General features: G+C 71.7%; 215 protein-coding genes, 8 pseudogenes and 1 riboswitch (2 of these 224 only partly in view). Of the genes and pseudogenes, 73 read left to right on the forward strand and 150 right to left on the reverse strand.

What is annotated here, in order from left to right; genetic code table 11:
• On the reverse strand, positions 1–345 hold the 5' end (the start) of the coding sequence (locus tag ACP4J0_RS03420; RefSeq protein ID WP_426597103.1) for a trypsin-like serine protease. 888 nt of this gene lie to the left of the window's left edge; the window shows 345 of its 1,233 coding nt (coding positions 1–345); it begins with the start codon at positions 343–345; its stop codon lies off the left edge, out of view.
• A 253-nt stretch (positions 346–598) separates the two neighbouring features.
• Between ACP4J0_RS03420 and ACP4J0_RS03425 the strand changes: the two genes are divergently transcribed.
• Entirely contained in the window at positions 599–1,639 is a 1,041-nt protein-coding gene (locus ACP4J0_RS03425; RefSeq protein ID WP_426597104.1) for a class I SAM-dependent methyltransferase, read from the forward strand.
• Here the strand turns inward: ACP4J0_RS03425 and ACP4J0_RS03430 are convergent.
• On the reverse strand, positions 1,624–1,869 hold the full coding sequence (locus ACP4J0_RS03430; protein ID WP_426597105.1) for a TetR/AcrR family transcriptional regulator C-terminal domain-containing protein: 246 nt from the start codon (positions 1,867–1,869) through the stop codon (positions 1,624–1,626). The genes ACP4J0_RS03425 and ACP4J0_RS03430 overlap by 16 nt on opposite strands.
• Positions 1,870–1,891: 22 nt before the next feature.
• Complete coding sequence (locus ACP4J0_RS03435) at positions 1,892–3,472, reverse strand: acyl-CoA mutase large subunit family protein (RefSeq protein ID WP_426597106.1); 1,581 nt, start codon at positions 3,470–3,472, stop codon at positions 1,892–1,894.
• Between the two features lie 251 nt (positions 3,473–3,723).
• Here ACP4J0_RS03435 and ACP4J0_RS03440 point away from each other — a divergent pair, with 251 nt between their 5' ends.
• A complete protein-coding gene (locus ACP4J0_RS03440) occupies positions 3,724–4,560 on the forward strand; it encodes a L,D-transpeptidase family protein (protein ID WP_426597107.1) in 837 nt (278 codons plus the stop codon).
• A 135-nt stretch (positions 4,561–4,695) separates the two neighbouring features.
• Here the strand turns inward: ACP4J0_RS03440 and ACP4J0_RS03445 are convergent, their stop codons facing one another.
• The 9 genes from ACP4J0_RS03445 to ACP4J0_RS03485 form a co-directional block, all read right to left on the reverse strand.
• Entirely contained in the window at positions 4,696–5,955 is a 1,260-nt protein-coding gene (locus ACP4J0_RS03445) for a hypothetical protein (RefSeq protein ID WP_426597108.1), read from the reverse strand.
• Entirely contained in the window at positions 5,955–6,617 is a 663-nt protein-coding gene (locus ACP4J0_RS03450) for an RNA polymerase sigma factor (protein ID WP_426597109.1), read from the reverse strand. The genes ACP4J0_RS03445 and ACP4J0_RS03450 overlap by 1 nt, the downstream gene beginning before the upstream one ends.
• 361 nt (positions 6,618–6,978) lie before the next feature.
• A complete protein-coding gene (locus ACP4J0_RS03455; RefSeq protein WP_426597110.1) occupies positions 6,979–7,884 on the reverse strand; it encodes a hypothetical protein in 906 nt (301 codons plus the stop codon).
• The gene (locus ACP4J0_RS03460; protein ID WP_426597111.1) at positions 7,881–8,498 is read right to left on the reverse strand and encodes an RNA polymerase sigma factor; all 618 of its coding nucleotides are present in this window, start codon (positions 8,496–8,498) and stop codon (positions 7,881–7,883) included. The genes ACP4J0_RS03455 and ACP4J0_RS03460 overlap by 4 nt, the downstream gene beginning before the upstream one ends.
• 102 nt (positions 8,499–8,600) lie before the next feature.
• A complete protein-coding gene (locus tag ACP4J0_RS03465) occupies positions 8,601–8,927 on the reverse strand; it encodes a hypothetical protein (RefSeq protein WP_426597112.1) in 327 nt (108 codons plus the stop codon).
• Between the two features lie 149 nt (positions 8,928–9,076).
• Complete coding sequence (locus ACP4J0_RS03470; protein WP_426597276.1) at positions 9,077–9,463, reverse strand: hypothetical protein; 387 nt, start codon at positions 9,461–9,463, stop codon at positions 9,077–9,079.
• 189 nt (positions 9,464–9,652) lie between these two features.
• Complete coding sequence (locus ACP4J0_RS03475; protein ID WP_426597113.1) at positions 9,653–10,240, reverse strand: hypothetical protein; 588 nt, start codon at positions 10,238–10,240, stop codon at positions 9,653–9,655.
• Positions 10,241–10,327: 87 nt separating this feature from the next.
• Positions 10,328–10,897, reverse strand: coding sequence for a hypothetical protein (locus tag ACP4J0_RS03480; RefSeq protein WP_426597114.1), 570 nt, complete (start codon positions 10,895–10,897; stop codon positions 10,328–10,330).
• 111 nt (positions 10,898–11,008) lie between these two features.
• On the reverse strand, positions 11,009–12,622 hold the full coding sequence (locus ACP4J0_RS03485) for a beta-N-acetylhexosaminidase (protein ID WP_426597115.1): 1,614 nt from the start codon (positions 12,620–12,622) through the stop codon (positions 11,009–11,011).
• A gap of 212 nt (positions 12,623–12,834) precedes the next feature.
• Here ACP4J0_RS03485 and ACP4J0_RS03490 point away from each other — a divergent pair, with 212 nt between their 5' ends.
• The 6 genes from ACP4J0_RS03490 (at position 12,835) to ACP4J0_RS03515 (ending at position 17,794) form a co-directional block, all read left to right on the forward strand.
• A complete protein-coding gene (locus ACP4J0_RS03490) occupies positions 12,835–13,347 on the forward strand; it encodes a 2-oxo-4-hydroxy-4-carboxy-5-ureidoimidazoline decarboxylase (RefSeq protein WP_426597116.1) in 513 nt (170 codons plus the stop codon).
• Between the two features lie 245 nt (positions 13,348–13,592).
• Positions 13,593–13,973: a succinate dehydrogenase, cytochrome b556 subunit gene (gene sdhC / locus ACP4J0_RS03495; protein WP_426523219.1), complete on the forward strand. Its 381-nt coding sequence runs from the start codon at positions 13,593–13,595 to the stop codon at positions 13,971–13,973.
• A 5-nt stretch (positions 13,974–13,978) separates the two neighbouring features.
• Positions 13,979–14,461: a succinate dehydrogenase hydrophobic membrane anchor subunit gene (locus ACP4J0_RS03500; RefSeq protein ID WP_426523218.1), complete on the forward strand. Its 483-nt coding sequence runs from the start codon at positions 13,979–13,981 to the stop codon at positions 14,459–14,461.
• A gap of 19 nt (positions 14,462–14,480) precedes the next feature.
• Positions 14,481–16,235, forward strand: a complete 1,755-nt coding sequence (sdhA, locus tag ACP4J0_RS03505; RefSeq protein ID WP_426597117.1) for a succinate dehydrogenase flavoprotein subunit — start codon at positions 14,481–14,483, stop codon at positions 16,233–16,235.
• Complete coding sequence (locus tag ACP4J0_RS03510; RefSeq protein ID WP_029394386.1) at positions 16,235–17,008, forward strand: succinate dehydrogenase iron-sulfur subunit; 774 nt, start codon at positions 16,235–16,237, stop codon at positions 17,006–17,008. Before sdhA ends, ACP4J0_RS03510 begins: the two co-directional genes overlap by 1 nt.
• Positions 17,009–17,173: 165 nt before the next feature.
• A complete protein-coding gene (locus ACP4J0_RS03515; RefSeq protein ID WP_426597118.1) occupies positions 17,174–17,794 on the forward strand; it encodes a Uma2 family endonuclease in 621 nt (206 codons plus the stop codon).
• Between the two features lie 136 nt (positions 17,795–17,930).
• Here ACP4J0_RS03515 and ACP4J0_RS03520 read toward each other — a convergent pair whose 3' ends face one another.
• From ACP4J0_RS03520 to ACP4J0_RS03530, 3 genes are all read right to left on the reverse strand, one after another.
• Positions 17,931–18,197, reverse strand: coding sequence for a TM2 domain-containing protein (locus tag ACP4J0_RS03520; RefSeq protein ID WP_426597119.1), 267 nt, complete (start codon positions 18,195–18,197; stop codon positions 17,931–17,933).
• A 258-nt stretch (positions 18,198–18,455) separates the two neighbouring features.
• Complete coding sequence (locus ACP4J0_RS03525; protein WP_426597120.1) at positions 18,456–18,875, reverse strand: DUF2752 domain-containing protein; 420 nt, start codon at positions 18,873–18,875, stop codon at positions 18,456–18,458.
• Entirely contained in the window at positions 18,868–19,329 is a 462-nt protein-coding gene (locus ACP4J0_RS03530) for a TM2 domain-containing protein (RefSeq protein WP_426597121.1), read from the reverse strand. The genes ACP4J0_RS03525 and ACP4J0_RS03530 overlap by 8 nt, the downstream gene beginning before the upstream one ends.
• Positions 19,330–19,497: 168 nt before the next feature.
• On the opposite strand from ACP4J0_RS03530, the gene ACP4J0_RS03535 reads away from it, so the two are divergent.
• From ACP4J0_RS03535 to ACP4J0_RS03550, 4 genes are all read left to right on the forward strand, one after another.
• Positions 19,498–19,908, forward strand: a complete 411-nt coding sequence (locus tag ACP4J0_RS03535) for a VOC family protein (protein ID WP_426597122.1) — start codon at positions 19,498–19,500, stop codon at positions 19,906–19,908.
• Positions 19,909–20,023: 115 nt separating this feature from the next.
• Positions 20,024–20,431 (forward strand): hypothetical protein, encoded by a 408-nt coding sequence (locus ACP4J0_RS03540; protein WP_426597123.1) that lies wholly within the window; start codon positions 20,024–20,026, stop codon positions 20,429–20,431.
• 4 nt (positions 20,432–20,435) lie between these two features.
• The gene (locus ACP4J0_RS03545; protein WP_426597124.1) at positions 20,436–20,921 is read left to right on the forward strand and encodes a thiol-disulfide oxidoreductase DCC family protein; all 486 of its coding nucleotides are present in this window, start codon (positions 20,436–20,438) and stop codon (positions 20,919–20,921) included.
• 11 nt (positions 20,922–20,932) lie between these two features.
• Positions 20,933–21,736, forward strand: coding sequence for a TetR/AcrR family transcriptional regulator (locus tag ACP4J0_RS03550; RefSeq protein WP_426597125.1), 804 nt, complete (start codon positions 20,933–20,935; stop codon positions 21,734–21,736).
• Here the strand turns inward: ACP4J0_RS03550 and ACP4J0_RS03555 are convergent.
• Together ACP4J0_RS03555 and ACP4J0_RS03560 are read right to left on the reverse strand one after the other, a co-directional pair.
• Positions 21,733–23,067: a metallophosphoesterase gene (locus ACP4J0_RS03555; protein WP_426597126.1), complete on the reverse strand. Its 1,335-nt coding sequence runs from the start codon at positions 23,065–23,067 to the stop codon at positions 21,733–21,735. The two genes, ACP4J0_RS03550 and ACP4J0_RS03555, sit on opposite strands and share 4 nt — an antisense overlap.
• A 36-nt stretch (positions 23,068–23,103) precedes the next feature.
• Positions 23,104–23,343, reverse strand: coding sequence for an SCO4848 family membrane protein (locus ACP4J0_RS03560; protein ID WP_426597127.1), 240 nt, complete (start codon positions 23,341–23,343; stop codon positions 23,104–23,106).
• A gap of 91 nt (positions 23,344–23,434) precedes the next feature.
• Between ACP4J0_RS03560 and ACP4J0_RS03565 the strand changes: the two genes are divergently transcribed.
• Positions 23,435–24,739, forward strand: coding sequence for a D-alanyl-D-alanine carboxypeptidase family protein (locus ACP4J0_RS03565; protein WP_426597128.1), 1,305 nt, complete (start codon positions 23,435–23,437; stop codon positions 24,737–24,739).
• Here the strand turns inward: ACP4J0_RS03565 and ACP4J0_RS03570 are convergent.
• From ACP4J0_RS03570 to ACP4J0_RS03585, 4 genes are read right to left on the reverse strand one after another with little or no spacing between them, the layout of a single operon-like run.
• Positions 24,687–25,616: a YihY/virulence factor BrkB family protein gene (locus tag ACP4J0_RS03570; RefSeq protein ID WP_426597129.1), complete on the reverse strand. Its 930-nt coding sequence runs from the start codon at positions 25,614–25,616 to the stop codon at positions 24,687–24,689. The two genes, ACP4J0_RS03565 and ACP4J0_RS03570, sit on opposite strands and share 53 nt — an antisense overlap.
• Positions 25,604–26,089 (reverse strand): GtrA family protein, encoded by a 486-nt coding sequence (locus tag ACP4J0_RS03575; protein ID WP_426597130.1) that lies wholly within the window; start codon positions 26,087–26,089, stop codon positions 25,604–25,606. Before ACP4J0_RS03575 ends, ACP4J0_RS03570 begins: the two co-directional genes overlap by 13 nt.
• A complete protein-coding gene (locus tag ACP4J0_RS03580; protein ID WP_426597131.1) occupies positions 26,083–27,033 on the reverse strand; it encodes a decaprenyl-phosphate phosphoribosyltransferase in 951 nt (316 codons plus the stop codon). The genes ACP4J0_RS03575 and ACP4J0_RS03580 overlap by 7 nt, the downstream gene beginning before the upstream one ends.
• Positions 27,026–27,535 (reverse strand): phosphatase PAP2 family protein, encoded by a 510-nt coding sequence (locus ACP4J0_RS03585; protein ID WP_426597132.1) that lies wholly within the window; start codon positions 27,533–27,535, stop codon positions 27,026–27,028. The genes ACP4J0_RS03580 and ACP4J0_RS03585 overlap by 8 nt, the downstream gene beginning before the upstream one ends.
• A gap of 133 nt (positions 27,536–27,668) precedes the next feature.
• Here ACP4J0_RS03585 and ACP4J0_RS03590 point away from each other — a divergent pair, with 133 nt between their 5' ends.
• Both ACP4J0_RS03590 and ACP4J0_RS03595 read left to right on the forward strand, forming a co-directional pair.
• Positions 27,669–29,093: an FAD-binding protein gene (locus tag ACP4J0_RS03590; RefSeq protein ID WP_426597133.1), complete on the forward strand. Its 1,425-nt coding sequence runs from the start codon at positions 27,669–27,671 to the stop codon at positions 29,091–29,093.
• A 60-nt stretch (positions 29,094–29,153) separates the two neighbouring features.
• Positions 29,154–29,909 carry a decaprenylphospho-beta-D-erythro-pentofuranosid-2-ulose 2-reductase gene (locus tag ACP4J0_RS03595; protein WP_426597134.1) on the forward strand — a complete coding sequence of 252 codons (756 nt, stop codon included), beginning with the start codon at positions 29,154–29,156 and terminating at the stop codon, positions 29,907–29,909.
• Positions 29,910–29,924: 15 nt separating this feature from the next.
• On the opposite strand, the gene ACP4J0_RS03600 is transcribed toward ACP4J0_RS03595, so the two are convergent.
• The 6 genes from ACP4J0_RS03600 to ACP4J0_RS03625 form a co-directional block, all read right to left on the reverse strand.
• Positions 29,925–30,503: a 2'-5' RNA ligase family protein gene (locus ACP4J0_RS03600; protein WP_426597135.1), complete on the reverse strand. Its 579-nt coding sequence runs from the start codon at positions 30,501–30,503 to the stop codon at positions 29,925–29,927.
• 177 nt (positions 30,504–30,680) lie between these two features.
• Positions 30,681–31,694, reverse strand: coding sequence for a tryptophan--tRNA ligase (trpS, locus tag ACP4J0_RS03605; RefSeq protein ID WP_426597136.1), 1,014 nt, complete (start codon positions 31,692–31,694; stop codon positions 30,681–30,683).
• Between the two features lie 53 nt (positions 31,695–31,747).
• On the reverse strand, positions 31,748–33,193 hold the full coding sequence (locus ACP4J0_RS03610; RefSeq protein ID WP_426597137.1) for a glycine hydroxymethyltransferase: 1,446 nt from the start codon (positions 33,191–33,193) through the stop codon (positions 31,748–31,750).
• Positions 33,194–33,222: 29 nt separating this feature from the next.
• Positions 33,223–33,309, reverse strand: a riboswitch (ZMP/ZTP riboswitch).
• Between the two features lie 84 nt (positions 33,310–33,393).
• Positions 33,394–34,578, reverse strand: a complete 1,185-nt coding sequence (locus ACP4J0_RS03615) for a glutathionylspermidine synthase family protein (RefSeq protein WP_426597138.1) — start codon at positions 34,576–34,578, stop codon at positions 33,394–33,396.
• Between the two features lie 8 nt (positions 34,579–34,586).
• The gene (locus ACP4J0_RS03620; RefSeq protein WP_426597139.1) at positions 34,587–34,937 is read right to left on the reverse strand and encodes a hypothetical protein; all 351 of its coding nucleotides are present in this window, start codon (positions 34,935–34,937) and stop codon (positions 34,587–34,589) included.
• 76 nt (positions 34,938–35,013) lie between these two features.
• Positions 35,014–36,405, reverse strand: coding sequence for a PLP-dependent aminotransferase family protein (locus tag ACP4J0_RS03625; RefSeq protein ID WP_426597140.1), 1,392 nt, complete (start codon positions 36,403–36,405; stop codon positions 35,014–35,016).
• A 47-nt stretch (positions 36,406–36,452) separates the two neighbouring features.
• Here ACP4J0_RS03625 and ACP4J0_RS03630 point away from each other — a divergent pair, with 47 nt between their 5' ends.
• Both ACP4J0_RS03630 and ACP4J0_RS03635 read left to right on the forward strand, forming a co-directional pair.
• A complete protein-coding gene (locus tag ACP4J0_RS03630; RefSeq protein ID WP_426597141.1) occupies positions 36,453–36,965 on the forward strand; it encodes a carboxymuconolactone decarboxylase family protein in 513 nt (170 codons plus the stop codon).
• Positions 36,962–37,714, forward strand: a complete 753-nt coding sequence (locus ACP4J0_RS03635; RefSeq protein WP_426597142.1) for an isocitrate lyase/PEP mutase family protein — start codon at positions 36,962–36,964, stop codon at positions 37,712–37,714. Before ACP4J0_RS03630 ends, ACP4J0_RS03635 begins: the two co-directional genes overlap by 4 nt.
• A gap of 3 nt (positions 37,715–37,717) precedes the next feature.
• Here the strand turns inward: ACP4J0_RS03635 and ACP4J0_RS03640 are convergent, their stop codons facing one another.
• The 12 genes from ACP4J0_RS03640 to ACP4J0_RS03695 form a co-directional block, all read right to left on the reverse strand.
• A complete protein-coding gene (locus tag ACP4J0_RS03640) occupies positions 37,718–38,668 on the reverse strand; it encodes an ABC transporter substrate-binding protein (protein ID WP_426597143.1) in 951 nt (316 codons plus the stop codon).
• A gap of 1 nt (position 38,669) precedes the next feature.
• A complete protein-coding gene (locus ACP4J0_RS03645; RefSeq protein WP_426597144.1) occupies positions 38,670–40,613 on the reverse strand; it encodes an ABC transporter permease in 1,944 nt (647 codons plus the stop codon).
• On the reverse strand, positions 40,613–41,746 hold the full coding sequence (locus ACP4J0_RS03650; RefSeq protein ID WP_426597145.1) for a quaternary amine ABC transporter ATP-binding protein: 1,134 nt from the start codon (positions 41,744–41,746) through the stop codon (positions 40,613–40,615). Before ACP4J0_RS03650 ends, ACP4J0_RS03645 begins: the two co-directional genes overlap by 1 nt.
• Positions 41,743–43,275: a GMC family oxidoreductase gene (locus ACP4J0_RS03655; protein ID WP_426597146.1), complete on the reverse strand. Its 1,533-nt coding sequence runs from the start codon at positions 43,273–43,275 to the stop codon at positions 41,743–41,745. Before ACP4J0_RS03655 ends, ACP4J0_RS03650 begins: the two co-directional genes overlap by 4 nt.
• A gap of 79 nt (positions 43,276–43,354) precedes the next feature.
• Complete coding sequence (locus ACP4J0_RS03660) at positions 43,355–44,875, reverse strand: aldehyde dehydrogenase family protein (protein WP_426597147.1); 1,521 nt, start codon at positions 44,873–44,875, stop codon at positions 43,355–43,357.
• Between the two features lie 177 nt (positions 44,876–45,052).
• Positions 45,053–45,832 (reverse strand): hypothetical protein, encoded by a 780-nt coding sequence (locus tag ACP4J0_RS03665; RefSeq protein ID WP_426597148.1) that lies wholly within the window; start codon positions 45,830–45,832, stop codon positions 45,053–45,055.
• Between the two features lie 493 nt (positions 45,833–46,325).
• Complete coding sequence (locus ACP4J0_RS03670; protein ID WP_426597149.1) at positions 46,326–46,679, reverse strand: hypothetical protein; 354 nt, start codon at positions 46,677–46,679, stop codon at positions 46,326–46,328.
• Entirely contained in the window at positions 46,666–48,438 is a 1,773-nt protein-coding gene (locus tag ACP4J0_RS03675; protein ID WP_426597150.1) for a hypothetical protein, read from the reverse strand. The genes ACP4J0_RS03670 and ACP4J0_RS03675 overlap by 14 nt, the downstream gene beginning before the upstream one ends.
• 200 nt (positions 48,439–48,638) lie before the next feature.
• Positions 48,639–49,628, reverse strand: coding sequence for a malate dehydrogenase (locus ACP4J0_RS03680; RefSeq protein WP_426597151.1), 990 nt, complete (start codon positions 49,626–49,628; stop codon positions 48,639–48,641).
• A gap of 522 nt (positions 49,629–50,150) precedes the next feature.
• Positions 50,151–51,470: a DUF2690 domain-containing protein gene (locus ACP4J0_RS03685; RefSeq protein ID WP_426597152.1), complete on the reverse strand. Its 1,320-nt coding sequence runs from the start codon at positions 51,468–51,470 to the stop codon at positions 50,151–50,153.
• Positions 51,471–52,029: 559 nt separating this feature from the next.
• Positions 52,030–52,596: a DUF3017 domain-containing protein gene (locus ACP4J0_RS03690; protein WP_426597153.1), complete on the reverse strand. Its 567-nt coding sequence runs from the start codon at positions 52,594–52,596 to the stop codon at positions 52,030–52,032.
• Positions 52,586–53,440, reverse strand: a complete 855-nt coding sequence (locus tag ACP4J0_RS03695) for a bifunctional methylenetetrahydrofolate dehydrogenase/methenyltetrahydrofolate cyclohydrolase (protein ID WP_426597154.1) — start codon at positions 53,438–53,440, stop codon at positions 52,586–52,588. Before ACP4J0_RS03695 ends, ACP4J0_RS03690 begins: the two co-directional genes overlap by 11 nt.
• A gap of 426 nt (positions 53,441–53,866) precedes the next feature.
• Here ACP4J0_RS03695 and ACP4J0_RS03700 point away from each other — a divergent pair, with 426 nt between their 5' ends.
• From ACP4J0_RS03700 to ACP4J0_RS03715, 4 genes are all read left to right on the forward strand, one after another.
• The gene (locus ACP4J0_RS03700) at positions 53,867–54,460 is read left to right on the forward strand and encodes a hypothetical protein (RefSeq protein ID WP_426597155.1); all 594 of its coding nucleotides are present in this window, start codon (positions 53,867–53,869) and stop codon (positions 54,458–54,460) included.
• Between the two features lie 148 nt (positions 54,461–54,608).
• A complete protein-coding gene (locus ACP4J0_RS03705; protein WP_426597156.1) occupies positions 54,609–55,355 on the forward strand; it encodes an FHA domain-containing protein in 747 nt (248 codons plus the stop codon).
• Positions 55,352–56,920 (forward strand): serine/threonine protein kinase, encoded by a 1,569-nt coding sequence (locus ACP4J0_RS03710; RefSeq protein WP_426597157.1) that lies wholly within the window; start codon positions 55,352–55,354, stop codon positions 56,918–56,920. The genes ACP4J0_RS03705 and ACP4J0_RS03710 overlap by 4 nt, the downstream gene beginning before the upstream one ends.
• 97 nt (positions 56,921–57,017) lie before the next feature.
• On the forward strand, positions 57,018–57,485 hold the full coding sequence (locus ACP4J0_RS03715; protein ID WP_426597158.1) for a hypothetical protein: 468 nt from the start codon (positions 57,018–57,020) through the stop codon (positions 57,483–57,485).
• A gap of 93 nt (positions 57,486–57,578) precedes the next feature.
• Here the strand turns inward: ACP4J0_RS03715 and ACP4J0_RS03720 are convergent, their stop codons facing one another.
• The 3 genes from ACP4J0_RS03720 to purN form a co-directional block, all read right to left on the reverse strand.
• Complete coding sequence (locus ACP4J0_RS03720) at positions 57,579–58,199, reverse strand: helix-turn-helix domain-containing protein (RefSeq protein WP_426597159.1); 621 nt, start codon at positions 58,197–58,199, stop codon at positions 57,579–57,581.
• A 196-nt stretch (positions 58,200–58,395) separates the two neighbouring features.
• Positions 58,396–59,967, reverse strand: coding sequence for a bifunctional phosphoribosylaminoimidazolecarboxamide formyltransferase/IMP cyclohydrolase (gene purH / locus ACP4J0_RS03725; protein WP_426597160.1), 1,572 nt, complete (start codon positions 59,965–59,967; stop codon positions 58,396–58,398).
• Positions 59,964–60,602, reverse strand: coding sequence for a phosphoribosylglycinamide formyltransferase (gene purN, locus ACP4J0_RS03730; protein WP_426523181.1), 639 nt, complete (start codon positions 60,600–60,602; stop codon positions 59,964–59,966). The genes purH and purN overlap by 4 nt, the downstream gene beginning before the upstream one ends.
• A gap of 392 nt (positions 60,603–60,994) precedes the next feature.
• Between purN and ACP4J0_RS03735 the strand changes: the two genes are divergently transcribed.
• The gene (locus tag ACP4J0_RS03735; RefSeq protein WP_426597161.1) at positions 60,995–61,780 is read left to right on the forward strand and encodes a hypothetical protein; all 786 of its coding nucleotides are present in this window, start codon (positions 60,995–60,997) and stop codon (positions 61,778–61,780) included.
• Positions 61,781–62,217: 437 nt separating this feature from the next.
• Here ACP4J0_RS03735 and ACP4J0_RS03740 read toward each other — a convergent pair whose 3' ends face one another.
• A complete protein-coding gene (locus ACP4J0_RS03740) occupies positions 62,218–63,831 on the reverse strand; it encodes a DUF6350 family protein (RefSeq protein WP_426597162.1) in 1,614 nt (537 codons plus the stop codon).
• A 96-nt stretch (positions 63,832–63,927) separates the two neighbouring features.
• Between ACP4J0_RS03740 and ACP4J0_RS03745 the strand changes: the two genes are divergently transcribed.
• Positions 63,928–65,286, forward strand: a complete 1,359-nt coding sequence (locus ACP4J0_RS03745; protein ID WP_426597163.1) for a helix-turn-helix domain-containing protein — start codon at positions 63,928–63,930, stop codon at positions 65,284–65,286.
• Positions 65,287–65,511: 225 nt separating this feature from the next.
• On the opposite strand, the gene sucD is transcribed toward ACP4J0_RS03745, so the two are convergent.
• From sucD to ACP4J0_RS03775, 6 genes are all read right to left on the reverse strand, one after another.
• Positions 65,512–66,396: a succinate--CoA ligase subunit alpha gene (gene sucD / locus ACP4J0_RS03750; RefSeq protein ID WP_426597164.1), complete on the reverse strand. Its 885-nt coding sequence runs from the start codon at positions 66,394–66,396 to the stop codon at positions 65,512–65,514.
• A gap of 28 nt (positions 66,397–66,424) precedes the next feature.
• Entirely contained in the window at positions 66,425–67,606 is a 1,182-nt protein-coding gene (gene sucC, locus ACP4J0_RS03755; protein WP_053135877.1) for an ADP-forming succinate--CoA ligase subunit beta, read from the reverse strand.
• 768 nt (positions 67,607–68,374) lie between these two features.
• Positions 68,375–69,427 (reverse strand): hypothetical protein, encoded by a 1,053-nt coding sequence (locus tag ACP4J0_RS03760; RefSeq protein WP_426597165.1) that lies wholly within the window; start codon positions 69,425–69,427, stop codon positions 68,375–68,377.
• A 169-nt stretch (positions 69,428–69,596) separates the two neighbouring features.
• Positions 69,597–70,766 (reverse strand): VWA domain-containing protein, encoded by a 1,170-nt coding sequence (locus ACP4J0_RS03765; RefSeq protein ID WP_426597166.1) that lies wholly within the window; start codon positions 70,764–70,766, stop codon positions 69,597–69,599.
• The gene (locus ACP4J0_RS03770) at positions 70,763–73,312 is read right to left on the reverse strand and encodes a DUF5682 family protein (RefSeq protein WP_426597277.1); all 2,550 of its coding nucleotides are present in this window, start codon (positions 73,310–73,312) and stop codon (positions 70,763–70,765) included. Before ACP4J0_RS03770 ends, ACP4J0_RS03765 begins: the two co-directional genes overlap by 4 nt.
• A gap of 216 nt (positions 73,313–73,528) precedes the next feature.
• Entirely contained in the window at positions 73,529–74,683 is a 1,155-nt protein-coding gene (locus ACP4J0_RS03775; protein ID WP_426597167.1) for an ATP-binding protein, read from the reverse strand.
• A 132-nt stretch (positions 74,684–74,815) separates the two neighbouring features.
• Here ACP4J0_RS03775 and ACP4J0_RS03780 point away from each other — a divergent pair, with 132 nt between their 5' ends.
• Entirely contained in the window at positions 74,816–76,180 is a 1,365-nt protein-coding gene (locus ACP4J0_RS03780) for an SWIM zinc finger family protein (RefSeq protein WP_426597168.1), read from the forward strand.
• Between the two features lie 166 nt (positions 76,181–76,346).
• Positions 76,347–77,987, forward strand: coding sequence for a DUF5691 domain-containing protein (locus ACP4J0_RS03785; RefSeq protein WP_426597169.1), 1,641 nt, complete (start codon positions 76,347–76,349; stop codon positions 77,985–77,987).
• A gap of 367 nt (positions 77,988–78,354) precedes the next feature.
• Here ACP4J0_RS03785 and ACP4J0_RS03790 read toward each other — a convergent pair whose 3' ends face one another.
• Positions 78,355–78,771 (reverse strand): cobalamin B12-binding domain-containing protein, encoded by a 417-nt coding sequence (locus ACP4J0_RS03790; protein WP_055418278.1) that lies wholly within the window; start codon positions 78,769–78,771, stop codon positions 78,355–78,357.
• Between the two features lie 523 nt (positions 78,772–79,294).
• Between ACP4J0_RS03790 and ACP4J0_RS03795 the strand changes: the two genes are divergently transcribed.
• Together ACP4J0_RS03795 and ACP4J0_RS03800 are read left to right on the forward strand one after the other, a co-directional pair.
• Complete coding sequence (locus ACP4J0_RS03795; protein ID WP_426597170.1) at positions 79,295–80,296, forward strand: esterase/lipase family protein; 1,002 nt, start codon at positions 79,295–79,297, stop codon at positions 80,294–80,296.
• A gap of 283 nt (positions 80,297–80,579) precedes the next feature.
• On the forward strand, positions 80,580–82,208 hold the full coding sequence (locus tag ACP4J0_RS03800; protein ID WP_426597171.1) for a M23 family metallopeptidase: 1,629 nt from the start codon (positions 80,580–80,582) through the stop codon (positions 82,206–82,208).
• Between the two features lie 176 nt (positions 82,209–82,384).
• On the opposite strand, the gene pcrA is transcribed toward ACP4J0_RS03800, so the two are convergent.
• Positions 82,385–84,871, reverse strand: coding sequence for a DNA helicase PcrA (gene pcrA, locus ACP4J0_RS03805; RefSeq protein ID WP_426597172.1), 2,487 nt, complete (start codon positions 84,869–84,871; stop codon positions 82,385–82,387).
• A 463-nt stretch (positions 84,872–85,334) separates the two neighbouring features.
• Here pcrA and ACP4J0_RS03810 point away from each other — a divergent pair, with 463 nt between their 5' ends.
• Positions 85,335–86,534: an NlpC/P60 family protein gene (locus ACP4J0_RS03810; RefSeq protein ID WP_426597173.1), complete on the forward strand. Its 1,200-nt coding sequence runs from the start codon at positions 85,335–85,337 to the stop codon at positions 86,532–86,534.
• A 27-nt stretch (positions 86,535–86,561) separates the two neighbouring features.
• On the forward strand, positions 86,562–87,584 hold the full coding sequence (locus tag ACP4J0_RS03815) for a tellurite resistance/C4-dicarboxylate transporter family protein (protein ID WP_426597174.1): 1,023 nt from the start codon (positions 86,562–86,564) through the stop codon (positions 87,582–87,584).
• Here the strand turns inward: ACP4J0_RS03815 and ACP4J0_RS03820 are convergent.
• Positions 87,562–87,915 carry a hypothetical protein gene (locus ACP4J0_RS03820; protein WP_361210449.1) on the reverse strand — a complete coding sequence of 118 codons (354 nt, stop codon included), beginning with the start codon at positions 87,913–87,915 and terminating at the stop codon, positions 87,562–87,564. The two genes, ACP4J0_RS03815 and ACP4J0_RS03820, sit on opposite strands and share 23 nt — an antisense overlap.
• 314 nt (positions 87,916–88,229) lie before the next feature.
• Between ACP4J0_RS03820 and ACP4J0_RS03825 the strand changes: the two genes are divergently transcribed.
• Positions 88,230–89,288, forward strand: a complete 1,059-nt coding sequence (locus ACP4J0_RS03825; RefSeq protein ID WP_426597175.1) for an NlpC/P60 family protein — start codon at positions 88,230–88,232, stop codon at positions 89,286–89,288.
• 34 nt (positions 89,289–89,322) lie between these two features.
• Here the strand turns inward: ACP4J0_RS03825 and ACP4J0_RS03830 are convergent.
• The 4 genes and pseudogenes from ACP4J0_RS03830 to ACP4J0_RS03845 all read right to left on the reverse strand — a co-directional run.
• Positions 89,323–89,440, reverse strand: a pseudogene (locus ACP4J0_RS03830) (RNA-guided endonuclease TnpB family protein); the annotation flags it as partial.
• A 113-nt stretch (positions 89,441–89,553) separates the two neighbouring features.
• A complete protein-coding gene (locus ACP4J0_RS03835) occupies positions 89,554–90,117 on the reverse strand; it encodes a chloramphenicol phosphotransferase CPT family protein (protein WP_426597176.1) in 564 nt (187 codons plus the stop codon).
• Positions 90,118–90,197: 80 nt separating this feature from the next.
• Positions 90,198–90,944 carry a LuxR C-terminal-related transcriptional regulator gene (locus ACP4J0_RS03840; RefSeq protein WP_426597177.1) on the reverse strand — a complete coding sequence of 249 codons (747 nt, stop codon included), beginning with the start codon at positions 90,942–90,944 and terminating at the stop codon, positions 90,198–90,200.
• Complete coding sequence (locus tag ACP4J0_RS03845) at positions 90,941–92,230, reverse strand: PspC domain-containing protein (RefSeq protein WP_426597178.1); 1,290 nt, start codon at positions 92,228–92,230, stop codon at positions 90,941–90,943. The genes ACP4J0_RS03840 and ACP4J0_RS03845 overlap by 4 nt, the downstream gene beginning before the upstream one ends.
• A 180-nt stretch (positions 92,231–92,410) precedes the next feature.
• On the opposite strand from ACP4J0_RS03845, the gene ACP4J0_RS03850 reads away from it, so the two are divergent.
• Both ACP4J0_RS03850 and ACP4J0_RS03855 read left to right on the forward strand, forming a co-directional pair.
• Positions 92,411–93,865, forward strand: a complete 1,455-nt coding sequence (locus ACP4J0_RS03850; RefSeq protein ID WP_426597179.1) for a PspC domain-containing protein — start codon at positions 92,411–92,413, stop codon at positions 93,863–93,865.
• Entirely contained in the window at positions 93,852–94,097 is a 246-nt protein-coding gene (locus ACP4J0_RS03855; protein WP_426597180.1) for a hypothetical protein, read from the forward strand. Before ACP4J0_RS03850 ends, ACP4J0_RS03855 begins: the two co-directional genes overlap by 14 nt.
• Positions 94,098–94,349: 252 nt before the next feature.
• On the opposite strand, the gene ACP4J0_RS03860 is transcribed toward ACP4J0_RS03855, so the two are convergent.
• A complete protein-coding gene (locus ACP4J0_RS03860; RefSeq protein ID WP_426597181.1) occupies positions 94,350–94,877 on the reverse strand; it encodes a DoxX family membrane protein in 528 nt (175 codons plus the stop codon).
• A 235-nt stretch (positions 94,878–95,112) separates the two neighbouring features.
• Positions 95,113–96,408 carry a hypothetical protein gene (locus ACP4J0_RS03865; RefSeq protein ID WP_426597182.1) on the reverse strand — a complete coding sequence of 432 codons (1,296 nt, stop codon included), beginning with the start codon at positions 96,406–96,408 and terminating at the stop codon, positions 95,113–95,115.
• A gap of 201 nt (positions 96,409–96,609) precedes the next feature.
• Here ACP4J0_RS03865 and ACP4J0_RS03870 point away from each other — a divergent pair, with 201 nt between their 5' ends.
• Both ACP4J0_RS03870 and ACP4J0_RS03875 read left to right on the forward strand, forming a co-directional pair.
• Complete coding sequence (locus tag ACP4J0_RS03870; RefSeq protein ID WP_426597183.1) at positions 96,610–97,548, forward strand: DUF4429 domain-containing protein; 939 nt, start codon at positions 96,610–96,612, stop codon at positions 97,546–97,548.
• A gap of 64 nt (positions 97,549–97,612) precedes the next feature.
• Positions 97,613–98,095 carry a pyridoxamine 5'-phosphate oxidase family protein gene (locus ACP4J0_RS03875; protein ID WP_426597184.1) on the forward strand — a complete coding sequence of 161 codons (483 nt, stop codon included), beginning with the start codon at positions 97,613–97,615 and terminating at the stop codon, positions 98,093–98,095.
• Positions 98,096–98,104: 9 nt separating this feature from the next.
• On the opposite strand, the gene guaA is transcribed toward ACP4J0_RS03875, so the two are convergent.
• Positions 98,105–99,685 (reverse strand): glutamine-hydrolyzing GMP synthase, encoded by a 1,581-nt coding sequence (gene guaA / locus ACP4J0_RS03880; protein WP_426597185.1) that lies wholly within the window; start codon positions 99,683–99,685, stop codon positions 98,105–98,107.
• A 339-nt stretch (positions 99,686–100,024) separates the two neighbouring features.
• Between guaA and ACP4J0_RS03885 the strand changes: the two genes are divergently transcribed.
• Both ACP4J0_RS03885 and ACP4J0_RS03890 read left to right on the forward strand, forming a co-directional pair.
• Entirely contained in the window at positions 100,025–100,321 is a 297-nt protein-coding gene (locus ACP4J0_RS03885; RefSeq protein WP_426597186.1) for a chorismate mutase, read from the forward strand.
• 769 nt (positions 100,322–101,090) lie between these two features.
• Entirely contained in the window at positions 101,091–102,188 is a 1,098-nt protein-coding gene (locus ACP4J0_RS03890; RefSeq protein ID WP_426597187.1) for an LAETG motif-containing sortase-dependent surface protein, read from the forward strand.
• Between the two features lie 96 nt (positions 102,189–102,284).
• Here the strand turns inward: ACP4J0_RS03890 and ACP4J0_RS03895 are convergent, their stop codons facing one another.
• The 8 genes from ACP4J0_RS03895 to ACP4J0_RS03930 form a co-directional block, all read right to left on the reverse strand.
• Positions 102,285–104,102 (reverse strand): GMC oxidoreductase, encoded by a 1,818-nt coding sequence (locus ACP4J0_RS03895; protein ID WP_426597188.1) that lies wholly within the window; start codon positions 104,100–104,102, stop codon positions 102,285–102,287.
• 73 nt (positions 104,103–104,175) lie between these two features.
• Complete coding sequence (locus ACP4J0_RS03900; protein WP_426597189.1) at positions 104,176–105,789, reverse strand: succinic semialdehyde dehydrogenase; 1,614 nt, start codon at positions 105,787–105,789, stop codon at positions 104,176–104,178.
• Positions 105,790–106,112: 323 nt separating this feature from the next.
• Entirely contained in the window at positions 106,113–107,804 is a 1,692-nt protein-coding gene (locus ACP4J0_RS03905) for a serine/threonine-protein kinase (protein WP_426597190.1), read from the reverse strand.
• Between the two features lie 81 nt (positions 107,805–107,885).
• On the reverse strand, positions 107,886–109,061 hold the full coding sequence (locus ACP4J0_RS03910; protein ID WP_426597278.1) for a serine/threonine-protein kinase: 1,176 nt from the start codon (positions 109,059–109,061) through the stop codon (positions 107,886–107,888).
• Positions 109,062–109,168: 107 nt separating this feature from the next.
• Positions 109,169–110,956, reverse strand: coding sequence for a protein kinase domain-containing protein (locus ACP4J0_RS03915; protein WP_426597279.1), 1,788 nt, complete (start codon positions 110,954–110,956; stop codon positions 109,169–109,171).
• A 173-nt stretch (positions 110,957–111,129) separates the two neighbouring features.
• Positions 111,130–114,015 carry a protein kinase gene (locus ACP4J0_RS03920; protein WP_426597191.1) on the reverse strand — a complete coding sequence of 962 codons (2,886 nt, stop codon included), beginning with the start codon at positions 114,013–114,015 and terminating at the stop codon, positions 111,130–111,132.
• A 153-nt stretch (positions 114,016–114,168) separates the two neighbouring features.
• On the reverse strand, positions 114,169–116,292 hold the full coding sequence (locus tag ACP4J0_RS03925; protein ID WP_426597192.1) for a serine/threonine-protein kinase: 2,124 nt from the start codon (positions 116,290–116,292) through the stop codon (positions 114,169–114,171).
• Positions 116,293–116,452: 160 nt separating this feature from the next.
• Positions 116,453–118,159, reverse strand: a complete 1,707-nt coding sequence (locus ACP4J0_RS03930) for a glycerol-3-phosphate dehydrogenase/oxidase (RefSeq protein ID WP_426597193.1) — start codon at positions 118,157–118,159, stop codon at positions 116,453–116,455.
• A 295-nt stretch (positions 118,160–118,454) separates the two neighbouring features.
• On the opposite strand from ACP4J0_RS03930, the gene ACP4J0_RS03935 reads away from it, so the two are divergent.
• On the forward strand, positions 118,455–119,663 hold the full coding sequence (locus tag ACP4J0_RS03935) for a nucleotide sugar dehydrogenase (RefSeq protein ID WP_426597194.1): 1,209 nt from the start codon (positions 118,455–118,457) through the stop codon (positions 119,661–119,663).
• 253 nt (positions 119,664–119,916) lie between these two features.
• Here the strand turns inward: ACP4J0_RS03935 and ACP4J0_RS03940 are convergent, their stop codons facing one another.
• The 4 genes from ACP4J0_RS03940 to ACP4J0_RS03955 form a co-directional block, all read right to left on the reverse strand.
• Positions 119,917–121,041 carry a GuaB3 family IMP dehydrogenase-related protein gene (locus tag ACP4J0_RS03940; protein WP_395572072.1) on the reverse strand — a complete coding sequence of 375 codons (1,125 nt, stop codon included), beginning with the start codon at positions 121,039–121,041 and terminating at the stop codon, positions 119,917–119,919.
• Positions 121,042–121,146: 105 nt separating this feature from the next.
• On the reverse strand, positions 121,147–122,652 hold the full coding sequence (gene guaB, locus ACP4J0_RS03945; RefSeq protein WP_426597195.1) for an IMP dehydrogenase: 1,506 nt from the start codon (positions 122,650–122,652) through the stop codon (positions 121,147–121,149).
• A gap of 164 nt (positions 122,653–122,816) precedes the next feature.
• Positions 122,817–123,404 carry a sigma-70 family RNA polymerase sigma factor gene (locus ACP4J0_RS03950; protein WP_382720506.1) on the reverse strand — a complete coding sequence of 196 codons (588 nt, stop codon included), beginning with the start codon at positions 123,402–123,404 and terminating at the stop codon, positions 122,817–122,819.
• A gap of 279 nt (positions 123,405–123,683) precedes the next feature.
• A complete protein-coding gene (locus ACP4J0_RS03955) occupies positions 123,684–124,295 on the reverse strand; it encodes a response regulator transcription factor (protein WP_003948568.1) in 612 nt (203 codons plus the stop codon).
• Positions 124,296–124,685: 390 nt separating this feature from the next.
• Here ACP4J0_RS03955 and ACP4J0_RS03960 point away from each other — a divergent pair, with 390 nt between their 5' ends.
• Complete coding sequence (locus ACP4J0_RS03960; RefSeq protein ID WP_426597196.1) at positions 124,686–125,024, forward strand: WhiB family transcriptional regulator; 339 nt, start codon at positions 124,686–124,688, stop codon at positions 125,022–125,024.
• 117 nt (positions 125,025–125,141) lie between these two features.
• Here the strand turns inward: ACP4J0_RS03960 and ACP4J0_RS03965 are convergent, their stop codons facing one another.
• Entirely contained in the window at positions 125,142–126,062 is a 921-nt protein-coding gene (locus tag ACP4J0_RS03965; protein WP_426597197.1) for a LysR family transcriptional regulator, read from the reverse strand.
• Positions 126,063–126,153: 91 nt separating this feature from the next.
• On the opposite strand from ACP4J0_RS03965, the gene ACP4J0_RS03970 reads away from it, so the two are divergent.
• Together ACP4J0_RS03970 and ACP4J0_RS03975 are read left to right on the forward strand one after the other, a co-directional pair.
• A complete protein-coding gene (locus ACP4J0_RS03970; RefSeq protein WP_426597198.1) occupies positions 126,154–126,852 on the forward strand; it encodes an MOSC domain-containing protein in 699 nt (232 codons plus the stop codon).
• A gap of 110 nt (positions 126,853–126,962) precedes the next feature.
• Complete coding sequence (locus tag ACP4J0_RS03975) at positions 126,963–127,736, forward strand: SDR family NAD(P)-dependent oxidoreductase (RefSeq protein ID WP_426597199.1); 774 nt, start codon at positions 126,963–126,965, stop codon at positions 127,734–127,736.
• Between the two features lie 256 nt (positions 127,737–127,992).
• On the opposite strand, the gene ACP4J0_RS03980 is transcribed toward ACP4J0_RS03975, so the two are convergent.
• Together ACP4J0_RS03980 and ACP4J0_RS03985 are read right to left on the reverse strand one after the other, a co-directional pair.
• Entirely contained in the window at positions 127,993–129,600 is a 1,608-nt protein-coding gene (locus ACP4J0_RS03980; protein ID WP_426597280.1) for an alpha/beta hydrolase, read from the reverse strand.
• A 237-nt stretch (positions 129,601–129,837) separates the two neighbouring features.
• Positions 129,838–129,993 (reverse strand): annotated as a pseudogene (locus tag ACP4J0_RS03985) (transposase family protein); the annotation flags it as partial.
• Between the two features lie 150 nt (positions 129,994–130,143).
• Between ACP4J0_RS03985 and ACP4J0_RS03990 the strand changes: the two are divergent.
• Positions 130,144–130,935 (forward strand): annotated as a pseudogene (locus ACP4J0_RS03990) (serine/threonine-protein kinase); the annotation flags it as partial.
• Positions 130,936–131,064: 129 nt separating this feature from the next.
• Entirely contained in the window at positions 131,065–132,861 is a 1,797-nt protein-coding gene (locus ACP4J0_RS03995) for an ABC transporter substrate-binding protein (protein WP_426597281.1), read from the forward strand.
• A 24-nt stretch (positions 132,862–132,885) separates the two neighbouring features.
• On the opposite strand, the gene ACP4J0_RS04000 is transcribed toward ACP4J0_RS03995, so the two are convergent.
• Both ACP4J0_RS04000 and ACP4J0_RS04005 read right to left on the reverse strand, forming a co-directional pair.
• Complete coding sequence (locus ACP4J0_RS04000; RefSeq protein WP_426597200.1) at positions 132,886–133,542, reverse strand: contact-dependent growth inhibition system immunity protein; 657 nt, start codon at positions 133,540–133,542, stop codon at positions 132,886–132,888.
• A 21-nt stretch (positions 133,543–133,563) separates the two neighbouring features.
• Positions 133,564–133,797, reverse strand: coding sequence for an RNase A-like domain-containing protein (locus ACP4J0_RS04005; RefSeq protein WP_426597282.1), 234 nt, complete (start codon positions 133,795–133,797; stop codon positions 133,564–133,566).
• A gap of 18 nt (positions 133,798–133,815) precedes the next feature.
• Here ACP4J0_RS04005 and ACP4J0_RS04010 point away from each other — a divergent pair.
• Positions 133,816–133,905, forward strand: a pseudogene (locus tag ACP4J0_RS04010) (hypothetical protein); the annotation flags it as partial.
• Positions 133,906–134,107: 202 nt separating this feature from the next.
• Here ACP4J0_RS04010 and ACP4J0_RS04015 read toward each other — a convergent pair.
• Positions 134,108–134,311 carry a DUF397 domain-containing protein gene (locus ACP4J0_RS04015; RefSeq protein ID WP_426597201.1) on the reverse strand — a complete coding sequence of 68 codons (204 nt, stop codon included), beginning with the start codon at positions 134,309–134,311 and terminating at the stop codon, positions 134,108–134,110.
• On the reverse strand, positions 134,308–135,150 hold the full coding sequence (locus ACP4J0_RS04020; RefSeq protein WP_426597202.1) for a helix-turn-helix domain-containing protein: 843 nt from the start codon (positions 135,148–135,150) through the stop codon (positions 134,308–134,310). The genes ACP4J0_RS04015 and ACP4J0_RS04020 overlap by 4 nt, the downstream gene beginning before the upstream one ends.
• Positions 135,151–135,412: 262 nt before the next feature.
• Here ACP4J0_RS04020 and ACP4J0_RS04025 point away from each other — a divergent pair, with 262 nt between their 5' ends.
• The 3 genes from ACP4J0_RS04025 (at position 135,413) to ACP4J0_RS04035 (ending at position 138,492) form a co-directional block, all read left to right on the forward strand.
• On the forward strand, positions 135,413–136,456 hold the full coding sequence (locus tag ACP4J0_RS04025; RefSeq protein ID WP_426597203.1) for a hypothetical protein: 1,044 nt from the start codon (positions 135,413–135,415) through the stop codon (positions 136,454–136,456).
• A gap of 108 nt (positions 136,457–136,564) precedes the next feature.
• On the forward strand, positions 136,565–137,857 hold the full coding sequence (locus ACP4J0_RS04030; RefSeq protein WP_426597204.1) for a hypothetical protein: 1,293 nt from the start codon (positions 136,565–136,567) through the stop codon (positions 137,855–137,857).
• 164 nt (positions 137,858–138,021) lie between these two features.
• Entirely contained in the window at positions 138,022–138,492 is a 471-nt protein-coding gene (locus tag ACP4J0_RS04035) for an ATP-binding protein (protein WP_426597205.1), read from the forward strand.
• A gap of 239 nt (positions 138,493–138,731) precedes the next feature.
• Here ACP4J0_RS04035 and groL read toward each other — a convergent pair whose 3' ends face one another.
• From groL to ACP4J0_RS04055, 4 genes are all read right to left on the reverse strand, one after another.
• Complete coding sequence (gene groL / locus ACP4J0_RS04040) at positions 138,732–140,357, reverse strand: chaperonin GroEL (RefSeq protein WP_426523649.1); 1,626 nt, start codon at positions 140,355–140,357, stop codon at positions 138,732–138,734.
• A gap of 120 nt (positions 140,358–140,477) precedes the next feature.
• On the reverse strand, positions 140,478–140,786 hold the full coding sequence (gene groES / locus ACP4J0_RS04045) for a co-chaperone GroES (protein ID WP_055418319.1): 309 nt from the start codon (positions 140,784–140,786) through the stop codon (positions 140,478–140,480).
• Positions 140,787–141,036: 250 nt separating this feature from the next.
• Complete coding sequence (locus ACP4J0_RS04050; RefSeq protein WP_426597206.1) at positions 141,037–141,900, reverse strand: polysaccharide deacetylase family protein; 864 nt, start codon at positions 141,898–141,900, stop codon at positions 141,037–141,039.
• Positions 141,897–142,838: a polysaccharide deacetylase family protein gene (locus tag ACP4J0_RS04055; protein WP_426597207.1), complete on the reverse strand. Its 942-nt coding sequence runs from the start codon at positions 142,836–142,838 to the stop codon at positions 141,897–141,899. Before ACP4J0_RS04055 ends, ACP4J0_RS04050 begins: the two co-directional genes overlap by 4 nt.
• Before the next feature lie 90 nt (positions 142,839–142,928).
• Here ACP4J0_RS04055 and ACP4J0_RS04060 point away from each other — a divergent pair, with 90 nt between their 5' ends.
• Positions 142,929–144,200, forward strand: coding sequence for a class I SAM-dependent methyltransferase (locus ACP4J0_RS04060; protein ID WP_426597208.1), 1,272 nt, complete (start codon positions 142,929–142,931; stop codon positions 144,198–144,200).
• Here ACP4J0_RS04060 and ACP4J0_RS04065 read toward each other — a convergent pair.
• The 4 genes from ACP4J0_RS04065 to ACP4J0_RS04080 all read right to left on the reverse strand — a co-directional run bounded on the left by ACP4J0_RS04065 (position 144,139) and on the right by ACP4J0_RS04080 (position 148,382).
• On the reverse strand, positions 144,139–145,509 hold the full coding sequence (locus tag ACP4J0_RS04065; RefSeq protein ID WP_426597209.1) for an RNA polymerase sigma factor: 1,371 nt from the start codon (positions 145,507–145,509) through the stop codon (positions 144,139–144,141). The two genes, ACP4J0_RS04060 and ACP4J0_RS04065, sit on opposite strands and share 62 nt — an antisense overlap.
• Before the next feature lie 55 nt (positions 145,510–145,564).
• Positions 145,565–145,921, reverse strand: coding sequence for a YciI family protein (locus tag ACP4J0_RS04070; RefSeq protein ID WP_426597210.1), 357 nt, complete (start codon positions 145,919–145,921; stop codon positions 145,565–145,567).
• 122 nt (positions 145,922–146,043) lie between these two features.
• Entirely contained in the window at positions 146,044–147,081 is a 1,038-nt protein-coding gene (locus ACP4J0_RS04075; RefSeq protein WP_426597211.1) for an LCP family protein, read from the reverse strand.
• A gap of 248 nt (positions 147,082–147,329) precedes the next feature.
• Positions 147,330–148,382 carry a LacI family DNA-binding transcriptional regulator gene (locus ACP4J0_RS04080; protein ID WP_426523636.1) on the reverse strand — a complete coding sequence of 351 codons (1,053 nt, stop codon included), beginning with the start codon at positions 148,380–148,382 and terminating at the stop codon, positions 147,330–147,332.
• Between the two features lie 441 nt (positions 148,383–148,823).
• Between ACP4J0_RS04080 and ACP4J0_RS04085 the strand changes: the two genes are divergently transcribed.
• Positions 148,824–149,342 (forward strand): hypothetical protein, encoded by a 519-nt coding sequence (locus ACP4J0_RS04085; RefSeq protein WP_426597212.1) that lies wholly within the window; start codon positions 148,824–148,826, stop codon positions 149,340–149,342.
• Here ACP4J0_RS04085 and ACP4J0_RS04090 read toward each other — a convergent pair.
• The 4 genes from ACP4J0_RS04090 to tsaB are packed head-to-tail and all read right to left on the reverse strand — an operon-like array spanning position 149,293 to position 151,952.
• Positions 149,293–149,550: a hypothetical protein gene (locus ACP4J0_RS04090; protein WP_426597213.1), complete on the reverse strand. Its 258-nt coding sequence runs from the start codon at positions 149,548–149,550 to the stop codon at positions 149,293–149,295. The genes ACP4J0_RS04085 and ACP4J0_RS04090 overlap by 50 nt on opposite strands.
• Entirely contained in the window at positions 149,547–150,665 is a 1,119-nt protein-coding gene (gene tsaD / locus ACP4J0_RS04095; RefSeq protein WP_426597214.1) for a tRNA (adenosine(37)-N6)-threonylcarbamoyltransferase complex transferase subunit TsaD, read from the reverse strand. Before tsaD ends, ACP4J0_RS04090 begins: the two co-directional genes overlap by 4 nt.
• Positions 150,658–151,248, reverse strand: a complete 591-nt coding sequence (locus ACP4J0_RS04100; protein ID WP_426597283.1) for a GNAT family N-acetyltransferase — start codon at positions 151,246–151,248, stop codon at positions 150,658–150,660. Before ACP4J0_RS04100 ends, tsaD begins: the two co-directional genes overlap by 8 nt.
• A 50-nt stretch (positions 151,249–151,298) precedes the next feature.
• Positions 151,299–151,952 (reverse strand): tRNA (adenosine(37)-N6)-threonylcarbamoyltransferase complex dimerization subunit type 1 TsaB, encoded by a 654-nt coding sequence (gene tsaB, locus ACP4J0_RS04105; RefSeq protein ID WP_426597215.1) that lies wholly within the window; start codon positions 151,950–151,952, stop codon positions 151,299–151,301.
• Between the two features lie 182 nt (positions 151,953–152,134).
• On the opposite strand from tsaB, the gene ACP4J0_RS04110 reads away from it, so the two are divergent.
• Positions 152,135–152,689 (forward strand): hypothetical protein, encoded by a 555-nt coding sequence (locus tag ACP4J0_RS04110; protein ID WP_426597216.1) that lies wholly within the window; start codon positions 152,135–152,137, stop codon positions 152,687–152,689.
• Between the two features lie 92 nt (positions 152,690–152,781).
• On the opposite strand, the gene ACP4J0_RS04115 is transcribed toward ACP4J0_RS04110, so the two are convergent.
• The 4 genes from ACP4J0_RS04115 to alr form a co-directional block, all read right to left on the reverse strand.
• Positions 152,782–152,985, reverse strand: a complete 204-nt coding sequence (locus ACP4J0_RS04115) for a hypothetical protein (protein ID WP_426597217.1) — start codon at positions 152,983–152,985, stop codon at positions 152,782–152,784.
• 154 nt (positions 152,986–153,139) lie between these two features.
• A complete protein-coding gene (tsaE, locus tag ACP4J0_RS04120; RefSeq protein WP_426597218.1) occupies positions 153,140–153,745 on the reverse strand; it encodes a tRNA (adenosine(37)-N6)-threonylcarbamoyltransferase complex ATPase subunit type 1 TsaE in 606 nt (201 codons plus the stop codon).
• Positions 153,711–154,970 carry an alpha/beta fold hydrolase gene (locus tag ACP4J0_RS04125; protein ID WP_426597219.1) on the reverse strand — a complete coding sequence of 420 codons (1,260 nt, stop codon included), beginning with the start codon at positions 154,968–154,970 and terminating at the stop codon, positions 153,711–153,713. The genes tsaE and ACP4J0_RS04125 overlap by 35 nt, the downstream gene beginning before the upstream one ends.
• 129 nt (positions 154,971–155,099) lie before the next feature.
• Positions 155,100–156,266, reverse strand: a complete 1,167-nt coding sequence (gene alr, locus ACP4J0_RS04130; RefSeq protein ID WP_426597220.1) for an alanine racemase — start codon at positions 156,264–156,266, stop codon at positions 155,100–155,102.
• Positions 156,267–156,349: 83 nt separating this feature from the next.
• Between alr and ACP4J0_RS04135 the strand changes: the two genes are divergently transcribed.
• Both ACP4J0_RS04135 and ACP4J0_RS04140 read left to right on the forward strand, forming a co-directional pair.
• A complete protein-coding gene (locus ACP4J0_RS04135; protein ID WP_426558201.1) occupies positions 156,350–156,721 on the forward strand; it encodes a holo-ACP synthase in 372 nt (123 codons plus the stop codon).
• Between the two features lie 137 nt (positions 156,722–156,858).
• Positions 156,859–157,590 (forward strand): formylglycine-generating enzyme family protein, encoded by a 732-nt coding sequence (locus ACP4J0_RS04140; RefSeq protein WP_426597284.1) that lies wholly within the window; start codon positions 156,859–156,861, stop codon positions 157,588–157,590.
• On the opposite strand, the gene ACP4J0_RS04145 is transcribed toward ACP4J0_RS04140, so the two are convergent.
• A complete protein-coding gene (locus ACP4J0_RS04145) occupies positions 157,572–158,177 on the reverse strand; it encodes a helix-turn-helix domain-containing protein (protein WP_426597221.1) in 606 nt (201 codons plus the stop codon). The two genes, ACP4J0_RS04140 and ACP4J0_RS04145, sit on opposite strands and share 19 nt — an antisense overlap.
• Before the next feature lie 68 nt (positions 158,178–158,245).
• Between ACP4J0_RS04145 and ACP4J0_RS04150 the strand changes: the two genes are divergently transcribed.
• Together ACP4J0_RS04150 and ACP4J0_RS04155 are read left to right on the forward strand one after the other, a co-directional pair.
• The gene (locus tag ACP4J0_RS04150) at positions 158,246–159,697 is read left to right on the forward strand and encodes an NAD(P)H-hydrate dehydratase (RefSeq protein ID WP_426597222.1); all 1,452 of its coding nucleotides are present in this window, start codon (positions 158,246–158,248) and stop codon (positions 159,695–159,697) included.
• A 114-nt stretch (positions 159,698–159,811) separates the two neighbouring features.
• The gene (locus ACP4J0_RS04155) at positions 159,812–160,273 is read left to right on the forward strand and encodes an ASCH domain-containing protein (protein ID WP_426597223.1); all 462 of its coding nucleotides are present in this window, start codon (positions 159,812–159,814) and stop codon (positions 160,271–160,273) included.
• A gap of 1 nt (position 160,274) precedes the next feature.
• Here the strand turns inward: ACP4J0_RS04155 and ACP4J0_RS04160 are convergent, their stop codons facing one another.
• Positions 160,275–161,246 carry a hypothetical protein gene (locus ACP4J0_RS04160; RefSeq protein ID WP_426597224.1) on the reverse strand — a complete coding sequence of 324 codons (972 nt, stop codon included), beginning with the start codon at positions 161,244–161,246 and terminating at the stop codon, positions 160,275–160,277.
• A gap of 152 nt (positions 161,247–161,398) precedes the next feature.
• Here ACP4J0_RS04160 and ACP4J0_RS04165 point away from each other — a divergent pair, with 152 nt between their 5' ends.
• Complete coding sequence (locus ACP4J0_RS04165; RefSeq protein WP_426597285.1) at positions 161,399–161,662, forward strand: DUF397 domain-containing protein; 264 nt, start codon at positions 161,399–161,401, stop codon at positions 161,660–161,662.
• On the opposite strand, the gene glmS is transcribed toward ACP4J0_RS04165, so the two are convergent.
• On the reverse strand, positions 161,623–163,470 hold the full coding sequence (glmS, locus tag ACP4J0_RS04170; protein WP_426597225.1) for a glutamine--fructose-6-phosphate transaminase (isomerizing): 1,848 nt from the start codon (positions 163,468–163,470) through the stop codon (positions 161,623–161,625). The two genes, ACP4J0_RS04165 and glmS, sit on opposite strands and share 40 nt — an antisense overlap.
• Before the next feature lie 196 nt (positions 163,471–163,666).
• Complete coding sequence (locus ACP4J0_RS04175) at positions 163,667–164,485, reverse strand: hypothetical protein (protein WP_426597226.1); 819 nt, start codon at positions 164,483–164,485, stop codon at positions 163,667–163,669.
• A 352-nt stretch (positions 164,486–164,837) separates the two neighbouring features.
• Here ACP4J0_RS04175 and coaA point away from each other — a divergent pair, with 352 nt between their 5' ends.
• Together coaA and ACP4J0_RS04185 are read left to right on the forward strand one after the other, a co-directional pair.
• Positions 164,838–165,827, forward strand: a complete 990-nt coding sequence (gene coaA, locus ACP4J0_RS04180) for a type I pantothenate kinase (protein ID WP_426597227.1) — start codon at positions 164,838–164,840, stop codon at positions 165,825–165,827.
• A 31-nt stretch (positions 165,828–165,858) separates the two neighbouring features.
• On the forward strand, positions 165,859–166,809 hold the full coding sequence (locus ACP4J0_RS04185; protein ID WP_426597228.1) for a DUF389 domain-containing protein: 951 nt from the start codon (positions 165,859–165,861) through the stop codon (positions 166,807–166,809).
• Positions 166,810–166,934: 125 nt separating this feature from the next.
• Here the strand turns inward: ACP4J0_RS04185 and glmM are convergent, their stop codons facing one another.
• From glmM to ACP4J0_RS04205, 4 genes are all read right to left on the reverse strand, one after another.
• Positions 166,935–168,293, reverse strand: a complete 1,359-nt coding sequence (glmM, locus tag ACP4J0_RS04190; RefSeq protein WP_426597229.1) for a phosphoglucosamine mutase — start codon at positions 168,291–168,293, stop codon at positions 166,935–166,937.
• A 293-nt stretch (positions 168,294–168,586) separates the two neighbouring features.
• On the reverse strand, positions 168,587–169,099 hold the full coding sequence (gene rpsI / locus ACP4J0_RS04195; protein WP_398131114.1) for a 30S ribosomal protein S9: 513 nt from the start codon (positions 169,097–169,099) through the stop codon (positions 168,587–168,589).
• Positions 169,100–169,141: 42 nt separating this feature from the next.
• Positions 169,142–169,585, reverse strand: a complete 444-nt coding sequence (gene rplM / locus ACP4J0_RS04200) for a 50S ribosomal protein L13 (protein ID WP_031041507.1) — start codon at positions 169,583–169,585, stop codon at positions 169,142–169,144.
• Between the two features lie 208 nt (positions 169,586–169,793).
• On the reverse strand, positions 169,794–170,999 hold the full coding sequence (locus tag ACP4J0_RS04205) for a glycosyltransferase 87 family protein (RefSeq protein WP_426597230.1): 1,206 nt from the start codon (positions 170,997–170,999) through the stop codon (positions 169,794–169,796).
• A gap of 74 nt (positions 171,000–171,073) precedes the next feature.
• Here ACP4J0_RS04205 and ACP4J0_RS04210 point away from each other — a divergent pair, with 74 nt between their 5' ends.
• On the forward strand, positions 171,074–171,985 hold the full coding sequence (locus tag ACP4J0_RS04210; RefSeq protein WP_426597231.1) for a hypothetical protein: 912 nt from the start codon (positions 171,074–171,076) through the stop codon (positions 171,983–171,985).
• 106 nt (positions 171,986–172,091) lie between these two features.
• On the opposite strand, the gene truA is transcribed toward ACP4J0_RS04210, so the two are convergent.
• The 35 genes from truA to ACP4J0_RS04385 form a co-directional block, all read right to left on the reverse strand.
• Positions 172,092–172,949, reverse strand: a complete 858-nt coding sequence (gene truA / locus ACP4J0_RS04215; protein ID WP_426597232.1) for a tRNA pseudouridine(38-40) synthase TruA — start codon at positions 172,947–172,949, stop codon at positions 172,092–172,094.
• 136 nt (positions 172,950–173,085) lie between these two features.
• Positions 173,086–173,589 (reverse strand): 50S ribosomal protein L17, encoded by a 504-nt coding sequence (rplQ, locus tag ACP4J0_RS04220; RefSeq protein ID WP_395572035.1) that lies wholly within the window; start codon positions 173,587–173,589, stop codon positions 173,086–173,088.
• A 188-nt stretch (positions 173,590–173,777) separates the two neighbouring features.
• Positions 173,778–174,800 carry a DNA-directed RNA polymerase subunit alpha gene (locus ACP4J0_RS04225; RefSeq protein ID WP_003966937.1) on the reverse strand — a complete coding sequence of 341 codons (1,023 nt, stop codon included), beginning with the start codon at positions 174,798–174,800 and terminating at the stop codon, positions 173,778–173,780.
• A 243-nt stretch (positions 174,801–175,043) separates the two neighbouring features.
• Positions 175,044–175,448 (reverse strand): 30S ribosomal protein S11, encoded by a 405-nt coding sequence (gene rpsK / locus ACP4J0_RS04230; RefSeq protein ID WP_003948617.1) that lies wholly within the window; start codon positions 175,446–175,448, stop codon positions 175,044–175,046.
• Positions 175,449–175,514: 66 nt separating this feature from the next.
• A complete protein-coding gene (gene rpsM / locus ACP4J0_RS04235; RefSeq protein ID WP_004984507.1) occupies positions 175,515–175,895 on the reverse strand; it encodes a 30S ribosomal protein S13 in 381 nt (126 codons plus the stop codon).
• Between the two features lie 189 nt (positions 175,896–176,084).
• Positions 176,085–176,198, reverse strand: coding sequence for a 50S ribosomal protein L36 (rpmJ, locus tag ACP4J0_RS04240; RefSeq protein ID WP_003974245.1), 114 nt, complete (start codon positions 176,196–176,198; stop codon positions 176,085–176,087).
• Positions 176,199–176,372: 174 nt separating this feature from the next.
• A complete protein-coding gene (infA, locus tag ACP4J0_RS04245) occupies positions 176,373–176,594 on the reverse strand; it encodes a translation initiation factor IF-1 (RefSeq protein WP_004927214.1) in 222 nt (73 codons plus the stop codon).
• A gap of 340 nt (positions 176,595–176,934) precedes the next feature.
• Entirely contained in the window at positions 176,935–177,771 is an 837-nt protein-coding gene (gene map, locus ACP4J0_RS04250; RefSeq protein ID WP_426597233.1) for a type I methionyl aminopeptidase, read from the reverse strand.
• A 130-nt stretch (positions 177,772–177,901) separates the two neighbouring features.
• Positions 177,902–178,555 (reverse strand): adenylate kinase, encoded by a 654-nt coding sequence (locus ACP4J0_RS04255; RefSeq protein ID WP_426597234.1) that lies wholly within the window; start codon positions 178,553–178,555, stop codon positions 177,902–177,904.
• Positions 178,555–179,868 (reverse strand): preprotein translocase subunit SecY, encoded by a 1,314-nt coding sequence (secY, locus tag ACP4J0_RS04260; protein ID WP_426523610.1) that lies wholly within the window; start codon positions 179,866–179,868, stop codon positions 178,555–178,557. Before secY ends, ACP4J0_RS04255 begins: the two co-directional genes overlap by 1 nt.
• A 242-nt stretch (positions 179,869–180,110) precedes the next feature.
• The gene (rplO, locus tag ACP4J0_RS04265; RefSeq protein WP_351602488.1) at positions 180,111–180,566 is read right to left on the reverse strand and encodes a 50S ribosomal protein L15; all 456 of its coding nucleotides are present in this window, start codon (positions 180,564–180,566) and stop codon (positions 180,111–180,113) included.
• A gap of 2 nt (positions 180,567–180,568) precedes the next feature.
• Positions 180,569–180,751, reverse strand: coding sequence for a 50S ribosomal protein L30 (gene rpmD / locus ACP4J0_RS04270; RefSeq protein WP_003974250.1), 183 nt, complete (start codon positions 180,749–180,751; stop codon positions 180,569–180,571).
• Between the two features lie 2 nt (positions 180,752–180,753).
• A complete protein-coding gene (gene rpsE / locus ACP4J0_RS04275) occupies positions 180,754–181,359 on the reverse strand; it encodes a 30S ribosomal protein S5 (protein WP_004927232.1) in 606 nt (201 codons plus the stop codon).
• Positions 181,360–181,402: 43 nt separating this feature from the next.
• Entirely contained in the window at positions 181,403–181,786 is a 384-nt protein-coding gene (rplR, locus tag ACP4J0_RS04280; RefSeq protein ID WP_426597235.1) for a 50S ribosomal protein L18, read from the reverse strand.
• A 3-nt stretch (positions 181,787–181,789) separates the two neighbouring features.
• Entirely contained in the window at positions 181,790–182,329 is a 540-nt protein-coding gene (rplF, locus tag ACP4J0_RS04285; RefSeq protein ID WP_426523609.1) for a 50S ribosomal protein L6, read from the reverse strand.
• A gap of 24 nt (positions 182,330–182,353) precedes the next feature.
• A complete protein-coding gene (gene rpsH / locus ACP4J0_RS04290; protein WP_026248232.1) occupies positions 182,354–182,752 on the reverse strand; it encodes a 30S ribosomal protein S8 in 399 nt (132 codons plus the stop codon).
• A 235-nt stretch (positions 182,753–182,987) separates the two neighbouring features.
• The gene (locus ACP4J0_RS04295; RefSeq protein ID WP_003948630.1) at positions 182,988–183,173 is read right to left on the reverse strand and encodes a type Z 30S ribosomal protein S14; all 186 of its coding nucleotides are present in this window, start codon (positions 183,171–183,173) and stop codon (positions 182,988–182,990) included.
• A gap of 5 nt (positions 183,174–183,178) precedes the next feature.
• A complete protein-coding gene (gene rplE / locus ACP4J0_RS04300; protein WP_030619154.1) occupies positions 183,179–183,736 on the reverse strand; it encodes a 50S ribosomal protein L5 in 558 nt (185 codons plus the stop codon).
• A complete protein-coding gene (gene rplX / locus ACP4J0_RS04305; protein WP_003974256.1) occupies positions 183,736–184,059 on the reverse strand; it encodes a 50S ribosomal protein L24 in 324 nt (107 codons plus the stop codon). The genes rplE and rplX overlap by 1 nt, the downstream gene beginning before the upstream one ends.
• 2 nt (positions 184,060–184,061) lie before the next feature.
• A complete protein-coding gene (rplN, locus tag ACP4J0_RS04310) occupies positions 184,062–184,430 on the reverse strand; it encodes a 50S ribosomal protein L14 (RefSeq protein WP_003974257.1) in 369 nt (122 codons plus the stop codon).
• Between the two features lie 139 nt (positions 184,431–184,569).
• Entirely contained in the window at positions 184,570–184,857 is a 288-nt protein-coding gene (gene rpsQ, locus ACP4J0_RS04315; protein ID WP_210974119.1) for a 30S ribosomal protein S17, read from the reverse strand.
• Positions 184,857–185,081, reverse strand: a complete 225-nt coding sequence (rpmC, locus tag ACP4J0_RS04320; protein ID WP_003998824.1) for a 50S ribosomal protein L29 — start codon at positions 185,079–185,081, stop codon at positions 184,857–184,859. Before rpmC ends, rpsQ begins: the two co-directional genes overlap by 1 nt.
• A complete protein-coding gene (gene rplP, locus ACP4J0_RS04325; RefSeq protein ID WP_004927269.1) occupies positions 185,081–185,500 on the reverse strand; it encodes a 50S ribosomal protein L16 in 420 nt (139 codons plus the stop codon). The genes rpmC and rplP overlap by 1 nt, the downstream gene beginning before the upstream one ends.
• Positions 185,501–185,505: 5 nt before the next feature.
• Complete coding sequence (gene rpsC, locus ACP4J0_RS04330) at positions 185,506–186,345, reverse strand: 30S ribosomal protein S3 (protein ID WP_055418365.1); 840 nt, start codon at positions 186,343–186,345, stop codon at positions 185,506–185,508.
• The gene (gene rplV, locus ACP4J0_RS04335; RefSeq protein WP_003974262.1) at positions 186,345–186,692 is read right to left on the reverse strand and encodes a 50S ribosomal protein L22; all 348 of its coding nucleotides are present in this window, start codon (positions 186,690–186,692) and stop codon (positions 186,345–186,347) included. The genes rpsC and rplV overlap by 1 nt, the downstream gene beginning before the upstream one ends.
• A 44-nt stretch (positions 186,693–186,736) precedes the next feature.
• A complete protein-coding gene (gene rpsS / locus ACP4J0_RS04340; RefSeq protein WP_055418366.1) occupies positions 186,737–187,018 on the reverse strand; it encodes a 30S ribosomal protein S19 in 282 nt (93 codons plus the stop codon).
• A 12-nt stretch (positions 187,019–187,030) separates the two neighbouring features.
• Positions 187,031–187,867 (reverse strand): 50S ribosomal protein L2, encoded by an 837-nt coding sequence (rplB, locus tag ACP4J0_RS04345; RefSeq protein ID WP_217143312.1) that lies wholly within the window; start codon positions 187,865–187,867, stop codon positions 187,031–187,033.
• Between the two features lie 41 nt (positions 187,868–187,908).
• Positions 187,909–188,328, reverse strand: a complete 420-nt coding sequence (gene rplW / locus ACP4J0_RS04350; RefSeq protein WP_426523607.1) for a 50S ribosomal protein L23 — start codon at positions 188,326–188,328, stop codon at positions 187,909–187,911.
• Entirely contained in the window at positions 188,328–188,984 is a 657-nt protein-coding gene (rplD, locus tag ACP4J0_RS04355; protein WP_104634711.1) for a 50S ribosomal protein L4, read from the reverse strand. Before rplD ends, rplW begins: the two co-directional genes overlap by 1 nt.
• Positions 188,985–188,992: 8 nt before the next feature.
• Positions 188,993–189,637, reverse strand: a complete 645-nt coding sequence (gene rplC / locus ACP4J0_RS04360) for a 50S ribosomal protein L3 (protein ID WP_104634712.1) — start codon at positions 189,635–189,637, stop codon at positions 188,993–188,995.
• Positions 189,638–189,654: 17 nt separating this feature from the next.
• Positions 189,655–189,963 carry a 30S ribosomal protein S10 gene (gene rpsJ, locus ACP4J0_RS04365; RefSeq protein ID WP_003948644.1) on the reverse strand — a complete coding sequence of 103 codons (309 nt, stop codon included), beginning with the start codon at positions 189,961–189,963 and terminating at the stop codon, positions 189,655–189,657.
• 436 nt (positions 189,964–190,399) lie between these two features.
• Positions 190,400–191,656: an acyltransferase family protein gene (locus ACP4J0_RS04370; RefSeq protein ID WP_426597236.1), complete on the reverse strand. Its 1,257-nt coding sequence runs from the start codon at positions 191,654–191,656 to the stop codon at positions 190,400–190,402.
• A gap of 96 nt (positions 191,657–191,752) precedes the next feature.
• The gene (gene gdhA / locus ACP4J0_RS04375; protein WP_426597237.1) at positions 191,753–193,111 is read right to left on the reverse strand and encodes an NADP-specific glutamate dehydrogenase; all 1,359 of its coding nucleotides are present in this window, start codon (positions 193,109–193,111) and stop codon (positions 191,753–191,755) included.
• 307 nt (positions 193,112–193,418) lie between these two features.
• Positions 193,419–193,628, reverse strand: a complete 210-nt coding sequence (locus ACP4J0_RS04380) for a 4-oxalocrotonate tautomerase family protein (protein WP_426523603.1) — start codon at positions 193,626–193,628, stop codon at positions 193,419–193,421.
• A 50-nt stretch (positions 193,629–193,678) separates the two neighbouring features.
• Complete coding sequence (locus tag ACP4J0_RS04385; RefSeq protein WP_426597238.1) at positions 193,679–194,446, reverse strand: SDR family oxidoreductase; 768 nt, start codon at positions 194,444–194,446, stop codon at positions 193,679–193,681.
• Positions 194,447–194,524: 78 nt separating this feature from the next.
• On the opposite strand from ACP4J0_RS04385, the gene ACP4J0_RS04390 reads away from it, so the two are divergent.
• Positions 194,525–195,442, forward strand: a complete 918-nt coding sequence (locus ACP4J0_RS04390) for a helix-turn-helix transcriptional regulator (protein ID WP_426597239.1) — start codon at positions 194,525–194,527, stop codon at positions 195,440–195,442.
• On the opposite strand, the pseudogene ACP4J0_RS04395 reads toward ACP4J0_RS04390, so the two are convergent.
• Positions 195,393–195,601: pseudogene (locus ACP4J0_RS04395) on the reverse strand (DUF397 domain-containing protein). The gene ACP4J0_RS04390 and the pseudogene ACP4J0_RS04395 overlap by 50 nt on opposite strands.
• Positions 195,602–195,750: 149 nt before the next feature.
• On the opposite strand from ACP4J0_RS04395, the gene ACP4J0_RS04400 reads away from it, so the two are divergent.
• From ACP4J0_RS04400 to ACP4J0_RS04415, 4 genes and pseudogenes are all read left to right on the forward strand, one after another.
• Complete coding sequence (locus ACP4J0_RS04400) at positions 195,751–195,969, forward strand: type II toxin-antitoxin system VapB family antitoxin (RefSeq protein WP_426597240.1); 219 nt, start codon at positions 195,751–195,753, stop codon at positions 195,967–195,969.
• Positions 195,966–196,376: a PIN domain-containing protein gene (locus ACP4J0_RS04405; RefSeq protein WP_426597241.1), complete on the forward strand. Its 411-nt coding sequence runs from the start codon at positions 195,966–195,968 to the stop codon at positions 196,374–196,376. Before ACP4J0_RS04400 ends, ACP4J0_RS04405 begins: the two co-directional genes overlap by 4 nt.
• A pseudogene (locus tag ACP4J0_RS04410) lies at positions 196,373–196,788 on the forward strand (ATP-binding protein). Before ACP4J0_RS04405 ends, ACP4J0_RS04410 begins: the two are co-directional and overlap by 4 nt.
• 242 nt (positions 196,789–197,030) lie before the next feature.
• Positions 197,031–197,974: pseudogene (locus tag ACP4J0_RS04415) on the forward strand (helix-turn-helix domain-containing protein).
• A 108-nt stretch (positions 197,975–198,082) separates the two neighbouring features.
• Here the strand turns inward: ACP4J0_RS04415 and ACP4J0_RS04420 are convergent.
• A pseudogene (locus tag ACP4J0_RS04420) lies at positions 198,083–198,247 on the reverse strand (VOC family protein); the annotation flags it as partial.
• A gap of 94 nt (positions 198,248–198,341) precedes the next feature.
• On the opposite strand from ACP4J0_RS04420, the gene ACP4J0_RS04425 reads away from it, so the two are divergent.
• The 8 genes from ACP4J0_RS04425 (at position 198,342) to ACP4J0_RS04460 (ending at position 206,873) form a co-directional block, all read left to right on the forward strand.
• Positions 198,342–198,914: a hypothetical protein gene (locus ACP4J0_RS04425; protein ID WP_426597242.1), complete on the forward strand. Its 573-nt coding sequence runs from the start codon at positions 198,342–198,344 to the stop codon at positions 198,912–198,914.
• On the forward strand, positions 198,911–199,576 hold the full coding sequence (locus ACP4J0_RS04430; RefSeq protein WP_426597243.1) for a hypothetical protein: 666 nt from the start codon (positions 198,911–198,913) through the stop codon (positions 199,574–199,576). The genes ACP4J0_RS04425 and ACP4J0_RS04430 overlap by 4 nt, the downstream gene beginning before the upstream one ends.
• Positions 199,576–201,588: a putative T7SS-secreted protein gene (locus ACP4J0_RS04435; RefSeq protein WP_426597244.1), complete on the forward strand. Its 2,013-nt coding sequence runs from the start codon at positions 199,576–199,578 to the stop codon at positions 201,586–201,588. Before ACP4J0_RS04430 ends, ACP4J0_RS04435 begins: the two co-directional genes overlap by 1 nt.
• A gap of 512 nt (positions 201,589–202,100) precedes the next feature.
• Complete coding sequence (locus ACP4J0_RS04440; protein WP_426597286.1) at positions 202,101–203,159, forward strand: ADP-ribosylglycohydrolase family protein; 1,059 nt, start codon at positions 202,101–202,103, stop codon at positions 203,157–203,159.
• Entirely contained in the window at positions 203,156–203,809 is a 654-nt protein-coding gene (locus tag ACP4J0_RS04445) for a toxin glutamine deamidase domain-containing protein (protein ID WP_426597245.1), read from the forward strand. Before ACP4J0_RS04440 ends, ACP4J0_RS04445 begins: the two co-directional genes overlap by 4 nt.
• Positions 203,810–203,873: 64 nt before the next feature.
• Complete coding sequence (locus tag ACP4J0_RS04450; protein ID WP_426597246.1) at positions 203,874–204,179, forward strand: YrhB domain-containing protein; 306 nt, start codon at positions 203,874–203,876, stop codon at positions 204,177–204,179.
• Positions 204,180–204,378: 199 nt separating this feature from the next.
• A complete protein-coding gene (locus tag ACP4J0_RS04455; protein ID WP_426597247.1) occupies positions 204,379–205,326 on the forward strand; it encodes a LysR family transcriptional regulator in 948 nt (315 codons plus the stop codon).
• Positions 205,327–205,502: 176 nt separating this feature from the next.
• Positions 205,503–206,873 carry an alpha-lytic protease prodomain-containing protein gene (locus ACP4J0_RS04460; RefSeq protein ID WP_426597248.1) on the forward strand — a complete coding sequence of 457 codons (1,371 nt, stop codon included), beginning with the start codon at positions 205,503–205,505 and terminating at the stop codon, positions 206,871–206,873.
• A gap of 190 nt (positions 206,874–207,063) precedes the next feature.
• Here ACP4J0_RS04460 and ACP4J0_RS04465 read toward each other — a convergent pair whose 3' ends face one another.
• Positions 207,064–207,729: a response regulator gene (locus ACP4J0_RS04465; protein WP_426597249.1), complete on the reverse strand. Its 666-nt coding sequence runs from the start codon at positions 207,727–207,729 to the stop codon at positions 207,064–207,066.
• Complete coding sequence (locus tag ACP4J0_RS04470; RefSeq protein ID WP_426597250.1) at positions 207,696–209,009, reverse strand: sensor histidine kinase; 1,314 nt, start codon at positions 209,007–209,009, stop codon at positions 207,696–207,698. Before ACP4J0_RS04470 ends, ACP4J0_RS04465 begins: the two co-directional genes overlap by 34 nt.
• Positions 209,010–209,221: 212 nt before the next feature.
• Here ACP4J0_RS04470 and ACP4J0_RS04475 point away from each other — a divergent pair, with 212 nt between their 5' ends.
• Positions 209,222–209,983 carry an ABC transporter ATP-binding protein gene (locus ACP4J0_RS04475; RefSeq protein ID WP_426597251.1) on the forward strand — a complete coding sequence of 254 codons (762 nt, stop codon included), beginning with the start codon at positions 209,222–209,224 and terminating at the stop codon, positions 209,981–209,983.
• Positions 209,977–212,475, forward strand: coding sequence for an FtsX-like permease family protein (locus tag ACP4J0_RS04480; protein WP_426597252.1), 2,499 nt, complete (start codon positions 209,977–209,979; stop codon positions 212,473–212,475). The genes ACP4J0_RS04475 and ACP4J0_RS04480 overlap by 7 nt, the downstream gene beginning before the upstream one ends.
• Before the next feature lie 53 nt (positions 212,476–212,528).
• Here ACP4J0_RS04480 and ACP4J0_RS04485 read toward each other — a convergent pair whose 3' ends face one another.
• The 7 genes from ACP4J0_RS04485 to ACP4J0_RS04515 form a co-directional block, all read right to left on the reverse strand.
• On the reverse strand, positions 212,529–212,768 hold the full coding sequence (locus tag ACP4J0_RS04485) for a hypothetical protein (protein ID WP_426597253.1): 240 nt from the start codon (positions 212,766–212,768) through the stop codon (positions 212,529–212,531).
• A 5-nt stretch (positions 212,769–212,773) separates the two neighbouring features.
• Positions 212,774–213,685 (reverse strand): hypothetical protein, encoded by a 912-nt coding sequence (locus ACP4J0_RS04490; protein WP_426597254.1) that lies wholly within the window; start codon positions 213,683–213,685, stop codon positions 212,774–212,776.
• Between the two features lie 223 nt (positions 213,686–213,908).
• Complete coding sequence (gene tuf, locus ACP4J0_RS04495; RefSeq protein WP_055418382.1) at positions 213,909–215,102, reverse strand: elongation factor Tu; 1,194 nt, start codon at positions 215,100–215,102, stop codon at positions 213,909–213,911.
• A gap of 173 nt (positions 215,103–215,275) precedes the next feature.
• On the reverse strand, positions 215,276–217,402 hold the full coding sequence (gene fusA / locus ACP4J0_RS04500; protein ID WP_426597255.1) for an elongation factor G: 2,127 nt from the start codon (positions 217,400–217,402) through the stop codon (positions 215,276–215,278).
• A 39-nt stretch (positions 217,403–217,441) separates the two neighbouring features.
• Entirely contained in the window at positions 217,442–217,912 is a 471-nt protein-coding gene (rpsG, locus tag ACP4J0_RS04505; RefSeq protein WP_003974303.1) for a 30S ribosomal protein S7, read from the reverse strand.
• 2 nt (positions 217,913–217,914) lie between these two features.
• Positions 217,915–218,286, reverse strand: a complete 372-nt coding sequence (gene rpsL / locus ACP4J0_RS04510; RefSeq protein ID WP_003948652.1) for a 30S ribosomal protein S12 — start codon at positions 218,284–218,286, stop codon at positions 217,915–217,917.
• Between the two features lie 288 nt (positions 218,287–218,574).
• Positions 218,575–219,612: a glycosyltransferase family 2 protein gene (locus ACP4J0_RS04515; RefSeq protein WP_426597256.1), complete on the reverse strand. Its 1,038-nt coding sequence runs from the start codon at positions 219,610–219,612 to the stop codon at positions 218,575–218,577.
• Between the two features lie 101 nt (positions 219,613–219,713).
• Between ACP4J0_RS04515 and ACP4J0_RS04520 the strand changes: the two genes are divergently transcribed.
• Positions 219,714–221,006 carry a hypothetical protein gene (locus ACP4J0_RS04520; protein ID WP_426597287.1) on the forward strand — a complete coding sequence of 431 codons (1,293 nt, stop codon included), beginning with the start codon at positions 219,714–219,716 and terminating at the stop codon, positions 221,004–221,006.
• An 84-nt stretch (positions 221,007–221,090) separates the two neighbouring features.
• Here ACP4J0_RS04520 and ACP4J0_RS04525 read toward each other — a convergent pair whose 3' ends face one another.
• Both ACP4J0_RS04525 and rpoB read right to left on the reverse strand, forming a co-directional pair.
• The gene (locus tag ACP4J0_RS04525) at positions 221,091–224,990 is read right to left on the reverse strand and encodes a DNA-directed RNA polymerase subunit beta' (RefSeq protein ID WP_426597257.1); all 3,900 of its coding nucleotides are present in this window, start codon (positions 224,988–224,990) and stop codon (positions 221,091–221,093) included.
• Positions 224,991–225,100: 110 nt separating this feature from the next.
• Positions 225,101–225,213, reverse strand: the end of a protein-coding gene (gene rpoB / locus ACP4J0_RS04530) for a DNA-directed RNA polymerase subunit beta (protein WP_426597258.1). It continues 3,373 nt past the right edge of the window; only the last 113 of its 3,486 coding nucleotides appear in the window; the start codon falls outside the window, past its right edge; it ends in the stop codon at positions 225,101–225,103.

The raw sequence follows: 225,213 nt of genomic DNA on the forward strand, positions 1-225,213 counted from the left end.
CCGGGGGACCAGTTCCACGATGTCGCGGACGACTCCGGCCGTCGTGGTCAGGTCGGTGCGTCCCACGGTGACCTTGGCCGGACGGGCCGGCGGGCCCGCGGGGACCGCGGTCGGCTGCGCCGGGTCCTCGGCGAAGCAGCTCGCCGCCGTGACGATCCACCGGGCCTCGACGAGCGCGCCGGAACAGGCGCGGTCCGTGTCACCTATCTCGATCCTCGCGACGTAGGACTTCCCCGCGTCGCCGACCGGCTCGCCCACGGTCGCCCGGGCCGGGCCGGCGACGAGCGTGCCCGCCACGACCAGCACACCGGCGAGCCAGGCGCCGGGTCTCGCACTCTTCATCATGTTTTCCGCATCCCTGTCATGTTTCACGGCATACGCTGTTCGGCGGTTCTCCGCCTGGGTACTTCCACGACTCTGAACGCGTCATGTAATCCCCGGCTCCTTAAATCCGCCTGTACCGGAGGTGTCCGCGAGGTGCGCCACGCCGGATCCGGAGAGTGCCCGTCAGGGCACATTGGGCGATAAGTGTGATGTTCCGCTCATGGGATTGCGCGAGCCGTTCACACGGCAGACGGCGAGGGGGCATGCTCGCCACATGGCCACTGCGCAAGAGACGCACAAGCACCCCGGTGAGCTGAACGACGTCCCCGGCTGGTTCTGGCCGCTCGACCAGGTGCTGTTCTCCTGGTTCCTGGAGCGGCAGGAGCAGCAGGACACCCGCGGCGACCTGCTCGAACTGGGCGCCTACCTGGGCAAGAGCGCGATCCTGCTGGGGCACCACCTGCGGGACGGCGAGACGCTCACGGTCTGCGACCTGTTCGGGACCGAGCCGCCGGACGCGGCCAACCGGGCGGAGGCGGCGAAGTCGTACTCCTCGCTCACCCGGCAGGCCTTCGAGCAGAACTACCTCTCCTTCCACGACACCCTGCCGACGATCGTCCAGGCCCCCAGTTCCGCGATCACCGGCGAGGTCGCGCCCGGCACCTGCCGCTTCGCCCACATCGACGCCTCGCACCTGTACGAGCACGTCCACGGCGACATCGGCGCGGCCCGGGACCTGCTGCTGCCCGACGGCATCGTCGTCCTCGACGACTTCCGCAGCGAGCACACCCCGGGGGTGGCCGCCGCCGCCTGGGAGGCCGTGTTCAACCGGGGGCTGCGTCCCGTCTGCCTGAGCAGCCAGAAGCTGTACGGCACCTGGGGCGACCCCGAGCCGGTGCGGGAGGAGCTGCTCGCCGCGCTGCGCGGGCGCGACGACTGTGCCGTGACCGTGGAGCAGGCCGCCGGGCACCGGCTGATCCGGGCCCGCGCCAAGGGCAAGCGGATGCATCTGCCCTCGCTGCCGCCCTCGCGGCACCCGGCACCCGCGGCGACGCCGAGTCCGCAGGCGCCCGGCTCGCCCGCGCCGGCCTCCTCGGCGCAGCGGCCGGATGCCGCGCCGGTGCCGGAGCAGACCAAGCAGGCCGGTCCGGCGGACCGCGCGGCACGGGCTATGCGGCCGCCGACTCCGCGCGACCGCACCCGCCGTCTCGCGCTGGACCTGCTGCCGCCGGCCGTCACCCGTGCGGTGCGCCGGTACCGGGCGGCGCAGCGGGCGAAGGCTCCGGGTACGGGTACGGGTCAGCCGAGGCGGTAGGCGGCCCCGATCCCCTCGACCACCAGGGCCGGGCCCTCCTCGAAGTGCCGCTCGCAGTCCGTGAAGACCTGCGCGCCCGCCTGAGCCGTCCAGGGGTATTCGGCCATCAGGCGGGCGCGTTCGTCCAGGCCGTAGCCCTCCCGGCGCTCTCCGGGCAGCGGGTGCGCGCCCTGTTCGGGAGCCCTCTCCACGAGCCTGACCGGGAACGTGACCTTTTCGCCCCCGATCACCCGTTCGAGGTATGGGCCAGGCTCAGAAGGCATCCGAGGGCACATACGTCCCCCAGACCTCCCGCAACGCGTTGCACACCTCGCCCACCGTCGCCCGCGCCCGCAGCGCGTCCTTCATCGGGTACAGGACGTTGTCCTCCCCCTCGGCCGCCTTCTTCAGGGCCGTGAGCGCGGTGTCCACCGCCTGCTGGTCGCGCTCGGCGCGGAGCTTGGCGAGGCGTTCGGCCTGCTGGGCCTCGATGGCCGGGTCGACGCGGAGGGGCTCGTACGGCTCCTCCTCGTCGAGCTGGAAGCGGTTGACGCCGACCACGACCCGCTCGCCGGAGTCGGTCTCCTGGGCGATGCGGTAGGCGGAGCGCTCGATCTCGCCCTTCTGGAAGCCGTGCTCGATCGCCGCGACCGCGCCGCCGAGGTCCTCGACCTTCCGCATCAGCTCCAGCGTCGCCGCCTCCACGTCGTCGGTCATCTTCTCGACGACGTAGGAGCCGGCGAACGGGTCGACGGTCGCCGTCACGTCCGTCTCGTAGGCGAGGACCTGCTGCGTGCGCAGGGCCAGCCGCGCCGACTTGTCCGTCGGCAGCGCGATCGCCTCGTCGAAGGAGTTGGTGTGCAGGGACTGCGTGCCGCCCAGGACCGCGCCCAGGCCCTGCACCGCGACGCGGACCAGGTTGACCTCGGGCTGCTGCGCGGTCAGCTGCACCCCGGCGGTCTGGGTGTGGAAGCGCAGCATCAGCGACTTGGGGTTCTTCGCGCCGAACTCCTCGCGCATCACCCGCGCCCAGATCCGGCGGGCCGCGCGGAACTTGGCGACCTCCTCCAGGATCGTCGTACGCGCCACGAAGAAGAAGGACAGCCGGGGCGCGAAGTCGTCGACGTCCATGCCGGCCGCGACCGCCGTGCGCACGTACTCGATGCCGTCCGCCAGCGTGAACGCGATCTCCTGCGCGGGCGACGCGCCCGCCTCGGCCATGTGGTAACCCGAGATCGAGATGGTGTTCCACTTCGGGATCTCGGCCTTGCAGTACTTGAAGATGTCCGCGATCAGCCGCAGCGACGGCTTGGGCGGGAAGATGTACGTCCCGCGCGCGATGTACTCCTTCAGCACGTCGTTCTGGATCGTGCCGGTCAGCCGGTCGGCGGCCACCCCCTGCTCCTCGGCGACCAGTTGGTAGAGCAGGAGCAGCAGCGAGGCGGGGGCGTTGATCGTCATCGACGTCGACACCTTGTCCAGCGGGATCCCGCCGAACAGCACGCGCATGTCGTCGATCGAGTCGATCGCCACGCCGACCTTGCCGACCTCGCCGCTCGCGATCGGGGCGTCCGAGTCGTGCCCCATCTGCGTGGGCAGGTCGAAGGCGACCGACAGTCCCATCGTGCCGTTGGCGATCAGCTGCTTGTACCGGGCGTTCGACTCCGTCGCCGTACCGAAACCGGCGTACTGGCGCATCGTCCACGGCCGGCCCGTGTACATCGACGGGTACACGCCCCGGGTGAAGGGGTACTTCCCCGGCTCGCCCAGCTTCTCCGCCGGGTCCCAGCCCGCCTGGGCATCGGGCCCGTAGACCGGTTCGATGGGCAGTCCGGACTCTGACTCGCGCGCCATGGTGTGATGCCTCCCGCTGAGCACATGTTCGAACTGCTCGAACTATCCGTCAATTGCTCGCCACTGCAGACCGATCGTCCGACGGACTGTATCCGCGCGCGTGCGCCCGGTGGAGAGGCCCACGCTGGGACCTTGCTCACAACCTTGTCGCGGTCCCGGTCACAACGATGCCGCGCCGTTCGCGGAGCGTCATCCGCGGGGAACATCTCGGGGGACGTCCGTGCGGGACGGTGAGACGGCGGGGGGCCGTGATGCGTATGACGCGGGTGGGAAACAGGGGGAGGGCGGCTGCCGTCGCCCTCGGGGCCGTACTGGCGGCGGGCGGCTGCACCGTGCAGGGCACGGTCGCCGACGGCGGGGGGCGCGCGCCGGTGCACATCGACGTCACCGGCGCGCCGCCGAAGCACACACCGGCGGGCGACCGGCCGTCGAGCGCGCCGCCCGCCCGCGGCGAGCCCCCGGTGCTGTGGAGGCGGGGCGACACCGGCCGGGACGTCCGCGAACTCCAGGCCCGGCTGCGTCAGGTGGAGTGGCTCGTCGACGGCCCGACCGGGACGTACGACGACCTGACCGAGCGCGCGGTGAGCGGTTTCCAGGGCAAGCGCGGGCTGCCCGTGACGGGCCGCACCGACACGGTCACCTGGCAGCGGCTGCTGGGGATGTCGCGCGAGCCGGGCAAGTGGGAGCTGTACCTGATGGGCGGGCAGCCGGCCGCCGCACCCGACCCGCGCTGTCTGACCGGCCGGGTGCTGTGCGTCAGCAAGTCGAGCCGGACGCTGCGCTGGATGGTCGACGGACGGACCGTGTCGACGATGCCGGTGCGGTTCGGCTCCCAGTACACGCCGACCCGGGAGGGCGTGTTCCGCGTCTACTGGAAGTCCCGCCACCACGTCTCGACGCTGTACGACTCGGCCATGCCGTACGCGATGTTCTTCAGCGGCGGTCAGGCCGTGCACTATTCGCACGACTTCGCCGCCCGCGGCTACGCGGGCGCCTCGCACGGCTGCGTCAACGTACGGGACGAGGCGGCGATCGCGGAGCTGTACGCCCAGGTGCGCGACGGCGACAAGGTCGTCGTGTACCGGTGAGGCGGCGAGGCGCACGGGGAAGGGGGCGCGGGCGGGACCGGGGGAACATGTCCCGCCCGCGCCAAGGTGCACGAGCCGTAGGTACGGGGGGAACCCCGGCTCGGTGCAACAGCCGATGACCAGTCGGCTCACTCATTACTGCGCCATGGCGCCCGAAAGTGTCACACCCGCGGCGGGGAAACCCTCCAGAGTCCGCGAAAGCGCAGGTCGGAGGGCGTCTCCGAGAGCGGACGAGGTGTGCGCCGGGTATGCCGGCCGCTGCTGGGGCAGAGGTGGGTGGGCCCAGGGGGCGTGCGGACCGTGGTGGTGCCCGACGGGCGGGGTTATGTGAGGGCCGTCGTCGTCATCGTCCTTGCCGCCCTTGTCACCGCCACCCTTCTTTCCGCCTTCGCCCCCCTTGCCGCCGTTGCCGCCCTTGCCGCTGTTGCCACCGTTGCCGCTGTTGCCGTCTTTGTCGGGCTTGTCGCCCTTGCCGTTCCTGCCGCCGGAGCCACCCGAGTCCTTCCCGGTCTCTCCGGACTCGTCGGGCTCCCTGCCGTCCTTGCCCCTGCCGCGGCCCGGGGCGGCGCCGACAGACCCGGCGAGGAGGTCGGCGCAGTACTTCCCGACCCGGGACGAGCCCCCGGCCGCGTCCTTCAGCGCACGCCCGCGGGAGCCCTCCGGTTCCCTGCCGGCACGTACGTCACGGCAGGCCGCCACGAGCTCCGGCCACCCTCCGCCGGAGCCGCTTTTCGCCCGGTCGTGGGAGGTGTCGCCGGAACCCGGCCCGGGGTCGGAGCCGCGGTCCCCGGCCGTGCCGCCGTCCACGCCGTTCCCCGCGCCGCCCCGGTCCGGCGCGCCGCGCGCCGGGCCGCCGGGCGCCGATCCGCCCTCCACGTCGTCGAGCGGCGCGGGCGAGGCGGGCGGGCGGTCGGGGGACGCGGCGGCCGAGACGGTGGCGGCGGGTTCCGGTTCGGTGCCGTCGAACGGCGCCGGCAGGACTCCGGTTCCGGCGGCGACCGCCACCCCGCCGACCATGCCGGCGGTCAGCGCGGCGGCCAGCCCGAAGCGCAGCGGACGGCTCCAGCGGGGCCGCCGGGCGCCGTCGCCGCGCGGGGCGATGCGGACCAGTCCGGCGTCGGAGGGCTGTGTGCCGGTGCCGCCCCCGGCGACGGCCGGCGTTCCCGTCGGCGCGGCCGTACGCTCGGCCCGCGCCGCGCGGAAGGCGGCCAGCGCGGCGGCCTCGCCGGGGAGTTCCTCGCCGCTCGGGACCGGTGGCGCGGAGAGTGCGCCCAGGGCCCGGGCGAGCCGCTCGGCCCGGTCGCGGTCCGCGGGGGCGACAGCCTCGAGTGACTCTCCGCGCAGCAAGATCTCCGCCGTTTCGCGGTCCAGCCACCTGTCCTGCTCGTCGGCCATCACATGTCCTTCTGCGTCCGCGCACGCGTATGCGTCACAGTCGCGGACGTCACCGCACGGTGGTGCGGTTCTCGCTGAGGCGGCAGGGCGTCGAGCCCGCCACCCGATTCCGGATCGCCGCCGAGCAGTTCGGCCAGACGCCTCAGGCCGCGGTGCGCCGCCGTACGGACGGCGCCGGGCCGCTTGCCCAGTGTCTCGGCGGCACTCTTGGCGTCGAGGCCCACCACCACGCGCAGGACGACGGCCTCGGCCTGGTCCTGGGGCAGCCGGGCGATGAGGGAGAGAGTACTGCCGGTGGCCAGGGCCTCCATGGCCTCGTCCGCGGTGTCGGACTCGGCGGGCCTGCCGGTCAGCTCCGTCTCGTCACCGCCCGTCGCCGGCCGGCGACCGCGCATGCGGATGTGGTCCAGCGCGCGGTTGCGGGCGATGCGGGCGGCCCAGCCCCGGAACCGGTCGGCGTCGCCGTCGAACCGTTCCAGGTCACGGGCGATCTGCAGCCAGGCCTCGGACGCCACGTCCTCGGCGTCCAGGTCGCCGACCAGTGTCCGTACGTATCCCAGCAGCCGCGGATGCACCGCGCGGTACACAGTCCGGAACGCGGTCTCGTCCCCGTCCTGTGCCGCACGCACCGCGGCGGTCAGCTCCGCGTCGTCCCCCAGCACCGAGCCTCTCTTTGCGCCTCAGCCGGCGCCGCTCTCGCGGACCGGGTACTCGCCGTCGTGGTCCCTCACTTGATGGTCGCGGTGGTCCACTGCGGGTGTGGAGCGGGAGTGAGGCTCCCACTGATCGGCGCGAATGGCACGTTACGTCTTGAAACCGCCACTCGTCCATGTCCTCATCCCATTGCCGTACAAGATGCAACTAAGCCGTGACGCGGTGGGGTGTGACAGAAAACGCAGTCGCGGCGCTGTAGGGAGTACGGGCCGCCGCGCGGCCCGTGCCGCGCGACGGCCGGGGCCTCTCCTGTGGGGGGTGGCGGCTCCGGCCGTTGCCTCGGCCACCTCGCCCGTCGCCGGTGCGAGGTTACTGGCCCTTGCCGGGGGCCCGGTCCGCCGACCCCGTGCCGCCTCCGTCGCCGTTCCCGTTCGCCGCGTCACCGGCGTTGCCGTTCGAGCGGCCCGGCTGGGCCGGCCCGGCCGCGCCGCTCGGCCTGTTCGTGTCCCCCGGGGTCCTGGGGGTGGCAGGGGTTCCGGGGGTGCCAGAGGCACCTGGGGTGCGCGGGGTGTTCGGGGTTTCCGGGGTGCCCGGGGTGCTCGGCCGGTCCTGTCCGGCGCGCTGCTCAGCGCAGTAGGAGGCCACGTTCCCCGGATCGCCCGCCGCCGCGACGAGCCCCTGCCAGGCCGTGGCGTCCAGCGCCTCGCCGCGGCCCTCCAGCCGCTCGTACGCGCGGCAGCGGGCCTCCGTGTCCCGGGGGGCGGCCGGGCTGTCCGGCCCCGCGGAGGTGGCGCCGGGAGCCGTGCGGCCGGGGCGCGGGGTGTTCACCGGCCGGACCTCGGTGCCGCCCGTGGAGGCAGGCGGACGGGAGGGGTCCGGCCCTGCGGCGTTCGTGGCCGAGCCGCCTCCGCCGCCGATCGCCGCGTAGGCGACGCCGCCCAAGGTGATGCTCGCGAGCAGCACCGAGAGCGCGGTCTTCAGCGTGCGCCCCGCGCCTCTGCGTTCACGCGGGCGCCAGTCGTCCCGCCGGCGACTGCGCGCCGCCCGGCCCGGCGCCGCGTCCAGGGCGGCCCGGAACGCGGCCACGGCCCGTCGCTCGCCCTCGGCGTCGACGTGCTCGTCCCGCAGGGCGGCGGCGAGCAGCCGCTCCGTCCCGGGGGTGTCGTGGCGGACGGGACGGGGTCCGGCATGGCCACCGCCTTCGCCGTGCTGTGCGCCCATGTCCGCCTCCGTTCCCGCTCGGTCGGCCGGGACGCCGCCGTCGGTGCCCGTCATGTCGACTCCCCCAGCGTCCTGGGCGCGTCATCCGTCACCCGGTCGACACCCATCTGCCGTGCCAGCCGCTTCAGTCCCCGGTACGTCGCCGTGCGCACCGCGCCCGGCCGCTTGCCGAGGACGCGCGCGGCGGACGGCCCGTCGAGGCCGACGACGACCCGCAGCAGCACGGCCTCGGCCTGGTCGCGGGGCAGTCCCGCGACCAGGGCCAGGGCGGCCTCGGTGGACAGCGTCTCCAGTGCCTGGTCGTGCGTGGAGTGCGGGCCGGGCAGGTCCAGGACGTCCTGTTCCAGTGCCGTCGCCCGGGGCCGTACCTTCTGGCGGCGCAGGTGGTCCAGGGCCCGGTGCCGGGCGATCGTCGCCGTCCAGCCCCGGAAGCCGGCCCCGTCGCCCCTGAAGCGCCGCAGGTCGCGGGCTATCTCCAGCCACGCGTCCGACGCGACGTCCTCGGCGTCGTCCCCGACGAGTCCGCGCAGGTAGCCCAGCAGGCCGGGCTGCACGAACCGGTAGGCGGCCGCGAAGGCGGCCTCGTCACCTTCCTGGGCCCGCGCGACGGCCGCGCCCAGTTCCCCGTCGTACACCTGTACGCGACGGGGTTCACCTCGCTGGCCCAAGAACCGTCCTCGTCCGTACCGAGTTCTCCGCGCGCTCGGGTGAGCCCGCCCCCACGGTCATCAGCGTCGGCGCGCACGGAAGTGTCACAGGGAGCGGACGTGTCACGGCGCGCGGTGCGGACGGAGGGCCCTCACGTGACGGCGGTCCGCACGCGCCGGGCCCGCCCGGCGCACGCGGACCTCGTCGGCGTGGGCGCCCGGGCCGCGCAGTGTGCCGGGTGCCCGCTCGTGGCCGGTGCCGCCCTCGCGCACTCCGCCGATCGGGAAGTCGCCGATCCGCGGGCCGGCCGGGGAGCAGTCCAGCGGCAGCCGGTCGCCGGCCGTGGCGCGGCGGACCGACGCCGCCGCGTGAGCCCGCATCGCGCGGGCGCGCGGTATGCGGCCGCCCGCCTCGTCCCGCTGCTCCACCCGGACCACCCACCCCTTCACGCCGGTGACGGGAGTCCGCGCCCGCGGCCCGGCTCCCACACTGATCCAGCGGACGGGGCGCCCCGGGTGTCACAGGTCCGCGGCCGGTGCGCCGTTTCCGCACACCCCATGACAGGCGAATCGTTTCCGCACGGTCCTCGGCCGGGCCCTCACCGGGTCGCCCCCGTGTCCCGGCACAGCAGCCGGAGCGATCCGTCGCCGGCGAAGCAGCGGCGGGCCTCGTCGATCGGGTCCCACAGCCGTCCGTCGGGGGTGCGGACCCAGTGGTCGCCGCCGGTCGCCCACCATTCGCCACCGGTCTGCCGCACGATCACCTCGCCCGCGTAGGCGCCGAGTCCGCGCAGCACCGTCTCCACGGCGGCGTACGGCGCTCCCTCGCACCGGATGCCGTCGATCACCCGGTCGACGCGCCACAGGCTCTGCGCCGAGTAGTCCAGGCGTATCCGGGCGCCCTCGCGCATCGTGGACACGGCGTCCGCCGCCCACCGCACCGGCTTCGCGGCGGCCGACGGCCGGGTTTCCTGCTGGGTCGTCAATCCGCTGGTCACAGTCGTCACATGTGCTGGAGCGCCGCCGGGCCGACTTTCGTCACACGATTGCGCGGGCCGTTCCGCAACCGGCGCAGGACCACCCCACGTCCACCACGTCCGCCGCACCTCCGCCGCACGACCGTCACAGACGGGGGCGGTGGCGGACCCGCGGCCGTCCGGTGGCCGGTACGGCGGTCAGCCCCGTCCGCGCGCCCGGCGGGACACCACCGCGCGCAGCACCCGGCGGCCCTCCGTGGAGACTTCCATGGCTCGGCGCAGGCCGGCCGGGCCATGGCCGGCGAGCACTTCCAGGACGGTGACCTGGCGGCGCAGTTCGGCCGCGACGAGCGGCGACAGTCCGTCCGTACCGCCCTCCTCACCGCCTTCCGCACCGCCTTCCCCGCGGGCGGCGGCGACGGTGGCGGCGTCCACCGCGGGGTCGAGGAGCCGGTGGACGCGGAGCGAGGCGACGGAGCAGGCGTCGGCCCACGCCCGTATCCCGGCGCCGGAGCACTCGGCGGGCACGGCGGCCAGCATCCGGCGGGCCAGGAGTACGGCCTCGTCCTCGCCCTCGGCGTCGGGACCGGCGAGCCTCTCGCGCACCTGCGCCAGCCCCGTTGCCCAGCCGGGCCCGTCGCCGGCGTCACCGGCGAGGCTCGCCCACAGGGGCCTGAGGACCTCGTCGTCACCGCCCAGCAGGGGAACACAGCGATCGAAACAAGCCAGTCCACTCCCGGCGAGTCCGCGTGTGTCGGCCCGCGCGATCAGTTCCACCAGGCTCATCCGATGCCTCCCTGCTCCTGCCGCTCCGTCCCGTCCACCACCACGGAGCCCGCACTTCCCCTTACTGCGTGCGACGGTCCGGGAGTGTCACAGCGGCACCACACCCAGCCGGTCGAGGAACCGGAAGAAGAGGTTTTCGGCCACCGGTCCGTCTTCGTGGGCGGCATCAGCACCGGCACCGGCGACTGCTTCGGCACCGGCCTCGGCACCGGCCCGCGGGTCGGCCGACAGCACCTCCGCCAGTTCCCCGGCGCTCGCGGTGCGCCCGGCCTCGGCGGCCCAGGCCACGGCACGCTCGGCGGCGTCCCGGGGCTCCAGGAAGTAGTCCTCGAGGGTGAGCCCGTCGTTCTCGGCCCCGAGGTACCCGGCCATCGCGGCCCGGGCCAGGCAGGTCGTCCACGCCCCGCTCTCCGGCGCCGCCGCCTCCACGACCACGCAGTCGCTGTCCATGACGTACCCGAACAGCGCGGGCGCGCCGGTCTGCCCGGCCAGGTCGTTCATGTTCCCGACGTCTCCGTCGCCGCCCGGGAACTCCCACACCTGCCAGCCGTCCGGTGCGGACCGGCGCAAGGTCATGTCCGCGGCGCCCGACAGCGCGTCCAGTTCCGCGAGCGGCCGCTCGGCGCGGCCCACGACGAAATACCCCCAGTAGCCCATGTCCCGGCTCCCCCCGGCGTGTCGGTTCGGCTCGTCCACAGACCACCACAGCCGTACGGGAGTTCGCAGCCGTATCGGACAATCCGCGCGATGCCCGGGGGGCGTGCGGAATCAGTCGAGCCGGTTCGCCAGCGCCTTGAAGTCCGCCCAGGACAGCTCGGGCTCGTCCGGGTCCCACAGCTTCTGGACCGTCGCCGCCAGGGGCAGCCGGATGCCTTCGGCGACCTGGGCCTGCGTCTGGGCGTTCGGCAGGTCTCCCCAGACGGCGAAGCTGCCGCCCAGGATCTGGTCGTCGTACTTCGCGTCGACCGGGGTGGTGCCGCGCACGACGCGCGGGGTCCACTGCTCGTAGATGCGCTCGCCGGTCGGGTAGACGAAGGTCTGCGGCTCGCCGAGCACGTAGTAGAGGAACTCGTCGTTGTAGTTGAGGACCTCGCGGCCCGCGCTCAGGTACTCCGTCGGCGGGCGGGCGCCGATCTCCTTGCCGGTCCAGTAGGCGACCTTGATGTCCTTCAGGGGTTCGACGGAGGTGTCCTTGAAGAAGCCGTCGTTCCAGGCGCGCGGCGTGCGGTCGTGGGCCAGGGCCGTCTCGGCCCGTCCGTTCAGCCAGCCGGTGGTGAGGTCGGCGACGGTGGCGCCGGAGCCGTACGCCTCGCGGGCGGCGGCGGCGAGTTGCGGGTAGGACGCCTCGGGGTCCGCCACGACGAGCGCCTGGTACTCGTCGGCGCCGAGGTGGAACCGGGAGCCGGGGAAGAGGCCGGCGTACTCGTCGATCAGGTCGTCGACGATCTCGGCGGCCTCCGGCTTGGAGATGTCGATCGCGCCGCGCGTGGGCGTGCCCTGCGCGTTGCGCAGCTGGAGGTCGGGGTGGGCGGCGAGCACGGCACCGAGGTGGCCCGGCGAGTCGATCTCGGGGACGACGGTGATGTGCCGGGAGGCGGCGAGGTCGATGATCTCCTTGACCTCGGCCTTGGTCAGGTGGTCGTCGGAGACGATCTCGGGGTGCGAGTCGGACTCGATGCGGAAGGCCTGGTCGTCGGAGAAGTGCAGGCCCAGTTCGTTGAACTTCAGGTCGCCGAGCTCGCGGATCCGGTCCTTTATCCAGTCGGCGTCGTAGTGCTTGCGCGCGATGTCGAGCATGAACCCGCGCCGCGGCTTGGCCGGCTCGTCCTTCACGACACCCTCCGGCGCGGTGCCGCCGCCGTCCACGGCCTGCTTCAGGGTGCGGGTGCCGTAGTAGACGCCCGCCTCGGCCGGCCCGCTGAGGGTGACCCGGCCGTCGCGCACGGTCATGGTGTACGACTCGGGGTCGGCACCCTTCTCCGCCCTGACGTCCAGCAGCACGTCCCCGGCGCGCTCGTCGTCCTTCTCCCCCGCGTACGTCAGCCCCAGCTCGTCCGCCATCAGTCGCCCCTCGTCGGCGAGCCCGGCGTCGGCGACGACGACGCGGTGCGCCTTCTCCGGCTGCCAGCCGGGGCCGCGGGCCGGGGTGTGGTCGCGTACGGCGGGTATGGTGAGCGGCTCCTCGGACAGCGGGTAGGAGCGGCTGGGGCTGGGTTCGGCCGCCGCTTCGGACGGTCCCGCGGCCGGGCCCCCGGGCCCGCCGCCCTCACCGTCGGTGGCCCACAGGCCGACTCCCAGACCGAGCGAGGCGACCACCGCACCGGTGATCACGGCCCGCTGCCTCACCTTGCGCGCCGGTGTCCGGCGTTCGTGCTGGCTCACAGCGCCAACCTACGGCCGTGAGCTCCACCATGCGTCCACCACATGTTCTGAAACTCTCCCGTTCGAGTGAAATTCGGGCATCGGACGGACACGTCATGCCGTCACTCGATAACGTGACGCCACATCTCTCGCACGATCCCCTGCCGACACACACGTGAAGCCCACGAGGAACCACGCTGCCTGCGCACCGTCTCCCAGACCTCCCCGGCCGAGTGGCCATACCGGTACCGGCGCAAACCCGCGTCACACCGGTAACCGCCTCCTCACTGGAGCACTTCAACACCGCCCCCGCCGACGAGGCCGTCGAGGCCCTCCTCACCTGCCTGAACAGCCACCACTGGGCCCACCGCCTCGCCGCCCACCGCCCCTACCCGGACCTGCCCGCCCTCCTGGCGGCAGCGGACGAGGCGGCGTACGACCTCTCCCCGGACGACCTGACGGAGGCGCTGGCGGCGGAGGCCCTGCCGGCCCTGCCCGCGGACACGTACGCGGCGGCCCACACGGCCCTGGGCGCGGCCACCGCGGTCTACGAGAGCCGGTTCGGACACGCGTTCGTCATCTGCCTGGACGGCATGCCCGCCAACGAAGCGCTGGACCACGCACTCGAAGGCATCCGGTCACGATTGGCAAACGATCCGGAGGAAGAACGCGGAGTCGCGGCGGAGGAACTGCGGCACCTGGCCAGGGCCCGGCTGGCCGACTCCCTGAGCAGCGCGGCCCCCTGACACCGGCGGCTCCGCCGCGGGCCGCGGCCGACCCGCGGCCCACACCCGGCAAACCGCCCGAACCACCCTCCTGCGGCCCGTCCGCTGCTCTTTTGAGTGCAACTTTGATCACACAGGCAGGCCCCCCGTAAGCGCCGCAGGCAACCGTCGCTACGATGCTGGGGGCCGGTGGACCGTACCCGGCCGGGCCCGACCGACAAGGAAAGCCGGCGCGGCCCCAATCCCCGCTCCCGGAGGAAACTTCCGTGCCGGCTGGAACGCTGTACCGCGGCCGGGAAGGAATGTGGTCCTGGGTGGCTCACCGAGTCACCGGCGTCCTCATTTTCTTCTTCCTGTTCGTCCACGTGCTGGACACCGCTCTCGTCCGTGTGTCCCCCGAGGCCTACGACACCGTCGTGGCCACCTACAAAACGCCGATCGTCGCGCTGCTGGAGTACGGCCTCGTCGCGGCCATCCTCTTCCACGCGCTCAACGGCCTGCGCGTCATCGCCGTCGACTTCTGGGTCAAGGGCGCCCGCTACCAGAAGCAGATGCTCTGGACCGTCGTCGGCCTGTGGGTCGTGCTGATGATCGGGGCGATCTACCCCGTCCTCGGCCACGCCGCTCGTGAACTGTTCGGGAGCTGACGCCAATGTCCACGACTGAATCCCCCGCTTCCGGAGTCGGCCCCGTCGAGGGTGCCTCGGTCTACACGGTCGACAACCCGGCGCCGCTCATCGAAGCCCCCCGCCAGCGCACCAAGAAGACCCCCAAGTCCACCCGGGGCAACTTCGAGATGGTCGCGTGGCTGTTCATGCGCCTGTCCGGCGTGGTGCTGGTCGTCCTGGTCATCGGCCACCTGCTCATCCAGCTGGTGCTGGACGGCGGCGTCTCGAAGATCGGCTTCGCCTTCGTGGCCGGCCGCTGGGCCTCGCCGTTCTGGCAGGTCTGGGACCTCCTGATGCTCTGGCTCGCGATGCTGCACGGCGCCAACGGCCTGCGCACGGTCATCAACGACTACGCGGAGCGCCCGAACACCCGGCTGTGGCTCAAGGGCCTGCTCTACACCGCCACGGTGTTCACCATCCTGCTGGGCACGCTGGTGATCTTCACCTTCGACCCGAACATCCGCTAGGCACGGGGCTGCGAAAATCATGAAGGTACACAAGTACGACACCGTCATCGTCGGCGCCGGTGGCGCCGGCATGCGCGCGGCCATCGAGTCGACGAAGCGCAGCCGCACCGCCGTCCTGACGAAGCTCTACCCCACCCGCTCCCACACGGGCGCGGCGCAGGGCGGCATGGCCGCCGCGCTCGCCAACGTGGAGGAGGACAACTGGGAGTGGCACACCTTCGACACGGTCAAGGGCGGTGACTACCTGGTCGACCAGGACGCCGCCGAGATCCTGGCGAAGGAGGCCATCGACTCGGTCCTCGACCTGGAGAAGATGGGCCTGCCGTTCAACCGGACGCCGAACGGCACGATCGACCAGCGCCGCTTCGGCGGTCACAGCCGCAACCACGGCGAGGCCCCGGTCCGCCGCTCCTGCTACGCGGCCGACCGCACCGGTCACATGATCCTCCAGACGCTGTACCAGAACTGCGTCAAGGAGGGCGTGGAGTTCTTCAACGAGTTCTACGTCTTGGACCAGCTGATCACCGAGGTCGACGGCGTCAAGAAGTCCGCCGGTGTGGTGGCCTACGAGCTGGCCACCGGCGAGATCCACGTCTTCCAGGCGAAGTCCGTGATCTACGCGTCCGGCGGCACCGGCAAGTTCTTCAAGGTGACGTCCAACGCGCACACCCTGACCGGTGACGGCCAGGCGGCCGTGTACCGGCGCGGGCTGCCGCTGGAGGACATGGAGTTCTTCCAGTTCCACCCGACCGGCATCTGGCGGATGGGCATCCTGCTGACGGAGGGCGCCCGCGGTGAGGGCGGCATCCTCCGCAACAAGGACGGCGAGCGCTTCATGGAGAAGTACGCGCCGGTCATGAAGGACCTCGCGTCCCGTGACGTCGTCTCGCGCTCCATCTACACGGAGATCCGCGAGGGCCGCGGCTGCGGTCCCGAGGGCGACCACGTCTTCCTGGACCTCACCCACCTCCCGCCGGAGCAGCTGGACGCCAAGCTGCCCGACATCACGGAGTTCGCGCGGACCTACCTCGGCATCGAGCCCTACACGGACCCGATCCCGATCCAGCCCACCGCGCACTACGCCATGGGCGGCATCCCGACCAACGTCGAGGGTGAGGTCCTCGCGGACAACACCACCGTCGTCCCGGGCCTGTACGCGGCCGGCGAGGTCGCCTGCGTGTCCGTGCACGGCGCCAACCGCCTGGGCACCAACTCGCTGCTGGACATCAACGTCTTCGGCAAGCGGGCCGGCATCGCCGCGGCGGAGTACGCCCAGAAGGCGGACTTCGTCGAGCTGCCGGAGAACCCGGAGTCCCTGGTCGTCGAGCAGATCGAGCGCCTGCGCTCCTCCACCGGCACCGAGCGGGTCTCGACGCTCCGCCGCGAGCTGCAGGAGTGCATGGACGCCAACGTCATGGTGTTCCGCACCGAGCAGACGATCAAGACGGCCGTCGAGAAGATCGGCGAGCTGCGCGCCCGCTACAAGAACGTGGCGATCCAGGACAAGGGCAAGCGGTTCAACACCGACCTGCTGGAGGCCGTCGAGCTGGGCAACCTGCTCGACCTGGCCGAGGTCATGGCGGTGTCCGCGCTCGCCCGCAAGGAGTCGCGCGGCGGTCACTACCGCGAGGACTTCCCCAACCGCGACGACGTCAACTTCATGCGCCACACCATGGCGTACCGCGAGGTGGGCGACGACGGCGCCGAGTCCATCCGGCTCGACTACAAGCCGGTCGTCCAGACCCGCTACCAGCCGATGGAGCGTAAGTACTGATGGCTACCCCTGTCATGGAGAAGAGCGACAAGGCCCCCGAGCCCGGCTTCGCCGACTCCCCGTACATCACGGTCACCTTCCGCGTCCGCCGGTTCAACCCGGAGGTCTCGGCCGAGGCCACCTGGGAAGACTTCCAGCTGGAGATCGACCCGAAGGAGCGCGTCCTCGACGCGCTGCACAAGATCAAGTGGGACCTGGACGGAAGCCTCACCTTCCGCCGTTCCTGCGCGCACGGCATCTGCGGGTCGGACGCCATGCGGATCAACGGCAAGAACCGCCTCGCCTGCAAGACGCTGATCAAGGACATCAGCCCCGAGAAGCCGATCACGGTCGAGCCCATCAAGGGCCTGACGGTCCTCAAGGACCTGGTCGTCGACATGGAGCCGTTCTTCCAGGCGTACCGGGACGTGATGCCCTTCCTGATCACGAAGGACACCAACGAGCCGACGCGCGAGCGCCTGCAGTCCGCCGAGGACCGCGAGCGCTTCGACGACACGACGAAGTGCATCCTGTGCGCCGCCTGCACGTCCTCGTGCCCGGTGTTCTGGAACGACGGGCAGTACTTCGGCCCGGCGGCGATCGTCAACGCCCACCGCTTCATCTTCGACTCGCGTGACGAGGCCGGCGAGCAGCGGCTGGAGATCCTGAACGACCGCGACGGCGTCTGGCGCTGCCGCACGACCTTCAACTGCACGGACGCCTGCCCGCGCGGTATCGAGGTCACCAAGGCGATCGCCGAGGTGAAGCGGGCGCTGATCACGCGCCGCTTCTGACGTCCGCCGGCGCCTGACGCCGTACGTCCGTGAGGGCCCCGTCTCCGCTGGAGACGGGGCCCTCTGGCATATGCCACACGAGCGGGTGACGGCCGCCAAAAGCGCCTCACGGGCCTTTCCCTGCCTACGATGATGCTCTCGACACCAGCCCCTGGGAGGCACGTGATGTCCGCAGCATCCGTCGAGCGGCACCTCGGCTCGCGTCCGCTAATCACGCAGGCGAACCGCCTCATGGACCGCAATCCGGGCTACCGCGTCGAGATCATCGGAGATCAGATCCTCGTGTCCCCGCCGCCGGACGGCCCGCACGCGCGCGTCCTGACCAAGCTCATGCGCCCCTTCGTCGCAGCAGGACTGGACGACGGTCCCACCGAAGTCCTCCAGGGCGTCGGGCTCTGGCTGCCCACCGGCACCGAGGACTACGCCATCCCCGACCTCGCGGTGGTGGACGCGGACCTCGACGCCCACTTCGTCGAGTTCAACTGCTATGACCCGGTCTGCTTCCGCCTCGTCCTGGAGGTCACCTCCAGCAACTACGAGACCGACCTGCGGACCAAGGTCGCCACCTACGCCGAGGCCAAGATCCCGGTGTACGTGATCGTCAACCGCAGGCACGACCGCCTCCACGTCCTCACCGGCCCGGACGGAGGCGACTACACCACCCACCGCGTCCACTCCCCCGGCGAGCGGGTCACCCTCCCCGGCTCCCTCGGCGCCGAGGTCGCCCTGGACGTCGCCGAGGTCCTCGCCGCCGGACGGCACAGGACCGCGCCCGGCCAGGACTGACGGCCGCGGGCCCGTTCCAACGGGCGGCGGCACCACCGCGTCGATCGGTGGTGCCGCCTTGTTCTGTCTTCAGCGCCGGTCAGGGCCCTCGGCCGTACGGCCGCGGGGAGCGGTCCCAGGCCCTGTCACGTCGGGGTCAGCCGCGCAGCGGACGGCCTTCCTTGTCGGTGCGCTCGTTGCTGACCAGGAAGATGATGCCGTCGATCAGCGCCCAGAAGCCCAGGCCGCCGCAGGTCAGCAGCTGGGCGACGCCGACGCCGACGGAGCCGACGTAGAAGCGGCCGATGCCCAGGGTGCCCAGGAACAGCTGGAGGATACCCGCGACGATCTTCGACTTGTCCGAGTACGGACGGCCCTGCGGGTCGACGCCGAAGGGCGCGGCGGCATGCGGGGGAACGGTCATGGTGGTGCTCCTGGGGAGATGTGGGACGGGCCGGGACGGATCGCCCGGGGGCCAGGAAGGAGCACCGCTGATCGCACACCGACCGTGCACGGCGGCCCACGCACTGCCGTGGCCGTCCCCCCTGTGCGTGAGGAGCATAAAGAGGCTGGTGGGGCAGGTGGGAGTGGTTCTGATCGAACGTTCCCATTCCGTGATCTGTCGATCCGTCGATCGTTACCGCGGCGGCACACCGCCATGGCGCCGCGCTGCCGCGCCGGCTCAGACGAGGTTGCGGACCACCGTCCAGGCCACCGCCGCCAGCAGGATCAGCGCCTGCGCCCACGGGGCGATCCGGGGCCTCCAGGAGCGGCCGCGCAGGCCTTCCACCGTCCAGCGGCCCCACAGCGCCAGCGCGAACGGCGCGGCGAGCAGCAGGGCTCGGTTGTCCAGCCAGGCCGCGGCGAACTGACCGTGCATCAGGTCGTACGTCATGCGCGTGCCGCCGCAGGCCGGGCACAGCAGTCCGGTGACGTACCGGAACGGGCACTGGGGCAGCAGGTGGCCGGAATCGTGCGGGTCGGTGAACCACAGGTACCCGGCGCCCGCGGCGCCCGCGGCGAGCACCGCGAGGGGTGCCACCGCGGGGCGCCGCAGCAGGCGAGCCGCTCCGTCCCGTGCGGGACGGACCGCGTCAACCACGCAGGACCCGCCCCTGGGCGTCCGTCCGGTCGTTGCTGACGAGGTAGATGATGCCGTCGATCAGCGCCCAGAAGCCGAGTCCGCCGCAGGTGAGCAGCTGGGCGATGCCGACGCCGACGGAGCCGACGTAGAAGCGGCCGATGCCGAAGGTGCCGAGGAAGAGCTGGAGCACTCCGGTGATGATCTTCGACTTGTCGGAGTACGGGCGCCCGTAGGGGTCGTAGCCGTAGGGCGCATTGGGGTCGGCGGCGTAGTAGCCGGGCGCCTGCTGGTAGCCGGGCGTCTGCTGGTAGCCGGGCGTCTGCTGGTAGCCGGGCGCCTGGTAGCCACCGGGGGGCTGCTGGTAGCCGCCCTGCGGGTAGCCGTAGGGGCCTGCCTGGCCGGCCGCGCCGGGGGCCTGGTTCGGGTAGCCGTAACCCGGGGGCTGGTGCGGCTTCTGCGGCTGCTCGCTCACGGTGGTGTCACTCCTGGAAGGTACGGGAAACTGCCGGACATACTGTAGGAACAGGCGGACAAAGAGAAGTCGGGGCCCGAGAGCGGCCGTCCGCCCGGGCGGGTGACCCCTTCGCCGCCCCAGCGCGGGTCCGGCCCACTTCGCGTCGCGCGCACCTAATGTGACGTCATGTCAGATCATGAGTCGTACGAACTGCTCGGGTTCGACAACGTCCTGCTGCCCGTCGGCGACCTCGCCGAGGCCGTCGGCTTCTACGAGCGGGCCGGCTTTCCGGTCGCCTTCCGGCTCGACGAGGCCGGGATCGCCCTGCTGAAGGCCGGCGGCGAGACGCCGGGCCTCCTGCTGCGGGTGGAGGAGGAGTTCGGACGCCGGCCGCCGCCGTGGCCCTCCGCACGGGTGTGGCTGGAGGTGCCGGACGCCCGCACCGCCGCCCGGGCACTGCGCGACGCGGGGGTGGAGCCGCTCGACGAACCCTTCCCCGTCGCCACCGGCTGGACCGTGGAGTTCGCCGACCCGTGGGGCAACGTCATCGGACTCACGGACTACTCGAAGCGGCCGGAGCTGGGCCGCCGCCCCTGAACCACCGCAACCCCGAAAGCTCGGCCGCACCCCCAAAGCTCTCTTGAACGCGTTCAAAAACAGGTCTAGAGTCTGCTCCGTCAGCGTTTTGAACGCGTTCAAGAAGGGGTGGGGCATGGACCGCACCGTCATCGCCTACGTCATCTACCTGCTGGTCAGCATCGGCCTGACCGTCTGGGTGGCCCGCACGCTCAGCCGCAACGGCCGGGTCTTCCTCGCCGACGTGCTGCACGGCAACGAGAAGCTCGCCGACGCCGTCAACCACCTCCTCGTGGTCGGCTTCTACCTCGTCAACCTCGGCTTCGTCGCCCTCTACCTGAGCGGCGACGACACCATCGCCGACACCCGCCAGATCTTCGAGGCGCTCTCGACCAAACTGGGCGTGGTGCTCCTGGTGCTCGGCGTGATGCACCTGGGCAACGTGTACGTGCTCAACCGGATCCGGCGGCGGGGGATGATGGAGCGGGAACAGGTCCCGCCGGTCCCGCCGCAGGCCTGGGTGGCCCCCACGGCCGGTGCCTGAGCCGATGGCACCCGCTCCCCCGACGGCCGCAGCCCCGGTGCGCCGGCTCACCGTCCTCTACGACGCCGAGTGCTCCCTGTGCACCCACGTACGGGACTGGCTGCTGCGGCAGCCGCGGCTGGTGCCGCTCGAGCCGGTCCCGGCCGGGTCGGACGAGGCACGCCGGCGCTTTCCCGGCCTCGACCACTCGACCACCCTCGACGAGGTGACCGCCGTGGGCGACGCCGGCCAGGTCTACCGGGGCGCCGCCGCCTGGATCGTCGTCCTGTGGGCGCTGCGCGAACACCGGCCACTGGCCCACCGGCTCAGTACGCCCACCGGGGCGAGACTGGCCCGCGGTGCCGTCCTGGCCGCCGCCAAGTGGCGGGACGGGCAGCGCCAGTGGGGCGGCAAGGGGTACCGCCGGGCCGACGGGTGGGCCTACGAGCCGCGCCTCGGGTGGACGTACCTCGGGCCCGGCTGTGACGACGGCACCTGCGCCACTCGTTAGGCTCTGGTCCCGTGCCTGCGAAGAACGACGGCCCCGACGACGGAGCCACCCTCAGCAAGTCCGAACAGACCCGCGCGCTGATCCTGGAGACGGCCATGCGGCTCTTCCAGGAACGCGGTTACGACCGGACCACCATGCGGGCCATCGCCCAGGAGGCCGGGGTCTCCGTCGGCAACGCGTACTACTACTTCGCCGGCAAGGAGCACCTGATCCAGGGCTTCTACGACCGGATCGCCGCCGAACACCAGGCGGCGGTCCGGGAGGTCCTGGCCCGGGAGACCGACCTGGAGGCACGGCTGGGGGGCGTGCTGAAGGTCTGGCTGGACATCGCGACGCCGTACCACGAGTTCGCCGTGCAGTTCTTCAAGAACGCGGCCGACCCGGACAGCCCGCTCAGCCCCTTCTCCCCGGAGTCGGAGCACGCGCGCGTGGAGGCCATCAACATCCACCGGCAGGTCCTGGCGGGGGCGAAGACCAAGGTGCACGCGGAACTGCGGGACGTCCTCCCCGAGTTGATGTGGCTCTCCCAGATGGGCCTCTGCCTGTACTGGATCTTCGACCGCACGGAGGGACGCGAGCGCAGCTACCGCCTCGCGGAACGCGGCGCCCGGCTCACCGCGCGGGGCGTCGCGCTGGCCCGCTTCCGGGTGCTGCGCCCGCTGGTGCGCGAAGTGCACGAACTGTTCACGGACTTCCTGCCCGGGATGACCAAGGCGCTCCCGGACCCGGCGAAGAGGACGGCGCCCCCCGCGGACGCCCCCGCGGACACCCCCGGGGACGACGCCCCCGAGGAGGGCCCGCAGGGCAGGTCCTAGGCCTTCGGTGAGGCCAGCTCGATCACCGTGATGTCCGACTCCGCCCCCACGCGCGTGGGCGGGCCCCAGGCGCCCGCGCCGCGGCTGACGTAGAGCTGGGTGTCGCCGTAGCTCTCCAGGCCCGCCACCGTCGGGTTGGCAGCGCCCGCGATGAGGCTGCCCGGCCAGAGCTGGCCGCCGTGGGTGTGGCCGGAGAGCTGGAGGTCGACGCCGTGGTCGACGGCGTCGTGGATCTGCACCGGCTGGTGGGCGAGCAGCACACACGCGCGGGCCCGGTCCCGGTCACCGAGGGCCTTGGCGTAGTCGGGGCCCTGGCCCTCCTCCTCGCCCGCCACGTCGTTGACGCCGGCGAGGTCGAAGTGGGGCAGCTCGGTGCGGGCGTTCTCCAGCGGGAGCAGCCCGAGCCGCCGCACCTCGGCGACCCACTGCTCGGCGCCGGAGAAGTACTCGTGGTTGCCGGTGACGAAGTACGCGCCGTGCCGGGCCTTCAGCTGGGCCAGCGGCGCCGCCGCCGGGCCGAGGTCCTTCACGCTGCCGTCCACCAGGTCGCCGACCACGGCGATGAGGTCGGGCTGCGTGGAGTTGATCGTGTCGACGACCTTCTGCGCGAAGCCCCGGCCGAGCACCGGGCCGAGGTGGATGTCGCTGACCACGGCGATGCGGTAGCCGTGCGCCGCGCGCGGGAGCTTGGCCAGCGGCACGGTGACCCGCTTCACCGTCGGGCCGTTCAGCACGCCGTACGTGCCGTAGCCGACCGTCCCGACGGCCGCCGCGGCGGCGGCACCGGCGACGACCCGGGAGACGAAGAGACGGCGGGAGGGCAGGGCGAGCGGGCTCTCGGGCGTGCCGTCGGCCGGGGCGCCGGGGGCGGCCGGCGTCTCGGGTATCCCGGATGTCTCGGGTGTCTCGGGTGTCTTGGGCGGGGCCGTTCCGGCCGGTATGCGCTCCGTGTCCACGGCCGGGGACCTCAGCGGCTCCGGCTCCGGCTCGGCCACCGCCTGCCGCGCGGCCGCCCGGCGCTCCAGGAAGCGCCGCAGCAGCGGGCGGACGGCCTCGCCCACGAGCAGCGCCAGCACCAGGTAGAGGCACAGGGCCAGCCACAGGTAGCCCGGCCAGGCCACGACGCGCTCGAGCCAGAAGGGGGCCACCCGCCTGGCGACCAGCGCGCCCACGGCCAGCACCCAGCCCCCGGCGATCACCACCACGCCGATGCGGCGCACGGGGCCGGGGCCCCGGGTCGTGTCGCGGAACAAGCGCCTCCACACGTACCAGTTGGACGCCACGAGGACGCTCACCACTGCCAGCGCGACAAGCGCGTAGACGACCACCATGCCGTCGTATCCCCTCGGTTGTGGCGTCCGTGACGCCTATGACCTTCGGCGCAGTGCGCGCAGCGAGCGCAACCCGATGACCCCGACGGCCGTCCCCAATACGAAGGAGACGACGGCGAGCAGCAGGTGCACCCAGAAGTACGCCGTGGGGTCGCCGTCCTCGAACGCGAGCCCACTGCTGTCCTTGATCAGATTTTTGACGAAAGTGATCCAGATGATCCAGCTCCACACCCCGAAAGCGAGCAGGAACCAGGAGACGGGGCGGCTGAGCTTCATGCACCCAGTATCGCCGCCGGGTGTCCGGATCCGTGCCCGGGGTGGGGAGGGGGGTGGGACCGCGCCGCTCGCGGGCGGTACGTTCTCGCTCGTGCCCGCACCCAAGAAGGCCGTCAGGCGATCCCTGTCGGTCGCCTCCGCCGCCGTGACCGCTCTCGCGCTCCTCTCCCCCGCCGCGCTCGCCGCCCCGAGCCCTCCGGCGAGCCCGCCGGCCGGTCCCTCGGCCAGCCCCTCCGCCACTCCCCCCGCGTCGATGTCGGCCGTGGGCGGCGCCCGGCTCGGGAAGCCCGGGACGCAGGTGGATCTGGCCGGCGGGGCGCCCGTGCTGCCGAAGGACCTCACCGCCCGCTCGTGGATCGTGGCCGACGCCGAGTCCGGTGACGTGCTCGCCGCGCACAACGCGCACTGGCGGCTGGCCCCGGCGAGCACGCTGAAGATGCTGTTCGCCGACACGCTGCTGCCGAAGTGGCCGAAGACGGCCAAGCACACGGTCGCCCCCTCCGACCTCGCCGGTCTCGGCGCCGGCTCCAGCATGGTCGGCATCAAGGAAAAGGAGACGTACACCGTCCACGACCTGTGGCTCGGTGTCTTCCTGCGCTCCGGCAACGACGCGGTGCACGTGCTGTCCGCGATGAACGGCGGTGTCGACCAGACCGTCAAGGACATGAACGAGCACGCCGAGGAACTGCAGGCCCTCGACACGACCGTGGTCAGCCCCGACGGCTACGACGCGCCGGGACAGGTCTCCTCCGCGTACGACCTGACCCTGTTCGCCCGCTCGGGGCTGCAGAAGAAGGACTTCCGCGAGTACGCCTCGACGGTCCGCGCGAAGTTCCCGGGCGAGACGAAGAAGGACAAGAAGGGCAAGACGTCCCGCACGCCCTTCGAGATCCAGAACACCAACCGGCTGCTCGCCGGCGACTCGGACGTCTCCGTCTACCCGGGCATCGCCGGCGTGAAGAACGGATACACCACCAACGCGGGCTACACCTTCACGGGCGTCGCCGAGCAGGGCGGCAAGGTGCTGCTCGTCACGGTCATGAACCCGGCGAAGGACGAGCACAACGAGGTCTACAAGGAGACCTCCCGGCTCTTCGACTGGGGCTTCAAGGCGGCCGGCAAGGTGCGGCCGGTGGGTGAGCTGGTGCCGCCGAAGAGCGCCGCGCAGGCGAGCTCCCAGCCGGGCGCCGGCCCCTCCGGGGAGGCGGGCGGCGCCGGCGAGGGCGGGGCGGGCACGAAGCCGGTGGCGGGCGCCCCGGCCGCGGACGGCTCCGGCGGCATCGGCATCGCGGCCGGCATCACCGCCGGGCTGCTGGTCCTGCTCGCGGGCGGCGTGTTCCTGGTCAACCGGAAGTGGCCGCTGCCGGACCTGGTCCGTCGCCGGACGCGCCCGTGACGTCCCGCTCCCCCGCTTCGTCCACTTCTTCCTCCTTGCTTCCCGTCGCCGTCCAGGAGGCGCAGAACAGCACCAGCTTCGAGGTGAAGTTGATCCACAGCAGCAGGGCGACGGGGACGCCGAAGGCGCCGTACATGCTCTTCGCGGCGACGCCCTGCACGTAGCCGCTCAGCAGCAGTTTCAGCAGCTCGAAGCCGATCGCGCCGATCAGTGCGGCCCGCATCAGGCGGCGGCGCGCGGGCTGGACGCCGGGAAGCAGGGTCAGCACGTACAGCAGCAGGAGGAAGTCGGCGAGCACGGCGACGGCGAACGCGGCGACGTAGAGCAGCACACCGCCGATGCCGCCGTCGAGACCCAGCCGGCCGATGATCCAGCCGACCAGCGCCGAGGCCACGGTGGAGATGCCGACGGTGACCAGGAGCGCGCCGCCGAGACCGACGAGGACGCCCGCGTCCTTGGCCCGGTGCAGGACGGGGTTCTCCTCCTCGTCGGGCAGCTCCCAGACGGCGCGCAGGCAGCCCCGGGTGGCGTCGACCCAGCCGACGCCGGTGAACAGCAGCAGGGCGCCGGAGATGAGGCCGACGGTGCCGGCGTTGTCGATCAGGCCCTGGATGTTCAGCTGGTCGGAGATGCCGGGGATCTGCTCGGCGATCGTGTCCTGGAGCCGGCCCTGCTGGTCCTCGCTGAGCGTGGCGGCGGCGACGGCCGCGGCCAGGCTGAGCAGCGGGAAGAGCGCGACGAAGCTGGTGAAGGTCATCGCGGCGGCCAGGCGCGTCCACTTCACCCGGTCCAGCCGCTCGTACGAGCGCCACGCGTGCGTGGTCATCAGCCGTGCCGCCCACGGCCCCACCACGGGGAGCTTCTTCAGCCAGTCCATGATCCGACCCTGCCCCCGCTCGTCCCGGTCCATGATCCCGTCTCGCCACCGGTTCCGGCCCCGGTGCGGAAGACCAGTGTCCGTGTGCCCCAGAAACGCAGGATCGTGGCCAGGACCATGCCGATTCCCGCGCCGGAGACCGTGTCGGCACGCTGGGAGGTGAGGCCGAGGCCGTAGTGGCTGACGGCCAGGCACAGCAGTTGTACGGCGGCACCGGCGGCGTTCACCGCGAAGAAGACGGCGCACGGGCGCAGGCCCCGGGGGCGGGTGTGCCGGTAGGTGCCGAGCGCGTTGCCCGCGTACGCCACGGAGCAGCCGGCGACGAAGGAGAGGGTCTTCGCGGTGAGCGGGCCGAGTCCGACCGGGCCGCGCAGGCAGGTGAAGAGCCCCAGGTCGACGGCGTAGGCGAGGAGTCCCGCGGCGGCGAAGCCGATCACCTCGCGCCGTGTTCCCTTGGTGGGGCCGTCTACCAATTGGCCACCGCCAGGCCGTACATCGCCGCCCACACCACGCCGATCAGGGCGAGCGCCCGGTCGCGCAGGACGACGTCCTCGGGTTCGCCGGCGGTGCCGCGGTCGGCGAAGACGGCGTAGCGCAGGACGGCGAGGACGAAGGCGACCATGGACAGCTGGCGCCAGGGCAGCACGCTGGTGTGCGGGACGCCGCCCTCCTCCATGGCCCACAGGCAGTAGCCGAGGACGGCGACGCCGGCCGCGAGCTGCCAGACGAAGCGGAGGTAGCCGGTGGTGTACTCGGTGAGCAACGCACGCGTGGCACCGGCTTTTCCGGCCATCTGGACGGCTTCGGAGTAGCGCTTGGCGGCGACCATGAACAGCGCGCCGAAGCCCGTCGTGACGAGGAACCAGCGCGACAGGGGGATGCCGAGCGCGAGTCCGCCGATCATCGCCCGCATCAGGAAACCGGTGGTGACGACGGCGAGGTCGACGACCAGGACGTGCTTGAGGCTGACGCAGTACGCCAGTTGCATCGCGAGGTAGGCGGTCAGCAGGGCCGCGACGGGCGGCGGGCACAGCCAGGCCGCGACGACGGGCCCGAGGACGCCCAGGGCCCCGCCGACGGCGTACGCGACCGGCACCGGGACCTGCCCGGCGGCGACCGGGCGGTGCCGCTTGACCGGGTGGGCGCGGTCGGCCTCGGCGTCGCGGGCGTCGTTGACGAGGTAGACGGCGGCGGAGCAGGCGGTGAACAGGGCGAAGACCAGGGCGAGCCGGCCGAGGGCGTACCAGGAGAACAGCTCACCGGCGGCGGCCGGGGCGGCGACGACCAGGACGTTCTTGATCCACTGGCGGGGGCGTGCGGTCCTGAGCAGACCGGCCGGGACGCCCGCCCTGCGCGGCGGCGCGGGCTCCCGCTGCCGCTCCGGTGCCCGTTGCCGCAGGACGGCCGTGTCAGTCACGGGTGCCTCCGCGCATCCAGTCGGCGCCGAGCCGGGCCGTGAGCGCGCCCAGGGCCGCGCCCGCCGCCACGTCGGAGGGGTAGTGGACGCCGGTGACCAGCCGGGAGGCGCACACCGCGGCGGCGAGCGGCCAGGCGGCGTGCACGCCGAGCGCGCCGAAGACGACGGCGGCCGCCGTGGCGGAGGTGGCGTGGCAGCTGGGGAAGGAGTGCCGGCCGGCGGTGCGCACCAGGGGTACGACGTGCGTGGGGCGTGGGCGGCGCACGACGCGCTTCACGCCCATGCCGACGAGGTGTGCCCCCGCGGTGAGGGCCGTGCCGCGCAGCCAGGCCGCGCGCCGCGTGCCGTCCACGGCGGCCGAGGCGAGGCCCGCCGCGAGCCACAGTGCTCCGTGCTCCCCGGCCCAGGACAGGACGCGCGCGGCACCGGCCACGCGCGGGTCCGTGCCGCAGGCTCTGAGCGCCGTCACGATCCGGTGGTCCATGTCGTCGAGGTCGTCCATGTGGACTCACTGTTCACCCCTGCGGCACGGGAAGCCCGGCAGGATCGAGCGACATACCATTAATCACCCGTTTCAGGGACGGGCGGAATGTTTTGGAACTAATCGTTCACATAGTGGCGATACGGTCGCCGGCATGTCTGCCGACACCGTTCCCGACGCCGACTCGGGCCCCGCCACCGGGTGGGGCCCCGACGACTGGGGCCCCGACGACGACTGGGGCCCCGTCACCGGGTGGGGCCGCACCGCGCCGACCGCCGCCCGGCTGATCCGCCCCCGGACGTACGAGGAGGCCGCCGTCGCCGTCCGGGACTGCGGGGCCCGCGGGGGCATCGCCAGGGGCCTGGGACGGGCGTACGGGGACGCCGCGCAGAACGCGGGAGGTGCCGTGCTCGACATGACGGCCCTGGACCGCGTCCACGCCATCGACGCCGACGGCGGCACCGTGCTCTGCGACGCGGGGGTCTCCCTGCACCGGCTGATGGAGGTGCTGCTGCCGCTCGGCTGGTTCGTACCGGTGACGCCCGGCACCCGCTATGTGACGGTCGGCGGCGCGATCGGCGCGGACATCCACGGCAAGAACCACCACGTGTCGGGGTCCTTCGCGCGGCACGTCCTGTCGTTCGAGCTGCTCACCGCCGACGGCCGGGTCCGCACCGTGGACCGGGGCACACCGCTGTTCGACGCGACCGCCGGCGGCATGGGCCTGACCGGTGTGATCCTCACCGCGACCGTGCGGCTCCAGCCGGTCGAGACCGCGCTGATGTCGGTCGACACCGAACGCGCCACCGACCTGGACGACCTGATGGCCCGCCTGACGGCCGGCGACCACCGCTACCGCTACTCGGTCGCCTGGATCGACCTCCTCGCGCGTGGCGCGGCGACCGGCCGCGCGGTGCTCACCCGGGGCGACCACGCCCCGCTGGACGCGCTCCCGCGCGGCTCCCGGGCGCGACGGGACCCCCTGGCCTTCCGCACCTCCCGCCTCCCGGCCGCCCCCGACCTCGTCCCGGACGGGCTGCTCAGCCGGACGACGGTGGGGCTGTTCAACGAACTCTGGTACCGCAAGGCCCCCCGCAGGCGTACCGGCCGGCTCCAGCGGATCTCCACCTTCTTCCACCCCCTGGACGGCGTCCCGCACTGGAACCGGATCTACGGCCGCGGCGGCTTCGTGCAGTACCAGTTCGTCGTCGGGCACGGCCGGGAGGACGCCCTGCGCCGGATCGTGCGGCGGATCCGCGAGCACCGCTGCCCATCCTTCCTCGCCGTCCTCAAGCGCTTCGGGGACGCCGACCCGGGCTGGCTCTCCTTCCCCGTGCCCGGCTGGACCCTCGCCCTGGACATCCCGGCGGGCCTGCCGGGCCTCGGCTCCTTCCTCGATGGCCTCGACGAGGAGGTCGCCCGGGCCGGCGGCCGGGTCTACCTCGCCAAGGACTCCCGGCTGCGGCCCGAGCTGCTCGCCGCGATGTATCCGCGCCTGGACGACTTCCGCGCGCTGCGCGCGGAGCTGGACCCGCGCGGGGTGTTCGTCTCGGACCTGTCCCGGCGCCTCGGCCTCTAGGAACCCCTTCGGGCTTCCCGCCCCCTCCAGGCCCCTCCCCACAAACCTCCAGGAGCTGTCGTGAAGGACGCCTTCGGCATCCCCCAGTCCCTTCTCGTCCTCGGCGGTACGTCCGAGATCGCGCTCGCCACCGCACGCCGGCTGGTGGCCCGCCGCACCCGCACCGTGTGGCTGGCCGGCCGCCCCTCCCCCGCCCTGGACGCGGCGGCCGGGCAGCTGCGCGGCCTCGGTGCCGAGGTGCGCACCGTCGCCTTCGACGCGCTCGAGACCGGGTCCCACGAGGCGGTGCTCGGCAAGGTCTTCGCCGAGGGCGACATCGACCTGGTGCTGCTGGCCTTCGGCGTGCTGGGCGACCAGGCGCACGACGAACGCGAGCCGCTGAACGCGGTGCGGGTCGTGCAGACCAACTACACCGGCGCGGTCTCGGCCGGACTGGTGAGCGCCCGCGCGCTGCAGGCGCAGGGACACGGCTCCCTGGTGGTGCTCTCGTCCGTGGCCGGGGAGCGGGCCCGCCGCGCCAACTTCATCTACGGCTCCAGCAAGGCCGGCCTGGACGCCTTCGCGCAGGGCCTCGGCGACGCGCTGCACGGCACCGGCGTGCACGTCATGGTCGTACGCCCCGGGTTCGTGCGGTCGCGGATGACCGCCGGACTGGAGGAGGCTCCGCTGGCCACGACGCCCGAGGCGGTCGCCACGGCGATCGAGGTGGGGCTGCGGCGCCGCTCGGAGACGGTGTGGGTGCCGGGCGCGCTGCGCGTGGTGATGTCGGCGCTGCGGCACCTTCCGCGGGCGGTGTTCCGGCGGCTGCCGGTGTAGGGCCCCGGACGGGCCCTAACGGACCGGCAGGGAGCCGCTCTCCACGCGGCCCGCCTGCGGGGGCACCGTGGTGCTGCCGAAGGGGAACTCGCGGAGCTTGCGCCACACCCCGTCGGCGCCCTGCTCGTAGAGCGCGAAGCCGGTGCAGGGCCACTGGGCCTCGTAGCCGGACAGCTCCTCGAAGGCGCGGTCCATCGCCGCTTCGTCGATGCCGTGCGCCACGGTGACGTGCGGGTGGTACGGGAACTGGAGTTCGCGGGGGACCGGCCCGGAGGTGTCCCGGACGCGCTTCTGCAGCCAGGAGCAGGACGCGGCGCCCTCGACCACCTGGACGAAGACCACGGGTGACAGCGGGCGGAAGGTCCCGGTGCCGGAGAGCCGCATCGGGAAGGGCCGGCCGCGCGCCGCCACCTCCGCCAGGTGCGCCTCGACCGCGGGCAGCGCGCCGCCGTCGACCTCGGTCGGCGGCAGCAGGGTGACGTGCGTGGGGATGCCGTGAGCCGCGGCGTCGCCGAAGCCCGCGCGCAGCTGCTGGAGCTTGCTGCCGTGAGGCTCCGGGACCGCGATCGACACGCCGATCGTTACGGTCCCCACGTCGTCTCCTGTCGTCACGTGTCACTCGGTGTGTGTCGCTGTGTCGGACACCCGCGTATCGACTGTACGGCCACGACCGTGCCCGGGGCAGGCGCAACCGGAGTGATGTGCAGCGCTACGGCGGCGTGCCGGGGCGCACGAGGGGTGCCGGGGCAGTGGTCGGGGCGCTGCCGCGGGTCAGTGCCTGGCGGGCAGGAAACCCACCATGTCGTACGCCCGGGAGAGGGTCTCCGTGGCGACGGCGCGGGCCTTCTCCGCGCCCTTGGCCAGGATCGCGTCGAGCGTCTCCGGGTCGTCCAGGTACTGCTGGGTGCGCTCCCGGAAGGGGGTGACGAACTCCACGACGACCTCGGCGAGGTCCGTCTTCAGGGCGCCGTAGCCCTTGCCCTCGTACTTCTGTTCCAACTCCGGGATCGCCGCACCGGTGAGGGTGGAGTAGATCGACAGCAGGTTGCTGACCCCGGGCTTGTGCTCGCGGTCGAAGCGGATCACGGTGTCGGTGTCCGTGACGGCGCTCTTCACCTTCTTCGCCGTGGCCTTCGGCTCGTCGAGCAGGTTGATCAGGCCCTTGGGGGTGGCCGCCGACTTGCTCATCTTGGCGGTCGGGTCCTGGAGGTCGTAGATCTTCGCCGTCTCCTTGAGGATGTACGCGGAGGGAACGGTGAAGGCCTCGCCGAAGCGGCCGTTGAAGCGCTCGGCCAGGTCGCGGGTCAGCTCGATGTGCTGGCGCTGGTCCTCACCGACGGGAACCTCGTCGGCCTGGTAGAGCAGGATGTCGGCGACCTGGAGGACCGGGTAGGTGAACAGGCCGACGGAGGCGCGGTCGGCACCCTGCTTGGCGGACTTGTCCTTGAACTGGGTCATGCGGCTCGCCTCGCCGAAGCCGGTGAGGCAGTTCATGACCCAGGCGAGCTGGGCGTGCTCGGGGACGTGGCTCTGGACGAAGAGCGTGCAGCGGTCCGGGTCGAGTCCGGCGGCCAGCAGCTGGGCGGCGGCGAGCCGGGTGTTGGCGCGCAGCTCCTTCGGGTCCTGCGGGACCGTGATCGCGTGCAGGTCGACGACCATGTAGAACGCGTCGTGGGACTCCTGGAGGGCCACCCACTGGCGGACGGCGCCCAGGTAGTTGCCGAGGTGGAACGAGCCTGCGGTGGGCTGGATCCCGGAGAGCACACGAGGTCGGTCATTCGCCATGCCCGTCATTCTCTCAGGTCCCACCGGCGGCTCGTTCCCCCGGGCGGCGACCGTCAGCCCAGGTCGATCTCCGGGTACAGGGGGAAGCCCCGCACCAGGTCCGTGGCGCGCTGGGCGATCTCCTGTGCCACCTTCTCGTCCAGGACGTGGGAGGCCTTCGACGGGGCGCCCGACTTGGTGGTGCCCGGCTCGGTGGTGGTCAGGACGCGGTCGATGAGGCCCGCGACCTCGTCCATCTCCGCCGTGCCCAGGCCGCGCGTCGTGAGCGCGGGGGTGCCGATGCGGATGCCGGAGGTGTACCAGGCGCCGTTGGGGTCGGCGGGGATGGCGTTGCGGTTGGTGACGATGCCGGAGTCGAGGAGGGCGGTCTCGGCCTGGCGGCCGGTGAGGCCGTAGGAGGACGCCACGTCGATCAGGTTGAGGTGGTTGTCGGTGCCGCCGGTGACCAGGGTGGCGCCACGCCGCATGAGGCCCTCGGCGAGGGCGCGGGCGTTGTCGACGATGCGCTGGGCGTAGTCCTGGAAGGCGGGCTGCCGGGCCTCGGCGAGGGCGACGGCCTTGGCGGCCATGACGTGCGGGAGCGGGCCGCCGAGGACCATCGGGCAGCCGCGGTCGACCTGGTCCTTGAGGGAGTCGTCGCACAGGACCATGCCGCCGCGCGGGCCGCGCAGCGACTTGTGGGTGGTCGTCGTCACGATCTGGGCGTGCGGGACCGGGTCGAAGTCGCCGGTGAGCACCTTGCCCGCGACGAGGCCCGCGAAGTGCGCCATGTCGACCATGAGGGTGGCGCCGACCTCGTCGGCGATCTCGCGCATGATCCGGAAGTTCACCAGGCGCGGGTACGCGGAGTAGCCGGCGACGATGATCAGCGGCTTGAAGTCGCGGGCCGTGGCGCGCAGGGCCTCGTAGTCGATGAGGCCGGTCGCCGGGTCGGTGCCGTAGGAGCGCTGGTCGAACATCTTGCCGGAGATGTTCGGGCGGAAGCCGTGGGTGAGGTGGCCGCCGGCGTCCAGGGACATGCCGAGCATGCGCTGGTTGCCGAAGGCGCGGCGCAGCTCGGCCCAGTCGGCGTCGGTCAGGTCGTTGACCTGGCGGGCGCCGGTCTTCTCCAGGAAGGGCACCTCGACGCGGGCGCCGAGGACGGCCCAGAAGGCGACGAGGTTGGCGTCGATGCCGGAGTGCGGCTGGACGTAGGCGTGGCGGGCGCCGAAGAGCTCGCGGGCGTGCTCGGCGGCCAGCGACTCGACGGTGTCGACGTTGCGGCAGCCGGCGTAGAAGCGGCGGCCGACGGTGCCCTCGGCGTACTTGTCGCTGAACCAGTTGCCCATCGCCAGGAGGGTGGCCGGGGAGGCGTAGTTCTCGGAGGCGATCAGCTTGAGCATCTCGCGCTGGTCGGCGACCTCCTGGCCGATGGCGTCGGCGACGCGCGGCTCGACGGCGCGGATCGCCTGCAGCGCGGCACGGTAGGCGACGGACTCGGGGGTGAGTTCTGCGGACACGGGGGCCTCCGGACGTGGGAATCAGCGTTCAGGTCGGCCCAGGCGCTCGGCACTCGTCGCTCGGACCGCTTCCCGATGGTTCGTCCCATCCTTGCGCGCCAGTCACGGCCCGGGCCCAGGGTACCGGGTGTGTTGTGCCGGTGCCTTCCGTGTCCGCGATGCGGGAGCGTCCGCGCGGGCGCGCTCCCCCCAGGGCTCCTTCAGAGGATCACGTGGGGGAGGAACCTCGCGTACTCGTCCGTCACCAGGCCCGACGACTCCCTGATGCCCAGGCCCGCCGACTCGTTCTCCACCACCCACGCGCCCAGGACGACGCGGTTGCCGTCGAAGTCGGGCAGCGGGGCCAGTTCCTGGTAGCAGCAGGGCTCGTCCCGTACGACGGGGGCGGCGCCGGGCTCGTGGATCGTGACGCCCGCGCCCTCGCGGCCCAGCAGGGGCTTGGCGACGTAGCCCGTCGTGCCGGCCAGCTCCCTCGGGCCGTCGAGGTAGGCCGGGAGGAGGTTGGGGTGGCCGGGGTACAGCTCCCAGAGGATCGCCAGCAGCGCCTTGTTGCTGAGCAGCATCTTCCAGGCGGGTTCGATCCACAGGGTGGTGCCGGTGCCGCCGCCGTTGTCGAGGGTGTCCAGGACGTGGTCGGCGAAGCGGTCGGTGGTGAGCCACTCCCAGGGGTAGAGCTTGAAGATGCTGCGGATGAAGCGGAGCCTGGCGTCGACGAAGCGGCCGGACAGGCGGTCCCAGCCGATCTCCTCCATGGAGATCCACTCGGTCTCCAGGCCGGCCTGCTCGGCGGTCTCCTTGAGGTAGGCGACCGTCATCAGGTCCTCGCCCAGCTCGTCGGCCTCGGAGTTCGCGAAGTACAGCGGGCTGCCGGGCGGGAGGAGGGCGGCCTGCTTCTTCCAGGCGTCGATCAGGCGCTCGTGGAGGCTGTTCCACTGGTCGGCGCCGGGGAAGCTCTCCTCCATCCAGAACCACTGCGGGGACGCCGCCTCGACGAGTGAGGTCGGGGTGTCCGCGTTGTACTCCAGGAGCTTGGCGGGCCCCGTGCCGTCGTAGCGCAGGTCGAAGCGGGCGTAGACGGAGGGGAGTTCGGCGCGGCGGTGCCAGGCCTCGGTGACCGCCCGGACCACGCGCGGGTCGGTGATGCCGAGGTCGGCGAAGCGGCCGGCGGTGACGATGTGCCCGGCGGCCGCCAGGCACATGCGGTGGAGTTCCTCGACGACCTCCTCCAGCGCCTCGACCTCCGGGAGGGAGAAGACGTAGTAGGCGCTCTCGTCCCAGTAGGGGCGCAGGGAGCCGTCGGGGTAGCGGGTGAGCGGGTAGATGCAACCCTGTTCCTCGACGGTCTGCTGCCAGCCGGGGCGGGGCTCGGTGGTGCGGCGTTCCATGTCCCGGCTCAGCCGCCGCCGCTGCCGGAGCCGGAGCAGCCGAAGCCGCCGCGGTCGACGGCCTCTTCGCGGCTGAAGGTGCCGCCGTCGGCCCAGCCGTTGCTGACGTCGGCGTCGTAGTACCAGTCGGCGTCGTCGACGCCCTTCTTCTTGCCGCCCTTGCCGTACGAGCCGCCGGACGAGCCCGACTTGCAGTTCTTGTCGGCGACGACCTTGTAGCCGTTGATGTAGTCGTAGCTGTCGCGGTCCACGCAGCGGCGGTCGGGGTCCGAGCCGCAGGCGCTCAGGGCCGCCGCGAGCACTCCCATGCCGCCGAGCACCACGGTGCTCGACCGCAGCCGCCGCCGGGTCTTAGCCATGTCCGTCTCTCCCCCGTTGTCCGCGTTCCGGTACGACAGTTGGGCCGATCGAGTGTACGGCCGTCGCCGGGGGACTCTACGGCAGCGCCCGGCAGAGCGCGTCCAGGGCCCCCGCCCAGGCGTGGTCGGGCGGGGTGCCGTAGCCGACGACGAGGGCGTCCAGCGGGGCGACGGCGGCGTCCGGGTGCCGGAACGTGGACAGGCCGTGCACCGCGAGTCCGTGCCAGGCGGCGGCCCGGACGGCCTGCTGCTCGGTGCCGGGGGGCAGTTGGAGCACGGCGTGCAGTCCGGCGGCGATGCCGGTGACGCGCACCTCGGGGGCGCGTTCGGCGAGGGCGGCGACCAGGGCGTCGCGGCGGCGCCGGTAGCGCAGTCGGGCGGCGCGGACGTGCCGGTCGTAGTCGCCGGAGGCGAGGAACTCCGCGAGGGTCAGCTGGTCCAGGACGCCCGGGGTGCGGCCCGCCATCCCGTCCATGGCGTCCTCGACGAGCGGGGGCGGCAGCACCAGCCAGCCCAGGCGCAGTCCGGGGGCGAGGGACTTGCTGGCGGTGCCGAGGTAGACGACGCGGTCGGGGTCGAGGCCCTGGAGGGCGCCGACGGGCTGGCGGTCGTAGCGGAACTCGCCGTCGTAGTCGTCCTCCAGGATCAGTCCGCCGGTGCGGCGGGCCCGGTCGATCAGGGCCGTGCGGCGCTCGGGGAGCAGCGGCAGGCCCATCGGGAACTGGTGGGAGGGGGTGAGCAGGACCGCCTGGGCGGTGGCCGGGTCGTCGTCGGGGGGCCGGGTGCCGCGGTCGTCGAAGGGCAGCGGGGGTGTGGCGAGGCCCGCGCGGGCGAGCAGGCCGCGGTGGTGGGGCAGGCCGTAGGACTCGACCGCCGCGGAGCGGGTGCCCCGGTGGCGCAGCAGGTCGGCGAGTACGCCGAGGCCGCCGAGGAAGCCGGCGCAGACGACGATGCGGTCGGGGTCGGCGTGTACGCCGCGGGCGCGGGAGAGGTAGCCGGCGAGAGCGGTGCGCAGTTCGGGCCGGCCGCGCGGGTCGCCGTAGCCGAGGGCCCGGTCGGGGGCGGCGGTCAGGGCGCGGCGGGCGGCGCGCAGCCACTGAGCGCGGGGGAACGACGCGAGTTCGGGGGTGCCGGGGATCAGGTCGTAGGCGGGGCGGGCCGGTTCCCGGCGGTGGGGTGCGGGGTGCTGGTCGGGGGTGGCGGGGGTGCGGTCGGCGACGCGGGTGCCGGAGCCCTGGCGGGCGGCGAGCCAGCCCTCGGCGACGAGGTCGGCGTAGACCTCGGCGACGGTGTTGCGGGCGACGCCCAGGTCGGCGGCGAGGGAGCGGGAGGAGGGCAGCCGGGTGCCGGGCGCCAGCCGGCCGCCCCGGACGGCCTCGCGCAGGGCGTCGGTGAGGCCCCGGCGCAGTCCGGGACCGGACCGGTCGAGATGCAGGTCCACGCCGAAAGTGGCCCATGGTTTCGCCATGGGAATGGACCATACCCGTGGGCTGCCTCGCTCCTAGTCTCGAGGGCATGACGACGAACGAGAACATCACCGCGACACCCGACGCCTTCGCGTCCGAGGAGGCCCCCCGACTGGAGTGGGCCAAGCACGCCCCCGAGGTCTGGAAGGCGATGCTGGGGCTGGAGAAGGCGGCGGGCCGGGGCCTGGACCCGAAGCTGAAGGAACTGGTGAAGATCCGCGCCTCGCAGCTCAACCACTGCGCCTTCTGCCTGGACATGCACACCAAGGACGCCCTCGCGGCCGGCGAGAGCGTGGAGCGGATCGTGCAGCTCAGCGCCTGGGAGGAGTCGCGGCACTTCTACACGGAGAAGGAGCTCGCCGCGATCGAGCTGACCGAGGCGGTCACCGTGCTGACGGACGGCTTCGTGCCGGACGACGTGTACGGGAGGGCGGCCAAGTTCTTCGACGAGAGCGAGCTGGCCCACCTGATCGCCGCGATCACGGTGATCAACGCCTGGAACCGGTTCGGTGTGACCTGCCGGCTGGCGCCGGGCCACTACACGCCGGGGCAGCACGGATGACGGGCCTCACGACGCCCCCGGCGACGGGTGCGGAGCGTTTCCGGGCCCTGCACCACGGCCGGGCGCCCGGCGACCCGCTCGTCCTCCCCGGCCCGTGGGACGCGGTGAGCGCCCGCGTCTTCGCGGATGCCGGGTTCCCGGCGCTCGCGACGCCCAGCGCGGGCGTGGCGGCGTCCCTCGGGTACGAGGACGGGGCGACCCCCGCCGACGAGATGTTCGCGGCCGTCGCGCGGATCGTGCGGGCCGTCGACGTGCCCGTGTCGGCGGACGTCGAGGACGGGTACGGGCTGGCGCCGAAGGAGCTGGTGGAGCGGCTGCTGGAGACGGGCGCCGTGGGCTGCAACCTGGAGGACTCCACCGACGGGGTGCTCAAGGACCCGCGGGAGCACGCCCAGTGGCTGGCCGAGGTGCGGGCGGCGGCCGGGGACCGGCTGTTCGTCAACGCCCGGATCGACACGTTCGTCAGGGGTGTCGGTGATCCGGAGGCGGCGATCGAACGGGCCGCGCTGTACGTCGCGGCGGGCGCCGACTGCGTGTATCCGATCGGCGCCCCCGACGGCGTACTGCCGCTGCTGCGGTCCGGCATCCAGGGGCCGGTGAACGTCGGCGGGCGGCCCGGGGAGGGCCCCGCGTCCGCCGAGCTGCGGAGGCTCGGCGAACTCGGGGCCACCCGGATCACGTTCGGGCCGGGACTCCAGCGGCGCGCGGAGGGCGCGCTGCGGGAGATCGCGGCGGAACTGGCGGGGTGAGGGTCAGGGCAGCCACTTCTTCCAGACGGACTCGTGGCTGTCCACCCACTTCTTCGCCGCCACCTCGGGCCGCATCTTCTGCTCGGCGATCATCAGGGAGACCTGGTTCTGGTCCTCGGTCGTCCACTCGAAGTTCTTCAGGAACCGAGCCGCGTCGCCGCCGTCCTCCGCGAAGTCGGCGTTGAGGTACTTCTGGAGCGGGGTGACCGGGTAGGCGCAGTCGACCTTCGCCGGGTCGGCGTCGCAGCCCTCCTTGTACGGCGGCAGCTTCACCTCCGTCATCGGCACCTTCTCGAACAGCCACTGGGGGGTGTACCAGTAGGTCAGGAAGGGCTTCTTCTCCTTGGCGAACTGCTTGATCTGGGTGATCTGGGCGGCCTCGGAGCCGGCGAAGACGACCTTGTAGTCCAGGTCCAGGTTCTCGACGAGGGCCTTGTCGTTGGTGACGTAGGACGGGGAGCCGTCCATCAGCTGGCCCTTGTCGCCGCTCTCCGCGGTGCGCAGCAGTTCGGCGTACTTGTCGAGGTTCTTCCAGTCGGTGACGTCCGGGTGCTTCTTCGCGAAGTACGTCGGGACGAACCAGCCGATGTGCCCGGTGACGCCGAGGTCGCCGCCGGGGGCGATGGTCTTCTTGTCCTCGACGTAGCGCTGCTCCTGCTCGGGGTGGCCCCAGTCCTCCAGGATGGCGTCGACGCGGCCCTGGCTGAGCGCGTCCCAGGCGGGGACCTCGTCGACCTGGACGGTGTCGACGCGGTAGCCGAGCTCGTGCTCCAGCAGGTACTGGGCGACGGCCACGTTGGCCTGGGCGCCGACCCAGGACTGCACGGACAGGGTGACGGTCCTGGCGCCCTGGGCGTTCGCGTACGGGGACGCCTGCTTGGTCATGTCGGCGGCGCCGCAGCCGGTGGCCAGCACCAGCACGGCGACGGCCGCCGTGATCCGCCTGCGTGACATCTCAGGCTCCCTTCTTCGTACGGCGTTCGGTCGGCTGGGTGACCCGGTCGAGCATCAGGCCGAGGCAGACGATCGCCGCGCCGGCCACCAGGCCGGTCGCCAGGTCGCCCTGCGCGAGGCCGAAGACGACCTGGTAGCCGAGGGCGCCGCCGCCGACCAGGCCGCCGATGATGACGACGGCGAGGACCAGGACGACGCCCTGGTTGACGGCGAGCAGCAGGGCCGGGCGGGCCAGCGGGAGCTGGACCTGGCGGAGCTGCTGGCCGCTGGTGGCGCCGAGCGAGCGGGCCGACTCCATGGCGGCCGGGTCCACCTGGCGCAGGCCCTGCGTGGTGATGCGGACGACGGCCGGGAGGGCGTAGACGACCGCGGCGGCCACGGCCGGGGCGCGGCCCACGCCGAACAGGGCGACGACCGGGATCAGGTACACGAACTGCGGCATCGTCTGGAAGACGTCCAGCACGGGCCGCAGCAGGCGTTCGAAGCGGTCGCTGCGGGCGGCGGCGATGCCGGTCGCGAAGCCGATGACCAGGGTCACGGCGACGGCCGCGAGGACCTGGGAGAGCGTGTCCAGGGACGGCTTCCACACGCCGAGCACGCCGATCGCGGCCATGGCGAGGACGGCGGTGAGCGCGGTGCGCCAGGTGCCGAGCAGCCAGGCCAGGGCGGCGACGACGAGGAGTACGGACCACCAGGGCAGCCAGTGCAGGCCGTCCCGGAGGGGGTTGAGGACCCCGTTGGTGAAGTGGGCGGCCCAGTCGGCGGTGCCGCCGATGACGGGGACGCCGGAGTACAGGTGGGCGGTCATCCAGTCGACGGCCCGGTTGACGGGCTCGGCGATGTCCACCTCCCACCCGTCGGGCCAGTCGAGGAGGCCGGCGATCCGTCCGGCGACCGCGACGGCCGCGGCGGCGGCCACGACGTACAGCCAGGTCAGCGGGGACGTGCGGGACTCGCCGAGCCGCTCCCCCGCCGCGCCGGTCACGCGGTCCAGGACGACGGCGAGCAGCACGATCGGGATGCCGGCCGCGAGGGCCGCGCCCACGTCGACCGAGGCGAGCGCCTGGTAGACGCGGTCGCCGAGGCCGCCGGCGCCGATGACGGAGGCGATGACGGCCATGGAGAGCGCCATCATGATCGTCTGGTTGACGCCGAGGAGGAGTTCCTTGCGGGCCAGCGGGATACGGGCGGTCAGCAGCCGCTGGCGGGCGGTGGTGCCGAGGGACTCGACGGCTTCGAGGACCTCCTTGTCGGCGCCGCGCAGGCCGAGGGCGGTGAGCCGGGCCATGGGCGGGGCGGCGTAGACGACGGTGGCCAGGACGGCGGCGGGGACGCCGATGCCGAAGACCAGGACGACGGGGAGGAGGTAGGCGAAGGCGGGCAGCACCTGCATGGTGTCGAGCACCGGGCGCAGGACGCGGTCCATCCGGTCGGACAGGCCGGCGGCCAGGCCCAGCAGGGCGCCGACGACGACCGACGCGAGGACGGCGACGACCATCAGCGCGAGGGTCTGCATGGTCGGCACCCACATGCCGAGCAGCCCGCAGGCCAGGAACGCCACGGCGGTGCCGAGGGCCAGCTTCACGCCGGCCACGCGCCAGGCGACCAGGGCGCCGATCGCGGTGACCCCGGCCCAGCCGACGGCGAGGAGGGCGAGGTAGACGGCGCGTACGGCGATGACGACGACGTTGCTGACGTGGCCGAAGAAGTAGAGGAACAGCGGGTGGCTGTCCCGGTTGTCGATGATCCAGTCGCTGGTCTTGCCGAGCGGTTCGGAGACGTCGACGGTGAGGGCGCTCGGCCAGGTGGCGCCGCCCCACTGGGTGACGGCGAGGGGGACGAGGATCGCGGCGGCGACCGCGAGGGTGAGGAGCTTGCGGGCGGCGGGGTGGGTGAGGATGCCCGGCGGGGCGGTCTTCCGGGCCGGTGCGGTGATCGTCGCCATCAGACCGCCTCCTTGGGCAGCTCCGCCTCCTCGGGGAGGACGGCCGCCCCCTCGGGGCGTTCCTCGGGTGCGGCCGTCCCGGCGACGACACCGAGCAGCGCCTCCGCGTCGACCACGCCCAGGCAGCGGCCGTCGTCCATGACCCGGGCGGCCGAACCGGCGCGCGCGACGGCCTCGATGGCCTCCGAGACGGTGGCGTCGGGGCGCAGGGCCGGGCCGGTGCCCGCCTCGTCGGACGAGGACGCGGGGCGCATCGCCGTACGGACGGTCAGGACCTGCTCGCGCGGCACGTCGCGGACGAACTCGCGGACGTAGTCGTCGGCGGGCGAGCCGACGATCTCCTCCGGGGTGCCGAGCTGCACGACGCGGCCGTCGCGCATCAGGGCGATGCGGTCGCCGAGCTTGAGGGCTTCCTGGAGGTCGTGGGTGATGAAGACCATCGTGCGGCCCTCCTCGCGGTGCAGCCGGACGACCTCCTCCTGCATGTCCCGCCGGATCAGCGGGTCGAGCGCGCTGAACGGCTCGTCGAAGAGCAGCACCTCGGGGTCGACGGCGAGGGCGCGGGCGAGGCCGACGCGCTGGCGCTGGCCGCCGGAGAGCTGGCCGGGGCGGCGGTGCTCCAGGCCCTCCAGGCCGACCTTGGCGACGACGGCGGCGGCCCGCTCGCGGCGCTCGGCGCGGCCCATGCCCTGGACCTCCAGGCCGTAGGCGACGTTGTCGAGGACCGTGCGGTGCGGGAGCAGGCCGAAGTGCTGGAAGACCATCGCCGCGCGGTGGCGGCGCAGTTCGCGCAGCCGGGACTTGTCCATGGCGCGGACGTCCTCGCCGTCGATGGCGATGGACCCGGCCGTCGGCTCGATGAGCCGGGTCAGGCAGCGTACGAGGGTGGACTTGCCGGAGCCGGACAGGCCCATGACGACGAAGACCTCGCCCTTGCGCACGTCGAAGGAGACGTCGGCCACGGCGGCCGTGCAGCCGGTGCGCGCGCGCAGCTCGGCCGGGCTCAGGGCGGTCAGCTCGGGGTCGGCGGGGATCCGGGCGGCCTTCGGTCCGAAGACCTTCCACAGGCCGTCCACGGAGAAGACCGGGGGACGCTCGGCCACGGCGCCGGTGTCGTTGACGGTGGTGCTCATCGGGCGTCACCGCCGATCAGCTCGACGGCGCGCTCCCCGACCATGAGCACGCCGATCATGGGGTTCACCGCGGTCATCGTCGGGAAGACGGAGGCGTCGGCGATGCGGATGCCCTCCAGGCCGCGGACGCGCAGCTCGGGGTCGACGACGGCCGTCTCGTCGGTGGCGGCGCCCATCTTGCAGGTGCCCGCCGGGTGGTAGACGGTGTGGGCGACCTTGCGGGCGTACTCGCTCAGCTCCTCGTCGCCGGTGACGTCCGGGCCGGGGCAGACCTCGCGCTTGAGCCACCCGGCCAGCGGCTCCGACTTGGCGATCTCGCGGGCGATCTTGATCCCGTCGACGAGGGTGCGGCCGTCGTAGTCGTCCTCGTCGGTGAAGTAGCGGAAGTCCAGGGCGGGCTTCACGGACGGGTCCGCACTGGTCAGGTAGAGGCGGCCGCGGGACTTCGGCTTGGGGATGTTCGGGGTCATGGAGACGCCGAACTCCGGGCGCTCGTAGCCCAGTCGCTCGGGATTGTCCGTGAACGGGATCTGGTAGAAGTGGAACATCAGGTCGGGGCCCGCGTGTCCGGGGTCGCGGCGCACGAACAGACCGGCGTCGGAGTCCATCGCGGAGTTCTCCGGGATGGGTCCGTCGGTCTCCCACACGATCACCGACTCGGGGTGGTCGAGCAGGTTCTCGCCGACACCGGGCAGGTCGAGCGCCACGGGTATGCCGAGTGCCTCGAGGTCCTCGCGGGGGCCGATGCCGGAGTGCAGCAGCAGGCGGGGCGAGTCGACGGCGCCGGCGCACAGGACGACCTCGTTACGGGCCCTGACCAGGATCTCCTCGCCGTCCTTGGTGCGCACGTGGACGCCCTCGGCCCGGACGCCGTCGAGCTGGAGCCTGTACGCCCAGGTCTCCAGCATGATCGTGAGGTTGGGGCGCTCGTCCATCACCGGGTGCAGGTACGCCACCGACGCCGACGAACGCTTGTTGTCCTCGGGGTGGTAGGCCAGGTCGAAGAAGCCGACGCCCTCGGCGAAGGGCTTCTTGTTGAAGCCCTCGATCCGGGGGACCTCCAGCGCCTTCTGCGCGGCGTCGACGAAGTCGCGGGCGATGGCGTTCCGGTCCTTCTCGTCGACCGGGACGATGTTGTTCTTGAGACGCGCGTAGTACGCCTCCATCGGCACCGCGCCCCACCCCTTGGCGCCGGCCGCCTCCCACTCGTCCCAGTCGGACGGCAGCGGCTTGAAGGCGATGAGGGTGTTGTGCGAGGAGCAGCCGCCGAGCACCCGGGCGCGGCTGTGCCGGATGTGCGAATTGCCGCGTGGCTGCTCGGTGGTGGGGTAGTCGTAGTCCAGCTCACCGCCGAGCAGGCCCATCCAGCGGCGCAGGGTCAGCACGTCGTCGCGGCCGACGTCGCTGGGTCCGCCCTCGATGACGGCGACGGTGACGTCCGGGTTCTCGGTGAGGCGGGAGGCGATCACCGATCCCGCGGTGCCGCCGCCTATGACGACGTAGTCGTAGACGTGGGTGGTCTCGGGCATGGGGGTACTCCAGAGGGTGAGCGGACGGGGACCCGGGCGGGCGGCCCGGGTGGGGACGGGCGGGCGGCGGTGGCCGGGGTCAGCCGGAGAACCAGCGGACGGGCTTCGGGGCGAGGTTCTGGTAGACGTGCTTGCTCTCGCGGTACTCGGCGAGGCCCGCGGGGCCCAGTTCGCGGCCGACGCCGCTCTTGCCGAAGCCGCCCCACTCCGCCTGCGGGAGGTAGGGGTGGAAGTCGTTGATCCAGACGGTGCCGTGGCGCAACCGGCCGGCGACCCGGCGGGCGCGGCCCGCGTCGGCGGTCCAGACGGCACCCGCCAGACCGTACTCGGTGTCGTTGGCGAGGGCTACGGCCTCGTCCTCGGTGCGGAAGGTCTCGACGGTGAGCACCGGTCCGAAGACCTCCTCCCGTACGACCCTCATCTCCCGGTGGCAGCGGTCGAGGACGGTGGGCTCGTAGAAGTAGCCGTTCTCCGGCCGCTGGGGGGACGGCTCGGGGCGCCTGCCGCCGCAGCGCAGCTCGGCACCCTCGGCCAGCGCGGAGGCGACGTAGTCCTCGGTCCTGGCGCGCTGCTGCTCGGAGACGAGCGGACCGCACTCGACGCCGTCCTCGGTGCCGCGGCCGAGGCGGATCCTCGCGGCGCGGCGGGCGAGTTCGGCGACGAAGCGTTCGCGGACCGACTCCTCGATGATGAGCCGGCCGCCCGCCGAGCAGACCTGGCCGCTGTGGATGAAGGCCGCGTTGAGGGCCTGGTCGACGGCGGTGTCGAAGCCCTCCTCGGTCTCGCAGGCGTCGGCGAAGACCACGTTGGGGTTCTTGCCGCCGAGTTCGAGGGCGACCTTCTTGACGGTGACGGCGGCGGCCCGGGCGACCTTGGTGCCGCTGACCAGGCCGCCGGTGAAGGAGACCAGGTCGACGTCGGGGTGCTCGGCGAGCCGGGCGCCGACGGTGTGGCCGGGGCCGGTGACGATGTTGGCGACGCCGGTGGGGAGGCCGGCCTCGACCAGCAGGTCGATCAGGGCGACGGTGGTCATCGGGGTGATCTCGCTGGGCTTGATCACGAAGGTGTTGCCGGCGGCGAGCGCGGGGGCGATCTTCCAGCTGGCCTGGAGCAGCGGGTAGTTCCAGGGCGTGATCATCGCGCAGACGCCGACCGGCTCGTGCACGACGACGCTGTGGATGTCGGGCGACCCGGCGTCGACGACCCGGCCGGGGGCCTCCCCGGCGACCAGGTCGGCGAAGTAGCGGAAGGCGTCGGCGACGCAGTCGATGTCGACCCGGCCCTCCTCGACGGTCTTGCCCGCGTCACGGCTCTCCAGCAGTCCGAGCGTCTCGCGGTCGCGCACGAGGAGGTCGGCGACGCGGCGCAGCAGGGCGGCGCGTTCGGCGACCGGGGTGTGCGGCCACTCGCCCGCGTCGAAGGCGCGCCGGGCGGCGGCCACCGCGAGGTCGGTGTCCCGCTCGTCGCCCTCCGCGACCACGGCGAACGGCAGGGCGTCCGCGGGGTCGAGGATGTCGCGCGTTCCCCCCGAGACGGCCGCCCGCCACTCGCCCCCGGCATGGATGGTGTCGCGCGCCCGGAGTTCCGTACTGTCCGCCATGATCGTCAATGCCTTCCGTTCCCTGTTCAGCGCCCGTGAGTCACGCAGGTGTCGGTCACGGGACCGGGTGCACCTGCCCTTCGGCCCCGAATGCATGCGGGCCCGGAGCCGGAAGTGTGCCGAGTCACTGAACAAAGGGACGGAACGGTACGTATCACCCGCCCTGTGGGTGGTCCGTCAGGGGCTGTCGGTACCGGCCCCGCAGGCCGTGGACGGCGGGCAGAAGTGGCCGAGGGCCGTCCGCAGCATGGCCCGCTCGTCCTCGCGGCCGTCCGCCTCGGCTCCGTAGGCGGTGATCGCGTACACCTCGCCGTCGGCGGCCACGAAGCGTTCGTCGACGACGTGCCAGGTGCCGACGTCGGGCTCGCCCCTGAGGGAGTCGGCGAGGTACTCGAGCCGGGACCCGGTGAAGTCGCCGTCGTCCAGGGTCTCCAGGGAGAGCTTCCGGAAGCCGTCGGCCTTGGCCGTGCCGTCGGAGAGGAACGCCTCGAAGGACGCGTCGGGCGAGTCCTCCTCCACCTGGTACACCTGCAGCCGCCGGGCGCCGTCGGGGCTGCGGTAGTTGACCACGTCGATGCCGTACTTGGAGGGCACCGCGTCGCGCACCCAGCCCGCCGGCCGGGCGATGGTGAAGCCCTCCGGGTCGGTGTGCACCTCGTAGCCGCCGGGCAGTCCGGTGGCCGTGCCGGACGGCGACCCGGGCGCGCCGGTGGGTGCCACCGCGTCCTCGGTCCCCTGCGCCTCCTCGGTCCGCGGCGCCTCCTCGGTCCGCGGCGCCTCCTCGGTCCGCGGAGTCGAGGGGCCGGGGGCCGGAGGGGCGGCGGTGGCGGACGCGCCCGCCGGCCCCACCGTCCGGCCACCGCGGTCGTCCGTCTCGTCGCCTGCCGGGACCACCTGCGTCAGTACGAGGGCCACCACCACCCCGGCCGCGGCGGCTCCGCCCAGCACGGACCACATGAGCCTGCGGCTGGGCCCGCCGGTGCCTGCGGAGGGCGGCGCCGGCGGCTGCCCCGGCTGCGGCCGGGAACCAGTACGGGGCAGTTCGGGCGCGGACCAGGCGCCATGGGCAGGCGGCGGCTCCGGCGCCGGGACACCGGCCGGGTGGTCGGTGCCCTCGCCGTGGGGTACCTGGGGTGCCTGGGGTACCTGGGGCACCTGCGTGGGCCGCGATGCCTGCGGTGGTTGTGGTGCTTGTCCTGGCTGCTGCGGCGCCTGGGGTGCTTGGGGTGCCCGAAGTACCTGGGGCTCCCGGGGCTCTTGAGGCTCCCGGGGCTCTTGAGGCCCCCACGGCCCCCAGGGCTCCTGAGGCTCCTGGGGCTTCTGAGACTCCTGGGGCACGGACGCCGGCCGGGGCGGTGGCGGCGGGGTGACCGGTGCCGTGCCGCCCGCGGTGTCCTCCCAGCGCTGGGTCGCCTCGTTCCAGTACCGCCGCCGTCCCCCGCTCATCGGCTCACATCCCCAGCAGCCCGGCGACCGTCCCGAAGGACGCGAACAGCGACAGGGCGGTCTGCGAGTCCTCGAGCAGGCCCCGCAGCCGCTGGAGGCGCCCCTCGGGGGCCGTGCCGGTACGGGTGATCTCCTCCTCGGTGTCCGCGAGGGCCGTGTCGAGCTGGTCGGTCCGCTCGGTGCGCTGGATGCGTGCCAGGTCGGCACGGAGTTCCCGCACCGCTCTCAGCAGTTCCTCGGCGGCCTGGTCGCGCGCTGCGGTGGTGCCGTAGTGGCTCGTCACGTTCGCGTTGTCGCCGACGGCGAACGTCGCCCCCTGGGCGTTGCCGATGTGGATGTTCGGCTCATTTTGCGCCATTGCTTCCGGATCCCTTCTGCGGCGCGGGGCCGCCGGTCTTGGACGAGACGTGGGCCTTGTCGCCGACGGCGAAGGTGGCCCCTTCGGCGTTGCCGATGTAGGTGCTGCCGTGGCTGAGGTTCACGATCTTCTGCACGAACTCACCGGTTTCGTAACCGGCGTCGGCGAGGGCCAGCCGCACCCCGTGCCCCACGCGGTCCTGGATGCTCCTGAGGTAGCGGCTGACGTCCATCTCCTGGAAGGTGGACCCGGTGGGCGTCGAGGCCATCTCCCGCACGGAGACGGCGGGGCCCGCGGGGAGCGCGCCCGTGTGGCCGCCGGTCAGCAGCCGCCACCCGTACACCAGGCCCCGGCCGAGGGTGAGCAGGGAACGGCCCACGGAGCCGGGCACCAGGACGGCGGCTCCGGCCGCCTTGCCCAGCGCGTTGTTGTTGCGGAAACGGTGGGAGGCGCGGTCGGCGTCCTTGAAGTCCCCGCGTACCGGCGTCAGCACGTGCGGGGCGATCTCCAGCATGAGCATGCGGCCCTGCGTGTGCAGGCGCACGAAGACCGTGACGACCAGCTCCTCCTCCCAGCCGCCGACGCGGATCCGCAGGAAGTGCCGCCGCTTCTCGGCGCCCTCCTCGACGGCACGCGTCCGGTGCTGCTCGAACGCCTCCCAGCTGTACGGGGCCTGCTCACGGTTGAGCAGCCCCTCCACCGGGAGGAACACGCACTCGTCGATCTCCAGCCGCCGCAGCCGGTCGCGCACTCCGGCGCCCGCGTACTCGGAGGGCATGCGCAGTTGTTCGATCAAGGGCCGGACGCGGTCCAGGATCGCCCGGTTGCTGAGCGGCTGCTGCTTCTTCTCGTCGTCCGGCCGCAGTTCGACGGCCAGGACCCAGGTGTCGTACGCCGATCCCGCTCCGCAGAACGGGTGCTTCTCGTTGTACATGATCAGCGGCGCGTGTTGTTCCAGCCGGATGCGCCCCATCAGCCGCTGGAACCGCCCGCCCTCGGCCTTCTCCGCCGGGTCGCCGGCGGCGTCCGGGAAGCGTTCCGGACGGAGTTCGGCGGCGAGCGCGCGGGCGAACTGGTTGCGCTGCGCGGCCACGCAGAGCCCGATGAGCACGAGGACGGCGATCCCGAACCAGGCCTGCCACACCTCGATCAGCCCGGCGCCGTCCCCGACGGACGGGAGCGCCACGTCGGTGATCTCCTGCCAGTCGGAGCCGCCGGAGCCGTAGAAGTCGTCCGACGATCCGTACGAGGAGTCGTCGTCCGAGTCGCCGCCGAACGCGACGGCGACCATGATGAACATGAAGAAGGCGAACTGCAAGCGCCCCCACCAGCGCGCCACGAAGGCCGCGAGTCGCCGGTACAGGGGCGGTCGCTCGGCGCGGCCCCTGATCCAGGGGGCCAGTGCGAGCAGCACGCTGGGCCACAGGAGGACGGCGAGCAGCCAGCCGCTGAGCGGGATCCCCACCACCCACAGCCCGATGACGGCCGCGGACCACAGCAGTTCCTGCCGACGGGCCCGCAGGGCGTGCGCGAGGACCCGGGCCGCGTCGAAGCCGAGCGACGGCGCCACGATCCGCTGCTCGTCGAGATACAGCTCCTCGATGACGCGGTCCCGGTAACCGGGGTCGAGGTAGGCGCCCGCACACAGCAGCCGGGTGGCCTCACTGGCGTACGGCGGGACGGGCGGGGGCTCCGGCGGTGCCCCCGTGTTGCTCTGCTGCGGTTGCTGCGGTTGCGGCGGTACGTAGGCGGTGCTCACGCGGATCCCCCGATGCGCGGGAAGTCCGTCGGCGACGGACGAGGTGACGGCGCATCAGCATAGGGGAGGAAGGCCGCCCACATGTACGGAACGTCAACAGGGCGCCACGTGGAAATGGCCGGTCCCCGGACCGCCGTGGCGGATCCGGGGACCGGGGCACCGGCCGGACGCCCGGTCCGGCGGTGTCGTGCTGCGGGACGTCAGATGAGGCCGAGGGCGCGGACCGCCTCGCGCTCCTCCGAGAGCTCCTTGACGGAGGCGTCGATGCGGGCGCGGGAGAACTCGTTGATCTCCAGGCCCTGGACGATCTCGTACTTTCCGTCCTTCGTGGTGACCGGGAAGGAGGAGATGATGCCCTCCGGGACGCCGTAGGAGCCGTCCGAGGGGATGCCCATGGAGGCCCAGTCGCCGTCGGCGGTGCCGTTGACCCAGGTGTGGACGTGGTCGATGGCGGCGTTGGCGGCGGAGGCGGCCGACGAGGCGCCGCGGGCCTCGATGATGGCGGCGCCGCGCTTGGCGACGGTCGGGATGAAGTCCTCGGCCAGCCACTTCTCGTCGCCCACCACCTCGGCGGCGTTCTTGCCGGCGATGGTGGCGTTGAAGATGTCCGGGTACTGGGTGGCGGAGTGGTTGCCCCAGATGGTCAGGCGCTTGATGTCGGTGACCGACGCGCCCGTCTTCTTCGCGAGCTGGGTCAGCGCGCGGTTGTGGTCCAGGCGGGTCATGGCGGTGAAGCGCTCCGCCGGTACATCCGGGGCGGCGGCCTGGGCGATCAGGGCGTTGGTGTTGGCCGGGTTGCCGACGACGAGGACCTTGATGTCGTCCGCGGCGTGGTCGTTGATGGCCTTGCCCTGCGGCTTGAAGATGCCGCCGTTGGCCTCCAGGAGGTCACCGCGCTCCATGCCCTTGGTGCGCGGGCGGGCGCCCACGAGGAGGGCGACGTTGGCGCCGTCGAAGGCGACGTTCGGGTCGTCGGTGATCTCGATGCCCTGGAGCAGCGGGAACGCGCAGTCGTCCAGCTCCATCGCGGTGCCCGCGGCGGCGTTGAGCGCCGGGGTGATCTCCAGGAGGCGGAGCTTGACCGGCACGTCCGCGCCGAGCAGCTGGCCGGAGGCGATGCGGAAGAGCAGGGCGTAACCGATCTGGCCGGCCGCGCCGGTGACGGTGACGTTCACGGGAGTGCGGGTCATGGCGTTCTCCGTATGACAGCTGGCGGTGGGGCGTCCCGGCCCCGGGCTTTTGATCGATCTCTTGGTATCAAGAGATCCATCCAGCCGTCAGGCTATCGCGCCCGCGGTGTCCGGCACGTCCGGGTCGGTGTGGCCCGGCCCACAGGACCACCGCCGGGTCACCCGCCCGCACGAACGGAGGGTGCCGGGGGACGGCGAACGGCATGAAAGAGGCGGCCGCCTGTCCGGGAGAGGGGGGGACGAAGCGACCGCCGTTCGGGGATACCGTTGCCGGACTCCCGTGGGGGTACTTCTCGCGTGCCCGTGACGCCGCGGGCCATGCCTGCCGCGGAGGACTTTCTCCCGGGAGGGCCGGCCGCAGGCCTGTCCGGGCGGCCCTGTCCTCCGTGCGGCCTTCCACGCCGTACGGGCTCCGTACGGTGTTCTCCCCCGTACGGCCCTTCCCCTGTGCGGGGCCCTCTCCCCTGTAAAGCCCGCTCCCCCGCAAAAAGCCCTCTCCCCCGCAAGGCCACCGCCTGCCGGCTACTCCGTGCAGCCCTTCTGGCCCGACGCCAGCGTCACGCACGCCTTGGCCTCGGCCTCGGACTTCACCGCCACCATCGGGGTGTACGCGACGGTGTCGCCGGCCCCGGTGACCGTGCCCGTCTGCGGGGCACTCCCGCCCGCGCTGACCTGGACCTCGTCGCCCTGCGCGGCCTGGGTGACGCGGGCCCACGCGGCGCCGCAGGTCTTGCTGTAGCGGACCTCGACGGCGGCCGTGCCGACGGTGGCGGTCGCGGCGGTGGTCACCAGGTCGCCGCCGCAGCCCATGATCTCCGGGTCCTTGCCGGTGCAGGCGTCGCCGCTGCACTTCACGCCCGGCGGCAGCTGGGTGTCGGCGCTCACGGTGGGCGACGGGGAGGGCTTGGCGCCCTCGTTCTTCTTGTCACCGCCGTCGTTCAGCAGGAAGAAGGCGCCGGCGATCACGACGAGCACGCCGACGACGCCCGCGACGAACGTCGTCATCCGCTTGCCGCCGCCGGAGGGCCGGCCGCCCCCTGGAACGGAGCCGTCGCGCGGTGGCTCGCCGTACGAGCCGGGGGCCCCGGCGGAACCGAAGGGAGCGGAGGCCGCGGAGGGCACCGGCGGTCCGTAGCCGTTCGGTGCGGCGGCGGCCGGCATCGCCGTGGTCCGCGCGGCTTCCCCGGTACCGGCCCGCGCCGTGCGGTCACCGGCCGGCGCCGGTCCGCGGTACCCGGCGACGCCCCACGAGTTCCCGTCGGCCGTGCGGCCGGACGACGGGACCGAGGGTGCGCCGGGCGCGCCGCCGCCCCTGACCGTGCCGACGGCGGCGTCGGGGCTCTCCGCGGCGGTCGGCTGCGCGGGGACCGACGGCGGCAGCGTGGGCGCCACACCGGCCGGCCCGGCGATGCCGGGTGTGGCCGTCGCACCGCCGCCGTGCCGGCCGGTCCGGCTCCCCCTGCCGCTCCTGCTGCCGCTGCCCGACTTGGCCGCGGACCCGCCCAGCTCGCCGAGCGCGGCGCGCGCCTGGGAGATCCGGATGGCCTCCATGGTCATGTCATGGCGCATCTCCGAGCGGCTCCAGGCACGCTCGGCCAGCTCCCACATGGTGGTCAGGTGAACGGGGTTGGTCCCCGTCACCTCGGCCAGGGCCACGATGGCCCCCTTCGGCGCCAGCAGCCGGCCGTTCAGATAACGCTCCCAGGACGTCTTGCTGTAGCCGGTCGCGTCGGCCACCGACGCGATGCCCAGCTCGCTGCGGTCCACAAGTCGGCGCAACTGGCTGGTGAACTCTCTGATCTGCGGATCAAGTTCATCCGGCAAGGCCTTCCAACGAGGCATTGCTTCCCCCTCTTCCCCCCGGTGACGTGCTGTTCGTTCCCCCGCTCGGCCCTCGCGCGCGGCGTCCCACACGGAGTCCCGTTCTGGCTACCCACAGGGATGCGCCCGGTCAGGATCTCAGTTCCCGGGGTGGGGGCGCACAGGAGCACAGAGGTCGCGAACGAGCACCGTCGCACGCCCGCCGACCCGTGGTCCAGTGTCCCACCGGCATTCCCATGCCCCGAACCGAACCCCTGACGGTAACGCTGTCCTCGAACGACTTCGCGGCAAATCCCGGAACTTGTCAATACTTCGACGCACGGTGCGCACTTGGGCGTTCACGCACGGCACACGTGTCACATCTTTCGCGGCTCGCGTAGCGGAGTAGCGGAACGGTCACTTCCGTGCCACAGCGCCCTGACAGGCGTTGATCAGGGCGTTCCGCGTGCAGGAGGGTTGGTTCCGGCGACGGCCCGCCCTTCCACGGGGGTGAGGACGGGCCGTCGCCGACGCACGCTGAAGAGCGCCGGATCGCCGCGAAGCGCCGGCTTGCTGTGAAGCGCCGGATCGCCGCGAAGCGCTAGCTCACCGTGAAGTGCAGGGCGTCCTTCAGGAACGGGATCTCCAGCACCGGATCCGGCTGCGCCATCAACGCCAGCAGGACGATGGCGAGGCCCAGGACCCCGTAGGTGGCGATGTCCGTGAAGCGCGAGCGCACGGCGAGCATGCCGACGTCGGGCAGCACCCAGCGCAGCGCGGCACCGACCAGCAGGGCGGCGCCGACCAGCAGCGTCCCGAAGCGGAACACGTCCATCGCGGTCAGCAGCAGGCCGATTCCGACCAGGCCGACCACCAGGAGGATCGGCCACTGCCGGGCGGGCGCCGGGGCGTCGCCGGTCGCGGCCCGGCCGCCGCCCTCGGGTCGCGCGGTGTCACGGGTGAAGAGCGGGAACCGCCTCGTGACCCGCCGCGGCCTGCCCTCGGCGTCGGGCGCGCTGACGGGGTCCCGGACGGTGAGGTCCCCCGAGCCCTCTGAGTCCTCAGAGTCCCCTGAGCCCCCTGAGCCCCCCGGGCCTCTCAGGTCCCCCGGGCTGCCCGAGCTCCCCGGGTCCTCCCGGCGTTCGGCGTCGGTGTCCTCAGCCGGCACTGCGCTCCGCCGCCTCCACCACGTTGACGAGCAGCTGGGCCCGGGTCATGGGGCCGACGCCGCCGGGGTTCGGCGAGATCCAGGCGGCGACCTCGGCCACGCCGGGGTGGACGTCGCCCATGATCTTGCCCTCGGCGTTGCGCGAGACGCCGACGTCGAGGACGGCCGCGCCCGGCTTGACGTCCTCGGGCCGGACCAGGTGCGGGGAGCCGGCCGCGGCGACGATGATGTCCGCGCGCTTGAGGTGGGCGGACAGGTCCCGGGTGCCGGTGTGGCACTGGGTCACGGTGGCGTTCTCGCTGCGCCGGGTGAGCAGCAGCGGCATCGGGCGGCCGATGGTGACACCGCGGCCGACGACCACGACCTCGGCGCCCTTGATCTCCACGCCGTAGCGGCGCAGCAGGGTGAGGATGCCGTTGGGGGTGCAGGGCAGCGGCGCCGGCTCGTTGAGGACGAGGCGGCCGAGGTTCATCGGGTGCAGGCCGTCCGCGTCCTTGTCCGGGTCCATCAGTTCCAGGATGCGGTTCTCGTCGATGCCCTTGGGCAGCGGCAGCTGGACGATGTAGCCGGTGCAGGCGGGGTCGTCGTTCAGTTCGCGGACGACCGCCTCGATCTCCTCCTGGGTCGCCGTGCCCGGCAGTTCGCGCTGGATGGAGGCGATACCGACCTGCGCGCAGTCGCGGTGCTTGCCGGCGACGTACTTCTGGCTGCCGGGGTCGTCGCCGACCAGGACGGTGCCGAGGCCGGGCGTGACGCCCTTCTCCTTCAGCGCCGCCACGCGGGCGGTCAGTTCGGACTTGATCGCGGCTGCGGTGGCCTTGCCATCGAGAATCTGGGCGGTCATGCCCCCCATCCTCGCGGATGACGGGCCCCCGGTTCCAATCCGGCCATCATGCGGGCAGCCGCCGGTCACCTCCCGGAGCACCAACGGAGCACCACGGGAGTGCCCCGGGAGCACCGCGGGAGCACCACGGAGCACCACGGGAGCACCGCGGGAGCCCTGCCAGAGCGCTGCCGCAGCGCCACCGGAGCACCCGGGAGCGATATACGGGCACTCCGGCACATGTCCCACCATGCATGTTCATGATCGACGTGGTTGCACTTGCACAACACCTTGTGACCGGGCTGGACAAGCAGGAGACCGGTCAAGAACGATTGGGCAGCACAGTGCCGCGGGGCCGTACCGGGGGGACGAACCGCTACGACGAACCTCCTCCGAGTCGAGCCGCGCGTCGTCCCCGCACTTGACAGCGACGGAGGAAGTCCCGCCATGAGTTTCGGCGACCCGAACAACCCCTACGGTGCGCCGCAGGGCCAGCAGCCGGGCTACGGCCATCCCCAGCAGCCGCCCCAGGGCCAGCCGGGCTACGGCTACCCCGGACAGCAGCCCCCGGGTCAGCCCGGCTACGGCTACCCGGCGGCGCCGCCCGTGCAGCAGCCCTACGGCGGCGGCGCCCCCACCTCGATGCCGGGCACCGTCAGTGCCGCCCGCGTCATGCTGTGGGTGATGGTCGGCTTCCAGGTCCTCGGCACCATCCTGTTCGCCGTCTCCGCGGCGGCCGTCGACCAGGCCAAGGACGACCCCGCGTTCGAGGAACTGGCCGACTACTCGTCCGGCGTGCTGTGGGCCTTCGCCGCACTCGCGCTGGTGTGGGGCGTCTGGGCGTCCGTCCTGGCCGCGAAGTTCAACTCCGGCGGCAACGGCCTGCGCGTCACCGCGCTGGTCTTCGGCGTCCTCACCGCGATCATCGCCGTCTACCCGTTCACCCTGTTCGGCATCGTCCACCTGGTGTTCGGCATCCTGATCGCCGTGTTCGTCGGCAACCGCAACGGCGCCGCCTGGTTCCAGCGTCCTCGTTACTGAGGCCGCCGCCGAAGCAACCTGCGACGGCGCGGAGCGCTTTCGCGCCAATCACCCCACAGGGCCGTGTCTCACCCGTACGAGGGAGACACGGCCCTGGTGCGTCGCAATAGTCTGACGTGGGTAGCCGTCAGGCACGGGGAGACGCACCTTGTACAGCATCATCGTGGTACCTCCGCCGACCACGGAGGACGAACGCACCCGCACCCAGATTCGCCTCGCCCCCGGCGAGCGCCTCGTCTTCGGGCGGTCCGTGCCCGAGGGCGGCCTGCTGATCGGGCACGACGGAGTGTCCCGCAGAGCGGGTGAGATCACCGCCCACGGCACCTTCTGGACCATAAGCAACCTGTCCGCCCACCAGACCTACGTGGTGGAGAACCCGGAGGGTGCCGGGGAGCACATCAAGGTGGCGCCGGGCCGGCTGGACGCCCCGGTGCCGTTCGAGTTCTCGCGGATCGTGCTGCCCGCCGCCGGCGACCTGCTGCCGGTCGAGGTGTGGGCGCCGCGCCACGACTACCTGTGCGCCGAGGACGGCGGCGACGGCGAGCCGACCGCCCCGGCCTTCTCCGTCGACCGCACCAAGCGGTACTTCGCCGTCCTGGCCGCCCTGTGCGAGCCACGGCTGCGCGGGGCGCCGCACGCGCCGCTGCCGACCGTCGAGCAGGTCGTCGAGCGGCTGCGGCCCGGCTGGCCGGCCGCGTCGCGCACGTCCGTCCAGTGGAACATCGACTACCTCGCGGTGAAGCTGCGGCTGAAGCCGGGCCCGGAGACCGCCGAGGCGGGCGCCCGGCTCAACGGCAAGAAGGAGTCCCTGGTCTCCATGGCGCTCCGCTTCGACCTCGTACGGGAGGACGACCTCGTGGTCCTCGCGGCACCGCCGCGCCGGGTCTCCCGGTGACCGAGCCGTACGCCGTCACCGTGCCGAAGGGCTACCGGGTCGGCGTCTGGGAGGTGCGGGCGCCGATCGCGACGGGTGCCTTCGGCAGCGTGTACGAGGCCCGCCGTGTCGGCGACGGCGACGCCGGCCTGCCGCGCACGGCCGCCCTGAAGTTCCTGCCCACCGGTACGGGCACCCCCCGCCAACTGTCCCACCTGCGGGAACTCGTCGAGCGGGAGGTCGAGTTGCACCGCAGGCTGCGGCGGCCCCGGCTGGTGCGGATGTACGAGACCCTCGTCGTCGACGACCCGGCCCGCCCCGCTCTCGACGGCGCCACCGTCCTCGTACTGGAGAAGGCGGAGGGCTCGCTGTCCGCCCTGCTGTCCGCGTCGCCGCGCCCGGCCGCCGGGCCCGCGCTGCTCGGTCAGGTCTGCGAGGGCCTGGCCCAGCTGCACCGGGCCGGGTGGGTGCACGGGGACCTGAAACCGGCCAACGTGCTGCTGATGAGGGACGGTTCGGCCCGGCTCGCCGACTTCAACATGGCCGCCCAGCTGGAAGGCACGCACGCCTACACCCCCGCCTTCTCCACACCGGACTACACCCCGCCCGAACTGCTCTGGTCGGAGATCGGCGAACGCGGCCGCCGCATCCGCCCCTCCGCCGACGTCTGGGCCTTCGGTGTCCTCGCCCACCTCGTGCTCACCGGGTCCTTCCCGCTGCCCGGCGGCACCCCGACGGCCCGCCGCGACGCCGAGGCCGCCTACGCGCGCGGCACCGAGGAACTGCGGCTGTCGCCCGCGCTGCCCGAGGCGTGGCGGGAGACCGTACGCGCGTGCCTGACCCGTACGCACGCCGAACGCATCGGCACGGACGCCCTGGCACGACGGGTGGCGGCGGCCACGGGCGGTACGGGCGGCCGGTCCGTCCTGGCGCGCCGTCCGCTCCGCCGGCGGACGGCGCTCGCCGCGGCGGCCACCGCCGTGGTCGCCGCCGTGGCCGCCGCCGCGCTCGGCTACGGCATCGCCGCCCGGAGCGGCGGCGGCCCCGACCCCGGCGCCCGGGGCCCCGGGGGCGGCACCACGACCGTCTCCGCCGCCTCCTACGGCGCCGCCGAACTGCGCACCGACCGGGGCGTGCCGCCCGCCTACCGCCTGCTCATCGTCGAAACGGCACGCGACTGCGGCCGCAAGGACGTCAGCCCGCCCCTGATCGCGGCCATACTGAAGGTGGAGAGCGACTTCGACCCGGACCTCGCCGATCCCGTCAACGACGAGTACGGCATCGCCCGCTGGACCCCGGCCGTCCTGCGCTGGTGGATGAACGAGGACGGCACACCCGCCGACTCCGTCCCCGAGCCCCCGTTCCCACCGGCCGAGTCCATCCCGGCGATGGGCCGCTACCTGTGCTGGATCACGCCCCGTCTCGACGCCGGCCTGCCGGGCGACCGCCGGGTACTGATCGCCGTCGCCTACCGGACGTCGTACCGCAAGGTGAACGACGCGGGCGGGGTTCCCCCGAAGAACCGCGCCTACGCCGACCGCGTCGCCCACCACCTCAAGGAGTACACGCCACCCGGGCGGAAGTGACCCTGAGAGGTGAGAGGTACCGCGCGGCGGGCGCCCCGGGCACGGTGTGAGCACACCGCTTCAGCGGTACGCCACCGACGTTCATGGGGGAACGACAGTGAACATCATCAAGCCCGCCGCGCTGCTCCTCGCGGCCTCGGCCCTGGTCGCCGGCTCCACGGTCGCGGCCACCGCCGCCGACCCGGCCGGCACCCGGGTGACCGCCCTCCAGCAGGCGGCCGACCAGGTGCTGGCCGACAAGCCCAAGCCCCTGCACGTGTCCGCCGACGCGGTCGAGTACGAGGGACTGACCGTCACCGAGGCGCCCAAGACCAGGGCCGCCAAGGACCTGGCCTGCGACTACGGCCACCTGTGCATGATCGTCAAGGGCACCAAGTTCGACTTCTACAAGTGCCAGACGTGGAACGTCACCAACTGGACCGGCAACGGACCGTTCACCAACAACCAGACGCCGGGCACGGTCGCCAAGTTCTTCAACAAGGACGGCAGCGTCCGCTGGACGTCGACGGCCTACCAGGCCGGCACGGCGACCTGGGACCCGATCTGGTCCCTGCGCCCCTGCTGACGATCCACCTGAACGGGCATGGCCTCCGGTCCCCTCTGGGGCGGCCGGAGGCCATGCCCGTTCACGACGGGGTGCCCCGGACCACCGGGGAGATCACCGCGCACCGCTCCGTCCGGATGCCCCGCGGTCGCTCCGGGGAGCCTTCCGCAGGGCGGCCCGCAGCACCGACGCCCCCACGGGGGTGAGGGTGTGCAGGACGCTCGCGCCGTGCCGCCGGCTGGTGATGAGCCCCGCCTCCCGCAAGGCCGTCGCGTGCCGGCTGGCCGCGGACGCGGAGACACCGGCGGCACGCGCGATCTCCCCGGTGGTCGCGCCGTGGGCGACGGCGCGCAGGACGGTGGCCCGGGCCGGGCCGAGCAGGGCGGTGAGCGGGGACCTCGACGGGGGCGGAGCCGGCGGCTCGTGCACGAGGGGGTAGACCAGTACGGGCGGCAGGCCCGGGTCGGCGAAGGCGATGGGACGCTGGTGCAGGAAGTACGACGGCACGAGCAGCATCCCGCGCCCCTCCAGGTACAGATCCCGGTCCACGGAGGGGTGGTATTCGACATGCAGGACAGGCCGTTCCCACCGCGCCCACGGCCCCAGCCCCGTCAGCACCGCCTTCACGCCCCCGTCCATCCACTCCCGTGCCCGCAGGAATCGTTCGGCCTCGGTACGGGCGTGGACCTGATCCTCGTAGGGAGCGACAGCGATGTCGTGGTAGGCCCGCAGCAACGTGACGAACTCCTCCCGGGCGGCCCGCCCGGCGAGCCCCGCCGCCCACGAGGGCGCGCAGGAGTCCCGAAGACCGTCCGTCCCTGTTCCTGCCCCTGTCCCTGTCCACCGGGGCCGGTGGACAGGGACAGGGACGGGGACAGCGGCCGTCCCCGTGCCGGGGGTACGCCGCGTACGGGCGTACCCCTGCCGGATCTCAGTGGAAGAAGTGCCGCGTCCCCGTGAAGTACATCGTCACGCCGGCCTTCTTCGCCGCCTCGACCACCAGCTCGTCGCGGACCGAACCGCCCGGCTGGACCACGGCCTTCACGCCGGCCGCGGTGAGGATCTCCAGGCCGTCCGGGAAGGGGAAGAAGGCGTCGGACGCGGCGTACGCGCCCTGCGCGCGCTCGGCGCCCGCCCGCTCCACCGCCAGTTTCGCGGAGTCGACCCGGTTGACCTGGCCCATGCCGACGCCGACGGAGGCGCCGTCCTTGGCGAGGAGGATCGCGTTGGACTTGACGGCCCGGCACGCCTTCCAGGCGAAGGCCAGGTCGGCCAGGTCGGACGGGGAGAGCGCCTCGCCGGTGGCGAGCGTCCAGGTGGCGGGGTCGTCGCCCTCGGCCTGGAGGCGGTCGGCGACCTGGAGGAGGGCGCCGCCGTCGATGGGCTTGACCTCGACCGGGGCGGCGGGCGCCTCGGGGGCGCGCAGCACGCGGATGTTCTTCTTCTTGGTGAGGGCTTCGAGGGCGCCGTCCTCGTAGTCCGGCGCGACGATGACCTCGGTGAAGATCTCGGCGACCTGCTCGGCCATCTCCTTGGAGACCGGGCGGTTGACCGCGATCACGCCGCCGAACGCGGACAGCGGGTCGCAGGCGTGCGCCTTGCGGTGGGCCTCGGCGACGTCCGCGCCGACCGCGATGCCGCACGGGTTGGCGTGCTTGATGATCGCGACGCAGGGCTCGTCGTGGTCGTAGGCGGCACGGCGGGCGGCGTCCGTGTCCGTGTAGTTGTTGTACGACATCTCCTTGCCGTGCAGCTGCTCAGCCTCCGCGAGGCCGCCACCCTCGGGGGAGGTGTAGAGGGCGGCGGGCTGGTGCGGGTTCTCGCCGTAGCGCAGGGTGTGGGCGCGGTCGTAGGTGGCGCCGAGGAAGTCGGGGAACGAGGAGTCGTCCACGGGGGCGTACTCGCTCGCGAACCAGGAGGCGACGGCCACGTCGTACGCGGCGGTGTGCTGGAAGGCCTCGGCGGCCAGCCGCTTGCGGGCGGCGAGGTCGAAGCCGCCGTCCCGGACGGCGGAGAGCACGTCGGCGTAGCGGGCGGGGCTGGTGACGACGGCCACGGACGGGTGGTTCTTGGCGGCGGCGCGGACCATCGACGGGCCGCCGATGTCGATCTGCTCGACGCACTCGTCGGGGGTGGCGCCCGAGGCGACGGTCTCGCGGAACGGGTAGAGGTTGACCACGACCAGGTCGAACGGCTCCACGCCCAGCTCGCCCAGCTGCTGCCGGTGGCTGTCCAGGCGCAGGTCGGCGAGGATGCCGGCGTGCACCTTCGGGTGCAGGGTCTTGACGCGGCCGTCCAGGCACTCGGGGAAGCCGGTGAGCTCCTCGACCTTGGTGACGGGCACGCCGGCCGCGGCGATCCGCCCGGCGGTGGAGCCGGTGGAGACGAGTTCGACGCCGGCCTCGTGGAGCCCGCGGGCGAGGTCCTCGAGCCCGGTCTTGTCGTAGACGCTGACGAGCGCGCGACGGATGGCCCGCTTGTTGCTCTCGGCGGTGGCGGTCACTGGATAACTACCTTTCGTCCCTCAATGCGATAGCCGTTGCGGGCGAGCCGCCCCACGACATCGACGAGCAGCCTTCGCTCGACTTCCTTGATGCGCTCGTGCAGAGCGCTCTCGTCGTCCTCGTCCCGGACCTCCACCACGCCCTGCGCGATGATCGGCCCGGTGTCGACGCCGTCGTCGACGAAGTGGACGGTGCAGCCGGTGACCCTGGCGCCGTACGCGAGCGCGTCCCGCACGCCGTGGGCCCCCGGGAAGCTGGGGAGGAGCGCGGGGTGGGTGTTGACGAACCGCCCCCCGAAGCGGGCCAGGAACTCCTTGCCCACGATCCTCATGAACCCGGCCGAGACGACGAGGTCCGGCTCGTGGGCGGCGACGGCCTCGGCGAGCGCCGCGTCCCACTCCTCCCGGCTCCCGTAGTCCTTGACCTTTCGTACGAAGGTCGGCAGCCCGGCGCGCTCCGCGCGCGCGAGCCCTTCGATGCCGTCGCGGTCGGCGCCGACCGCGACGATCTCGGCTCCGTAGGCCTCGACGCCGGTGGCGGCGATCCCGTCGAGCAGCGCCTGCAGGTTGGTGCCGGATCCGGAGACCAGTACGACAAGGCGCTTGGCTCGCTGGGCCACGGGCTTGGCAGCCACGGTGGGGGCCTTTCTCGGGGGAGCGGTCTGGGTGCGGGGTCGGTTCGGCACGGCCGTTCGTTTCCCACAGCTGGTGACTCGGTACGACCGTCGGTTACCCGACCGTACGTTGTGTACGTTCGTCTGTTTGTACGGTCGTACGAATGCTTCACGCCCCCGGATACGGGGAAGTCTACGAAGCGGCCGACCGTCAGCAACGATACCGGCACACCGGACGGCCCCCTCGGGACGGGGGCGTGGCCGGAAGGTAGCGTCTGCGTGGAGCCGGACCGGGAACGCGACCCGCGCGTCACGCGTTCACCAGTCGTGCCGACCAGTTCGCCCGTTCCACCAGCTCGCCCGTTCCTTATCGCCGTTATCGCCGTTATCGCCAAGGGGAAGACGCTCAGTTGATGCCGGACCGCAGCCTGCGACTGCTCACGCTCCCCCAGCAGTCGGCGCAGCCAGGGGGACCCAGCACCGTGTTGCTGCGGGAGCGCCCCTCCTCGCCGCCCGACACCCCGCCGGACGGGACCAACAGCGGCGAGCGGGACGGCGCCACCGACAAGGACAACCCGTTCGCACCGCCCCCGGAGGGCACGCCGGACCGCCCCTGGCAGCCTCGGCACCCGTCGGGCGACGGCGGCGACTCACAGGGGGACGGCGGACGTTCGCCCTGGGGCCGCCAGTGGAGCGACCGGCAGCCCGGCCGCTCCTCCGGCGGCTTCGGTGAGCGACCTGGCGCTTCCGGTTCCGGCCCCGAGGGTCCGGGCGGCGGCACGGGCCCGCGCTGGGACCCGACGGATCCCACCCAGCGGCGTGCCCGCTATGCCCTGCTGAGCGGCATGTGGGCCCTCTTCTTCGCGCTCTTCACGTGGCCGTACGTGGCTCTGCTGCTCGGCGCCCTGGCCCTGTACTGGGGCATCAGCGCGCTGCGCGCCAAGCCCCGCGCCGCCGCCGACCCGGACACCCCGGCCCCGCCCGCCGCGCAGACCGGCCGCCCGCAGCGAACCGCCGCGATCAGCGGCCTGGTCACGTCCTCCCTGGCCCTCGTCCTGGTCGCCGCGTCCTTCAGCGCCCAACTGGTCTACAGCGACTACTACACCTGCCGGAACGACGCCCTGACCAACGAGGCGAAGCAGTCCTGCGAGACCCACCTCCCGGAGCAGCTCCGGGACCTGCTGGGCACGGACGACTGACACCCGGCCGCCTTTCTACACCGGCCACGGCACGTGCGGCCCGTCCGGCACGTGCGGCCCGTCCGGCACGTGCGGCCCGTCCGGCCGGCGGGGACGGGACCGTCCGGGCCGGAGCGGGGATCCGGGGCGGCAGCACCCGGGGGCGGTGCGGGGCGGGACGGCAGGAGCGGTGGGACGGCAGGAGCGGCGGGACGGACAGCGATGATGGGACGGCGGTGATGACGGGGGTGGCGGGGCGGCGGGGGCGAAAGCCTCTGCGGTGACGCGACGCCTGCCCGCCGCTCGAGGCATCCGCCGCGGCCCACAGAGAAGCCGACCGGCAGCAGCGCATGCGGCGCACCGCCACCGCTGTCGCTGCCGCTGCCGCCACCAGCGCCGCCGCTGCCGTTCCCGCCACCAGCGCCGCCACTTCCGTCACCACCACGCCTCCGCTCCCGTCACCACCATCGCCACCGCCACACCCGTTCGCTGCCGGTGCCGCCCCGTCTCCGCCACCGCCTCATCGAGGGCAACGGCATCCGCTCCCACCGACGCCCACCGCCGTCAGCCGCCTCTCCGCCCCGCGTCGCCGGCTCCGGCTCCGGCGCCTCAGCGGCAACGCTTCGCTCCCGGACCGGCCACACCCGCGCCCCCACCGCCACCGGCACCGCCACCACCCCGACCCACGCCAGCGTCGCGCCCCCGGCCTGCCACCACACCGGCCCGAACCGGGCCAGGGACGCACCACCGAGCGGCCCGCCCGCCAGCGCGGCCAGCAGGGCGACGAGGCACGCGCACAGGACGGCGGCCAGTACGGCGGCGACAACGGTCCGCCACCACGACCACGCCCCGACGGCCTCACCTCCTGCCGGCCCCGTCTCCGACCCCACGCCCGCCGTACCCGCCGTACCTACCGCACCCGCCGCTGGAGCCGCCGCGTCCGCCGTCGCCGCCCGCGCCGTGAACCACCCCACCACGGCCCCCGCCGCCAGCGGCACCGCCCCGGCCATCCAGTGCAGCGGTGTGCCCGGACCCGCGTCCGGCACCGCCGCCAGCAGCGGAAACGGCGGCAGCAACGGTGCGGGAGCGGAGGCGAGGGGGTCCACGACGTGACCGGTTCCGAGCACGAAACCGGGCCCGAGGGCGTAGGCCGCCGCCCACACCGCCGCGTTCGGCACCAGCGCCAGACAGAGCAGCAGCACGGCGAAATGACCCGCCCACCCCTCGGTCAGCTGCAGGAACGCGTCCCGGGCGGCGACTCCGTGCCACACCAGCGACATCGCGAGCAGCAGCGCCCCACCGCCGACGAGGACCGCCGCCCCGGCGCCCGCGGCGCGCGTCGCGGCGCCCAGGCGCGCGTCCGGCTCCACCACCAGCTCCCGAAGGCTCCGGGGCAGCACGCGCAGTGCGCGCCCCACCGGTCCGCCCGGACGGCCGAACGCCGTCCACATACCCGCGCCGGCCGCCCCCATGGTCACCAGCGGCAGCCACACCACCGCCCACCAGGAGGGCCGCAGCGCACCGCCCGCCGCGTACAGGCCGACCGGCGCGGCGACAGCGAGGTAACCGAGAACGACCCCGGCCCAGGCGTTGCGCGCGGAGACGGGCGGCGGGCCGGTGTCCGGGAGGGCCCCGCCCTCGCCCCCGCGCGCACCGAATCCCCCCTTCGCTCCCGCGCCCGCACCCACCACCAGACCAACGTCGTCCCCGGATTCCGTGGCGTCCCGGGCCGCCCGATGCAGCAGCCACACCGGCAGCAGGAGCAGCAGCAGCGGAGTGACGCCCACGGGCGCGGACCCGCCGGAGAGCGTGTCGGCACGGACCAGTTCGGCTCCGTGGGACAGCACCCACAGCGCCGCGGCGACGTGCAGGGCTCCGCCGGGCCCGCTGTCGGGGTACGGCGCACTGACCCACAGCACCATCACGAGCACGGCGCACGCCGCCAGCCCCAGTCCCGCCGCGACCACGCCGCCCAGGAAGCCGGCGGCCAGCCCGGGAGACCGGTCCCGCCAGCGGGTGCGCAGCAGAGACAGCGGGGCTCGGTGAGCGGTCGTCTGGATCACGCCCGTCATGGTCCCAACGACACGCGCTTTCCCGGCGTAACACGCGAAGGTCCGCTGTGTCGCCCAATATATGTTTATGTACTTTTTCGTACGAAGGGGTGCCCTGTGACACGGAGCCCCGCAACCCCGCTCCCTCCTCCCAAGGCACGCCGACGTCTGCGTGAGACCGCCGCCCTGACGCAGGCTCAGGTCGCGGAGCGGGTGGGTGTCGCCCGTGAGACGGTCCGTGCGTGGGAGAGCGGACGCACGACTCCGCGCGGCCGGAAACGGGAGGCGTACGCGAAGCTGCTGAACACCCTGGCCGAGGAGGCGGCAGCGCGACGGACCGAACCGGCGCCCACCTCGCAACCGGAACCGCAACCGGTGCCCGTCGTCGTGGCCGTCCGCGCCGGATCGGCGAACGCCTCCAAGAAGGCCACCGACAGCCTCGTACTCCCCGCGAAGCCACTGGCCGAGCGGGCACGCGGGTCCGAACCGGAACAGAAGTCGGAACCGGAACCGGTACCGGAACAGAAGTCGGAACCGGAACCGGAACTGAAAGCGGAGCCGGAGCCGGAACTGAAAGCGGAGCCGGAGCCGGAACTCGAACTGGAGCCTGGGCTTGGGCCTGGGTCCGAAGAGCAGCCAGCACCGGAATCGCAGCCCGTGCCGACGCCCGGTCCGGTCGAGTTGACGCCCGCTCAGGCCTTCGACGCGCTGTACGAGTTCGGCGCCCCCTCGCTCGTACGGCAGACCTTTCTGCTGACCGGCCGCCGCGAGCTGGCGCGCGAGTCGGTGGAGCGTGCCTTCCAGGTCGCCTGGGAGCGCTGGCCCGAAGTGGCCCGCGACCGCGACCCGGTGGGCTGGGTGCGGGCGACGGCGTACGAGTACGCGCTCTCGCCCTGGCACCGGTTCCGGCTGCGCCACCGGCACCCGGAGCCGCCGCCCGCAGACCCCTCCGACCGCACCCTGCTGAACACCCTTCTCAGACTCCCCCCGCCGCACCGCCGCACGCTCATGCTGTACGACGGTGTGGGTCTGGGCCTGCCGGAGACGGCCGCGGAGACGGAGGCGAGCACCCCGGCGGCGGCGAACCGGCTGCTGCGCGCCCGCGAGGCCCTCGCCGACCGGCTGCCGGAGCTGGCCGACCCGCAGGTGCTGCACCGGCGGCTGGCCGAACTGGCGGCGACCGAGCGGCTGCGGGCGGCCAGACCGCCGACGGTGCGGATGGGCAGCGAACGCCGGGCGCGGTTCTGGACCCGGGCAGCGATCGCCTTCACGGTCGCCCTGATCGGGAGCACCGCCCTGACCCTGCGCACCGCGCCCACGCAGTACGAGCCGCCCGTGTCCCCGGGCGTCACCGTGCGCGGGGTGCCTCCCCGGGTGGCGCCGGGGGCGCTGTCGGACGAGCAGCTGGAGCTGCGGCAGAAGCTGCGGGACCAGTGGCAGGACGGGCCGGAGCGGCTGACGCCCCGACTCGAATGACGGCGCCGCCCCGACTCGGACGACGGCGCCACCCGGGCCCGGACGACTGCCCTTTCCAGGCCCCGGACGACTGCCCCTTCCGAGCCCCGGACGACAGCGCCACCTGGGCGGGACGGCTGTGCCGACCGCCGGACCCGGATGACGCGCGTACGCCGAGTGGCCCGCCCCGTGAGAGGGGCGGGCCACTCGGCGTGGGAGGACGGCGGCCGGCCGTCCGAACCGTGCTCAGCTGCCGAGGATGGCCCGGGCGAGCTTCGCCGTCTCGGTCGGCGTCTTGCCGACCTTGACGCCGGCGGCCTCCAGGGCCTCCTTCTTCGCCTGGGCGGTGCCGGACGAACCGGAGACGATGGCGCCGGCGTGGCCCATGGTCTTGCCCTCGGGCGCGGTGAAGCCCGCGACGTAGCCGACGACCGGCTTGGTCACGTTCTTCGAGATGAACTCCGCCGCACGCTCCTCGGCGTCGCCACCGATCTCACCGATCATGACGATCAGGTCGGTCTCGGGGTCGGCCTCGAACGCGGCGAGCGCGTCGATGTGCGTGGTGCCGATGATCGGGTCGCCACCGATGCCGACGGCGGTCGAGAAGCCGATGTCACGCAGCTCGTACATCATCTGGTACGTCAGCGTGCCGGACTTCGAGACCAGGCCGATGCGGCCCGGCTTGGTGATGTCGCCCGGGATGATGCCGACGTTGGACTGGCCCGGCGTGATGATGCCGGGGCAGTTCGGGCCGATGATCCGGGTCTTGTTGCCCTTCTTGCCGGCGTACGACCAGAAGGCGGCCGAGTCGTGCACGGCGATGCCCTCGGTGATCACGACGGCCAGCGGGATCTCGGCGTCGATGGCCTCGACGACGGCGTCCTTGGTGAACTTCTCCGGCACGAAGATGACGGAGACGTTGGCGCCGGTCTTCTCGATGGCCTCCTTGACGGTGCCGAAGACCGGTACCTCGGTGCCGTCGAAGTCCACGGAGGTGCCCGCCTTGCGCGGGTTCACGCCGCCCACGACCTCGGTGCCGTCACCCAGCATGAGCTTGGTGTGCTTCATGCCGGTGGCGCCGGTCATGCCCTGGACGATGACCTTGCTGTCCTTGTTGAGCCAGATAGCCATGGTGTGTTGGTGTCCTCGTCCTGAGTGCTTACTTGGCGGCGTGGGCCAGCTCGGCGGCCTTGTCGGCCGCGCCGTCCATGGTGTCGACGCGCTGGACCAGCGGGTGGTTGGCGTCGGTGAGGATCTTGCGGCCCAGCTCGGCGTTGTTGCCGTCGAGGCGGACGACGAGCGGCTTCTCGACCTTCTCGCCGCGGTCCTCGAGGAGCTTCAGCGCCTGGACGATGCCGTTGGCGACCTCGTCGCAGGCGGTGATGCCGCCGAAGACGTTGACGAACACGGAGCGGACGTCCGGGTCGCCGAGGATGATCTCCAGGCCGTTCGCCATGACCTGGGCGGAGGCACCGCCACCGATGTCCAGGAAGTTGGCGGGCTTGACGTTGCCGTGCTTCTCACCGGCGTAGGCGACGACGTCGAGGGTGCTCATGACGAGACCCGCGCCGTTGCCGATGATGCCGACCTCGCCGTCGAGCTTGACGTAGTTGAGGTTCTTCTCCTTGGCGGCGGCCTCGAGCGGGTTGGCCGCGGCCTTGTCGTGGAGGGCCTCGAAGTCCGGGTGACGGAACTCGGCGTTGTCGTCCAGCGACACCTTGCCGTCGAGGGCGATGACGTCGCCGGAGACGACCTTGGCCAGCGGGTTGACCTCGACCAGGAGGGCGTCCTCCTTGATGAAGGTGTCCCACAGCTTGACCAGGATGTCGGCGACCTTGTCGGCGACCTCGGCCGGGAACTTCGCGGCCTCGACGATCTCGCGCGCCTTCTCGGGCGTCACGCCGTCGATCGCGTCGATCGGGGTCTTGGCGACGGCCTCCGGACGGGTGGCCGCCACCTCCTCGATCTCCATGCCGCCCTCGACGGAGGCGATGGAGAGGAAGGTGCGGTTGGCACGGTCGAGGAGGAAGGAGACGTAGTACTCCTCGACGATCTCGGGGGCGGTCTCGGCGATCATCACCTTGTGGACCGTGTGGCCCTTGATGTCCATGCCGAGGATGTCCGTCGCGCGGGCGACGGCCTCGTCCGCGGAGGCGGCCAGCTTCACGCCACCGGCCTTGCCACGACCACCGACCTTCACCTGCGCCTTGACGACGGACTTGCCGCCCAGACGCTCGGTGATCTCGCGCGCCGCCTCAGGCGTGTCGATGACTTCACCGGCCAGCACCGGTACATCGTGCTTGGCGAAGAGGTCCCTCGCCTGGTACTCGAACAGGTCCACGCGCTTCCGTCCCTATCAGTGATCTCGCGGTTCGTTGGATGCGTGGGCGTGCCGCGAGGGCAACGTGACGTCCGCTGTGTCACAAGGGGAGCGCACACGGTGACCGAGCGCGCGGCATGTCCGTCTCGCAGGTTATCGCCGGTTGCGGGGGGTCTCTAAATCGTAGGTCACACCTGAGCGGTGATGCCTGTCACATGATGCCGTGCTCACTGGCACGGGGTGCCGGGCGTGAGGGGTCTACAGGGGCGGGTGAGCGCCGCTCCGGCGGGCTCGGTGGGGCTCGCGGGGCTCGGGGGCTCGAGGGCTCGAGGGCTCGGGGGCTTTCGCCGGGCCGTGGGAGGGGCCTCACCGGGCTGGGGTTGGCCCGGTGAGGCCCGTCGGACTCCCCGGGAGGCGCACGGGTGCGGTCCTCCGGGAAGCGGGCCTGCTGATACCCACCCCAATGGGAACCAGCTGGCCCCGACCGCGGGGTTTCGGCCAAACGGAGGCCGACGGCTTTCGGCCGTCCGGGACCTGTCGACCCGCGGAGTCCACGCCCGCCGCAGTGGTCCGCCGTGCCGGCGTCGCACGGTGCCGGCCTGCGCGGGGCCGGCGTCGCGCGGTGCCGTCGTCACGGACCACCGGTCACGGGGCCTGGGGGCACTTCCGGATGCCGGGCCGGTGATACGGCGTCGGCGGCGTCCGCCCGGAGGATTGAGAGGTGTCCGGGCGCCGGGCAGACCTCTCCGCCCGCGCGCGGCGGGGCTGTGGCGGAGGAGGCCCCCGCCGCTAGGCGGGAGAGACGGGAATGTCCCGGTGCCGGTCCTGGGTCTCGGCCGCGTCGGCACCCACCAGGGCGCCGGGCACGAGTCGGAACGGGATCCGGTGGTGCGGGGTGACCGCGTGTGCGTCACCCTGGCGCGGTGTCCCCTGATCGGCGCCGGACGCGCCGCCCAGCGTGCCGTCGGGGTCGCCGGTCGGCGCCTGGTGGACGGGGGCGTGCTCGGTGGGCGCGGGCACGGCGTGATGGATATCGACACGCGCCGCGGCGGGCGCCCCGTCGGCGACTTGCTCCGGACCGTACGCGACCTGTCCCACGCCTCCGGCTCCGTCGGGGACCCGGACGTCTGAGGTGTCGGAGGTGTCGGAGATGTCGGGGGTGTCGGCGGCGTCGGATGCGGCGGGCACCGTTTTCGAGGGCTCGGGGTGCGAGTCCGGATCGACCGGCGTCAACCGACTGGGAAGTCCGGTCGTGCCGGACAGGTCCGGCTGCACCGACAGCGGAGGTGACGACGGCAGGGAGGGTGCGGACGGAAGCGCCGGCAACGCCTCCAGCGGCGGTGCCTGCGCCTGCGCGACCGCGCCGAGCCCCTCGGTCACCGCCTCCACCGCGTCACCGACCGGCCGCACGAGGCGGCCCTCCACGGACCGGACGACGTTCTCGACCACGGGGCGAGTGTCCGGAACCACCACGTCGGAGCCGGGAATGCCCCAGGAACTCTGCCCCCGCCGAGAGCCCTGCCCCGTACCAAAGTCCTGGCCCGTACCGGAGTCCTGAGCGGTATCGGAGTCCTGAGCGGTACCGGCGCTCCGGACCGTGCCGGGGCGCTGCGGGGTGGCTGATCCCCGTGCTTCCCGCGGGCGCTCCGCGGAAACGTCGACGACCTGGCCGGCCACCCCCCGTACCGACGGCGTTCCTTCGGCCGCCTGCGCCCGCTCTCCGCAGAACACCCCGAGCACGAACAGCCCGCCCACCAGCAGCGCCACGCGGAGCGCACGCCGCCCGGCCGCCGTGCGCATCAGGCGCAGAGCGGCACCGGGCAGGGCTGCGGACCAGAACAAGAGGGGAGATTCCTCCCGTGCGGCGGAACGGGTCGCGCGCCGGTCAACGCATCGACACGCCGCGTGATCCTCGCACGGGAGTCCGGAGAATACGCAAGCCCGGCTTCACCGATGGCCAGTCATATCCCTTTTGCCGGTGGCAGTCGGGCCACCCCGGATCGACAGGTCGTCACCCGGCATCCGGTATCGGCAAGGGCCGCTTCTCGATCGCCGCGGCCATCACCTCAGGGAAGAGATCGGGCGTGCAGGCGAACGCCGGTGCCTCCAGCGCGGCGAGCGCTGCCGCATGCTCCCGGTCGTACGCGGGCGCCCCCTCGTCGGACAGCGCCAGCAGCGTCACGAACTGCACCCCCGACGCCTTCATCGCCGCGACCCTCTTGAGCATCTCGTCCCGTATGCCTCCCTCGTACAGGTCGCTGATCAGCACGACCACCGTCTCCGTGGGCCGGGTGATCTGCGACTGGCAGTACGCCAGCGCGCGGTTGATGTCCGTGCCTCCGCCGAGTTGCGTACCGAAGAGCACGTCGACCGGGTCGTCGAGCTGGTCGGTGAGGTCGACGACCGCCGTGTCGAAGACGACGAGCCGGGTGTCGATCGACCGCATGGACGCCAGCACCGCGCCGAACACGGACGCGTACACGACGGACGCCGCCATCGAACCGGACTGGTCGACGCAGAGGACGATCTCCTTCTTCACGGACCGGGACGCCCGGCCGTAACCGATGAGCCGCTCCGGCACGATCGTCCGGTACTCGGGCAGGTAGTGCTTGAGATTGGCCGCGATCGTGCGGTTCCAGTCGATGTCGTGGTGGCGGGGCCGGCTGATGCGGGCGCTGCGGTCCAGGGCGCCGGTGAGGGCGGCCCGGGTGCGGGTGGCGAGCCGCTTCTCCAGGTCCTCGACGACCTTGCGCACGACGGCCCGCGCCGTCTCCTTGATCGTCTCCGGCATCGCCTTGTTGAGGGAGAGCAGGGTGCCGACGAGATGGACGTCGGCCTCCACGGCCTCGAGCATCTCGGGCTCCAGCAGGAGCGTGGCGAGACCGAGCCGGTCGATCGCGTCCCGCTGCATGACCTGCACCACGGAGGACGGGAAGTAGGTCCGGATGTCCCCCAGCCAGCGCGCCACGGCCGGCGCGGAGGCCCCGAGCCCCGCCGAACGGTCGCGCCCCGCCCGCGGTGTGTCCCCCTTCCCGTAGAGCGCGGTGAGCGCCCCGTCCATCGCGGCGTCCTGTCCGGAGAGCGTGCGACCGGTGCCGTCGGCCGCATCACCGCCGAGCACGAGCCGCCACCGCCGCAGCCGTTCCTGCGCTGGGCCGGCATCCAGCCGGTCGGTCGTCATGCGTCCACTCCCACAAGGTCGTTGTCGTCGGATCCCGGCCGCCGGCCACCGGCGCCCGGCCCGACGGTTCCGGTGCACGCGTCCACCCCATCGGCCCTGCCGGCCACCGGCGCCCCACCAGCCATGTCGGCCCCCTCAGGCACGTCAGCCCTGCCAGCTGCCTTCGCCCCATCAGCCACTCGCGCCCTGCCGATCACATTCGCCCCGCCCGTCGCCTCTGCGGAGTCCATCGCGCCAGCCACACCCACCGCGTCCACGCCCAGCAGCAGCCGGATCACCGGCAGCACAGCGTCGGCGCGTCCGGTGTCGAGCCCGGCCGCGAAGCCGGGTATGCCGGAACCGGCCGTCGTCACACTCCCCCGCCACTCCGGTCCGCGCCGGACCAGCTCACCGAGGCTGCGCCGCACTCCCGGCTCGTAGGCCGAGAAGGTGCGCCGCAGCAGCGGCAGTACGTCCGTGAACGCCTCTGCCGGCACTCCGGTCAGCCAGGCGTCGATCAGGCCGAGCAGCCTCTCGTCGTGAAGGAGCAGCATGCCGCCGCCCGAGCCGCCACCGACGAAGCCCTCGATCCATGCCGCCGCGTCCGCCGGTGGCGTCCCCCGGGACAGCACCAGGCCCATGAGCCGCGCCGCCTCCCCCGGCGCCAGCTCGCCGTCGTCCAGCAGAAGCCGTACGGCACGTCCCCGGACGACGCCGGGCACGGTGTCCCGCACGGAGAGCGCCCGCAGCACGGCCCGCCACCGGGACCGCAGGTCGCTGTGGCCCGGCGCCGGGGCGTCACCGAGCAGGCCCACCGCGCCGTGCACGGCATCCACGTGTCGGCGCATCTCCTCGGCCGCGTCCGCGTCCAGCGCGGCGCAGGCCGCGGGCAGTCCGACGAATATCCGTTCGGCGAGACCCGCGGCGACCTCGGCAAGGGCGCTGGTGTCGGTGCCGCGCACATCGCCGTAGCGCAGGGAACGGACGAGGGCCGGCAAGGCCTGGGCGAGGTGGCCGACATCCGCGTCGAGCGCCGCGCGGTCGGCGAGTATCCGCATCACCGGGGGCAGCGCGTCCGGCAGTTCGGCCAGCAGGCAGCGTTCGGCGAGCGCGGTGACCTCTGCGAGGCCCTGCGCCGTGACGGCGTCGGCCTCGGCCCTGGCCGTCGCGGCGGCGAGCACGGTCGTGCCCCACACCCCGGCCTCGGCGACCCGCACCGACAGCTCCGGCTCCCACCGCAGCCGCCACGTCTCCCGGAACGTGCCCGTGCTGCCCCGCGAGGCGGCCGGCTCGCCCCAGCTGACGCCGAGCAGCCGCAGCCGGTGCAGCAGTCTGCTGCGCCCCGCGTCGGTCTCCTTGCGCAGGTCGAGTTCCAGCTCCCGCTCCAGTGCCTCCGGCTTGAGCCGCAGCCGCCGCTGGATCCGGTCGAGGTCGCGCTGCAACGGCACCGCCGGTGCCCCCGCGGGCACCGCCCCCAGCGCGTCCCCCACCACCAGCCGGTCGTGCACGAGCGCCAGCGGCACGTCCGAGCCCTCGCACATCACCGCCCGTACGGCGTCCGTCGTCTCGGTCAGCCCCGGGAGTGGACGCCCGCGCATCACCGCGAGGGTCCCGGCCAGCCGCACCGCCTCGATGACGTGCGCCGAGGAGACGGCCTGGTCCTCCTCCCTCAGCAGCCCGGCCACCTTGGTCAGCCACCGCTCGACGGGCCGGTCCGGCGCGGCGAACAGATGCCCGTACCAGCCCGGCGACTCGATGCCCGCCCCGTACCCCCCGGCCCGGGACAGCCTACGGTGGGTCCAGGGCACCCAGGTCATGTCCACCTTGGTCCTGGGCAGCCCCTTCAGCAGCGCCCGGTCGGCGGCGACGGCGACCTTGCGCCGCAGCGCGGGCACGTGCCACGCACCGCACACCACGGCGACGCCCTCGGCGAACTCGCGCCGCGCCGCCCGCACCTGGAGCCGCATGTACGCCTCCCGCACCAGGTCCCGGTGGTGCCCGCCCTCCTCCTCCGTCTCGCGCAGCGCCCCCATGGCCTCCTCCAGGGCCGTGAACGGCGCGAGCACGTCCCCGCCTGCCACGCCGCGGTGCTCGACGACGTCCTCCCACCAGCGCTCGGGATCGTCGTGGCCGGCGGCCCGGGCGAGGGCGGCGAGCGGATCGCCCCGGACGGAGTCGGGGACGGCGGCGCCGGGCTCGGTCCCCTTGCCGGGGCCGGGCTCCCCCGGCCCCGTCCCCTCCGCCGCACCGTCCGCCTCCTGCCACGCCAGCGTGTGTGCGGCAGGGAGGTCGATGAAGCGGGCGGGGACGTCGTGTTCCAGGGCCCATCGGACGGCCACCCACTCCGGGGAGAACTCGGCCAGCGGCCAGAAGGCCGAGCGGCCGGGCTCGTCCACGGCGTGGGCGAGGAGCGCGACCGGCGGCCGCATGTCCTCGTCGGCGGCCAGTGGGATCAGGACGTCGGCCTCCGGCGGCCCTTCGATGAGCACGACGCCCGGCCGGGACGTTTCCAGCGCGGCCCGGACCGCCCGTGCCGATCCCGGACCGTGGTGTCGTACGCCCAGCAGGAGCGGTCCGCCCCCGGAATCCCCGGAACCCCCGGAACCAGCGGAACCCCCGGAACCAGCGGTTCCGCCCAGCCTGCCGGTCGCACCGCTCCCAGCCCTGTCAGTGCCCGCCACGCCGTCCCCCTCGCCTACGGGTCCAGGTCGAGTCCCCGTCGTCCCCCGCCGGGCAGAGCACCGGAACACCCGGTCCACGACCCTTCCGCATCCGCATGCCGCTCACGAGCTCACCTCCCGGCAGGCCCGGTAGAAGTCCTTCCAGCCGGCGCGCTCGCGGACGACCGTCTCCAGATACTCCTGCCAGACGACGCGGTCGGCGGCCGGGTCCCGGACGACGGCGCCGAGAATGCCCGCGGCGACGTCACCGGGCCGCAGAACCCCGTCGCCGAAGTGGGCGGCCAGCGCCAGCCCGTTGGTGACGACGGAGATGGCCTCCGCCGTCGACAGCGTGCCGCTCGGCGACTTCACCTTCGTACGCCCGTCGCTCGTCAGCCCGTCGCGCAGCTCCCGGAAGACGGTGACGACCCGGCGGATCTCGTCGATGCCGTCAGGAGCCGACGGCAGGTCGAGGGAGCGGCCGATCTGGTCGACGCGGCGCGAGACGATTTCGACCTCCGCCTCGGCGGTCTCCGGCAGCGGCAGTACGACAGTGTTGAAGCGGCGACGCAGCGCACTGGACAGGTCGTTGATTCCGCGGTCACGGTCGTTGGCGGTGGCGATCAGATTGAAGCCGCGGACCGCCTGCACCTCCTGGCCCAGCTCCGGTATCGGAAGGGTCTTCTCCGACAGGATCGTGATGAGTGTGTCCTGTACGTCCGCCGGAATGCGGGTCAGTTCCTCCACGCGGGCGGTCATGCCCTCCGCCATGGCCCGCATGACCGGGCTGGGTACGAGGGCGTCCCGGCTGGGGCCGTGGGCGAGGAGCTGCGCGTAGTTCCAGCCGTAGCGGATCGCCTCCTCGGGTGTGCCTGCCGTGCCCTGCACCAGCAGGGTCGAGTCGCCGCTGACGGCCGCGGCGAGGTGTTCGGACACCCACGTCTTGGCGGTGCCGGGAACACCCAGCAGGAGCAGGGCACGGTCGGTGGCGAGTGTGGTGACGGCGACCTCGACGATGCGGCGCGGGCCCACGTATTTCGGGGTGATCACCGTGCCGTCGGGCAGGGTGCCGCCGAGCAGGTAGGTGGCGACGGCCCACGGCGAGAGCTTCCAGCGAGTCGGGCGCGGACGGTCGTCGTGCGCCGCCAGTGCGGCGAGTTCGGCCGAGAACGCGTTCTCGGCGTGCGGGCGCAAGGCCTCCGCACCGGTCGCGGAACCGATGTGACTCGGTTCGACGGACGCCGGCTCCACGGACTTCGGTTCTACGGACACAGGCATGGCTGATTCCCCCTCCAGCTCGGCCGGTTCGATCTGTCATCCACGGTGCACCACACCACTGACAATCACTCTGACCTGCGAGAACACCGCCGCTCGGACCGATTGTCAGTGGCGGGTCCTACCTTCGATGGCATGACTCAGCAGGGGGAGCGCTGGAGCACGGACCAGGTGCTGGCACTGGCGCCTGACGCCTCGTCACGCACGGCGGGGAGCAGGCTCGGAAGGGCCGGCCCGTGGACCGGAGTGGGGAGTTCCGACGACGAGGGGACGGTGTGGGGGCTGTGCAAGGGCAGCGGCAGCAAGCCGTACCAGACGGCCGTCGACATCGCGGGCGCGTCCGGACCCGCATACAAGTGCGGTTGCCCGAGCCTCAAGATCCCGTGCAAGCACGTGATCGGGCTGTTGCTGCTCTGGGCCGACGGCGATGGAGCGGTGCCGGGGGCCCAGGCGCCGGACTGGGTGAAGCAGTGGGTCGCCGGACGCCGCGAGCGCGCGGAGAGGAAGAGGACGGCGGGCGGGTCCGGGTCCGGGTCCGCGGCCGGGTCCGGTGAGTCGGAGGCGGCGCGGCGCCGGGCGGAGCAGCGGGCCGAGCGGATCACCGGGGGTGCGACGGAGCTGGAGCAGCGGCTGACGGACCTGCTGCGCGGTGGCCTGGCCGGCGCGGAGCAGGCGGGGTACGGACTGTGGGAGGAGACGGCGGCCCGCATGGTCGACGCCCAGGCGTCGGGGCTGGCCTCGCGTGTGCGGGAGCTGGGGGCCGTACCGTCTTCGGGTCCCGGCTGGCCGGTCAGGCTGCTGGAGGAGTGCGCTCTCCTGCACCTGCTGGACCAGGGCTGGCTGCGCCGCGAGCAGCTGCCGGACGGCCTCGCGGCGACGGTCCGTTCACGCGTCGGCCTGACCGCGTCCGCGGCCGGCCCCCCGGTGCGGGACCACTGGCTGGTCCTCGCCCAGTACGACACGGCGGACGCACGACTGACGACCCGTCGCACATGGCTGTACGGCGCGGAGACGGACCGCGCCGCGCTGCTCCTCTCCTACGGGGCCGCGGGCCGGGCACCGGAGCCGGCACTGCCGGTGGGACTGACCCTGGAGGCGGAGGTGTCGGCGTATCCGGGCGCCGGTCAGCAGCGCGCCGCCCTTGGACGGCGGTTCGCGCCGCCCGTACCGGCGGAGATACGTCCGAGAGGGGTGACCACCTCCCAGGCGGCCGCCCGTTACGGCGAGGCGCTCCGCGACGACCCGTGGCTGGAGTCGGTACCGGTGACCTTGGACCGGGTCGTCCCGGTACCGGACGGCGATTCCTGGCAGCTGGCGGACGCCGAGGGAGACACGGCGCTGCCGCTCCTCCCCGCGGCCGGCAACCGGTCGGGCCTGTGGCTCCTGGTCGCCCTGTCGGGCGGAGCACCCCTCAAGGTCTTCGGTGAGTGCGGCCACCGGGGCTTCACTCCACTGACGGCCTGGCCGACCGGACCTGGCCCGGCGGTGCCGCTGCACTGACCCGCCCACGCAATGACCCGGAATGAGCCCGTACGGACAGACCCGCACAGACGAACCCGCACGGACGAACCCGTAAGGACGAACCCGCACGGACGAATTTGCACGAACAGATCTGCACCGACAAACCCGCACGGATGAACCGGACCGGTACCTGAAAGGAGTGCTCATGACCAGGACGCCCGCCCCCGCGGACGCGCCCGTTCCGGGCGTCTGGGAGGAACTCGTCACCGCTGCGCTGCTCGGCACGGACCGGCGCACTCCCCCGGGCTGCCGGCCCGGCCCCGGCGCACCGGCGGCGCTGCTGGACGCGGCGGCGGCGGAGACCGTCCGCCGGCGCGCCGGCCTGCTCCCCGCCCGCGCCGCCCGGCGTCCGGAGCCGGCCCCCGAGGACCCCCGCCCCCCGTTGCCGGCTGCGGCCGCCCGCCGTCTCACGATGCTGCTCGCCGACCGTCCCGGCACGGCGGGCGGCGGCCGCAGGGGTGCCGCGCCCGACCTGATGGAACTGCTGCCCCAGTGGCTGGCGACGGCGAACGCCCGCGGTTATGCGGCGCCGCCCCAGGCGCTGCCGGCCCTGCTGGACGCGGCACGAGGGCGTACCGACCTGCGTCCGGCGGCACTGGCCTTCGCGGGGCCCCGCGCCCTGTGGCTGGCCCGGCTGAACCCGGACTGGCGGTTCGCCCTGCGCGCGACACCGGGCGGAGGCACCGCGCTGCCGGGCCCCGGTGCCACGGAGCGGGTGCGCCGGCTCTGGGAGGAGGGCCTGTTCGCCGAGCGGGTCGCCCTGCTGGCGTCCCTGCGTGCCCGCGACCCCGCAGGCGCCCGCGAGCTGCTCGCCTCGACCTGGGCCACGGAGCGGGCCGAGGACCGGCTGATGTTCCTCGACTCGCTGCGGACGGGCCTGGAGCCGGCGGACGAACCGTTCCTGGAACAGTCGCTGGCCGACCGCAGCCGCAACGTACGGGCAACGGCTGCGGAGCTGCTGTCGGCGCTGCCGGATTCGGCGCTCGCCGCGCGGATGGCTGCGCGAGCCGTGACATGCGTGTCCCTCGACCGCACCCCGGACCCACCGGCGATCGCGGTCGAGGCGCCCCACGAGTGCGACGCGGGCATGGAGCGGGACGGCGTCGTGGCCAATCCGCCCTCGGGTCGGGGGGAACGCTCGTGGTGGTTCGGTCAGTTGGTGGAGGCGGCTCCGCTCGGGATTTGGCCGGAGCGACTCGGTGGACGTTCCCCCGAGGAGATCGTCGCCCTGCCGGTGGCGGACGACTGGCAGGGCGACCTGCACGCGGCGTGGTGCCGGGCTGCGGTACGGCAGCGGAACGGCGCATGGGCGAGGGCTCTGCTGGGAACACCCACGGCGCCCGAGGCCGGGGGGCCGGGCGCGGTTTCCCTGGCCGAGCGGGCCAAACTGCTCGGCACCCTGGGCTCCGGCGAACGGGCCGAGTGGGTCGCCGGGTTCATCGCGACGCACGGTCTGTCCGAGGCGTTCCAGTTGCTCGGCATGTGCGGAGTGCCGTGGGCACCGCCGCTCGGACGGGCGGTGGTCGACGCGCTCAACATCGCTCGTGATGCCGGGAGCTACCCGTGGAGCTTCAGCGGCGTCATGGGTCTGGCCGAGCGCTGCCTCGACCCCTCGGAGGCGGGGCGACTCGACGGCCTGCTGGCGATACCGGACGAAACGGAGGACGCGTCGCCGGGAGCCGGGGGGTACTGGGCGGAGGCGTTTCAACGGCTCGTCACGACTCTGCGGTTGCGCGCGGCGATGGCCGAGGAACTCGGCGCGGGAGACAACGGGACGCGACGCTGACGCCGACGGCACGCGCCACGCGCCCGCACCCGCCCCCGGCAAGCACCGCCCAGGCCCACTCGCCCGCGACCACAGCCACCCGCTCGCGCCCGCGCCCACCCGTCGAGTGCCCGTGGGCGGCCCCTAGGTGCCCCGCGTGGCCCTGGGCGCCTCGGGTGGCCCTGGGCACCCTGGGTGGCCGAGTGCCCCGCATGGCCGTGGGCGCCCCGCGCGACCCGAGTGACCCGCATGGCCGAAGTGACCGACCCGCGTGACCCGAGTGACCCGCGTGACCTGAGTGGCCCGAGTGACCCGGGCGCCCATCGGCTACCCATCGGCTGCGGTGCCGCCCTTCGTGCGCGGCCACCCGTGCACGCGGACCCGGCGCCTACGCCTCCGCGGGTTCCCGCACGTTCGCCCGCACCCAGTCCACGATCGACGCCGTGGTGGCTCCGGGCGTGAAGATCTCCGCGACGCCCTTCTCCTTCAGAGGGGCGATGTCCGCCTCGGGGATGATCCCGCCGCCGAAGACAAGGATGTCCGCCGCGTCCCGCTCCCTGAGGAGCTCGATCACGGCGGCGAAGAGCGTGTTGTGCGCACCGGAGAGGATGGACAGCCCGATCGCGTCGGCGTCCTCCTGGATCGCGGTGTCCACGATCTGCTCGGGTGTCTGGTGGAGCCCGGTGTAGATGACCTCCATACCGGCGTCGCGCAGCGCCCGCGCGATCACCTTGGCCCCACGATCGTGGCCGTCGAGCCCCGGCTTGGCCACCACCACGCGGATCGGACCGGCTGCCACACCCATCACTGCCTCCATGAAGCGACTACATCCATCCGTACCGACAAGTACCGCACACTTCACCGACGCCGTACACAGGGCGCGGCATACACATAAGACGCACATCGCACACATCGCACACATCGCGCACACAGCACACAAGCACACGAAGCAGCACACTTTGGCGACGCAGACACCCCGCACCACATCGTCCGGGAAGTGAACGAACGTTATCGCCAGCATCCCGCAACCGGCAGTTTCGCGGTGGATACAGAGGGGGAAATCACACAGTGGGACATGTTCGCCGCACACCGTTCCAGGGCGCGGCGGCACTACGCGTACGGAGAGCCGCAGCGAAGGCAGTGCAGGGCAGCAGCGGGCCTCGTCGCCGTTTCAACGACACCACAGGGCTCACAGGGCGCTGCCATGCGCAGCGGCGCGCTCGAACGGGCGAACCTCACAAACATCACCAATCACTGGTGTCACGGCTCTCCACAAGGGCACACGGGGGACAGAGGCGTCACCGCGCGTGCCGACAGGAGGTCGGCCCATGAAGGTCACCACGACAGCACTGCCCCTTCTCCCGTTCTGTCAGCGTCTCCTGCCCGGCATGCCCAGCCTGCCCGGTCTGCCCGGTCTGCCCGGCCTGCCTGACATACCCAGCCTGTCCGACCTGCCCGGGCTTCCAGGACTGCCCGGGCTCACAGGTCTCCCAGGCCGGTTGACCGGACTCTCCCTGACCCTCATCAAGGCAAGCGCCCTGGAGGTCGCGATCCTCGCCGGGCACTTACTCCTGTATCCCTCGGGGATCATCCAGGAGCGCCGCCCGATCTCGGCCCTCCCGCCACAGGCCGCCCAGGACCGGCAGCCCTCCCCTCCCACCCCCCGGCTCCCGGCCCGCAGCAGCCCCCCGGTCGTCCTGCTGCACGGCTTCATCGACAACCGCTCGGTCTTCCTGCTCCTGCGCCGCAGCCTGGCCCAGCACGGCAGACACCAGATCGAGTCGCTGAACTACTCCCCTCTGACCTGCGACATCCGCACCGCGGCCGAGCTGCTCGGCCGGCACATAGAGGAAATCTGCGAACGGACGGGCAGTGAGCGGGTCGACATCGTCGGGCACAGCCTCGGCGGACTGATAGCCCGGTACTACGTGCAGCGCCTCGCCGGAGACCTCCGCGTCCGGACACTCGTGACGCTCGGCACCCCGCACGCCGGGACTCGGGTGGTCCCCCTGGCGAACGCGCATCCGATCGTGCGCCAGATGCGCCCCGGATCGGCGGTGCTCGAGGAGCTGACCCTGCCGTCGCCCGGCTGCCGTACACAGTTCGTCAGCTTCTGGAGCGATCTGGACCGCGTGATGGACCCGCTGGAGACCGCCTGCCTCGACCACCCCGACCTGACGGTGCAGAACGTGCGGGTGAGCGGCATCGGCCACCTCGCCCTCCCCGTGCACCCCGCCGTGGCCACCGGGATACGGCAGGCACTGGACACGACCGAGACGGAGGCGGGCGCGGAAACCGGCAAGCACGCCGGCGGCCTGACGGTCGCCTGAGACCCGGAAAGGACCCGGAAAACCCCTCGAGGCCCCCAGAAGACCCTCACAAGTTCCCGAGAAGACTCCGGTCAGGCTCCGAAAAACAGCCGACGCAACCCGTTCGCCATCGAACAAACATCGAACACAAAGCCAAACTCGTGCCCGCCGTCCCCCAAAACACGGCCGATTGCCCGTTTCCTTCGCGCGTGAAACCTGACGAAGATTGTCGTGCCCGTATACCGCCGGGTACAGTCGCCGCACTGCTCTGGCAGCCCCTGTTGTCGAGGCGAAAGAGAAGTTGGTGAACGACCGTCACCCGTCGGGGACCATGACCACCCCGGCTTCGGCTTCCGACGCCGATCCGGCGCAGTACGCGTCGTACGGCACAGGGGAGGCCCAGTACGGCGACCTCACCACGTACGGCGGATATGCCACCACCGGTTTTTCCACCGGCGGCACCACCACGGCGGCCTTCGACGCGGACCCCCTCTTCGCCTGCCTCCCGGGCCAGGACACCGGAACCCACGACGCCACGGGGTCGTACGAGACCACGGGTTCCTACGACGCCACAGGCACGTACGACGCGACCCAGTGGTCCACCGGCAGCGGACAGGCCCTGAACTACGACGCGTACGCGGCCCAGCACCACGCCGCCTACGACACCGGCGCCTACGACACGACCACGTGGACGGCCGACTACCAGCAGCCCGCCTCCGTGCCGCCGCAGGCCACGGGCGTCGAGGCCACCGGACAGTGGGACACCGGCGCCTGGGCCCAGCCGGACCAGTCCGGCGAGCCGGCGGATCAGACCCAGCAGTGGCAATGGGGCACGCAGACCTTCGACACCAACACCTTCGCCACCGGCACGTACGAAACCGGCACCTTCACGACCGGCACCTTCACGACCGGCACGGCCGACACCGGCGCCTACGACGCCACGCAGTGGAACTCGGACGGCACCACGGCGGAGAGCCCGCAGACGGCACAGGACACCGGGCCGGAAGGCCCTGCGGACACCCCGCCGACCGCCGAGGAACCCGCCCCGCGCGACGACGACCTGGCCGCCACCGGCGAACTCCCCACCGTGACCGCTCTCCTGGAGGGCCAGGAAGAGGTCAGCCCGGCCGCCCGGATTCCGGCCGCACGCACCGCCTCCCGCGGTGGGTCGCGTTCCCGCCGCCGCCAGCCCGCCAAGCGTTCGGCGCTGCTGACCATCGCCGTGCCGTCGGCCTGCGTGATGAGCGTCGCCGGTATCGCCGCGGCCTCGGTCGGCGGCCTCACCGGTGACGACGGCAAGGAGACCAGGGCGTCCGCGGCGGACGCGGGCACCGCGGGTGACACGGAAGCGGCGCCGGTGAAGCCGTCCGCCGCCAACAACAAGCTGGACACCCAGCTCACGAGCCTCGCCGCCGGAGCCGACGACTTCGCCGACCGGGCCAGCCGGACCCAGGAACGCATCGACCTCAAGGCCCAGCAGGCCGCCGAGAAGAAGCGCGCGGCGCAGGAGGCGGCCCGCAAGGAGCGGCTGCGCCCCAAGTTCGCGCTCCCGGTCGCCCAGCACGGTCTCAGCGCGTACTACGGCCAGGCCGGCATCAACTGGATGTCCGTGCACAGCGGGATCGACTTCCCGGTGTCGTACGGCACGAAGGTGATGGCCTCGACCGACGGCACGGTCCGCACGCAGTACAACAGCGCGTACGGAAACATGATGATCGTGACCGCGAAGGACGGTACGGAGACCTGGTACTGCCACCTCTCCAGTTACCAGGTGCCCTCCGGTACGAAGGTGAAGGCCGGCGACGCGATCGCGTTCTCCGGCAACTCGGGCAACTCGACCGGCCCGCACCTGCACTTCGAGGTGCGTCCCTCGGGCGGCTCGGCGATCGACCCGCTCTCGTGGCTGCGCAGCCACGGCCTCAACCCGTCCTGACGCCGTAACGTCTCAGCAGCCCGGCCCCGGGCCGGCGGCGCGGGCGCTCGGGGTGCCGCGCCCGCGGCGCAACACCCGCGCCGCGCCCGCAGGCAACCCCCGCGAGGCCCCGCGACAGACCCACGATGCACCCGCGAGGCCCCGCGGCAGACCCGCGAGGCACCCGCGACGCACCCTCAGAGCTTCTCCACCGGCGCGTACCGCAGCAGCAGCCGCTTCGGCTTGGTGTCGCCGAAGTCGATCGTCGCCTCGGCGTTCGACCCGGTGCCCTTCACCCCGACCACCGTCCCGAGCCCGAACTGGTCGTGCGTGACACGGTCCCCGACCGACAGGGAGACCGTCGCCTGCTCGGCGGCGGCGGACCGGCGCGTGGCGAAGCCGGACGCGCCCGACGCCGAGGAGCGGGAGCGGGACGACGACAGCGAGGCCGCCACGCCCGAGACCGGCGCGGAGGGCGCGGGCCCGTTCGCCCCGGTCCGCTTCCACTCCAGGTGGGGTGCCGGAATCTCCTCCAGGAAGCGCGAGGGCGGGTTGTACGACGGCTGCCCCCAGGCGCTGCGCAGTGTGGACCGGGTCAGGTAGAGCCGCTCACGGGCGCGTGTGATGCCGACGTACGCCAGGCGCCGCTCCTCCTCCAGCTCCTTCGCCTGCCCGAGGGCGCGCATGTGCGGGAAGACGCCGTCCTCCATGCCGGTGAGGAAGACGACCGGGAACTCCAGGCCCTTGGCGGTGTGCAGGGTCATCAGGGTGACGACGCCGTCGCCGTCCTCCTCGTCGGGGATCTGGTCGGAGTCGGCGACCAGCGCGACCTTCTCCAGGAAGTCGGCCAGGGTTCCGGGCTCCTCGCTCTCGGCCCGCTCCTGTTCGAACTCCAGGGCGACGGCGGCGAGTTCCTGGAGGTTCTCGATGCGGGTCTCGTCCTGGGGGTCGGTGGAGGCCTGCAACTCGGCGAGGTAGCCGGTGCGTTCGAGGATCGCCTCCAGCACGGTCGCCGGACCGGCACCGGACTCGACGATCGTCCGGAGGTCCTCCATGAGCGTGTTGAACCGCTTGACGGCGTTCGCGGAGCGCGCGGCCATGCCGTACGCCTCGTCGACCCGCTTCAGGGCCTGCGGGAAGCTGATCCTCTCGCGCTGGGAGAGGGCGTCGATCATGGCCTCGGCGCGGTCGCCGATGCCGCGCTTGGGGACGTTGAGGATGCGGCGCAGCGGCACCGAGTCCTCGGGGTTGGCCAGCACCCGCAGGTACGCCAGGACGTCCCGGACCTCCTTGCGCTCGTAGAAGCGGACGCCGCCGACGACCTTGTAGGGCAGGCCGACGCGGATGAAGACCTCTTCGAAGACACGGGACTGTGCGTTGGTGCGGTAGAAGACGGCGACGTCGCCGGCCTTCGCCTCGCCCGCGTCCGTGAGGCGGTCTATCTCGTCGGCGACGAACTGCGCCTCGTCGTGCTCGGTGTCGGCGACGTACCCGGTGATCCGCGAGCCGGCGCCCTGGTTGGTCCACAGGTTCTTGGGGCGGCGGGACTCGTTGCGCTCGATGACCGCGTTGGCGGCGCTGAGGATCGTCTGGGTGGAGCGGTAGTTCTGCTCCAGGAGGATCGTCGTCGCGTCCGGGTAGTCCTCCTCGAACTGGAGGATGTTGCGGATGGTGGCGCCGCGGAAGGCGTAGATCGACTGGTCGGCGTCGCCCACCACGCACAGCTCGGCGGGCGGGACCTCGGCCTCGGGCGGCACGTCGACGGGGTGCTCGGAGGTGCCGACCAGCTCGCGCACGAGGGAGTACTGGGCGTGGTTGGTGTCCTGGTACTCGTCGACCAGGACGTGCCGGAAGCGGCGGCGGTAGTGCTCGGCGACGTCCGGGAAGGCGCGGAGCAGGTTGACCGTCGTCATGATCAGGTCGTCGAAGTCGAGGGCGTTGGCCTCGCGCAGCCGCGACTGGTAGAGGGCGTACGCCTGGGCGACGGTCTTCTCGAATCCGTCGGCGGCCTGGGCGGCGAAGTCCTCCTCGTCGATCAGCTCGTTCTTGAGGTTGCTGATCTTCGCGCTGAAGGACTTGGGCGGGAAGCGCTTGGGGTCCAGGTCGAGGTCGCGGCAGACGAGCGCCATCAGGCGCTTGGAGTCGGCGGCGTCGTAGATCGAGAACGAGGACGTGAAACCGAGCCTCTTCGACTCCCGGCGCAGGATGCGGACGCACGCGCTGTGGAAGGTCATCACCCACATCGCGTTCGCGCGCGGGCCGACGAGCTGCTCGACGCGCTCCTTCATCTCGCCCGCGGCCTTGTTGGTGAAGGTGATCGCGAGGATCTGGCCGGGGTGGACGCTCCGCTCGGCCAGCAGGTGGGCGATGCGGTGGGTGAGGACCCTGGTCTTGCCGGATCCGGCACCGGCCACGATGAGCAGCGGGGAGCCGGAGTGCACGACGGCGGCGCGCTGGTTGTCGTTCAGCCCGTCCAGGAGCGCGGCGGCGTCCAGCGCGGGGCGGGGGGCGCCGTCGCGGTAGTGGGTGTCCCGGTCCGGCGGCGCGTCGAACTTCCCGCCGAACAGATCGTGCGGGACCGGCTCCGGTCCGTGATCGCCCTCGGGCGGCGGCGGGGGTTCCTCCTCGTGACCGCGGGGGGTCTGGAGGCTCGCCAGGAAGCTGTCGTCAAAGAGGCTGCTCATCGCTCTCCGAGTCTAGGGCGCCCCACCGACAACCCGGCGCCACCCCGGAGATTGGCCGGTATACCGGCACTGGGCACCCCCTGCGACGGGTGACACCACGGAGAGTGACACCTTCCCCGAAGGTCACGAAAATGTATCGGGCATATCACCTGCCGACCTTCACAGCGGCCCCACGGGTTGGCTACGGTGCGGGCAGGCCGCACGACCCCCTCCGGCGAACGTCGCCGGGCCGCGCGGCCTCCGCCGAGTCCGGCGTGCTCGCACGGCACCCGGAGCCGGGGACCCGACAGGGAAACCTGGGGTGAATCGGCCGCCCTGCCCCCCGACTGACCCGCCGCAGGGCGGACCCGCCGCAGGGCAGACCTTCCGGAGGGACCACGCCGCCCGCCCCCTCCCCCAGGGCCGGCAGGGCCCGCGGGCCCACCGCCGACCCGGCAGGCGGAGCGTGGAAGGAGTCGCCTCCTTGGCGTCGCACCGCAAGTCGCGCCCCACGGGTACGCGTGTCGCAGGCATACGGACCCCCGCCCTCGCCACGGCAGCCCTCACCTCCGTCGCCCTGCTGTCCCAGACGGCCACCGCCGCGCCGTCGGACGACGACAGGCCGACCCTCGAAGAGGTCGAGAAGAAGGTCGACGACCTGTACCGGCAGGCGGGGTCGGCGACGGAGAGGTACAACGCCGCCAAAGAGAGGACCGCCAAGCAGCGCAAGCGCGTCGACACCCTCCTCGACGACGTCGCCAAGCGCACCCAGCGGCTCAACGAGGCACGCGAGGCGTTGGGGTCCTTCGCCTCGGCCCAGTACCGCACGGGTGCCGCGGTCCCGGAGACCGCGACCTTCCTGCTCGCGGACTCGCCGCAGGACTACTTCGACCAGAACCACCTGATGAGCCGGCTCACCGGCCGCCAGAAGGACGCGGTCGACGACTACGTCACACAGCAGTCCGCGACGATGGAGAGGCGCCGGGAGGCAACCGAGAGCCTCGAGACGCTCACCGAGTCGCAGAGCGAGCTGAGAACGGCCAAGAGCACCGTCCAGAAGAAGCTCGCCACCGCCCGCGAGCTGCTGTCGGAGCTGACCGCCGAGGAGAAGGCCCGGCTCGCGGCGATCGAGAAGAAGAAGCGGGACGAGGCCGCCCGCAAGGCCGCGGAGCTCGCGAAGCAGCAGGCCGAGGAGCGCGAGCGGCAGGAGGAGGCCGCCCGGCGGGAGAGCGGCGCCGCCACCGGGTCCGCCGGATCATCCGGCTCCGGTGGCGCAGGTGGCACCGGTACGGAAACCGGGTCCACCACGCCGGACTCCTCCCACGGCACCAAGGCCGAGAAGGCGCTCGCCTTCGCCCGCGCCCAGATGGGCAAGCCGTACGTGTGGGGCGCCACGGGCCCCGGCTCCTACGACTGCTCGGGCCTCACCCAGGCCGCCTGGAAGGCCGCCGGGGTGACACTGCCGCGTACCACCTACGACCAGGTCGACGCCGGCACGACGGTCGCCGTCTCGCAGGCTCAGCCCGGTGACCTGGTCTTCTTCTACGACGACCTCAGCCACGTCGGCCTCTACATCGGCAACGGCATGATGATCCACGCACCGAAGCCGGGCGCGTACGTCCGTGAGGAATCGATCTTCTACGACGGCGAGTCGTCGATCCACAGCGTGGTGCGCCCGGCCTGACCCCCGCGGCTCTCTAGCATCGGGCCCATGTCATCCGGCACCTCTCCCACCTCCCCCTACCCGCTGCGCGCCTGGTGGGCGCAGCGTCCCCCGGCGGCCGGGGCCGCGGTGATGGCGACCGGCATCCTGTCGGTCGCCCTGCACCTGACGGGCCACGAGGTCCTGTCCAGGATCACCCTCGTCCTGGCCTGCGCCGCCTGGCTGACACTGGCGGCGAACTTCGTCTACCTGCTCCTGGCCGAGCGCGCGCAGTGGGTGACGCGAGCGGGGACGCCGGGGGCGCTCACCGCCGTCGCCGCGACGACCGTGCTCGGCACCCGCTTCTCGCTGCTCGACCGGCCGGTCCTGGCGGCGGCGCTGCTGGCGCTGGCGGCGCTGCTGTGGCCGGGGCTGCTGCTCCTGGTGGTACGGCGCTGGGGGCGCAGGATGCCCGGCGCCGTGTTCCTGGGCTGTGTGGCCACGGAGGGTCTCGCCGTGCTCGGCGCCACGCTGGCCGCGGCCACCTCGACACCCTGGCTGGCACACGCGGCCGTGGTGCCGTTCTGGCTGGGGATCGTGCTCTACCTGATCGCGCTGTTCCGCTTCGATCTGCGGCAGGTGGCCCGGGGCTCCGGGGACCACTGGGTGGCGGGCGGCGCCCTCGCCATCTCGGCACTGGCCGGCGCCAAACTGCTCGCGGCGGCCGGGACGGGCATGTACCTGTGGAACGACGACGACTACGCCGTCCTGCACGACGTGACCGTCTTCCTGCTCGCCCTCGACCTCGCCTGGTACGCCGCACTGCTCGCCGCCGAGATCGCGTGGCCCCGGATCCGCTACGACGTGCGCCGCTGGTCGACCGTCTTCCCGCTCGGCATGACGGCGGCGGCGACACTGTCCGTCGCCGCCGTCCTCGACGTCCCGTGGCTGGAGGCGCCCGGTCAGGCGCTGCTGTGGATCGCGGTGGCCGCGTGGCTGGCGGTGGCCGCGGGGGCGGTCGTCCAGGCCAGGGCCGGGCTGCGGTCCCCGGTCACGGACGCGGCGGCCCTCAGGTCCACAGCACGGCGATGAAGATGTTCGCCACGGTCAGCAGGCCCACCAGACCGAACAGCGGCTTCTCCACCTTCTCGTCGTCGCGCTTCACATAGACCAGGCCGAGGATCACGATCAGCAGGGCAAGCTTCACGCCCATCTTGACGTTGTCGACGGACTGGTCGTCGGCCTGGTTGAGGCCGATCAGGACGACGCCGGTGACCAGCATCGTCAGCGCGCCGTGCAGCATCGCCGGAACGAAACGGGCCGTGCCCTGGCCCATCGCCTTCATCTGGGTCAGGAAGCCCCCGAGGAGCGACGCGATGCCGATGATGTGCAGACCGACGAAGATGTGGATGAGTACGTCCATGGGGCCGGAGCCTAATCAGGGGCCCGGGCACCCGCCGACACCGGCCCGCCCGGACGCGAGGGCTCTTGCGCGGCGCTCGCCACGCACATGCGCCTCATAACACCTCACATCCCTCAACCACCCCCGATCCGACAGATCGGTCATCACCCTGCGTGAAGGTGGCGGTCGCGGGACGAGGCCTTCACCACATACGGTCACCGACTGGTCCGGTACCGCCACTTCCGTGCATCTCGCCACCCGGCCATTACCGCCGCGCCTAGCGTCCTCCCCCAGGCAACCGGAGTCGAGCCGTACGGAAAGGACGTGGATCGCAGGTGGGAGCGCACCGCAGGCCGCGACAGCGCGTGACGGGCGGCGGGAGAGTCCGTAGGGCGGCCACCATCGCCCTCGCGGGCGCGGCCGCCGCGACCGGCCTGATCGGCGGGACCGGGCACGCCGATCCAGAACCGACTCCGGCGCAGGTGAGGGCCAAGGTGGACAAGCTCTACCGGGAGGCCGAGATCGCCACCGAGAAGTACAACGGCGCGAAGGAGAAGGCGGACGCCGCCGAGCAGCGCCTGGAGAAACTACGGGACGAGGCGGCCCGCAAGGAGAGCCGCCTGAACTCGGCACGCGAGGCGCTGGGCTCGGTCGCGGCGGCCCAGTACCGCAGCGGCGGCCTCGACCCGGCCCTGCAACTCGCACTCTCCGCCGACCCCGACGCGTACCTCGAAGGCGCCGCGTTCGTCGAGCGGGCGGGCAGCCGGCAGACGGCCGCCGTCGGCCGGGTACGCGAGGAACTCCGGGAGATCGAGCAGCTCCGCGGAGCCGCCCGCGTCGAGGTGGCCTCGCTGACGTCGCGCCGGGCCGAACTGAAACGCCACCGCGAGACCGTCACCGGCAAACTGGAGACGGCCCGCCGCCTGCTGTCCCGGCTGACCACCGAGGAACGCGCCGGGCTCGGCCACGGCACGGGCGACCGTGCCTCCCGCTCCTCGGCGGCCGACCGGGGCACTCTGTCCGCCTCTCCCGCACAGGCGCCCGACTCCCGTGCCGCAGCCGCCGTCGCCTACGCCCACCAGAAGCTCGGCAGCCCCTACGTGTGGGGCGCGACCGGCCCCGACGCCTTCGACTGCTCGGGCCTCATCCAGGCCGCCTACCGCGCGGCCGGGGTCTCCCTCCCACGCACGACCTACGCCCAGATCGACGCGGGCCGCCGCGTCTCACGGTCCGAACTGCGTCCGGGGGACCTGGTGTTCTTCTACTCGGGCATCAGTCACGTCGGCATCTACATCGGCGACGGCCGTATGATCCACGCCCCGAACCCCTCGGCCCCGGTCCGCGTCGCCCCGCTCGACGAGATGCCGTTCGCGGGGGCTACTCGGGTGGTTTGAGTCCTCCCCTCCGTGAAGGGAGGGGCTTCCCGGCTCAGGCCGCCTCAGCCCGGACGAGCATGACGCGTGCGGAGTTCTTGTCCCGTGGGGACGTGGTTCCGCAGGCGGTGCAGGGGGTAGGTGCGCGCACCCAGCGGCAGGGCGTGCTTGGACGACGTATCTGGCCGAGGCCTGGTGGTGGCGCTGGCGGACGACCGGGGTGCGCGGGGAAGGGACTGCGGCATCGGCAAGGAGGTGTGGTTCGAAGTGGCACTCGTGCCTGGGATCAGCGAAGAGGCGAGCCGAGTTTCAGGCGGAGCCGGGTGAAGGCTGTGGGGCTGGGGCGGTCTGGGAGGAAATCCCTGATGCGCTGCGCGCACTCGCGCGGGCTCGCCGTGCCCGTGTCGCACTCCAGGTCGTAATCGCCGTGGCTGTGCACACGCTCGTACTGGTGGGCGGCAAGGCCCGACGGGCGGTCACCCCGGGCAAGCTCGCGCCGGGTCAACTCGTCGAGCGGGCAATGCACACCCACGAACAGTACGTCCTCGGCCGGCAACAACGTCAGACAGTCGAGCAGCCGCCACGGCTCACTCAGCACATGGTCGACCACGATGTCGTTGCCCGCCTCGGCCATGGCCGCGATCGAGCGGTGAAAGCCCATTCGGGTCCGACGCAACGCGGCATCGAGCTCGTCGGCCCCGAGGTTTCGCTTGCTCCGCATCGCGTTGAAGGTGTCGACCGCCATGTGGAAGAAAACGCCGTCGTCCAGGATCGCCAGAAGCTCCCGAGCGATGCTCGACTTGCCCGAACTGGAGGTGCCGTTGAGGAAGATGATCCGCCCAGACGCCATGCGTGCATGATCACACGCTGACGGGGCCGCGTCAGGGAGTCTCTACGGGCGTATCCCCTTCGCCCGACCACCCCGCATGCTCACACCAGCCGTCGCGCCGTCGCCCATCGGGTCAGCTCGTGCCGGTTGGACAGCTGGAGCTTGCGGAGGACCGCCGAGACGTGGGACTCGACCGTCTTCACCGAGATGTACAGCTGTTTGGCGATCTCCTTGTACGCGTAGCCGCGGGCGATCAGACGGAGCACCTCGCGTTCGCGCTGGGTGAGGCGGTCCATGTCCTCGTCGACCGGTGGGGCGTCGGTGGAGGCGAACGCGTCGAGGACGAAACCGGCCAGCCGCGGGGAGAAGACGGCGTCGCCCTCCTGGACGCGGAAGACGGAGTCGATCAGGTCCGTGCCCGTGATCGTCTTCGTCACGTAGCCCCGGGCGCCGCCGCGGATCACGCCGATCACGTCCTCCGCCGCGTCCGAGACGGACAGGGCGAGGAAGCGGACGGGCTGCTCCGCGTCACTCATCAAGGGGGCGCAGCGGCGCAGGACTTCGACACCGCCACCGCCGGGGAGGTGCACATCGAGGAGAACCACCTCCGGCCGGGTGGCGGTGATGACCGCGACGGCCTGGTCGACGTCGGCGGCCTCGCCGACGACCTCCACCCCGGTCTGCGCGGTCTGGCCGATCTCGGCCTGGACGCCGGTGCGGAACATGCGGTGGTCGTCGACGAGCACCACACGCACGTGACGCTCCCCCGTGCCGCCGTTCGCCGGCTGGGCGGGCTGGGCCGCCTCGCCCGCTCCCACTATTCCGTTCCCCTCGGTCGGGTCGCTCATGACGTCTTCTCCGCCCTCTCCATCTCCAGCTCGACCTCCGTGCCGCCGTCCGGCACCGCGCGCAACCGGGCCGTACCGCCGTTGCGCTCCATGCGGCCGATGATCGATTCTCTGACGCCCATGCGGTCGGCGGGTATCGAGTCGAGGTCAAAGCCGGGGCCGCGGTCCCGGACGGACACGAAGACCCTTCTGCCCTCGACTTCGGCGTAGACCTGAACGGCGCCGCCCTCGCCACCGTACTTGGCGGCGTTCACCATCGCCTCGCGTCCGGCCTGCATCTGTGCGCCGATTCTCTCGTCGAGCGGGCAGTCACCGACGACCACGACCTCGATGGGGACGCCGTGCTTGTCCTCGACCTCCGCCGCATTGCGCTTCACGGCCTCGGCGAGGGTGGTGGGCTCGTCGTCCTCGTCCTTGCCATTGCCCTCCGGCTTGTAGAGCCAGGCGCGCAGGTCGCGCTCCTGGGCCCGGGCCAGGCGGCGCACCTCGCCCGGGCTCTCCGCGTTGCGCTGGATCAGGGTCAGGGTGTGCAGCACCGAGTCGTGGACGTGGGCGGCGACCTCGGCGCGCTCCTGGGCCCGGATGCGCATCAGCCGCTCCTCCGAGAGGTCCTGCGTCATGCGCACCAGGTAGGGGCCCGCGAGGAGCGTTATCCCGACGAGGACGGCGAGGGCCGCCTGGAGAACGGAACCGAGGTGAGCGGCGGACCCCTGCAGGACGAAGATGCCGGTGACACCGGCCGTCACCAACAGGACGCCGGCCACGGTACGCAGCAGGGTGACCGTGCGCCGGTGGCGCCCCACCTCGGCCCAGCGGGCCCGGCGGGCGTTGTCCGCCTGGCGCCAGACGAGGGCGACGCCCGCGCCGACGAGGACGGTCGGCCAGAGGTAGACCCTGGCTCCGCCGCCGAGATCGACGTTCCCCACGAAGACCAGGGCCACGACGACCATGAGGAGGAGGGCGACGATCTGGCCCTTGTCCGGTTTGCGGGTGACGAGTCTGCGGCGGCCGTCCGGAGAGGTCTCGGCGGTGACGAGGGACGGCGGCCGCTGGGCGTCGACGCCGCCGACGCCCAGCGGTACGAAGAACCAGAAGGCCGCGTACAGCAGCGCGCCGAGGCCGTCGGCCATGAACAGGCCGACGAAGGCGAACCGCACCCAGATGACGGGCAGCCCGAGGTGTCCGGCGAGCCCCCGCGCCACACCACCGAGCCAGCGTCCGTCGCTGCTGCGGTAGAGCTTGCGCGGCGGCCGCGGTTCGACGAGTGGTGCTGCGGCTTCCGGCATGACACTGATGGTCACACGGCCGGGGGAGCCGGAGCATCAGGGTCGGTCCCCGATACTCCCCTGATCTTCGCGCCGCCGGTGCTTCGAACGCTCCCCCGGCGTCGTGTCAGGGCCGATATCAGGGTCCGACCAGGGTCGAACCGGCTGCCGTCCCGGCGCCGCGGCCGTCACCATGGACCCATGACAGATCACGAGCACGCCGCGACGGGTCCGGGACCCGGCCGCGGCCCGCACCCACCGCCGGGGGCCGGGCCGCAGGACACCGCGCCCGCCGCGGATGCCGCGGGTGCCTCGCCCACCGTGGGTGGTGCGGAGGGTGCCGCAGCCGACGCGGACGATCCCGCCGGCACCGCTGTCCCCGGTCCTCCCCACACGTTCCGGCGCGACCGGCGGCACAAGACGCTCGCCGGGGTGTGCGCGGGCCTCGGACGGCAGTGCGACATGGACCCGGTGATCTTCCGGATCACCCTCGCGGTGCTCTCCGCGACCGGCGGCATCGGCCTCATCTTCTACGGCTTCGCCTGGCTCTTCGTTCCCTACGACGACGAGGACGAGAACGAGGTGCGCAAACTGCTGACCGGCCGGGTGGACGGCCAGGCGCTGGCGGCCGTGCTGTTCGCCCTGGTCGGCTGCGGGGTCTTCCTGACCATGCTGAACAACAGCGGGGTGCTGTCCTTCGCCGTCATACTCTCCCTCCTGCTGGCGGGCGCCGGGTACTGGTCGCGGCGGCGGAAGGCTCCGGCCCCCGACCCCCTCTCCGCCCAGGCCGTCGCCGACGCCCCGCCGGAGGCCCAGGCGCCCCCGATCCTGATCACCTGGCCCTCCTGGTGGCGCGACCCCATGGTCAAGGACGGCAGACACGTCGGCGGGACGGGCTATCTGTGGGGACCACCGGACTCCGAGGACCGTGACATCGCGGCGGCCGTCAACATCGGCCGCGGGGTCCAGGGCGGCGACCGCGCCGCTGCGGGCGACCGGCGCTCGCGGTCCCCGCAGCCGCGCGGCCCCCGCGGCATCGGCGGCTGGGTCTTCCTCCTCGCCCTGCTCGCCGGCTTTCTCGGCACCCGGCTGACCTGGGACGAGCACCCACTCGGCACCAGTCTGCAGACCGGCCTGGCCTGTGCGCTCGCCGTCTTCGGCGTCGGTATCGCGGTCAGCGCCTTCCTGGGGCGCACGGGAGCCGGTTCGATCTTCCTGGCGGTCATCACGGCGGGCCTGCTCGCCGGATCGGCCGCCGTGCCGAAGGACGTCGGTACCGAATGGATCCGGACCACCTGGGAGCCCACGACGGTGGCCGGCGTACGCGAGCAGTACGACGTCGGTGCCGGCAGCGGCACCCTCGACCTGTCCCGGCTGGACCTGGCCGAGGGGCAGACCGTGACCACTCGGGCCGACGTGGGGATCGGCCGAATACGGGTCGTCGTGCCGCAGGACGTGACCGTGCGGCTGAGCATCGAGGTGGGCGTGGGCGACATCCAGCTGCCGGGCGACGACGAGAAGGACGTGGACGTGGCACCGGGCAAGCACAAGGAGGTCACCCTGCCCCCCACCACGGGCGGCAAGGACGCCGGCACGCTCGACCTCGACCTCCAGGTCGGCGTCGGACAGGCGGAGGTGACCCGTGCTGCGTCATAGGTTCCAGCCCGGGCGGCTGGTCGCAGGCGTCTTCCTGACCCTGGCCGGCGTCATCTACGCCGGTGATGCGGGCGGCCTCTGGGACACGCCGTGGTTCGTGGTGATCCCTCTCGTCGTGGGCGGCCTCTGCCTCGCGGGAGCGGTCGGAGTCCTGACCCGGACCGTGCACCGACGCCGCGCTGCACTCCGCGCGGCGAAAGCGGACGAGTCCCGGGCGGACCTTCCCGGTTGACAGCTGACGGTGCACGGACGGCCGACGCCCGCGGGCCGACCCAACGAAGTACGGCCCTGCGGGACGCCGGCCCTGCGCGGGACAGGCTCACGGAGATGCCGTTGGCCGACCTCCGGACGGGCGGCTCAAATGAGCGGGGCGTGAACACTTCGGAGGAATTGTTCACGCCTGGCACGGAAGGCCCCCGGAGAGAGCCCCGCCGGCACACTCCGCCGGCACAACCTTCGCGGTCGCACCGGCCTGCTGCGGAACCTACTGGTACCCGCCCGTCCGCCGTCGTCGTCGGGAGCGCAGGACGGCGTCCAGGGAGAGCAGCGGGGCGCCCGCGAGAACGAGGGGGATCCAGGCCATGAGGTAGACGAGATCATTGCCGTAGTAGTACGGGTCGGCGGCCCAGCTGACGGTCAGCCACAGGCTGAGCGAGATCAGCGCGCCGCCGAGCGCCGCCAGGCGGGTCAGCAGTCCGAGCAGGGTGCCGATGCCGACGGCCAGCTCGCCCAGGGCGATGGCGTACCCGAAACCGGCGGGGCTCTTCAGCGCCAGGTCGACCAGGGAGGGGAGGGCCGAGGAATCGCGGACGGTACGCATCATGTCGCCGACGGAGCCGGCGCCCGCGTCCTTCATGAAGGCGCTGTCGGTGAGTTTGTCCAGACCCGCGTAGATGAAGGTGACGCCCAGGAAGATCCGTAGCGGCAGGAGGGCGTACCGGGTGGACTGGTCCCGCCAGTCACCGCCGCCCGGGTGCGAGGTGTACGCATCCGTCCGCATACCGTGAGTCATCTTTGCCAGCCGCCTCTCGCCCGCGCGTGCCGAGACCTGCTCAACAGACCATACGTACGACGTACAGGCCTCGCTCAATCCTTCTTCGACCGGTTTCTTCCTGTCGGTTTCGACAGATGGCCGTCACCGACAAGTTGGCGTTCCCGGGAGGCTGGCGATCCCGGGAGGCTGGCGATCCCGGGAGGCTGGCGGTCCCGACAGATTGCCGGTCGGCAGCGGGCTCGGCGGTGGAGTGTCAGTCCGTCACGTCGATGGCGTACCGGTTGGTTTCCACGCCCGCGCTGGTGACCACCTGGACGTCCACCCGGCCCGGTTCCACGTCCGCGGGCACCGGGACCGTCAGCAGGTCGTCCGTGGGGTTGCTGAAGCCGCCCGTCACGGGGACCAGCGGCACGTGGACGTTGACCGCGCCGATGCGGACGACCATCCGGGACAGCCGGTCCGCGCGTTGAGCACCCGGTGGTACGAAGCCGGCGCCGCGGATCTCGATGTCGTCGCCGGTGCGGATCGGCGCGTCCAGGTCACCGGCCTCCCGCGCCCGTACCACGGAGAGGATCACGGGACGCCCGCCCTCCGCGTACTTCGCGGCCACATAGGTCGCCGCCGAGACCAGCACCACGACCGCCAGTCCCCACGGCAGATCCGGCAGTTGTTCCGGGCGCCGGGCCAGCCGCACCGCCGCGAACACCAGGGCGACGGTGCTGATCACCACGTACTGGATGTCGGCGAACGAACCGCGTCCCGCGTCGTCCGTCAGCAGGTCGGCCGCACGCGGCCGGTCCGCCCGTACCTTCTGCAGCCGCTGCCCCAGCACCCGCAGTCCGACGACCCGACGCACCAGGACCGCGATCCCGCACACCACCGCGAGCACCGTCACCGCGCCGGCGCCGCGGGCGAGTTCGAGCCCGGAGATCAGCGCGTCCCGCCGGCCGTGGCCCGAGGCAACCGCCAGCTGTCCGGCCAGGACGAGTACCGCGTAGGCGACGAAGAGCACCCAGAGGGCCGCCACGGCCCGGGACGTGGACAGACGGTTGTCCTCGCCGATGACCGGGGCCAGCGCCCCGCCCCGCGCCCGGTGGAACCACGACGCCGCCGTCAGCGCACCGGCCACGACCAGCGCGGCCGCCAGCCCGGCGGTGCGCGCCGCCGTCCAGCCGGCCCCGATCGCGGTGAGCGACTGTCCCAGGAGCAGCAGCACGACCGCGGCCCATACGACGGCCGCCGTGCGGCGCCCCAGGCCCGCGAGCCACGCCCGCCCCTCGGCACGACCGCGTTCGGCGACGACTCCCGCGGACTGGGTCAGCTCCTCCGAGACCCACTGCCGGGAAGCCGAGGGCGAGTGGGCCACCGCGGCCGGCAGCCCTTGTCCGGCCGCGAACTCGTCCCGCCTGACCAGGAACGCGGCAACCGCCCGTCGGTGCCCCTCACGGGCGCCGTGCGGACAGTCCCCGCAGGTGCAGCCGCCCCCGTGCGCCGCCTCGTACGCGTCTTTGTCCGAGCCGCTCCCGCGTCTCGCCTCCTGCACCGCCACGCCCGACGCCCGCCTTCCCGAACCCTGCGAAACCCAGTAACGACAACTCCGGCACCGCCCGCGGCAGAACCCGTAAGTCCCGTGGGACGAAAGCGAATTGTGCCGTACACAACCCCCTGCGCGCCCGCCGCCCCCGGTCCGCTCTGCTCAGCGCGGGTGACATGCGGACCGCCGTGTTGACCCGGCTGCGAGAATTCCCTTATGGCCGAGATCATCCAGCGCGACGGGACCTGGGCGTTCGACGGCAGTGCGGTCCGGATCACGCCGGGGCCGCACCGCTCGGTTCCGCTGTTCCGGCAGACGTACGGAGAGGTCTCGGTGCCGCTGGAGGCCGTCGCGGGCATCGTCTTCGAGCCGGAACGCAAACGCGGGCGGCTGCGTCTGCGGCTGCGCGAGGGCGCCGACCCCCTCCTCCAGGCGACCGGCGGCCGGCTGCCCGACGCGGCGGACCCGTACCGGCTGACGGTGGAGACCGACCGCTGCGGGGTCGCCGAGTACGTCGCCGAGGAGATCCGCCACGCGCTGCTGCTCGACCGGATCCCCAAGGAGCCCACGAAGACCTACCTGCTGCCCGGGCCGCCGGTGCCGCTCTCGGTGCGTTCCTCCGACGGCACGGTCTCCTTCGACGGCGCCCGGGTTCGGGTCGACTGGGCCGACACCTCCGACCGGGTCAAGCGCGCCACCGGCCCGCGGATCATCGACATCGGCGACCTGACACAGGTCGAGTGGCTTCCCAACTCAGGGACGGGCGACGGTTTCCTGCGGTTCGTGACCCGGGAGACGGTGTCCTCCACGCTGCCGCCGGAGAAGGACCCGTACGCCCTGGACCTGTGGGGCAACGCCCGCCGCGATCTGCTCACCGCGCTGATCGCGACCGCGGTCACGGCCCGGCTGCCGCATCCGTCGGCCCGTACGTGCGGCGCGGACGGCGCGGACGGTACTTCGGAGTGCGTGGGGAGCGGGTTCCCGCCCCGCCGGCGCACACCCGCCGTACCGCCGGCGCCCGCCGTACCGTCACCGGCGGATCATCACGATGTCCTGCTGCGCCGGCTGCGCGAGCTCGGCGAGCTGCACCGCAGCGGCGTTCTCACGGATGCGGAGTTCGCCGTGACGAAGGCGGCCGTACTCAGGGACTTCTGAGCACGGACGAATGCCGGTTCGATACCTGACACGACGTGTCGGGTATGGGGTCCACACTCGGTGCATGACATCAAGCACCGTCGCCGACTGGGCCGATTTCGCCACCGCCGAACCCGCACTGGCCGCGATCGTCGAGGCACGCTTCGGCGCGTACACCCACCACACCCTCGCCACCCTGCGCCGGGACGGCTCACCCCGCACCAGCGGTCTGGAGGTGCGTTTCCTGGGCGGCGAGCTGTGGCTCGGCATGATGCCGGGCTCGCTGAAGGCGCTCGACCTGCGCCGCGACCCGAGGTTCGCGCTGCAGGCGAACCCGGGAGACGGCACCGGCATGGGGGGCGGGGACGTACGGATCGGCGGCCGGGCCGTCGAGGTCGAGGACGCCGAGGCGCGGGCCGCGTACGTGAAAGAGGTGGAACCGCCGGAGCCGTTCCACCTCTTCCGTACCGAGCTGACGGAGGTCGTGCGGACCTGCGTCGAGGGCGACTGCCTGGTCGTCCAGGTCTGGCAGCCCGGGGAGCCCCTGCGCACGGTCAGGCGCGCATAGGGCCGGGGGTCACTCCCACTCGATCGTCCCCGGGGGCTTCGAGGTCACGTCGAGGACGACCCGGTTGACGTCCTTGACCTCGTTGGTGATGCGCGTCGAGATCTTGGAGAGCACGTCGTACGGCAGCCGGGACCAGTCGGCGGTCATCGCGTCCTCGGAGGAGACGGGCCGCAGCACGATCGGGTGGCCGTAGGTGCGGCCGTCGCCCTGGACGCCGACGGAGCGGACGTCCGCGAGGAGCACCACGGGGCACTGCCAGATGTCGCGGTCGAGGCCGGCCGCGGTCAGCTCCTCGCGGGCGATGGCGTCGGCCTCGCGGAGCAGGTCGAGCCGCTCCTTGGTGACCTCGCCGACGATCCGGATGCCGAGGCCCGGGCCCGGGAACGGCTGGCGCTGGACGATCTCGTCCGGCAGGCCGAGCTCCTGGCCGACCATCCGGACCTCGTCCTTGAACAGCTGGCGCAGCGGCTCGATGAGCTGGAACTCGAGGTCCTCGGGGAGCCCGCCGACGTTGTGGTGGGACTTGATGTTCGCCGTGCCGGTGCCGCCACCGGACTCGACGACGTCCGGGTAGAGGGTGCCCTGGACGAGGAACTCCACGGCGGGGCCCTCGTCGGCGATGATCTCGGCCTGGGCCTGTTCGAAGACGCGGATGAACTCGCGGCCGATGATCTTCCGCTTCTCCTCGGGGTCGGAGACCCCGGCCAGCGCGTTCAGGAACCGCTCGCTCGCGTCCACGACCTTCAGCTGCACGCCGGTCGCGGCGACGAAGTCCTTCTCGACCTGCTCGGTCTCGCCCTTGCGCATCAGGCCGTGGTCGACGTAGACGCAGGTCAGCTGGGAGCCGATGGCCTTCTGGACGAGGGCGGCGGCGACGGCGGAGTCCACGCCGCCGGACAGGCCGCAGATGGCGCGCTTGTCGCCGACCTGCTCGCGGATGGCCGCGACCTGCTCCTCGATGACGTTGCCCGTGGTCCAGTTCGGGCGCAGGCCCGCACCCCGGTACAGGAAGTGCTCCAGCACCTGCTGTCCGTGCGTGGAGTGCATCACCTCGGGGTGGTACTGGACCCCGTAGAGCTTCTTCTCGTCGTTCTCGAAGGCGGCGACCGGGACGACGTCCGTGGAGCCGGTGACGGTGAAGCCCTCGGGGGCGGCGGAGCAGGCGTCGCCGTGGGACATCCACACGGCCTGCTCGGCCGGGGTGCCCTCGAAGAGGGTGGAGGACGGCTTGGAGACCGTCAGATCGGTGCGGCCGTACTCACGGGCGCCGGAGTTGTCGACGGTGCCGCCGAGGGTCTGCGCCATCAGCTGGAAGCCGTAGCACATGCCGAAGACGGGGACGCCGGCCTCGAACAGGGCGCGGTCGACGGTCGGGGCGCCGGGCTCGTACACCGACGAGGGGCCGCCGGAGAGGACGATGGCCGCCGGGTTCTTGGCGAGCATCTCCGCGACCGGCATGGAGCTCGGCACGATCTCGCTGTAGACCCGCGCCTCGCGGACACGGCGGGCGATGAGCTGGGCGTACTGCGCGCCGAAGTCGACGACCAGGACGGTGTCGGGGGCGGCGGCAGCGGGAGTCGCTGATGACACGGGGTGCCTTCCGGCGGTCGGGCGGGGGTCTTGTGCCTCCGATTCTACCGAGGTGGGCAGGTGACACGTCCCGCCCGCGGTCCCGGGGACCACCGCCCGCACGTCTCACCATACGAACCGGCTTGGACACCGTCCGTCCCCAGGGCATACTGGGCCCATGCTCACGCACCAGACCTTCGTCTTTACCTATGGCAACCGGCCCACCGGCTGCCATGGTCGTGCTGCTTGAGCAACTGACAAGCGACTTCCCAGGCGCCCCGGGCCGACAAGGTCCGGGGCGTCTGGCGTTTCCGGGACTGTCGGCCGGGGCCACCACCCCTTCGGCGAGGAGCCACCGACATGACCGTCACCGCAGCAGACATGGCCGACAAGACCGGCGCCCGCACCACCGAGGCCGCCGACGTGATCACCGGCGCCCGCGAACGCATCGACGCCCTCGACGACCGGATCATCGGGCTGATCCAGGAACGGATGGCCGTCTCCGCCGTCATCCAGGAGGCGCGGATCACCTCCGGTGGCCGGCGCGTGAACCTCTCCCGCGAGATGGAGGTCCTCGACCACTACCGCCAGGCGCTGGGCAAGCCGGGTACGGCGCTGGCGATGACGATGCTGGAGCTGTGCCGCGGGCGCGTCTGAGTGCCGCGGCCGAGTCCGGGCGTCTTCTCACCCGTACGGCGCGTGACCGGTGCCCGAGCCCGTCGTTGGTCCCGGTGTCCGTGTCAGCCAGGGGCGGGCCCGAAAGAACCACGCGTGGCTCGCTGGAGCGATGAGACGTGCGGATCGTGCCGTGCGTCGTGGGACCTCGCTCCAGAAAAGTGACCGGACGGCAGGGGACAGCAGCCCGGTCACCCAAGAGAACGGCCGGCTCCGGGGACGCCCGGGGCCGGCCGACGGAAGAAGGGTCCGGTTCCGGACCGAGCGGCTGCGGAGGCCGTCCCCGTCCAGCACGATGCGGTACGGCGGACCGGGCCGAGTCCCGTACGCAGCCCCACACACCACCACTCACGCCACTGGACACAAGCGGCGCAGCCCCCCGGCGCCGCTCCCCAGGCACCGGTGCCGCCCTGACGCCGGTGCTGGCCGAGGAAGGGCCCCGCGACGCACCTCCCGCGGGGCCCTTCGCCATGCCCCGCCATCCCCTCCTTCCCCTCCCGGCCCTCTGCCTCCCCCTCCCCCTCTCCCTCTCCCCCTTCCTCTCCCTCTTCCTCTCCCTCCACCACAGGAGTGACGCGGGACACATAAAGTTTCTGTGAGTTCGGGGACAACCATTCACAGACTTCGCCGATCAAACAGGCCGAACCGATCGAGCAGACCGGTCCGAAGGGTCCACCGCGTCCCACACGCGGAGGCCTCCTCAGAGCCCCGTACCGCACACACGCGGTACGCCTGACTTCACGAGGTCTTCATGAAGCTTCGCCGCGCCATCGTGACCATGGCCGCGACGTCCGTCATCGCTCCGCTGGCACTCCTGTCGGCACCGGCCGCCTTCGCGACCGAGAGCCCGTCCCCGGCAGCGAGCTCCTCGTCCGGGACCGACACCTCCTCGGGCGACCAGAACGACTCCTCCGACGGGAAGACGACCCCGACGGACGGGCAGAGCACCCCGTCGGACGGCCAGTCCACCCCGTCCGACGACCAGAGCACGCCGTCCGACGACCAGTCCACGCCGTCGGACGACGCGTCGACCCCGTCCGACGACGAGAGCACCCCCGGCGGTTCCGGGACGACCGACCCCGCCCCGTCGACGTCGGCGCCGACCGACGAGCCGACGGAGCCGGAGGAGCCCGAGGTCCCGTTCTGCGAGGAGCTCGACTCCGAGTACTCCGCCGCCAAGGTGTCGGCGGACATCAAGGGCCTGCCGGGCAAGATCGTCGCGGGCGACGGCCACCACGCGTTCCAGCTCGTCGTCACCAACGAGTCGAAGACCGACGTCAAGGAAGTCGCGTTCTACGCCGAGGTGGAGAACTACGAGTTCGAGGACGAGTCGAAGTTCCTCAGCTCGTACGTCGACCTGGAGTTCAAGAACCCCGAGACCGGCGCCTGGGACCGCATCGGCAGCGACGAGTGGGCCGGTGACTACTTCTTCTTCGTGGAGAAGCTGAAGGCCAAGGCGAGCAAGACCGTCGACCTGCGGCTCAGCATCGACGCCAAGGCACCGGCCGGCGAGGCCTACTCCTTCGCCTTCGGCGCCTACCTGGACAACGTCGAGGGCCAGGAGTGCATCGCCGCGGGCTGGGCCGAGTACCCCTTCCAGGTCCTGAAGCCCGGCTCCAGCAACCCCGCCCCGGGCACCGCCACGCCGAACGACAAGGGCGGAAAGGGCGACAAGATCTCGGTGAAGAAGCCGCAGGGCAACGTCTCCCAGCTGCCGACCGGCAGCCTCGCCGAGACCGGTTCCAGCTCCGCACTGCCGATGATCGGCCTCGCCGGCGGACTCGCCGTCGTCGTCGGTGGCGGCGCGGTGTTCATGGTGCGTCGCCGCAAGGCCGGTGTCGAGGCGTAACCAGCGGTACGGCCTGACGGCAGAACAGTAGGGCCGCAAGACGGGAAGGACCTGCGCTCGGAGGGGGGCGCAGGTCCTTCTGTGTGTCCGCTGCCGCTACTTCTTCGGCGGCACCGCCGGAATCCCCAGGAACGGCAGCCGCAGCGCGCCGAAGGCCTCCGCCGGGACCGCCGGGGACTTCGGCTCGACGGGGGCGAGGCGCTCGTACGCCGTTCCCTGGGCCGGGCGCGGGTCGCTCTCGCCCTTGTTCGGCCAGTACGACATCGCGCGCTCGGCCTGGGCCGTGATGGTCAGGGACGGGTTGACGCCCAGGTTCGCCGAGACCGCGGCACCGTCGACGACGGAGATGCCGGGATGCCCGTAGAGCCGGTGGTACGGGTCGATGACGCCGCTCTCGCGCGAGGCGCCGATCGGGCAGCCGCCCAGGAAGTGCGCGGTGAGCGGGGTGCCCATCAGCTCGCCGACGTTGGAGCCGGCGAAGCCGCCGATCTCGGCCGCCAGGGCCGAGGCGCCCTCCGTCGCGGCCTTGATCTGCTTGGGGTTGGGCGAGCCGTGGCCCTGGCGTGCGGTGAGCAGGCCCTTGCCGATGCCCGTCGGCTTCAGATGCGTCGTCAGGGAGTTGTCCAGTGACTGCATCACCAGGCCGATGATGGTCCTCTCCGACCAGCGCCGGTTGGACAGGGAGCGCAGGACCCGCGAGGGGTGCCTGGCCGCGTGGCCCAGGAAGCCCAGGACGCGCGAGGCGCCCGAGGCGGTGGGCCCGGCGTAGGGGACCTGGAGGATCGACAGGCCGCCCATCGAGTTGGAGCCCTTGCCGTAACGGACCGGCTCGATGTGGGTGTCGGCGTCCGGGTGGATCGAGGACGTGATGGCGACGCCGCGCGTGAAGTCGGCCCGCGGCTCGCCGGTGGCCCTGCGGTAGCGCCGGTCGTCGGTCTGGGCGCCGACCAGGGCCTCGGAGTTGGTGCGGGTCAGCTCGCCGAGCCGGTCGGACAGGTGGGGGAGCCGGCCGCTCGCCTTCATGCGGTGCAGCAGCGTCTGGGTGCCGTAGGTGCCGGCGGCGAGGACGACCCGGCGGGCCGTGAAGGTGCGGCCCGCGCCCTTCTTCTGCCGGTGGGTGGGGAGGGTGGCTATCGCGAACCCGCCGCGGGGGTCGTCGGTGACCGAGACGACCGTCGTCATCGGGTGCACGACCGCGCCCGCCTTCTCGGCGAGGTACAGGTAGTTCTCGTTGAGGGTGTTCTTCGCGCCGTGGCGGCAGCCGGTCATGCACTCGCCGCACTCGTTGCAGGCCCTGCGGTCGGGGCCCGCGCCGCCGAAGTAGGGGTCGGCCACCCGCTCCCCCGGCTTCGCCCTCGTCGTGCCGTCGGCGTCCCGGCCGTCGCCGAAGAAGACGCCGACCGGCGCCATGTGGAAGGTGTCACCGACGCCCATCCGCTCGGCTGCGGCCTTCAGGTGCACGTCGGACGGGGTCGTCGTCGGGTTCAGCCGGACCCCGAGCATGCGCCGGGCCTGGTCGTAGTACGGCGTCAGCTCGTCGTGCCAGTCGGTGATGTCCCGCCACTGGGGGTCGTCGAAGAAGGGCTTCGGCGGCACGTAGAGGGTGTTGGCGTAGTTGAGGGACCCGCCGCCGACCCCGGCGCCTGCCAGGACCATGACATTCCCGAGCAGGTGGATGCGCTGGATGCCGAACATGCCGAGCCTGGGGGCCCAGAGGTAGTTCTTGAGGTCCCAGGAGTTCTTCGGCAGCGACTCCCGGGTGAAGCGGCGGCCGGCTTCCAGGACGCCGACCCGGTACCCCTTCTCGGTGAGGCGGAGGGCGGACACGGATCCGCCGAACCCCGACCCCACGACGACGACGTCGTAGTCGTACCCGTCCTCGTCCCGGGTCTGGACGGACTTCTCCTGCGACACGTGCTCTCCTCGTCGAGAACGGGTACGGGTACGGGTGACGGTTGTTCAGGGCTGTCAGGGCTGTCAGGGCTGCTCAGCGGAGGCGGAAGGCCTTCATCAGGCGCAGGCTCCGGTTCATGAACGCCGCGTACTTCTCGTCGTCCATCCCCAGCGACGGCGCCATCGGCAGCAGTCGCTGGTGGGCGACGGTCTGGGCCTCGGTGTACTTGAGGATGCCCTCGGAGCCGTGCCGGCGGCCGAGGCCGGAGTCCTTCATGCCGCCCATCGGGGACTGGACGCTGCCGTAGGCGGGGGCGTAGCCCTCGTTGATGTTGACGGTGCCGGTGCGCAGGCGGGCGGCGACGTCGCGGCCGCGCCGGGCGTCCTTCGTCCAGACCGAGGAGTTCAGGCCGTACGGCGTGGAGTTGGCCTGCTCGACCGCCTCGTCCTCGGTGGTGAAGCGGTAGACGGAGACGACCGGGCCGAAGGTCTCCTCGGTACACACGGTCATGGGGGCCGCGACCCCGTCGAGGATGGTCGGCTCGTAGAAGTACGGGCCGATGTCCGGGCGGGCGACTCCGCCGGCGACGAGCTTCGCGCCGTGCGCGACCGCGTCCGCCACGTGCCGCTCGACGGTCTCCAGCTGCCGCTCCCCCACCAGCGAGCCCATGTCGGCGCCGTAGGCGAGGGAGGTGCCGAGCCGCATGGTCCTGGTGCGGGCGGCGAAGCGCTCCAGGAACGCGTCGGCGACGGACTCGTGGACGTAGAGCCGCTCGATGGAGATGCAGAGCTGGCCGGCCGAGGAGAAGCAGGCGCGTACGGCGCCCGCCGCCGCCTTCTCGATGTCGGCGTCCTCCAGCACCAGCATGGCGTTCTTGCCGCCGAGTTCGAGGGAGACGCCGACCAGGCGGGCCGCGGCGCCCTGGGCGACCTCGCGGCCGGTGCGGGTGGAGCCGGTGAAGGAGACGTAGTCGGCGTGCCTGACGACCTCGGGGCCGACGACCGGCCCGTCGCCGAGGACGACCTGGAAGACCTCTGCGGGCAGCCCGGCCTCGATGAGCAGGTCGCGGGCCCACAGAGCGGTCAGGCAGGTCTCGGTGTCGGGTTTCATGACGACCGCGTTGCCCGCGACGAAGGCGGGGAGCGCGTCGCCGACGGACAGCTCCAGCGGGTAGTTCCAGGGGGCGATCTGGCCGACGACGCCGCGCGGGTGGCGCAGCTCGGTGACCTTCGTCAGGGCCGGTACGGCGCCGGTGTGCCGCCTGGGCCGCAGATACGCGGGTGCCTTGCGGCCGTAGTGCCGGGCGGCGACGGCGACGGCCTGGACCTCCTCATGGGCGTGCAGGCGGGCCTTGCCGGTCTCCAGCTGGATGAGGTCGAGGACCTCGGCCTGGCGTTCGAGGACCAGGTCGTGGAAGCGCAGCAGGACGGCGGCGCGCTGCCGTACCGGTGTACGGGCCCACACGGCCTGGGCGGCGCGGGCCCGTTCGAAGGCGGCGGCCACGTCCTCGGGCGTCGACTCGGGCAGGTCGGCCAGCTTCTCACCGGTGAACGGCGTGTGGTTGGCGGTGCGGCCGGAGCCGGCCACGCCCTTGGTGAGCTGGGCGACCAGCTCGGGCGTGACCACGTCGGCGGCGGTGCGGGCGCCCGCCGGGGCGGGGGCGAGAGGGTTCGTGCCGGTGATTTCCGGGGCCTGCGCGTCCGTCATGAGCCGCAGGGTATGACGCCGCGAGGGCTTTGTGTACCCGTCGGTAATCGGGATTCACCGAGTGCTCACACAATGCCAGTGATCGCTGGCAGCGAAGCCGCTGATCAGGGCGTTACGCGGGAGGGCTGACCTGATCGATGCGTACCGCCCCGGAGTGGGGCCGGGGTCGCCGACCACTGCCGCCATGCCCTCGGTGGTCTCCTCGAGCGCCCGGCGGACGGCGCCCGGCGCGTCGGCGCCGACGCGCCGGTCCAGGCGGAACCGCCGCGCGACGAGCCGGCCCAGGCGGTACCGCCGCGCGACGAGCCGGCCCTGGTCCTCCGTCAGGGATTGCGGATCTCCCAGTTGGCGATCACCGTACGGGCGATGTCCCGTCCGTCCTCGGCGAAGTAGCCCTCGCGCGGGTAGTCGATCGACACCTTGTACATGTCGCCGTTGCCGGCCCGGTAGTAGACGACGTGGTACTCACGCTTGCGGGGGTTCTGCGTGTCCGTGGTCGTGTAGGCGATGACGTTCTCGGCCGCTCTGCCGTCCTTGTACTCGGTCGCGACCGGTTCGCCCTTGGGAGCGGGCTCGTCGGCGAAGTTCGACGAGTACTCGCCGTCCTTGAACACGTCCCAGTCCGCCCACGCGTTGGCCATGGCGGAGTCCGGGATCTTGCCGTCATCGTCGTCGGCCTTGATGTCGCGGTCCACGTGGACGGTGACCGCACCGCTCGGGTCCGCGAACGACTCGGTGGTGCCGTCCCAGTCGTCGGGGTGCTTCAGCTTCACGAACGCCGCCGGCACGCCGACACTCATGCCGTGTTTCGTGCCGAGTGCCTGCCTCTTCCACCCCTCCGGCAAGGGCCCCGCGAAGGGGTCCGCGACCACCAGGTACGACGCCACCGCCGCCGCGACGACCGCCGCGCCGAGGGTGATCCACGCGTTGCGGCCCAGCCGGACGCTCCATCCGGAGACCGGCCCGGACGGTCCGTCGCCCTCGGCGGCCCGTACGACCTGGGTGGCCGCCGGCGCCGGCGGGTTGGCGGCGGCGTCCAGCAGGGCCCTGACCCGGGCGGCGTCCGGGCGGCGCGCCGGGTCCTTGTCCAGCAGGCCCGTGATGGCCTCGGCCAGCGGTCCCTTCGCGGTGGCGGGCGGTGCGGGCGCGGCGTTGAGCACGGACTGGAGCGTCGCCGGGGTGTTGCTGCGGCGGAACGGCGAGACGCCCTCCGTCGCGGCGTAGAGCACCACGCCCAGTGACCACAGGTCGCTCGCCGGGCCGGGGCGCTGGCCCAGCACCCGCTCGGGGGCGATGTACTCGGGCGAGCCGACGAAGCCGCCGGTGTCGGTCAGGCTGGTCTCGCCCTCGATCTGGGCGATGCCGAAGTCGGTGAGGACGACCCGGTCGTGCCGGCCGAGCAGTACGTTGTCCGGTTTCACGTCCCGGTGCAGGACGCCCGCCGCGTGCGCGGCCTCCAGTGCGCCGAGCACCTGCAGACCGATCCGGGCCGCCTCCCGCGCGCCCAGCGTGCCCTCCTGCAACGCGTCGCCCAGCGAGCGGCCTCGCACCAGCTCCATCACGATCCACGGCCGGCCGTCCACCACGGCCACGTCGTGCACGTCGACCACCGCGGGGTGGTCGAGCCGGGCCGCGGCGCGTGCCTCGCGGCGCATCCGTTCGAAGGCGTTGTCCCGTTCCCGTTCGGGAAGATGGTCGGGTACGCGGGGCTCCTTGACGGCGACCTCGCGGTCCACCGTCTCGTCCTTGGCCCGCCACACCGTGCCCATGCCGCCGTGCCCGAGCTTGGCGATCAGCCGGTAGCGGCCGGCGATGAGCCGCCCGGCGCCCGGGTCCTGTGCGGGCGGCCCGGCGGGCTCGGGCGTGGACCGCGGCCGCGCCCGCGGCGGTACGACCTGGGTGGGTGCCGCGTACGGGTTGCCGGGATGTGGCACGGCGACGGGCGGGTTCGGTGGTTGCAGGCCAAAACTCGTCGGCTCGTCCGACCCGTTGCGAGGTCCCCCGTTGCTGCTCATGGATCCATCCATATCGCGCCGGACGCGTGCGTATCCACCGCCCGTGGCCCGCGGTCACAGACCCGTGACGCACGCTGCCGCTTATCTCCTGTTTAGGTGCGTTGCGGCGGACTCCGAGGGGGACGGAGACGCGAAGGAAGCCGCGGAGGAGGCATCGGAGGACACCTCGGTGGACACCTCTGAAGAGGCATCAGAAGAGGCATCAGAAGAGGCATCGGAAGACGCGGCGGACGGTGCCATCGGCTCCGTCGTGGCGGGCGCCGAACTCGTCGGCGTACCGCCGCCGTCGGCATCACCGTCCGCGAGCAGCGCCGCGGTGGTGACTCCCGCGCCCGCCGCCGCGACGACCAGCAGCACCGCGAGGAGCACGCCCCGCGTCACGCGCCGGGGTTCACCGTCCTGGTGCAGCGCCGGCGTACGGCCCGTGGCCAGGAAGGCGCGCAGCATCCGCTCGGCCTCCGCCGCGTCCAGCCGCCGTCCCGGGTCGCGTTCCAGCAGGCCCCGTACGACGGGGAGGAGGGGCTCGGCCTGGGCGGGCGGGCGGATCTCCTCGGTGACCACGGCGTGCAGGACGCCGCCCAGCGAGTCCCGGTGGAAGGGGGACGCGCCGCTGAGGACCGCGCACAGCAGCACGCCCAGAGACCACAGGTCGGACTCCGGCCCGGTCCCGGCACCGGACATCCGCTCGGGGGCGGTGTACTCGGGGGAACCGACGAAGGAACCGGTCTCGGTGAGCGTGGTGGCGCCCGCCACCTGGGCCACGCCGAAGTCGGTGAGGACGACCCGGCCGTCCTCGGCCACCAGCACGTTCGACGGCTTCACGTCCCGGTGCAGGATGCCGGCCGCGTGCGCGGTGCGCAGGGCGCCCAGCAGGGCGATGCCGATCCGGGCGGCCTCGGTGGCGTCGACCGGGCCGTGGGTCAGCACCCGGTCGGCGAGCGAGCCGCCGTCGACCAGTTCCATGACCATGTACGCGCGTGCGTCGGCCTCGACCACGTCGTGCACGACGATGACGTGCGGATGGCTCAGCTGCGCGACCGCCCGGGCCTCGCGCAGGGTGCGCTCGCGGCGCCGCCGGGCCTCGGCCGCGGAGAGGCTCTCGTCGAGGGGGAGCGCCTTCACGGCCACCTCGCGGGCGAGCAGTTGGTCGGTCGCCCGCCACACGATGCCCATGCCGCCGCGGCCGAGCCGCTCATGGAGCCGGTAACGGCCCGCGATGACACGCCCGCCCGCCCCCTCGGTCACCATGCGTCCCATCATGCCGCACCGGACGCACCGACTCCGGACCGCTGTCACACGGGTGGCCGACAACCGACGGGTCCCGGGCGGCGCCCGGCCGGCTGCCGGCCGTCGTACGGCGGAGGTCAGCCGGTGTTCTCCTGCCAGCTCTGCAGCACCGACTTGAACCGCTGCCGCATGGTCGGCCAGTCGTTCGCCGGCCCCGACATGTTGAAGGCGTACTCGACGCCGTCGCGGGACATGTACGTCTCCGCCACGGCGCGACGCGGTCCGGGGAAGGGGGTGTCCTTGGCCAGCGCCGTCCAGGCGTACTCCCACCGGGCGCTGTCGCGGTCGCGGTAGGTGGAGCGCTCCATGGTGACGCGCTGGTAGCCGACCAGGCGGTGGAGCTGCACCTCCAGGTCGAGCTGGTGCGCGTAGGGGTCGTTGTAGTCGGGAGCGGTGTCGACGGATATGCGGAGGATGTGCTCGCCGCCGTCCGGGGTGTAGTCGACCTGCTGGAGTTCCCCGGAGTCGTCGAACTCCGTCCGCTGCCACCCCTCGGGCAGGTAGAGGCTGAAACCCAGCGGGTCGTCATGGCGGATCCAGTCGGCCGGGACGGAGGTGCCGGGATCCTTGCCGGTCGTGGCGGAAGCGGAGGGGGAGGTGGAAGGGGATGTGGAGGTGGAGGTCGAGATGGAGGGGGACGGCGAGTGGGTGGTGTCCTGACCGGCCGACGCGCCGCCCTCGTCCTGCTGCTGGAGTACCACCACGGTGCCCGCGCCGACCAGGGCCGCGACGGCGACGACCAGGGCGAGCGTGCGCAGCCGGCGGCGCCGGGAACGCCGGGGAGCGGCCGCGCCCGCCGGTCCGGCCGGCGCGTGCCCCGTCGGCGCGTGCCCCATCGGCGCGTGCCCCATCGGCGTGGGGCCCGCCGCCGGGTCGCCGGACGCCGGATGCCCTGTCGCCGCGGGGCCGACCACCGTCGGGCCGGTCATCGGCCGGAACGGCGTCGCGGTGTTCCCGCCCGTCTGCCCCGGAGTCCCCCAGGGAGCCGTGCCGCCGTGCCCCGGCGGGCCCGCGTACTGCGTCGGCACATACGCCTGGGCCGCGTCCGGACGCCGTCCCTCCGCCGCCTCCGCGAGCATCTGCTCGGCCTCGGTGACGTCGGGCCGGGTGGCCGGATCCTTGCGCAGCAGGGCGCTGATGACGGGCCCGAGCGGTCCGGCGTACCGGGGCTCGGAGGCCTCCTCCTCCACGACCGCCTGCATGGTGGTGAGCGGCGACGTACGGCGGAACGGCGATCTGCCCTCCACCGCCGTGTACAGCGTCGCGCCGAGCGCCCACAGGTCGGAGGCGGGGCCCGGGTCGTGGCCGCGGACGCGTTCGGGTGCCAGGTAGTCGACGGAGCCGACGACCTCCCCGGTCCTCGTGATGGTGGAGTCGCCCTCGATCTGCGCGATGCCGAAGTCGGTGAGCAGCACCCGGCCGTCGTCGGCGAGCAGTACGTTGCCGGGCTTGACGTCGCGGTGCAGGACACCGGCGGTGTGCGCGGCGCGCAGGGCGCGCAGCACCCACAGGCCGATCCGGGCGGCCTCCCGCGGCTCGACCCGTTCCTCCTCCTTGACCGCGTCGGCCAGTGAGCGGCCCTCGACCAGCTCCATCACGATCCAGGGCCGGCCGTCGTGTTCGAGTACGTCGTGCACGGTGACGACGGCCGAGTGGTTGATCCGCGCCGCCGCGCGCGCCTCCCCTCGGGTGCGTGCCAGCAGGATCGCCTGGTCGCTCTCGGAGACGTAGAGCGCGGCGGTCAACTCCTTGATGGCGACGGTCCGGTGCAGCACTTCGTCGTGTGCGCGCCACACCCGGCCCATGCCGCCGCTGCCGATGGCGTCCTCGAGCCGGTAACGGCCCGCGACGAGCCGGCCCTGCATCTGATTCACGTTGCCCCGCAATGGTCTTGTCCAGGGCCAGACTAGGGACCGGCCCGCGTCCGGGGAACGGGTGGGGTGGCGCGGAACCGCCTTTGTGACGGTTGTCGCTTTCCGCGGCAGACGTCAACCACTCCGGACGAACTGCCGTCGCACCGACCGTTGCTGGCCGGCAGTCAGCCCGTGTACCGGTAGCTCGCCGCCGCCTGTTCGTACAGCCGCGTCACCTCGTCGCGTTCCGCCGCCGGGCCGCGGACCTGCACCACGTGGTAGCGCCCGTCGATCAGCATCGCGGCGTTGCGCACGTACAGCTCGCCGCTGTCGGCTCCGGTCCAGGTGAACTGGCCCTCGGCCATGGTCCGTCCGCCGACCTCGATGGTCTTCAGCCCGCTGGAGGTGGCCCAGCTGGAGGCGCGGTACGACTCCAGCTCGGGTTCGCTGTCGCGCTGGTAGACCATCGGGTCGTCACCGAACTCGGCCGCGCGGTCCCGGCCGGGTACGACGATGAGCTCGAAGTCGCCCTTGCCGTAGACGACCTGGCCGCTGCCGTTGCGGGGCGTGCGGGTCCAGCCCTCGGCGACCGCGACGCGGAAGCCCTCGGCGTCCTCGCGGAGGGTGAAGCCGTCGGCGACGTCGGGGCGGTTGGTCTGCGTCTCGGTGGAGCCGCTCCCCGTCCGGGAGGCACTGGGCCCGGACCCGGGGGACGTCTGCTCCGGCCGGGGCTCGCTGCTGACGTCCGGCGACCGCTCGGGCGGCGCCGGGCTCGCCTCTCCGGCGGCGCCCGTCCGGTCGGTGGGGCCGGTGCCGCCCGTGTCGCTCTTCGGCATGAAGAACAGGGCGTAGGCGACCGCTCCGGCCAGGGCGAGCAGTATCAGCAGGAGCAGTGTCCGGCCGAGGCTGCGCGGTGAACGGGCCGTCTCCTGTCTGCCCCGCTTGTGCCGCCCGTGGTGCGCGGGCAACCCGGCACGCCGCCTGCGCACCAGCTCGCCCCGGCGGCGCACGATGGGCAGCCGGCCGGTCTCGGCGGGCGGGGCCGCGACGACGTGCAGGCCTGCCTCCGGTTCCGGTGCCGACCTGACCAGTGAGCGCAGCCAGCCGCTCAGTTCCTCGAAGTCGATGCGTTCGGTGGGGTCCTGACGCAGCAGCGACTCCACGACGGGCCGCAGCGGGCCGCACTCCTCGGCGAACGCCGGCGGCTCCGCGCACACGATCTGCACCAGCTCGGCCGTCGAGTCCTCCGGGTAGGGCGCGTGGCCCTGTACGGCGCGGAAGAGCAGCGCGCCCAGCGCCCAGAGGTCGGTGGCGGGTCCGATGGGCGCGGCCAGCTGCCAGTTCTCGTGCACGGGGCCGGCCTGTTCCGGCGCCCAGCGCTCGGTCACCGGACCGACCACGGCCATCCGCGTGTGCCGCGCCCGTTCGGCGGCGAGTGCGGTGGCCGGGCCGCGCGGTGCGGGGGTGCGGGCGGCCGGGTCGTCCCAGTTCCCGGTGGTGGTCGCGGGGCCGGGGTCCTGCCGTGGGGCGGCGGGCAGGTCCCGTCCCGCCGCGGGGGCGGGAGGCGCGGAGGAGAGGGCTGCGGGGGCGCCGGGGACGGAGGTGCCCCGGTCGTCGGTGGTGCGGGGAGCGGCACCGTGCCAGGAGGCCGTCCGTACGCCGTAGGGGTCGGTGATCTGCCCGGGCGGGGCGGTGTCGTGACCGGTCGCTTCGGCGGCCCGGGCATCGGCGGGGGGCGTACCGGGGCCGGCGGCGTGCGGGGACTGGTCCGGACCGGGTGCGTAGGAGGGCCGCGCACCGCCGGACCCGGCCCCGGTGCCGGTGCCCGTGCCACGGGGCGGCTGGACGGCGTCGGTGTCGTCGTCGGGGGCGGGGCGGGCGCCGGGCAGGGCCGCGCGGCCGTTCTGCGCCTCCTGGACGCGGGCTGCGGCCCGCGCACCGGCACGGTAGGCGGCGATCGCCCCGGCGCGCGCGGCGCGCACGTCCCCGGCGGCGGTGAGCGGCGTGGGGGCGAGCCCGGCGGCAGCGCCGCCCGGCCCCTGGGCGCCGGGTACCGGCAGCCCGCCGACGGTACGCGCCTCGATGGCGGACCGCCGGGCAGCCTCGGGATCGGCATCGCCGGGTCCGAGCATCCCGGTCCGCACACCCCCGGGGGCGGCGCTCCCGGCCCCGGGGCCACCGGGACCGCCAGGACCACCAGGAAGACCCGGACCGCCAGGATCGCCAGGATCGCCAGGATCGCCAGGATCGCCAGGACCACCAGAACCGCCGCGACCACCAGAACCGGAAAACCCGGTGCCCACACCCCCAGGACCCGGACCAGGAAGCCCGGCCTCCGCCCCAGCTCCGCCGGGGCCGAGCACCCTGGTCTCCGTGCCCGCGCCCCGGCCGAAGGTTCCGTCAGGGGCGACCGCCGCGCCCGGGCCGTCCTCGCCCTCGGGGGCGGGAACCGGGTCGTACCCGCACAGCGCCTCCTCCGCCGCCCCGACCGCCAGGCCGGTCAGCATCACGCGCCCGTCGTCGCAGACGAGCACCGTGCGCGCGGTGATGTTGCGGTGCACCCAGCCGTACGTGTGCAGCACCCGCAGCGCCAGGAGGACGTCGGAGGCCACCTCGGCCGCCCGGTACGGGGTGAGCGGCTGCTCGGCGAGCAGGGCGGCCAGCGGCCTGGCGGCCACCAGCTCGCTGACGATCCACAGCGAGCCGCCCTCGGCGAACACGTCGAAGACCTGGTCCAGTCGCGGATGGTCGGGGACGGCGGCCGCGGCCTGCGCGGCCTCGACGGCGCGCCGTACCACCGGGTCGGCCGGCCGCCGGGGGCCGCCGCCCGCGTCCGGTGACCGCCTGCCGGGGTGCCGGACACCGCCGTCCCGGGCCGTGAAGCCGTCGGGCAGGCCGTCCGCGTCGAGCACCTCGGCCTCGACGACCTCCGGCAACGGCACCTGCCGGACCAGGACTTCCTGGCCGCTGTACGTGTCGAAGGCCCGGGTCTCGGTGAGTTCGTACTCGTCGGACGGCGGAAGGGGCAGGCGGTAGCGGTCGGCGAGCACCCGTCCCGCATAGTCGTCCACGTCGCCACCCCCGGCAGCCCGTCGGTCAATTCCGTTCGCCCGGCGGGCCGTTCCGCCTGCGTACGGTCCGCAGGCACTCACGATACGTGCCGGAGGCAACCCCCAAAGAGTGGATGCCAGATATCGGGCCGCTCAAACCCGGGGCCCGACGGTTCAGGACTTGGGCCGGAAGGTCTCCGTCAGGGTCTGCCAGGTGTCCCGGCGCAGGTCACTGCCCCAGTCGGCGGCCTTCGCGGTGTACATGAGCGCGTAACCCTGGTGGTCGTTGACGACGAACCCCCGGTCCACGGTCCGGTACTTGGTGCCGCCGTCCGTGTAGGTGAACTCCCAGTCCGCCGCGTTCCAGCCGCGGTAGCCCACCTTCTCTATGCGGATCTTCTGGTACTGGGAGCGGACCATGTACCGCTCCTGGTTCTTCCAGTCCGCGACCGGGTCGCCCTTGGGCGTGGACGTCCAGGCGACGAGCAGCTTCTGTCCCTGGGGGCCGCTGAACCGGTCGCCCGCGGAGCCCGTGGACTGGTACTTCCAGCCCTCTGGCAGTCCGATGCCGTAGCCCTGTTCGCCCTGGTGCGTGGTGGCCGCGCCGTCGTCGTCACCGGACTTTCCGGCACCGCCCGACCCGGCCCCGGCGTCACCGGACGCACTCGCTCCGGAGCCGGGCGCGCTGCCCGGGTTCCCGTCCGCCGCCGTGTCCGACGCGGCTCCGTCGGTACCGGTACCGCTCTCCTCGTCCCGCTCGGTGCCGCCGCTCGCGGTGGCGGTGGCGGTGGCCTTGTCACCGCTTCCGCCCGCGGCCGCGTTCTCGTCGTCGCCGCCGAGCGTGAGGGCCAGCACGGTGCCGAGCACCGCGAGGGCCACGACGACGGCGATGATCACCAGCGTCCGGCGCGGCACCACGTCGGTGAGCGGAGCCCGGGGCACGGACCGGGGCGGCAGGTCCGGCGGCGGCACGACGGGCCAGCCGGAACTCCGGGCGCCCGCGGGCGTGTTCACCGCACCGGGCTGCTCGGAGCCCGTTCCGGCACCGGCGGCACCGGCACCCCGTCCCGTCGCCGCCGACGGAGCGGCGGCCCCCGGACCACGCGAAGCGGCGGCGGCAGCCGCCCCGGCAGACCCGGCCACGGCGGTTCCCGAGGCGGCCGAGGGCCCGGCGGCCCCGGTGGTCCCGGTGGCCCCGGCGGCGTCCGTCGCGGCCCGGCCGGTTCCGGACGGCTTGGCGCGGGAGGCGGCCGCGGCGCCGGCCGCACCGGCCCCGACCGCGGCCTTGCGCACGGAGCGCAGCGCCCCGCGCAGCCGCTCCCCGGCTTCCTCGCCCCGCTTGCCCCCGGAGCCCGCCGAACCGCCCCGGCGGGTCCGCTCGTCCGGCTGGGCCGGCAGCGGTACGACCTTGGTGGCGTCGGCCGGTTCGGTCTCGTCCGCCCGGTCCGGGGCGTGGATGACCTTGTTGAGCATCGCGCGGGCACCCGCGTCGTCGAGCCGCTGGGCGGGGTCCTTGTTGAGCAGCCCGAAGATGACGTCCCGCAGCGGGCCGGCGTTCTTCGGCTCCTCCAGGTTCTCCGTCATCACCGCGGTCAGCGTCGCGATCGCGGAGCCCTTGTCGTAGGGCGGCGAGCCCTCCACCGCCGCGTACAGCAGTCCGCCGAGCGACCACAGGTCGGCGGCGGGTCCCGGCTTGTGGCCGCGGGCGCGCTCCGGGGAGATGTAGGAGGGGGCGCCGACGAGCATGCCGGTGGAGGTGATGGACGGGTCGCCCTCCACCTGGGCGATGCCGAAGTCGGTGAGGACGACCCGGCCGTCCTCGGCGATCAGGACGTTGGACGGCTTCACGTCGCGGTGCAGGATGCCCTCGCGGTGCGCGGAGCGCAGGACGTCGAGGACGGCGAGGCCGACCTCCGCCGCGCGCTTCGGCTTCAGCAGGCCGTCCTCACGGATGGCCTCGGCGAGCGACTTGCCCTCGACGAGTTCCATCACGATCCACGGCCGGTCGTCCTCCTCGACCACGTCGTAGACCGTCACGGCGCTGTTGTTGCGGATCCGCGCGATCGCCTTCGCCTCGCGCAGCGTGCGCGTGATCAGGCGCCGCTTCTCCTCCTCGTCGATGTTCCCCGGGAACCGCAGCTCCTTGACGGCGACCGTGCGTCCGAGGGTCTCGTCCTCGGCCCGCCACACCGTCCCCATGCCGCCGCGGCCGAGCACGTCTCCCAGCCGGTACCGCCCGGCGAGGAGACGTGCGCTCTTGTCCGTACGGGATGTCCCCGCCCGCTCCGCCTCCGACATGCGTCCCCTCATGCAACCCGCCCTGACAGAGCCTTCATTGTCCCTCACCCGACAAGTGCTCGACGCCCAGGGTGCCTCTGGAGCCGGCCGGGCGAGGGGGCGGGTGGAACGGTGGGGTGACCCTGAGTCACACCCGCCCCGGCAGCCCCTGCCACCTGCCCTAACGCGGCACGATGTCCGGTGCCCCCAGCCGGGCCGCGTCGGCCGTCAGGTCGTCCGGCTGGCGCTGCGACTCCCGCTCGGCCTCGACCCGCTTCTCGTAGTGCTGGATCTCCCGTTCGATCTGGTCCTTGTCCCAGCCGAGCACCGGCGCCATCAGTTCGGCGGCCTCGCGGGCGCTGCGGGTGCCCCGGTCGAAGGTCTCGATGGATATGCGGGTGCGCCGGGTGAGTACGTCGTCCAGGTGCCGCGCGCCCTCGTGCGAGGCGGCGTAGACGACCTCGGCGCGCAGGTAGTCGTCGGCGGCGTGCAGGGGTTCGCCGAGGGAGGGGTCGGCGGCGATGAGCTCCAGCACCTCCTCCGCCATGGCGCCGTACCGGTTCAGCAGGTGCTCCACGCGTACGACGTGCAGGCCGGTGCGCGCGGCGACCCGCGCCCGCGCGTTCCACAGGGCCCGGTACCCCTCGGCGCCGAGCAGCGGCGTCTCCTCGGTGACGCAGTCGGCGACCCGCAGGTCGAGTCCGTGCACCGCCTCGTCCACGGCGTCCTTGGCCATCACCCGGTACGTCGTGTACTTGCCGCCCGCGACGACGACGAGGCCCGGCACCGGGTGCGCGACGGTGTGCTCGCGGGACAGCTTGCTGGTGGCGTCGGACTCGCCGGCCAGCAGCGGGCGCAGACCGGCGTAGACGCCCTCGACGTCGTCGCGGGTGAGGGGCACGGACAGCACGGAGTTGACGTGTTCCAGCAGGTAGTCGATGTCCGCGCTGGAGGCGGCCGGGTGTGCCTTGTCCAGGTCCCAGTCGGTGTCCGTGGTGCCGATGATCCAGTGCCGGCCCCAGGGGATGACGAACAGCACGGACTTCTCGGTGCGCAGGATCAGACCGGTGCTGGAGTGGATGCGGTCCTTGGGCACGACCAGGTGGATGCCCTTGGAGGCGCGGACGTGGAACTGGCCGCGCTCGCCGACCATCGACTGGGTGTCGTCGGTCCACACCCCGGTCGCGTTCACGATCTGCTTGGCGCGGATCTCGTACTCCCCGCCCGCCTCGACGTCCCGGACGCGTGCGCCGACCACGCGCTCGCCCTCGCGCAGGAAGGCGGTCACCCGCGCGTGGTTGGCGACGGGGGCGCCGTAGGCCGCCGCCGTGCGCACCAGGGTGGCCACGAAGCGGGCGTCGTCCATCTGGGCGTCGTAGTACTGGAGCGCGCCGACCAGCGCGTCCTTCTTCAACGCGGGTGCCACCCGCAGGGCGTGACCGCGGCTCAGGTGGCGGTGCATCGGCAGGCCCCGGCCGTGGCCGCGGGCCATCGACATGGCGTCGTAGAGCGCGACGCCCGAGCCGGCGTACAGCCGTTCCCACCCCTTGTGCTGCAAGGGGTACAGGAACGGCACCGGCTTCACCAGGTGCGGCGCGAGCCGTTCCAGCAGCAGGCCGCGCTCCTTCAGCGCCTCCCGTACGAGCGCGAAGTCGAGCATCTCCAGGTAGCGCAGGCCGCCGTGTATCAGCTTGCTGGACCGGCTGGAGGTGCCGGACGCCCAGTCCCGTGCCTCGACCAGGCCGGTGGACAGGCCGCGCGTCACCGCGTCGAGCGCGGTGCCCGCGCCGACCACACCCGCCCCCACCACCAGTACGTCAAGCTCGCGCTCGGCCATGGCCGCGAGCGACTCGGCGCGCTGCGCCGGCCCCAGGGTCGCTGTCCTCACTGCTGCCTCCCGCTGTCGGTCGCGTCGGCCGCACCCGTCGGGGCGAAGCCCGGTTCCTGGTACCCACCATGCCCAGATTCTGACCGACTCGCCCGACATCGACCGCCGCACGACCCCCAGCCTGTGGACAACTTCCCCGCAGCTCGCCGCCGGGACTCGACACTCACCGAAACTCGGCGGATCAATCCCGTAAATCGGTCATATTTACTCCTAGTCTGACGTTGTGCTCGCCCATTCTGTCCACCGGGCTTGCGCACCTGTCCCGCTTCGGTTACTGGGAAGGACGGCCCACGCCATGCCCGCAGATCTCGCCGTCATCGGACTCGGCCCGTACGGCCTGCCCCTGGCCCAGGCCGCCGTCGCCGCGGGCATCCCCACCCTCGGCTACCGCACCGGCCCCGAGGCCGACCCGCTCACCCCCGCCGAGGTGCGCCGGATGCTCGCCACCGGCTTCCGGGCCCCCACCGGACCGGCCGAGCTGGGCCGCGTCCGCACCGCCGTCATCTGCGCCCCGACCCGGCCCGGCGCGGACGGCCGCCTGGACCTCACCCAGGTCGAGGCGGCGGCCCGCACCCTCGCCGCCCACATGCGCCCGCACACCACGGTCATCCTGGAGTCGCCCGTGCAGCCCGGGACGACCGAGGGGTTCCTGCGCCCGATCCTGGAGCAGGGCTCCGGGCTGCGGGCCGGCCGCGACTTCCACCTCGCCTACTCGCCCAGCCGCGTCGACCCCGGCAACCGCGACTTCACCCCGGCCAACACCCCGAAGGTCATCGGCGGCCTCACCCCCGCCTGCACCGAGTCCGCCGCCACCTTCTACGGCCGCCTCACCGACAAGGTGGTCCGCGCGCGCGGCCCCCGTGAGGCCGAGACGGTCCAGCTCCTGGAGACCAACTTCCGGCACGTCAACATCGCCCTCGCCAACGAGATGGCCGTCCTCTGCGACGACCTCGGCGTCGACCTGTGGGACGTGCTGCGCTGCGCGGAGACCAAGCCGTTCGGTTTCCAGGCCTTCCGCCCCGGACCCGGCGTCGGCGGCCACTCCGTCCCCCAGGACCTGACCGGCCAGGCCCCCCACAGCCTGCGCATGGTGGAACTGGCCCAGCAGGTCAACTCCCAGATGCCCCGCTACGTCGTCCAGCGCGCCGCCGCCCTCCTCAACGAGCACGGCAAGTCCGCGCGCGGCGCCCGGGTCCTCCTCCTCGGCGTCACCTACAAGGCCGACCTCGCCGACCAGCAGGCCAGCCCGGCCGAGGAGATCGCCACCCGGCTGATGTCGATGGGCGCCGCGATCAGCTACCACGACCCGCACGTCCCGTCCTGGAACGTCGCCGGCCGCCCCGTCCCCCGCGCCGACTCCCTCTACGAGACCGCCGCCGACGCCGACCTGACGATCCTCCTCCAGCAGCACCGCACGTACGACCTCCAGGGCCTGTCGGTCAAGGCCCAGCTGCTCCTGGACACCCGCGGGGCCACGCCCACGGGGGCGGCGCACCGGTTGTGAGGAGGGGCGCGCGGGGGCCTGGTTGCCGTGGAGGCGGCCGCTCACGTCCCGTGGATCCACGAGATGCGCCTCCTGGACCGCCGTAAAGGGACGTGACCGGCCCGGCACGGCCCCCTCACCCGCTCATCCGCCCCGTAGGCACCGCGCGCCCCCGCACCGCGCCGCGCGCCCCCTCGCAAGCCCTGAGCACGCGAAAGAGGCCGGCCGCCCCGTCATGGCGACCGGCCTCTTCGGAGCCGTCGTACGACTGCCGCTACCGCCGGTGCTGCGAGTCCCCCACCGTCACCTCGACGCGCTGGAACTCCTTCAGCTCGCTGTACCCGGTCGTCGACATCGCCCGGCGCAGCGCACCGAAGAAGTTCATCGAGCCGTCGGGGTTGCGGGACGGACCGGTGAGGATCTCCTCGATGGTGCCGACCGTGCCGAGGTCGACCTTCTTGCCGCGGGGCAGCTCCTCGTTGACGGCCTCCATGCCCCAGTGGTTGCCCTTGCCCGGCGCGTCGGTCGCGCGGGCCAGCGGCGAGCCCATCATCACGGAGTCGGCGCCGCAGGCGATCGCCTTGGGCAGGTCGCCGGACCAGCCGACACCGCCGTCGGCGATGACGTGCACGTACCGGCCGCCGGACTCGTCCATGTAGTCGCGGCGGGCCGCCGCGACGTCCGCCACGGCCGTCGCCATGGGCACCTGGATGCCGAGCACGTTGCGCGTGGTGTGGGCGGCGCCGCCGCCGAAGCCGACGAGGACGCCCGCCGCGCCGGTGCGCATGAGGTGCAGGGCCGCGGTGTAGGTGGCGCAGCCGCCGACGATGACCGGGACGTCCAGCTCGTAGATGAACTGCTTCAGGTTCAGCGGCTCGTGCGAGCCGGAGACGTGCTCCGCCGAGACCGTGGTGCCGCGGATGACGAAGATGTCCACGCCGGCGTCCACGACGGCCTTGGAGAACTGGGCGGTGCGCTGCGGGGAGAGCGCGGCGGCGGTGACGACGCCCGAGTCGCGCACCTCCTTGATGCGCTGCCCGATCAGCTCCTCCTTGATGGGAGCCGCGTAGATCTCCTGGAGGCGGCGGGTCGCGTTGTCCGTGTCCAGCTCGGCGATCTCGTCGAGCAGCGGCTGCGGGTCCTCGTACCGGGTCCACAGGCCCTCGAGGTTCAGCACGCCGAGGCCGCCCAGCTCGCCGATGCGGATGGCGGTGGCCGGGGAGACGACCGAGTCCATGGGAGCGGCCAGGAACGGCAGCTCGAAGCGGTAGGCGTCGATCTGCCAGGCGATCGAGACCTCCTTCGGGTCCCGCGTACGGCGGCTGGGGACGACGGCGATGTCGTCGAAGGCGTACGCCCGGCGGCCGCGCTTGCCGCGCCCGATCTCGATCTCAGTCACGTCTGTGGCCTTTCCCTGATGCGTTGCAGCGCCTTCCAGTATCCCCGACGGGCACGGCGAGGGCGGCCCCGGATGCTCCCGGGGCTGCCCTGGAAGGCCTTCTGCCTACTTGCTGCGGCTGTAGTTCGGTGCCTCGACCGTCATCTGGATGTCGTGCGGGTGGCTCTCCTTGAGACCCGCCGAGGTGATCCGCACGAAGCGGCCCTTCGACTCCATCTCCTCGATCGTCGCGGCCCCCACGTACCCCATGGTCTGGCGCAGGCCGCCGACGAGCTGGTGCAGCACGTTGGCCAGCGGGCCGCGGTAGGGCACCTGGCCCTCGATGCCCTCGGGCACGAGCTTGTCGTCGGACGCCACCTCGGCCTGGAAGTAGCGGTCCTTCGAGTACGACCTGCCCTGGCCGCGGGACTGCATGGCACCGAGCGAGCCCATGCCGCGGTAGGACTTGAACTGCTTGCCGTTGATGAACTGCAGCTCGCCGGGCGACTCCTCGCAGCCGGCGAGAAGGCTGCCCAGCATCACGGTGTCGGCACCGGCGGCCAGCGCCTTGCCGATGTCGCCGGAGTACTGGAGCCCGCCGTCGCCGATCAGGGGGACACCGGCGGCCCGGGCGGCCAGGGACGCCTCGTAGATCGCGGTGACCTGCGGGACGCCGATGCCGGCGACCACGCGGGTGGTGCAGATGGAGCCGGGGCCGACGCCCACCTTGATGCCGTCGACACCGGCGTCGATCAGGGCCTGGGCGCCGTCGCGGGTGGCGACGTTGCCGCCGACGACGTCGACGCCGACGCTCGACTTGATCTTCGACATCCAGCTGAGCGCGTTGCTGTTGTGGCCGTGCGAGGTGTCGACGACCAGGAAGTCCACTCCGGCCTCGGCGAGGGCCTGGGCGCGGTCGAGCGCCTCGGGGCTGGCACCCACGGCGGCACCGACGAGCAGGCGGCCCTCGGCGTCCTTCGCGGCATGGGGGTACTGCTCGGCCTTCACGAAGTCCTTGACCGTGATCAGGCCCTTGAGGACGCCGTCACCGTCGACCAGCGGAAGCTTCTCGATCTTGTGGCGGCGCAGCAGCTCCATGGCGTCCACGCCGGAGATGCCGACCTGTCCGGTGACCAGCGGCATCGGCGTCATGACCTCGCGCACCTGCCGGGAGCGGTCGGTCTCGAAGGCCATGTCGCGGTTGGTGACGATGCCCAGCAGCTTGCCCGCGCCGTCGGTGACCGGCACGCCGCTGATGCGGAACTTGGCGCACAGCGCGTCGGCCTCGGCGAGGGTGGCGTCCGGGTGGATGGTGATGGGGTTGGCCACCATGCCCGACTCGGAGCGCTTCACCAGGTCGACCTGGTTGGCCTGGTCCTCGATGGACAGGTTGCGGTGCAGGACACCGACGCCGCCCTGGCGGGCCATGGAGATGGCCATCCGGGACTCGGTCACCTTGTCCATCGCCGCGGAGAGCAGCGGGATGTTGACCCGCACGTTGCGGGAGATGCGGGACGAGGTGTCGACCGCGTTCGGGAGCACCGCGGATGCCCCCGGCAGCAGCAGCACGTCGTCGTAGGTCAGCCCGAGCGTCGCGAATTTCTCGGGCACTCCGTCGACGTTGGCAGTCATGACACCTTCCCCAAATGGCCTTGATCGGTGCGGATGTCCATGCTAACGGGAAGTGGACGTGGCTCATTCCACGATCATGGGCACCTGTGGTGTTCGTAGCTTCGTACGGAACCGTCACCCCGCCCGTTCACCGGCGCGAAACCGGGGCCACGGCCGGGTCTCCGCTACTGCTCCGCCAGTGCCCGCAGCCGGCTCAGCGCCCGGTGCTGCGCGACCCGGACGGCGCCGGGTGACATTCCCAACATCTGACCCGTCTCCTCTGCCGTGAGCCCCACCGCGATGCGCAGCAGGAGCAGCTCCCGCTGGTTCTCGGGCAGGTTGGCCAGCAGTTTCTTGGCCCAGGCGGCGTCGCTGTTGAGCAGCGCGCGCTCCTCCGGGCCCAGTGAGTCGTCCGGCCGCTCGGGCATCTCGTCGGAGGGGACGACCGTCGAGCCGGGGTGCCGCATCGCCGCGCGCTGGAGGTCGGCGACCTTGTGGGCGGCGATGGCGAAGACGAACGCCTCGAACGGGCGCCCGGTGTCCTTGTAGCGCGGCAGCGCGAGCAGCACCGCGACGCAGACCTCCTGGGCGAGGTCCTCGACGAAGTGCCGGGCGTCGCCGGGCAGCCGGGACAGACGCGTGCGGCAGTAGCGCAGCGCCAAGGGGTGAACATGGGCGAGCAGGTCGTGCGTGGCCTGCTCGTCCCCGTCGACGGCGCGGTGGACGAGCCCACCGACCGTCCCTTGATCAGGGGCCGCCTCGTCGTCACGCATCGGTCCATGGTGCCTTGCGGCCGTCCGATCCGTGGCTCCGCGCCCGTTGTTGTGCACCGAAGCGTTATGAGCAGGTGCGCCGGAACTCATCCCCTGCGCCCTCCCATTCCGCTCGACCGACTCGTCCCCGAGGAACTCCACACCTCAAGGATGCGTCATCGGCGGCGAAACGAGCAGCGGGCGCCCGGCGGGTCGCCTTGTCACCCCCGCTCACCTCGCGATAAGCGGGAACCGCGGCATCCCCGACGGGCCCTTTCGGCCTCCACCGCACGGGGTGCCCTAGCGGACCAGGCCCCACCGGAAGCCGAGCGCCACCGCGTGTGCCCGGTCCGAGGCGCCGAGCTTCTTGAAGAGCCGCCGGGCGTGTGTCTTGACGGTGTCCTCGGAGAGGAAGAGCTCGCGGCCGATCTCCGCGTTGGACCGGCCGTGACTCATGCCCTCCAGAACCTGGATCTCACGCGCGGTGAGCGTGGGCGCGGCGCCCATCTCCGCCGAGCGCAGCCGGCGCGGGGCGAGCCGCCAGGTCGGGTCGGCGAGGGCCTGCGTGACCGTGGCGCGCAGCTCGGCGCGCGAGGCGTCCTTGTGCAGGTAGCCGCGGGCACCGGCGGCGACCGCGAGGGCCACGCCGTCCAGGTCCTCGGCGACGGTGAGCATGATGATGCGTGCGCCCGGGTCGGCGGACAGCAGCCGCCGGACGGTCTCGACGCCGCCCAGGCCGGGCATGCGCACGTCCATCAGGATCAGGTCCGAGCGGTCGGCACCCCAGCGGCGGAGGACTTCCTCGCCGTTGGCCGCCGTCGTCACGCGCTCGACGCCGGGCACGGTCGCGACCGCGCGGCGGAGCGCCTCTCGGGCAAGCGGGGAGTCGTCGCAGACGAGGACGGAAGTCATGGCCGTCCTCCGCAGCTGATGCGCGTCACGTTGAGCCTCCAGGCTGGTACGAAATCGTCACCTGTGCGGTCGACCGTCCCGGACGCCCGCCCGAGCACTTGTTCCTTCAACCGCCTCCGCACTCTCAACGACGGTCACTCGAAAGAGTTACGGGGCTGTGTGTCGTCTTCGGCACTCTACGTGAGGGGGCGACCACGCAGCAGACATGCGCGTGGGACCCGCCCCGTTTCATCACAACCCGTGCCCCATTTAGCCGCTTTTCTTCCACTTCGTTGGTGTCTGGGGCTAGATTCGCAATGAGTCATATTTTCATCTCCTTAGATCGTAGTTGTACGGTCGTGGACGCTGTATCCCCGGCATCTACCCATATCGGCTACAAGGGGTCACGCAATGGCAGATTTCTCCCGCCTTCCCGGACCGAACGCGGACCTGTGGGACTGGCAGCTTCTGGCTGCGTGCCGCGGGGTGGACAGCTCGCTCTTCTTCCATCCGGAGGGCGAGCGCGGCGCGGCACGGAGTGCTCGCGAGAACTCGGCCAAGGAGGTCTGCATGAGGTGTCCGGTGCGCGCCGAGTGCGCGGCGCACGCGCTGGCGGTACGTGAGCCGTACGGCGTGTGGGGCGGACTGACCGAGGACGAGCGCGAGGAACTCATGGGACGGGCCCGCCACCGTCTGATGGCGGCGACGGCGACGGCGTCGGTCGGCGGGGAGGCAGCCGCACATCACTGAAGGAACGTTTCTCTATTACGCCCCTCCGATACGGGCCCGCACGCGACACCCCGGCCGATACGGAAGCCGTACACGTAAGCCGCACACGTAAGCCGCACACGTACTCCGGGCCGCCGCTCAGCGCGCCGCCGGCTGGCCCGACGCCGCCCGGGCGAGCTCGTCCAGCGTCGCCGTCACCGCCGGCACCTGGGCCAGGTCGGGCAGGGTGAGGGCGACGATCTCCCGCCGCACCGCCGGTTCCAGCGTCACCGTGCGTACGCCCCGGGGCCGTACGGACTCGACGGCGAGCTGGGGCAGGACGGCCACGCCCAGGCCGGCTCCGACCAGACCGACGACCGCCGGGTAGTCGTCGGTCGCGAAGTCGATGCGGGGGGTGAAGCCGGCCCCCTCGCAGACCTCGACCAACTGCCCGCGGCACCGCGGACAGCCCGCGATCCACGGGTCCCTGGCCAGTTCCCCGATGGCCACGGAACCGTCGGACCCCGTCCGCGCGAGCCGGTGCCGTTCCGGCACCAGGGCCACGAGGCGGTCGGTCAGCAGCGGCCGTACGACGAGGTCGTCCCATTCCTCCGCGCCGGCCGCGCCCTCGTAGCGGAAGGCGAGCGCCACGTCGCAGTCGCCCTCGCGCAGCAGCTCGACCGACTTCGGCGGCTCGGCCTCCTCCAGGAAGACCCGGGTGCCGGGGTGCGCGGCGCGCAGCGCGGCCAGGGCGGTCGGTACGAGGGTGGAGCTGCCGCTGGGGAAGGAGACCAGCCGGACCCGCCCGGCGCGCAGCCCGGCGATCGCGGCGACCTCCTCCTCGGCCGCCGTGAGTCCGGCGAGGATCCCGGCGGCGTGCCGCACCAGCGCCTCACCGGCCTGGGTCAGCCGCATCTCGCGTCCGGTGCGTACGAGCAGGGGCGTGCCGACGGAGGCCTCCAGGGCCTTCATCTGCTGGCTGACGGCGGGCTGGGTGCAGCCCAGCTCACGCCCCGCGGCGGAGAAGGAACCGGTTGATGCCACGGCGCGCAGCACACGGAGATGACGAGCCTCGATCACACCTCCGAGGATAGGCGACGATAAGCGACCCTTTGATCGGGCGTCGAAAAACGCGTCGACGCTTTCATGACGCGTGTCCTACCGTTCCGCCATGAGCCGTTCCGCCATGAGCCGTTCCGCCGTGAAACTGCTGTCCGTCAACCTGGGCCGTGCGAAGACCGTGCCGTACACGGACCACCCCGAGGGCGTCACCGGCATCGACAAGCAGCCGGCCGACGGGGCCGTTCGGGTGACGGCACCCGGGCCGAAGGGCGTCGGGGCGAGCGGGCTGGCCGGGGACACGGTGTGCGACACGCGTCATCACGGGGGCGACGACCAGGCGGTGTACGCCATGGCACGCGAGGACCTGGACGACTGGGAACGCGAGCTGGGCCGGCCGCTGCCGAACGGCGCGTTCGGCGAGAACCTCACCCTCGCGGGCATGGACGTGTCCGGAGCCCGGATCGGCGAGCGCTGGCGGCTCGGCCCCGACCTGGTGCTGGAGGTGACCTGCGGCCGTATCCCCTGCCGCACCTTCCAGGGGCATCTGGGTGAGGAGCGGTGGGTGAAGCGGTTCACGGAGAGGGGTGCGCCGGGCGCGTACCTGCGGGTGATCGAGCCCGGTTCGATACGGGCGGGCGACCCGGTCGAGATCGTGCACCGGCCCGGCCACGAGGTGACGGTGGCATTGCAGTTCCGGGCGGTGACGACGGAGCGGGAGCTGCTGCCCCGGCTGCTCGCGGCGGGCGGGGCGCTGCACCCGGAGTCGCTGACGGCGGCGCGGAAGTACGCGGAGGCGCACGGCGCCTGACCGGACCTCACCGGGCCTGCGCCGGGGCCGTCTTCACCAGCTCTTCACCGGTCGCGGGCCGTCTGGTGAACGAAGCGGACGTGCTCGGTCCGGACCCATAACCTTGCGCCATGACAACGGCATTGATTACGGGATCGACGGCGGGCATCGGCGCCGCGTTCGCGCGACGGCTGGCGGCCGACGGACACGACCTGGTGCTGGTGGCCCGCGACACCGAGCGGCTGCGCGACCAGGCGACCGAACTGCACGACCGGCACGGCATCGAGGCGGAGGTCCTGACGGCCGACCTGGCGACGGACACCGGCATCGACGCGGTGGCCGCCCGGCTGGGCGAGCGCCGGCACCCCGTCGACCTGCTGATCAACAACGCCGGCTTCGGCAACAAGGGCCGGTTCCTCGAGGTCTCCATGACCGACGAGCTGACCATGCTCAAGGTGCACTGCGAGGCGGTGCTGCGCCTGACCTCGGCGGCGACGGAGGCGATGCGGGGGCGGGGCCGCGGCGGCGTGGTCAACGTGGCCTCGGTCGCGGCCTTCGTCCCGCGCGGCACGTACGGCGCCTCCAAGGCGTGGGTCGTGCAGTTCACCCAGGGCGTGGCGAAGGACCTGGCCGGCAGCGGGGTACGCCTGATGGCCCTGTGCCCCGGCTTCGTGCGCACGGAGTTCCACCAGCGGGCCGGCATGGGTACGGACAGCATCCCGAACTGGATGTGGCTGGACGCGGACAAGGTCGTCGCGGCGGCCCTGGCCGACCTGTCCCGCGGCAGGTCCCTGTCGATTCCCGACCCGCGCTACAAGGCCCTGATGGGGGCGGCGAAGCTGGTGCCGCGGGGGATGCTGGGCGGGATCAGCTCGCGGACGGGGCGGAAGTACGGGCCGCAGTGAGAGGGGACGAGCCACGCCCTTCGTCGTCGGTCGGGCGACCGGCTCCGGAGCGGCTGTCGTAGGTGCCCGCGCGCCTGGCCGGGCAGCGGCGCGCGGGCCGCTGCATGACCGCCCTGGAGGACCAGCCGGGCGCCGGCGGCCCGACTCCCGCAGGACTCGCCGGCTACGCCACGGCCCTGGGTGAGTGGGCCACGGACTTGGCCGAGGTGATGGCCGTCACCGGGGCGGCGGATCGTGATGAGACGGAAACGCCGGGTCACTTCTGGGTGACGTCGGTGCAGTGGACGTCCTTGTCCGGCAGGTGGCCGGTGGTCAGGAAGCCGACGGTGGCCTTGTCGGCGCAGGCTGAGCCTGCTCCGTAGACGTAGTGCCCGCCGTTGTCGACGCCGACGAAGGCAGAGCCGTCGCCGAGGGACTTGTGCAGTCCGACGCCGCCTTCCCACGGCGTGGCATTGTCCCGGCGGTTCTGCAAGATCAGGGTGTTGCGCGGGCCGCCCTTCGCGATCTTGACAGTCGCCTCAGCCGGCTTGTCCCAGTAGGCGCATGCCCAGATGTTGGCGGGCATGCCCGCGGTGAGCGGCCACTTCTCGCGGTCGGCGGTGGTGCGGGCGGCGTAGCCGTCGACGTCGTGCGGCCATTCGGCGTCGCCGCAGGTGAGAGCCATGAACATGGTGGCCTGGTTGTCCGCGGGGATGCCCGGGGACGTCGGTGTGGCGGCGAACACCTCCTTGAGAACCTCGTTGTCGGCGGCCGTGGTGCTGCCGTGGGTCAGGTTGTCGGCGGCCTTCCAGAACTTGGCGAGCATGGGAAGGGTGTCGTTGTGCTGAAGCAGGGCGTAGGTCATGTTCCGCAGCAGCGCCCCGTCCAGCGGCACCGGTGCGCCGGGAATCACCGCGGGCGTGCGGTCGAGCCGGTCGGCGAGGGCGAGGTAGGTCCGGGTCACCTCCGCGACGTCCGTGCCCAGCTTGAGGGTGCCGGCCTGCGCCGCGGCGACGCGGGCGGCATCGGGGAACCGGTCGGCCATGCCCTTGCCCCAGGTGTCCGCCACCTGATCGGCCCATACCTTGGTGGGGTCGACGTTGCCTTCCAGGACCATCCGGTCGGTGCGGTTCTGGAAGAGGGAGCGGTAGACGGCGCCGAGGTAGGTGCCGTAGGACTGGCCCCAGTAGGAGATCTTCTTCTCACCGAGCGCCTGGCGGATGCGGTCCATGTCGCGGGCGGTGTTGGCGGTGCTGTAGTACCGCAGGTTCTTGCCCACCGTGTCGGCGCACTGCTTGGCGGCGGCTTCGGCGAGGGCCACGTTCTTGGTGATCGAGCCGTCCGCGGCGGGATAGGGGAACAGCCCGGCCACGCTGGGGTCCTGCAGACCGCAACTCTGCGGGGTGCTGTGTGCGACGCCGCGCGGATCGAAACCGATCAGGTCGTAGCGGTCCAGCACGGACTTCGGCAGTGTGGACGCCATGGTTTCGGGCATGCCGAGACCACCCAGGGCCGGCCCGCCGGGGTTCAGCAGCAGAACACCGTGTCGTTTCCCGGGCTTCGCGGTGGACAGCCGGGAGACCGCCACGTCGATCTTCTTGCCGCCCGGGTCCTGGTAGTCGAGTGGCACCTTCAACGTTCCACAGGCCAGGTGGGGGTCACGGGTCTGTCCCTCGGCCAGGGGCGGGCACTTGCCCCAGGTGATCTTGGCGTCGCCCGCGGTCTCGCCGACGGTCTTGCCGGAAGCCTTGGCCGGTTGCGAGTCCTTGGCCTCGGCATTACACGCGACCAGTGCGGCTCCTCCCAGCGTGGAAACCAGCAGAGCTGCGGCGATTCGGCGGCCTTTGGGGAAACCGTGCTGCGCGGAGCTGCGTGTCGTGGTCATGGTGTTGTCCTTGGCTACGGGGCTGGTCGGCCTTGTCCGGCCGTTGTGTTGACGGTTCGAGTCAACAAGAGACCACCGGTGGCGCGCGTCACCCCGGAGAGGACAATGACACGTAGCTCGCTCGGGGGACCGGTCCTGGTCCGGCTCCGAGAGGGCGTTACCGAGCATGTGCGGCGTTGCCTCTCCAGGGGGATGGCGGCTGCGACGGCGGACATGCGGTGGGGGCTGCGGCGGGACCGTGGCGACCGATACGCCGAAACCGGCGGCGATCTGCGCGAGCGGGTCGTGCCGGCGCAGGTGGACCAGGGCGACGAGAGCACGCTCCTGCGGCGGGAGCTCGCCGCGGCGGTCATGCTCATGGGTGACGATGAGCAGGGTTACCCACTCGGCCAAGGCGGGTCACGACACGGCGCCGTAGCTGTCCAGCGACAACTGCGTCCAGCACAATTTCCTCCTTTCTGTAACGGTGCTGTCCACCCTGGGTGATCGGGCTCCTGGGCGCCGTAATCTGACCGACGGCAAACCTGGGGGGCAGGGGAGGATATGTCAATTCCGGACAATGGTGCCGACCGTATTGAAAATCGCACAATCGGCATCTACCGGCTGGTTTCCCGGCTTGGTGCGGGCGGCATGGGCGAGGTCTACCTGGCCCACTCCCCGTCGGGTCGCCGTGTAGCCGTCAAGGCGGTGCACCCGCAGCTGGCGGAGGACCCCCTGTTCCGGGCTCGGTTCCGTCAGGAAGTGGCGGCCGCCCGGAGAGTCAGCGGGGCCTTTACCGCCCCAGTGGTAGACGCCGATCCGGACGCCCAGCAACCCTGGATGGCCACGGTTTATGTTCCCGCCCCGACCCTTTCACGGCATATCCAGAACAATGGACCCATGCCCATGGAAGAGCTGTGGCAACTCTTTGCCGGATTAGCCGAGGCTCTGCGCGACATCCACCGCGCCCAGATGATCCACCGGGACTTGAAACCCAGCAACGTACTCATTACCGATGACGGGCCACGGGTCATCGATTTCGGTATCGCCAAGGCCATCGGCCGCAGTGCCAGCGAAGTGCACACCAAGACCGGCCAAGTAATCGGAACGCCGCCGTTCATGGCCCCTGAGCAGTGGCAGGTCCCGCCGGCGATCAGTCCGGCCACCGATGTCTTCGCGCTCGGCTCGCTCCTGGTCTACGCGGCCACCGGGCGCGGGCCCTTCGACGCGGATCACCCCTATGTGACGGCGTATCAGATCGTCCATCACGATCCCGACCTGGGCACCCTGCCCGGTCCTCTGCGGACCGTCATCGAGCAGTGTCTGCACAAGAACCCGGCCCGTCGGCCCACCCCGGACGAGTTGCTCACCGTGGTGCACAGTCGCCGCGCCACCACCCTTACCGCGCAGGACCCGACGGATCAGGGTGCGGTCGGCGTGCGGCACCCTGACCCGGAGGGTCCTGCGCATCAGGGTGTGGTCGGCGTGCGGCACCGGCGTCGCGGCAAACGCGGTTTCCCACGTGCCCTCACGTCGGGACTCGCAGCCGTCAGCCTGCTGGCCGCGGGGGTTCCCATCGCGCTGAACTGGCTGCATGAGTCGTCGCAGCGGACAGCCGCCTCCGGCGCCGGATACAACGCCGCCACGGAAGGCGTCGTCAACGAGTCGACGACCAAGGGCGGCACGCTGCGGTTCGGCGCCACCCAGGAGGCCGACTCCTGGGACCCGCAGCGCTCCTACTACGGGTTCGTGTGGAACTTCGCCCGCTACTACACCCGCCAGTTGGTCACCTTCGCTCCTCAGCCGGGACGCAAGGGCACCACCCTGGTGCCCGACCTCGCCGCCGGCCTGGCCAAGGTCTCGGACGGCGGCAGGACGTATACCTACGTACTTCGTGACGGCATCACGTGGGAGGACGGTTCGCCGATCACGTCGCAGGACATCAAGTACGGCATCGAGCGGAGCTGGGCCAGTGATGTCCTCTCCGGCGGCCCTGCCCACCTCCAGGCGGTCCTCGACCCGAAGAAGACCTACGAGGGGCCGTACAAGGACGAGGATCCGCGGAAGCTGGGCCTGGGTGCCATCGAGACCCCCGACAGCAAGACGATCGTCTTCCATCTGTCCGAGCCGAACGGCGACTTCGAGAAGATGCTGGCCCTGCCGGTGGCGTCCCCGGTCAAGAGGGAGCGTGACACCGGCAGCGTGTACGAACTGAGGCCTTTTTCATCGGGTCCGTACAAGTTCGCGTCATACGATCCGCACCGCAAGCTGGTCCTGGTCCGCAACGAACACTGGAACGAGGAGTCGGACCGGATCCGGCCGGCGCTTCCCGATCGCATCGAGGTCACCTTCGTCGCCGATGCGAATGATATGGACAAGCGACTCCTCAGCGGCGAATTCGATCTCGACCTGAACGGGACGGGACTCAGCCAGGCCGCCATCTCCAAGGCGCAGGGAAACGCCGACCTCAGGAGTCACCTGGACAATCCGAGCACCGGATTCATCAGGTATGCGGCCTTTCCTCAGTCGGTCCAGCCGATGAATAACATCCACTGCCGTAAAGCCGTCATCCTCGCCGCCGACAACAAGGCGCTTCAGACAGCCCGAGGCGGACCGGTCAGCGGTGGCGACATCGCCCCCCACATGCTCCCTCCGTCCATTACAGGCTCCGACCCGACCTACGACCCTTATGGGGCACTCGACAAAAACGGCAAGCCAAATCTTGAGGAAGCCAGGAAGGAACTCCAGGCGTGCGGCAAGCCGAACGGCTTCTCCACGACCATTGCCGTGCGCAAAAACGTACCAGCCGAGGTGGACACCGCTGTAGCCCTGCAGAAGCAGCTGAAGAAGGTCAACATCAACACCACGATCGAACAGATCGACGGCGCCGCGACCTTTGACGTGATTGAGTCACCCAAGGCGGTGAAGGACAGAGGCTACGGCATCATCCTCATGGGTTTCGCAGCGGATTTCCCGACCGGACAGGGTTTCCTTCGGCCTTTGGTCGACGGGCGATTCATCTTGAAGGAGGGCAACAACAACTACACCGAGCTCGACGATCCGGAGATCAACGCACTGTTCGACGACGCAATCGCCGAGCGGGATCCGGTCAAGGCGGGAAGCATCTACCAGCAGATCAACCGCAAAGTCTCCGAGCATGCGGTCTACCTGCCCTTCACTTACGAGAAGATCCTGATGTGGCGCGGCCCCCGAGTGACCAACGCGTATACGGCAGACGCCTATTACGGTCGCTACGACTACGTTTCGCTGGGCGTGAAGTAGAGACCTTGCAGGACGACCGGGCCACTATGCTGCGGCGATCCTCCGGCGAATCGAGTCGAGCCATTTCCGCAGAGACGTCCCTCGTGGCGGCAGGAGGTCGAGCCCCAACGCCGTCGTCGCAGTGCGGAGTTCCTGTTCCGACGACACCATTTCCAGAAGCTCACCGATTTCCTGAGCCGCCTGTACGCGGTCCTGCGGCTCGGCTTCGCCGACGTACTCGTCGAGGGCCTCTTCGCGGGACGCGTAGATGTAGGAGAAGTCCCGGTGGAAGTAGGCGCCGAGCAGCTGCCCCAAGGCCGGGAAGCGCTCGTTCCATTCCCAGGAGCTCTGCGGGTTCGCCTGCGGGACGCGTGACGGGTCGCGCAGGAAGCGGTGGAGGTGGTCTCTCACCACGCGAAGACAGTCCTCAACGCTCGTACCCATCGGCGGACGGATGTGCGGGAGGTGTTCCACCTCGTCCGCGATCTCCTCGGAGAACAGACCGACGGAGAGCAGGTCGTCGATCTGCCGAATCGCCGTCGCGGCCCGCCCGGGGTCACGTGCGGCCATCCTGAGGTAGGCGGACAGGGCGGGTCCCGGAGCTTCTGCGGTGTCGGAGAACGTGAAGTCCACGTGGGCGTAGGCCGCGAGCAGGTCGCTGAGTTCGTAGAATCGTTGCCCTGGCGGAAGTGCCTGACTCATCAACTGCTCCAAGGATGCGTGTTATGGCTGGGGGAACGAGGTGAGGACGCGGTAGCCGGACGGTGCCGACGGGTCGGCCTTGAGGATCACCCGGACTCCCTTCACCCATTGCGTGGGCTGCCCGTGAGTGAAGTCGTAGCGGGTGAGATGGAGCCCCGTGTTCTCGTTGAACTTCCCTTCCAGCCGTAGTGGCCGGACGAGCCCGCCTCCCCCGATTCCGACTCTCTCCTCCTTGGCTGGGCCGGCTGGAACCACCGCGACCAGGCCGACGCTCTCGTCGGACTCATCCGCAGCCGCGTCGAGAGCGGTGGCTGGGAGAAGGAAGATCCGCGGTTCGTGCCGCTGCTCGCCGGGCTGCGTGAAGTGATGCCCTGGGTGCACCAGTGGGACGGCAACCCCGCCGAGGAATTCCAGCAGCCTTGGACAACGGCCGCACGGAACAGGGCCTGTCCGAGTCCGACCTGGCCAACTGGCGCCCCGAGAAGAAGAAGACGCGGGGGCGGAAGAAGAGCGAGTGACGTGCGTGAGGGGTGACCGGACATCCGGCCACCCCTCGGTCGTCGTTTCAGCCGCGCGTAGCCAGCCGGACGAACGCTGCCCACGGCTCGACTCCGACGTGGAGGAACGCGTCCTCCGGTCGCTTCGAGTCTCGGACAAGCACCGCAGCAGTGACAGACGCGACCTCGACGCACTGGCCGCCGCTACCTGAGCTGTAGCTGCTCTTGTACCAGCTCAGACCTTCGGCGGGCTCGGAGCTGCTTGCCTTCATAGCTCTCCCAACAGCTTTTCGATGAAGGCCAACGACTCCCGCGGAGTGAGCGCCTGCGCTCGGAGAACGCCGTACGTTGCTTCCAGGGGACTGACCTTCTTGGGCGCGGTGTACAGGATGCTCGCCTCCTGCACCTCGATGTACCCCATCCTGCGCTGATCGTCGAGGTGGATCAACGTAAATGCCCCGCCCAGGCCCGCATGCTCGTCGCGGTTGTTCGGCATGACCTGGATCTCCACGTTGCGCTCGTGCCCGTGGAGCAACAGGTGCTCCAGTTGGCCACGGAGCACCTCGTTCCCTCCCACTGGCCGCCGAAGCACCTGCTCCTCGATCACGAAGCTCAGCAGTGGGGCAGGTCGTCGGGAGAACAGTTTCCGCCTGTCCAAGCGCGCGGACACGCGCTGCTCAATGACCTCTGGGCCCAACAACGGCCGCCACATACTGAACACCGCCCGCATGTACTCCTCTGACTGCAAGAGGCCGTTCACCAGGTGCGTTTCGTAGGCGTGAAGTTCGATGGCCTCGGCCTCAAGGCTCACGAACCGCCGAAAGAACGACGGATACCGAGCCTTCGCCACCTCCTCCTTCATCGCCGCCAACAGCCCCCGCCCCTCCACCACCCGGTCCACCGCATCGATCAGCTCCGGCTTCGGGATCCGCCGCCCCTGCTCCACCGCCGCGATCTGCGCCTCGCCGTATCCGACGCGCTCCCCCAACTGCGCCTGCGTCAGCCCTGCAACCTCCCGCAGCAGTTTCACCTGGCGGCCGAAGCAGCGCAGGAACTGCCCGCTGGAGTCCGGTTCCGTACCGCCCGTGCCCGCATCCGCTCCCGCATCCATGCCACCTCGCTCTCCTGGCGTCGTCCAGCCACTCTCCGTAATCGGAGACTAGGACGCGCGTGCGTCAACAGGGGCCGTGAGCGGGCAAGTTGCCTCGTGTGAGTGAACGCCGACCAGAGAAAGCTTTCTTCACTCAACGCGTCGACGCGGACACACGCTGTGAGCTACCGTCGCCTCAGCGTCAAGACACAAAACAGCCCTCACCGACGGATTAGGGCCCGTCGGCAAGGGCCTGAACCATCAGTGGAAGTAGGCATCCACCGTGATCTACCGGCACTTTATCGCGCCCCCGCGCGCCTTCACCCAGTTCTCGCACGACCTCATCCGGCACCCTCGGCTGTCCTCCGACGCCGTTCGGCTCCTGACCTGGCAGCTCTCCCTCCCGCCCGGCACCCGCGAATCCCTCTCCCGTACGGCTGAACGCGCCCGTATCGGCGGCTGCGCCTTCACCCGGGCCAAGCGGCAGCTCAAGGACGAGGGCTTCGTGCACGAGCGGCGGCTGCAGGGGCCCGGCGGTCTCTGGGTCACGCAACAGCTCGTCTCCAGCGTGCCCTTGAGCGACGCCGAAGCCGTCAAGCTGCTCGCCCAGATGCCCGTGGGTCCGGGCGGGACGATCACCACCGAACGCGTGGCGCCGCCGCAGCTCGCACCGGGTCGTCGTTCACCGGCCGTCGGTGAGCCGACCACTCCGCTCACCGACGGTTATCCACTTCAAGACCATGAGGGAAACACGTCCAACCAACCCCCCAAGCCCCCCGCACCGCCCGAAGCGGAGGCGGAAGCGCAGGGCCCGCAGCCGGACGGTGACGGCGACGCACCTTCCGAGCCCCACCTCACCGCAGCCCGCACCCTCGTGGACGCTCTCCCCGCCCTCTCCCCCGACCTGCATCACATCCCGCGCGCCATGCGCCCTGAGCTGACGGGCCTCACCGCCCGCTGGCTGGCCGCCGGGCACCCTCCCACCGCCGTCCGCACGCACATCCTGCGCGGCCTCCCCGACGACGGCACCCCTGTCCACCGCCCCGGCGGCCTCCTGCGTCACCTGCTCCGCGACGTACCGCCACCGCCACCCGCACCGGCTGACCGGCCCGCCGTCACGGCGCCACCGCACCCCGACGACCGCCCCGCCCGGCAACAATCCCCGGGCCCCCGCCTCTCCCACCGCCTCGCAGGCACCCGCGAGTGCGCGGGCGACCATGTGCAGCCGCTGCTCTTCAGGCCCGAGGCAGACGAGACCCACTGCCCGCGCTGCGCAAGCCGTCCGACCGTCACTTACGCGGGAGTGGACCGTCACCCGAACGTGTGATCCACCTCCGTCCGTGGCCGGCCTCGTGCCCGGGCGACGTAACGTCAGGTGGCTGCGCCCGCAGCGGGCGGGAGGTCGCAGGATCGGCTAGGGAGAGGGCGGCATCGCGTGAACGCGGGCACTGGTGACGGGGGCGAGCTGTTCGTGGACGGCATCGGCCGGGGGCGTACGGAGAGGGTGAAGACGGGCCGGGGGGCGGAGACCGACGGGGGGACGACGATGTTCTCCCACGCTCCCGGCAGTGGGTCGCCGTCGGCGGCCCCCGCCTCGGCGGGCCCCGGTGCCGTCGGTGCCGTCGGTGCCGTCGGTGCCGTCGGTGCCGTCGGTGCCGTCGGTGCCGTCGGTGCCAAGGCTGCCTCTGTCCCCCGCGCCCGGCCCACCCCGCGCCCCCGGCCCGGCGGTGTCCCTGCCGGGTCGCCGAGCGCGGGACGATGGGCGAAGATCGCGCAGCGGATCGTGCCCGACGACCTCCAGCCCGATGTGCTGCGGCTGGAGCTGACCGAACTCGGGGACGCGTTCCGCGCGTACCAGCAGCGCCCCGAACCGGACCTCGCCGTCCTCGCCGAACTGCACGACCGCAAGGCCCGTGCCTTCGCCGCATGGGCCGCCGTCACCGACGACGAGTCCCTGCGGGAGGAAGCGGACCGGGCGGCGGCGGCCGCGCGGACCACCCGCGAGATGAACGCCAACCGGCTCGGTGTCCCGTTGGACGGGAGCGGGCCGGTGGTCGAGCGGTTGCTGACCCGGGGCCAGGCCGTCCACGCCCGCAGTGTGCTGGAGCACGTCCGGGTCGGCTCTCCGCTCCCCGAGGCCGGGGCACGGCTCGCGGTGCTGATGCTCACCCTGCGGGCCGCGCGCGCCGGCGTCGGCAACGTCACCGGGCAGGACCTCAGCGGCTGGCTGCAGGCAGACGCCGAACGGGTGCTCCAGGAGCTGGTCGACGTCGGCTGGCTGCGGCTGCCGGAGGACGTCTCCGCCGACGACGCGCTGACGTCCCGGCCCGAGGAGCCCACCCAGGTCACGGTCCCCTCGCTGCTGCCCGCCGAACCCCGCCCGTTCTTCTTCGGCAAGGTCACCCGGGCGAGGCTCTCGGGGTGGGCGCAGAGGGTGGTGGGCGACCGGAAGCTGCGGAAGAAGAAGGCGGGCGCCGCCACCCGGCTCCTCGCCGTGTACACCGCCGCCCACAGCCATCCCGACGGGCGCCTCGGAGGCGCCGGCGAGGACGGCGACGGTCTCCCGCTGGACACGGTCGCCTCGTTCTGCGCGCTGCGGCCCGACGACGTCGCCGAACACGCCGGGCTGCTGGTGACCGCCGACTGGCTCACGGAGGCCGACACCGCCGGGGGAAGGCTGCGGGGGCGGCTCGCCGAGCGCGTACTGCCGCTGAGCGGACTGCTGTGACGGCTCCTCGGTGACGCGCCATCTCGTGTCACCTCACGTCACCGATGCAGTCCGGCGGTCGCCGGACCGACGACCCCGACAGCCGGTGGGCCGACCACTACAGATGCCTGCCGTAAGGCCGGAACGCCTGGTCAGACAGGTCCTCCAAGCGGGATCTTCAACTCATGACCACCGCTTTCACCGGCGTCACCTCCTTCTCGGTCGCCGCTTCCTTCGCTCTCCGTTTCAGCGCCACCCCGCGCGGCGCCCGCCTGGCCCGGCGGCTGGCCTCGCACCAGCTGGACCTCTGGGGGTGGCTGTACCGCACACCGGTCCATGACGCCGTGGAACTGGTCGTGGGCGAGCTGGCGGCCAACGCGGTCACCCACGGGAGGGTGCCGGGGCGGGATGCCGAGCTGCGGCTGGCTCACGACGGCGCGGGGCGCGTCCTGGTGGAGGTGAGCGACGTACGCGGGGAGCGACGGCCGGTGCTCGCGCCGGACGGGCGGAGGCCCACGGAGGACGGACGGCCGCTCGCGGAGGACGGGCGCGGGCTGGCCCTGGTGGCGGCGCTGACCGAGGAGTGGGGCGTGGCCGAGCGGCCGGGCGCGCCGGGGAAGACGGTCTGGGCGATCGTGTCCAGCGGAGGCCGATGACTCTCCGTCCCTGAAGCGTTTCCAGCCAGTGAGGTTCGTCAGGGGAATCGCCTCATAAGGGGCGCGGGGCTGCATCGATGTGCGGCTCCGCCGCGCGAGCGCGACCAGCCCCCACGGCGCCGCACCCGGCAACGAACCCGGCGGGACTGACACGACCCCGCCCCCACCCGACACGCATAACGCGCGGTGCCCAGCACCCCCAAAGGGGGCACTGGGCACCGTTCAGCTCAGTGCTGCGCTCAGTGCGAGTGGCCGTGGCCGTGGCCCGCGGCGGCCGGCTCTTCCTCTTCCTTCTTCTCGACGACCAGGGTCTCGGTCGTCAGGAGGAGGGAGGCGATGGAGGCGGCGTTCTCCAGGGCGGAGCGGGTGACCTTCACCGGGTCGATGACGCCGGCCTTGACCAGGTCGCCGTACTCGCCGGTGGCGGCGTTGAAGCCCTGGCCCTTGTCGAGCTCGGCGACCTTGGAGGTGATGACGTAGCCCTCCAGGCCGGCGTTCTCGGCGATCCAGCGCAGCGGCTCGACGGCGGCGCGGCGGACGACCGCGACACCGGTGGCCTCGTCGCCGGTCTTGCCGAGGTTGCCCTCGAGGACCTTGACGGCGTGGACCAGCGCGGAGCCACCACCGGAGACGATGCCCTCCTCGACCGCGGCGCGGGTCGCGGAGATGGCGTCCTCCAGACGGTGCTTGCGCTCCTTGAGCTCCACCTCGGTGGCGGCGCCGACCTTGATCACGCACACGCCGCCGGCCAGCTTCGCGAGGCGCTCCTGGAGCTTCTCGCGGTCCCAGTCGGAGTCCGTGTTCTCGATCTCGGCCTTGATCTGGTTGATGCGGCCCTCGACCTCGTCGCGCTTGCCGGCACCGTCGACGATCGTGGTGTCGTCCTTGGTGACGGTGATGCGACGGGCGGTGCCGAGCACCTCCAGGCCGACCTGGTCGAGCTTGAGGCCGACCTCCTCGGAGATGACCGTGGCGCCGGTGAGGACGGCCATGTCCTGCAGCATCGCCTTGCGGCGGTCGCCGAAGCCGGGGGCCTTGACGGCCACCGCGTTGAACGTGCCGCGGATCTTGTTGACGACGAGGGTGGAGAGCGCCTCGCCCTCCAGGTCCTCGGCGATGATCAGCAGCGGCTTCGAGGCACCCGCCTGGATGACCTTCTCCAGCAGCGGCAGCAGGTCCGCGATGGAGGAGATCTTGCCCTGGTTGATGAGGATGTAGGGGTCCTCCAGGACGGCTTCCATGCGCTCCTGGTCCGTCACGAAGTACGGCGACAGGTAGCCCTTGTCGAAGGCCATGCCCTCGGTGAAGTCCAGCTCCAGACCGAAGGTGTTGGACTCCTCGACGGTGATGACACCGTCCTTGCCGACCTTGTCCATCGCCTCGGCGATCAGCTCGCCGACCTGCTGGTCCTGGGCGGACAGCGCGGCCACGGCGGCGATGTCGGACTTCTCCTCGATCGGGCGCGCGGTGGCGAGGAGGTCCTCGGACACGGCGGCGACGGCCGCGTCGATGCCCTTCTTCAGCAGCGCCGGGGAGGCACCCGCGGCGACGTTCCGCAGGCCCTCGCGGACCAGCGCCTGGGCCAGGACGGTGGCGGTGGTGGTGCCGTCACCCGCGATGTCGTTGGTCTTGGTCGCCACCTCCTTCACCAGCTGGGCACCGAGGTTCTCGTACGGGTCCTCGATCTCGACCTCGCGGGCGATCGTGACACCGTCGTTGGTGATGGTCGGGGCGCCGAACTTCTTGTCGATGACGACGTTGCGGCCCTTGGGGCCGATCGTCACCTTCACCGTGTCGGCGAGCTTGTTGACGCCGCGCTCGAGGGCGCGACGGGCGTCCTCGTCGAACTTCAGGATCTTCGCCATGGGAGCGTGAGCCCTCTTCCGGAAATCTCGGGGTTATACGGCGCTGCGCCCCTGGCGCCCGGCTTTTTTATGGTCGCGGGAGCCAGGGGCGCAGCTGGAAAGCAAGGTGCTTCGGGTGAATTACTTCTCGACGATCGCGAGCACGTCGCGGGCCGAGAGGACGAGGTACTCCTCGCCGTTGTACTTCACCTCGGTGCCGCCGTACTTGCTGTAGAGCACGACGTCGCCGACGGTGACGTCGAGCGGAAGACGGTTGCCGTCCTCGAAGCGGCCCGGGCCGACGGCCAGGACGACGCCCTCCTGGGGCTTCTCCTTGGCCGTGTCCGGAATGACCAGGCCCGAAGCCGTGGTCTGCTCGGCGTCGAGCGGCTGGACCACAATGCGGTCCTCGAGCGGCTTGATGGCAACCTTGGAGCTGGTGGTCGTCACGATCCGACCTCCCCCTTCGGAGATCTCACGGGGTTAACTGTCTGAGGTGGCGACCAGGTGGATCCGTCGTCGCGGGTGCCGGACCTGCCCGTCGCGTCATTGGCACTCTCCAGTGGGGAGTGCCAGAGCCGAGACTATGACCGCGATTAGCACTCGGTCAAGCGGAGTGCCAATGTCGGCGGCGCGTCGGGAGGGATTCGGGGGATCTCGCACCGAACCGGCGCCGGTGTCAACCGAACCGGCGCCGGGGTCAGAGGTAGTCGCCCAGGCGTCCCACCCGCAGACCCTGCTCCTCGATCTCCTCCAGCAGACGCCCGGTGCGCGCGCTCACGCCCACGCCCGTCGGGTGGTCCGGGGCGACGGACACGATGTCGCCCGGGCGGAGGCGGTGGTCGCCGCGGGCGTAGGTGAGGTCCCCGCCGGCGTTCAGGGTCGCCCGCCACAGGACGACGGCCGTGATGCCGCAGTCGGCGGCGGCGCGCAGGGTCGTGGTGTCGTACGTGCCGTAGGGCGGGCGGAAGAGGTGCGGGCGGACGCCGAAGCGGGACTTGAGCTTGGTCTGCTGGCCGCAGATCTCGGCGCGCTGGCCGGCGTAGGGCAGGCCGCGCAGGGAACGGTGGTCGAGGGTGTGGTTCTGCAGGTTCGCGCCGACCGAGCGCAGCCGGGCGAAGTGGCCGTACGCCGGTCCGGCGACGGTGTCGGTGAGGAACAGGGTGACCGGGAGCCGTCGTTCGCGGACCAGGCCGGCGAAGTGCGGGTCGCGTTCGGCGCTGTCGTCGAAGGTGAGGAAGACGACCGGGTCGGTGGTGCGGACGTGGTCCACGACGGGCGGCAGGTCCTGTCCCCGTCCGTCGCCCTGACCGGCACCTTGCCCGTTGCCCTGACCGGCACCTTCGCCATGGCCCTGACCGGCACCTTGCCCACCGCCCTGACCGGCGCGTTCGCCATTGCCCCGACTGCTGCTCGGCCCGTTGCCCTGACTGCTGCCCCGGATCCCCGCCCGGGCCTGCTCCGCGACGGGCGGGGGTTCGGCGGGGCCCGCGAACTGTGCGCAGCCGGTGAGCAGTACGGCGGCCAGGGCGGCCCCGGTCGGCCGGAACCGCCCGCACCTCACAGGTAGTCCTCCAGCCGGGCCACCGCGTATCCCTCCGCCGTCACCTTGTCGAGGAACTCGCGGACCATGTCGCGCATGGTGCCGCCCCAGTCGTCCTCGCCCCGGAAGTGGGTGAGGACGATGTCGCCGGGGTGGATCTCGCGGTCCCACTCGCGGTAGTCCCAGTGGTCGGCGAAGACCTCCGCGTTCCAGATCGGGGCGTACTCGATGCCGCAGGCCTTGGCGGCGCGCAGGGTGTCGCGGTTGTAGTTGCCGTAGGGCGGACGGAAGAGGGTCGGGCGCTCGCCGTAGCGCGCCTCGATCACGTCCTGCATGCCGCAGATCTCGCGCTTCTGCCCGGCGTAGGACAGGCCGGGCAGGTAGGGGTGGTGGAGGGTGTGGTTGTTGAGGGTGACGCCGCGGTCCTGCATCCTCCCGAAGTAGCCGTAGTCCTCCTTCGCCAGGTAGTCGCTGATGAAGGCGGTGTACGGGATCTTCAGCTCGCTCATCATCCGCAGGAACGCCGGGTCCTTCTCGGCGCCGTCGTCGATGGTGAGGAAGACGATCTTCTCCTTGGTGGGGATCGAGGTGAAGACCGGCGGGAGGTTCTCCTGGCCGTCCACCTCGAAGCCCTCGCGCGCCTTGATCTCCGGCTTCTTCTCGGGGGGCGGGGGCGCCGTCAGCGGGACCTTCTTCAGGTTCCAGCGCTTGGCGGCGGCGACCCGGGCCGCCTGGGCCGCGCGCAGCTCGGACGCGTAGGCGTCGAGCGCGCGGGCCGGGGGTGCCTGCAGGGGCTCCCCGCCGGCGCCCCGCCCCTGGGAGGCGTCCTGCGCACAGCCGGAGGACGCGAGGGCGGCGAGGGCGAGGGCGGCGAGGCCGCCGCGCGTCCGGAACCCCGGAGAGGACGCCCGGAACACTCCGCACGCCCGGCTTTTGTCGGTTTGTACGACTGCTCGCATGGTGCCGGATCCTCGCAGCCCCCGGCCGTCGAACCCCGCCCGACACCGCGCCGGAGGCACACCGTCCACCGACTGGCCCACAATGTTCCGGTGAACGACCTCGACGCCCTCCTCGCCCTGCTCACCCCCGAGGGCCGCGCCCTCCTCGACGAGGTGCGCGACACCGACCCCGCGCGGGAACTGGCGGTCGCGACCCGGCTGCGGCGCACGCATCCGGCCGGGCTGGTGTCCGCGGCGCTCGGGCAGGCGCGGCTGCGGCAGCGGGCGGTGGCGAAGTTCGGTGCCGAGGACGCCGGGCGGATGTTCTTCACCCCCAACGGGGTCGAGCAGTCGACGCGGGCGAGCGTGGCGGCGTACCGGGCCGGGCGGATGGCGGCGCTGGGCGTGACCTCCGTCGCCGACCTGTGCTGCGGGATCGGCGGTGACGCGATCGCGCTCGCCCGGGCCGGGATCCGGGTGCTGGCCGTGGACCGGGACCCGGCGACCGCGGCGGCGGCCCGCGCCAACGCCGAGGCACTGGGGCTGGATGAGCTGATCGAGGTGCGCGAGGCGGATGTGACGGAGGTGGAGACACGTGGGTACGACGCCGTGTTCGTCGACCCCGCGCGGCGCGGGGGGCGCGGGAGGATCTTCGACCCGGAGGCGTACTCGCCACCGCTGTCCTGGGCCGTGGAGGCGGCCCGTACGGCCTCCCGCGCCGCCGCGCTGAAGGTCGCGCCCGGCATTCCGCACGAGGCGGTGCCGGAAGACGCCGAGGCCGAGTGGATCTCCGACGGCGGGGACGTGAAGGAGGCGGTGCTGTGGTTCGGCGGCGCGCCGGGGGCGGTGGCGCCAGGGGCGGTGGCGCCAGGGGCGGTGGCGCCGGGGGCGGTGGCGCCAGGGGCGGTGGCGCCAGGGACTGTGACGCTGGGGGCGGTGCGGGCCACGCTGCTGCCGGGGCCCCGCACCCTGCTCGGCGCCGGCCTGCCCGACCCGGAGGTCCGCACGCCCGGCCGCTACCTGTACGAGCCGGACGGCGCCGTCATCCGCGCCCACCTCGTCGCCGAGGTCGCCGAGCAGGTCGGCGGCGGGCTGCTGGACGCGACCATCGCCTACGTCACCGCGGACGAGCTGCGGCCGACGCCGTACGCCACGGCGTACGAGATCACCGACCGGATGCCGTTCAACGTCAAGAAGCTGAAGGCGCTGCTGCGGGAGCGCGAGGTCGGCACACTGACCGTGAAGAAGCGGGGATCGGCGGTCGAGCCGGAGGAGCTGCGGCGGAAGGTCAAGCCCCAGGGGCCGAACGCGGCGACCGTGTTCATGACCCGGGTCGCGGGGGCGCCGACGATGCTGATCGGGCACCCGGTGGACAGGCGCTGACCGCACCGCTCCGCCCGGTGGGCAGGCGCTGACCGCACCGCTCCGCCCGGCGTGTCAGCAGTTCGCGTTCACGGTCGTTGCGGGCCAGGGAGGCGGCGCGCTCGAACTCCGTGCGGGCCTCGGCCGTACGGCCCAGGCGGAGGAGGAGGTCACCGCGGACGCTGGGGAGCAGGTGGTAGTCGCGCAGGGCGGGCTCGGCGGCGAGGGCGTCGACGAGGTCGAGTGCCGGGGCCGGGCCCTCGGCCATCGACACGGCCACCGCGCGGTTGAGTTCGACGACCGGGGACGGGGCGCGGGCCGCGAGCAGGCCGTACAGCGCGGCGATGCGGGGCCAGTCGGTCTCCTCGTACGTGTACGCCGTCGCGTGGCAGGCGGCGATCGCGGCCTGGAGGAGGTACGGGCCCGGGCCGCCGGGGCCGGTGGTGGTGTGGGCGTGGTCGAGGGCGGTGATGCCGCGGGCGATGAGCATGCGGTTCCAGCGGCGGCGGTTCTGGTCCTCGAGAAGGACCGGTGCGCCGTCGGGTCCGGTGCGGGCGGCGGTGCGGGACGCCTGGAACTCCAGCAGGGCCGTCAGTCCGTGGACCTCGGGCTCCTTGGGCATCAGCGCGGAGAGCACGCGGGCCAGGCGCAGGGCGTCCTCGCACAGGCCGGGGCGGAGCCAGTCGTCGCCGGCGGTGGCCGCGTAGCCCTCGTTGAAGATCAGGTAGATGACCTCCAGGACCGAGCCGAGGCGGGCGGCGCGGTCCGGGCCGTAGGGCACCTCGAAGGCGACGTTCTTGCGGGCCAGGGTGCGTTTGGCGCGCACGATGCGCTGCGCGACCGTCGGTTCCGGGACGAGGAAGGCGCGGGCGATCTCGGGCGTGGTGAGGCCCCCGAGCAGGCGGAGGGTGAGGGCGATGCGGGCCTCGGCGGACAGCACCGGGTGACAGGCGGTGAAGACCAGGCGCAGCAGGTCGTCGTCGATGTCCTCCGGGTCGGCGGGCTCCTCGGGCGGCGGCGTGGCGGTGGGCAGGTCGCGGCCGATCTCCGCCAGCTTGCGGGCGTAGTTCTCGCGGCGCCGGATCAGGTCGACGGCGCGGCGCCGGGCGGTGGCCATGAGCCAGGCGCCCGGATTGTCGGGCACGCCGTCCCGCGGCCACTGCTCCAGGGCCGCGACCATCGCGTCCTGCGTGAGTTCCTCGGCGATGCCGACGTCCCGGACCAGGCGGGCGACGCCGGCGATGACGCGCGGGGACTCCAGGCGGAAGACCGTCTCGATGGCCGCGGTGGGCTCGGTGGCCCCGGTGGGCGCGGTGGGCTGTGGTTCCACAGCCCACCATGCAACACCCCCGGGTCCGCGAGGCCAAACCGGGCCAGGGCCTGCCCTAGCCCTCCATCAGCTCCCGCACCTCGCAGGTCACCGTCCAGTACTCCTCGTGCACCTTGAGGAAGCGCTTGGTCCACTCGACCGCCTCGGCCCTGTCCTTGGCCTGGAGGAGCGAGTAGCCGCCGATGACCTCCTTGGACTCGGTGAACGGCCCGTCGGTGACGGACAGCTGCCCGCCCTCGTAGTGGACGCGGGTGCCCTGGGCGGTCGGGGTCAGCCCGGCGGTGTCGAGCAGCACGCCGGCCTTCGTCATCTCCTCCATCAGCTTCTCCATCCGCTGCACCAGCTCGGGGCTGGGGCCGCCGGACAGGGCGTCGTTCTCCTCGATGCGGATCAGCGACAGGAAGCGCGGCATGGTGACTCCTCGGGTGGTTCGGGGGCCGGGTCCGTCCCGGCCTCTCACCCGTGCGTCGAACGGGCGGGGCGTGGATCGACAGGTGCCCCGGGAACTTCGCGAATTTTTCTTCGGGGCTTCTCTCAGCGGAGCGATTCCCACAGCTCACCGGCGTCCGGTTCCAGGGCCACCACCCGGTAGGCGTCCCAGGGGGCCGGCACGACGGGCATCGTCACCGTGCGTACGTCGTCGGCCGACAGGTCCCCGAGACTGCGGCCGAGGCTCATCAGCTCGCCCAGCGAGTCCAGGCCGGTGTCGGTGGTGAGGCTGCCGGTGACCGCGTCGGCGACCTGGTACAGCCGTGCCGGGTCGGTGAGCAGGTCGGTGGCCGACATCTGCTCCAGCAGCGCCTTGACCAGCTTGTGCTGGAGCTCTATGCGGGCGAGGTCGCTGCCGCCCTCCAGCCCGTACCGGGTGCGGGCCAGACCGAGGGCCTCGGTGCCGTCGAGGTGGTGGGTGCCGGCGTCGAGGTGCAGGTGGCTCTTGTCGTCGTCGATGTCCACGTCCGTGGTGACCGTGACCCCGCCGAGCGCGTCGACCAGCTCGGCGAAACCGGAGAAGTCGATCTCGATGTAGTGGTCCATGCGGACGCCGGTCATCGACTCGACGGTCTTGACCGCGCAGACCGGCCCGCCCACCGCGTAGGCGGTGTTGAACATCGCGCCGCCCGCCTCCCGGGACTCACCGCCGGACGGCAGCGGGCAGGACGGGCGGGTGACGAGCGTGTCGCGCGGGATGCTGACGACGGTGGCGGCGGTCCGGCCCGCGTCGAGGTGGACGACCATCGCCGTGTCCGAGCGGGCGCCCTCGCTGTCACCGCCGCCGAGCTCCTGGTTCTCCTCGCCGCTGCGCGAGTCCGAACCGAGGACCAGGATGTTCAGGGCGCCGGCGGGCACCGGGGCCGCGTCGGGCGAGGCGGAGGGGACGGTGACCGGCCTCGCGGGGCGGTCGTCGCCGAGCGCGCCGTCGATGTCGACGCTCCGGATGTTGCCGTTCAGGTGCCAGTAGGCCCACCCCGCCGCGGCGGCCCCGAGCAGCAGGGCACCGGCCAGGGCGAGGCCTGCCGCCTTCAGCCCCTTCGAGCGGCGGCCCGGCCCGCCCAGCCCGTCCCGCGCAGCCATGCGTCCGCCCCCGCCCGTGCCGGCCCCGTTCGCGTCCCCACCCGAATGCCCCATCGTGAGGAACATAAGTCCGAATTACTGGGAACGGACATACGTGGGTCGTCATTCTGCGGAAATTCTCAGACTCGGACTTCTCAGGCAGCGGAGGACGGCCGGGCTTCGAGGAGAGCGGCGACCGGCTCCGCTCGGTTCGAGTAGAGCGGCGACCGGCCCCGGTCAGACCGAGGGGAGCGGGAAACCGGCCCCGGTCAGACCGCCGCGGGCGCGCCCGTGCTGCTGCGCACCTCCAGGCTGGTGGCCAGCTCCACCCGGGTCGCCGCCGCGGAGCCGTCGTCGCGTCCGAGGTCCAGGACCAGCCGGGCCGCCGCCTCGGCCATCTCCATGAGCGGCTGCCGTACGGTCGTCAGCGGCGGCCCCACCCAGCGGGCCACCGGCAGGTCGTCGAACCCGACCACGCTCAGGTCCTGCGGGATGCGCAGACCCAGCTCGCGCGCGGCCTCGTACAGCCCGAGCGCCTGGAGGTCGTTGCCGGCGAAGACGGCGGTCGGGCGGTCGGGGCGGCGCAGCAGTTCCAGGCCCTGCCGGTAGCCGGCCTCGTGGTGGAAGTCGCCGGTCATGATCAGGTCCGGGTCGACGGGCAGCCCCGCCGTCTCCAGGGCGGCCCGGTAGCCGTCGACGCGGGCGCGGCTGCACATCATCCGGACGGGGCCGCTGATCGCGCCGATGCGGGTGTGACCGAGGTCGATCAGGTGCCGGGTGGCGGCGAGTCCGCCCTGCCAGTTGGTGGCGCCGATGGACGGCACGTCGGCGCCCGGGTCGCCGGCCGGGTCCATCACCACGAACGGGATGGAGCGGCTGGTGAGCAGGGCCCGCTGGGACTCGTCGAGGCCGGACAGGACGAGGATCACGCCGTGCGGGCGGCGGGCGGCGACCTGGTCGGCCCAGGTCCTGCCGGGCGTGAGACGCCCCGCGCTCTCGGAGAGGACGACGCTGAGCCCCGTGTCCCGGGCCACGTTCTCCACGCCCCGGATGACCTCCATCGCCCAGGCGCTCTCCAGTTCGTGGAAGACCAGGTCGATCAGGGGCGAGCGGGTCGCCTCGGCCCGCCGGCGCCGGTAGCCGTGACCGCGCAGCAGCTCCTCCACGCGGGCCCGGGTCGCGGGGGCGACGTCGGCACGGCCATTGAGGACCTTCGAAACAGTCGGCGCCGACACACCGGCCTCACGCGCGATCTCGGCGAGGGTCGCGGTCTGCGCGGACCGCCTTTGCGTCCGGGTTTCAGCGGGCTGCGGGGATGTCATGACGGCGATCGTAACCCTGAGGGCCCTCCTGACGTAGCCCCCGAGCAACCAGGGCCTCCGGAACATTCGCTATATACTTCGAAACGTTCGAAGCGCTCAGTCGCCGCACTACCGCCCGCACGCCACCCGCGCGACCTTCCGCTTCCATGCCTGTCCCTCGGCGTTCACCAGCCGTTCGGGCAGGCGGGTGGTCCGGCCCGGCGGGCTCGAATACGGTGGGCGGCGTCCAGCGCGGACGTACGCCGCACGGCACCACCGCCCCGCACGGGACCGGTACGGCCGCCCCGCACGGGGGCCGGCACCACCGACCCGCACGTGGCCGGTACGGCCGCCCCCCTCACGGGGCCGACGCGGAGCCCGGAGCGGGCGGGCGGCCGCACGGGACACGGGGGAGTCGCCGGTGGCCCAGGCCACCGCGCCGGGCGCACGGGGGGGCGCGCGATGGACCGGAGCCTGCACCACGAGACGAGATCCACCGGAGCGGCACTGGCCGGCGCCGCCGTCTGCGCCGTGGCGGGTGGTGTCGTGCACGGGTTCGAGCTGCCGCCCGCGGGAGACACACGCCGGTTCTTCCTGGCGTTGCTCGCGCTCGTGGTGCTGTCGGTGCTCGTGGAACTGTTCGTGGACGTACGGCGTTTCCGCAAGGCCGTCCCCCTGGCCGACGACGTGGAGCCGCCGCCGGACGAGCGGCTGCGCGAGCGCCTCTTCCTCCCGGGCCTCTTCGCCTTCATCGTCGTGCCGACGACGGCGGCGGCCCTCGTGTGGGGGTGGTGGGTCGCGCTGTTCCCGCTGGCGTCCGCCGTCGAGTGGGGGGCGCAGGCCGTGGTCATCACCGTCTGGGAGCGCCGGAACGGCCTGCTGCTGTGGCGGAAGCCCACGATGGGCACCGTGGGCCTCGCGACCTCCCCGCTCAGTCCGCGGCCACCGACTCGAACCGCCACCGGTGCACCGCCCGCGTGACCAGGCCGGTGTCCGGTTCGGGCAGCTCCGGCAGTTCGGCGTCGTAGGCGGCGTCCCACCAGGTGACGACGAGGACGCGGTCCTGCGGGGCGCGGAGCGTCTCCCGGCGCAGCGGGGTGCCGTCGAGCGGCTGCGCCCGTGCCCAGGCCAGCAGTTCCTCGCCCCGGCCGGGCACGGCCCGCGCCTCCCACATCAGCGCGACGGTCACGAGTACAGGTTCTCCTTGCTGACCTCGTGCACGTGGTCGTGGTCGTGGCCGTGCGTGTGGCCCTGCCCCGGGACGTGCGGTTCCGTCACCGGCAGGGAGGAGTCGGCCGAGAGGTCCCAGTCGGAGGCGGCCCGGCCCCGGGCGACCATCTCCGCGCCGAGCGCGGCGACCATCGCACCGTTGTCCGTGCACAGCTTGGGCCGCGGCACGCGCAGCCGGATGCCGGCCGCCTCGCAGCGCTCCTGGGCCAGGGCCCGCAGCCGGGAGTTGGCGGCCACGCCGCCGCCGATCATCAGGTGGTCGACGCCCTGGTCCTTGCAGGCCCGCACCGCCTTGCGGGTCAGTACGTCCACGACCGCCTCCTGGAAGGAGGCCGACACGTCGCGCACCGGCACCTCCTCCCCCGCCGCCCGCTTCGCCTCGATCCAGCGGGCCACGGCCGTCTTCAGCCCGGAGAAGGAGAAGTCGTACGCCGCGTCACGCGGGCCGGTCAGTCCCCGCGGGAACGCGATCGCGTTCGGGTCGCCCTCGCGCGCGTACCGGTCGATGACGGGGCCGCCGGGGAAGCCCAGGTTCAGCACGCGGGCGATCTTGTCGAAGGCCTCGCCGGCCGCGTCGTCGATGGTGGCGCCCATCGGGCGGACGTCGGAGGTGATGTCCGTCGACAGTAGCAGCGAGGAGTGCCCGCCGGAGACCAGCAGCGCCATCGTCGGCTCGGGCAGCGCGCCGTGCTCCAGCTGGTCGACGCAGATGTGCGAGGCGAGGTGGTTGACGCCGTACAGGGGCTTGCCGAGGGCGTAGGCGTACGCCTTCGCGGCCGAGACTCCGACCAGCAGGGCGCCGGCGAGGCCGGGGCCCGCGGTGACGGCGATGCCGTCGAGGTCGCGCGCGCTCACCCCCGCCTCCTTCAGGGCGCGGTCGATGGTGGGGACCATCGCCTCCAGGTGGGCGCGGCTCGCCACCTCGGGGACGACACCGCCGAAGCGGGCGTGCTCGTCGACGCTGGACGCGACGGCGTCGGCCAGCAGGGTGGTGCCGCGCACGACACCGACGCCGGTCTCGTCGCAGGACGTCTCGATCCCCAGGACGAGGGGCTCGTCGCGTGAGTCAGCCATGGTTGTCGGTTCCTTGTACGGAGTCGGCGCCCGCGGCGGGGCCGCCACCGGGCGCTGTGGTCAGTCGCATCACCAGGGCATCCACGTTGCCCGGCTGGTAGTAGCCGCGCCGGAAACCGATCGCCTCGAAGCCGAAGCGCTCGTACAGCCGCTGCGCGCGGGTGTTGTCCACCCGGCACTCCAGCATCACCTCGGCGCACTCGAAGGCGGTCGCCGCCCGCAGCAGCTCGGACAGCAGCCGCCCGCCGAGTCCGGTGCCCCAGTGGTCGCGGGCGACGGCGATGGTCTGCACGTCGGACTGGTCGCCGGAGGCGGCGAGGCCCGCGTACCCGACGATCCGGGCGCCGCCCTCACCGATCGCGCCACCCTCACTGGCCGCGCCGCTCTCGCCCGCCGCGCCACTCTCGCCGGCCGCGCCGTCCGCTTCGGCCGTCCCCGGCACCTCGGCGACGACGTACCTCCGGGTCGCCCCGGGGCCACGCGCGTGGGCCAGCTCGGACCAGAACATGCCCCGCGACCAGGCGTCCTCCGGGAACAGCTCCCGTTCCATCCGGAGCACGGGGTCGATGTCCCACCAGCGCATCTCGCGCAGCTCGGGCTGTACGGGTGGCGTCACGGGCTCGGTCGCTCCGGTCACTTGGGGGTGACCACCTTGTAGTTCTTGGGGACCTGGGCGTCGGGCCGGCGCAGGTACAGCGGCCGGGGCGCGGGCAGTTCCTCGCCCGCCGCGAGCTTCTCGGCGGCCAGGGACGCCAGGGCGGCGGCGGACACGTGCTCGGGCTCGTGCGCCTTCGGGAAGGTGTCCGGGTACAGCAGCGCGCCCGCGCCGACGGCCGGGAGTCCGGCGACCTGCTCCGCGATGTCGGCGGGGCGGTCGACCGCCGGGTCGGTGACGCGGGTGCGGGAGTCGGCGTACCGGGCCCAGTAGACCTCCTTGCGGCGGGCGTCGGTCGCCACCACGAAGGGGCCCTCCAGGTCGGCGGCGTAGGCGAGGCCGTCCAGCGTGCACACGCCGTGGACGGGCACGCCGAGCGCGAGTCCGAACGTGTCCGCGGTCATCAGGCCGACGCGCAGTCCCGTGTACGGGCCGGGGCCGGTGCCGGCGACGATGCCGGTGACGGCGTCGAGCCCGAGGCCGGCCTCGGTGAGCACGCGGTCGACGGCGGGCAGCAGCAGCTCGCCGTGCCGGCGTGCGTCCACCTGGCTCGACGAGGCGATGACGTCCGTACCGTCGTGCAGCGCGACGGTCACGGCGGGCGTGGCGGTATCCAGAGCGAGCAAGAGCACGCAAACAGCCTACGGCGCCGCGGGGCCCGTGTCGGACGCCCACCGGCCGGCCCGGCGCCGCCCGCCCGTGTCGCCCTGCGCCGACCGGAGGCATCCCGCGTCGCCCACGGCGATCGCGCGATCACCGAGTGCTACCGTCGCCGGGGAACGGGTGCACGAGTACGACGACGAGGTGGTCGCCAGTGGTAAGCAGCAGCGCCGGGCTCGTCACCGGCCTCACGGCGGCGGCCCTCGTGACGATCGGCTTCCTCGGCCACCAGGCGTCGACCAGCGCCCCGCCCGACCCCGGCCGGGTCCGGGCCAGCGGCACGCCCGCCCCCGGCGCCTCCAAGGCACCCCGCGACCACCGGCGCCCCGAGGCGCTGCCCGCGGGCTCCGGCAAGGGTGAACGGGTGGTGTACTCGGTGGACGACGACCGGGTGTGGCTGGTCGACCCGGGCGACCGGGTCCGGCGCACCTTCCGGGTCACGCCCAGCGGGGTGGACCCGGCACCGGGCACCTACGCGGTCACGTCCCGCTCCAAACGGGTCACCGGCTCCGACGGCATCCCGGTCGAGCACGTCGTGCGCTTCACCAGCGTCCGCGGCGTGGTCATCGGGTTCAGCGCGGCGGTGGACGGCTCCATGGCGAAGCCCGACCCGGCCCGGCGCACCGGCGGCATCCGGGAGACGCGCGCGGACGGCGACGCGATGTGGCGGTTCGCGACGGTCGGGCAGCGGGTCGTCGTCGTCCCCTGAGACGCCGGGAGCCACGTGGACCGCCCATGCCTCACGTGTCACGCGCGACACAACCGGGCTCACCGGCTGCACGGCACGGGCCGGTGCACGGGTCAGGCGGCCTCGCGGTGCTCCCGTACAGGACGGCGGACCTCCGGCTCGGGCGCGCGCGGCGGTGTCGAGATCACCGTCGCGGCGGCACAGGACGCGAGCAGGTCGCGCATCGAAACCGCGGCGGACGCTGAAGCGGGCGACTGCGGCCGCTGCCGGGCCTGCGACCGCGACTGCGGCTGCGGCTGCGACTCGGTCTCTGACATGGACGCCTCCTGAAGGTCGGGGGCGGGCGTAGTTAGGCATGCCTAACTACGAGCTGGATACCATGTGACCACGCGCAAGACCCGGAACGCAATATTTTCCCGACACCTTGTCGGAACGCCTCCCGGTGGGAGGCCCGGGAGCCGGAGCCCGGGTTCAGACGGTGAGCACGCTCAGGTCGGCCGCGGCCCAGCGCTCACCGACGCCCATGAGCGTCACGTGCCGCACCTCGTCGGTGGTGTCGCCGACGGCCCGGTCGATCCGGAGCCGCAGCCGGTCGTCGGTCAGCTCCTCGACCTTGCCCTCGCCCCACTCCACCACGATCACCGAGTCGGACAGGGAGACGTCGAGGTCGAGGTCCTCCATCTCGTCCAGGCCGCCGGACAGGCGGTAGGCGTCGACGTGGACGAGCGGCGGCCCGTCGCCGAGGGAGGGGTGCACGCGGGCGATCACGAAGGTCGGGGAGGTGACGGCGCCGCGCACGCCTAGGCCCTCGCCGAGCCCCCGGGTCAGCGTCGTCTTGCCCGCGCCCAGCTCCCCGCTGAGCATCACCAGGTCACCGGCGCGCAGGACCTTGGCGAGCCTGCGGCCCAGTTCCCGCATCTGCTCCGGGGAGGTGACGGTGATCGCGACGCCCGAGGCGGACTCGGCGAGCTCGCCGGGCGCGGAGGGTTCGCCGGGCGCGGAGGGTTCGGGGAACTCGGAGAGCTCAGAGGTCTCGGAGGGCTCAGCCGGGTCCCGCGGTGCTGCTGGTGCTTCCATAGCCGTCAACCGTAGCGGCTGGCGGCACCGCGCCCGCGCGGGCGAGCAGGTCGGCAAGGCGGTCGGTGACCAGCTCCGGATGTTCCAGCATCACCAGGTGCCCCGCGTCGGGCACGAGCACCAGCTCCGCGTCCGGCAGCAGGTCGGCGATCGCCTCGCTGTGCTCGCTCGGCGTGACGAGGTCCCGCACTCCGGCCAGGACGAGGACGGGCAGGCCGGCGAAGTGGGCGAGGGCCGCGGTCTTGTCGTGGTCGTTGAAGGCCGGGTAGTACTCGGCGACCACGTCGATCGGCGTCGATTCGATCATCCGCTCCGCGAACCGGGCCACGGCCGGGTCGACGTCCCGGGACGCGAACGAGTACCGCTTGATGATCCCGGCGAACAGGTCCGCCGTCGCCCGCCGCCCCTTCTCCACCAGCTCGGCCCGCTGCCCCAACGCCTTCAGCACGCCCGGCAGCACCCGCCGCACGGCGTTGACACCGGCCACGGGCAGCCCGAAGTTGACCTCGCCGAGCCGCCCGGAGGACGTGCCCACGAGCGCGACGCCGACGACCCGTTCGGCGACCAGGTCGGGGAACGCGTCGGCCAGGGCCATCACGGTCATGCCGCCCATGGAGTGGCCGACCAGCACGATCGGCCCCTCGGGTGCGGCCGCGTCGATGACGGCCTTCAGGTCCCGGCCCAGGTCCTCGATGGTGACCGGCCGGCCGTCCCGCACCTGCGAGACGCCACGGCCGGACCGTCCGTGGCTGCGCTGGTCCCAGTGCACGGTGCGGACGACGCCCCTGAGGGCCTCCCGCTGGAAGTGCCAGGAGTCCTGGTTGAGGCAGTAGCCGTGGGCGAAGACGACGGTCACGGGGGCGGGCGCCTTACGGCCGAACAGCCGCCGGCGGCGCCGGGTGAGCGCGGACTCCGTCTCCGGATCGACGTCGTCGACCTCGTAGTACAGCTCGGTGCCGTCGTCGGCGTACGCCCTGCCCGGAGTGCCGCGCAGTCCGCCGTACGGGCCCGCCGAGTCGAGGGCGAGCCGGGCCTTCTGGCGTATCCCGCGGCCGACGGTGAGCCGTTCTATCGCCACGCCGGCCGCGGCACCCGCCGCGACCACGCCTATCGCGACACCGGCGATGCCGGTCGCCCGGCGCCAGCCGCCGGCGGCGGCCTCGGTGGCGGCCTCCGTGGCGGAGACGACGGCTGCGGTGACGACCTCCGCGTTGCTCTCGCTCACGTACCGCTCCTCTTCGCCGGGCCGTCGCGCGGTTCCCCGCCGGTTGCTGGTTGCCGCTGGTTATTGATTCCCGCTGGTTGCTGATTCCCCTGGACGCGTGCCGTGCACGTCACGCGTCGGACGGACGCGTCACTCGTTCACGTAGACGCGCGGAACGCGTGTTCCGATGCGGGTGACGATCTCGTACGCGATGGTGCCCGCCGCCTGCGCCCAGTCCTCGGCGGTGGGCTCGCCGCGGTCGCCGGGGCCGAACAGCACCGCCTCGGTGCCCGGCTCCGGCCGGTCCCCGCCCAGGTCGACGACGAACTGGTCCATCGCGATCCGCCCCGCCACGGTGCGCCACTTGCCGTCGACCAGGACGGGACCGGTGGAGGAGGCGTGGCGCGGGACGCCGTCCGCGTAGCCGAGGGGGACGAGGCCGAGGGTGGTCTCGCCGGGGGTGGTGTAGTGGTGCCCGTAGCTGACGCCGTGGCCGCCGGGCACCTGCTTGACCAGGGCCAGCGAGGCGGCCAGCGTCATCACGGGGCGCAGCCCGAAGTCGGCGGGGGTTCCGATCTCGGGGCTGGGCGAGACGCCGTACATGGCGATGCCGGGCCGTACGAGGTCGAAGTGGGCCTCGGGGAGCGTGAGGGTGGCCGGCGAGTTGGCGATGTGCCGCACCTCCGGGCGTACGCCCTGCTGCTCCGCGTACGCCGTCATTTCCCGGAAGACGGTGAGCTGGGCGGCGATGGACGGGTGCCCGGGCTCGTCGGCGCAGGCGAAGTGCGACCAGAGCCCGGTGACGCGGAGGAGCCCCTCGTCCTCGGCCCGCAGGGCCGCCGCCACCAGCTCGGCCCAGTCCTCGCCGGGCTGGCAGCCGCTCCGTCCGAGCCCGGTGTCGGCCTTGAGCTGCACCCGTGCGGGGAGCCCTGCCCGCCGTGCCGCCCCGACGACCTCCGCCAGGGCCCACATGCCGCTGACGGACACGTCGAGTCCGGCCTCGACGGCCTCCCGCCAGGGGCCGCCGGGTGTCCACAGCCAGCACATGATCCGCACGTCGTCCGGCAGTGCCGGGTCCGCGCGCAGCGCGAGGGCCTCCTGCGGCGTGGCGGTGCCCAGCCAGGTCGCGCCCGCGGCGACGGCCGCGCGGGCGCACGGAAGCGCGCCGTGTCCGTAGGCGTCGGCCTTGACGACGGCCATGAGAGCCGCCCCGGGGGCCCGTTCGCGCAGTGCGCGGACGTTGGCCCGCAGGGCGGCCAGGTCGATCTCGGCACGGGCCCGCGACACCGCGGCCCGCCGAGCAGCTGTCTCACTCATCGTGCCCCCAGTCTCTCAGAGCACCCGGACCCGGCTTCCCCCACGGAAGGCCGACCGCTCGCGACGTCGTTAGGGTGCCCGGCATGAGCATCATCGGGGTCGGGATCGACGTGGCCGAGATCGAACGGTTCGGGGCGTCGCTGGAGCGCACGCCGGCCATGGCCCAGCGGCTCTTCCTGGAGAGCGAGTTGCTGCTGCCGAGCGGGGAGCGCCGGGGCATCGCCTCGCTCGCCGCCCGGTTCGCGGCGAAGGAGGCGCTGGCCAAGGCGCTCGGCGCGCCGGCGGGGCTGCACTGGACGGACGCCGAGGTGTACGTCGAGGACAGCGGGCAGCCGCGGCTGCGGGTGACGGGGACGGTGGCGGCGCGGGCGGCGGAGCTGGGGGTGGCGTCGTGGCACGTGTCGCTGAGCCATGACGCGGGGGTGGCGTCGGCGGTGGTGATCGCGGAAGGCTGACACCCATGAACGTCAGTGGTGCGGATGTCGACGTCGGTGGTGCGGGTGCCGACGTCAGTGGTGCGGGTGCCGACGTCAGTGGTACGGGTGCCGACGTCAGAGGTGCGGGTGCCGAGGACGTGGGCGCGGGGATCGGGATGGTTTCCGTGCCGTCGGGACGGGTGACCCTGTCGGACCGGCGGACGCGGCGCAGCTGGCCGGTGGAGGTGGCGTCGTTCCGGCTGGCGGCGTTCCCGGTCACGCGGGCCGAGTACGCGCGGGTCACCGGTCGGCGGCCCCCGGCCGCGCGGGACGAGCGGCTGCCCGTCGTGGAGGTCTCCTGGACGGACGCGGTCGAGTTCTGCAACTCCCTGTCGCGGCGCGAGGGGCTCCGCCCGGCCTACCGCGTCGCCGCGGAGGACGGCGACGGTGGCGTTGGCGGTGCTGACGGCGATGGCGTTGGCGTTGGCGATGGCGTTGGCGTTGGCGGAGTCGCCTGGGACACGTCCGCCGACGGGTACCGCCTGCCGACCGAGGCCGAGTGGGAACACGCCTGCCGCGCGGGCACCGACGGCCCGCGCTACGGCCCCCTGGACGACATCGCCCGGTACCGCGGCAACTCCGAGGAGCGCGTCCACGAGGTGGGCGGCAGGCTGCCGAACGCGTGGGGTCTGTACGACACGCTCGGCAACGTCTGGGAGTGGTGCTGGGACCTCTACGACGCCGAGGTGTACGGCACCTACCGGGTGCTGCGCGGCGGCGGCTGGTTCGACGAGCACTGGAGCGTCCGGGCCTCCGTGCGGCGCCGCAGCCACCCGACGTTCCGGGTCGACGACGTGGGGTTCCGCGTCGCCCGTTCGGTGGGCGGGAGTCAGTCGCCGGCCGGCTGAACCCGGATGTGCATGCGCTCGCCCTGCGCTCCGTACAGGGCGAGCCACTCGACGGGCCGGTCCCCCGCGTTGGCGATGCCGTGCGGGACGCGGGTGTCGAACTCCGCCGTCTCGCCGGCCGCCAGGACCAGGTCGTGGTCGCCGAGGGCGAGGAGCAGGCGGCCGGAGAGGACGTAGATCCACTCGTGGCCCTCGTGGGAGCCCTGGTCCGGCCTCGGGGTCCATGCGGTCCGCGCGACCGCCGGGGCGGGAAGGATCTGCTTGTAGGCGTGCAGCCCGTCGTTCGGGTTGCGGGTGAGGGGGATCCAGGTCTGGCCGTGCCGGGTGAACGGGCGCGGATGGACCCGCGGGTCGCCGGTCCGGGAACCGACCAGCTCGTCCAGGGGCAGGCGGTGCGCCCTGGCCAGGGGCAGCAGGTGCCGCAGCCCCGGCTCGCGCACGCCCGACTCCAGCCGGGACAGCGTGCTCACGGAGATGCCGGTGGCGGCGCCGAGCCGGGCCAGTGTGAGACCGCGGGCCCGCCGGATGGCGCGCAGGCGTGCCCCCAGCGAGGTCATCACCTGTGCCGTCTCGTCGTCGTCGCCCATGGCACAACTGTCCCTCATGCCGCGGGGCGGTCCGTGACGTTCACGGCGTACGGGGAAGACTCGACGGCATGCGGACTGCGTACAGCGTGGAGACGGTCAGGAACGCCGAACGGGAGCTGATGGCACGGCTCCCGGAGGGGGCGTTGATGCAGCGGGCCGCGGCCGGGCTCGCCGCCGCCTGCGTGGAGGTGCTCGGGCGGGTGGCCGGACGGGTGTACGGCAGCCGGGTGGTGCTGCTGGTCGGGAGCGGGGACAACGGCGGCGACGCCCTGTACGCCGGGGCGCGGCTCGCCCGGCGTGGGGCGGGCGTGACGGCGGTGCCGCTCACGCCGGAGCGCGCGCACGGAAGGGGGCTGGCGGCGCTGCGCCGGGCGGGTGGCCGGGTCGCGGGGCCCGCCTCGGCCGGGGAGCTGATCGAGCGGGCGGACCTGGTCGTCGACGGCATCGTCGGGATCGGCGGCAGGGGCGGGCTGCGTCCGGAGGCGGTGCCGCTCGCCGACGCGGCCGCGCGGGCCCGGGCCGCCGTACTCGCCGTCGACCTGCCGAGCGGCGTCGACGCGGACACCGGGCAGGTGCGGGGGGCCGCGGTCCGGGCCGACCTGACGGTGACGTTCGGGGCGCACAAGCCGGGGCTGCTGCTCGACCCGGCGCGGGAGTACGCCGGGTCGGTGCGGCTGGTGGACATCGGGCTGCCGCTGCCGAACGACGCCGCCGAGCTGGAGGCGTTGCAGCACGCGGACGTGGCGCGGCTGCTGCCGGTGCCGGGCGCGGAGAGCGACAAGTACCGGCGGGGGGTCGTCGGCATCGCCGCCGGGTCGGCCCGCTATCCGGGCGCCGCCGTGCTCGCCGTCGCCGGGGCGCTGCGGGGCGGGGCCGGGGCGGTGCGGTACGTCGGTCCGGCGGGGGACGCGGTGATCGCCCGCTATCCGGAGACGCTCGTGTCCGACCAGGGTCCGAAGCGGGCGGGGCGGGTGCAGGCGTGGGTCGTCGGACCGGGGGCCGGGGACGACGCCGGGACCGTGGCGGAGGTACTGGCGGCGGAGGTGCCGGTGCTGATCGACGCGGACGGGCTGCGGCTGGCGGATGCCGGGGCGGTACGGGCCCGTACGGCGCCGACGCTGATGACGCCGCACGCCGGGGAGGCGGCGGCGCTGCTCGGGGTGGCCCGGGAGGAGGTCGAGGGCGCGCGGCTGGCCTCGGCACGGGAGCTGGCGGGGCGGTACGGGGCGACGGTGCTGCTGAAGGGGTCGACGACGGTGGTGGCCGGGGCGGAGTCGAGCCCGGTGCGGGTCAACGCGACGGGCACGTCGTGGCTCGCCACGGCCGGGAGCGGGGACGTGCTGTCGGGCCTGGCGGGGTCCTTGCTGGCGGCGGGGCTCTCGGCGGTGGACGCGGGGAGCGTGGCGGCGTACGTCCACGGCCTCGCGGGGCGTTTCGCGGCGGACGGGGCACCGACGGGGGCGCACGACGTCGCCGGGGCGATTCCGGGAGCGTGGCGGGATGTGGCCCGGGCGGGGTGAACGGGCGCACCGGACGGCGCGCCTGCTGCCGGGTGAGGCCGGCCGGATCGATCACAAGGGGCTGACAGGAAGTCTCGCCGCCGCCGTGCGGTGCGGGGTCGCTATCGTGTTCGCATGCCGTCCGACTCCGCGTCACCGCCCCCGGACCTCGCCTCGTTGCCCAGGGCCGAGTTCGCCTTCCCCGGCCCGCTGCGCGACCAGCTCGTGGCGGCGGTCCTCGACGGCTCGAAGACCACCACGACCGGCCTCGTCGTCGACTACGAGCACGCGGGTGAAGCGCTGCCGGAAGCAGGGCGCCGCGAGGTGGTCGTCGACTCCCACGACCGCCCGGTCGCCGTCATCGAGGTGACCGACGTGCGCGTCGTCCCACTGGCCGAGGTGGACCTCGCCCACGCGATGGACGAGGGCGAGGGCTACACCACCGTGGCCGAGTGGCGGACGGGCCACGAACGGTTCTGGCACAGCGAGGAGATGCGCGCGGCCCTGGACGACCCGGGCTTCACCGTGGACGACACGACACCGGCGGTCCTGGAACGCTTCCGCCTCGTCACCGTGGTGCACCCGGCCGACGGGTGACTCACTCCGGGCGGCGCTCGTCCCGCGGCTCGTCCGGCATTCCCGCGAAGAGTTCCTCGACCCGAGCGACCGTTCCGGCGCGGTCGAGCCAGTCGTCGAGGCGGGCGAGATCCATGCAGGCGGTGACGCGGGCGCGGGCGTCGTCGGAAACGATCAGGCCACGGACTTCGAGCACCCGCAGGACACCCTGGGCCTTTCCTTCGGCCTCCCCCTTGGCCCTGCCCTCGGCTTCTCCCTTGGCCTTGCCCTCGGCTTCTCCCTTGGCCTTGCCTTCGTAGTACGTCTCCTCCCAGACCGTTCCCCTGCCCGGGAAATATGAGATGACCATCTTCTCCAGCTCCCTCCACGTCTCTCGGGCCGGAGTGTCCTCCAGGCCCACTTCCAGCAGTTCCGCCCAGTACTTTGCTGTGGGTTTGTCGAACGACCGCATTCCACGGGCCAGCACATGCAGTATGGCGTCGATGTCCCGGCTTTCGCTGTGCACGATGGCGGAGAACGTCGCAAGCGCCGGCTCTCGCGCCACCACCGCTTCGTCGGTGATTTCCGGAACACTGTCCGGGCCCAGCACGAACGGGCGCGTGACCTGGGACGCCCAGGGCCCGACCCGGCATTCGAAGGGGCCGGCGGCCCAGGCCGCCGTGGTCCGGTTGCGGCAGACCGCGACGAGCAGGACCGGCAGGCCGAACTTCGCTCGCAAGTAGGCCACGTAGTACGGCCAGTTGACTCCCTTGTCAGAAGCTTTTCGGGTCTGGGCCTCGACGGCGAGCAGGAAGCTCTCCCCGTCGGACGGCTCGACCTTCAGCACCGTGTCGACACGGCGCTCGAGCGGTTTCAGCTCCGTGACGTCGGGAGTCATGAGCTCGATCTCCGCCTTGACGGGTGACGGCATGCCCAACGCCTCGAAGATCGGCGTGAGAACCTCCGGATGATCCTGGAAGATCCGGTGCGAGGTCTCGTGGGTGGATGTGACCATGCGCGCAACCTATTTCCGGAGCAGGGCGGGATTTTCGTGTAATCACGATGCGTTCACCCTTTCGAGCGGCGAGGAAACGTTCACGCCGTCCGCGCCGCAGCGCCCAGTTGGCACCAGACGTACTAGCCGCGGTTGCCCTCCCTGGCCAGCGGCTGCCGGCCCCACACGTCGGCGCAGGGCCCGCACCAGTCCTACGGAGACCCCCCGACAACTGGCGCAAGTCCTCTTACTCCGGCGCCGGTGACGGCAACTCATGCGTGGAGACAGCCCGCTCCCCCGCCCACTTCGCCGTCCGCGATTCGAAGACCCCGGCCGGGGCGGTTCTCACCTTCCCGGCCGGGACCTTCGCCACCTTCCTCGGCGCCCTGAAGCCCGCTCACTCCACCGTGACCGACTTCGCCAGGTTCCGGGGCTGATCCACCTCGTTGCCCCGGGCCGTCGCCAGCTCGCAGGCGAAGACCTGGAGCGGCACCGTCGCCACCAGCGGCTGGAGCAGCGTCGGGGTCGCGGGGATGCGGACGAGGTGGTCGGCGTAGGGGACGACGGCCTCGTCGCCCTCCTCGGCGATGACGATGGTGCGGGCGCCGCGCGCGCGGATCTCCTGGATGTTGGACACGATCTTGTCGTGGAGGACCGAGCGCCCGCGCGGGGACGGGACGACCACGACGACCGGCAGGTCCTCCTCGATCAGCGCGATCGGCCCGTGCTTCAGCTCGCCCGCCGCGAAGCCCTCGGCGTGCATGTACGCCAGCTCCTTGAGCTTGAGGGCGCCTTCGAGGGCGACCGGGTGGCCGACGTGCCGGCCGAGGAAGAGCACCGTGTTCTTGTGGGCGAGGGAGCGCGCCAGTTCCCGTACGGGCTGCATCGTCCCGAGGACCTGTTCGACCGCGTCGGAGATTCGTGAGAGGTCGCGGACGACGTCGCGGATCTCGTCCCCGTACTTCGTGCCGCGCGCCTGTCCCAGGTACAGGGCGACCAGGTAGCAGGCCACCAGCTGGGTGAGGAATGCCTTGGTGGAGGCGACGGCGACCTCTGGGCCGGCGTGCGTGTAGAGCACCGCGTCGGACTCGCGCGGGATGGTGGAGCCGTTGGTGTTGCAGATGGCCAGCACCTTCGCGCCCTGTTCGCGGGCGTGGCGCAGGGCCATGAGGGTGTCCATGGTCTCGCCGGACTGGGAGATCGCGACGACCAGGGTCTGCTGGTCGAGGATGGGGTCGCGGTAGCGGAACTCGCTGGCCAGCTCCACCTCGCAGGGGATGCGCGTCCAGTGCTCGATGGCGTACTTGGCGATCAGCCCGGCGTGGAAGGCCGTACCGCACGCGATGATGACGACCTTGTCGGCCTCCCGGAGCATCTCCGCGGGGATGCGCACCTCGTCCAGGCTCAGCGTGCCGGAGTCGTCGATGCGGCCCAGGAGGGTGTCGGCGATCGCCTTCGGCTGCTCGGCGATCTCCTTGAGCATGAAGGAGTCGTAGCCGCCCTTCTCGGCGGCCGAGGCGTCCCAGTCGACGTGGTACGAGCGCACGTCGGCCGGGCTGCCGTCGAAGCCGGTGACCGTCACGCCGTCGCGGCGCAGCTCGACGACCTGGTCCTGGCCCAGCTCGATCGCGTCCCGGGTGTGCGCGATGAAGGCCGCCACGTCCGAGGCGAGGAAGGACTCGCCCTCCCCCACGCCCACCACGAGCGGCGAGTTGCGGCGTGCGCCCACGACCACGTCCGGCGCGTCCGCGTGCACCGCGACCAGTGTGAACGCGCCCTCCAGACGCCGGCACACCAGGCGCATCGCCTCGGCGAGGTCGGCGCAGGCGGAGAACTCCTCGGCGAGCAGGTGGGCGACGACCTCGGTGTCGGTCTCGGAGACCAGGTCGTGGCCGCGCTCCGCCAGCTCGGCCCGCAGCGAGGCGAAGTTCTCGATGATGCCGTTGTGGACGACGGCCACCCGGCCCGCGTTGTCGAGGTGCGGGTGGGCGTTGGCGTCGGTCGGTCCGCCGTGCGTGGCCCAGCGGGTGTGGCCGATGCCGGTGACGGCGGCCGGCAGTGGCCGTTCGGCCAGTTCCTTGTCCAGGTTGACGAGCTTTCCGGCGCGCTTGGCGGTGGCGAGGCCGCCGTCCGCGAGCACGGCGACGCCCGCCGAGTCGTATCCCCGGTATTCGAGCCGTTTCAGCCCGGCCATCACGACATCGAGCGCCTGCTGCGACCCCACGTATCCCACGATTCCGCACATGATCGGCAGCCTACGATCAGAAGCGGTCGTGAATCGGGCTTCCCGTGCCCGAAATCGGAAATTCCCACCGGGGTACGAACGCCTCCGGCGGGGCCACCGTCAGCGGACCGGCGCCGGCCGGGCCGCCGGCGACCCCCGCCCTGCCGGCCGGGCCGCCGGCGGCCCGCCGTCAATCAAGCCGTCGACGGCCCGCCGTTCAGCCGAGCTTGGCCACCTGTGCGTCGACGACGTCCGCGGGGACCTCGAAGTCCGCACCGCTCACCATCGAGGAGAGATTGGTGGCGGCGAAGGAGGCGAGCGTGGCGCCCTTGCGGACCACGACGAGCTTCATGGGCGCGTTGGCGTCCTTGCCGATGTCGAGGCCGATGGTGACGGCGAGGCCCTCGTCCCCGCCCTCGGGAGCGGCGGTCGTGGTGACCTCGGCGACCTGCATCTTGTCGCTGCCCACGCTCGCGACGAAGCCGCCGGCGCACTGCTCGGCGGCCGTCTTCAGCTCCGCCAGCGCCTGCTCGGCGCCGCCGCCCGCGTAGGAGGCGACGTTCAGCCTGATCATGTCCACGCTGATGTTGGTCATGTCCTGGCCGTCCGGACCCGAGCCCTTGGAGGGCGTCTCCGTCTGCCCCTGCCAGGAGCGCTTCACGCTGGCCCCCGGCTCACCCGGAGCCACCGCTGTCTGGGCGAGGACGAGCGGCAGACAGGCCTTGTCGTCCGTCGAGATCTGGTCCTCGGCGATGTCCTCGTCCGCCGGGATCTTGGTGGTGACCTTGCCGTTCTTGACGTCGGCCTGGGCGAGGGCGATCTTCTCCAGCTCGGCGGCGGTCAGCGCGTCGCCCGCGGGGGCGGACTCGTCCGCCTTGGCCTTGTCGCCAGCCGCCGGGGCGGACTGGTCGGCCTCGGCCTTGTCGTCACCGGATGCGCCTCCGTCGTCGGACGACCCGCCGCAGGCGGTGACGAGCAGGACCAGGGCAGCGGCGGAGGCCGCGAGTGCGGTGCGGCGGACAGCGGTCGAACTCACGTCGGCACTCTTTCGTCGGGATGATGTGAAGGGATGTCGAGGTACGCCGGGAACGTCGACGTACGACTGGTACATCGATGGACGCCCGGCACGTCAAGGTGCGTCGAGATACGCCGGATACGCCGAGGCACTCCGAGGCGTGTCGAGGCACTCCGAGGCACGTCGAGGCGCGTCGAGCCCGGCGGACGGGCCTCGTCCGGCCTCGTGCACCATACATACGACAATCACACACATGATCGATAACCGGCCACCCGTACTCGTCCGTAACTTCGACGGGTCGTCGGCCCCGGCCCACCGGCCGACGTGACAGAGCCCACCCGCCACCCCGTTCGAACTCCGTTAACAATGGGGTGTGATCTCATCGGTCTCCTCGATACCCAGGAGCGCCCACCGGCAGCGGCCGGAGGCGACTCCCTATGTCGACCTCACCCGTCCCGAGTGGAGCGCGCTGCGCGACAAGACGCCGCTGCCGCTGACCGCCGAGGAGGTCGAGAAGCTGCGCGGCCTGGGCGACGTCATCGACCTCGACGAGGTGCGGGACATCTACCTCCCGCTGTCCCGGCTCCTCAACCTCTACGTCGGCGCCACCGACGGCCTGCGCGGCGCGCTGAACACCTTCCTCGGTGAACAGGGCTCGCAGTCCGGCACCCCCTTCGTCATCGGGGTCGCCGGCTCGGTCGCCGTCGGCAAGTCCACCGTCGCCCGCCTGCTCCAGGCGCTGCTGTCCCGCTGGCCCGAGCACCCGCGCGTGGAACTGGTCACGACCGACGGTTTCCTGCTGCCCACGAAGGAGCTGGAGGCCCGCGGCATGATGTCCCGGAAGGGCTTCCCCGAGTCGTACGACCGCCGGGCCCTCACCCGCTTCGTCGCCGACATCAAGGCGGGCAAGGGCGAGGTGACCGCGCCGGTCTACTCCCACCTCATCTACGACATCGTCCCGGACCAGAGGCTCGTCGTCCGCCGCCCCGACATCCTGATCGTCGAGGGCCTCAACGTGCTCCAGCCCGCGCTGCCCGGCAAGGACGGCCGCACCAGGGTCGGTCTCGCCGACTACTTCGACTTCAGCGTGTACGTCGACGCCCGCACCGAGGACATCGAGCGCTGGTACCTCAGCCGCTTCCGCAAGCTGCGCGAGACCGCCTTCCAGAACCCGTCCTCGTACTTCCGCAAGTACACCCAGGTGTCCGAGGAGGAGGCCCTCGACTACGCCCGCACCACCTGGCGCACCATCAACAAGCCCAACCTGGTGGAGAACGTGGCCCCGACCCGGAGCCGGGCCACCCTGATCCTGCGCAAGGGCCCCGACCACAAGGTGCAGCGCCTGCGCCTGCGCAAGCTGTGACGGAGCCTCACCCGGCCGGTACAAATGCCGGATGCTGCATCTGCGCCTGATCACCCCGGCCGACCGCACCGACGAGGTGGTCCGCCTCATCGACCGGACGGTCGGCACCACCCACCTGGTCGTCCTGCCGGGCGCCGCTCGCGAACCCGCCGGCGACGTCGTCATGTGCGACGTCGCCCGCGAGTCCGGCGACGAACTCATCAGCCTGCTGCGGACGTTGGGCGTCGACGACCGCGGCGCCATCACCGCCGAGAACATCGACCTGTCGCTCTCCGAACACGCCGACCGGGCGGAGAAGGACGCGCCGGGCGAGCCCGCCGACGCCGTGCTGTGGGAGCAGTTGGAGGAGGCGACCCACGAGGAGTCGACCCTCTCCATCACCTACATCGCCTTCATCACCCTCGCCACGATGATCGCGGCCTGCGGTGTGGTGCTCGACAACGCCATCCTGATCGTGGGCGCGATGGCGGTCGGGCCGGAGTTCGGTCCGCTGGCCGGCATCTGCACCGCGATCGTGCAGCGGGCGCCGCGGCTGGCCCTGCGTTCGGCGATCGCCCTGCTGGTGGGCTTCGCGGTGGCGATGGCGGTGACGGTGGGCTTCAGCTGGGTCATGGCCGCGTTCGGCCAGTTCAGCGAGGGCAAGCTGGAGGCCGACCGGCCCAACACCGGATTCGTCTACGCGCCGGACGCGTTCTCCTTCGTGGTGGCGGTCCTCGCCGGGATCGCGGGCACACTGTCCCTGACCTCGGCGAAGTCGGGCGCCCTGGTCGGTGTCGCCATCTCCGTCACCACGGTCCCGGCGGCGGCGAACGCGGCCGTGGCCCTGAGCTTCGGCGACACCGGCCAGATGATGGGCTCCAGCGAACAGCTCCTGCTGAACCTGGCCGGCATCGTCATGGCCGGCACACTGACCCTGCTGGCCCAGAAGGCTTTGTGGTCGACTCAGCGGAACCGACTGACCAAACCGGACAACGCCGGATGAGGACACCTGCCCGAGGGGCGCGGGGCCCTGCTGATCCGCGGCTCCGCCGCGTGGGCGCGGCCAGCCACCGCGAACCCGCGGCCCGCACCACGCAGAACCCCACCCCCGAACCCGGCCCCGCAGAACTACCCCAGCGCCGACTTCACCGCATCGGCCAGCCGCCCGGCGACGGACCGGGCCTGCTCGATGTCCGCCGCTTCCACCATCACCCGCACCAGCGGCTCCGTCCCGGAGGGACGCAGCAGCACCCGCCCGGTGGTCCCGAGCTCACGCTCGGCCTCGGAAACCGCCGTGGCCAGCTCGGCGGAGGTGTTCACCCGCGACTTGTCCACGTCCGGCACGTTGATCAGCACCTGCGGCAGCCGCTCCATGACGGACGCGAGGTCCCGCAGCGTACGGCCGGTCTGCGCGACCCGCGCCGCCAGCATCAGGCCGGTCAGCGTGCCGTCGCCGGTGGTGGCGTGGTCGAGGATGATGACGTGGCCGGACTGCTCGCCGCCGAGGGCGTAGCCGTTGGCCTTCATCTCCTCCAGGACGTACCGGTCGCCGACGCCGGTCTGCGCGAACCGGATGCCCTCGCGCTCCATGGCCAGCTTGAAGCCCAGGTTGGACATGACGGTCGCGACGACGGTGTCGGAGCGCAGCGCGTCGCGTTCCCGCATCGCCAGCGCGAGCACGGCGAGGATCTGGTCGCCGTCCACCTCCGCGCCGGTGTGGTCCACGGCCAGGCAGCGGTCGGCGTCGCCGTCGTGGGCGATGCCCAGGTCGGCGCCGTGCTCGACGACGGCGGCCTTGAGCAGGTCGAGGTGGGTGGAGCCGCAGCCGTCGTTGATGTTGAGGCCGTCGGGCACCGCGCCGATGGTGACCAGCTCGGCACCGGCCCGCGCGAACGCCTCCGGCGAGACCCGGGAGGCCGCGCCGTGCGCCTCGTCGAGGACGATCTTCAGCCCGTCCAGGCGGTTCGGGAGTACGCCGACGAGGTGGGCGACGTACTGGTCGAGCCCCTCGTCGTACTCCCGCACCCGGCCCACGCCGGCTCCGGTCGGACGGTCCCAGGGGGCGCCGGTGCGATGCTCCGCGTAGACGGACTCGATGCGGTCCTCCAGCTCGTCGGCGAGCTTGTGGCCGCCGCGGGCGAAGAACTTGATGCCGTTGTCGGGCATGGCGTTGTGGCTCGCGGAGAGCATCACACCGAGGTCGGCGCCGAGCGCCCCGGTGAGGTGGGCCACCGCGGGCGTCGGCAGCACGCCGACCCGCAGCACGTCCACGCCGGCACTGGCCAGGCCCGCGACCACGGCGGCCTCCAGGAACTCCCCGGAGGCGCGCGGGTCCCGTCCGACGACCGCGGTCGCCCGGTGCCCGGCGAAGGTGCCCGCCTCGGCCAGTACGTGCGCCGCGGCGACGGAGAGGCCGAGCGCCAGCTCCGCCGTCAGATCCGCGTTGGCGACACCGCGCACGCCGTCCGTGCCGAAGAGTCGTCCCACTTGTCCTCCTGAGGAAACGTCAATTCCGGAAGCGGCTGCCGATGAATGCGGCCCACGCAGTCGGCTCCCGTGGTCCAGGGCACGCACTGCCCGACCATACGATCACACAAGCCTTTGAACGTTTGAACATCTGACCATGTCAGCGTCTCGACGTTTTAACGTCTTGTGCCGTTATACGCCCAACGAAGCGGATAAACGAACGCCCCGGCAGCACTGTGGCGTGCCGCCGGGGCGTTCGGAGTACGTTCGAGCGAGCTGACCAGCCCGCCATACGTACGTGCAGGCAGCGAAGCTTAGCGCTTGCTGTACTGCGGAGCCTTGCGGGCCTTCTTCAGACCGGCCTTCTTGCGCTCGACCGCACGGTCGTCGCGGCGGAGGAAGCCGGCCTTCTTGAGGGCGCCGCGGTTGTTGTCGACGTCGGCCTCGTTCAGGGCGCGGGCGACACCGAGACGGAGCGCACCGGCCTGGCCGGAGACGCCGCCACCGGCGATGCGGGCGATGACGTCGTAACGGCCCTCGAGCTCGAGCACCTTGAAGGGCTCGTTGACTTCCTGCTGGTGCACCTTGTTCGGGAAGTAGTCCTCGAGGGTGCGGCCGTTGATCTTCCACTTGCCGGTACCCGGGACGATCCGGACACGGGCGATGGCGTTCTTGCGGCGGCCCAGGCCGGCGGCCGGCTGGGGCTCGCCGAACGCGGAGGCCATGGACTCCGAGGTGTACTCGCCCTCGACGGGCACCTCGGACTCGGTGGTGTAGCTGTCGATGTCAAGCTCTTCGAGCGGCTGCTCGGCAGTGGTCTCGGCCACGATGCTCCTCAGATTCTCTTCAGTCTTAGGGGGTGGCCGGAACTACTGCGCGACCTGGGTGATCTCGAACGGCTGCGGCTGCTGCGCGCCGTGCGGGTGCTGGTCACCCTTGTAGACCTTCAGCTTCGAGAGCATCTGACGGCCCAGGGAGTTCTTCGGGAGCATGCCCTTGACGGCCTTCTCGATGGCCTTCTCCGGGTTCTTGTCCAGCAGCTCGTCGTAGCGGACGGAGCGCAGACCGCCCGGGTAGCCGGAGTGGCGGTACGCCATCTTCTGGGTCCGCTTGTTGCCGGAGAGGTGCACCTTGTCGGCGTTGATGATGATGACGAAGTCACCGGTGTCGACGTGGGGCGCGTAGATCGGCTTGTGCTTGCCGCGCAGGATGGAGGCCGTGGTGGAGGCCAGACGCCCCAGGACGACGTCCTGAGCGTCGATGACGTGCCACTGGCGCGTCACATCGCCGGGCTTGGGGCTGTACGTACGCACGGTTCGTAGCCTTCGCTTCTTCAGTGAGTGGTCCTGACATTGGTCACCGAAGACGATCACGACAGCCCTGACCGCACCGCGGTGACGCATACCGCGTGCAGATCGCTGGTCATCGGTCCCGGTGGACCGGTGTAAGGGCCCCTCACGTGAGAATGAGCAAGCCAATACACATACGACTGTGCAGAATACCCGGGGCCCCCTAGCCGGGTCAAAACGGGGCCGCGGCGGCCCGCGCGGGCTCCGGCGCGGGCCCGGCAGCCGCGTGATCGCCGGCGGCCGTCCGCGCGGCCCCGGCCCGCCGGGCGACGGCCAGGGCCAGCACGCACAGGGTGAACGCGTCCTTGAAGGCCCGCCGCCGCTCCGACTCCAGCCAGGGCCAGGTCAGCCCCGGGACCTGGGGCACCAGGGCGATCCAGAACCAGGCGCCGCGGGCCACCGACCCGGCGTACGGCAGCCCGGCCAGCAGCAGCGGCAGGACGACCAGGAGGTAGTGGTCGTAGGACGGCCTGGAGACCAGGAACGCCGAGAGCATCAGGCCCGCGCCGGTCTCCGCGAACCGCAGCGGGCCGGGGCCGGCCCGCCGCCAGCGCAGGTGGGCGCAGAACACCCCGGCCCCGGCCGCCGCCAACGCGAGCCCCTGGGCGAGCGCGCCCGGCACCCCGAGCCGGGGCAGCACGGCCGCCGGGGAGGCCTCGTAGAGCCGTACGAAACCGTCGTCGCCGTGCAGCAGGAACGGCAGGGTGCGGGTGAAGAAGCCGGCCGGGTCGGGCATCAGCAGTGCCGCCGCGCCCGAGGCCAGCGCGGGCACCAGGACGGCCGCCGCCAGCGCCCGCCACCGCCCGGCGAACAGGAAGAGCAGGACGACGGGCGCGAGCAGCGGCTTGAGCGCCACGGCCGCGCCGATCACCAGGCCCGCCGACGTCCACCGCCCCCGGCTCGCCAGCAGCAGCGACAGCGGCAGGGCCACCGCCGCCGTGACCGTCCAGTTGCCGAGGCGCACCAGGTGCCCGAACGGGGCGAAGCCCACCGCGAGCCCGGTCAGCCCGAGGACCGCCAGCCGGCTGCGCGGCGGTACGCGGTGCAGGCGCAGCGCGCAGGCCCAGGCCAGCGCCAGCAGGGCCGTCACCGCGCACGGCACCAGCACCCGCAGCACGGCGCCGGGCAGCAGCGCCTGCGGAGCGGCGGCCAGGACCGCGCTCGGGAGATAGAGGAAGTGCGGATCGTCGTACGGGGAGCCGCCGGCCAGCCAGGTGCGGGCGGCCCGCACGACGATCGCGTTGTCCATCCCGCCGTCCGAGGTCACCCGCCCCGCGTGCCCGGCGGACACCGCCAGCACCACCGCGAGCACCGCCCACGCGGGCCCGCCCGCGGGTCGCACCAACCACCCGGAGATGTCGTCTTTGCCCGTCCGCATGAGCGGAACGCTAGGTGCTGCGGGGCTCCACGAGGCGCACCAGCGCGCCACTCGGCCCGTCTAAGATGCGGCCCATGAGCTTTGGGCAGGGGGGACCTCAGTCGCAGTGGGATCCCTGGAAACCGCAATCGCAGCAGCAGCCCTACGGTCAATCGCAGCAGCAGCCCTGGAACGCCGGTGACGCGGGTGCCGCCCCGGACTGGGCGGCCCTCGCCGAGGCCTCCGAGGCCCGGGCCAAGCGGCGCCGCCTGTTCATCATCGGCGGGGGCGCCTTGGCCACCGTGGCGATAGCCGGCGCCGTCGCCGTGGCCGTGGTCTCCGCGAGCGGCTCCGGCCAGGCGTCCGACGGCCCCGCCTCCCGGCTGCCCGCGACGTCGGACATACCCAGCGCGTCGGCCACGACCCCGTCGTTCGCCCCGACCAGCGCCCCGCCGCCGCTGGACCCGAAGGACTTCGTCTCCAGCGTCCAGAAGGACAAGGCCCCGCTCAGCCCGGACCTGCTCTTCCCCGGCACCCAGCTGACCATGGGCGAGACGGTCTACAAGAAGGGCCCGACGGCCGACACCCGCACCTGCGGCTCCGCCGCCCAGGGCACGCTGCCCAAGGTCCTCGACGCCAACGGCTGCACCCGGCTGCTGCGCGTCACCTACACCAAGGGCGACACCGCCGTGACGGTCGGCGTGGCCGTCTTCGACACCGAGGCGCAGGCCGCGAAGGCCAAGAAGCAGGCCGACACGAAGAGCATCGTGCGCTCGCTGTCCGGCGGCGGCGTCAAGTCGTTCTGCTCCGGCGCCGTCTGCCGCTCCACCACCAACTCCTACGGCCGCTACGCCTACTTCACCGTCTCCGGGTTCACCGACGGCAAGAACGTGACGGAGAAGTCCACGCAGGTGTTCCGGGCCGGCGACGACCTGGCCGAGTTCGCCTTCCTGCAGATCCGCCGGCGCGGCGAGGCCCAGGCGTCGGCGGCGGCCCAGGCGGGCTGACCGCCCCGCCCGTCCCCCGGCGTCCCACCGGCGGACATTCCGGCGGACGACGGGAACGGGGCGTCGCCGAACGGCGGTCCGGCGGGGGCACGTCCGCACCGTGTGGTCAGCAGCAACCGCTCCCCGGCAGCGTCCGCTTGTTCCGCGCCTCGAGGTTGCGCGCCGCCAGCAGCTCGTCGGCCGGGTAGCCGACCTCCTCCAGCGTCAGCCCGTGCGGCCGTACGACGTGCACCGCCGAGTCCCGTACGCCGGCGGCGAGCACCTTGGCGGGCCAGTCGGGCGGGCGGTGGCCGTCGCCGACGAACAGCAGGGCCCCGATGAGGGAACGCACCATGTTGTGGCAGAAGGCGTCGGCCCGCACGGTGGCGGTGATGATCCCGTCGTCCTCGCCGCGCACCAGGCTCAGCTCCTGGAGGGTCCGGATGGTGGTGGCGCCCTCACGCTTCTTGCAGTAGGCGGCGAAGTCGTGCTCCCCCAGCAGTCCGCGGGCGGCCTCGTTCATGGCGTCCACGTCGAGCGGCCAGTCGTGCCACAGGACGTGGCCGCGCAGCAGCGGGTCGACGCCGCCGGGGTTGTCGGTGACCCGGTAGGCGTAGCGCCGCCAGACGGCGGAGAACCGTGCGTTGAAGCCGCTGGGCGCCTCGCGCAGGGCCCACACCCGCACGTCCCTGGACAGCCGGCCGGCGAGCCGCTTGAGCAGCTTGGCGTGGTGCTCGGCCCAGACCTCGCGCGGCAGGTCGACATGGGCGACCTGGCCGCGGGCGTGCACTCCGGCGTCGGTCCGCCCGGCCACGGTCAGCTCGTACGTGTCCCGGGACCGGGTGACCGTCCGCAGCGCGTCCTCGATCTCGCCCTGCACGGTCCGCCGCCCGCCGGCCTGCTTGGCCCAGCCGGAGAACTCGGTCCCGTCGTAGGAAAGGTCCAGCCGCACCCGTACGTACCCGGGCTCTACTTCGTCACTCACCCAGAGATCCTCTCACCGACGAAAAAGCGGGCCCGCCCCTCGAAAGGAACGGACCCGCAACGCCCTCGAGGGGCGGGGGGATCTGTGCGACGAGCCACGACGAAGCCGCAGCCGCCGCACAGCCCCCGGCAGACGCTCAGGCGTCCTTGGACTCCTCGGCGGGAGCCTCGTCGGCCTTGGCCGTGTCGACCTTGGCCTCGGAAACCTCGGCGGAGCCCTCGGCGTCCTTGGCGGCACGCTTGGTGGCGGCCTCGGCCTCGCCGGTCGCCTCCTGCGCCACGGTCAGCGCCTCGACCAGCTCGATGACGGCCATGGGCGCGTTGTCGCCACGGCGGTTACCGATCTTGGTGATCCGGGTGTAGCCACCGGGACGGTTCTCGTAGCGCGGGCCGATCTCGGTGAAGAGCGTGTGGACGATGCTCTTGTCCGTGATCACCTGGAGCACCTGGCGGCGGTTGTGAAGGTCGCCCTTCTTCGCCTTGGTGACCAGACGCTCGGCGTACGGACGCAGCTTGCGCGCCTTCGCCTCGGTGGTGGTGATGCGGCCGTGCTCGAAGAGCGACTTCGCGAGGTTCGCGAGGAGCAGCTTCTCGTGCGAGGCGCTGCCGCCCAGACGGGCACCCTTGGTGGGCTTCGGCATTGTTTCTCCTAGGTGTCTGCTCCGGCCGTATCAGGTACCGAAGTCAGTATCTGAGCAGACGGTTGTCTGTCAGAGATCCGGTCACTCCTGCGAGCGCCGGAAGGTCCCGCGCCCCCAGAGGGGCGCGGGGAACTGCGCGACCAGCCACAGCGGGCCCGCAGCCGAATGCGAACCGGTCGGGTCCGAGCTCAGTACTGCTCGGTCTCGACGAAGCCCGCGTCCGCGTCGTCGTCGGCGCCGAAGGCGTCCGCCGCGGCGGTCGGGTCGAATCCGGGCGGGCTGTCCTTGAGCGCGAGGCCCATACCGGCCAGCTTCGCCTTGACCTCGTCGATCGACTTCGCACCGAAGTTGCGGATGTCGAGCAGGTCGGCCTCGGAGCGGGCGACGAGCTCACCCACCGAGTGGATACCCTCGCGCTTGAGGCAGTTGTACGACCGAACGGTGAGCTCCAGCTCCTCGATCGGCAGCGCCAGGTCGGCGGCGAGCGCGGCGTCCGTCGGGGACGGACCCATGTCGATGCCCTCGGCGTCGATGTTCAGCTCGCGGGCGAGACCGAACAGCTCGACCAGGGTCTTGCCGGCCGACGCCATGGCGTCACGCGGCCGCATGGCCTGCTTCGTCTCGACGTCGACGATCAGCTTGTCGAAGTCGGTGCGCTGCTCGACACGCGTGGCCTCGACCTTGTACGTGACCTTGAGAACCGGCGAGTAGATCGAGTCGACCGGGATACGGCCGATCTCCTGGCCGACCTGCTTGTTCTGCACGGCGGAGACGTAGCCGCGACCGCGCTCGACGGTCAGCTCCATCTCCAGCTTGCCCTTGCCGTTGAGCGTGGCGAGGACGAGGTCGGGGTTGTGCACCTCGACACCGGCCGGGGGCGCGATGTCGGCGGCGGTGACCAGACCCGGGCCCTGCTTGCGCAGGTACATCACGACCGGCTCGTCGTGCTCCGAGGAGACGACCAGCTGCTTGATGTTGAGGATCAGGTCGGTGACGTCCTCCTTGACGCCCGGCACGGTGGTGAACTCGTGCAGGACACCGTCGATGCGGATGGACGTGACCGCCGCACCCGGGATCGAGGAGAGGAGCGTACGGCGCAGGGAGTTGCCGAGGGTGTAGCCGAAGCCCGGCTCCAGCGGCTCGATGACGAACCGGGAGCGGAACTCGTCGACGACCTCTTCGGTCAACGAGGGACGCTGAGCGATCAGCATGTGGTGTTCCTTCAGTCAGGGGCGCCCGCTATTTGACGCCCGACCATTACTGCAAGGGTACGGGCGATACGGCCGAAAGAGCCGTACCGCCCGTGAAAACCCAGGTGAAGCGAGATCAGGAGCGTCCCGGAGGGCGCGCCCGATCAGACGCGACGGCGCTTCGGCGGGCGGCAGCCGTGCTGTGACATGTGGGGGACGACCCCCACACCCCCAGCCGGATGCCAGGCCGACGCGACCGGTACGTCAGACGCGACGGCGCTTCGGCGGGCGGCAGCCGTTGTGCGGCGTCGGGGTGACGTCCTGGATCGAGCCGACCTCGAGGCCGGTCGCCTGCAGGGAACGGATGGCGGTCTCACGACCGGAACCCGGGCCCTTGACGAAGACATCGACCTTGCGCATGCCGTGCTCCTGAGCGCGGCGGGCAGCCGACTCGGCGGCCATCTGCGCGGCGAACGGCGTGGACTTCCGGGAGCCCTTGAAGCCGACGTGGCCGGCGGAGGCCCAGGAGATCACGTTGCCGGTCGGGTCCGTGATGGACACGATCGTGTTGTTGAACGTGCTCTTGATGTGCGCGTGGCCGTGAGCGACGTTCTTCTTTTCCTTGCGGCGCACCTTCTTGGCAGCGCCCTGACGTCCCTTGGGGGGCATGTCGTACTCCTACGGGAGGTGGTCGGTCCTACAGCGAAGACCGCTGGACGGCGAGTCCGCTGCGGACTACTTCTTGCCCGGCTTCTTCTTGCCGGCGATGGCGCGACGCGGGCCCTTGCGGGTACGCGCGTTGGTGCTGGTGCGCTGACCGCGGACGGGCAGACCGCGACGGTGGCGGAGACCCTGGTAGGTGCCGATCTCGACCTTGCGGCGGATGTCGGCCTGGATCTCGCGACGGAGGTCACCCTCGGTCTTGATGTTGTTGTCGACGTACTCGCGGATCGCGACGAGCTGCTCCTCGGAGAGGTCGCGAACACGGGTGTTCGGGTCCACTCCGGTGGCAGCCAGCGTCTGCTGCGAGAGCGTCCGGCCGATGCCGAACACGTAGGTGAGGGCGATCTCGACGCGCTTTTCGCGCGGGATGTCAACACCGGAAACGCGTGCCATTCAATGGCTCCTGGTGATCTTCGGAGGTCTTCCACAGAACCGGTTCCCGGGCCGCCGTGTCAGGTACGGATCGGGTCCCCGGCCTCCGAACCGGGGGTGTCGGACGCCTGGGCGTCCGGGTCCTGCGTATGAACATATTCAGCTCGCGTCGCGCGAAGTCCTGCGAATCGCGGAGGGAACGGTCGTGCGTCAGCCCTGGCGCTGCTTGTGGCGCGGGTTGTCGCAGATGACCATGACCCGGCCGTGACGGCGGATCACCCTGCACTTGTCGCAGATCTTCTTGACGCTCGGCTTGACCTTCATTGAGTGAAGTTCTCCGGGCTCAGTGCCCCCGCGCCATACGGTGCCGGGGCAGGGGAAAGATCTACTTGTACCGTTGGAGAAGCTCCCCTGGATCGCTCCGGGGAGTTTGACAGGACGAGCCTGTCCGACGACGACCCTCCCGGCCGCCGGGGCGGGTACGGGACCCGCCCAAGCTCACTTGTACCGGTAGACGATCCGGCCACGCGTCAGGTCGTACGGAGACAGCTCCACCACGACCCGGTCGTCAGGGAGAATGCGGATGTAGTGCATACGCATCTTGCCGCTGATGTGTGCCAGGACCTGGTGGCCGTTCTGGAGCTCGACCCTGAACATCGCGTTGGGGAGAGACTCGACGACAGTGCCCTCGATCTCGATGGCACCTTGCTTCTTGGCCACGCTTCGCCCTTCGAATCGACTACCTTGATCGACTCTCGCGCTTCGCACGAGTGCATGCAGGCATGCGGGTGCACGAGATCCGACGAGTCAGTCTACGTCAGCACACCCGGAAAGGCGAAACGAGGAAGTCTGCCCCAGTCGGGCGATCGTTATGCGAGCCGTCGGCCCAGCGGGTCCGGCGCCGCCGTGACACCCGGCTCCGCCGGCCCGGCCCTGCCGCCGACCGCCGCTCGTCCCCGCCGCCCCCGCCGCCCTCTCGCGGGCTCGGCGCGGAGGGCGCCTCGCAGGCTTCGAGCGGCTGCTCCGGCCTCCGACCCGACCACCGCAACCGGCGCGACGCTCAGCCCAGCGGGTCCGGCGCCGCCGTGACACCCAGCTCCGCCAGCTTCGCCTTGCCACCGTCAGGAGCGGTCAGGACCAGCGGCCCCTGCTCGGTGAGGGCCACGGAGTGCTCCCAGTGCGAGGACCAGGTGCCGTCGGTGGTGATGACCGTCCAGTCGTCCTCGAGGACCTTGGTGCGCGGGGTGCCGAGGGACACCATCGGCTCGATGGCCAGGCAGAAGCCGGGGACCAGCTTGGGGCCCTTGCCGCGCTTGCGGTCGACGTAGTTCAGCAGGTGCGGGTCCATGTGCATCTCGGTGCCGATGCCGTGGCCGCCGTAGTCCTCGATGATCCCGTACTTGCCGCCGCCGGGCTTCGGCTGACGGCGGATGTACGTCTCGACCGCCCGGGAGATGTCGACGAGCCGGTTGCCCAGCTTCATGGCCGCGATGCCCGCCCACATCGACTCCTCGGTCACCCGGGAGAGCTCGACCAGCTCCGGGGAGTGACCGGAGCCGACGAAGGCCGTGTACGCGGCGTCGCCGTGCCAGCCGTCGATGATCGCGCCGCAGTCGATGGAGATGACGTCGCCGTCCTTGAGGACCACGTCGTCGGACGGGATGCCGTGGACGACGACCTCGTTCACCGACGTGCAGATGGTCGCCGGGAAGCCTCCGTAGCCGAGGAAGTTCGGCTTGGCGTTGTGCTCCGAGAGCACCTTGCGGGCGACCTGGTCCAGGTCCTTGGTCGTGGCGCCGGGCACGGCCGCCTCGCGTGTGGCCGCGTGGATGGCGGCGACGACCAGCCCCGCCTCACGCATCTTGGCGATCTGCTCGGGGCTCTTGATCTGCACCATGGGGACTGCGGCCTTTCTGGACCGGAGGGGACGGGGAACGCTTCCAACGATACGGGGCGGGGACCACCCCATCACACAGCTCAGCCGCGGCCCCTGAGCAGGGGACCGCGGCTGCAGCCGGGGCTGACGACTACTGGTCGCGCTTGAGCGCCTCCAGCGCACGGCCCGTGACCGTGTCCACCGGTCCCGTCGCCGCGATGGTGACGACCAGGCCCTGCGACTTGTAGTAGTCGATGATCGGCTCGGTCTGCGTGTGGTAGACCTCCAGCCGCTTGCGGACCGTCTCCTCGGAGTCGTCGTCCCGCTGGTACAGCTCGCCGCCGCAGACGTCGCAGACGCCCTGCTCCTTCGGCGGCGTGTACGTCACGTGGAACACGTGCGCCGAGTTGTTGCGGCAGACACGCCGGCCGGCGATCCGCTTGACGACCTCGTCCTCCGGGGCCTCCAGGTCCAGCACCGCGTCGAGCTTCATGTCCTCGGTCTCGAGCAGCTCGTCCAGCGCCTCGGCCTGGGAGACGTTGCGCGGGAAACCGTCCAGCAGGAAGCCGCCCTCGGCGTCGGGCTGCTCCATCCGGTCCTTCGCCATGGCGATGGTGACCTCGTCCGGTACGAGGTTGCCGGCGTCCATGTAGGACTTCGCGAGCTTGCCCAGGTCGGTCTGCTGGCTGATGTTCGCGCGGAACAGGTCGCCCGTGGAGATGTGCGGGATGTGCAGCGTCTCGGCAAGGCGGGTGGCCTGCGTTCCCTTACCGGCGCCCGGCGGCCCGACGAGGACGATTCGCATCAGCGGAGGAACCCTTCGTAATTGCGCTGCTGGAGCTGGCTCTCGATCTGCTTCACCGTCTCGAGACCGACACCCACGATGATCAGGATGCTCGTCCCGCCGAACGGGAAGTTCTGGTTTGCCCCGAAACCGGCCAACGCCATTGTCGGTACGAGAGAGATCAGGCCCAGATACAGCGAACCCGGCCAGGTGATCCGGTTGAGTACGTAGCTCAGGTACTCAGCGGTCGGTCGGCCAGCCCGGATGCCCGGGATGAACCCACCATACTTCTTCATGTTGTCCGCGACTTCCTCGGGGTTGAACGAGATCGCCACGTAGAAGAAGGCGAAGAACACGATCAGGAGGAAGTACAGAATGATGTGCGGAGTCGCGGCCGTGTCGGCGAGGTTCTTCTGGATCCAGGTGGCCCAGCCCGCCTGCGAGCCGGAGAACTGGACGATCAGCGCCGGGATGTAGAGCAGCGACGAGGCGAAGATGACGGGGATGACACCCGCCTGGTTCACCTTGAGCGGGATGTACGTCGACGTGCCACCGTAGGAACGGCGGCCGATCATGCGCTTCGCGTACTGCACCGGGACGCGGCGCTGCGCCTGCTCCACGAAGACGACCAGGCCGACCATGACGAAACCGACGAGCATGACGGTGCCGAACTCGATCCAGCCGTCCGCCAGCTCACCCTGCTTCTTGATGGCCCACAGGGCGGACGGGAAGGTCGCGGCGATCGAGATGAACATCAGGATCGACATGCCGTTGCCGACGCCGCGGTCGGTGATCAGCTCGCCGAGCCACATGACGGCGGCCGTACCGGCGGTCATGGTGACGACCATGACGACGGTGGTGAAGATGGCCTGGTCGGGAACGATCTGACCGGCGACGGTGCAGCCGGAGAACAGGGCGCCGCTGCGGGCGGTGGCCACCAGGCCGGTGCCCTGCAGGATGGCGAGCGCGATGGTCAGGTAGCGGGTGTACTGCGTGATCTTCGCCGTACCCGCCTGGCCCTCCTTCTTCAGGGCTTCCAGGCGCGGGATCACCACGGTCAGCAGCTGCAGAATGATGCTCGCCGTGATGTACGGCATGATGCCGAGCGCGAAGACCGTGATCTGCAGCAGGGCGCCGCCGCTGAACATGTTCACCAGACCGAAGAGGCCCTGGTTGCCGGACGCCTGGTCCACACACTCCTGGACGTTCTTGTAATCGACGCCTGGGATGGGAATGTGGGTACCAAGCCGGTAGACCACGATGATGCCGAGCGTGAAGAGCAGCTTCTTGCGCAGGTCGGGCGTCTTGAACGCCCGGGCGAACGCGGTGAGCACGGTGCCTCCTGCGACCCCCGCGCTACTGCGTCAAGGGTGACGGTCTTGAGGATTCGACTGACGACTAAGTAAGTAACGGTCAACTGCCGCCCAGGGTGCCCCATGTGACGCACCCGTGAAAGAGGGCAGCGCAGGCCACCTTACCGGCGGGAGTACTTTCCTTGGAACGACCAACCGGGGATACCCCTTTTGTGGGGCATCCCCGGTCGGGATCGCTCATGTCATCGAGACGCCTGAAGGGTTCAGACGAGCTCGGTGACGGTACCGCCGGCGGCGGTGATCTTCTCCTTGGCGGAGCCGGAGACGGCGTCGACCGTCACCTGCAGCGCCACGGAGATCTCGCCCTGGCCGAGGACCTTGACGAGGCTGTTCTTGCGAACGGCACCCTTGGCCACCAGACCCTCGACGGTGACCTCGCCACCCTCGGGGTAGAGCGCGGCCAGCTTCTCGAGGTTCACGACCTGGAACTCGGTCTTGAACGGGTTCTTGAAGCCCTTCAGCTTCGGAAGACGCATGTGGAGGGGCATCTGGCCACCCTCGAAGCGCTCCGGAACCTGGTAACGGGCCTTCGTACCCTTCGTACCACGACCAGCCGTCTTACCCTTCGACGCCTCACCACGACCCACACGGGTCTTGGCGGTCTTGGCGCCCGGGGCGGGACGGAGGTTGTGGATCTTGAGCGGGTTCTGCTCACCCATGATCAGTCGACCTCCTCGACCGTCACGAGGTGGCGGACGGTGTGCACCATGCCGCGGAACTCGGGGCGGTCCTCCTTGACGACCTGCGTGTTGATCCCCTTGAGACCAAGGGAACGCAGGGTGTCACGGTGGTTCTGCTTGCTGCCGATGTAGGACTTGACCTGCGTAATCTTGAGCTGCGCCATGATTACGCACCCGCCCCGGCACGCGCACGGAGAAGAGCCGCGGGAGCGACGTCCTCGAGCGGCAGACCACGGCGGGCCGCGATCTCCTCGGGACGCTGCAGACCCTTGAGGGCCTCCACGGTCGCGTGCACGATGTTGATCTGGTTGTCGGAGCCCAGGGACTTCGACAGCACGTCGTGGATACCGGCGCACTCGAGCACGGCGCGCACCGGACCACCGGCGATCACACCGGTACCCGGGGACGCGGGCTTGAGCAGCACGACGCCGGCAGCCTTCTCACCCTGGATGGGGTGCGGGATGGTGCCCTGGATGCGGGGGACCTTGAAGAAGTGCTTCTTGGCCTCCTCAACACCCTTGGCGATGGCGGCCGGCACCTCCTTGGCCTTGCCGTATCCGACACCCACGGTGCCGTCACCGTCGCCCACCACGACCAGCGCGGTGAAGCTGAAGCGACGACCACCCTTCACAACCTTGGCGACACGGTTGATCGCGACGACGCGCTCAACGTAAGCGGTCTTCTCGGCGGCAGCTGCGCCGCCGTCACGGCCCTTCCGGTCCCGCCGCTCGCCGCCACCGGCACCGCCACCGCGGCGCTGGGGTCCAGCCATTGGAATTACCTCTCTCTGTTTCCGCTAGCGATACGGAACCGGGTCAGAACTTCAGACCGGCTTCGCGGGCGGCGTCCGCCAGGGCGGCGATGCGCCCGGCGTACTGGTTGCCACCGCGGTCGAAGACCACGGTCTCGACACCCGCGGCCTTGGCACGCTCGGCGACGAGTGCGCCGACCTGCTTGGCCTGCGCGGACTTGTCCGCCTCGCCACCACGGATCGAGGTGTCCAGGGTGGACGCCGACGCAAGGGTGTGACCCTTGAGGTCGTCGATCACCTGGGCCACGATGTGGCGGTTCGAGCGGGTAACGACCAGACGAGGACGCTCCGCCGTACCGGCGATCCGCTTGCGGATCCGGATGTGACGGCGCTTGATCGCGGCGCGCTTGTAGGCGTCGCCCTTGAGGATCTTCTGTCCGTATGCCATGGCTTACTTACCCGCCTTTCCGACCTTGCGTCGGATGACTTCGCCCTCGTACTTGACGCCCTTGGCCTTGTACGGGTCGGGCTTGCGCAGCTTGCGGATGTTGGCCGCAACCTCGCCGACCTTCTGCTTGTCGATGCCCTCGACCGAGAAACGAGTCGGGTTCTCCACCTTGAAGGTGATGCCCTCGGGGGCCTCGACCAGGATCGGGTGGCTGTAGCCGAGGGAGAACTCCAGGTTCGAACCCTTGGCGATCACGCGGTAACCGACACCGCTGATCTCGAGCTTCTTCACGTAACCCTGGGTCACGCCGGTGATCATGTTCGCCACCAGCGTGCGGGACAGGCCGTGCAGGGCCTTGCTCTGACGCTCGTCGTTGGGGCGGGTGACGTTCAGAACGCCGTCCTCACCCTTGGCGATGTCGATCGGCGCCACGACGGTGTGAGTCAGCGAGCCCTTCGGGCCCTTGACCGAGACCGTACGGCCGTCGATGGTGACGTCCACGCCGGCGGGAACCGCGATGGGGAGCTTGCCGATGCGCGACATAGCTGTTTCCTCCGTTCCCTTCCGTTACCAGACGTAGGCGAGGACTTCTCCGCCTACGCCCTTCTTGCCGGCCTGCTTGTCGGTGAGGAGCCCGTGCGACGTGGAGATGATCGCCACGCCGAGGCCACCCAGCACCTTGGGCAGGTTGGTGGACTTCGCGTACACCCGGAGACCGGGCTTGGAGATCCGCTTGATGCCCGCGATGGAGCGCTCACGGTTCGGGCCGAACTTCAGCTCGAGGACGAGGTTCTTGCCGACCTCGGCGTCCTCGGTCTTCCAGCCCGTGATGAAGCCCTCCTGCTGGAGGATCTCCGCGATGTGAGACTTGATCTTGGACGCCGGCATCGTCACGGAGTCGTGGTACGCCGAGTTCGCGTTCCGCAGACGCGTAAGCATGTCTGCGATCGGATCAGTCATGGTCATGAATTGGCCTTCGGCCTCTCTCGCCGGGGTTTCCTGGTGCGCCATCCCTCTCCCCGATCCGAGACGGGACGGGTGCGGCGCGGTGGACCTACGGCGTAGTAAGCAAATATGTGCAGGCACAGCCTGCGGGCGTAGGGGCGGCAGACGCCCAACCCCACAAGCCTAAGGCATGTGGAGGCGGGCCCCTGCCGACCCAGATGCTTACCGAGAGTCTGAATAACCCGGGATTACCGGATTACCAGGAGCTCTTGGTCACGCCCGGCAGCTCGCCACGGTGAGCCATCTCACGAAGGCACACGCGGCACAGGCCGAACTTGCGGTACACGGAGTGCGGGCGGCCACAGCGCTGGCAGCGGGTGTAGCCACGCACACCGAACTTGGGCTTGCGAGCAGCCTTAGCGATCAGAGCCTTCTTCGCCATCTCGCTCACGCCTCCTTGAAGGGGAAGCCGAGGTGACGAAGGAGCGCGCGGCCCTCAGCGTCGTTGGTCGCCGTGGTCACCACGGTGATGTCCATACCCCGGGTGCGGTCGATCTTGTCCTGGTCGATCTCGTGGAACATGACCTGCTCCGTGAGACCGAAGGTGTAGTTGCCACGGCCGTCGAACTGCTTGGGGGACAGACCACGGAAGTCGCGGATGCGCGGCAGCGCGAGCGACAGGGTGCGGTCCAGGAACTCCCACATGCGGTCGCCACGGAGCGTGACGTGGGCACCGATCGGCTGGCCCTCGCGCAGCTTGAACTGCGCGATGGACTTGCGGGCCTTGGTGACGGCCGGCTTCTGACCGGTGATCGTGGTGAGGTCGCGAATCGCGCCGTCGATCAGCTTGGAGTCACGGGCGGCGTCGCCCACACCCATGTTGACCACGATCTTCACGAGGCCGGGGATCTGCATGACGTTCTCGTAGGAGAACTCCTCACGCAGCTTGCCCGCGATCTCCTCGCGGTACTTCGTCTTCAGACGCGGAGTGGTGGTGGTAGCCATCAGATGTCCTCACCCGTCCGCTTGGCAACGCGAACCTTGTTGCCCTCGTCGTCGAAGCGGTAACCGACGCGCGTGACGACCTTGTTGCCGTCCTTCTCCACGACCAGCTGGACGTTGGAGACGTGGATCGGGGCCTCGGTGGTCACGATGCCGCCGGCCTGCGAACCGCGAGCGGTCGGCCCGGCCTTGGTGTGCTTCTTGACCCGGTTGACACCCTCGACCAGGACGCGGTCCTCGCGGGGGAAGGCCGCGATGACCTTGCCCTGCTTGCCCTTGTCCTTACCGGTGATGACCTGAACCAGGTCGCCCTTCTTGATCTTCATGCTCACAGCACCTCCGGCGCGAGGGAGATGATCTTCATGAACTTCTTCTCGCGCAGCTCACGGCCCACCGGGCCGAAGATACGGGTGCCGCGAGGGTCGCCGTCGTTCTTCAGAATGACGGCGGCGTTCTCGTCGAAGCGGATGTACGAGCCGTCCGGACGGCGGCGCTCCTTGACGGTGCGAACGATGACCGCCTTGACGACGTCACCCTTCTTCACGTTGCCACCGGGGATCGCGTCCTTGACGGTGGCGACGATGACGTCACCGATACCCGCGTAGCGGCGACCGGAGCCACCGAGCACACGGATGGTGAGAATTTCCTTCGCACCCGTGTTGTCGGCGACGCGCAGTCGCGACTCCTGCTGGATCACGTCTATCTCCTGATTGTCTGCCGGTTCCCGGCAGGGGCCGCCTCGTCAACGAGGTGAGGCCCCTGCCGAGCCTGGCGGAACTGACCTGCGTGGGTTTGCCCCGCAGGCGGATTTGCTGGAATTCCCTTGCGGGAATTACCTACTTGGCCTTCTCGAGGACCTCGACGACGCGCCAGCGCTTCGTCGCGGACAGCGGCCGGGTCTCCATGAGGAGGACGCGGTCGCCGACACCCGCGGCGTTCTGCTCGTCGTGAGCCTTGAGCTTGTTGGTACGGCGGATGACCTTGCCGTACAGCGCGTGGGTCACGCGGTCCTCGACGGCGACGACGACGGTCTTGTCCATCTTGTCGCTGACGACCAGACCCTGACGGGTCTTGCGGAAGCCGCGGCCGGCCTTCGTCTCTTCAGTCACGTTGTTCTCGCTCATCAGGCGCTCTCCACCGTCTCGATGCCCAGCTCGCGCTCACGCATCAGGGTGTAGATCCGCGCGATGTCCTTGCGGACGGCCTTGAGCCGACCGTGGTTCTCGAGCTGACCCGTCGCCGCCTGGAAGCGGAGGTTGAACAGCTCTTCCTTGGCTTCGCGGAGCTTCGCGAGAAGCTCCTCGTCACCCAGTTCGCGCAGCTCGGACGCCTTGGTACCGGCCGACATCACGCTTCACCTGCCTCGCGCTTGACGATCCGGCACTTCATCGGCAGCTTGTGGGCCGCACGAGTCAGCGCCTCACGGGCGATCTTCTCGTTGGGGTAGGACAGCTCGAACATGACCCGGCCCGGGTGCACGTTCGCGATCCACCACTCCGGCGAACCCTTACCGGAACCCATGCGGGTCTCGGCAGGCTTCTTCGTGAGCGGGCGGTCCGGGTAGATGTTGATCCAGACCTTGCCGCCACGCTTGATGTGGCGGGTCATCGCGATACGGGCCGCCTCGATCTGGCGGTTGGTCACGTACGCCGGCGTGAGGGCCTGAATGCCGTACTCGCCGAACGCAACCGTCGTACCGCCCTTGGCCTGACCACGGCGCTTCGGGTGGTGCTGCTTGCGGTGCTTGACCCTACGGGGGATCAGCATGTCGGTCAGGCCTCCGTTCCGGTGCTCTCAGCCGGAGCGGCAGCGGCGGCGGGAGCGTCGGCCTTGGGGGCCTCGGCAGCCGGCGCGGACTGCTGCTGCGGCTTGCGACCGCGACCGCCACGCTCGCCACCGCGGCCACCACGGGCCGGGCGGTCGTTGCCACCACGGGCCGGGCGGTTGCCGGCGCGGGCAGCGGCGTTCTCGGCGCGGACCTCGGCGATGTTCTTGACGTCGCCCTTGTAGATCCAGACCTTCACGCCGATGCGGCCGAAGGTCGTCTTGGCCTCGAAGAAGCCGTAGTCCACGTTCGCGCGGAGCGTGTGCAGGGGCACACGGCCCTCGCGGTAGAACTCCGAGCGGGACATCTCGGCGCCACCGAGGCGGCCACCGCACTGGATCTTGATGCCCTTGGCGCCGGCCTTCATCGTGCCCTGCATGCTCTTGCGCATGGCACGACGGAAGGAGACGCGGGAGGAGAGCTGCTCGGCGACGGCCTGGGCCACCAGCTGAGCGTCCGTCTCCGGGCTCTTGACCTCGAGGATGTTCAGCTGGACCTGCTTGCCGGTCAGCTTCTCCAGGTCACCGCGGATGCGGTCGGCCTCGGCGCCGCGGCGGCCGATGACGATGCCGGGACGAGCGGTGTGGATGTCCACACGCACGCGGTCACGGGTGCGCTCGATCTCCACCTTCGAGATGCCGGCGCGCTCCATGCCGGACGTCATCATCCGACGGATGGCGACGTCTTCCTTGACGTAGTCCTTGTACAGCTTGTCGGCGTACCAACGCGACTTGAAGTCGGTCGTGACACCGAGCCGGAACCCGTGCGGGTTTACCTTCTGGCCCATTACCGGGTTCCTTCCTTGCTGCTGACGACCACGGTGATGTGGCTGGTCCGCTTGCGGATCCGGTAGGCGCGGCCCTGGGCGCGCGGACGGAACCGCTTCAGGGTCGGGCCCTCGTCGACGTAGGCCTCGGAAATGAAGAGGCTGTCGGCGTCGGTGTGGTCGTAGTTGTGCGCGGCGTTGGCAATGGCGCTGTCCAGCACCTTGCCGACCGGCACGCTCGCGGCCTGCGGGGCGAAACGCAGGACCGCCTGAGCCTCCGTGGCATCCATGCCACGGATGAGGTCCACCACGCGGCGGGCCTTCATGGGCGTGACGCGGATGTACCGCGCCTGGGCCCTGGCTTCCATGGTTGTCCCTTCAGTGTTTGTCATGGTCTTTCACACCCCGCTGACTAGCGGCGCTTCGACTTCCGGTCGTCCTTGACGTGACCCCGGAAGGTGCGCGTCGGCGAGAACTCGCCGAGCTTGTGGCCGACCATGGACTCGGTGACAAACACCGGGATGTGGGTCTTGCCGTTGTGCACCGCGATCGTGTGGCCGAGCATCGCCGGGACGATCATCGAGCGACGGGACCAGGTCTTGATGACGTTCTTGGAACCGGCTTCGTTCTGCGTGTCCACCTTCTTGATCAGGTGGTCGTCGACGAAGGGTCCCTTCTTCAAGCTACGAGGCATCTCAACCCGTCCTTAGCGCTTCTTGTTCGTCTTGCGGCGGCGGACGATGTACTTGTTCGACGCCTTCTTGGGCGAACGAGTACGGCCTTCCTTCTTGCCCCACGGGGACACGGGGTGGCGGCCACCGGAGGTCCGGCCCTCACCACCACCGTGCGGGTGGTCCACCGGGTTCATGACCACACCACGGACGGTCGGGCGAACGCCCAGCCACCGCTTGCGGCCCGCCTTGCCCCAGTTGATGTTCGACTGCTCGGCGTTGCCGACCTCGCCGACGGTGGCGCGGCAGCGCACGTCGACCAGGCGGATCTCTCCGGACGGCATGCGCAGGTGGGCCATCGAGCCCTCCTTCGCGAGCAGCTGCACGGAGGCACCGGCGGAGCGGGCGAACTTGGCACCGCCACCGGGACGGAGCTCGATCGCGTGGATCGTGGTACCGACCGGGATGTTGCGGAGGGCCAGGTTGTTGCCCGGCTTGATGTCGGCCCCGGGACCGTTCTCGACGCGGTCACCCTGCTGCAGGTTGCGCGGGGCGAGGATGTAGCGCTTCTCGCCGTCGGCGTAGTGCAGCAGCGCGATGCGCGCGGTGCGGTTGGGGTCGTACTCGATGTGCGCGACCTTCGCCGGCACGCCGTCCTTGTCGTGGCGACGGAAGTCGATGACACGGTAGGCGCGCTTGTGTCCGCCACCCTGGTGGCGAACGGTCACACGACCGGCGTTGTTACGGCCGCCCTTGCTGTGCAGCGGGCGGACCAGCGACTTCTCCGGCGTGGACCGCGTGACCTCGACGAAGTCGGCGACGGAGGAGCCACGGCGGCCCGGCGTCGTCGGCTTGTACTTGCGGATTCCCATTTCTCAGTCCTCGTCCGATATTCGGACGATCCGGACCTCCGTCAGGAGGTCGGACCGCCGAAGATGTCGATACGGTCGCCCTCGGCAAGGGTCACGATCGCGCGCTTGCTGTCGGCACGCTTGCCGAAGCCGGTGCGGGTCCGCTTGCGCTTGCCCTGGCGGTTGATCGTGTTGACCCCGGTGACCTTGACCGAGAAGACCGCCTGGACGGCCTCCTTGATCTCGGTCTTGTTGGAGCCCGGCGCGACGATGAACGTGTACTTGTTCTCGTCGAGGAGCGCGTAGCTCTTCTCGGACACGACCGGCTTCAGCAGCACGTCACGGGGGTCCGTGAACGCCTTGCTCGCCGGGGTGACGACGGTGTTCTTGCCCTCGGCCTCGTGGCGGCGCGCCTTGGCGACGCGTGCGGCCTTGGCGGCCTTGGCCGCCTTGGAGGCGATGCTCGGGTGACGCGTAGCCATCAGGCTTCGCTCCCTTCGGTGTCAGCAGCCTTGGGGCCGGACACGAAGGACTCGAAGGCGGCCTGGGTGAAGACCACGTCGTCCGAGACGAGAACGTCGTACGTGTTCAGCTGGCCCGGCTCCAGGATGTGGATCTGGGGCAGGTTGCGGGCGGACAGCCACGCGGCCTCGTCGGCGCGGTCGACGACCAGGAGCAGGTTCTTGCGCTCCGAGATCTTGCCGAACAGCGTCCGGGCGGCCTTCGTGGACGGGTTCTCGCCCTCGATGACGCCGGTGACGACGTGGATGCGGTTGTGGCGGGCCCGGTCGGTGAGGGCGTGGCGCAGGGCCGCGGCCTTCATCTTCTTCGGGGTCCGCTGCGAGTAGTCACGCGGCTGCGGGCCGTGGACGACGCCACCGCCGGCGAACTGCGGCGCACGGGTCGAACCCTGGCGGGCGCGGCCGGTGCCCTTCTGGCGGTACGGCTTCTTGCCGCCACCACGGACCTCGCCGCGACGCTTGGTCTTGTGCGTGCCCTGGCGGGCAGCGGCGTTCTGCGCGACGACGACCTGGTGGATCAGCGGGATGCTGATCTTCTCCACGCCGAAGATCTCCGCGGGGAGCTCGACGCTTCCGGTCTTCTCGCCTGCAGGCGAAAGGATGTCAACAGTGCTCATCGGTTACCTCAGGCCCCCTTGGCCGCAGTGCGGACCAGGACGAGGCCGCCGTTCGGACCAGGAACCGCGCCCTTGATGAGGAGCAGGCCCTTCTCCGCGTCAACGGCGTGAACGGTCAGGTTCTGGGTGGTGACCCGCTCGTTGCCCATGCGACCCGCCATGCGCATGCCCTTGAAGACACGGCCGGGGGTGGCACAGCCACCGATGGATCCGGGCATGCGGTGCACACGGTGGGCACCGTGTGACGCCTTGCCACCCTTGAAGTTGTGGCGCTTCATGACGCCGGCGAAGCCCTTGCCCTTGCTCTTCGCGGTGACGTCGACCTTCACGCCGGACTCGAAGGCCTCAGCGGTGATCTCCTGGCCGAGGGTGTACTCGCTGGCACCAGCGGTACGGATCTCGACGAGGTGACGGCGGGGGGTGACGTCGGCCTTGGCGAAGTGGCCCTTGAGGGGCTTGTTCACCTTGCGCGGGTCGATCTCGCCGAAGGCGATCTGGACCGACTCGTAGCCGTCGACGTCGTTCGTACGGACCTGGGTGACGACGTTGGGGCCGGCCTTGACGACGGTGACGGGAACAACGCGGTTGTTCTCGTCCCACACCTGCGTCATGCCGAGCTTCTCGCCCAGGATGCCCTTGATCTGCTTGGTCATCTTCAGATCACCGGCCTTCAGAGCTTGATCTCGATGTCGACACCGGCCGGGAGGTCGAGTCGCATCAGAGAGTCAACGGTCTTGGGGGTCGGGTCGAGGATGTCGATCAGGCGCTTGTGCGTGCGCATCTCGAAGTGCTCGCGCGAGTCCTTGTACTTGTGCGGCGACTTGATGACGCAGTACACGTTCTTCTCAGTGGGCAGCGGCACCGGGCCCGCGACCGACGCACCAGTGCGAGTCACCGTCTCGACGATCTTCTTCGCCGAAGAGTCGATGACCTCGTGGTCGTAGGCCTTGAGCCGGATGCGGATCTTCTGTCCCGCCATGGCTACTCAGTAGTCCTGTCTCTCGAAACGCTCTGGACCCGGTGGTCCCTTTTCTTCCGCTCCCCCTCCGACCCACGCGGTCGGGCGTGTCGCGCTCTCGCTGAAACGGATGTCCCTTTCGGGACTTCCCTGCAGTGGGAGTCGCGGGCCCTTCCGGAACCGCGGGGCGGGGGCGAGAGGCCCACCGGGTGCCTGGTCTGCACCCCGCTGACACTTCCCGGAAGATTCCCGTACGTCCGCCCCTACACCTTTCGGCGTAACGCATGGGACGACGAGTACTGTGGGACTCGCTTCCGGTCCTCCCGGCGGGAGGCGCGCAGCATCGGCACTCGACCGAGCAACCCCGTTAGTCTGCCATACGGGGCAGGGGGCTGGCCAATCGAAGTGGATGACTGTACCCCACGTCACCGAGGCGTACACACGGCGACGCCCCGGCTCACCGATGACCGCCCGCGTCGCGCATCCGCGCGAACGACGTGTCCAGCCCCTTCTTCAGCAGCCGTGACACCGGTCGTTCCACGAGGCGGTGGATCAGGTGGCTCAGGAGCAGGAAGCCCGTGATGATCAGGGCGATGAGCAGTCTGGCGTCCATCGTGTCGCGGAGGCGGGCGATGAGGGCCGTACCGGCCGCGTAGTGGATCAGGTACAGCGGGTAGGTCAGGGCGCCCGCCGTGACCAGCCACTTCCAGCGGATGCGGTCCGTGTGGCCGAGCGCGACGGCGACCATGAAGAGCAGGAAGACGGTGAAGATGACCACGCTTCCCCGCCAGCCGGAGACCCGCTCGACCTCCTCGATCCGGTTGCCGAGTTCCATCTGCCCCATCAGCCAGGCCATGGCGAGGATGCCCCACAAGAGCAGGTCCTGGCCGAAGCGGTGCATGAGGTAGAGGGCGAGGCCGGCGATGAAGTACCAGGCGCCGTCCGGGTTGGCGACCAGTTCCAGCAGGTGGAGGTCGGCGACCGGGGCGAGCATGGCGACCGCACCCCACACGCAGCAGAAGACGACGACCCTGCGGTACGTCAGGCCCATGGCGACGACGACCAGGAACAGCAGGTAGAAGCGGAGTTCGGACCAGAGGGTCCAGTAGACGCCGTCGACGTTCGGTACGGCGGAGCCGGACTGGAGCATGGTCAGGTTGAGGAGGACCTCGCGCAGGCGGAGGCGCTCCCACACGCCCGGCACGGCGATCAGCACGGCCGTGGTGAACACGACCGCGAACCAGTACGCCGGGTAGAGCCGGATCACGCGGGAGACGAAGAACTGGCGCGGCGTACGGCCCCAGCACGACATGCAGATCACGAAGCCGCTGATCACGAAGAAGATCTCGACGCCGATCCAGCCGTACGAGGCGACACGGAACACCGTGGGCATGATCTCGGAGACCGGGCGGTCCCAGATCAGGTTGCCGGGGCGGTCGGCGCGCCAGGTGCCGGCGTAGTGGTGTGCGGCCACCATCAGCGCGGCGAGCAGGCGGATGCCGTCGATGACGTACAGCCGGCCGCCGGTGCGCTCTCCGCCCGCGCGCTTCCCGTCCGGGTGCTTCCCGTCCCGCGCGGCCGCCCGGCGCCCGCGGGCGCCGGCCGGTGACGGTCCCGGGCCCGGCAGGACCACGGCGAGCGGCGGGAGCGGTTGCTTCGACCGCCCCTCCGCCCGCTCGGGCACCGATGTCTCACTGTCCGCTGCGCGCACCATCCGAACAGACAAGAACAGCGGCCACGGGAGCGGTAGGGGTTCGGGTAAACCCCCGCACCCCCTCCTCGCCGTGTTCGTGGGGCGTTCTCCTCGGGTTCAGATGACGCCCTGGGCCAGCATCGCGTCGGCGACGCGCTCGAAGCCCGCGATGTTCGCGCCGGTCACGTAGTCGCCGGGGGCTCCGTAGCGCTCGGCGGTCTCGTGGCAGGTGGTGTGGATGTCGTTCATGATGTGGGTCAGCTCCTCCTCGACCCGCGCCGCCGTCCAGGACGTACGGGCGTGGTTCTGCGCCATCTCCAGGGCGCTGACCGCGACACCGCCCGCGTTGGCCGCCTTGCCGGGGCCGAAGGCGACGCCGGAGCGCTGGAAGAGGTGGACGGCCTCGGGCGTGGCCGGCATGTTCGCGCCCTCGGAGACCGCCTTCACGCCGTTGCGGACGAGGGTGGCGGCGGCGTTCTCGTCCAGTTCGTTCTGCGTGGCGGACGGGAGGGCGATGTCGGCCGGGACGTCCCAGACGTTTCCGCCGGGCACGAAGCGGGCCGAGGCGCCACGGCGCTCGGCGTACGTGTCGACCCGGCCGCGCTCGACCTCCTTGATCTGCTTCAGCAGGCCGAGGTCGATGCCCTTCTCGTCGACGACGTAGCCGGAGGAGTCGGAGCAGGTCACGGCGTTCGCGCCGAGGGCGGCCAGCTTCTCGATCGTGTAGATCGCGACGTTTCCGGAGCCGGACACGACCGCCGTCTGGCCCTCCAGGTCCTCACCGCGCTCGCGCAGCATCGCCGCCGCGAAGAGCACGTTGCCGTACCCGGTGGCCTCCGGGCGGATCAGTGAGCCGCCCCAGCCCGCGCCCTTGCCGGTGAGGACGCCGGCCTCCCAGCGGTTGGTGATCCGGCGGTACTGGCCGAACAGGTAGCCGATCTCGCGCCCGCCGACGCCGATGTCGCCGGCCGGGACGTCGGTGTGCTCACCGATGTGCCGGTACAGCTCGGTCATGAACGACTGGCAGAACCGCATGACCTCCGCGTCGCTCCGCCCGTGCGGGTCGAAGTCGCTGCCGCCCTTGCCGCCGCCGATGCCGAGACCGGTCAGCGCGTTCTTGAAGATCTGCTCGAAGCCCAGGAACTTGATGACGCCCAGGTTGACCGAGGGGTGGAAGCGCAGGCCGCCCTTGTAGGGGCCCAGCGCGCTGTTGAACTCGACGCGGAAGCCCCGGTTGACGTGGACGCGTCCCTGGTCGTCCTGCCACGGCACCCGGAACATGACCTGCCGCTCGGGTTCGACCAGCCGCTCGACGAGGCCCGGTTCGGCGTACTCGGGGCGGGCCTCGAGTACCGGCGCGAGGGTCTCCAGCACCTCGTGGGCGGCCTGGTGGAACTCGGGCTGGGCGGGGTTGCGGTGTTCGATCTCGGTGAGCAGGTGGTCGAGCGCGGTCCTGGTCTCGCTTCGCGTCGTCACGGGGGCCCTTTCTGGCACGGCGGACACCGGAGACCGGGACGGGGGGCCGGGGGTACGGGGGTGCACAGGCACAGGACGCACAGGGGCGTACGTGGATGTACGGGGCCGTACGGGCCGTCGTCCGGGTCGGTCCGGTGATGGGCGCTCGGCGCCGTTGCCGCGCGCGGGACACTTAAGTGTTACGCGCATGTAAACATCCTGGCCAGTACCCTGCGCAGGGCGTGACCACTATGTGAGACCGATCTTTCGTATACCGGCCGTTATGGATGTTCGCCCCCGTACGTTACCCGAGCGGCCCGGAAAGCGGTCAAACGTCCCCGTTGAGCATGGCGGCGGTGAGGACGTTGCCGCCGACACCCCAGCCACCGTCGGCGACCTCGTCGACCAGCACGACGGTGGTGGGACGGGCCCGCTCACCGTAGATCTCCGCGTACAGGTCGGTGGTGCGCTCGACGATCTTCCGCTTGTCCTCGGCGGTGACGGTGCCCGCGGGGACCTTGAAGTGGGCGAATGGCATTGCTGACTCCTTGGGAGAGGGTGATCGAAGGTTGGTGGGCGGCCGGGGCGTCAGACCATGCCGCCGTTGGCCCGCAGGATCTGGCCGTTCACCCAGCGCCCCTGCGGGCCGGCGAGGAAGGCGACCACACCGGCGATGTCCTCCGGTGTGCCCAGCCGCTCCAGGGGCGGGGTCTTGGCGAGCCGGTCGATCTGCTCGGGGGTCTTGCCTTCGAGGAACAGATCCGTGGCCGTGGGCCCGGGGGCGACGGTGTTCACGGTGATGTCCCGCCCGCGCAGCTCGCGCGCCAGGATCAGCGTCATCGCCTCCACGGCGCCCTTGCTCGCCGCATACGCGCCGTAGGCGGGGAACTGCGTGCCGACCACGGAGGTCGAGAACCCCACGAACGAGCCGCCCGCACGCACCCGCCGCGCCGCCTGCCGGGCGACGACGAAGGTGCCGCGGATGTTGGTGCGGTGCATGGCGTCGAGCGCCGCCAGGTCGAGGTCGGCGATGGGCGACAGTGCCATCCGCCCGGCCGCGTTCACGACCACGTCGACGCCGCCGAACTCCTCTTCCGCCCGGTCGAACAGCGCGGCGACCTCCTTCTCCTCCGCCACGTCCGCCTGTACGCCGATCGCCCGTCCGCCGTCGGCGGTGATCGCCGCCACCGTCTCGTCGGCGGAGGCCGCGTCGCGGGCGTAGTTCACGACGACGGCCAGGCCGTCCTGGGCGAGCTTCCGCGAGACCGCCCGGCCGATGCCGCGCGATCCTCCGGTGACGACGGCGACCCGTAGGGCCGCCGGTGCGGCGGTGCGCTGATTCGTGTTCGTGGTCATGTCCTCCACGATGCGCCGCACCGGCCCGCGCAACCAGGGGACGTCATCCCCTGGGTCACCGCCCCGGCCGGGCGCAGAATGGAGGCCATGGGCGCTGTGAAACACACCGAGCTGGGGGCCTTCCTGCGATCACGGCGGGAGCGCATCCGCCCGGCCGACGTAGGCCTCCCGGCCGGGCCCCGCCGCCGGGTGCCGGGGCTGCGCCGCGAGGAGGTCGCCCAGCTCGCCGGGGCGTCGGTGGACTACTACAACGAGCTGGAGCGCGGCGCCGGGTCGCAGCCGTCCGAGCAGATGATCGCCGCGCTGGCGAGGGCGCTGCGGCTGACCGTCGACGAGCGGGACTACCTCTACCGGCTCGCCGACCGTCCGGTCCCCGTGCAGGGCGGGGCCGCCTCGCACGTCCACCCCGGCATGCTCGACCTGCTCGGCCGGATGACCTCGACCCCGGCCCAGGTGATCACGGACCTGCACGTCACCCTCGTACAGAACCCGCCGGCGGTGGCGCTGCTCGGGGACCAGTCCGGCTTCCGGGGGCCCCGGGCCAGCTTCGTCCACCGCTGGTTCACCGAGCCGGACGCCCGGCACCTGTACCCCGAGGCAGACCACGAGCGCCAGTCCCGCTCCTTCGTCGCCGACCTGCGGGCCGCCGCCGCGCGCAGGGACGCGAAGGACGCGGAAGCCGGCTCGATGATCCGTACGCTGCTCGACGTCTCCCCCGAGTTCGCCGCCCTGTGGGCCGAGCACGACGTGGCGTTCCGGCGGAGCGACCGCAAACGTCTCAACCACCCCACGCTGGGCCCGATCGAGGTCAACTGCCTCCACCTGTTCAGCGAGGACGGGCGGCAGCGGCTGCTCTGGTTCACGCCGGCCGTGGGGACGGACAGCGCGGGGCTGCTGGAGCTGCTGGCGGTGGTGGGAACGCAGGAGGTCGTCGTCGAGTCGGCGGTCAGTTCTCCGACGCGTACGTCACGAAGCTCGCCCACGCGGCGGGGTTGAGCGCGAGGCGGGGGCCGTCGGTGTGCTTGGAGTCGCGGAGGTGGATGGTGCCGGGGGTGGCGGCGACTCGACGCAGGAGTCGCCGTCCGTGCCGCTGCTGTAGCTGCTCCTGAACCACGCCGGCTCGGAGGTGTCCTCGGCGTTGGCCTCGCGGACCATGTCTCTCCCAGCAGTTGTTCGACGAAGGCCGGCGACTCCCCCGACGAGAGCGCATGAGCCCGGACCGCCCCCGCCGTCCCGCTACCGACCTGGGGCCGAGACAGATATACAATGGGCGACGATATATAAAGCCGACGGTGGGAGACCTCATGTCCAAGACTCTGGTCGACATCGACGACGAGAAGCTGGCCTTCGCGCAGCGGCAGCTCGGCACCAAAACCAAGCGGGAGACCATCGACCGCGCGCTGACCATAGCGTCCGCCGCCAGTGCCGACGACCGGGCACGGGCCCTGCGCTGGCTCCAGGAGAACGCCGACGCGTTCCTGGATTTCGATGTCCTCGCGGAACGCGAACGAGCGGGCCTGTGACCTACCTGGCCGACACCTCCGCCGTGTGGCGGCTCCTGCGCGGACAACTCGGTTCCCCATGGCCCAGTCGCGTGGCACGAGGGCTGGTCGCCATCTGCCCGCCCGTCGAGGCGGAACTGATGCCCGGTCTCCGCTCCGACCGGGACTACGAGCCCTTCTTCACCATGCTCGGCCAGACGTTCGGCTGGCTCCCCGCACTCGACGATCCCTGGCCGAGGGTCGTGGAAGTCCAGCGGGACCTGGCGAAGATCGGTCACCATCGAGGCCCCTCCCCCATGGACATCCTGATCGCCCTCACCGCCGAGCACCATCACGTGACCGTTGTCCACGTCGACGACGACTTCGCGGCCATCGCCAAGGTACGGCCGGACATCTCCATGGTCCGGGGCGAAGCGCGAAGCAGCTGACTCGGTATCGGCACTCCGAGGCGGACGGCAGCAAGAGCTGCACCCGCCCTCCGGTCTGTTTTTGGGGCCTGCCCCGCACCCGCGCTCCGGTGCGCTCGTGGGGCCTGCCCCTGGACCCGGCACGTCATCTCGTCGCCGAGCCGGCCAACAACGCGGCGGACCACGGACGCGTCCCCCGCCGCGATTCCCGGCTCACCCTCTACGTCATCGGCGACACCCTCCGTATCGAGGTCACCGACACCCGAGGCCAGGAGCTGCCCCACCCCCAGGCACCCGCCCCCGACACCGAATCCGGCCGTGGCCTGCTGCTCGTGGAGGCGCTCGCGGACCGCTGGGAGTAACCGAGGGCCGCTTCCCGCGCAAGACCGTCTGGGCGGAACTGAGCTTTACGGCACCGCGACCCACGTTTTGAGGTTGCGGTGCCATCGGCGCCTTACCAATAAAAAGAACTCGGGGAAAAGAACCCCACCAAGCCCCACCCTCCCGCCCGAGGCAGGTCGTCACTCGGGCGGGTGAACATCACCGGCTCGGCTGGATTTCCGGGTCCCCAACTCCCCTACTCTCAGCGCAAACGACCGAGAAATACTTCGGCCCCCGCCGGGACTGGCATCCCACTGCGAGGGCCTAACCACCAAGGAAGCGAGACCCTTCCGGATGGGTACCCAAAACCCTAGCGCGGCCACGCGCGCCCAGTCAGCCCCCGCCGCCGATCCAACCCGTCCGCGTCGCCACGGCGGCGGCATCATCCACGAGAACACCCGCCACACCACCCGCTTCGTGGTGATCGGCAACCACCTGGTTCAGCACCCGGACCTGTCGCTGCTCGCGATCGGCCTCGCCTGCCACATCCAGTCGCTGCCCACCGGCGCGGGCGCCGACATCAAGACGCTCACCGCCCGCTTCAAAGAGGGCCCCACCCGCATCGCCGCCGCCCTGCGCGAGCTGGAGACGTACGGCTACCTGCACCGCGAGCGCGTACGCACGTCCACCGGCCGCATCGTCACCCGCACGGTCTCCTGCAACCAGCCGAAGACGCCCCGCCGCGAGCCGGCCGACACCGGCTGCCCGGACCGCCCGACGCCCCGGCCCACCCGCCCGGCAGGACGGCCTCCAGAGCAACGGGAGCACGCAGCCCCTTCCCGCCCGCGCCACACCGGCACCGAAGCGCGCCCCCGCAAGGCCCTCCCCGCCGTACCGCAGCCCAACTGCACCGCCCCGGCCCTCCTCAAGCAGGCCACCGAGCTGCTCACCACCCTGCGCCGACGCGACCCCCGCCTCCTCCTCTCCGCGACGGACACCGCCCACCTGACCCCCGGCGTCGCCGCCTGGCTGGAACGGGACGTCGCCCCCACCGCCGTACGCCACGCCCTGACCGCCGACCTGCCGGACGACCCCCTGCGTCGCCCGGCCGCCCTGCTCGCCCACCGCCTCACCGCCTCACCGCCCAACTGCCACCCCCGCCGCCGTACAGGACCCCCGCCGGTCCGCCACCGCCCCGCTACGAGGTGCGCAACTGTGACGGCTGCGACCGCGGCTTCCGTGCCCCCGAGACCGAAGACCGCTGCCGCGACTGCCGGGCAGTCGGTGCACCCGCTTGAAGACCACAGCCCCGGTCCTCGTCCACCACCTGCAGACACCGAATACACGTACCTGGGCCCGGCCGCGGAGCAGGTGTCACTTCCCCTGGACTGAGACGCTGGTCCGTTTCACACCACCGTGGACACGCCGAACGGATGCCCCGCAGGATCCAGCAGCACCCGCCAGCGGCCCGAGTCGGGCTGGAAGTCGGGCTTGGTGGCGCCCAGAGCGATGAGGCGGGCCTCCGCCGCGTCCAGGTCGTCGGCGCCCAGGTCGATGTGGGAGTGCTTCTCCTACAGGAGTACCCGGCGTTGCGGTCGTGTGCGTAACATCGTCGCTCGAAAAGGCTGTTGACCAGCCGAAGCAGCTCAGTCTCAGGGTTGGGGAATGACGGACAACGGGGGTGGCGCCGGGGCGCCGGTACGGCGCTCCCGGCTCGCCGACTACGCGGAGATGACCCGGCTGCCCGAACCGCCGGAGACAGCCCCGGAGCCGCCTGAGCCCGACACCGCCGAGACGGCCGAGGCCGCCGGGGCATCCAGCTCGGGAGAGCCGGGTGAGAGCGTCGGGCCGTCCGCCGAGGAGGTAGCGGCCCGGCGTCGCGAGTTCGCCGGGCTGCTGGAGGCGTTCCGGGACACGGTGGTGCTGGTGCCACTCAGGAGCGGCGGCTGGCTCACCGCCGACTTCGGCGGGATCCGTTGGATCCTTGCCTTCTCCGACGAGTCGGCGTTGGCCCGGTACGCGCTCGCCCGGGACGAGGCGGACCTGGAGTGGACGTACCAGACGGTGCTCGGGGCGAAGCTGCTGGACGTGGCAGTGCCGGAGGCCGGTGTGCCGTGCGGGGTGGCGCTGGACGCAGCCGACGGTGCCGAGCACGCGCTGCTGCTCCCGCCGGTGACCGGGATCGTGCCCGACGCCTTCGCAGTCGACCACGCACAGCAAGGAGGGGCGCCTCGATGACGGGGGGCGGTAACGGAAAAGACCTGGCGGCGATCGGTCTCGACGAGATCGCCAAAGGACTGACTCTGGCACTGGACGAGTTGCGGGAACTGGGCATGGTCGGCGAGGCCGGTGCGGGCCGGGGCTTCGGCGACATCGCCCTGTCCGGGCTCGAACTGGGTGCGGAGGGGCTCACGAGCACCTTCGGTTCCTTCTGCGAGCGCTGGGAGTGGGGGGTCCGCTCGCTGGTCTACGAAGGCAACGGGTTCGCGCTCAAGACGGGGCTGGCGGCCGGGACCTACTACGAGACCGACCAGTACGTGGAAGGCGCCCTGAAGGTCGGCGTGAACTCCGTGATGGGCAATCCGCACGCCTCGGAGGACGAGATCACCGGCAAGGACTGGGGGGAGGTCTGGTCGAACAACCCGGTCACCCAGATAAGAGACGCCGACTACAGCAAGGAGTCCTTCGAGCGGGCCTGGGAGAACAGCGCCCAGGGCTGGCGGGACGCGGGCCGGGACATCATGACCTCCGAGAACCTGGTCGGCATGGGAGTGGGGCCCGAGAGCCTTCGCGAGCGTTCGGGGGTCTCGGAAGAGACGTGGGAACGGATGCTGGACGAGCAGTTCGGCCCCTCGCCGGAGGAACGTGCCCGCACGCAGGGCGGCGGAGGTGAGGGCTGATGGGCGTCCTCGACGACATCGGCAGTGGCCTGGACAAGCTGGGTGACGGCGTCAACCACGGCCTGAACGTCCTCGAGGACGGTGTCGACGCCGGTAAGAAGATCGTCGGTGAGGGCATCGACTGGGGCACCGACCGGCTCGGCGAGGGGCTCGACAAGGTCGGCCTGGAGGGCGCCGCGGACACGGTGGAGGACTGGGGCGACGAGGTCGCCTCCAACCTCGGCGCCACACCCGGAGAACAGCAGCTCGGCCAGACCGAGGAGGCCAACGAGCTGGTCCACGGCAATCCGGAGAAGATCCGGACGAGCGCGAAGCACCTGCGGGACTTCTCCACCGCGTTCGACAAGGTCGGCTCGGGCATGAAGAAGGTGGACTCCTCCAGCTGGCGGGGCGAGGGCGGGGACACCTTCCGCGAGAAGTTCGGCGTCCACCCCACCAAGTGGCTGCGCGCGGCCGACGCCTGCGAGGCGGCGGCGACAGCGCTGGACTCCTACGCGGGCACCGTCAAGTGGGCGCAGCAGCAGGCGCAGGAAGCGATCGAGCTGTACCGGCAGGGCAAGCAGGCCTCCGAGAGGGCCGTCAAGGACTACAACAAGCAGGTCGACGCCTACAACGCCAAGATCAAGGCTGAGCAGGACCCCGGCCCGGCGCCGCCGCCGTTCCGCGATCCCGGCAAGGAGACCGTCCAGCAGGCACGCGACAAACTCGCCGCGGCCCGCAAGCAGCGCAACGCGGCCGCCTCCGATGCCGAGGGGAGCATCAAGAAGACCCTGGTACACGCTCCGGCCGAACCGCCGCCCCTGGAACGCCTCGGCAACAACCTGGTCGACGGCTTCGTGGCGACCGGCGTCGAACTCAACCACGTCGTGGGCGGCGTGATCAAAGGCACCGCCGGCCTGCTCACCTTCGCCCGCGGCCTCAACCCCGCCGACCCCTACAACCTCACCCACCCCGCCGATTACCTCCAGAACGTCTCGATGACGCTCTCCGGCCTGGTCTCCACCGCCGCCCACCCCGAGCGGGCCCTGAACGCCGCGGTGGAGGGCTTCAAGAAGGACCCTTCCGAGTTCATCGGCCGCCTCCTGCCCGAACTCATCGGCACCAAGGGCGCGGGCCTGGCGCGTGGCGGGTTGCGCATGGCCATGAAGGAGGGGGTGGAGACCGGCGTCAGGGGCGGCCTGCGGGAGGGCGCCGACGCCGCGACAGGCCCACGCTCGCCGTTCGGCGAGGGCACGGTGCACTCCGACTCCGTGGACGCTCGGTCCGCACGGGAGTTCCGCGACGAGCAGTACGGCGACCCGGGCGGTACGGGAACGCCGGGTGACGGATTCTCGTACCAGTCCCACGTACCGGACGACGTGTGGAACGGGCTGAGTACCGAGCAGCGGCACCAGGTGGCCGCCGCGGAGCTGGAGGCGGGCGCACGCTCTTTCGCGGATCCGGACGCGGCCATCGCCTACGGCCGGGACAACTGGAACCGCTACGTGGACGACCTGCCGCCGGAGGCACGGAAGGCGCTCAAGGACTACACGGGGGAGCCGCCGTATATGGGTGCGCCGGGCTATGCGACGTATCAGGAGATGAACGGGTACCTGCGAGGGCTGGACCCGAAACTGGGCACTCCCGAGGTCCTCAACAACATCCGAGAAGTCGACAGGGCACTGGCCGGGAATCCGATTCCCGAGGACGTCATGGTCGTACGTGGCAGTGGTGTCAAACATATCGAGTACGACGACCTGGACGAGCTGGTGGGCCGGACGGTCTCCGACCCCGGCTACATGTCGACGTCCCTGGGCAACCACCCGGTGCCCAGTTTCGCCGGGCAGGACGCGGTCCTGCGTCTGCGCGTCCCGGAGGGAACGCACGCGACGTGGGTGGAGCGGGTCAGCGACTTCGGGGTCGCCGAACGCGAACTGCTGCTGGGACGCGACTCGACATACAAGATCACGCGTGCCTTCCTGGACGACAAGGGTCAGTTGCAGATCTACGGCGAGGTTCTGCCACGTGATTGACTGAACCGCATGACCGAGACCAGCCGCCCGACGCCGCGGGCGTTGCCGTAGCAACCAGCCGAAAGTCGCAGACCCGCATGAGTTCCGAGCACCCCAACCGTCGGATCAACCCCCGCTTCGAACAGGACGTGGGCCTCATCGTGTCCGGAGGGCCCCCGCGCTACGCCCGTCACACCGGCCGACCCGTGCAGTACGTGGCGATCGCTGACTCCGACGATCAGGTGATCGGTTACGTGTGGGTGAACGACGAGGACGAAGCCGGGTCGGTGTGGCCACGCAACGCTGCGGGGCCTGCCGCCGCCAACGAAATGGGTGTCTGGGGGAAGCGCCTGCGCAACGCCAAGGAACGCGGGCTCCGGCCCACGCAGGCTCTGGCCGAGTTGCTGGCGACGCCGTCCACCAGCCCGAGGAGTCACATCCTGCCGGACACTCTCACCCAGGCCGAGAGCCTCGCCGTCCTGGACGACCTCACCGAGCGGAAGTGGGGCAGGGACAACGTCAAGGGCGGCGCCATGGCGGCGATCTACGGTCTCGCCATCGGTGACGCCCTGGGCTACCCCACCGAGTTCCTCGACATCGCCCAGCTCACCAGCCGGTACGGCTCCTGGCGGCAGCTGGAGCTGCCCATCCGTTCCGGCGTGGCCCGGGTCTCGGACGACACCCAGATGACACTGGCGGTGATCGAGGCGCTGGCGGACGTCGTGGACGGTGGCGGGGTGGCCTCGCTGACCGCCGCGACCGCCGAGCCGGCGCTGCGCGCGCGCTTCGTGGCCTGGCTTCGCTCCCCCGACAACAACCGCGCACCAGGGCGGACCTGCCTGGACGCGTGCGCGGCCCTGGAGCGCGGTGTGCCGTGGCAGGAGGCCACCGTGATGGCCTCGAAGGGCTGCGGGGCGAACATGCGGGTGACGCCCGTCGGCCTGCTGCCGGGGCTGACGGCGGAGCAGCGCGCGGGTACGGCCCAGTTGCAGGCCGCGCTGACCCACGGCCACCCCACCGCGCTCGCGGCCAGTGACCTCACCGCACACGCCGTATGGCTGCTGACGCACAACTGCCACCCTTCCGAGCTGCTGCCGCGCCTGCGCCACTACGGCCGCTCCGCACGCCGGACGTACCACGGCGACTGGCTCGGCGACCTGGCGCGGCGGGCGGGCGCGGCCGACCCCGCCGACTTCATCGCACACGGCTGGGACGAGACCCTCGCGGCCCTCGACACCGTCTCGGCCGCCCTCGACCACCCGGACCCGGAGCGCGACCCCTGCGCGGTGGCCGGCGCGGGCTGGATCGCCGAGGAGGCGCTGGCCGCCGCCCTGTACTGCTTCCTGCTCTTCCCCGAAGAGCCCGTGGCGGTCGTCCAGCGAGCGGCGTTCTCCTCCGGCGACTCCGACTCCGTCGCCGCGCTGGCCGGAGCGTTCGCCGGTGCGTCGGTCGGCGGCTCCGCCTGGCCGGCCGACTGGCTACGCGCGCTTGAGTACGAGGCTCAGGTGCGTCCTCTCGTCGTCCCGTGGAACTCGGGAAACCCGAAGAGCTACCGGGGTACGCCGCCACCGCCGCCGGGACGCCGCGCGTGAGCCGACCCGTGCGGCTGGCCGAGGAGTGGCTGCGGCAGACCTACAACGGTCTGGTGGAACTGACCGTCCCCGACGTCGTGCACGAGGCCCCCACTGCCTGGTTGCTCAGCTGCCGAACCGTGGCACAGCCGGGTTTCCCGCGTACGCCGATGCTCGCTGCGTCCGTCGTCGTACCGAAGTACAGCGGCCTGCCGTACCATCCGTCTCCCAGCGCTCCCCTCGCCGATCTGGAGCACGTCCCCAATCGGGAGCAGGTCAACCGAGTGGTGTCCCAGCCGCAGCGGCTCAATGTCCGCAGCCGGGTCGTCGCACTGCACCATCGCATCGACCGGATCGCCGTGACCGCGTTGCTGTGGGCGCCCGGCCACGAGGCTCCGGGATGGTGGGGCAGGCTGGCCAAGCGCTATTTCCCGGGGTTTCGGGAGACGGTGGTCGGCGGCTGGGACGACGTCATACGCACCATCGCCGACGCGGGGCCGGATGCCCGAGGCCTGGTCTGGGTCAGGCGCGAGGCTGGCGGTCAGGAGATCACAGGACATCTTGTCTACGTCCACAACAACAACGGCCAAGTCGTCTTTCTCGATGAGATGACCGCCTCTTTGGCGAAGTTGGAGACCGAGAACGTCCGCGAGCTCCGCCTGTTGCACTAGCCGCCGCAGCGTCTCACCAGAACGTCGTATATCAGAACACCCCGTACAGGATGGAGCCGGACAAGTGGTTACCAAGAACGAGGCAGTTGCTGCTGCCGCTCATTACGTGAAGACCTCCGCCTATGCAGAGCGAGCCGATTCCGTCGTCATGCTTCCGGACACGGCGGTCGAATACACGTATGGCTGGACTGTGCTCTTCGACTTCAAGGAGCACATCGAGACCGGCGACTTCACGAAGAAGCCGTTCAGCCCGGTCGTTGTCGTCCCCCACGACGGCACGGCCGCCCACATGGCGCCGACCTTCCCCGCGACCGCGCAGTACATGGAGATGCGCGCATCCGGCGATTGGCCTCCGGCCAGAGGGCGCTGACGGACCGGGCCTGATGGCCCGGGGAATCAGTGATCGAGGCCTCGGCCGTGCTGCCGCTTTCTCCGACGCGGCATGCGGCGAGGGCGAGGACCGGCGGAGCCACCGCGTGCCGGACGTGGTTCATGTTCACGACACAACTTGTGCCACAGGTCCGGACCAACCTCTTGCCCCCGCCCCTCCCCCGTCGCAAGCTCCCCTCATGGAGCTGGAGTTGCGGCATCTCAAGACGGTCCGGGCCATCGCCGACGCCGGCAGCCTCACCAGGGCGGCGACGGCGCTCGGCCTCGCACAGCCCGCGCTGAGCGCACAGCTCAAGCGGATCGAACGGGCCCTGGGAGGCGCGCTGTTCGTGCGGGGCAGACACGGGGTGCGGGCCACCGCGCTGGGCGAACTGGTGCTGGAGCGCAGCCGGATCGTGCTGCCCGCGGTGACCGAGTTGCAGCAGGAGGCGGCCCGGTTCGCCCGGGCCCCGCGTACCGCCGAGCGGCTTCGGTTGGGCGGCACCCACGGGCCCCTGCTGGGCGCCTTGGTCGACCGGCTGGCGGGCGTGGCGCCGGAGGCCCGGATGACGACCTGTACGTCCTGGTCGGAGAGGGAACTGGCCGAGCAGCTGGCGGAGGGACGGCTGGACTTCGCGCTCGCCGGGACCTGCGGATCCGCCTCCCCGCCCGGCGCCGCAGGGCTGGTCTGGCGGGAGGTCGCCGTCGACCCGGTGTTCGTGATGCTGCCCGACGGCCACCCGCTCGCCCGGCGGACGGAGGTGGACCTGACCGAGCTGGCGGACGAGGAGTGGGCCTGCGTGCCCGGTGACGGCTGCTTCGGCGACTGCTTCGCCGCGTCGTGCGCCCGGGCAGGGTTCACCCCGCGCCGCATGTACGAGACGGACACCGCGTCCCTCGTGCACCTGGTGCAGGTGGGGCGGGCGGTCGGGCTGTGCCGGGCGACCTTCCCGTCCACGCCCGGCATCGTCACCCGGCCGCTCACCGGCACCCCGCTGGCCTGGCGGCACCTGCTCGGCTGGCACGCGGTGACGCAACGGCAGGACACCGCCGCGACCGTGCTCGCGCAGGCCCGCATGGCGCACGCGGGGGTGGCGGCGAGCAGTGACAGCTACACGGAGTGGATGGCGGCGCACCGGGTTCCGTGACACCGACCGTGTGCCTGCCGCATCACCTGCCGTATCGCCTGCCGTATCGCCTGCCGTAACACCTTCCGCAACGCCTTCCATAACACCGGGGAGAGGGCCGACCGACGTCTTATGGCCACCGGTCGGTCCTCCCTACGGTTTCGGCACCTCCCCACCGAGACCGAGGAGAAGGCCCCATGCCCCACCGACACCGACACACCAGAGCCGTGGGTGCGGCCGTCGCCGCGACGGCCGCCCTGCTCGTGGCCGGGCTCAGCGGCTCCGCGAGCGCCGGGACGGCTCCCGCCGACTCCGCACCCACCGCGGCCGAGACCCTCCGCACCGACGCCGCGCCTGTCGCCCTCCTCGACGCCATGCAGCGCGACCTCGGCCTCGACCGGCGGCAGGCCGAGCGCCGCCTCGTCAACGAGGCCGAGGCGGGCGCCACCGCGGGCCGGCTCCGCGCCGCGCTCGGCGACGACTTCGCCGGCGCGTGGCTGCGGGGCACCGAGTCGGGCACGCTGACCGTGGCGACGACCGACGCGGACGACGTCGCGGCGATCGAGGCGGCGGGTGCAGTGGCCACCGTCGTACGGCACTCGCTCGCCGACCTGGAGACGGCCAAGTCCCGGCTGGACCGGGCCGCCACCGGCCGGGACACCACCGACGCGCCGGTCCGGTACGTCGACGTGCGGACGAACACGGTCACCGTGCAGGCGATACGGCCGTCCGCCGCCCGTGCCCTCCTCGACGCGGCCGGGGTCGACGCCGGGCTCGCCCGGGTCGAGAGGACGTCCGAGAAGCCCCGCCCGCTGTACGACCTGCGGGGCGGCGAGGCGTACTACATCAACAACAGCGGACGCTGCTCGATCGGTTTCCCGGTCACCAAGGGCACCCAGCAGGGCTACGCCACCGCCGGTCACTGCGGACGGACCGGGGCGAGCACGAGCGGCGCCAACCGGGTGGCCCAGGGCACCTTCCAGGGCTCCGTCTTCCCCGGCCGGGACATGGCCTGGGTGGCCACCAATTCCAGCTGGACGGTGACCCCGTACGTCAGCGGCGCCGGCGGGCAGAACGTCCAGGTCACCGGGTCCACCCAGGCCCCGGTCGGCGCGTCCGTGTGCCGCTCCGGTTCCACCACCGGCTGGCACTGCGGCACCGTCCAGCAGCACAACACCAGCGTGACCTACCCCGAGGGCACCATCAGCGGCGTCACCCGCACCACGGTGTGCGCCGAACCCGGCGACTCCGGCGGCTCGTACATCTCCGGCAGCCAGGCGCAGGGCGTCACCTCGGGCGGCTCGGGCGACTGCCGCTCCGGCGGCACGACGTACTTCCAGCCGATCAACCCGCTGCTGCAGAACTACGGCCTCACCCTGGTGACCACCGACGACGGCGGCCCCGAGGAGCCGCCGCCCGGTGAGGGCGGCACCTGGGCGGCCGGCACCGTCTACCAGCCGGGCGCCACGGTGACGTACGGCGGCGCGACCTACCGCTGCCTCCAGGGCCACCAGGCGCAGCCGGGCTGGGAACCGCCGAACGTACCGGCGCTGTGGCAGCGCGCGTGAGCGGCTGACCGCCGCACGGGGGACGGCCCACAGGGGACGACCCACAGGGACGGCCACGGGGGACGACCCACGGGGGACGACGGGGACGGGCCCGGGTGCGCTGAGGGAGAGCACCCGGGCCCGGTCGCGTCATCACACCGGTCACCCGTCGGTCACACGCGGGTGGCCTGCCCGCCGTCGCACCCCGGGATCAGGCCCGCAGATACGCCAGCACCGCCAGCACCCTGCGGTGCGTCTCGGTGGCCGGGGGCAGGTCGAGCTTGGTGAGGATGCTGCCGATGTGTTTGCCCACGGCTGCCTCGGAGACGACGAGTCCGCGGGCGACGGCGGCGTTGGACCTGCCCTCCGCGATCAGGGCGAGGACCTCGCGCTCGCGCGGGCTGAGCCGCTCCAGGGGATCCCGGCGGCGGCGCAGCAACTGGCGTACCACCTCCGGGTCGACGACCGTGCCGCCGTCCGCGACCTCGGCCAGCGCGTCGACGAACTCCTCGACCTGGCCGACGCGGTCCTTCAGCAGGTAGCCGACGCCCGTGCCGTCGCCGGAGTCCAGCAGCTCGCCGGCGTAGGCCCGTTGCACGTACTGGCTGAGGACGAGGACGGGCAGGCCGGGGCGCCGCTCCCGCAGCCGCACCGCCGCGTGCAGGCCCTCGTCCTGGAAGCCGGGCGGCATGCGGACGTCCGTCACGACGATGTCCGGGGTGTGCTCCTCCGCCGCCGCGACCAGCGCCTCCGCGTCCCCCACGGCCGCCACGACCTCGTGGCCGCAGCGGGCGAGCAGGCCGACCAGCCCGTCCCGCAGCAGCACGCTGTCCTCGGCCAGTACTACGCGAAGCGTTCGGTCCGGTGCTCGGTCCACTCGCAAGGAATCTCCACGCGCAACAGGGTCGGTCCGCCCGGCGGACTGGACAGGGAGAGTCTGCCATCCAGCACGGACACCCGGTCGGCGAGCCCGGTCAGTCCGCTGCCCGCCCCGGCCCCCGCCCCCGCCTCGGCGCCGCCCCGGCCGTCGTCGCGGACCTGGAGGGACAGCCGCCCGTCGCGGTGCCCGCCGGTCACCTCCGCGCGGTCGGCCCCGCTGTGCTTGGCGACGTTGGCGAGGGCCTCGCAGACCACGAAGTAGGCGGCGGCCTCGACTGCCTGGGGCAGCCGGCCCGGCAGCTCCAGGCGTACGTCCACGGGGACGGCGGACCGGTCGGCCGCGTCCTCGACGGCGGCCTGAAGGCCGTAGTCGGCGAGCACCTTGGGGTGGATGCCGTGGATCAGCTCGCGCAGTTCCTCCAGCGCCTTCCCCGCCTCCCCGTGGGCCCTGGCCAGCTGGTCGGCGAGCGGGCCGGGCGGTGCGTCGAGGCGGGCCAGGCCGAGGGCCATCGTCAGGGCGACGAGGCGTTGCTGGGCGCCGTCGTGCAGGTCGCGTTCGATCCGGCGCCGCTCGGTTTCGAAGGCGTCCACCAACCGCACCCGGGAGCGCGTGAGTTCGACGACCCGGTCGCCCAGGTCGCCGCCGCGCGGGGCCACGAGGACACGGGTGAACTCGGCCCGCGCGCCCGCCGCCAGGCCCAGCGCGTAGGCGCCCAGGGCGAGGAGCAGCAGCCCGAGCACCGCCGCGCCGCACGCGGCCGGCCAGGTGGTGACCGTCCACAGCTTGAGCACCTTCGCCTCCTCACCGTCCCCGACGGTGGCCATCAGCAGCGGGGTGGCGACCGTGGCGAGCGGCAGGGCCAGGGCGGCGGTGACGACGATGGCGTCCACCGGCCAGAGCAGGAAGGCGAACAGCAGGGCGTAGCCGAGTTCCTGCCAGGTCGACCGCTCCCGCAGCCGGGTGGTCAGCCAGGACCACAGGCCCGCGGCGGAGGGCTGCCGGTGCCGGCCGGGTGCGGGATCTCGGTCGACCAGGCGGAGCCGGTGCCGTTCCAGATGGGCGACGGGTATGCCCGCGAGCGCGGTGAGGACCAGCAGCGGCAGCCCCACCACGACGACGGCGAGGAGGCCGCCGGCGGCCACCGCGGCCACGACTCCCACCAGGGTGACGGCACCGGCGACCGCCCCGGTCGTCAGGTAGGCGACCGCGCGCCACGGCCACGCCGACAGCAGAAAGCCGGGGCCGGACATGGCCTGCCACACAGTGCGAGGGTGCATGCGCATCACCGTAGAACTCCCGCGTACGGCCGGGCCATCGGTCCAGGGGGCCTCCAGGGGGTATGGCCTGCCCTACCCCGGTTCTCGCCTCTGCCGCACTGCGCCGGGGTGGTCACGGACGGTTTCGTGGAGCCATCAGCCGGAAGCCGACGTGGTGGGGACAGATGAACGGTCAGATGAACGGTCGGACGAACGGCCGGATGAGCGGTCGGATGAGCGGCCAGGTAAGCGGCCAGGTGAGCGACGGCGTGATCCAGTTGCGTTCCGTCAGCCGACGGTACGGATCGGGCGACAGCACCGTGACGGCCCTCGACGAGGTCTCCCTCGCCTTCCCCGAAGGCACGTTCACCGCCGTGATGGGCCCCTCCGGCTCGGGCAAGTCGACGCTCCTGCAGTGCGCCGCCGGCCTGGACCGGCCCACGTCGGGGTCGGTCGTGGTCGGCGGCACCGAGCTGACCGGGCTGAGCGAGCGGAGACTGACCCTGCTGCGCCGGGAGCGCATCGGGTTCGTGTTCCAGGCGTTCAACCTGCTGCCGTCGCTGACCGCCGAGCAGAACGTGGCCCTCCCCCTGCGCCTGGCCGGCCGCCGCCCCTCCCGGGCACGGGTGCGCGAAGTACTCGCCCAGGTCGGCCTCGGCGACCGGGCCCGGCACCGGCCCACGGAGATGTCCGGCGGCCAGCAGCAGCGCGTCGCCCTGGCCCGCGCGCTGATCACCCGCCCCGACGTGCTGTTCGGTGACGAGCCGACCGGTGCGCTGGACTCGGGGACCGGCCGCGAGGTGCTGGCGCTGCTGCGCGGCATGGTCGACCGCGAGGGCCAGACCGTCGTCATGGTCACCCACGACCCGGTGGCCGCCTCCTACGCCGACCGCGTGGTCTTCCTCGTCGACGGCCGTGTCAACGGCGAGCTGGCCGACGCCGGCGCCGACCGCATCGCCGCGCACCTGACCCGGCTGGAGACCGTCCCGTGCTGAACGCCGCCCTGCGCACCCTGCGCACCCGCTGGGCCACCTTCGCCGGCAGCTTCGTCGCGCTGTCGCTGGGCGTCGCCCTCCTCGCCGTGACGGGGCTGGCCCTGGCCTCCTCGCTGGACACGCCGGACCGCGCGCCGGAACGGTTCGCCGCCGCGCCGGCCGTGGTCCGGGGGCAGGACACCCTGCGCGTGCCGACACCGGTCGGCGACCGTACGGAGGAGCTGGCGCAGCCGCGTGCGGTGCCCGCCGGGACGATCGCCGAGCTGGAGCGGCTCGGCCGGGTCGTCGAGGACCGGTCCTTCGCGGTACGCGCCGAGGGCGGGCCCGCCGACTTGGTCGGCCACCCCTGGTCGACCGCCGCCTTCGCCCCGTACACCCTCGACGCGGGCCGCGCGCCGCGCACGGCCGACGAGGTCGTCGTCACCGGCGGCTGGGCCGCGCCGGGCGCGCGGGTGCGGACGGACCGGGGCACCGTGCGGGTCGTGGGCACCGTGCCCGACCGCGGGTTCGAGGACGCCGTCTTCTACACCGACGCGCACGCCGCCCGGCTCTCACCGCTCAGCGTGCAGCTGGTGGTGGCCGGCGCGGACCCGACCGCGGTGCGGGACGCGGTGCGCGGCAGCGCGGGCGTCCAGGTGCTCACCGGGGACGACCGGCGGTACGCCGACGCCGACCCCGACCGGGACAGCGAGGCGCTGACCGCGATGAACGCCCTGTTCGGCACGGCCGGCGGCGTCACCGCTTTCGTCTCGGTGTTCGTCGTGGCGTCCACGTTCGCCTTCGCGGTCGCCCAGCGGCGGCGGGAGTTCGGGCTGCTGCGCACGGCCGGGGCGACGCCGGGGCAGATCCGCCGCATGGTGTTCGCCGAGGCCCTGCTGGTCGGCGTGCTCGCCTCGGCCGCGGGCTGCGTACTCGGCTCGTACGGCGCGCCGCGGCTGGCGGCGTGGGTGGTCGACGGCGGGCTGGCGCCGGCCTGGTTCACCATCGGCGACCACACCTGGCCGTACCACATGGCCTTCTGGACCGGGCTCCTCGTCGCCCTGTGCGGCGTGGTCGCGGCGTCCTGGCGGGCGGGCACGACCGGCCCCGCCGAGGCGCTGCGCGAGGCGTCCGTGGACGCCGGGTCGATGACACCCGGGCGGTGGCTGTTCGGTCTCGGGCTGCTGCTGACCGCCCTGGTGACGCTCGTCATCGCCCTGACCGGCGACCCCGGTGACCTGCTGCACCGCAAGACGTACGTGCTCCGGCCGATGCTGCTGATCACCGCGGTCGCGCTGCTCGCGCCGGTCGTGGTGCGTCCGCTGACCCGGGTGCTGGCCTGGCCGGCGGCCCGGTCGCCGGGCGCCACGGGCATGCTGGTGCGCGAGAACGCGGCCGCCGGCGTGCGCCGTACCGCAGCCGTCGCGGCGCCGGTACTGGTCACCGTCGCCCTCGCGGGCTCCCTCCTCGGCGCCACCGCGACGCTCAACGAGGCGAAGGCCACCGAGACGCGCGAGCGGACCACCGCCGCCTTCGTGGTCACCGCGCCGGACGGCGCCCCCGGCACGGGCCCTGACACACGCACCACGGGCTTCGACGCGCGGACCGTGGAACGGATACGCGCCGTGCCGGGGACGGCGGAGGTCTCGCCCAGCTCGTCGAGCGCGGTGTACGTCCTGGAGGAGGGCGTGGCGCTCATCCGGTCCGAGGCCCGCGCCGTCGGCAGTCCCCGTGCCCTCGCCGCCACCTCCCGGCTGCCGCTCGCGGCGGGGAAGGCGACCGGCCTCGACGACCACTCGATCATCGTCAACGAGGAGTGGGAACGGCACTCCGTCGGCCGGAGCGTACGGGTGTGGCTGGGGGACGGTACGGAGAAGACGCTGCGCATCGCCGCGGTGATGCACACCGGCACCGGCGACAACGGCGTCTACGTCACTCCCGCCAACGCCCCCGGCGCCGCGGTCGACCGGGTGGACGTCGCCCTCACCGCCGGCGCCGATGTCGAGGCCGTGGCCGCCGGGCTGCGCGAGGCGGTGCGACCGGCCGGCGGAGAGGTGTTCACCAAGGACGAGTGGGTCGCCGCCACCTACCCGGAGACCAACCGTCCGACCCGGGTCGGCCTCTTCCTGATCCTCGGGATCGCCCTGCTCTACACCGGCATCTCGCTGGTCAACACGATGGTGATGGCCACCTCCGACCGGGTCCGCGACCTGGCGGTACTGCGGCTGGCCGGGGCCACCGACGGGCAGGTGCTGCGGCTGGTCGGCGCCGAGTCGCTCCTGGTCGTCGCGGTCGGCGCGCTGCTCGGGCTGGTCGCCGCCGTGCTCAATCTCGCCGGGATGTGGGCGGCGCTCAGGCTGCTCTCGGTATACGCCACGCCCGTAGTGCCGTGGGAGACGATCGGCGCGGTCGTGGCCGCCTGCGCCTTCCTCGCGGTACTCGCCTCGGTCGTCCCCGCCGCCCTGGCCCTGCGGCGCCGTCCGGCGGAGCTCGCGGGCACACGCGGCGAGTGACCTCGCTCCGGCACATCGCCGATCGCCCTGCCCCACCCCGCCGACACGGCCTCTCACTCGCCGCCCGGGGTGAACACCTCGGCCGCCGACACGACGGCGATCGCCCGGTTGAGCCAGACGTTCAGGGTGTCGGGATCGGTGCAGCCGACGATGCGCGCCCGTTCCTCCTCGGACACCACGACACCACGACGCTCCAGCACACGCAGGACGGCCTCGGCAAGACCTTGGGCGTACCCCTCGGCCCGAAGGCTCTGAGCAGTCTGCGACCGGAAGAACGAGAGGTCGCGGTCCACGTGACTCAGCCCTCGCCCGGCGTGAACAGCTCGGCCGCCGACTCGGCCGTGACCGCCCGTGTGAACCAGACGTCCAGGGTCTCCAGATCCGAACAGCCGACGATGCGCGCCCGTACCTCCTCGGACACCACGACACCACGACGCTCCAGCAAACGCAGGACGGCCTCGGCAAGACCGGCCGCCCGGCCCTCCTCCCGGCCCTCCGCCCGGCCCTCCGCCCGAAGGCTCTGAGCAGTCTGCGACTGGAAGAACGAGAGGTCGGCAGCCATGATGTGCCTCCAGAGGTCTGCGGCCGGCGTCTTGCCGAGGCCTTGTTCCGTGAGCTCGATGAAGATGCTTGCGGTGTTCTCGTCGTCGGCCGACAGGTCGTTCAGTGCCGTCGCCAGAGCTTTCAGTATGGCACCGGCGTCCGGATCCCGGCGGTGCAGAGCCGCGGAGAGCACCGTCAGCGGAATGTCGCGCGCGGCCTCGTCGGGGCTGTCGATCACGGGCAGGCTGTCCGGTCCCAGGACCAGGGGGCGCACGGTGAGCGAGGGCCACTGCGGAGGGCCGATGTCGGCGTGCCGGGCCGCCCAGGACGCGGTGCGTCGGTCGGCGCAGACGACCAGCAGGACCGGCGGCAGGCCGTACTTGGCGTGCAGGTGCGACAGGTAGTACGCCCAGCTCGCGGGTTTGTCGGGGTCCGGTTTCCCCTGTGACTCCACGGCGAGGAGGAAGCTCTCGCCGTCCTCCGCGTCCATGCGCAGCAGCGTGTCCAGACGCCGGTCCACGGGACGGTTCTCGGTGAGGTCGGTGGGGAGGGGTGCCCCGGTGAGCGGACCGGCGAAGGTGATGCCGAGGCCCTTTACGGCACGGGCGAAGAGCCCCGGATCCTCCTGGAAGATCCGGTGCAGCGCCTCATGGGATGAGCTGACCATGCGCCGAACATAGGCCGGGTGGGACAACTACCACCGACATATGCCGTTGATTACTGCGATCGAGTGACGCCCGGGCCAGAGGGATGACGCGAGATCACGAGGGACGCACGCGGCCGGCCACCGCCACCATGCGAAAGGGCCCGTACGACCGAAGTCGTACGGGCCCTTTCAGGCATCAGCCATCAGCCCATGTCAGGTCGGTGGACCGACAAGCAAGCGGAGCTTACTTGTTGATCTTCGTGACCTGGCCGGCGCCCACGGTCCGGCCACCCTCACGGATGGCGAACTTCAGGCCCTCTTCCATGGCGACGGGCTGGATGAGCTCCACCTTCATCTCGGTGTTGTCACCCGGCATGACCATCTCGGTGCCCTCGGGGAGGGTCACGACGCCGGTCACGTCCGTCGTACGGAAGTAGAACTGCGGACGGTAGTTGTTGAAGAAGGGGGTGTGACGGCCACCCTCGTCCTTCGACAGGATGTAGGCCTGGGCCTCGAACTCGGTGTGCGGCGTGACCGAACCGGGCTTGATGATGACCTGGCCGCGCTCCACGTCCTCGCGCTTGATGCCACGGAGGAGCAGACCGACGTTCTCACCGGCCTGGCCCTCGTCGAGGAGCTTGCGGAACATCTCGATGCCGGTGACCGTGGTGGTGGTCTTCTCGGTCTTGATGCCGATGATGTCGACGGTCTCGTTGACCTTGAGGACACCACGCTCGATGCGGCCGGTGACGACGGTGCCACGACCGGTGATCGTGAAGACGTCCTCGATCGGCATCAGGAACGGCTTGTCGACGTCGCGCTCGGGCTCCGGGATGGACTCGTCCACGGCCTTCATGAGCTCGAGGACCGAGTTGCCCCACTCCTTGTCGCCCTCGAGGGCCTTCAGAGCGGAGACCTTGACGACCGGCAGGTCGTCGCCCGGGAACTCGTACTCGGAGAGGAGCTCACGCACCTCGAGCTCGACGAGCTCCAGGATCTCCTCGTCGTCCACCATGTCGGCCTTGTTCAGGGCGACGACGATGTACGGAACGCCGACCTGGCGGGCCAGGAGCACGTGCTCCTTGGTCTGCGGCATCGGGCCGTCGGTGGCGGCGACCACGAGGATGGCGCCGTCCATCTGCGCGGCACCCGTGATCATGTTCTTGATGTAGTCCGCGTGACCGGGGCAGTCGACGTGGGCGTAGTGACGCGTCTCGGTCTGGTACTCGACGTGCGCGATGGAGATGGTGATACCGCGCTGACGCTCCTCGGGCGCCTTGTCGATCTGGTCGAAGGCCGAGGCCTCGTTCAGCTCGGGGTACGCGTCGTGCAGCACCTTGGTAATGGCGGCCGTGAGGGTCGTCTTACCGTGGTCGATGTGACCGATGGTGCCGATGTTGACGTGCGGCTTAGTCCGCTCGAACTTCGCCTTCGCCACTGGGGTCCTCCTGTGGAGTGGTTCTGTACGCCTTACTCATCGGCGCCAGGTGATCTTTGCTGGAAAGCCCGGGTGCCGGGGGCATTCCACCGGGTTCACGGCGGAATGCCCCATGCAGGCTCCGGGGTCAAGCCTAAAGCGTGAGAACGGGGTCCGTTAAACGGAGTAGTCCGTTACTCGCCCTTGGCCTTCGCGATGATCTCCTCGGCGACGTTCCGGGGAACCTCGGCGTAGGAGTCGAACTGCATCGAGTAGCTTGCGCGACCCGACGTCTTGCTGCGGAGGTCTCCGACGTAGCCGAACATCTCCGAGAGGGGCACGAGGCCCTTCACGACGCGGGCACCCATCCGCTCCTCCATGGCCTGGATCTGGCCACGACGGGAGTTGATGTCGCCGATGACCTCGCCCATGTAGTCCTCGGGCGTGGTGACCTCGACGGACATCATGGGCTCCATGAGGACCGGCGAAGCCTTGCGCGCGGCCTCCTTGAAGGCCTGCGAACCGGCGATCTTGAAGGCGAGCTCGGAGGAGTCGACCTCGTGGTAGCCGCCGTCGATGAGCGTGACGCGGACGCCCGTCATCTCGTAGCCGGCCAGGATGCCGAACTGCATGGCCTCCTGGGCACCGGCGTCCACCGAAGGGATGTACTCCTTCGGGATACGGCCACCGGTCACCTTGTTCACGAACTCGTACGAGCTGTCGCCGCCCTCGATCGGCTCGATCGCGATCTGCACCTTGGCGAACTGACCGGTACCACCGGTCTGCTTCTTGTGGGTGTAGTCCACGCGCTCGACGGCCTTGCGGATCGTCTCACGGTACGCGACCTGGGGCTTGCCGACGTTGGCCTCGACCCGGAACTCACGGCGCATGCGGTCGACCAGCACCTCGAGGTGCAGCTCGCCCATACCGCCGATGATGGTCTGGCCGGTCTCCTCGTCGGAGTGGACCTGGAAGGACGGGTCCTCCTCGGCGAGGCGCTGGATCGCGACGCCGAGCTTCTCCTGGTCGCCCTTCGACTTGGGCTCGATGGCGACCTCGATGACCGGCGCCGGGAAGTCCATGGACTCCAGGATGACCGGGCTCTTGTCGTCGGACAGCGTCTCACCGGTGGTGGTCTGCTTCAGGCCCATGACGGCGACGATGTCGCCGGCGCCCACCGACTCGATCTCCTCACGCTTGTTGGCGTGCATGCGGTAGATCTTGCCGATGCGCTCCTTCTTGCCCTTGACGGAGTTCAGCACCGCGGTGCCGGACTCCAGGCGGCCCGAGTAGACCCGGACGAAGGTGAGCTTGCCGAGGTGCGGGTCGCTCATGATCTTGAACGCGAGCGCGGCCAGCGGCTCGTCCTCGGACGGCTTGCGCTTGACGACGACCTCGGGGTCCTTGACGTCGTGGCCCTCGATGGCCTCGACGTCGAGCGGGGTCGGCAGGTAGCGCACGACCGCGTCGAGCAGGGGCTGGACGCCCTTGTTCTTGAACGCGGTGCCGCAGAACACCGGGGTGACCGTGGTGTCGTCGGACTTGCCGGAGGCGATGGTGACACGACGGATCGCGGCGTACAGCTGCTCCTCGGTGGGCTCCTGGCCCTCCAGGAACAGCTCCATGATCTCTTCGTCGTTCTCCGCGACGCCCTCGACCAGCTTGCCGCGCCACTCCTCGGCGGCCTCGGTGTGCGTGGCCGGGATGTCCACGGTCTCGTACATCTCGCCCTTGGCCGCGTCGGCGGACCACACGAGCGCCTTCATGCGGACCAGGTCCACGACGCCCTTGAAGTCGGCCTCGGCGCCGATCGGGAGCTGCATGACGAGCGGCTGGGCGCCCAGGCGGTTCGAGATCATCTCCACGCAGCGGTGGAACTCGGCGCCGGTACGGTCCAGCTTGTTGACGAAGCAGATGCGCGGCACGCCGTAACGGTCGGCCTGACGCCACACCGTCTCGGACTGCGGCTCGACACCGGCGACACCGTCGAACACGGTCACGGCACCGTCGAGCACACGCAGGGAACGCTCCACCTCGACGGTGAAGTCGACGTGCCCCGGGGTGTCGATGATGTTGATCGTGTAGTCGTTGTCCTCGAGCGGCCAGTGGCAGGTGGTCGCAGCAGACGTGATCGTGATGCCACGCTCCTGCTCCTGCTCCATCCAGTCCATCGTGGCGGCGCCGTCGTGGACCTCACCGATCTTGTACGACACGCCCGTGTAGAACAGGATGCGCTCGGTGGTGGTCGTCTTGCCCGCGTCGATGTGGGCCATGATCCCGATGTTGCGGACCTTGGCCAGGTCAAGTGAAGTGGTAGCCATAAGGCTTCAGTCTTCTCTCGGTCTCGATGTGGGTAGCGACTACCAGCGGTAGTGCGCGAAGGCCTTGTTGGACTCGGCCATCTTGTGCGTGTCCTCGCGCTTCTTCACAGCGGCACCGAGGCCGTTGGACGCGTCGAGGAGCTCGTTGAGCAGCCGCTCGGTCATGGTCTTCTCGCGACGGGCGCGGGAGTAACCGACCAGCCAGCGCAGCGCGAGGGTGTTGGCGCGACCGGGCTTGACCTCGATCGGCACCTGGTACGTCGCACCACCGACGCGGCGGGACTTGACCTCGAGGGTCGGCTTGATGTTCTCGAGAGCGCGCTTCAGCGTGATGACCGGGTCGTTGCCGGTCTTCTCGCGCAGGCCCTCCATGGCGCCGTAGACGATGCGCTCGGCGGTGGAGCGCTTGCCGTTCAGCAGCACCTTGTTGATCAGGGAGGTCACCAGAGGAGAACCGTAGACCGGGTCGATGATGACCGGGCGCTTCGGGGCGGGGCCCTTACGAGGCATTCTTACTTCTCCTTCTTGGCGCCGTAGCGGCTGCGGGCCTGCTTGCGGTTCTTCACACCCTGGGTGTCAAGCGAACCGCGGATGATCTTGTAGCGAACACCCGGCAGGTCCTTCACACGGCCGCCGCGCACGAGCACGATGGAGTGCTCCTGCAGGTTGTGCCCCTCACCCGGAATGTAAGCAGTGACCTCGATCCCGCTGGTCAGACGCACACGCGCGACCTTACGCAGGGCCGAGTTCGGCTTCTTCGGGGTGGTCGTGAACACACGCGTGCAGACGCCGCGACGCTGGGGCGAACCCTCGAGTGCGGGCGTCTTGTTCTTCTCGACCTTGTCCTGCCGGCCCTTCCGGACCAGCTGCTGGATCGTAGGCACTACTTCTCCGGTTTCTGTGCGCCGAATGGTGAAGCTAACCTGGAACGTCGCCGACCCACGCGGTCGGGTGTGTCGAAGCCGCGGACTTTCGCCGCAAGGCGAAAGGAGCGCGGATTGCGGTGGCCGGTCTTGACCCTCACAGCGGTTGAAGGCACGCGCGAGGGCCAGGGCACACCCCAGGCACAAGGTCTGAGCGTACCTATCGCATTCGCTGCGGTCAAAACAAATGCGCGGGACCGGCACCGGCACCCGATTCACCCCACTGTGCCCCGATCGGCGCAGGGCGCCTCAGGACCGCGGCACGGGGACGCGCGGCTCCCGCACCTCGCCGGGACCGGCGGCGGCCCGTCCGTCGTCGGACGGCGGCGGGGCGGCCGTGTCGTCGCGGACGAAGTACGTCGGGCGGTTCTGCACGGCCGTGTATATGCGGCCGACGTACTCGCCGAGCAGCCCGACGCAGATCAGCTGCACGGCGCCGATGAAGACGATGCCGGTGAAGAGCGACGTCCAGCCGGGCACCGTGCGGCCCAGGGCGAAGGCGACCAGCGTGTAGACCAGCAGCCCCAGGCACACCACGAAGGCGCCGGCGCCCAGCCAGGTGGCCAGCCGCAGCGGGGCCGCGGAGAACCCGGTGACGCTGTCGACCGCGAGCCGGATCATCCGGCCCAGCGGGTACTTGGTGCGGCCCGCGGTGCGCGGGGCACGCTCGTACGTCACCCGGCCACTCGGGAAGCCCAGCCAGGGCACCAGGAGCCGGTAGACCCGCTGCTGGTCCGGCAGTGCCTTCAGCGCGTCCACGGCGGCCCGGCTGAGCAGCCGGAAGTCGCCCGCCTGCGCGAGGACCGACGGGCCCGCCAGGCGCCGCATCAGCCGGTAGTACAGGCCCGCCGACCACCGCTTGAACCCGGAGTCGCTGCTGCGGTCGACACGGACCCCGTACACGATGTCGAGCCCCTCCGCGCGGGCCAGCGCCAGCATCTCGGGGATCTTCTCCGGCGGGTCCTGGAGGTCGGCGTCCAGGCTCACCACGTACGCGCCGCACGCCCGGTCCAGGCCGGCGGTGAGGGCCGCCTGGTGACCGGAATTGCGCCGCAGCGCGACCACCCGCAGTTCCGGCCAGCCCAGCCGGAAGGCGGCGAGCAGCTCCGCCGTACGGTCACCGCTGCCGTCGTCCACCGCGACGACCTCGTGGGCGACGCCCAGCTCCGCCAGGACCGGCCGCAGCCTGCTGACCAGCGCGGGCAGGACCTCTTCCTCGTTGTACATCGGAATGACGACCGACAGCACGACCGCTTCGTGCACGTCCCCGTCCCGTCCCTCGGGCACCGCGCCTCCCCTCCCCCGAACATCGAGCACAGATGTGCGACTCTTGTGCGATCTTATGGCAGCAACTGACGGTTGAGGGTGGACTGAGGGGGATGACAGCCATGGACACGGCTGCCGACGAAACGGTGACCGGCGAGTCGGCGGGCGCACCGGAACGGCTGCCCGGCGAACGCCGGAAACACCCCTGGCGGACCTGGCCGCCGACCCTGCCGGCCGGCGCGCGCCCCTACCTGACCCCGCTCGTCCTGTACGGCGTCGCGAAACTCGTCGGCCTCACGGTCTTCGCCGCCCTGCTGGAGTACGCCGGGGACTACAAGGGGAAGAACCCGCGCTTCGGGGGCGGCGCCCACTGGTGGGACGTCCTGGCCACCTGGGACGGCTGGTGGTACCTCCAGGTCGCCGAGCACGGCTACAGCCCCTCCCTGGTGCCGCTCGACTCGGACGGCCTGTTCACGGTCCAGCAGAACTCGGTCGCGTTCTTCCCGCTCTACCCGGCCCTGATCCGCATGGTCTCGGAGACCACGGGCCTCGGCCTGTACGGCTCCGGGATCCTGGTCTCCGTCGTCTTCTCGTTCGTCGCGGCAGCGGGCATCTTCGCCGTGATCCGCCTCGTCGCCGGTGCCCGCGCGGGCACCATCGCCGCGGGACTGTGGGCCGTGGCCCCCGGCGCGGGCGTCGAGTGGGCGGTGTACTCCGAGTCCCTGTTCGTCGCCATCGCCGCCTGGGCCTGCTACGCCGTGATGACCAAGCGCTGGGTGGCGGCCGGCCTGCTGGCCTTCACCGCGGGCCTGAACCGCCCCACCTCCGCCGTCCTCATAGGCGCCGTGGGACTCGCCGCGCTGGTGGTCCTCGCCCGCCCCGCCACCCGACGCCAGCACGGCGTACGCGGCCCGGTGTACGCCATGGTCGTCGCCCCCCTGGGCCTGCTCGCCTACATCGCCTGGGTCGGCTACAGCATCGGCGAGCCGACGGCGTACTTCACGCTCCAGCGCGAGGGCTGGGCGCACTTCTTCGACTACGGCGCCCACACCCTGGACGTGCTGCTCAACCTCGCGGTGGGCCGCGGCGACTACCCCTTCGCCTTCTACACCCCCGACCTGCTGTCCCTCCTGCTGGTCCTGGCGCTGCCCTTCCTGATCGCCCTGATGTGGCGCAAGCGCCCCCCGCTGGTGCTCGTCGCGTACACCCTGGCGACGATCGTCACCGTCCTCGGCACCCAGCAGATGTTCGGCAACACCATGCGCTACCTGCTGCCCGCCTTCCCGCTCCTCCTGGCCCCGGCGGCGGCCCTCGCCCGCCTGAAGCTCCCGGCCCTGGCGGTCTTCTTCACCACGACCGCACTCGCCTCCGGCTGGTACGCGCACTACGTCCTCTTCGAGCTGGGCGTGCCGTAGCCACCCCGTCGAGCACACGCCGAAGGGCGGCCACCCCACGGGGTGACCGCCCTTCGGTCGTAGCGGCCTTGTCAGGCGACTCGCTTACTGGTTGTACGGACCGTAGTCGTAGTCCTCCAGCGGAACGGCCTGGCCGGAGCCCGTGCCGAACGGCGAGTAGTCGATGTCGTCGTAGCCGACGGCCGAGTACATCGCGGCCTTGGCCTCCTCGGTCGGCTCGACCCGGATGTTGCGGTAGCGGGACAGGCCCGTACCGGCCGGGATGAGCTTACCGATGATGACGTTCTCCTTGAGGCCGATGAGGCTGTCGGACTTGGCGTTGATCGCCGCATCCGTCAGGACTCGGGTCGTCTCCTGGAAGGAGGCGGCCGACAGCCAGGACTCCGTCGCCAGCGAGGCCTTGGTGATACCCATCAGCTGCGGACGACCGGAGGCCGGGTGACCGCCCTCCTGGACCACACGACGGTTCTCGGTCTCGAACTTCGTGCGCTCCACGAGCTCGCCGGGCAGCAGCTCGGCGTCGCCGGACTCGATGATCGTCACGCGGCGCAGCATCTGCCGGATGATGATCTCGATGTGCTTGTCGTGGATCGACACGCCCTGCGAGTTGTAGACCTTCTGGACCTCGCCGACCAGGTGGACCTGGACGGCACGCTGACCCAGGATGCGCAGCACGTCGTGCGGGTTGGTGGCACCCACGGTGAGCTTCTGGCCCACCTCGACGTGGTCGCCCTCGCCCACCAGCAGACGGGAGCGCTTCGAGATCGGGAACGCCGTCTCGTCGCTGCCGTCGTCCGGGGTGACGACGATCTTCTTGGTCTTCTCGGTCTCCTCGATCCGGACGCGGCCGGAGGCCTCGGAGATCGGGGCGACACCCTTCGGGGTACGGGCCTCGAAGAGCTCGACGACACGCGGCAGACCCTGGGTGATGTCGTCACCGGCCACACCACCGGTGTGGAAGGTACGCATCGTCAGCTGGGTACCGGGCTCACCGATGGACTGGGCGGCGATGATGCCGACCGCCTCACCGATGTCGACCAGCTTGCCGGTGGCCAGGGAGCGGCCGTAGCACATGGCGCAGGTGCCGACCTGGGACTCGCAGGTCAGGATCGAACGGGTCTTGACCTCCTCGACACCGTGGCGCACCAGCTGGTCGATGAGCACGTCACCGAGGTCGACGTTGGCCGGCGCGATCACCTTGCCGTCGATGACGACGTCCTCGGCGAGCATGCGGGCGTAGACGCTGGTCTCGACGTCCTCGGCCTTGCGCAGCGTGCCGTCGGCGTCGCGCGTGGCGATCGGCAGCTTGAGACCGCGCTCGGTGCCGCAGTCCTCCTCGCGGATGATGACGTCCTGGGAGACGTCGACCAGACGACGCGTGAGGTAACCCGAGTCGGCGGTACGCAGAGCGGTGTCCGCCAGACCCTTACGGGCACCGTGCGTGGAGATGAAGTACTCCAGCACGGACAGGCCCTCACGGAACGACGCCTTGATCGGACGCGGGATCGTCTCGTTCTTCGCGTTCGACACCAGACCACGCATACCGGCGATCTGACGCATCTGCATCATGTTGCCTCGTGCACCCGAGTTCACCATCATGAAGATCGGGTTGGTCTTCGGGAAGTTGTCGTTCATCGCCTCGGCGACCTCGTTGGTCGCCTTGGTCCAGATCGCGATGAGCTCCTGCGTGCGCTCGTCCTTGGTGATCAGACCGCGCTCGTACTGCTTCTGGACCTTCTCGTCCTGCGCCTCGTAGCCCTTGACGATCTCCTTCTTCGCCTCGGGAACGACGACGTCGGAGATGGCCACGGTGACGCCGGAGCGGGTCGCCCAGAAGAAGCCGGACGCCTTCAGGTTGTCGAGCGTCGCCGCCACGATGACCTTCGGGTAGCGCTCGGCGAGGTCGTTGACGATCTCGGAGAGCTGCTTCTTGCCGACCTCGTAGTCGACGAAGGGGTAGTCCTCGGGCAGCAGCTCGTTGAAGAGCGCGCGGCCCAGCGTGGTCTTCAGGGTGAAGGTGTCACCCTGCTGCCACTCCGGCTCACCCTCCTCGCGGGCCGGGGGCTCCCAGCCGCGGGGCGGGATGGTGCCCACCGGGAAGCGGATGTCGACCTTCGACTGGAGCGACAGGTCGCCCGCGTCGAACGCCATGATCGCCTCGGCGGCGGAACCGAAGGCACGGCCCTCGCCCTTGAGGTCGCGGCCCTCTCCGTCGGTGGTGAGGAAGAACAGACCGAGGACCATGTCCTGGGTCGGCATCGTCACCGGACGGCCGTCGGCCGGCTTGAGGATGTTGTTCGAGGACAGCATCAGGATGCGGGCCTCGGCCTGCGCCTCCGCGGAGAGCGGCAGGTGGACGGCCATCTGGTCACCGTCGAAGTCCGCGTTGAACGCGGTGCAGACGAGCGGGTGGATCTGGATGGCCTTGCCCTCGACCAGCTGCGGCTCGAAGGCCTGGATGCCGAGGCGGTGCAGCGTGGGCGCACGGTTCAGCAGAACCGGGTGCTCCGCGATGACCTCTTCGAGCACGTCGTACACGACCGTGCGGCCGCGCTCGACCATGCGCTTGGCGCTCTTGATGTTCTGCGCGTGGTTCAGGTCGACCAGGCGCTTCATCACGAACGGCTTGAAGAGCTCCAGCGCCATGGCCTTCGGCAGACCGCACTGGTGCAGCTTCAGCTGCGGGCCGACGACGATGACGGAACGCGCCGAGTAGTCGACTCGCTTGCCGAGCAGGTTCTGACGGAAGCGGCCCTGCTTGCCCTTGAGCATGTCGGACAGCGACTTCAGCGGACGGTTGCCGGGGCCCGTGACCGGGCGACCACGACGGCCGTTGTCGAAGAGCGCGTCGACGGCCTCCTGGAGCATGCGCTTCTCGTTGTTCACGATGATCTCGGGCGCGCCGAGGTCGAGAAGCCGCTTCAGGCGGTTGTTGCGGTTGATCACGCGGCGGTACAGGTCGTTCAGGTCGGAGGTCGCGAAGCGGCCACCGTCCAGCTGCACCATCGGACGCAGGTCCGGCGGGATGACCGGCACGCAGTCGAGCACCATGCCCTTGGGGCTGTTGCTGGTCTGCAGGAACGCGGAGACGACCTTGAGGCGCTTGAGCGCACGGGTCTTCTTCTGTCCCTTGCCGGTACGGATGATCTCGCGGAGGCGCTCGGCCTCCTCGTCGAGGTCGAAGGACTCCAGGCGCTTCTGCAGGGCAGCCGCACCCATGGAGCCGTCGAAGTAGGTGCCGAAGCGGTCGCGCAGCTCGCGGTAGAGCAGCTCGTCGCCCTCCAGGTCCTGGACCTTGAGGTTCTTGAACCGGCTCCACACCTCGTCGAGGCGGTCGATCTCGCGCTGCGCGCGGTCGCGCAGCTGCTTCATCTCACGCTCGGCACCCTCGCGCACCTTGCGGCGCACGTCGGCCTTGGCACCCTCGGCCTCGAGCTCGGCCAGGTCGGTCTCGAGCTTCTTGGCGCGGGCCTCCAGGTCGGCGTCGCGACGGTTCTCGATCTGCTGGCGCTCGACGGAGACGTGGGCCTCCAGCGAGGGCAGGTCGCGGGTGCGGCGCTCCTCGTCGACGTACGTGATCATGTACGCGGCGAAGTAGATGACCTTCTCGAGGTCCTTCGGGGCGAGGTCGAGCAGGTAGCCCAGCCGCGACGGAACGCCCTTGAAGTACCAGATGTGGGTGACGGGGGCGGCGAGCTCGATGTGGCCCATCCGCTCGCGGCGCACCTTGGCGCGCGTGACCTCGACGCCACAGCGCTCACAGATGATGCCCTTGAAGCGGACGCGCTTGTACTTGCCGCAGTAGCACTCCCAGTCCCGGGTCGGACCGAAGATCTTCTCGCAGAAGAGTCCGTCCTTCTCGGGCTTGAGCGTGCGGTAGTTGATCGTCTCGGGCTTCTTGACCTCGCCGTGGCTCCACTGACGGATGTCGTCAGCGGTGGCCAGACCGATCCGGAGCTCGTCGAAGAAGTTGACGTCGAGCACTATGCGTCAATCCCTCTCAGGGTTGTAAGTCTTGGGGTCTGAAACGGGGGTCCTGGGGCCGGCCGGAGGTTCAGGGATCTTCATCGCTGAACCTCCGGACCGGACTCCCGTCAGACCTCTTCGACGCTGCTCGGCTCGCGCCGGGACAGGTCGATGCCGAGCTCCTCCGCTGCGCGGAAGACGTCCTCGTCGGTGTCACGCATCTCGATGGACATACCGTCGC

This window comes from Streptomyces sp. WG7 (assembly GCF_049975785.1).
In the GTDB taxonomy this organism is placed as follows: Bacteria; Actinomycetota; Actinomycetes; order Streptomycetales; family Streptomycetaceae; genus Streptomyces.

Bases quoted from the DNA above. Each gene is read 5' to 3' on its own strand.
- ACP4J0_RS04100 (WP_426597283.1), bottom strand. From the start codon at position 151,248: ATGCGCTGGTGGGACATCGACCCCGTGCTCCGGATGGAACGGGAGCTG.
- ACP4J0_RS03955 (WP_003948568.1), bottom strand. From the start codon at position 124,295: ATGACTTCCGTCCTCGTCTGCGACGACTCCCCGCTTGCCCGAGAGGCG.
- ACP4J0_RS03645 (WP_426597144.1), bottom strand. From the start codon at position 40,613: ATGGCGACGATCACCGCACCGGCCCGGAAGACCGCCCCGCCGGGCATC.
- ACP4J0_RS03850 (WP_426597179.1), top strand. From the start codon at position 92,411: ATGACAGATCACGAGCACGCCGCGACGGGTCCGGGACCCGGCCGCGGC.
- ACP4J0_RS03655 (WP_426597146.1), bottom strand. From the start codon at position 43,275: ATGCCCGAGACCACCCACGTCTACGACTACGTCGTCATAGGCGGCGGC.
- tsaE (WP_426597218.1), bottom strand. From the start codon at position 153,745: ATGGAAGCACCAGCAGCACCGCGGGACCCGGCTGAGCCCTCCGAGACC.
- ACP4J0_RS03890 (WP_426597187.1), top strand. From the start codon at position 101,091: ATGAAGCTTCGCCGCGCCATCGTGACCATGGCCGCGACGTCCGTCATC.
- ACP4J0_RS03980 (WP_426597280.1), bottom strand. From the start codon at position 129,600: ATGACCACGACACGCAGCTCCGCGCAGCACGGTTTCCCCAAAGGCCGC.
- ACP4J0_RS03685 (WP_426597152.1), bottom strand. From the start codon at position 51,470: ATGCCTCGTTGGAAGGCCTTGCCGGATGAACTTGATCCGCAGATCAGA.
- rpsE (WP_004927232.1), bottom strand. From the start codon at position 181,359: ATGGCTGGACCCCAGCGCCGCGGTGGCGGTGCCGGTGGCGGCGAGCGG.
- ACP4J0_RS03925 (WP_426597192.1), bottom strand. From the start codon at position 116,292: ATGTCGGAGGCGGAGCGGGCGGGGACATCCCGTACGGACAAGAGCGCA.
- ACP4J0_RS04080 (WP_426523636.1), bottom strand. From the start codon at position 148,382: ATGACATCCCCGCAGCCCGCTGAAACCCGGACGCAAAGGCGGTCCGCG.
- ACP4J0_RS04210 (WP_426597231.1), top strand. From the start codon at position 171,074: ATGAGCTTTGGGCAGGGGGGACCTCAGTCGCAGTGGGATCCCTGGAAA.
- ACP4J0_RS03815 (WP_426597174.1), top strand. From the start codon at position 86,562: ATGTCATCCGGCACCTCTCCCACCTCCCCCTACCCGCTGCGCGCCTGG.
- ACP4J0_RS03700 (WP_426597155.1), top strand. From the start codon at position 53,867: ATGAGTTTCGGCGACCCGAACAACCCCTACGGTGCGCCGCAGGGCCAG.
- rplV (WP_003974262.1), bottom strand. From the start codon at position 186,692: ATGGAAGCCAGGGCCCAGGCGCGGTACATCCGCGTCACGCCCATGAAG.
- ACP4J0_RS04115 (WP_426597217.1), bottom strand. From the start codon at position 152,985: ATGTCAGAGACCGAGTCGCAGCCGCAGCCGCAGTCGCGGTCGCAGGCC.
- ACP4J0_RS04390 (WP_426597239.1), top strand. From the start codon at position 194,525: ATGGAGGCCATGGGCGCTGTGAAACACACCGAGCTGGGGGCCTTCCTG.
- ACP4J0_RS03515 (WP_426597118.1), top strand. From the start codon at position 17,174: ATGTCCGCAGCATCCGTCGAGCGGCACCTCGGCTCGCGTCCGCTAATC.
- ACP4J0_RS04000 (WP_426597200.1), bottom strand. From the start codon at position 133,542: ATGAGTCAGGCACTTCCGCCAGGGCAACGATTCTACGAACTCAGCGAC.
- ACP4J0_RS03875 (WP_426597184.1), top strand. From the start codon at position 97,613: ATGACATCAAGCACCGTCGCCGACTGGGCCGATTTCGCCACCGCCGAA.
- ACP4J0_RS03620 (WP_426597139.1), bottom strand. From the start codon at position 34,937: ATGGCTAAGACCCGGCGGCGGCTGCGGTCGAGCACCGTGGTGCTCGGC.
- groL (WP_426523649.1), bottom strand. From the start codon at position 140,357: ATGGCGAAGATCCTGAAGTTCGACGAGGACGCCCGTCGCGCCCTCGAG.
- ACP4J0_RS03790 (WP_055418278.1), bottom strand. From the start codon at position 78,771: ATGGGTGTGGCAGCCGGTCCGATCCGCGTGGTGGTGGCCAAGCCGGGG.
- rpsC (WP_055418365.1), bottom strand. From the start codon at position 186,345: ATGGGCCAGAAGGTAAACCCGCACGGGTTCCGGCTCGGTGTCACGACC.
- ACP4J0_RS04145 (WP_426597221.1), bottom strand. From the start codon at position 158,177: ATGGGCGACGACGACGAGACGGCACAGGTGATGACCTCGCTGGGGGCA.
- ACP4J0_RS03635 (WP_426597142.1), top strand. From the start codon at position 36,962: ATGACGGGCCTCACGACGCCCCCGGCGACGGGTGCGGAGCGTTTCCGG.
- fusA (WP_426597255.1), bottom strand. From the start codon at position 217,402: ATGGCTACCACTTCACTTGACCTGGCCAAGGTCCGCAACATCGGGATC.
- tsaD (WP_426597214.1), bottom strand. From the start codon at position 150,665: ATGGCTGACTCACGCGACGAGCCCCTCGTCCTGGGGATCGAGACGTCC.
- ACP4J0_RS04385 (WP_426597238.1), bottom strand. From the start codon at position 194,446: ATGACCACGAACACGAATCAGCGCACCGCCGCACCGGCGGCCCTACGG.
- ACP4J0_RS04205 (WP_426597230.1), bottom strand. From the start codon at position 170,999: ATGCGGACGGGCAAAGACGACATCTCCGGGTGGTTGGTGCGACCCGCG.
- ACP4J0_RS03820 (WP_361210449.1), bottom strand. From the start codon at position 87,915: ATGGACGTACTCATCCACATCTTCGTCGGTCTGCACATCATCGGCATC.
- ACP4J0_RS03840 (WP_426597177.1), bottom strand. From the start codon at position 90,944: ATGAGCGACCCGACCGAGGGGAACGGAATAGTGGGAGCGGGCGAGGCG.
- ACP4J0_RS03735 (WP_426597161.1), top strand. From the start codon at position 60,995: ATGCCGGACCGCAGCCTGCGACTGCTCACGCTCCCCCAGCAGTCGGCG.
- rplB (WP_217143312.1), bottom strand. From the start codon at position 187,867: ATGGGAATCCGCAAGTACAAGCCGACGACGCCGGGCCGCCGTGGCTCC.
- ACP4J0_RS03500 (WP_426523218.1), top strand. From the start codon at position 13,979: ATGTCCACGACTGAATCCCCCGCTTCCGGAGTCGGCCCCGTCGAGGGT.
- ACP4J0_RS04440 (WP_426597286.1), top strand. From the start codon at position 202,101: ATGGCGGCGATCTACGGTCTCGCCATCGGTGACGCCCTGGGCTACCCC.
- ACP4J0_RS04380 (WP_426523603.1), bottom strand. From the start codon at position 193,628: ATGCCATTCGCCCACTTCAAGGTCCCCGCGGGCACCGTCACCGCCGAG.
- ACP4J0_RS03935 (WP_426597194.1), top strand. From the start codon at position 118,455: ATGCCCGCAGATCTCGCCGTCATCGGACTCGGCCCGTACGGCCTGCCC.
- rpsK (WP_003948617.1), bottom strand. From the start codon at position 175,448: ATGCCCCCCAAGGGACGTCAGGGCGCTGCCAAGAAGGTGCGCCGCAAG.
- rplC (WP_104634712.1), bottom strand. From the start codon at position 189,637: ATGACCAAGCAGATCAAGGGCATCCTGGGCGAGAAGCTCGGCATGACG.
- ACP4J0_RS03425 (WP_426597104.1), top strand. From the start codon at position 599: ATGGCCACTGCGCAAGAGACGCACAAGCACCCCGGTGAGCTGAACGAC.
- ACP4J0_RS04035 (WP_426597205.1), top strand. From the start codon at position 138,022: ATGACCACCGCTTTCACCGGCGTCACCTCCTTCTCGGTCGCCGCTTCC.
- ACP4J0_RS03885 (WP_426597186.1), top strand. From the start codon at position 100,025: ATGACCGTCACCGCAGCAGACATGGCCGACAAGACCGGCGCCCGCACC.
- ACP4J0_RS04425 (WP_426597242.1), top strand. From the start codon at position 198,342: ATGACGGACAACGGGGGTGGCGCCGGGGCGCCGGTACGGCGCTCCCGG.
- ACP4J0_RS04400 (WP_426597240.1), top strand. From the start codon at position 195,751: ATGTCCAAGACTCTGGTCGACATCGACGACGAGAAGCTGGCCTTCGCG.
- ACP4J0_RS03585 (WP_426597132.1), bottom strand. From the start codon at position 27,535: ATGGACGACCTCGACGACATGGACCACCGGATCGTGACGGCGCTCAGA.
- ACP4J0_RS04015 (WP_426597201.1), bottom strand. From the start codon at position 134,311: ATGAAGGCAAGCAGCTCCGAGCCCGCCGAAGGTCTGAGCTGGTACAAG.
- rplR (WP_426597235.1), bottom strand. From the start codon at position 181,786: ATGGCATACGGACAGAAGATCCTCAAGGGCGACGCCTACAAGCGCGCC.
- ACP4J0_RS03665 (WP_426597148.1), bottom strand. From the start codon at position 45,832: ATGTGGTCCGTGCTGGGCGGAGCCGCCGCGGCCGGGGTGGTGGTGGCC.
- ACP4J0_RS03520 (WP_426597119.1), bottom strand. From the start codon at position 18,197: ATGACCGTTCCCCCGCATGCCGCCGCGCCCTTCGGCGTCGACCCGCAG.
- trpS (WP_426597136.1), bottom strand. From the start codon at position 31,694: ATGGCGAATGACCGACCTCGTGTGCTCTCCGGGATCCAGCCCACCGCA.
- ACP4J0_RS04225 (WP_003966937.1), bottom strand. From the start codon at position 174,800: ATGCTGATCGCTCAGCGTCCCTCGTTGACCGAAGAGGTCGTCGACGAG.
- ACP4J0_RS03615 (WP_426597138.1), bottom strand. From the start codon at position 34,578: ATGGAACGCCGCACCACCGAGCCCCGCCCCGGCTGGCAGCAGACCGTC.
- rpsQ (WP_210974119.1), bottom strand. From the start codon at position 184,857: ATGAGCGAGAACAACGTGACTGAAGAGACGAAGGCCGGCCGCGGCTTC.
- ACP4J0_RS03695 (WP_426597154.1), bottom strand. From the start codon at position 53,440: ATGACCGCCCAGATTCTCGATGGCAAGGCCACCGCAGCCGCGATCAAG.
- ACP4J0_RS04490 (WP_426597254.1), bottom strand. From the start codon at position 213,685: ATGGTCAGCTCATCCCATGAGGCGCTGCACCGGATCTTCCAGGAGGAT.
- ACP4J0_RS03650 (WP_426597145.1), bottom strand. From the start codon at position 41,746: ATGAGCACCACCGTCAACGACACCGGCGCCGTGGCCGAGCGTCCCCCG.
- ACP4J0_RS04185 (WP_426597228.1), top strand. From the start codon at position 165,859: ATGCTGCATCTGCGCCTGATCACCCCGGCCGACCGCACCGACGAGGTG.
- ACP4J0_RS03970 (WP_426597198.1), top strand. From the start codon at position 126,154: ATGAGCCGTTCCGCCATGAGCCGTTCCGCCGTGAAACTGCTGTCCGTC.
- ACP4J0_RS03780 (WP_426597168.1), top strand. From the start codon at position 74,816: ATGACTCAGCAGGGGGAGCGCTGGAGCACGGACCAGGTGCTGGCACTG.
- ACP4J0_RS04255 (WP_426597234.1), bottom strand. From the start codon at position 178,555: ATGCGAATCGTCCTCGTCGGGCCGCCGGGCGCCGGTAAGGGAACGCAG.
- ACP4J0_RS04070 (WP_426597210.1), bottom strand. From the start codon at position 145,921: ATGCCGCGCTTCCTGTCGCTGATCCGCATCGAGGAGAACGACGCCCTG.
- ACP4J0_RS04085 (WP_426597212.1), top strand. From the start codon at position 148,824: ATGGACCGGAGCCTGCACCACGAGACGAGATCCACCGGAGCGGCACTG.
- ACP4J0_RS03510 (WP_029394386.1), top strand. From the start codon at position 16,235: ATGGCTACCCCTGTCATGGAGAAGAGCGACAAGGCCCCCGAGCCCGGC.
- glmS (WP_426597225.1), bottom strand. From the start codon at position 163,470: ATGTGCGGAATCGTGGGATACGTGGGGTCGCAGCAGGCGCTCGATGTC.
- ACP4J0_RS03680 (WP_426597151.1), bottom strand. From the start codon at position 49,628: ATGACCCGCACTCCCGTGAACGTCACCGTCACCGGCGCGGCCGGCCAG.
- ACP4J0_RS03625 (WP_426597140.1), bottom strand. From the start codon at position 36,405: ATGGCGAAACCATGGGCCACTTTCGGCGTGGACCTGCATCTCGACCGG.
- ACP4J0_RS04520 (WP_426597287.1), top strand. From the start codon at position 219,714: ATGGACACGGCTGCCGACGAAACGGTGACCGGCGAGTCGGCGGGCGCA.
- ACP4J0_RS04135 (WP_426558201.1), top strand. From the start codon at position 156,350: ATGAGCATCATCGGGGTCGGGATCGACGTGGCCGAGATCGAACGGTTC.
- alr (WP_426597220.1), bottom strand. From the start codon at position 156,266: ATGAGTGAGACAGCTGCTCGGCGGGCCGCGGTGTCGCGGGCCCGTGCC.
- rplQ (WP_395572035.1), bottom strand. From the start codon at position 173,589: ATGCCGAAGCCCACCAAGGGTGCCCGTCTGGGCGGCAGCGCCTCGCAC.
- ACP4J0_RS03905 (WP_426597190.1), bottom strand. From the start codon at position 107,804: ATGAGCAGCAACGGGGGACCTCGCAACGGGTCGGACGAGCCGACGAGT.
- ACP4J0_RS03960 (WP_426597196.1), top strand. From the start codon at position 124,686: ATGGCAGATTTCTCCCGCCTTCCCGGACCGAACGCGGACCTGTGGGAC.
- ACP4J0_RS03570 (WP_426597129.1), bottom strand. From the start codon at position 25,616: ATGGACTGGCTGAAGAAGCTCCCCGTGGTGGGGCCGTGGGCGGCACGG.
- ACP4J0_RS04155 (WP_426597223.1), top strand. From the start codon at position 159,812: ATGCCGTCCGACTCCGCGTCACCGCCCCCGGACCTCGCCTCGTTGCCC.
- ACP4J0_RS03950 (WP_382720506.1), bottom strand. From the start codon at position 123,404: ATGCGTGACGACGAGGCGGCCCCTGATCAAGGGACGGTCGGTGGGCTC.
- ACP4J0_RS03440 (WP_426597107.1), top strand. From the start codon at position 3,724: ATGCGTATGACGCGGGTGGGAAACAGGGGGAGGGCGGCTGCCGTCGCC.
- ACP4J0_RS03480 (WP_426597114.1), bottom strand. From the start codon at position 10,897: ATGGGCTACTGGGGGTATTTCGTCGTGGGCCGCGCCGAGCGGCCGCTC.
- ACP4J0_RS03870 (WP_426597183.1), top strand. From the start codon at position 96,610: ATGGCCGAGATCATCCAGCGCGACGGGACCTGGGCGTTCGACGGCAGT.
- ACP4J0_RS03860 (WP_426597181.1), bottom strand. From the start codon at position 94,877: ATGACTCACGGTATGCGGACGGATGCGTACACCTCGCACCCGGGCGGC.
- ACP4J0_RS03640 (WP_426597143.1), bottom strand. From the start codon at position 38,668: ATGTCACGCAGGCGGATCACGGCGGCCGTCGCCGTGCTGGTGCTGGCC.
- map (WP_426597233.1), bottom strand. From the start codon at position 177,771: ATGGTGCAGATCAAGAGCCCCGAGCAGATCGCCAAGATGCGTGAGGCG.
- ACP4J0_RS04150 (WP_426597222.1), top strand. From the start codon at position 158,246: ATGCGGACTGCGTACAGCGTGGAGACGGTCAGGAACGCCGAACGGGAG.
- ACP4J0_RS03765 (WP_426597166.1), bottom strand. From the start codon at position 70,766: ATGACGACCGACCGGCTGGATGCCGGCCCAGCGCAGGAACGGCTGCGG.
- rpsM (WP_004984507.1), bottom strand. From the start codon at position 175,895: ATGGCACGCGTTTCCGGTGTTGACATCCCGCGCGAAAAGCGCGTCGAG.
- ACP4J0_RS04160 (WP_426597224.1), bottom strand. From the start codon at position 161,246: ATGGTCACATCCACCCACGAGACCTCGCACCGGATCTTCCAGGATCAT.
- ACP4J0_RS04470 (WP_426597250.1), bottom strand. From the start codon at position 209,009: ATGCACCCTCGCACTGTGTGGCAGGCCATGTCCGGCCCCGGCTTTCTG.
- rpsG (WP_003974303.1), bottom strand. From the start codon at position 217,912: ATGCCTCGTAAGGGCCCCGCCCCGAAGCGCCCGGTCATCATCGACCCG.
- ACP4J0_RS03660 (WP_426597147.1), bottom strand. From the start codon at position 44,875: ATGGCGGACAGTACGGAACTCCGGGCGCGCGACACCATCCATGCCGGG.
- ACP4J0_RS03560 (WP_426597127.1), bottom strand. From the start codon at position 23,343: ATGAAGCTCAGCCGCCCCGTCTCCTGGTTCCTGCTCGCTTTCGGGGTG.
- ACP4J0_RS04430 (WP_426597243.1), top strand. From the start codon at position 198,911: ATGACGGGGGGCGGTAACGGAAAAGACCTGGCGGCGATCGGTCTCGAC.
- ACP4J0_RS03435 (WP_426597106.1), bottom strand. From the start codon at position 3,472: ATGGCGCGCGAGTCAGAGTCCGGACTGCCCATCGAACCGGTCTACGGG.
- ACP4J0_RS03775 (WP_426597167.1), bottom strand. From the start codon at position 74,683: ATGCCTGTGTCCGTAGAACCGAAGTCCGTGGAGCCGGCGTCCGTCGAA.
- ACP4J0_RS04370 (WP_426597236.1), bottom strand. From the start codon at position 191,656: ATGGTGCGCGCAGCGGACAGTGAGACATCGGTGCCCGAGCGGGCGGAG.
- rplE (WP_030619154.1), bottom strand. From the start codon at position 183,736: ATGGCTACCACCACCACTCCGCGTCTGAAGACGAAGTACCGCGAGGAG.
- ACP4J0_RS04295 (WP_003948630.1), bottom strand. From the start codon at position 183,173: ATGGCGAAGAAGGCTCTGATCGCTAAGGCTGCTCGCAAGCCCAAGTTC.
- ACP4J0_RS03975 (WP_426597199.1), top strand. From the start codon at position 126,963: ATGACAACGGCATTGATTACGGGATCGACGGCGGGCATCGGCGCCGCG.
- sucD (WP_426597164.1), bottom strand. From the start codon at position 66,396: ATGGCTATCTGGCTCAACAAGGACAGCAAGGTCATCGTCCAGGGCATG.
- pcrA (WP_426597172.1), bottom strand. From the start codon at position 84,871: ATGAGCAGCCTCTTTGACGACAGCTTCCTGGCGAGCCTCCAGACCCCC.
- rpsH (WP_026248232.1), bottom strand. From the start codon at position 182,752: ATGACCATGACTGATCCGATCGCAGACATGCTTACGCGTCTGCGGAAC.
- ACP4J0_RS03540 (WP_426597123.1), top strand. From the start codon at position 20,024: ATGGACCGCACCGTCATCGCCTACGTCATCTACCTGCTGGTCAGCATC.
- ACP4J0_RS03590 (WP_426597133.1), top strand. From the start codon at position 27,669: ATGTCTGCCGACACCGTTCCCGACGCCGACTCGGGCCCCGCCACCGGG.
- ACP4J0_RS03795 (WP_426597170.1), top strand. From the start codon at position 79,295: ATGAAGGTCACCACGACAGCACTGCCCCTTCTCCCGTTCTGTCAGCGT.
- ACP4J0_RS03455 (WP_426597110.1), bottom strand. From the start codon at position 7,884: ATGACGGGCACCGACGGCGGCGTCCCGGCCGACCGAGCGGGAACGGAG.
- ACP4J0_RS03545 (WP_426597124.1), top strand. From the start codon at position 20,436: ATGGCACCCGCTCCCCCGACGGCCGCAGCCCCGGTGCGCCGGCTCACC.
- rpmD (WP_003974250.1), bottom strand. From the start codon at position 180,751: ATGGCGCAGCTCAAGATTACGCAGGTCAAGTCCTACATCGGCAGCAAG.
- ACP4J0_RS03915 (WP_426597279.1), bottom strand. From the start codon at position 110,956: ATGCAGGGCCGGCTCGTCGCGGGCCGTTACCGGCTCGAGGACGCCATC.
- ACP4J0_RS03845 (WP_426597178.1), bottom strand. From the start codon at position 92,230: ATGCCGGAAGCCGCAGCACCACTCGTCGAACCGCGGCCGCCGCGCAAG.
- rplO (WP_351602488.1), bottom strand. From the start codon at position 180,566: ATGGGTGAGCAGAACCCGCTCAAGATCCACAACCTCCGTCCCGCCCCG.
- ACP4J0_RS03535 (WP_426597122.1), top strand. From the start codon at position 19,498: ATGTCAGATCATGAGTCGTACGAACTGCTCGGGTTCGACAACGTCCTG.
- ACP4J0_RS04475 (WP_426597251.1), top strand. From the start codon at position 209,222: ATGAGCGGCCAGGTAAGCGGCCAGGTGAGCGACGGCGTGATCCAGTTG.
- ACP4J0_RS03475 (WP_426597113.1), bottom strand. From the start codon at position 10,240: ATGAGCCTGGTGGAACTGATCGCGCGGGCCGACACACGCGGACTCGCC.
- ACP4J0_RS04055 (WP_426597207.1), bottom strand. From the start codon at position 142,838: ATGCGAGCAGTCGTACAAACCGACAAAAGCCGGGCGTGCGGAGTGTTC.
- ACP4J0_RS03910 (WP_426597278.1), bottom strand. From the start codon at position 109,061: ATGGGACGCATGGTGACCGAGGGGGCGGGCGGGCGTGTCATCGCGGGC.
- rplF (WP_426523609.1), bottom strand. From the start codon at position 182,329: ATGTCGCGCATCGGCAAGCTCCCCATCGCGGTTCCCGCCGGCGTGGAC.
- ACP4J0_RS03835 (WP_426597176.1), bottom strand. From the start codon at position 90,117: ATGGCGTCTGGGCGGATCATCTTCCTCAACGGCACCTCCAGTTCGGGC.
- ACP4J0_RS03900 (WP_426597189.1), bottom strand. From the start codon at position 105,789: ATGACGGACGCGCAGGCCCCGGAAATCACCGGCACGAACCCTCTCGCC.
- ACP4J0_RS03555 (WP_426597126.1), bottom strand. From the start codon at position 23,067: ATGGTGGTCGTCTACGCGCTTGTCGCGCTGGCAGTGGTGAGCGTCCTC.
- rplX (WP_003974256.1), bottom strand. From the start codon at position 184,059: ATGAAGATCAAGAAGGGCGACCTGGTTCAGGTCATCACCGGTAAGGAC.
- ACP4J0_RS03740 (WP_426597162.1), bottom strand. From the start codon at position 63,831: ATGACGGGCGTGATCCAGACGACCGCTCACCGAGCCCCGCTGTCTCTG.
- ACP4J0_RS04455 (WP_426597247.1), top strand. From the start codon at position 204,379: ATGGAGCTGGAGTTGCGGCATCTCAAGACGGTCCGGGCCATCGCCGAC.
- ACP4J0_RS03670 (WP_426597149.1), bottom strand. From the start codon at position 46,679: ATGGCGCAAAATGAGCCGAACATCCACATCGGCAACGCCCAGGGGGCG.
- rpsS (WP_055418366.1), bottom strand. From the start codon at position 187,018: ATGCCTCGTAGCTTGAAGAAGGGACCCTTCGTCGACGACCACCTGATC.
- ACP4J0_RS03630 (WP_426597141.1), top strand. From the start codon at position 36,453: ATGACGACGAACGAGAACATCACCGCGACACCCGACGCCTTCGCGTCC.
- ACP4J0_RS04075 (WP_426597211.1), bottom strand. From the start codon at position 147,081: ATGGCTGCGCGGGACGGGCTGGGCGGGCCGGGCCGCCGCTCGAAGGGG.
- ACP4J0_RS04140 (WP_426597284.1), top strand. From the start codon at position 156,859: ATGGTTTCCGTGCCGTCGGGACGGGTGACCCTGTCGGACCGGCGGACG.
- rpmJ (WP_003974245.1), bottom strand. From the start codon at position 176,198: ATGAAGGTCAAGCCGAGCGTCAAGAAGATCTGCGACAAGTGCAGGGTG.
- guaB (WP_426597195.1), bottom strand. From the start codon at position 122,652: ATGACTGCCAACGTCGACGGAGTGCCCGAGAAATTCGCGACGCTCGGG.
- rplD (WP_104634711.1), bottom strand. From the start codon at position 188,984: ATGAGCACTGTTGACATCCTTTCGCCTGCAGGCGAGAAGACCGGAAGC.
- rpmC (WP_003998824.1), bottom strand. From the start codon at position 185,081: ATGTCGGCCGGTACCAAGGCGTCCGAGCTGCGCGAACTGGGTGACGAG.
- sdhA (WP_426597117.1), top strand. From the start codon at position 14,481: ATGAAGGTACACAAGTACGACACCGTCATCGTCGGCGCCGGTGGCGCC.
- ACP4J0_RS04020 (WP_426597202.1), bottom strand. From the start codon at position 135,150: ATGGATGCGGGAGCGGATGCGGGCACGGGCGGTACGGAACCGGACTCC.
- ACP4J0_RS03445 (WP_426597108.1), bottom strand. From the start codon at position 5,955: ATGGCCGACGAGCAGGACAGGTGGCTGGACCGCGAAACGGCGGAGATC.
- rplW (WP_426523607.1), bottom strand. From the start codon at position 188,328: ATGGCTACGCGTCACCCGAGCATCGCCTCCAAGGCGGCCAAGGCCGCC.
- ACP4J0_RS04435 (WP_426597244.1), top strand. From the start codon at position 199,576: ATGGGCGTCCTCGACGACATCGGCAGTGGCCTGGACAAGCTGGGTGAC.
- ACP4J0_RS03785 (WP_426597169.1), top strand. From the start codon at position 76,347: ATGACCAGGACGCCCGCCCCCGCGGACGCGCCCGTTCCGGGCGTCTGG.
- rpsJ (WP_003948644.1), bottom strand. From the start codon at position 189,963: ATGGCGGGACAGAAGATCCGCATCCGGCTCAAGGCCTACGACCACGAG.
- rplP (WP_004927269.1), bottom strand. From the start codon at position 185,500: ATGCTGATCCCCCGTAGGGTCAAGCACCGCAAGCAGCACCACCCGAAG.
- ACP4J0_RS04460 (WP_426597248.1), top strand. From the start codon at position 205,503: ATGCCCCACCGACACCGACACACCAGAGCCGTGGGTGCGGCCGTCGCC.